At 72.4% G+C, this 222,691-nt stretch carries 209 protein-coding genes, 1 tRNA gene, 1 rRNA gene, 3 pseudogenes and 1 riboswitch (1 of these 215 cut by a window edge); of the genes and pseudogenes, 103 read left to right on the top strand and 111 right to left on the bottom strand.

Annotated features, from left to right (window positions below; genetic code table 11):
- Positions 1-1,195, top strand: the 3' portion of a protein-coding gene (locus tag ACZ6KF_RS22295; RefSeq protein WP_469239734.1) for a flavin-containing monooxygenase. It extends 17 nt beyond the left edge of the window; the window shows 1,195 of its 1,212 coding nt (coding positions 18-1,212); its start codon lies beyond the left edge, outside the window; its stop codon occupies positions 1,193-1,195.
- Positions 1,196-1,212: 17 nt separating this feature from the next.
- Here the strand turns inward: ACZ6KF_RS22295 and ACZ6KF_RS22290 are convergent, their stop codons facing one another.
- Complete coding sequence (locus ACZ6KF_RS22290; RefSeq protein ID WP_469158663.1) at positions 1,213-2,514, bottom strand: MFS transporter; 1,302 nt, start codon at positions 2,512-2,514, stop codon at positions 1,213-1,215.
- A gap of 71 nt (positions 2,515-2,585) precedes the next feature.
- On the opposite strand from ACZ6KF_RS22290, the gene ACZ6KF_RS22285 reads away from it, so the two are divergent.
- On the top strand, positions 2,586-3,623 hold the full coding sequence (locus ACZ6KF_RS22285; protein WP_469239732.1) for a GlxA family transcriptional regulator: 1,038 nt from the start codon (positions 2,586-2,588) through the stop codon (positions 3,621-3,623).
- 530 nt (positions 3,624-4,153) lie between these two features.
- On the opposite strand, the gene ACZ6KF_RS22280 is transcribed toward ACZ6KF_RS22285, so the two are convergent.
- The 3 genes from ACZ6KF_RS22280 to ACZ6KF_RS22270 form a co-directional block, all read right to left on the bottom strand.
- Entirely contained in the window at positions 4,154-4,612 is a 459-nt protein-coding gene (locus ACZ6KF_RS22280) for an ATP-binding protein (RefSeq protein WP_356629792.1), read from the bottom strand.
- Positions 4,613-5,039: 427 nt separating this feature from the next.
- Positions 5,040-5,564: an EF-hand domain-containing protein gene (locus ACZ6KF_RS22275; RefSeq protein ID WP_469176758.1), complete on the bottom strand. Its 525-nt coding sequence runs from the start codon at positions 5,562-5,564 to the stop codon at positions 5,040-5,042.
- Positions 5,565-5,731: 167 nt separating this feature from the next.
- Positions 5,732-6,112 carry an STAS domain-containing protein gene (locus tag ACZ6KF_RS22270; RefSeq protein ID WP_356629788.1) on the bottom strand — a complete coding sequence of 127 codons (381 nt, stop codon included), beginning with the start codon at positions 6,110-6,112 and terminating at the stop codon, positions 5,732-5,734.
- Positions 6,113-6,455: 343 nt separating this feature from the next.
- Between ACZ6KF_RS22270 and ACZ6KF_RS22265 the strand changes: the two genes are divergently transcribed.
- Both ACZ6KF_RS22265 and ACZ6KF_RS22260 read left to right on the top strand, forming a co-directional pair.
- Positions 6,456-7,046, top strand: coding sequence for a sigma-70 family RNA polymerase sigma factor (locus ACZ6KF_RS22265; RefSeq protein ID WP_356629786.1), 591 nt, complete (start codon positions 6,456-6,458; stop codon positions 7,044-7,046).
- Positions 7,043-8,302 (top strand): maleylpyruvate isomerase mycothiol-dependent enzyme family protein, encoded by a 1,260-nt coding sequence (locus tag ACZ6KF_RS22260; protein ID WP_469239730.1) that lies wholly within the window; start codon positions 7,043-7,045, stop codon positions 8,300-8,302. Before ACZ6KF_RS22265 ends, ACZ6KF_RS22260 begins: the two co-directional genes overlap by 4 nt.
- A 19-nt stretch (positions 8,303-8,321) precedes the next feature.
- Here ACZ6KF_RS22260 and purU read toward each other — a convergent pair whose 3' ends face one another.
- Entirely contained in the window at positions 8,322-9,203 is an 882-nt protein-coding gene (gene purU, locus ACZ6KF_RS22255) for a formyltetrahydrofolate deformylase (protein ID WP_356629782.1), read from the bottom strand.
- 46 nt (positions 9,204-9,249) lie between these two features.
- Entirely contained in the window at positions 9,250-9,768 is a 519-nt protein-coding gene (locus ACZ6KF_RS22250) for an SCO4402 family protein (protein WP_356629780.1), read from the bottom strand.
- 117 nt (positions 9,769-9,885) lie between these two features.
- Between ACZ6KF_RS22250 and ACZ6KF_RS22245 the strand changes: the two genes are divergently transcribed.
- Complete coding sequence (locus ACZ6KF_RS22245) at positions 9,886-11,193, top strand: ABC transporter substrate-binding protein (protein ID WP_356629778.1); 1,308 nt, start codon at positions 9,886-9,888, stop codon at positions 11,191-11,193.
- A 20-nt stretch (positions 11,194-11,213) separates the two neighbouring features.
- Here ACZ6KF_RS22245 and ACZ6KF_RS22240 read toward each other — a convergent pair whose 3' ends face one another.
- Together ACZ6KF_RS22240 and ACZ6KF_RS22235 are read right to left on the bottom strand one after the other, a co-directional pair.
- A complete protein-coding gene (locus ACZ6KF_RS22240) occupies positions 11,214-12,899 on the bottom strand; it encodes a hypothetical protein (RefSeq protein WP_469239728.1) in 1,686 nt (561 codons plus the stop codon).
- 201 nt (positions 12,900-13,100) lie between these two features.
- A complete protein-coding gene (locus ACZ6KF_RS22235; protein WP_356629774.1) occupies positions 13,101-14,486 on the bottom strand; it encodes a tetratricopeptide repeat protein in 1,386 nt (461 codons plus the stop codon).
- 324 nt (positions 14,487-14,810) lie between these two features.
- On the opposite strand from ACZ6KF_RS22235, the gene ACZ6KF_RS22230 reads away from it, so the two are divergent.
- The gene (locus ACZ6KF_RS22230) at positions 14,811-15,464 is read left to right on the top strand and encodes a bifunctional DNA primase/polymerase (RefSeq protein WP_469158657.1); all 654 of its coding nucleotides are present in this window, start codon (positions 14,811-14,813) and stop codon (positions 15,462-15,464) included.
- Positions 15,465-15,479: 15 nt separating this feature from the next.
- On the opposite strand, the gene ACZ6KF_RS22225 is transcribed toward ACZ6KF_RS22230, so the two are convergent.
- Positions 15,480-16,349 carry an alpha/beta fold hydrolase gene (locus ACZ6KF_RS22225; RefSeq protein WP_469158656.1) on the bottom strand — a complete coding sequence of 290 codons (870 nt, stop codon included), beginning with the start codon at positions 16,347-16,349 and terminating at the stop codon, positions 15,480-15,482.
- 663 nt (positions 16,350-17,012) lie between these two features.
- The gene (locus ACZ6KF_RS22220) at positions 17,013-17,705 is read right to left on the bottom strand and encodes a metal-dependent transcriptional regulator (RefSeq protein ID WP_356629768.1); all 693 of its coding nucleotides are present in this window, start codon (positions 17,703-17,705) and stop codon (positions 17,013-17,015) included.
- Positions 17,706-17,990: 285 nt separating this feature from the next.
- Here ACZ6KF_RS22220 and ACZ6KF_RS22215 point away from each other — a divergent pair, with 285 nt between their 5' ends.
- Positions 17,991-18,782, top strand: coding sequence for an SIS domain-containing protein (locus ACZ6KF_RS22215; RefSeq protein ID WP_356629766.1), 792 nt, complete (start codon positions 17,991-17,993; stop codon positions 18,780-18,782).
- Positions 18,783-18,885: 103 nt separating this feature from the next.
- Here the strand turns inward: ACZ6KF_RS22215 and ACZ6KF_RS22210 are convergent, their stop codons facing one another.
- From ACZ6KF_RS22210 to ACZ6KF_RS22200, 3 genes are all read right to left on the bottom strand, one after another.
- Complete coding sequence (locus ACZ6KF_RS22210; RefSeq protein WP_469176769.1) at positions 18,886-20,280, bottom strand: PAS domain-containing protein; 1,395 nt, start codon at positions 20,278-20,280, stop codon at positions 18,886-18,888.
- A gap of 150 nt (positions 20,281-20,430) precedes the next feature.
- Positions 20,431-21,279 carry a GNAT family N-acetyltransferase gene (locus ACZ6KF_RS22205; protein WP_469239726.1) on the bottom strand — a complete coding sequence of 283 codons (849 nt, stop codon included), beginning with the start codon at positions 21,277-21,279 and terminating at the stop codon, positions 20,431-20,433.
- Between the two features lie 286 nt (positions 21,280-21,565).
- Positions 21,566-22,666 carry a citrate synthase 2 gene (locus ACZ6KF_RS22200; RefSeq protein WP_356629760.1) on the bottom strand — a complete coding sequence of 367 codons (1,101 nt, stop codon included), beginning with the start codon at positions 22,664-22,666 and terminating at the stop codon, positions 21,566-21,568.
- A gap of 332 nt (positions 22,667-22,998) precedes the next feature.
- On the opposite strand from ACZ6KF_RS22200, the gene pdxH reads away from it, so the two are divergent.
- Positions 22,999-23,628 carry a pyridoxamine 5'-phosphate oxidase gene (gene pdxH / locus ACZ6KF_RS22195; protein ID WP_469158771.1) on the top strand — a complete coding sequence of 210 codons (630 nt, stop codon included), beginning with the start codon at positions 22,999-23,001 and terminating at the stop codon, positions 23,626-23,628.
- 142 nt (positions 23,629-23,770) lie between these two features.
- Here the strand turns inward: pdxH and ACZ6KF_RS22190 are convergent, their stop codons facing one another.
- From ACZ6KF_RS22190 to ACZ6KF_RS22155, 8 genes are read right to left on the bottom strand one after another with little or no spacing between them, the layout of a single operon-like run.
- Positions 23,771-24,331: a hypothetical protein gene (locus ACZ6KF_RS22190; RefSeq protein ID WP_356629756.1), complete on the bottom strand. Its 561-nt coding sequence runs from the start codon at positions 24,329-24,331 to the stop codon at positions 23,771-23,773.
- A 32-nt stretch (positions 24,332-24,363) separates the two neighbouring features.
- Positions 24,364-24,960: a TetR/AcrR family transcriptional regulator gene (locus ACZ6KF_RS22185; protein ID WP_356629754.1), complete on the bottom strand. Its 597-nt coding sequence runs from the start codon at positions 24,958-24,960 to the stop codon at positions 24,364-24,366.
- A 13-nt stretch (positions 24,961-24,973) separates the two neighbouring features.
- Positions 24,974-25,708: an enoyl-CoA hydratase family protein gene (locus ACZ6KF_RS22180; protein ID WP_469158654.1), complete on the bottom strand. Its 735-nt coding sequence runs from the start codon at positions 25,706-25,708 to the stop codon at positions 24,974-24,976.
- 25 nt (positions 25,709-25,733) lie between these two features.
- On the bottom strand, positions 25,734-26,924 hold the full coding sequence (locus ACZ6KF_RS22175; protein ID WP_469239724.1) for an acyl-CoA dehydrogenase family protein: 1,191 nt from the start codon (positions 26,922-26,924) through the stop codon (positions 25,734-25,736).
- Positions 26,921-28,825: an acetyl/propionyl/methylcrotonyl-CoA carboxylase subunit alpha gene (locus ACZ6KF_RS22170; RefSeq protein ID WP_469239722.1), complete on the bottom strand. Its 1,905-nt coding sequence runs from the start codon at positions 28,823-28,825 to the stop codon at positions 26,921-26,923. The genes ACZ6KF_RS22175 and ACZ6KF_RS22170 overlap by 4 nt, the downstream gene beginning before the upstream one ends.
- A gap of 12 nt (positions 28,826-28,837) precedes the next feature.
- A complete protein-coding gene (locus ACZ6KF_RS22165; protein ID WP_469239720.1) occupies positions 28,838-30,439 on the bottom strand; it encodes an acyl-CoA carboxylase subunit beta in 1,602 nt (533 codons plus the stop codon).
- Positions 30,436-32,109: an acyclic terpene utilization AtuA family protein gene (locus ACZ6KF_RS22160; RefSeq protein ID WP_469158650.1), complete on the bottom strand. Its 1,674-nt coding sequence runs from the start codon at positions 32,107-32,109 to the stop codon at positions 30,436-30,438. Before ACZ6KF_RS22160 ends, ACZ6KF_RS22165 begins: the two co-directional genes overlap by 4 nt.
- Positions 32,106-32,900, bottom strand: a complete 795-nt coding sequence (locus tag ACZ6KF_RS22155; RefSeq protein ID WP_356629744.1) for a TIGR03084 family metal-binding protein — start codon at positions 32,898-32,900, stop codon at positions 32,106-32,108. The genes ACZ6KF_RS22160 and ACZ6KF_RS22155 overlap by 4 nt, the downstream gene beginning before the upstream one ends.
- 109 nt (positions 32,901-33,009) lie before the next feature.
- Here ACZ6KF_RS22155 and ACZ6KF_RS22150 point away from each other — a divergent pair, with 109 nt between their 5' ends.
- From ACZ6KF_RS22150 to ACZ6KF_RS22135, 4 genes are read left to right on the top strand one after another with little or no spacing between them, the layout of a single operon-like run.
- On the top strand, positions 33,010-33,858 hold the full coding sequence (locus ACZ6KF_RS22150; RefSeq protein WP_469176776.1) for a DUF5753 domain-containing protein: 849 nt from the start codon (positions 33,010-33,012) through the stop codon (positions 33,856-33,858).
- Positions 33,818-34,096: a DUF397 domain-containing protein gene (locus ACZ6KF_RS22145; RefSeq protein WP_469176777.1), complete on the top strand. Its 279-nt coding sequence runs from the start codon at positions 33,818-33,820 to the stop codon at positions 34,094-34,096. The genes ACZ6KF_RS22150 and ACZ6KF_RS22145 overlap by 41 nt, the downstream gene beginning before the upstream one ends.
- A gap of 48 nt (positions 34,097-34,144) precedes the next feature.
- Positions 34,145-34,438: an Arc family DNA-binding protein gene (locus ACZ6KF_RS22140; RefSeq protein WP_356629738.1), complete on the top strand. Its 294-nt coding sequence runs from the start codon at positions 34,145-34,147 to the stop codon at positions 34,436-34,438.
- Entirely contained in the window at positions 34,435-34,827 is a 393-nt protein-coding gene (locus ACZ6KF_RS22135) for a PIN domain-containing protein (RefSeq protein WP_469176779.1), read from the top strand. The genes ACZ6KF_RS22140 and ACZ6KF_RS22135 overlap by 4 nt, the downstream gene beginning before the upstream one ends.
- Here ACZ6KF_RS22135 and ACZ6KF_RS22130 read toward each other — a convergent pair.
- Together ACZ6KF_RS22130 and ACZ6KF_RS22125 are read right to left on the bottom strand one after the other, a co-directional pair.
- A complete protein-coding gene (locus ACZ6KF_RS22130) occupies positions 34,817-35,752 on the bottom strand; it encodes an EamA family transporter (RefSeq protein WP_356629734.1) in 936 nt (311 codons plus the stop codon). The two genes, ACZ6KF_RS22135 and ACZ6KF_RS22130, sit on opposite strands and share 11 nt — an antisense overlap.
- Positions 35,753-35,848: 96 nt before the next feature.
- Complete coding sequence (locus ACZ6KF_RS22125) at positions 35,849-38,704, bottom strand: FAD-binding and (Fe-S)-binding domain-containing protein (protein ID WP_469239718.1); 2,856 nt, start codon at positions 38,702-38,704, stop codon at positions 35,849-35,851.
- Positions 38,705-38,829: 125 nt separating this feature from the next.
- On the opposite strand from ACZ6KF_RS22125, the gene serC reads away from it, so the two are divergent.
- Positions 38,830-39,948: a phosphoserine transaminase gene (gene serC, locus ACZ6KF_RS22120; protein ID WP_356629730.1), complete on the top strand. Its 1,119-nt coding sequence runs from the start codon at positions 38,830-38,832 to the stop codon at positions 39,946-39,948.
- Positions 39,949-40,085: 137 nt separating this feature from the next.
- Here serC and ACZ6KF_RS22115 read toward each other — a convergent pair whose 3' ends face one another.
- Positions 40,086-40,907, bottom strand: a complete 822-nt coding sequence (locus tag ACZ6KF_RS22115; RefSeq protein ID WP_356629728.1) for an ABC transporter permease — start codon at positions 40,905-40,907, stop codon at positions 40,086-40,088.
- On the bottom strand, positions 40,904-41,875 hold the full coding sequence (locus tag ACZ6KF_RS22110) for an ATP-binding cassette domain-containing protein (RefSeq protein WP_356629726.1): 972 nt from the start codon (positions 41,873-41,875) through the stop codon (positions 40,904-40,906). Before ACZ6KF_RS22110 ends, ACZ6KF_RS22115 begins: the two co-directional genes overlap by 4 nt.
- Positions 41,876-41,962: 87 nt before the next feature.
- Here ACZ6KF_RS22110 and ACZ6KF_RS22105 point away from each other — a divergent pair, with 87 nt between their 5' ends.
- Positions 41,963-42,766: a TetR/AcrR family transcriptional regulator gene (locus tag ACZ6KF_RS22105; protein ID WP_356629724.1), complete on the top strand. Its 804-nt coding sequence runs from the start codon at positions 41,963-41,965 to the stop codon at positions 42,764-42,766.
- 5 nt (positions 42,767-42,771) lie between these two features.
- Here the strand turns inward: ACZ6KF_RS22105 and ACZ6KF_RS22100 are convergent, their stop codons facing one another.
- Positions 42,772-43,761 (bottom strand): WD40 repeat domain-containing protein, encoded by a 990-nt coding sequence (locus tag ACZ6KF_RS22100; protein WP_356629722.1) that lies wholly within the window; start codon positions 43,759-43,761, stop codon positions 42,772-42,774.
- 89 nt (positions 43,762-43,850) lie between these two features.
- Between ACZ6KF_RS22100 and ACZ6KF_RS22095 the strand changes: the two genes are divergently transcribed.
- Both ACZ6KF_RS22095 and ACZ6KF_RS22090 read left to right on the top strand, forming a co-directional pair.
- Positions 43,851-44,525 carry a GDSL-type esterase/lipase family protein gene (locus tag ACZ6KF_RS22095; RefSeq protein WP_356629720.1) on the top strand — a complete coding sequence of 225 codons (675 nt, stop codon included), beginning with the start codon at positions 43,851-43,853 and terminating at the stop codon, positions 44,523-44,525.
- Between the two features lie 171 nt (positions 44,526-44,696).
- A complete protein-coding gene (locus ACZ6KF_RS22090; protein WP_356629718.1) occupies positions 44,697-45,689 on the top strand; it encodes an aldo/keto reductase in 993 nt (330 codons plus the stop codon).
- Positions 45,690-45,821: 132 nt separating this feature from the next.
- On the opposite strand, the gene thpR is transcribed toward ACZ6KF_RS22090, so the two are convergent.
- Positions 45,822-46,394, bottom strand: coding sequence for an RNA 2',3'-cyclic phosphodiesterase (gene thpR, locus ACZ6KF_RS22085; RefSeq protein WP_356629716.1), 573 nt, complete (start codon positions 46,392-46,394; stop codon positions 45,822-45,824).
- A 109-nt stretch (positions 46,395-46,503) separates the two neighbouring features.
- On the opposite strand from thpR, the gene ACZ6KF_RS22080 reads away from it, so the two are divergent.
- Positions 46,504-47,091 (top strand): Uma2 family endonuclease, encoded by a 588-nt coding sequence (locus tag ACZ6KF_RS22080; protein WP_356629714.1) that lies wholly within the window; start codon positions 46,504-46,506, stop codon positions 47,089-47,091.
- A 15-nt stretch (positions 47,092-47,106) separates the two neighbouring features.
- Here the strand turns inward: ACZ6KF_RS22080 and ACZ6KF_RS22075 are convergent, their stop codons facing one another.
- Positions 47,107-48,462: an MFS transporter gene (locus tag ACZ6KF_RS22075; protein WP_356629712.1), complete on the bottom strand. Its 1,356-nt coding sequence runs from the start codon at positions 48,460-48,462 to the stop codon at positions 47,107-47,109.
- Positions 48,463-48,487: 25 nt separating this feature from the next.
- Complete coding sequence (locus ACZ6KF_RS22070) at positions 48,488-48,925, bottom strand: MarR family winged helix-turn-helix transcriptional regulator (protein WP_356629710.1); 438 nt, start codon at positions 48,923-48,925, stop codon at positions 48,488-48,490.
- A gap of 160 nt (positions 48,926-49,085) precedes the next feature.
- Between ACZ6KF_RS22070 and ACZ6KF_RS22065 the strand changes: the two genes are divergently transcribed.
- A complete protein-coding gene (locus ACZ6KF_RS22065; RefSeq protein ID WP_469158643.1) occupies positions 49,086-49,268 on the top strand; it encodes a ribbon-helix-helix protein, CopG family in 183 nt (60 codons plus the stop codon).
- Positions 49,269-49,349: 81 nt separating this feature from the next.
- On the opposite strand, the gene ACZ6KF_RS22060 is transcribed toward ACZ6KF_RS22065, so the two are convergent.
- Entirely contained in the window at positions 49,350-50,801 is a 1,452-nt protein-coding gene (locus tag ACZ6KF_RS22060; RefSeq protein ID WP_356629706.1) for an NCS2 family permease, read from the bottom strand.
- Positions 50,802-51,006: 205 nt separating this feature from the next.
- Here ACZ6KF_RS22060 and ACZ6KF_RS22055 point away from each other — a divergent pair, with 205 nt between their 5' ends.
- Positions 51,007-51,306, top strand: coding sequence for a DUF2530 domain-containing protein (locus ACZ6KF_RS22055; protein WP_469176786.1), 300 nt, complete (start codon positions 51,007-51,009; stop codon positions 51,304-51,306).
- A 107-nt stretch (positions 51,307-51,413) separates the two neighbouring features.
- Entirely contained in the window at positions 51,414-53,807 is a 2,394-nt protein-coding gene (locus ACZ6KF_RS22050) for an HAD-IC family P-type ATPase (protein ID WP_469239716.1), read from the top strand.
- Between the two features lie 61 nt (positions 53,808-53,868).
- On the opposite strand, the gene ACZ6KF_RS22045 is transcribed toward ACZ6KF_RS22050, so the two are convergent.
- The 4 genes from ACZ6KF_RS22045 to ACZ6KF_RS22030 all read right to left on the bottom strand — a co-directional run bounded on the left by ACZ6KF_RS22045 (position 53,869) and on the right by ACZ6KF_RS22030 (position 60,666).
- Complete coding sequence (locus tag ACZ6KF_RS22045; protein WP_469158640.1) at positions 53,869-54,774, bottom strand: hypothetical protein; 906 nt, start codon at positions 54,772-54,774, stop codon at positions 53,869-53,871.
- 171 nt (positions 54,775-54,945) lie between these two features.
- Positions 54,946-55,716, bottom strand: a complete 771-nt coding sequence (locus tag ACZ6KF_RS22040; protein WP_469239714.1) for a calcium-binding protein — start codon at positions 55,714-55,716, stop codon at positions 54,946-54,948.
- 180 nt (positions 55,717-55,896) lie between these two features.
- Positions 55,897-59,052: a sacsin N-terminal ATP-binding-like domain-containing protein gene (locus tag ACZ6KF_RS22035; protein WP_469239712.1), complete on the bottom strand. Its 3,156-nt coding sequence runs from the start codon at positions 59,050-59,052 to the stop codon at positions 55,897-55,899.
- A 687-nt stretch (positions 59,053-59,739) separates the two neighbouring features.
- Positions 59,740-60,666: a DUF3027 domain-containing protein gene (locus ACZ6KF_RS22030; protein WP_469239710.1), complete on the bottom strand. Its 927-nt coding sequence runs from the start codon at positions 60,664-60,666 to the stop codon at positions 59,740-59,742.
- A gap of 495 nt (positions 60,667-61,161) precedes the next feature.
- Here ACZ6KF_RS22030 and ACZ6KF_RS22025 point away from each other — a divergent pair, with 495 nt between their 5' ends.
- The 4 genes from ACZ6KF_RS22025 to ACZ6KF_RS22010 all read left to right on the top strand — a co-directional run bounded on the left by ACZ6KF_RS22025 (position 61,162) and on the right by ACZ6KF_RS22010 (position 64,729).
- Positions 61,162-62,583, top strand: a complete 1,422-nt coding sequence (locus ACZ6KF_RS22025) for an MFS transporter (RefSeq protein ID WP_356629690.1) — start codon at positions 61,162-61,164, stop codon at positions 62,581-62,583.
- A gap of 166 nt (positions 62,584-62,749) precedes the next feature.
- On the top strand, positions 62,750-63,217 hold the full coding sequence (locus ACZ6KF_RS22020; protein ID WP_356629688.1) for a DUF2771 domain-containing protein: 468 nt from the start codon (positions 62,750-62,752) through the stop codon (positions 63,215-63,217).
- Positions 63,187-63,891 (top strand): futalosine hydrolase, encoded by a 705-nt coding sequence (locus ACZ6KF_RS22015; RefSeq protein ID WP_469239708.1) that lies wholly within the window; start codon positions 63,187-63,189, stop codon positions 63,889-63,891. Before ACZ6KF_RS22020 ends, ACZ6KF_RS22015 begins: the two co-directional genes overlap by 31 nt.
- Positions 63,875-64,729, top strand: coding sequence for a 1,4-dihydroxy-6-naphthoate synthase (locus ACZ6KF_RS22010; RefSeq protein WP_469239706.1), 855 nt, complete (start codon positions 63,875-63,877; stop codon positions 64,727-64,729). The genes ACZ6KF_RS22015 and ACZ6KF_RS22010 overlap by 17 nt, the downstream gene beginning before the upstream one ends.
- A 103-nt stretch (positions 64,730-64,832) precedes the next feature.
- On the opposite strand, the gene ACZ6KF_RS22005 is transcribed toward ACZ6KF_RS22010, so the two are convergent.
- The gene (locus ACZ6KF_RS22005; RefSeq protein ID WP_356629682.1) at positions 64,833-65,216 is read right to left on the bottom strand and encodes a cold-shock protein; all 384 of its coding nucleotides are present in this window, start codon (positions 65,214-65,216) and stop codon (positions 64,833-64,835) included.
- A gap of 164 nt (positions 65,217-65,380) precedes the next feature.
- On the opposite strand from ACZ6KF_RS22005, the gene ACZ6KF_RS22000 reads away from it, so the two are divergent.
- Positions 65,381-65,653, top strand: coding sequence for a hypothetical protein (locus ACZ6KF_RS22000; protein ID WP_356629680.1), 273 nt, complete (start codon positions 65,381-65,383; stop codon positions 65,651-65,653).
- Here ACZ6KF_RS22000 and ACZ6KF_RS21995 read toward each other — a convergent pair.
- Positions 65,608-66,318, bottom strand: coding sequence for an HAD family hydrolase (locus ACZ6KF_RS21995; RefSeq protein ID WP_469178289.1), 711 nt, complete (start codon positions 66,316-66,318; stop codon positions 65,608-65,610). The genes ACZ6KF_RS22000 and ACZ6KF_RS21995 overlap by 46 nt on opposite strands.
- A gap of 194 nt (positions 66,319-66,512) precedes the next feature.
- Entirely contained in the window at positions 66,513-67,616 is a 1,104-nt protein-coding gene (locus ACZ6KF_RS21990; protein ID WP_469239704.1) for a hypothetical protein, read from the bottom strand.
- Between the two features lie 222 nt (positions 67,617-67,838).
- On the opposite strand from ACZ6KF_RS21990, the gene ACZ6KF_RS21985 reads away from it, so the two are divergent.
- Positions 67,839-70,433, top strand: coding sequence for a helicase-associated domain-containing protein (locus ACZ6KF_RS21985; protein ID WP_469239702.1), 2,595 nt, complete (start codon positions 67,839-67,841; stop codon positions 70,431-70,433).
- A gap of 585 nt (positions 70,434-71,018) precedes the next feature.
- Positions 71,019-71,234, top strand: coding sequence for a hypothetical protein (locus ACZ6KF_RS21980; protein ID WP_356629672.1), 216 nt, complete (start codon positions 71,019-71,021; stop codon positions 71,232-71,234).
- Here the strand turns inward: ACZ6KF_RS21980 and istB are convergent.
- Positions 71,212-72,537: an IS21-like element helper ATPase IstB gene (gene istB / locus ACZ6KF_RS21975; RefSeq protein ID WP_469239700.1), complete on the bottom strand. Its 1,326-nt coding sequence runs from the start codon at positions 72,535-72,537 to the stop codon at positions 71,212-71,214. The two genes, ACZ6KF_RS21980 and istB, sit on opposite strands and share 23 nt — an antisense overlap.
- A gap of 179 nt (positions 72,538-72,716) precedes the next feature.
- On the opposite strand from istB, the gene ACZ6KF_RS21970 reads away from it, so the two are divergent.
- Positions 72,717-74,363 carry a DNA repair helicase XPB gene (locus ACZ6KF_RS21970; RefSeq protein ID WP_356629668.1) on the top strand — a complete coding sequence of 549 codons (1,647 nt, stop codon included), beginning with the start codon at positions 72,717-72,719 and terminating at the stop codon, positions 74,361-74,363.
- A gap of 45 nt (positions 74,364-74,408) precedes the next feature.
- Here ACZ6KF_RS21970 and ACZ6KF_RS21965 read toward each other — a convergent pair whose 3' ends face one another.
- Genes ACZ6KF_RS21965 through ACZ6KF_RS21955 form a run of 3 tightly spaced genes read right to left on the bottom strand, consistent with a single transcriptional unit; the run spans position 74,409 to position 76,869 of the window.
- A complete protein-coding gene (locus tag ACZ6KF_RS21965) occupies positions 74,409-75,200 on the bottom strand; it encodes an ABC transporter permease (protein WP_469178282.1) in 792 nt (263 codons plus the stop codon).
- Entirely contained in the window at positions 75,197-76,150 is a 954-nt protein-coding gene (locus ACZ6KF_RS21960; RefSeq protein WP_356629870.1) for an ABC transporter ATP-binding protein, read from the bottom strand. The genes ACZ6KF_RS21965 and ACZ6KF_RS21960 overlap by 4 nt, the downstream gene beginning before the upstream one ends.
- Before the next feature lie 44 nt (positions 76,151-76,194).
- A complete protein-coding gene (locus ACZ6KF_RS21955; RefSeq protein ID WP_356629664.1) occupies positions 76,195-76,869 on the bottom strand; it encodes a DUF4097 family beta strand repeat-containing protein in 675 nt (224 codons plus the stop codon).
- Between the two features lie 232 nt (positions 76,870-77,101).
- On the opposite strand from ACZ6KF_RS21955, the gene ACZ6KF_RS21950 reads away from it, so the two are divergent.
- Together ACZ6KF_RS21950 and ACZ6KF_RS21945 are read left to right on the top strand one after the other, a co-directional pair.
- Complete coding sequence (locus ACZ6KF_RS21950; RefSeq protein ID WP_356629662.1) at positions 77,102-77,818, top strand: helix-turn-helix domain-containing protein; 717 nt, start codon at positions 77,102-77,104, stop codon at positions 77,816-77,818.
- A 167-nt stretch (positions 77,819-77,985) separates the two neighbouring features.
- A complete protein-coding gene (locus tag ACZ6KF_RS21945) occupies positions 77,986-80,025 on the top strand; it encodes a HelD family protein (protein ID WP_469239698.1) in 2,040 nt (679 codons plus the stop codon).
- Here the strand turns inward: ACZ6KF_RS21945 and ACZ6KF_RS21940 are convergent.
- Positions 79,988-80,764, bottom strand: coding sequence for a copper homeostasis protein CutC (locus ACZ6KF_RS21940; RefSeq protein WP_469239696.1), 777 nt, complete (start codon positions 80,762-80,764; stop codon positions 79,988-79,990). The genes ACZ6KF_RS21945 and ACZ6KF_RS21940 overlap by 38 nt on opposite strands.
- 121 nt (positions 80,765-80,885) lie before the next feature.
- Entirely contained in the window at positions 80,886-81,566 is a 681-nt protein-coding gene (locus ACZ6KF_RS21935) for a maleylpyruvate isomerase family mycothiol-dependent enzyme (protein WP_356629656.1), read from the bottom strand.
- A 63-nt stretch (positions 81,567-81,629) separates the two neighbouring features.
- On the opposite strand from ACZ6KF_RS21935, the gene ACZ6KF_RS21930 reads away from it, so the two are divergent.
- Both ACZ6KF_RS21930 and ACZ6KF_RS21925 read left to right on the top strand, forming a co-directional pair.
- Positions 81,630-82,274, top strand: a complete 645-nt coding sequence (locus ACZ6KF_RS21930) for an HD domain-containing protein (protein ID WP_469239694.1) — start codon at positions 81,630-81,632, stop codon at positions 82,272-82,274.
- A gap of 28 nt (positions 82,275-82,302) precedes the next feature.
- Complete coding sequence (locus tag ACZ6KF_RS21925) at positions 82,303-83,400, top strand: GNAT family N-acetyltransferase (RefSeq protein ID WP_469239692.1); 1,098 nt, start codon at positions 82,303-82,305, stop codon at positions 83,398-83,400.
- 39 nt (positions 83,401-83,439) lie between these two features.
- Here ACZ6KF_RS21925 and ACZ6KF_RS21920 read toward each other — a convergent pair whose 3' ends face one another.
- Positions 83,440-83,706: a DUF4031 domain-containing protein gene (locus ACZ6KF_RS21920; protein WP_356629650.1), complete on the bottom strand. Its 267-nt coding sequence runs from the start codon at positions 83,704-83,706 to the stop codon at positions 83,440-83,442.
- Positions 83,703-84,083 carry a hypothetical protein gene (locus ACZ6KF_RS21915; protein ID WP_356629648.1) on the bottom strand — a complete coding sequence of 127 codons (381 nt, stop codon included), beginning with the start codon at positions 84,081-84,083 and terminating at the stop codon, positions 83,703-83,705. Before ACZ6KF_RS21915 ends, ACZ6KF_RS21920 begins: the two co-directional genes overlap by 4 nt.
- A 55-nt stretch (positions 84,084-84,138) precedes the next feature.
- On the opposite strand from ACZ6KF_RS21915, the gene ACZ6KF_RS21910 reads away from it, so the two are divergent.
- From ACZ6KF_RS21910 to ACZ6KF_RS21900, 3 genes are all read left to right on the top strand, one after another.
- A complete protein-coding gene (locus ACZ6KF_RS21910; RefSeq protein ID WP_469178272.1) occupies positions 84,139-85,065 on the top strand; it encodes a MurR/RpiR family transcriptional regulator in 927 nt (308 codons plus the stop codon).
- Positions 85,066-85,176: 111 nt separating this feature from the next.
- The gene (gene murQ, locus ACZ6KF_RS21905) at positions 85,177-86,112 is read left to right on the top strand and encodes an N-acetylmuramic acid 6-phosphate etherase (protein WP_469239690.1); all 936 of its coding nucleotides are present in this window, start codon (positions 85,177-85,179) and stop codon (positions 86,110-86,112) included.
- A 335-nt stretch (positions 86,113-86,447) separates the two neighbouring features.
- Entirely contained in the window at positions 86,448-87,017 is a 570-nt protein-coding gene (locus tag ACZ6KF_RS21900; protein WP_469239688.1) for a hypothetical protein, read from the top strand.
- A gap of 10 nt (positions 87,018-87,027) precedes the next feature.
- Here ACZ6KF_RS21900 and ACZ6KF_RS21895 read toward each other — a convergent pair whose 3' ends face one another.
- From ACZ6KF_RS21895 to thrC, 5 genes are all read right to left on the bottom strand, one after another.
- A complete protein-coding gene (locus ACZ6KF_RS21895; protein WP_469158621.1) occupies positions 87,028-88,155 on the bottom strand; it encodes an NADH:flavin oxidoreductase in 1,128 nt (375 codons plus the stop codon).
- Between the two features lie 217 nt (positions 88,156-88,372).
- Entirely contained in the window at positions 88,373-89,995 is a 1,623-nt protein-coding gene (gene groL, locus ACZ6KF_RS21890; protein WP_356629638.1) for a chaperonin GroEL, read from the bottom strand.
- Between the two features lie 460 nt (positions 89,996-90,455).
- Positions 90,456-90,659, bottom strand: a complete 204-nt coding sequence (locus ACZ6KF_RS21885) for a cold-shock protein (protein ID WP_004986573.1) — start codon at positions 90,657-90,659, stop codon at positions 90,456-90,458.
- 408 nt (positions 90,660-91,067) lie between these two features.
- Positions 91,068-91,343, bottom strand: a complete 276-nt coding sequence (locus ACZ6KF_RS21880; RefSeq protein ID WP_356629636.1) for a ubiquitin-like small modifier protein 1 — start codon at positions 91,341-91,343, stop codon at positions 91,068-91,070.
- Between the two features lie 67 nt (positions 91,344-91,410).
- Positions 91,411-92,700: a threonine synthase gene (gene thrC, locus ACZ6KF_RS21875; RefSeq protein WP_356629634.1), complete on the bottom strand. Its 1,290-nt coding sequence runs from the start codon at positions 92,698-92,700 to the stop codon at positions 91,411-91,413.
- A gap of 18 nt (positions 92,701-92,718) precedes the next feature.
- Positions 92,719-92,874, bottom strand: a riboswitch (SAM riboswitch).
- Positions 92,875-93,056: 182 nt separating this feature from the next.
- On the opposite strand from thrC, the gene ACZ6KF_RS21870 reads away from it, so the two are divergent.
- Complete coding sequence (locus ACZ6KF_RS21870) at positions 93,057-94,001, top strand: glucosyl-3-phosphoglycerate synthase (protein WP_356629632.1); 945 nt, start codon at positions 93,057-93,059, stop codon at positions 93,999-94,001.
- Positions 94,002-94,200: 199 nt separating this feature from the next.
- The gene (locus ACZ6KF_RS21865; RefSeq protein WP_356629630.1) at positions 94,201-95,601 is read left to right on the top strand and encodes an alpha,alpha-trehalose-phosphate synthase (UDP-forming); all 1,401 of its coding nucleotides are present in this window, start codon (positions 94,201-94,203) and stop codon (positions 95,599-95,601) included.
- Positions 95,602-96,091: 490 nt separating this feature from the next.
- On the opposite strand, the gene otsB is transcribed toward ACZ6KF_RS21865, so the two are convergent.
- From otsB to ACZ6KF_RS21850, 3 genes are read right to left on the bottom strand one after another with little or no spacing between them, the layout of a single operon-like run.
- Entirely contained in the window at positions 96,092-96,949 is an 858-nt protein-coding gene (gene otsB, locus ACZ6KF_RS21860) for a trehalose-phosphatase (RefSeq protein ID WP_356629628.1), read from the bottom strand.
- Positions 96,950-96,993: 44 nt separating this feature from the next.
- The gene (locus ACZ6KF_RS21855; protein ID WP_356629626.1) at positions 96,994-97,227 is read right to left on the bottom strand and encodes a DUF3263 domain-containing protein; all 234 of its coding nucleotides are present in this window, start codon (positions 97,225-97,227) and stop codon (positions 96,994-96,996) included.
- A gap of 42 nt (positions 97,228-97,269) precedes the next feature.
- Positions 97,270-98,544 (bottom strand): ABC transporter substrate-binding protein, encoded by a 1,275-nt coding sequence (locus tag ACZ6KF_RS21850; protein ID WP_469239686.1) that lies wholly within the window; start codon positions 98,542-98,544, stop codon positions 97,270-97,272.
- Positions 98,545-98,709: 165 nt separating this feature from the next.
- On the opposite strand from ACZ6KF_RS21850, the gene ACZ6KF_RS21845 reads away from it, so the two are divergent.
- The 3 genes from ACZ6KF_RS21845 (at position 98,710) to ACZ6KF_RS21835 (ending at position 101,865) form a co-directional block, all read left to right on the top strand.
- Positions 98,710-99,657 (top strand): ROK family protein, encoded by a 948-nt coding sequence (locus ACZ6KF_RS21845; RefSeq protein WP_356629624.1) that lies wholly within the window; start codon positions 98,710-98,712, stop codon positions 99,655-99,657.
- On the top strand, positions 99,657-100,802 hold the full coding sequence (gene nagA / locus ACZ6KF_RS21840; protein WP_356629622.1) for an N-acetylglucosamine-6-phosphate deacetylase: 1,146 nt from the start codon (positions 99,657-99,659) through the stop codon (positions 100,800-100,802). The genes ACZ6KF_RS21845 and nagA overlap by 1 nt, the downstream gene beginning before the upstream one ends.
- Before the next feature lie 133 nt (positions 100,803-100,935).
- Positions 100,936-101,865 (top strand): 1-phosphofructokinase family hexose kinase, encoded by a 930-nt coding sequence (locus ACZ6KF_RS21835; protein WP_356629620.1) that lies wholly within the window; start codon positions 100,936-100,938, stop codon positions 101,863-101,865.
- Positions 101,866-101,886: 21 nt separating this feature from the next.
- Here the strand turns inward: ACZ6KF_RS21835 and ACZ6KF_RS21830 are convergent, their stop codons facing one another.
- Both ACZ6KF_RS21830 and cdgB read right to left on the bottom strand, forming a co-directional pair.
- On the bottom strand, positions 101,887-102,816 hold the full coding sequence (locus tag ACZ6KF_RS21830; protein ID WP_356629618.1) for a CBM35 domain-containing protein: 930 nt from the start codon (positions 102,814-102,816) through the stop codon (positions 101,887-101,889).
- A 121-nt stretch (positions 102,817-102,937) separates the two neighbouring features.
- On the bottom strand, positions 102,938-104,590 hold the full coding sequence (cdgB, locus tag ACZ6KF_RS21825) for a diguanylate cyclase CdgB (protein ID WP_356629616.1): 1,653 nt from the start codon (positions 104,588-104,590) through the stop codon (positions 102,938-102,940).
- Positions 104,591-104,958: 368 nt separating this feature from the next.
- Between cdgB and ACZ6KF_RS21820 the strand changes: the two genes are divergently transcribed.
- Positions 104,959-105,450 carry a flavin reductase family protein gene (locus tag ACZ6KF_RS21820; protein WP_356629868.1) on the top strand — a complete coding sequence of 164 codons (492 nt, stop codon included), beginning with the start codon at positions 104,959-104,961 and terminating at the stop codon, positions 105,448-105,450.
- Between the two features lie 111 nt (positions 105,451-105,561).
- Here the strand turns inward: ACZ6KF_RS21820 and arfB are convergent, their stop codons facing one another.
- A complete protein-coding gene (gene arfB / locus ACZ6KF_RS21815) occupies positions 105,562-105,999 on the bottom strand; it encodes an alternative ribosome rescue aminoacyl-tRNA hydrolase ArfB (protein WP_356629614.1) in 438 nt (145 codons plus the stop codon).
- 184 nt (positions 106,000-106,183) lie between these two features.
- Between arfB and ACZ6KF_RS21810 the strand changes: the two genes are divergently transcribed.
- Positions 106,184-106,759 carry a TerD family protein gene (locus tag ACZ6KF_RS21810; RefSeq protein WP_356629612.1) on the top strand — a complete coding sequence of 192 codons (576 nt, stop codon included), beginning with the start codon at positions 106,184-106,186 and terminating at the stop codon, positions 106,757-106,759.
- Positions 106,760-107,169: 410 nt separating this feature from the next.
- Here the strand turns inward: ACZ6KF_RS21810 and ACZ6KF_RS21805 are convergent, their stop codons facing one another.
- The gene (locus tag ACZ6KF_RS21805; protein ID WP_469158616.1) at positions 107,170-108,642 is read right to left on the bottom strand and encodes a M1 family metallopeptidase; all 1,473 of its coding nucleotides are present in this window, start codon (positions 108,640-108,642) and stop codon (positions 107,170-107,172) included.
- A gap of 7 nt (positions 108,643-108,649) precedes the next feature.
- On the opposite strand from ACZ6KF_RS21805, the gene ACZ6KF_RS21800 reads away from it, so the two are divergent.
- Positions 108,650-109,150, top strand: a complete 501-nt coding sequence (locus ACZ6KF_RS21800; protein ID WP_469158615.1) for a hypothetical protein — start codon at positions 108,650-108,652, stop codon at positions 109,148-109,150.
- 13 nt (positions 109,151-109,163) lie between these two features.
- Here the strand turns inward: ACZ6KF_RS21800 and ACZ6KF_RS21795 are convergent, their stop codons facing one another.
- A complete protein-coding gene (locus ACZ6KF_RS21795) occupies positions 109,164-109,892 on the bottom strand; it encodes a pentapeptide repeat-containing protein (RefSeq protein ID WP_469239684.1) in 729 nt (242 codons plus the stop codon).
- A gap of 177 nt (positions 109,893-110,069) precedes the next feature.
- Between ACZ6KF_RS21795 and ACZ6KF_RS21790 the strand changes: the two genes are divergently transcribed.
- The 3 genes from ACZ6KF_RS21790 (at position 110,070) to ACZ6KF_RS21780 (ending at position 113,291) form a co-directional block, all read left to right on the top strand.
- Positions 110,070-111,239: an NAD(P)-binding protein gene (locus ACZ6KF_RS21790; protein ID WP_469239682.1), complete on the top strand. Its 1,170-nt coding sequence runs from the start codon at positions 110,070-110,072 to the stop codon at positions 111,237-111,239.
- A gap of 72 nt (positions 111,240-111,311) precedes the next feature.
- Positions 111,312-112,292: a zinc-binding dehydrogenase gene (locus ACZ6KF_RS21785; RefSeq protein ID WP_356629602.1), complete on the top strand. Its 981-nt coding sequence runs from the start codon at positions 111,312-111,314 to the stop codon at positions 112,290-112,292.
- Between the two features lie 102 nt (positions 112,293-112,394).
- Positions 112,395-113,291, top strand: coding sequence for an aminoglycoside phosphotransferase family protein (locus ACZ6KF_RS21780; protein WP_469178255.1), 897 nt, complete (start codon positions 112,395-112,397; stop codon positions 113,289-113,291).
- Here ACZ6KF_RS21780 and ACZ6KF_RS21775 read toward each other — a convergent pair whose 3' ends face one another.
- Both ACZ6KF_RS21775 and ACZ6KF_RS21770 read right to left on the bottom strand, forming a co-directional pair.
- Positions 113,292-114,983, bottom strand: coding sequence for an HEXXH motif domain-containing protein (locus ACZ6KF_RS21775; protein WP_356629598.1), 1,692 nt, complete (start codon positions 114,981-114,983; stop codon positions 113,292-113,294).
- A 9-nt stretch (positions 114,984-114,992) separates the two neighbouring features.
- Positions 114,993-115,163, bottom strand: a complete 171-nt coding sequence (locus tag ACZ6KF_RS21770; RefSeq protein WP_356629596.1) for a hypothetical protein — start codon at positions 115,161-115,163, stop codon at positions 114,993-114,995.
- 176 nt (positions 115,164-115,339) lie between these two features.
- Here ACZ6KF_RS21770 and ACZ6KF_RS21765 point away from each other — a divergent pair, with 176 nt between their 5' ends.
- The 3 genes from ACZ6KF_RS21765 to ACZ6KF_RS21755 all read left to right on the top strand — a co-directional run bounded on the left by ACZ6KF_RS21765 (position 115,340) and on the right by ACZ6KF_RS21755 (position 118,563).
- A complete protein-coding gene (locus ACZ6KF_RS21765; protein ID WP_469178253.1) occupies positions 115,340-116,455 on the top strand; it encodes an effector-associated domain 2-containing protein in 1,116 nt (371 codons plus the stop codon).
- 126 nt (positions 116,456-116,581) lie between these two features.
- Positions 116,582-116,755, top strand: coding sequence for a hypothetical protein (locus ACZ6KF_RS21760; RefSeq protein ID WP_469158611.1), 174 nt, complete (start codon positions 116,582-116,584; stop codon positions 116,753-116,755).
- Between the two features lie 14 nt (positions 116,756-116,769).
- Positions 116,770-118,563, top strand: coding sequence for an HEXXH motif domain-containing protein (locus ACZ6KF_RS21755; RefSeq protein ID WP_469158610.1), 1,794 nt, complete (start codon positions 116,770-116,772; stop codon positions 118,561-118,563).
- A gap of 320 nt (positions 118,564-118,883) precedes the next feature.
- Here the strand turns inward: ACZ6KF_RS21755 and fxsT are convergent, their stop codons facing one another.
- From fxsT to ACZ6KF_RS21740, 3 genes are all read right to left on the bottom strand, one after another.
- Positions 118,884-122,798, bottom strand: a complete 3,915-nt coding sequence (fxsT, locus tag ACZ6KF_RS21750; protein ID WP_469158609.1) for an FxSxx-COOH system tetratricopeptide repeat protein — start codon at positions 122,796-122,798, stop codon at positions 118,884-118,886.
- A gap of 338 nt (positions 122,799-123,136) precedes the next feature.
- Positions 123,137-124,609, bottom strand: a complete 1,473-nt coding sequence (locus tag ACZ6KF_RS21745; protein WP_356629586.1) for a VMAP-C domain-containing protein — start codon at positions 124,607-124,609, stop codon at positions 123,137-123,139.
- 187 nt (positions 124,610-124,796) lie between these two features.
- Positions 124,797-124,870, bottom strand: a tRNA-Thr gene (locus ACZ6KF_RS21740).
- A 235-nt stretch (positions 124,871-125,105) separates the two neighbouring features.
- On the opposite strand from ACZ6KF_RS21740, the gene ACZ6KF_RS21735 reads away from it, so the two are divergent.
- The 3 genes from ACZ6KF_RS21735 (at position 125,106) to ACZ6KF_RS21725 (ending at position 128,022) form a co-directional block, all read left to right on the top strand.
- Complete coding sequence (locus ACZ6KF_RS21735; RefSeq protein ID WP_356629584.1) at positions 125,106-126,194, top strand: ABC transporter ATP-binding protein; 1,089 nt, start codon at positions 125,106-125,108, stop codon at positions 126,192-126,194.
- A gap of 209 nt (positions 126,195-126,403) precedes the next feature.
- On the top strand, positions 126,404-126,850 hold the full coding sequence (locus tag ACZ6KF_RS21730; RefSeq protein ID WP_356629582.1) for a hypothetical protein: 447 nt from the start codon (positions 126,404-126,406) through the stop codon (positions 126,848-126,850).
- 440 nt (positions 126,851-127,290) lie between these two features.
- Complete coding sequence (locus tag ACZ6KF_RS21725) at positions 127,291-128,022, top strand: nucleotidyltransferase family protein (protein ID WP_356629580.1); 732 nt, start codon at positions 127,291-127,293, stop codon at positions 128,020-128,022.
- Positions 128,023-128,119: 97 nt separating this feature from the next.
- Here ACZ6KF_RS21725 and ACZ6KF_RS21720 read toward each other — a convergent pair whose 3' ends face one another.
- The 6 genes from ACZ6KF_RS21720 to ACZ6KF_RS21695 form a co-directional block, all read right to left on the bottom strand.
- Positions 128,120-129,874 (bottom strand): DoxX family protein, encoded by a 1,755-nt coding sequence (locus ACZ6KF_RS21720; RefSeq protein ID WP_469239679.1) that lies wholly within the window; start codon positions 129,872-129,874, stop codon positions 128,120-128,122.
- 129 nt (positions 129,875-130,003) lie between these two features.
- Entirely contained in the window at positions 130,004-130,945 is a 942-nt protein-coding gene (rlmB, locus tag ACZ6KF_RS21715; protein ID WP_469158607.1) for a 23S rRNA (guanosine(2251)-2'-O)-methyltransferase RlmB, read from the bottom strand.
- Between the two features lie 122 nt (positions 130,946-131,067).
- Entirely contained in the window at positions 131,068-132,471 is a 1,404-nt protein-coding gene (gene cysS, locus ACZ6KF_RS21710; protein WP_356629574.1) for a cysteine--tRNA ligase, read from the bottom strand.
- A 382-nt stretch (positions 132,472-132,853) separates the two neighbouring features.
- Positions 132,854-133,402, bottom strand: a complete 549-nt coding sequence (ispF, locus tag ACZ6KF_RS21705) for a 2-C-methyl-D-erythritol 2,4-cyclodiphosphate synthase (protein WP_356629572.1) — start codon at positions 133,400-133,402, stop codon at positions 132,854-132,856.
- Positions 133,392-134,144: a 2-C-methyl-D-erythritol 4-phosphate cytidylyltransferase gene (ispD, locus tag ACZ6KF_RS21700; RefSeq protein WP_356629570.1), complete on the bottom strand. Its 753-nt coding sequence runs from the start codon at positions 134,142-134,144 to the stop codon at positions 133,392-133,394. The genes ispF and ispD overlap by 11 nt, the downstream gene beginning before the upstream one ends.
- Before the next feature lie 392 nt (positions 134,145-134,536).
- The gene (locus ACZ6KF_RS21695; RefSeq protein ID WP_003953493.1) at positions 134,537-135,019 is read right to left on the bottom strand and encodes a CarD family transcriptional regulator; all 483 of its coding nucleotides are present in this window, start codon (positions 135,017-135,019) and stop codon (positions 134,537-134,539) included.
- 696 nt (positions 135,020-135,715) lie between these two features.
- On the opposite strand from ACZ6KF_RS21695, the gene ACZ6KF_RS21690 reads away from it, so the two are divergent.
- Complete coding sequence (locus ACZ6KF_RS21690; RefSeq protein WP_469158606.1) at positions 135,716-136,405, top strand: copper chaperone PCu(A)C domain-containing protein; 690 nt, start codon at positions 135,716-135,718, stop codon at positions 136,403-136,405.
- 119 nt (positions 136,406-136,524) lie between these two features.
- Here the strand turns inward: ACZ6KF_RS21690 and phoP are convergent, their stop codons facing one another.
- Together phoP and phoR are read right to left on the bottom strand one after the other, a co-directional pair.
- On the bottom strand, positions 136,525-137,205 hold the full coding sequence (phoP, locus tag ACZ6KF_RS21685) for a two-component system response regulator PhoP (protein WP_356629566.1): 681 nt from the start codon (positions 137,203-137,205) through the stop codon (positions 136,525-136,527).
- Entirely contained in the window at positions 137,202-138,467 is a 1,266-nt protein-coding gene (phoR, locus tag ACZ6KF_RS21680) for a two-component system sensor histidine kinase PhoR (RefSeq protein WP_356629564.1), read from the bottom strand. The genes phoP and phoR overlap by 4 nt, the downstream gene beginning before the upstream one ends.
- A 199-nt stretch (positions 138,468-138,666) precedes the next feature.
- On the opposite strand from phoR, the gene phoU reads away from it, so the two are divergent.
- The gene (phoU, locus tag ACZ6KF_RS21675) at positions 138,667-139,356 is read left to right on the top strand and encodes a phosphate signaling complex protein PhoU (protein WP_356629562.1); all 690 of its coding nucleotides are present in this window, start codon (positions 138,667-138,669) and stop codon (positions 139,354-139,356) included.
- 453 nt (positions 139,357-139,809) lie between these two features.
- Entirely contained in the window at positions 139,810-140,058 is a 249-nt protein-coding gene (locus tag ACZ6KF_RS21670) for an SCO4226 family nickel-binding protein (RefSeq protein WP_356629560.1), read from the top strand.
- 74 nt (positions 140,059-140,132) lie between these two features.
- Here ACZ6KF_RS21670 and ACZ6KF_RS21665 read toward each other — a convergent pair whose 3' ends face one another.
- On the bottom strand, positions 140,133-140,990 hold the full coding sequence (locus ACZ6KF_RS21665) for an oxidoreductase (RefSeq protein ID WP_469239677.1): 858 nt from the start codon (positions 140,988-140,990) through the stop codon (positions 140,133-140,135).
- An 83-nt stretch (positions 140,991-141,073) separates the two neighbouring features.
- On the opposite strand from ACZ6KF_RS21665, the gene ACZ6KF_RS21660 reads away from it, so the two are divergent.
- Positions 141,074-141,718 carry a DNA-binding response regulator gene (locus tag ACZ6KF_RS21660; RefSeq protein WP_469158770.1) on the top strand — a complete coding sequence of 215 codons (645 nt, stop codon included), beginning with the start codon at positions 141,074-141,076 and terminating at the stop codon, positions 141,716-141,718.
- 581 nt (positions 141,719-142,299) lie between these two features.
- Positions 142,300-143,463 carry a TIGR02391 family protein gene (locus tag ACZ6KF_RS21655; RefSeq protein WP_469239676.1) on the top strand — a complete coding sequence of 388 codons (1,164 nt, stop codon included), beginning with the start codon at positions 142,300-142,302 and terminating at the stop codon, positions 143,461-143,463.
- Between the two features lie 386 nt (positions 143,464-143,849).
- Here the strand turns inward: ACZ6KF_RS21655 and ACZ6KF_RS21650 are convergent, their stop codons facing one another.
- From ACZ6KF_RS21650 to ACZ6KF_RS21630, 5 genes are all read right to left on the bottom strand, one after another.
- Positions 143,850-147,326, bottom strand: a complete 3,477-nt coding sequence (locus ACZ6KF_RS21650; RefSeq protein ID WP_469239674.1) for a P-loop NTPase family protein — start codon at positions 147,324-147,326, stop codon at positions 143,850-143,852.
- Positions 147,327-148,586: 1,260 nt separating this feature from the next.
- Positions 148,587-148,967, bottom strand: coding sequence for a hypothetical protein (locus ACZ6KF_RS21645; protein ID WP_469239778.1), 381 nt, complete (start codon positions 148,965-148,967; stop codon positions 148,587-148,589).
- Positions 148,967-149,299, bottom strand: coding sequence for an ATP-binding protein (locus tag ACZ6KF_RS21640; protein ID WP_469239776.1), 333 nt, complete (start codon positions 149,297-149,299; stop codon positions 148,967-148,969). The genes ACZ6KF_RS21645 and ACZ6KF_RS21640 overlap by 1 nt, the downstream gene beginning before the upstream one ends.
- 139 nt (positions 149,300-149,438) lie before the next feature.
- Complete coding sequence (locus ACZ6KF_RS21635; RefSeq protein WP_062931480.1) at positions 149,439-149,846, bottom strand: NUDIX hydrolase; 408 nt, start codon at positions 149,844-149,846, stop codon at positions 149,439-149,441.
- Between the two features lie 20 nt (positions 149,847-149,866).
- A complete protein-coding gene (locus ACZ6KF_RS21630; RefSeq protein WP_469239780.1) occupies positions 149,867-150,109 on the bottom strand; it encodes a hypothetical protein in 243 nt (80 codons plus the stop codon).
- Here ACZ6KF_RS21630 and ACZ6KF_RS21625 point away from each other — a divergent pair.
- The 11 genes and pseudogenes from ACZ6KF_RS21625 to ACZ6KF_RS21575 all read left to right on the top strand — a co-directional run bounded on the left by ACZ6KF_RS21625 (position 150,023) and on the right by ACZ6KF_RS21575 (position 157,752).
- Entirely contained in the window at positions 150,023-150,742 is a 720-nt protein-coding gene (locus ACZ6KF_RS21625) for a GntR family transcriptional regulator (protein WP_233580483.1), read from the top strand. The genes ACZ6KF_RS21630 and ACZ6KF_RS21625 overlap by 87 nt on opposite strands.
- A gap of 165 nt (positions 150,743-150,907) precedes the next feature.
- Positions 150,908-151,264 (top strand): SCO3933 family regulatory protein, encoded by a 357-nt coding sequence (locus ACZ6KF_RS21620; RefSeq protein WP_030851889.1) that lies wholly within the window; start codon positions 150,908-150,910, stop codon positions 151,262-151,264.
- Positions 151,264-152,640, top strand: a complete 1,377-nt coding sequence (locus tag ACZ6KF_RS21615) for an FtsK/SpoIIIE domain-containing protein (protein ID WP_469239669.1) — start codon at positions 151,264-151,266, stop codon at positions 152,638-152,640. The genes ACZ6KF_RS21620 and ACZ6KF_RS21615 overlap by 1 nt, the downstream gene beginning before the upstream one ends.
- 82 nt (positions 152,641-152,722) lie before the next feature.
- Positions 152,723-153,397: a DUF2637 domain-containing protein gene (locus ACZ6KF_RS21610; RefSeq protein WP_469239667.1), complete on the top strand. Its 675-nt coding sequence runs from the start codon at positions 152,723-152,725 to the stop codon at positions 153,395-153,397.
- A 12-nt stretch (positions 153,398-153,409) separates the two neighbouring features.
- Entirely contained in the window at positions 153,410-153,601 is a 192-nt protein-coding gene (locus ACZ6KF_RS21605) for a mobile element transfer protein (RefSeq protein WP_469239665.1), read from the top strand.
- Between the two features lie 15 nt (positions 153,602-153,616).
- Positions 153,617-153,811, top strand: coding sequence for a hypothetical protein (locus ACZ6KF_RS21600; protein WP_344458779.1), 195 nt, complete (start codon positions 153,617-153,619; stop codon positions 153,809-153,811).
- 25 nt (positions 153,812-153,836) lie between these two features.
- A pseudogene (locus tag ACZ6KF_RS21595) lies at positions 153,837-154,078 on the top strand (SpdD protein).
- Positions 154,079-154,219: 141 nt separating this feature from the next.
- On the top strand, positions 154,220-155,521 hold the full coding sequence (locus ACZ6KF_RS21590) for a replication initiator (RefSeq protein WP_469239773.1): 1,302 nt from the start codon (positions 154,220-154,222) through the stop codon (positions 155,519-155,521).
- Positions 155,514-155,750: a helix-turn-helix transcriptional regulator gene (locus ACZ6KF_RS21585; RefSeq protein WP_452897886.1), complete on the top strand. Its 237-nt coding sequence runs from the start codon at positions 155,514-155,516 to the stop codon at positions 155,748-155,750. The genes ACZ6KF_RS21590 and ACZ6KF_RS21585 overlap by 8 nt, the downstream gene beginning before the upstream one ends.
- The gene (locus ACZ6KF_RS21580; RefSeq protein WP_469239662.1) at positions 155,750-156,979 is read left to right on the top strand and encodes a tyrosine-type recombinase/integrase; all 1,230 of its coding nucleotides are present in this window, start codon (positions 155,750-155,752) and stop codon (positions 156,977-156,979) included. Before ACZ6KF_RS21585 ends, ACZ6KF_RS21580 begins: the two co-directional genes overlap by 1 nt.
- A gap of 584 nt (positions 156,980-157,563) precedes the next feature.
- Complete coding sequence (locus tag ACZ6KF_RS21575; RefSeq protein WP_469239660.1) at positions 157,564-157,752, top strand: hypothetical protein; 189 nt, start codon at positions 157,564-157,566, stop codon at positions 157,750-157,752.
- 86 nt (positions 157,753-157,838) lie between these two features.
- On the opposite strand, the gene ACZ6KF_RS21570 is transcribed toward ACZ6KF_RS21575, so the two are convergent.
- Positions 157,839-158,600, bottom strand: coding sequence for a phosphoglyceromutase (locus ACZ6KF_RS21570; RefSeq protein ID WP_469239659.1), 762 nt, complete (start codon positions 158,598-158,600; stop codon positions 157,839-157,841).
- Between the two features lie 230 nt (positions 158,601-158,830).
- Here ACZ6KF_RS21570 and ACZ6KF_RS21565 point away from each other — a divergent pair, with 230 nt between their 5' ends.
- Positions 158,831-160,096, top strand: coding sequence for an MDR family MFS transporter (locus ACZ6KF_RS21565; RefSeq protein WP_356635513.1), 1,266 nt, complete (start codon positions 158,831-158,833; stop codon positions 160,094-160,096).
- A gap of 225 nt (positions 160,097-160,321) precedes the next feature.
- Here ACZ6KF_RS21565 and ACZ6KF_RS21560 read toward each other — a convergent pair whose 3' ends face one another.
- A complete protein-coding gene (locus ACZ6KF_RS21560; protein ID WP_469239657.1) occupies positions 160,322-160,825 on the bottom strand; it encodes a type III secretion system chaperone family protein in 504 nt (167 codons plus the stop codon).
- Positions 160,818-162,155, bottom strand: a complete 1,338-nt coding sequence (mshA, locus tag ACZ6KF_RS21555) for a D-inositol-3-phosphate glycosyltransferase (protein ID WP_356635509.1) — start codon at positions 162,153-162,155, stop codon at positions 160,818-160,820. The genes ACZ6KF_RS21560 and mshA overlap by 8 nt, the downstream gene beginning before the upstream one ends.
- Before the next feature lie 193 nt (positions 162,156-162,348).
- On the opposite strand from mshA, the gene ACZ6KF_RS21550 reads away from it, so the two are divergent.
- From ACZ6KF_RS21550 to ACZ6KF_RS21540, 3 genes are all read left to right on the top strand, one after another.
- Positions 162,349-163,185, top strand: coding sequence for a class I SAM-dependent methyltransferase (locus tag ACZ6KF_RS21550; RefSeq protein ID WP_469178202.1), 837 nt, complete (start codon positions 162,349-162,351; stop codon positions 163,183-163,185).
- Between the two features lie 615 nt (positions 163,186-163,800).
- Positions 163,801-164,901: a C40 family peptidase gene (locus tag ACZ6KF_RS21545; RefSeq protein ID WP_469158601.1), complete on the top strand. Its 1,101-nt coding sequence runs from the start codon at positions 163,801-163,803 to the stop codon at positions 164,899-164,901.
- A gap of 374 nt (positions 164,902-165,275) precedes the next feature.
- Entirely contained in the window at positions 165,276-166,586 is a 1,311-nt protein-coding gene (locus tag ACZ6KF_RS21540) for a PP2C family protein-serine/threonine phosphatase (RefSeq protein ID WP_356635505.1), read from the top strand.
- A gap of 48 nt (positions 166,587-166,634) precedes the next feature.
- On the opposite strand, the gene ACZ6KF_RS21535 is transcribed toward ACZ6KF_RS21540, so the two are convergent.
- The 3 genes from ACZ6KF_RS21535 to ACZ6KF_RS21525 all read right to left on the bottom strand — a co-directional run bounded on the left by ACZ6KF_RS21535 (position 166,635) and on the right by ACZ6KF_RS21525 (position 168,247).
- Positions 166,635-166,967 carry a DUF2516 family protein gene (locus ACZ6KF_RS21535; RefSeq protein ID WP_356635526.1) on the bottom strand — a complete coding sequence of 111 codons (333 nt, stop codon included), beginning with the start codon at positions 166,965-166,967 and terminating at the stop codon, positions 166,635-166,637.
- A gap of 140 nt (positions 166,968-167,107) precedes the next feature.
- Complete coding sequence (locus ACZ6KF_RS21530) at positions 167,108-167,716, bottom strand: hypothetical protein (protein ID WP_356635503.1); 609 nt, start codon at positions 167,714-167,716, stop codon at positions 167,108-167,110.
- A gap of 81 nt (positions 167,717-167,797) precedes the next feature.
- On the bottom strand, positions 167,798-168,247 hold the full coding sequence (locus ACZ6KF_RS21525) for a helix-turn-helix domain-containing protein (RefSeq protein ID WP_356635501.1): 450 nt from the start codon (positions 168,245-168,247) through the stop codon (positions 167,798-167,800).
- Between the two features lie 446 nt (positions 168,248-168,693).
- Here ACZ6KF_RS21525 and ACZ6KF_RS21520 point away from each other — a divergent pair, with 446 nt between their 5' ends.
- The 3 genes from ACZ6KF_RS21520 (at position 168,694) to ACZ6KF_RS21510 (ending at position 172,094) form a co-directional block, all read left to right on the top strand.
- Positions 168,694-169,611: an NAD-dependent epimerase/dehydratase family protein gene (locus ACZ6KF_RS21520; protein ID WP_469239655.1), complete on the top strand. Its 918-nt coding sequence runs from the start codon at positions 168,694-168,696 to the stop codon at positions 169,609-169,611.
- Complete coding sequence (locus tag ACZ6KF_RS21515) at positions 169,608-170,531, top strand: RNA polymerase sigma-70 factor (protein ID WP_356635497.1); 924 nt, start codon at positions 169,608-169,610, stop codon at positions 170,529-170,531. The genes ACZ6KF_RS21520 and ACZ6KF_RS21515 overlap by 4 nt, the downstream gene beginning before the upstream one ends.
- 456 nt (positions 170,532-170,987) lie before the next feature.
- The gene (locus ACZ6KF_RS21510) at positions 170,988-172,094 is read left to right on the top strand and encodes a saccharopine dehydrogenase NADP-binding domain-containing protein (RefSeq protein ID WP_469239653.1); all 1,107 of its coding nucleotides are present in this window, start codon (positions 170,988-170,990) and stop codon (positions 172,092-172,094) included.
- A gap of 124 nt (positions 172,095-172,218) precedes the next feature.
- Here ACZ6KF_RS21510 and ACZ6KF_RS21505 read toward each other — a convergent pair whose 3' ends face one another.
- Positions 172,219-172,572 (bottom strand): winged helix-turn-helix transcriptional regulator, encoded by a 354-nt coding sequence (locus ACZ6KF_RS21505; RefSeq protein WP_356635493.1) that lies wholly within the window; start codon positions 172,570-172,572, stop codon positions 172,219-172,221.
- A 61-nt stretch (positions 172,573-172,633) separates the two neighbouring features.
- On the opposite strand from ACZ6KF_RS21505, the gene ACZ6KF_RS21500 reads away from it, so the two are divergent.
- Positions 172,634-173,539 carry an NAD(P)-dependent oxidoreductase gene (locus ACZ6KF_RS21500; protein ID WP_469239652.1) on the top strand — a complete coding sequence of 302 codons (906 nt, stop codon included), beginning with the start codon at positions 172,634-172,636 and terminating at the stop codon, positions 173,537-173,539.
- Positions 173,540-173,847: 308 nt separating this feature from the next.
- On the opposite strand, the pseudogene ACZ6KF_RS21495 reads toward ACZ6KF_RS21500, so the two are convergent.
- Positions 173,848-174,311: pseudogene (locus ACZ6KF_RS21495) on the bottom strand (HAD family hydrolase); the annotation flags it as partial.
- 54 nt (positions 174,312-174,365) lie between these two features.
- Positions 174,366-175,220, bottom strand: coding sequence for a GntR family transcriptional regulator (locus ACZ6KF_RS21490; RefSeq protein ID WP_469178192.1), 855 nt, complete (start codon positions 175,218-175,220; stop codon positions 174,366-174,368).
- A gap of 151 nt (positions 175,221-175,371) precedes the next feature.
- Here ACZ6KF_RS21490 and ACZ6KF_RS21485 point away from each other — a divergent pair, with 151 nt between their 5' ends.
- Positions 175,372-175,563, top strand: a complete 192-nt coding sequence (locus tag ACZ6KF_RS21485; RefSeq protein ID WP_356635487.1) for a hypothetical protein — start codon at positions 175,372-175,374, stop codon at positions 175,561-175,563.
- 11 nt (positions 175,564-175,574) lie between these two features.
- Here ACZ6KF_RS21485 and ACZ6KF_RS21480 read toward each other — a convergent pair whose 3' ends face one another.
- Positions 175,575-176,450 (bottom strand): GntR family transcriptional regulator, encoded by an 876-nt coding sequence (locus ACZ6KF_RS21480; RefSeq protein WP_469239650.1) that lies wholly within the window; start codon positions 176,448-176,450, stop codon positions 175,575-175,577.
- Between the two features lie 179 nt (positions 176,451-176,629).
- Between ACZ6KF_RS21480 and ACZ6KF_RS21475 the strand changes: the two genes are divergently transcribed.
- Positions 176,630-176,815, top strand: a complete 186-nt coding sequence (locus ACZ6KF_RS21475; RefSeq protein WP_356635483.1) for a hypothetical protein — start codon at positions 176,630-176,632, stop codon at positions 176,813-176,815.
- Between the two features lie 185 nt (positions 176,816-177,000).
- Here the strand turns inward: ACZ6KF_RS21475 and ACZ6KF_RS21470 are convergent, their stop codons facing one another.
- Positions 177,001-178,242 (bottom strand): GNAT family N-acetyltransferase, encoded by a 1,242-nt coding sequence (locus ACZ6KF_RS21470; RefSeq protein ID WP_356635524.1) that lies wholly within the window; start codon positions 178,240-178,242, stop codon positions 177,001-177,003.
- A gap of 130 nt (positions 178,243-178,372) precedes the next feature.
- Complete coding sequence (locus ACZ6KF_RS21465) at positions 178,373-179,008, bottom strand: RsiG family protein (protein ID WP_356635481.1); 636 nt, start codon at positions 179,006-179,008, stop codon at positions 178,373-178,375.
- A 171-nt stretch (positions 179,009-179,179) separates the two neighbouring features.
- On the opposite strand from ACZ6KF_RS21465, the gene dtd reads away from it, so the two are divergent.
- Entirely contained in the window at positions 179,180-179,605 is a 426-nt protein-coding gene (gene dtd, locus ACZ6KF_RS21460; protein WP_469239648.1) for a D-aminoacyl-tRNA deacylase, read from the top strand.
- Positions 179,606-179,683: 78 nt separating this feature from the next.
- On the opposite strand, the gene ygfZ is transcribed toward dtd, so the two are convergent.
- From ygfZ to ACZ6KF_RS21445, 3 genes are read right to left on the bottom strand one after another with little or no spacing between them, the layout of a single operon-like run.
- Positions 179,684-180,649 carry a CAF17-like 4Fe-4S cluster assembly/insertion protein YgfZ gene (gene ygfZ, locus ACZ6KF_RS21455; RefSeq protein ID WP_356635477.1) on the bottom strand — a complete coding sequence of 322 codons (966 nt, stop codon included), beginning with the start codon at positions 180,647-180,649 and terminating at the stop codon, positions 179,684-179,686.
- A gap of 10 nt (positions 180,650-180,659) precedes the next feature.
- Positions 180,660-181,136: a Fur family transcriptional regulator gene (locus ACZ6KF_RS21450; RefSeq protein ID WP_356635475.1), complete on the bottom strand. Its 477-nt coding sequence runs from the start codon at positions 181,134-181,136 to the stop codon at positions 180,660-180,662.
- A 36-nt stretch (positions 181,137-181,172) separates the two neighbouring features.
- Positions 181,173-181,748 (bottom strand): heme-binding beta-barrel domain-containing protein, encoded by a 576-nt coding sequence (locus tag ACZ6KF_RS21445; RefSeq protein ID WP_469239645.1) that lies wholly within the window; start codon positions 181,746-181,748, stop codon positions 181,173-181,175.
- A gap of 252 nt (positions 181,749-182,000) precedes the next feature.
- Between ACZ6KF_RS21445 and ACZ6KF_RS21440 the strand changes: the two genes are divergently transcribed.
- A complete protein-coding gene (locus ACZ6KF_RS21440; RefSeq protein WP_356635471.1) occupies positions 182,001-182,363 on the top strand; it encodes a DsrE family protein in 363 nt (120 codons plus the stop codon).
- Here ACZ6KF_RS21440 and ACZ6KF_RS21435 read toward each other — a convergent pair.
- From ACZ6KF_RS21435 to ACZ6KF_RS21400, 8 genes are all read right to left on the bottom strand, one after another.
- Positions 182,357-182,620, bottom strand: a complete 264-nt coding sequence (locus tag ACZ6KF_RS21435) for a DUF3099 domain-containing protein (RefSeq protein WP_356635469.1) — start codon at positions 182,618-182,620, stop codon at positions 182,357-182,359. The two genes, ACZ6KF_RS21440 and ACZ6KF_RS21435, sit on opposite strands and share 7 nt — an antisense overlap.
- Positions 182,621-182,711: 91 nt before the next feature.
- Positions 182,712-183,002, bottom strand: coding sequence for a DUF1416 domain-containing protein (locus ACZ6KF_RS21430; protein ID WP_043502058.1), 291 nt, complete (start codon positions 183,000-183,002; stop codon positions 182,712-182,714).
- Positions 183,003-183,042: 40 nt separating this feature from the next.
- The gene (locus ACZ6KF_RS21425) at positions 183,043-183,882 is read right to left on the bottom strand and encodes a sulfurtransferase (RefSeq protein WP_356635467.1); all 840 of its coding nucleotides are present in this window, start codon (positions 183,880-183,882) and stop codon (positions 183,043-183,045) included.
- A gap of 148 nt (positions 183,883-184,030) precedes the next feature.
- Entirely contained in the window at positions 184,031-184,111 is an 81-nt protein-coding gene (locus ACZ6KF_RS21420; protein WP_350310325.1) for a putative leader peptide, read from the bottom strand.
- A gap of 290 nt (positions 184,112-184,401) precedes the next feature.
- Positions 184,402-185,136 (bottom strand): LmeA family phospholipid-binding protein, encoded by a 735-nt coding sequence (locus tag ACZ6KF_RS21415; protein WP_469239643.1) that lies wholly within the window; start codon positions 185,134-185,136, stop codon positions 184,402-184,404.
- Positions 185,137-185,245: 109 nt separating this feature from the next.
- Positions 185,246-186,388, bottom strand: coding sequence for a hypothetical protein (locus tag ACZ6KF_RS21410; RefSeq protein ID WP_356635463.1), 1,143 nt, complete (start codon positions 186,386-186,388; stop codon positions 185,246-185,248).
- Between the two features lie 8 nt (positions 186,389-186,396).
- A complete protein-coding gene (locus ACZ6KF_RS21405) occupies positions 186,397-186,651 on the bottom strand; it encodes a MoaD/ThiS family protein (RefSeq protein ID WP_469239641.1) in 255 nt (84 codons plus the stop codon).
- Between the two features lie 36 nt (positions 186,652-186,687).
- Positions 186,688-187,548: an alpha/beta hydrolase gene (locus tag ACZ6KF_RS21400; RefSeq protein WP_469239640.1), complete on the bottom strand. Its 861-nt coding sequence runs from the start codon at positions 187,546-187,548 to the stop codon at positions 186,688-186,690.
- A gap of 165 nt (positions 187,549-187,713) precedes the next feature.
- Here ACZ6KF_RS21400 and ACZ6KF_RS21395 point away from each other — a divergent pair, with 165 nt between their 5' ends.
- The 7 genes from ACZ6KF_RS21395 (at position 187,714) to ACZ6KF_RS21365 (ending at position 195,591) form a co-directional block, all read left to right on the top strand.
- On the top strand, positions 187,714-188,505 hold the full coding sequence (locus ACZ6KF_RS21395; RefSeq protein ID WP_356635457.1) for a response regulator transcription factor: 792 nt from the start codon (positions 187,714-187,716) through the stop codon (positions 188,503-188,505).
- An 82-nt stretch (positions 188,506-188,587) separates the two neighbouring features.
- Complete coding sequence (locus tag ACZ6KF_RS21390) at positions 188,588-189,610, top strand: LacI family DNA-binding transcriptional regulator (protein ID WP_356635455.1); 1,023 nt, start codon at positions 188,588-188,590, stop codon at positions 189,608-189,610.
- A gap of 182 nt (positions 189,611-189,792) precedes the next feature.
- A complete protein-coding gene (locus tag ACZ6KF_RS21385; RefSeq protein ID WP_469178184.1) occupies positions 189,793-190,836 on the top strand; it encodes a S1C family serine protease in 1,044 nt (347 codons plus the stop codon).
- A 14-nt stretch (positions 190,837-190,850) separates the two neighbouring features.
- Complete coding sequence (locus ACZ6KF_RS21380) at positions 190,851-191,153, top strand: hypothetical protein (RefSeq protein ID WP_469178182.1); 303 nt, start codon at positions 190,851-190,853, stop codon at positions 191,151-191,153.
- Between the two features lie 46 nt (positions 191,154-191,199).
- The gene (locus ACZ6KF_RS21375) at positions 191,200-191,934 is read left to right on the top strand and encodes a response regulator transcription factor (protein ID WP_356635449.1); all 735 of its coding nucleotides are present in this window, start codon (positions 191,200-191,202) and stop codon (positions 191,932-191,934) included.
- Positions 191,931-193,379, top strand: a complete 1,449-nt coding sequence (locus tag ACZ6KF_RS21370; protein WP_469160576.1) for a sensor histidine kinase — start codon at positions 191,931-191,933, stop codon at positions 193,377-193,379. Before ACZ6KF_RS21375 ends, ACZ6KF_RS21370 begins: the two co-directional genes overlap by 4 nt.
- Before the next feature lie 139 nt (positions 193,380-193,518).
- Complete coding sequence (locus tag ACZ6KF_RS21365) at positions 193,519-195,591, top strand: pectinesterase family protein (RefSeq protein WP_469239638.1); 2,073 nt, start codon at positions 193,519-193,521, stop codon at positions 195,589-195,591.
- 103 nt (positions 195,592-195,694) lie between these two features.
- Here the strand turns inward: ACZ6KF_RS21365 and ACZ6KF_RS21360 are convergent, their stop codons facing one another.
- On the bottom strand, positions 195,695-197,503 hold the full coding sequence (locus tag ACZ6KF_RS21360; protein ID WP_469239636.1) for a bifunctional metallophosphatase/5'-nucleotidase: 1,809 nt from the start codon (positions 197,501-197,503) through the stop codon (positions 195,695-195,697).
- Positions 197,504-197,660: 157 nt separating this feature from the next.
- Between ACZ6KF_RS21360 and mshD the strand changes: the two genes are divergently transcribed.
- The 6 genes and pseudogenes from mshD to ACZ6KF_RS21330 all read left to right on the top strand — a co-directional run bounded on the left by mshD (position 197,661) and on the right by ACZ6KF_RS21330 (position 203,641).
- Positions 197,661-198,587, top strand: coding sequence for a mycothiol synthase (gene mshD / locus ACZ6KF_RS21355; protein WP_356635443.1), 927 nt, complete (start codon positions 197,661-197,663; stop codon positions 198,585-198,587).
- A gap of 185 nt (positions 198,588-198,772) precedes the next feature.
- A complete protein-coding gene (locus ACZ6KF_RS21350) occupies positions 198,773-199,174 on the top strand; it encodes a GntR family transcriptional regulator (protein ID WP_469239771.1) in 402 nt (133 codons plus the stop codon).
- A gap of 92 nt (positions 199,175-199,266) precedes the next feature.
- Positions 199,267-199,470 (top strand): annotated as a pseudogene (locus tag ACZ6KF_RS21345) (hypothetical protein); the annotation flags it as partial.
- 275 nt (positions 199,471-199,745) lie between these two features.
- Positions 199,746-202,109, top strand: coding sequence for an RNA degradosome polyphosphate kinase (locus tag ACZ6KF_RS21340; protein ID WP_356635441.1), 2,364 nt, complete (start codon positions 199,746-199,748; stop codon positions 202,107-202,109).
- The gene (locus ACZ6KF_RS21335; protein ID WP_356635439.1) at positions 202,090-203,187 is read left to right on the top strand and encodes a CHAD domain-containing protein; all 1,098 of its coding nucleotides are present in this window, start codon (positions 202,090-202,092) and stop codon (positions 203,185-203,187) included. Before ACZ6KF_RS21340 ends, ACZ6KF_RS21335 begins: the two co-directional genes overlap by 20 nt.
- A gap of 28 nt (positions 203,188-203,215) precedes the next feature.
- Complete coding sequence (locus ACZ6KF_RS21330; RefSeq protein ID WP_356635437.1) at positions 203,216-203,641, top strand: NUDIX hydrolase; 426 nt, start codon at positions 203,216-203,218, stop codon at positions 203,639-203,641.
- On the opposite strand, the gene ACZ6KF_RS21325 is transcribed toward ACZ6KF_RS21330, so the two are convergent.
- Positions 203,638-203,814: a hypothetical protein gene (locus tag ACZ6KF_RS21325; RefSeq protein WP_356635435.1), complete on the bottom strand. Its 177-nt coding sequence runs from the start codon at positions 203,812-203,814 to the stop codon at positions 203,638-203,640. The two genes, ACZ6KF_RS21330 and ACZ6KF_RS21325, sit on opposite strands and share 4 nt — an antisense overlap.
- 136 nt (positions 203,815-203,950) lie before the next feature.
- Between ACZ6KF_RS21325 and ACZ6KF_RS21320 the strand changes: the two genes are divergently transcribed.
- Entirely contained in the window at positions 203,951-204,787 is an 837-nt protein-coding gene (locus ACZ6KF_RS21320) for an SCO4651 family lipoprotein (protein ID WP_356635433.1), read from the top strand.
- 82 nt (positions 204,788-204,869) lie between these two features.
- Complete coding sequence (locus ACZ6KF_RS21315; RefSeq protein ID WP_356635431.1) at positions 204,870-205,046, top strand: hypothetical protein; 177 nt, start codon at positions 204,870-204,872, stop codon at positions 205,044-205,046.
- A gap of 4 nt (positions 205,047-205,050) precedes the next feature.
- Here the strand turns inward: ACZ6KF_RS21315 and ACZ6KF_RS21310 are convergent, their stop codons facing one another.
- On the bottom strand, positions 205,051-205,374 hold the full coding sequence (locus ACZ6KF_RS21310) for a metal-sensitive transcriptional regulator (protein WP_356635429.1): 324 nt from the start codon (positions 205,372-205,374) through the stop codon (positions 205,051-205,053).
- A 201-nt stretch (positions 205,375-205,575) separates the two neighbouring features.
- Between ACZ6KF_RS21310 and ACZ6KF_RS21305 the strand changes: the two genes are divergently transcribed.
- Positions 205,576-206,196: a DUF47 domain-containing protein gene (locus tag ACZ6KF_RS21305; RefSeq protein WP_141313930.1), complete on the top strand. Its 621-nt coding sequence runs from the start codon at positions 205,576-205,578 to the stop codon at positions 206,194-206,196.
- A 7-nt stretch (positions 206,197-206,203) separates the two neighbouring features.
- Positions 206,204-207,202 carry an inorganic phosphate transporter gene (locus ACZ6KF_RS21300; RefSeq protein ID WP_469239634.1) on the top strand — a complete coding sequence of 333 codons (999 nt, stop codon included), beginning with the start codon at positions 206,204-206,206 and terminating at the stop codon, positions 207,200-207,202.
- A gap of 746 nt (positions 207,203-207,948) precedes the next feature.
- Here the strand turns inward: ACZ6KF_RS21300 and pstB are convergent.
- The 6 genes from pstB to ACZ6KF_RS21270 all read right to left on the bottom strand — a co-directional run bounded on the left by pstB (position 207,949) and on the right by ACZ6KF_RS21270 (position 214,592).
- Positions 207,949-208,725: a phosphate ABC transporter ATP-binding protein PstB gene (gene pstB / locus ACZ6KF_RS21295; RefSeq protein ID WP_356635424.1), complete on the bottom strand. Its 777-nt coding sequence runs from the start codon at positions 208,723-208,725 to the stop codon at positions 207,949-207,951.
- Between the two features lie 46 nt (positions 208,726-208,771).
- On the bottom strand, positions 208,772-209,830 hold the full coding sequence (gene pstA / locus ACZ6KF_RS21290; RefSeq protein ID WP_356635422.1) for a phosphate ABC transporter permease PstA: 1,059 nt from the start codon (positions 209,828-209,830) through the stop codon (positions 208,772-208,774).
- A complete protein-coding gene (gene pstC, locus ACZ6KF_RS21285; RefSeq protein ID WP_356635420.1) occupies positions 209,827-210,834 on the bottom strand; it encodes a phosphate ABC transporter permease subunit PstC in 1,008 nt (335 codons plus the stop codon). Before pstC ends, pstA begins: the two co-directional genes overlap by 4 nt.
- Positions 210,835-210,950: 116 nt before the next feature.
- Positions 210,951-212,078 (bottom strand): phosphate ABC transporter substrate-binding protein PstS, encoded by a 1,128-nt coding sequence (gene pstS / locus ACZ6KF_RS21280; RefSeq protein WP_356635418.1) that lies wholly within the window; start codon positions 212,076-212,078, stop codon positions 210,951-210,953.
- Between the two features lie 566 nt (positions 212,079-212,644).
- The gene (locus tag ACZ6KF_RS21275) at positions 212,645-213,349 is read right to left on the bottom strand and encodes a phosphatase PAP2 family protein (RefSeq protein ID WP_469178173.1); all 705 of its coding nucleotides are present in this window, start codon (positions 213,347-213,349) and stop codon (positions 212,645-212,647) included.
- 235 nt (positions 213,350-213,584) lie between these two features.
- On the bottom strand, positions 213,585-214,592 hold the full coding sequence (locus ACZ6KF_RS21270) for a C40 family peptidase (protein ID WP_469239632.1): 1,008 nt from the start codon (positions 214,590-214,592) through the stop codon (positions 213,585-213,587).
- 294 nt (positions 214,593-214,886) lie between these two features.
- Here ACZ6KF_RS21270 and ACZ6KF_RS21265 point away from each other — a divergent pair, with 294 nt between their 5' ends.
- The 6 genes from ACZ6KF_RS21265 to ACZ6KF_RS21240 all read left to right on the top strand — a co-directional run bounded on the left by ACZ6KF_RS21265 (position 214,887) and on the right by ACZ6KF_RS21240 (position 221,979).
- Positions 214,887-215,195 (top strand): hypothetical protein, encoded by a 309-nt coding sequence (locus ACZ6KF_RS21265; protein WP_356635412.1) that lies wholly within the window; start codon positions 214,887-214,889, stop codon positions 215,193-215,195.
- A 176-nt stretch (positions 215,196-215,371) separates the two neighbouring features.
- A complete protein-coding gene (locus ACZ6KF_RS21260; RefSeq protein ID WP_469160569.1) occupies positions 215,372-216,190 on the top strand; it encodes a DUF8175 domain-containg protein in 819 nt (272 codons plus the stop codon).
- Positions 216,180-217,508 (top strand): hypothetical protein, encoded by a 1,329-nt coding sequence (locus ACZ6KF_RS21255; RefSeq protein ID WP_469160568.1) that lies wholly within the window; start codon positions 216,180-216,182, stop codon positions 217,506-217,508. The genes ACZ6KF_RS21260 and ACZ6KF_RS21255 overlap by 11 nt, the downstream gene beginning before the upstream one ends.
- Positions 217,505-219,061: an SCO6880 family protein gene (locus tag ACZ6KF_RS21250; RefSeq protein ID WP_469239630.1), complete on the top strand. Its 1,557-nt coding sequence runs from the start codon at positions 217,505-217,507 to the stop codon at positions 219,059-219,061. Before ACZ6KF_RS21255 ends, ACZ6KF_RS21250 begins: the two co-directional genes overlap by 4 nt.
- 14 nt (positions 219,062-219,075) lie before the next feature.
- Positions 219,076-220,488, top strand: coding sequence for an ATP-binding protein (locus ACZ6KF_RS21245; protein WP_356635403.1), 1,413 nt, complete (start codon positions 219,076-219,078; stop codon positions 220,486-220,488).
- Positions 220,489-220,503: 15 nt separating this feature from the next.
- Positions 220,504-221,979 carry a type VI secretion protein gene (locus ACZ6KF_RS21240; RefSeq protein WP_469239628.1) on the top strand — a complete coding sequence of 492 codons (1,476 nt, stop codon included), beginning with the start codon at positions 220,504-220,506 and terminating at the stop codon, positions 221,977-221,979.
- A gap of 16 nt (positions 221,980-221,995) precedes the next feature.
- On the opposite strand, the gene ACZ6KF_RS21235 is transcribed toward ACZ6KF_RS21240, so the two are convergent.
- Both ACZ6KF_RS21235 and rrf read right to left on the bottom strand, forming a co-directional pair.
- Positions 221,996-222,535: a GNAT family N-acetyltransferase gene (locus tag ACZ6KF_RS21235; RefSeq protein ID WP_469160566.1), complete on the bottom strand. Its 540-nt coding sequence runs from the start codon at positions 222,533-222,535 to the stop codon at positions 221,996-221,998.
- Between the two features lie 68 nt (positions 222,536-222,603).
- Positions 222,604-222,691 (bottom strand): 5S ribosomal RNA (rrf, locus tag ACZ6KF_RS21230); the annotation flags it as partial.

Genomic DNA, 222,691 nt, shown 5'->3' with positions numbered 1-222,691 from the left:
ACCCGCCGACGCCGCAGGCCCGAGACCCGCCGACCGCCCCGTCTACGTCATAGGCGGCGGACCCGGCGGACTCGCCACGGCCGCCGCGCTGCGCGCCCGGGGCATACGCGCGGTCGTCCTGGAGAAGTCCGACCGCGTCGGCGCCTCCTGGCGGCGGCACTACGACCGGCTGCGGCTGCACACCACCCGCAGCCGCTCCGCGCTCCCCGGTCTGCCGATGCCGCGCCGCTTCGGCCGCTGGCCGGCCCGCGACGACATGGTCCGCTATCTGGAGAAGTACGCCGAGCACCACGAGCTGGAGATCGTCACCGGCGTCGAGGTCTCCCGCGTCGAGCCCGCCCCCGACGGGGGCTGGCTGCTGCACGCCACCGGCGGACGCCGGCTGACCGGCGGCGCGGTCGTGGTCGCCACCGGCCACAACCACACGCCCCGGATCCCCGACTGGCCGGGCCGCGACGGCTACACCGGCGAGTTCCTGCACTCCGCGGACTACCGCGACGCGTCCCCCTACGCCGGCCGGGACGTGCTCGTCGTCGGCGTCGGCAACACCGGCGCCGAGATAGCCGTCGACCTGGTCGAGGGCGGCGCTGCGCGGGTACGGCTCGCGGTGCGCACGCCGCCGCACATCATGCGCCGGGCCACGCTCGGCTGGCCCGCCCAGCTCACCGGCATCCTCGTCCGCCGGCTGCCGACCGGCCTGGTCGACCGGCTGGCCCGGCCGGTGGCGCGGCTGGCGGTGCCGGACCTGTCCGCCCACGGGCTGCCCCGCCCCGAGGCCGGCCTCTACACCCGGGTCAAGCAGGGCTCGGTGGCCGTCCTGGACGTCGGCCTGGTGGACGCGGTCCGCAAGGGACGGGTGGAGATCGTCGCCGCCGTGGAGTCCTTCGAGGACGGCGAGGTGGTCCTCGCCGACGGCGACCGCATCGCCCCGGACGCGGTGATCGCGGCCACCGGTTACCTCCGGGCCCTGGAGCCGCTGGTCGGCCATCTCGGGGTCCTGGACGAGCGGGGCCGGCCGGTGGTGCGCGGCGCCCGCAGCCCGCGCGACGCGCCCCGCCTCTACTTCACCGGGTTCACCAACCCCATCAGCGGCATGCTCCGCGAACTGGCCCTGGACGCCGAGAAGATCGCCAAGGCCATCGCCCGGAAGGACGCGGCGAAGGTCGCCGTGCTGCCCGGACACGCCACCCGGTAAAGCGAGCTGACGCTCCGTCAGACGGCGGCGGGCGTCTCCCGAACCGGCCGCCGGCGGATCACCAGCGCCATCAGCGCCGCCGCCGCGCACAGCGCGCCCGACGCGTACCAGACGACGTCGTACGATCCGAAGACGTCCCGCGCGACGCCGCCGAGGAACGCCACCGCGGCGGCGCCGACCTGGTGGGAGGCGAGCACCCAGCCGAAGACGATCGCGCTGTCGTCGCCGTAGTGCGCCCGGCACAGGGCCATGGTCGGAGGCACGGTGGCGACCCAGTCGAGGCCGTAGAAGACGATGAAGAAGACCATCGGCGGGTGCACACTGGGCGCCAGCAGGATCGGCAGGAACAGCAGGGAGACGCCGCGCAGGGCGTAGTAGACGGCGAGCAGCCGGCGGGCGTCGTAGCGGTCGGTGAACCAGCCGGAGGCCACCGTGCCGATGACGTCGAACACCCCGATGACCGCGAGCAGCGAGGCCGCCGCGGTGATCGGCATGCCGTGGTCGTGCGCGGCGGGCACGAAGTGGGTCTGGATCAGGCCGTTGGTGGAGGCTCCGCAGATCGCGAAGGAACCGGCGAGCAGCCAGAAGGGCCCGGTGCGCATGGCCGACCGGAGGACGGTCACGGCCCGCCGCGCGGCCCCGGGCACGGGGGCCGGCTTCGGTACGAACTCCTTGGCCCCGTACGGCTTCAGGCCCACGTCGGCCGGGTGGTCGCGCAACAGCAGCCAGACGAACGGGACGACCGCGAGAGCGGTGACGGCGACCGTGACGGCGGCGGGACGCCAGTCGTCGCCGCGCTCGACCATCCAGGACAGCAACGGAAGGAAGATCAGCTGCCCGGAGGCCGCGGCGGCGGTGAGGATGCCGGTGACCAGGCCGCGGCGCTCGGTGAACCAGCGGTTGGTGACGGTCGCCGCGAACGCCAGCGCCATCGACCCGGAGCCGAGGCCGACGAGCAGGCCCCAGCACAGGATGAGCTGCCAGGGCTCGGTCATCCACACGGTCGCGCCCGAGCCGACCGCGATCACGGTCAGCGCGGCGGCGACCACCCGGCGCAGGCCGAAGCGGTCCATCAGCGCGGCGGCGAAGGGCGCGGTCAGCCCGTAGAGGGCGAGGTTGACGGAGACGGCGGCGCCGATCGTGCCGCGCGACCAGCCGAACTCCTCGTGCAACGGGTCGATGAGCAGTCCGGGCAGGGAACGGAATGCGGCGGCGCCGATGATCGTCACGAAGGCGACGGCGGCGACGAACCAGGCGCGGTGGACGCGGGGCGGGTGCGGCCGGCGGACGGCGGGCGCGGCATCGGTCGTCTGGGTCACGCCGTAGAGCTTCGCGGGTGCGGATCATACGATCGAGTGGCCGGAGGGACAGTGTTCGCTAGGATCGGGCCATGAGTGGGGGAATCCGCAGGCCGGGGAGCGAGGGCTTGCGTCCGCACCGGGTCGTGGTGCTGGCCCTCGACGGGCTGCTCCCCTTCGAACTGGGCATCCCGCACCGCATCTTCGGCCGCCCCCGGGACGCCCGGGGGCGGCGGCTGTACGAGGTCCTGACCTGCTCCGTGCGCCCGCCGGGCCCGGTCCGCACGGACGCCGACTTCACCGTCCACGTCGAGAACGGGCCGGAGGTCCTCGCCGACGCCGACACCGTCGTCGTCCCGGCCTCGTACGAGCTGGGACCGGTGTTCGAGGAGGGGGTGCTGACGCCCGAGCTGGCCGACGCGCTCGGCCGGGTCCGCCCCGGCGCCCGGCTCGCCGCGATCTGCACCGGAGGGTACGTGCTGGCCGCCGCCGGTCACCTCGACGGACGCCGGGCCACCACGCACTGGGCGCAGGCCGAGCACTTCCAGCGGCTGTTCCCGAAGGTGCGGGTCGACGCGGACGTGCTGTTCGTCGACGACGGCGACGTGCTGACCTCGGCGGGCGTCGCGGCCGGCATCGATCTGTGCCTGCACATGGTGCGCCGCGACCACGGCACGGCCGTCGCCAACGAGGTGGCCCGGCGCACGGTGGTGCCGCCGCACCGCGACGGCGGGCAGGCGCAGTACATCCAGCGGCCGGTGCCCGATCCGGGGGCGTCGACCACGAGGACGGCGCGCGCCTGGGCGCTGGGGCGGCTGCACGAGCCGATCCAGTTGCGCGACATGGCGGAGCAGGAGGCCATGTCGGTGCGCACCTTCACCCGGCGGTTCCGCGAGGAGGTCGGCGTCAGCCCCGGTCAGTGGCTGACCCGGCAGCGGGTGGAGCGCGCCCGGCAGCTGCTGGAGTCGACGGAGCTGTCGGTCGACCAGGTGGCGCGGGAGGCGGGATTCGGGACGGCGCAGTCGATGCGGCAGCACCTCCAGGCGGCGCTGGGCGTGACGCCGACGGCGTACCGGCGGACGTTCCGGCCGGGTTTTCCACAGGGTGTGGACAACGCGGGACGCTGCTGAGGCCGACGGGAGCGTCGAGACCGGGAAAACCCCGGACCCTCGGCACCGGCGCACGGTGCTGATTCCGGACGGCGGCGCCCGCGGCGGCCCGCCCCGAGCACGGCGCCGAAGGACGCCGCCGTCCGGCTCCGGCGCGCCCCTCCCCGATCCCTCGGCTCCCCGCGGGGAACCGGCGCCGAAACACGACCCGCACTCGCCGAGGGCTCCCGTCACCGGAGCTCTCGCCGTCCCCTCGCGGCGAGCCGTTGCCCACAAGCGTGATCAAACGGACATCGGGCGTCAACACCCCGGCGGAAATTTGTTACTTACGTCCCATTTGCTGGACGGCGCACATGGAAGCACACCCGGCGCACGGCACTTCGCGCGGACTCCCGCCGTACCGGTTCGGACCACGCAGCCGCGCATCCGTCCGCACGGTCACACACGGGCCCGCACGCCCGCGCACCGGTCGGCACCCGCCCGCCGTACGCCGCACACCGGCCGGCGCCCGCACCCGCACGCCCCCTTCGAAGGCCCGCACACCGGCCCGGTCACACGGCCTCGTACGTGAACCCCTCGTATCCGCCGCGCCCCTCGAAGCCGTACGTCACCGCCGCGCGTGCCGTGCAGCAGTCGAGTTCGCACCAGATCTGCTTGCCCGCGCCCTCGGGGCTCCAGCCCCAGCGGTCGGCGAGGCCGTCGACCAGGGCGAGGCCCCGGCCGCCGGTCTGCTCGCAGTCCACCCAGCGGGGCATCGGGGCCCGGGTGCTGGCGTCGGCCACCTCCACCCGCACGGTGGCCGACTCGGCCGGCGCGGGGGGCAGCGACAGCCGCAGCACGGCCGGACGGCCGGTGTGCACCACGGCGTTGGTGACCAACTCGGACACGAGCAGGACCAGCGTCTCGGCCAGCGGGTCGTCGGTCCCTATGCCCGAGCCGGCGAGCCGGGAGCGCGCCCACCGCCGGGCACGCCCCACTTCAGCGGGGTCGGGCCGGATTTCCAGCTGCACTTGAAGCACCTGCACCGCTCACACCATCCGAACCGGTGGACACAGAGGCTCGCACCTCATGAGGGCCACGATCGTAGCCATTTTCTGCATGACCAGAACAACGGCCAGAGCAGGGATCACGGAAAGTGATTCCCTTGCGAGACAGCTTGGTTGACGTTGCGTCACCTGAACAAGCGCTTCGGGCATATTCCAGCGCGAAGGAGTACCCGTGCGGCATACTGTGCGACGCTCACCGACGGGGGTAGAAGCGCTTTTCACTCGCATCCCACCCAAGGTACCGGAGTGAACCCCCGACTCCGGGACGTGACGAGTCACGCCGGGGACACAACTTCGCTTCCACGCTCAGTAACCGCACCAATGCCACGATGCGTGACAATCGAGGGTGTGTTCAACGGCCGGGGCGGCGCCATCCGTTGTCACCCGGTGGTCATCCGTGGACGGTGAAGTAGCGGGCGAAGGCCGGCACGATCTCCGCCTCGGTCACCTTGCCGTCGCCGTCCGCGTCCAGGGCGGCGGCGGCCGCGCGGGCCACGGCCTCGGGGACGCCGAACGCCCGCAGCGCGCGCACGGCGTCGCCGACGGTGACCGTGACCGGGCCGTCGCCGTCGCCCCGCGTGCCGGCCACCTCGACGGCGGCGTGCAGGAAGGGGCGGGCGATCTCGGCGAACCGCTCCGGGTTGTCGCTCAGCCGCTTGACCGCGCCGTTCACGAACTCCTCGCGGGTGACGCGCTGATCGCCGTCGCGGTCGGCCATGCCCGCCATGCCCTGCCAGAAGGCCTCGGCGCCGCCGAACAGCGCCTGCCCACGGTCGGAGCGGGGCGCGACGCCGAACTCCGCGAGCAGCGCCTTGGCCGCTCCGTAGAAGTCCGCACGGTCGATGCAGCCGTTGCCGTCCTGGTCGAAGGTGGCGAACCTGGCCGCAATCCTGCGCTCGTACTCGTCGCTGACCATGTCTTTCGGGCCGCCTCACGTCATCTCGTATCCGGGGTGCGTCTGGCTGGGAGCGTACGACGCCGGGGCCGGGCCGGTCGCGTGCGGGCGGCGGTTGTGCCAGGACCGGGGGAATTCCGGGACAACGGTGCGGCACGGGGCGGGCGCGGGCCGGCAGGGGCGGGTGTTCAGGCCGGCAGGGGGCGGGCGTCCTCCGACACGGCCGACGCGAGGTCGGGATGGACGTCGAACAGGCGGCGCACGCCCAGCGCGCCCAGCACCCGGTTGACATGGGAGCCGTCCACGGCGCCCTCGGCGGGCAGGATCAGCCGGAGCCGGCCCTGGCAGGAACGCAGCAGCCTGCGGCTGGCGATGAGCACTCCGACGCCGCTGGAGTCGCAGAAGAAGACCTCCGAGAGGTCCAGGACGAGACTGTGGCGGCCCTCGGCGACCTCGTCGTGCACCCGCTGGCGCAGCATCGGCGACGTCACCAGGTCCAGTTCGCCCGACACCCGGAGCACGGCCCAATTGCCCTGCTCGCCGCCGGTCACATTGAACGCCACCACCATGCCCTTCGTTCGCCGGACTTCCGGCCCCCACCGGAGAAACGGAAGCTTTTCCTACGCTTCCTTGCAGCGCGGCTGCCCACCGGCCGTTCCCCGAAACACGTCCGCGGAAACGGCGATCAAAGGAAAGAGGCTTGATTACGTCGGCTTCGATCCTGTTCGGTCAAAAACGATCGTCCCCCAGGAGTCGTCGCCGTCGGCGCCCGTCGGTCAATGTCGTTCAGCCCTCTACCACTACGGGGTCGTCCAGGGGCGCACATTGCCGCAAAGGGGCGTGCGTTCTCCAACGCGCCGACTACATTCGAGGTGAGGACCGGTGCCGGCGAACGCTGAGGGAGGGGGCCGCATGGCGAAGAGGGACGCGTCGCCCCACTGGGACCGCACGATGCGCCGGCGCCTGGCCCGCGGCGAGGCCGCCGCCCTCGGAGAGCTGTACGACCGGTTCTCCTCGCTCGTGCACAGCCTCGCCCACCGCGTCCTGGGCGACGAGGAGGGGGCCGACGCCGTCACGCACGAGGTGTTCGTCCGCATATGGGAGCGCCCCGAGTCGTACGACCCGCAGCAGGGCCCGCTGCGCACCTGGGTGGCCGACCTCACCCACCGCATCGCCGTCGAGCGCCTGCGCGCCACCGGGACGACGGCGTTCGACGGGGACGACGAGGCCTCGGAGGCCGGCCGCCAGGAGCTGGAGCGGAAGGTCCGCCGCGCCTCGGTGGCCGCCCGCGCCGACTACATCGCGCACGCCATGCCGTCCCCGCTGCGCGCCGCGCTGGAGCTGGCCTACTTCCAGCGCCGTGACTACCGCCGCACCGCCGCCGACCTCGGCGTCACGGAGGACGAGGCCCGCCGCCGGCTCCGCCTCGGCCTCCAGCTGCTGGCCACCGCCTACGACACGGACACGCCGGGCGCGCCCCCGGGATACGGGGGCGCGGCGTGAACGAACCCGGCCCCGGGGAGCAGGGCGGCCACGACGCCCCGCGCGCGCCCCGCATCCCGCCGCCCCGCGCCTCCGTCGAGGACGGCGACCGCCCGCTGCCCGCCCTCGACGCCCTGCGCGCCGCCCCTGCCCCGCCCCCGCCTCCTGCGCCCCCGGTGCTGGCGCACCCGGTGCTGAAATCGCTGCTGGGGGCCTGGGCGCTGGCCGCGTGCTCGGCGGAGGAGTCGGCGGCCGTGGAGGACCACCTGGGCGAGTGCGGCGACTGCGCGGACGAGGCGCGCCGGCTGCGTGAGGCGGTCGGCCTGCTGCACCGCCCCGAGAGCCTCGACCTGGACCCCGCCCTGCGCGCCCGCGTCCTGGGCGCCTGTCTGGACCGGCGCCCGCCGCGCATCCCCGTGCCCGAGTGGGCGGAACCGTACGACGCGGAGACGGCGCGGCTGGACGCCCTGCTCCAGGACTTCGGCACGGCGGAGTGGCACGCGCCGGTGCGGCTGCGCTGGTTCGACGGCGAGGAGCCGGCGAGCCGTCGTACGACGGTGGCCGGGGTGATCGCGCACCTGCTGGCCGTCGACGGGCTGATCGCCCTCGCCCTGGGCCTGGACGACCCGCTGGGCGAGACGCCGGCCGGGCCGACGCCGGCGGCGCGCACGGAGGCGTACTGGCAGGCGTCGCACGTCCCGCCGACGGGGGCCGTGCGGGCGCCCTGGCGGGCCCAGTCGCACGAGCTGGTGCGCACGGCGTCCTTCACCGGCGGGCGGGGCGGCGGGCTCCCGGTGCCGTACGGCGACCTCGAACTGCCGCTGCACGACGCGATGATCGACCGGGCGTTCGAGTGCTGGGTGCACGCGGAGGACATCGCGGACGCGGTGACCTACCCGTACGAGCCGCCGTCCCCGCGCCATCTGCACCGCATGATCGAGCTGGCCGCGCGGTCGCTGCCGGGCAGGCTCGCGGAGCGCCGGCGCTGGGGTCCGGCCGCGCCGGCCCGCCGTCCCGCCACCGCGGGCCGTCCGGGCCGCACCCTCCTGCTGGAGATCGAGGGCGCGGCGGGCGGGAAGTGGCTGATCCCGCTGGACTCCCCCGCGGCGTCCGCCTCGGCGGACCGCACGGTGGCCCACATCGCCCTGGACGACGTCGAGTTCTGCCGACTGGCCGCGGGCCGCGTCTCCCCGCAGGAGGCGGCCACGGGCCAGGAGGGCGACCCGGTGGCGATCAGGGACGTGCTGTCGGCGGCGGCGTCCCTGAGCCGCATGTAGGGCACCCGCGCGAGGCCGGCTACGCGAAGACGACCGTCCGCCGGCCGTTGAGCAGGATGCGCCGCTCGGCGTGCCACTTCACGGCGCGGGCGAGGGCCTGGCACTCCACGTCGCGGCCGATGCCGACGAGCTGGTCGGGGGTGACGCCGTGGCCGACGCGCTCGACCTCCTGCTCGATGATCGGGCCCTCGTCCAGGTCGGCCGTGACGTAGTGCGCGGTCGCGCCGATCAGTTTCACGCCCCGGGCGTGCGCCTGGTGGTACGGCTTGGCGCCCTTGAAGCTCGGCAGGAAGGAGTGGTGGATGTTGATGATCCGCCCGCTGAGCTGCTTGCACAGGTCGTCGGAGAGGACCTGCATGTACCGGGCGAGGACGACGAGTTCGACGTTCTCCTCGCGCACGATCTCCAGCAGCCGCGCCTCGGCCTCGGGCTTGGTCTCCTTCGTCACCGGGATGTGATGGAAGGGGATGTCGTACGAGCCCACCAGCTCGGCGAAGTCCGTGTGGTTGGACACGACGCCCGCGATCTCCACCGGCAGCGCGCCGATGCTCGCCCGGAACAGCAGGTCGTTCAGGCAGTGCCCGAACCTGCTGACCATCAGCAGAATGCGCATCTTCTCGTCGGCCCGGTTGATCTGCCAGTCCATCTGGAAGGAGTCGCCGATCGCCGCGAAACTGGCCCGCAGCTTCTCCAGGGTCACCGGCGGCTCGGCGGAGAAGTGGACGCGCATGAAGAACAGACCCGTGTCGTGGTCCCCGAACTGCTGGCTGTCCTCGATGTTGCAGCCGGTCATGAACAGGTAGCTCGACACGGCGTGCACGATGCCCTGCTTGTCCGGGCACGAGAGGGTGAGGACGTACTGGTCGGCCGGGGCCGCGGCTCGGGTGGACTGCTCGTTCATGCAGCACAGGGTCGCACAACGAGCCGCGCGGGCGGCAACCGTCCCGCTACGCGGACCGGGTCAGAATGCGCAGCACCTCGAGCGTGCGCGGCGGCGCGTCCGGGTCCTCGCCGTCGCTCACCGCCATCCGCACGTGCGCGTCCCGCGCCGCCCGCACCGCCTCCGGCCAGGCGGGGTGCTCGACGTAGGAGGAGACGGGCGCGTCCGGGCCGACCTGGTGCATGATCCGCAGCACCCGCAGCACCGCGGTGTCGACCAGCGCGGCCTCCTGCGAGTCGCGGAAGATCGTGCCGACGTACTTCTCCGCCGACCAGTGGTCGAGCCAGGTGTCCTCGACGAGCCGGTACACGGCGTCGGTGACGTCCCCGTACCCGTCGGCGCCGGCGAGCCAGACGTCGCGCTGGAAGGCGGGGTCGGAGAGCATGTGCAGCGCGGAGCGCACATTGCTGCGCCAGCGCCACCACGGCATGTCGTTGAGTGGCATGCCGCCCATGGTGGAGGAGCGACGCCCGCGACGGGAAGAGTTCTCGGAACCTTGGACACCCTGAGCTGCTTGCACGGTCATCGATCGTACGTTCTTTGAAATACCGCGTTAACCGGACCCCGCAATTCACCCCGCGGTCACCGATCGTTGGCCAAAGGTCACTCACGGGTTAGCGATGTGACGGAATCGTGCGTGTTCATGACCGGCAGGCGATACCACCGCAGCACCTTCCCGATCTCCTCCACCAGGCCCGTCAGAGCCGGCGTGCGCGCGGCGGCAGCCCTGGTGGCCTGCGCGTCGCTGGCCGTCGGATGCGGGGTCGTCCCCGGCGTCACGGGGGGCGCCGGGGACGACTCGATCACCGTGATGACCTGGGCCCCGCAGGACACCAACGCCACCAACAAGCCCGGCATGCCGGCGCTGGCCCTCGCCTACGCGCGGGAGGTCAACGCCAACGGCGGCATCAACGGCCGCAAGCTCAAGGTGGTCATCTGCAACGACCACAACAACAGCGTCCACGCCGCCAAGTGCGCCCGGCGCGCCGCCAAGGAGAACGTCGTCGCCGTCGTCGGCTCGTACAGCCAGTACGCCGACTCCTTCTTCCCCGTGCTGGAAGGCGCGGGCATCCCGTACATCGGCGGCTACGGCATCACCAACGCGGAGTTCACCAGCCCGCTGTCCTACCCGGTCAACGGCGGCCAGCCCACGCTGCTGGCCGGCCTCGGCCGGGAGCTGGCCGACGAGTGCGGGCCGGTGGCGCTGGTACGGCCCGACACCATCGCGGGCGACGAACTGCCCACCCTGATCAACTCCGGCCTGAAGGCCGGCGGCCACCCCGAGGCGACCGACCTGCGGGCGGCGGAGGACGCGACCGAGTTCTCCGTCCAGACCGCTCAGGCCCTGGAGCGCGCCTCGGCCGACCCGGCGAAGAAGGGCTGTGTGGTGCCCGCGCTGGGCGACCGCACCAGCACGTTCATGGACTCCTTCCGGCGCGCCCGCGAGGAGTACCCGGGGGTCCGCACCGGCACCGTCCTGGGCAACGCCGACCAGACGGTCATCGACGCGAGCGGCGGCGCCTCGGGGCCGTTCGAGGGGGCGTACATCACCGGCTGGTACCCGGTGGAGACCGACAAGCGCTGGGACCCGATGAAGAAGGTCATCCGCGACCAGGCCTTCTCCGACACCCGCATCGACCCGGCGGACGCCGGGGTGCAGACCACCTGGATCGCCTACACCGTCCTCGAGGCCGTCCTGGAGGAGATCGGCGAGGGCGAGGTCTCCGCCGGCGCCGTGCGCCGCATCCTGGACGACGGCTTCAAGGTCACCACGGGCGGGCTCACGCCGACGCTGCGGTGGGAGTTCCAGGACGTGCTCGCCTCCGTCGGCTTCCCGCGGCTGGCCAACACCTCCGTGACCCCCCAGGTGGTCCGGGACGGCCAGCTGGTGGCCGCCGGCAAGGACGCCATCGACGTGACCGACACCCTCCAGGACGCCGACGCGAGCTGACCCGCCGCCGGCCGGCCCGCTCAGAGCTGGGTCGGCCGGCGCTCGGTCAGCCCGTACCGCTTGGCGATCGGGTTCCACAGCTTGGCCGCCTCGGACTTCTGCGTGGTGGCGGTGCCGCTCTCCCGGTTGCCGGCCTGCGTCCGGCCGGTGGCGCGGGCCTGGTTCTTGCGGCAGAGCTTGCCCTTCTGCGCGGCCACCTGGTCGGCCCAGGCCGCGTAGTGGTTGTCCGCGGCGGCGGAGGCCTGCCAGGCCTTGGTCAGGGCGGCGGTCAGCTCGGCGTTCTGCGGCAGCTCGTCGACCGGCAGCCCCGACAGCCGCGTCACCAGGTCGTTGCGCTGCGCCGCGGCGTCCCGCAGGTCCTCGGCCGCCTCGGCCAGGTTGGTGCAGGCCTTCACGTCGTTGACGGCGTTGATCACCGCGGCCCGGCTGTCGCCGCTGTCGGCCAGCAGCTTGTCCAGCTCCACCGCCTGCGTCCTCGCCGGGTCCACGGACGGCGAGGGGGAGGCGGACGCGGAGGCCGACTCGTCCGCCGGGGCGGTGGCGGACACGGGCCTGGGGTCGTCGTTGTCGTCGCCGCCCGCGCCGAGCAGGGCGCCCGCCCCGATGCCGACGAGCGCGATGGCGACACCGCACGCGGCGATCACCGGCACCCGCGAGCCGGTACGGCCACCGCCGCCGCGCCGTCCGCGGGCGGGGCCCGGAGTGTCGTAGGAGGGCTGCGCGGGCTGCGGGTCCTGGAAGCGCGGCAGCTGCTGGGTCTCCGGGGCGGGGCCGCCGGGACCGCTGCGGAAGAGGTTGTCGAACTCGGCGGGCGGCTGCCGGTCGCCGTACGGCTGCCCGGTCACGGGCGGGACGTACTGCGTGGCGTCCGCGTCGGGGCCGGGACCGGGGGCGTCCTGGCGGGCGCGGCCGAGGTACTGGGTCGTCTCGGCGGGCGTCTGCGGGCCCGGGCCGTGGGCGGGGGGCATCTCCGGGGGCAGGGCGCCGGGGGCGACGGGCGGGATGTACTGCGTGGCGCCCTCGTCCGGGGCCGCGGCGACGGGGGGCAGGTACTGCGTCGCGCCGTCGTCCGCTCCGGGGGCCTGCGGCTGCCGCGGGGCGCGGTCCGCCCGGACGGGCGGGAGGTAGTGGGTGGCGCGGTCCTCGGCGGGCGGGAGCGGCGCCGCGTGGCCCTGGCCGGGTATGGAGGCGCCGGGTATGGGGGGGTAGGGGTCCTGGCCGGCCGTGCCGTGCGGCGCGTACGGGTCGTAGCCGCCCGCGGGACGGTCGTACGACGACGGGGCCGGGGCCCCCTCGGGCGGCAGCGGGCCGGGACCGCCGCCGTGGGCCGGCGCGTGGTCCTGCCGGCCCCACTGGTCCTGCTGCGGCTGCTGGTGCTGCGGCTGCTGGTGCTGCTGCCGATGCTCGTGTTGCTGCTGCTGGTACGGCTGCTGCTGCGGGGCCTGGGCGGACCACGGCTCGGCCGGGGGCGGGCTCTGCCAGCCCTGGTCCTGCACCGGAGGCTGCTCGGGTCCCCACGGCCGGTCCCAGGCCTGACCGCCGGGCGGCGGCGCGGACGGCAGGGGCCCGCCGGGCTGCGGGGCGGCGATCCCGCCCGGACCGCCGGATCCGCCCGGCAGCACGGGCTCACCGCCGTCCGAGGGCAGCACGATGCCTTCGCGCGCGGGCTGCGCCGAGGGCTCCTCGCCCTGTCCGCTCTGCGTCACCGGGACTCCTACGACTGGGGGACCTTCGGAATCGTCGGCCCACGCTACCGGGTCCCCGGAGCCCGGTGCCACGCAGCACGGGAGCGGACCGCCCGCCCTGTGACACCGGTAACAGAACCACCCGCCGCAACGCTGATGATGCGGCCCTGACCGCCCCGCGCCCCCGTTTCCCGCCCGCTCACGCGGGCGGCGGGCGAGAGTTCACGCGGCCTCCTGGAGCTCCAGCCGCGCCCCGAACTCCCGTACCACCGCCTCCTCCCGGAACGGCTCCAGCCGCTGCTGGAAGTCCTCCAGATACTCGGCGCCGCGTTCCGAGCGCAGCGTCTCCAGCAGCTCGACCGCCTTCAGACCCGTGTGGCAGGCCTGCTCGATCTCCCGCTGCTGCACCTGCGCCGTGGCGAGCAGCACATAACCGATCGCCCGCCGCCTGGCCTTGGACTCGGGCAGCCCGGCCAGGGCCTGCCGGGCACAGCGCGCCGCCGCCTCGGCCTGCCCGAGGTCGCGGTGGCAGTGCGCCAACTCGTCGGCGAGGTACGCCTCGTCGAAGTGCCTGATCCACTCCGGGTCGTCGCCCGACTCCGGGTCGGCCTGCGCCAGCGCGTTCACCGCCCGCCCCGACGCCTCCTCGGCGGCGCGCGCGTCACCCATCAGCGCGTGCCCGCGCGCCTCCGCCGCGAGGAACATCGCCTCCGCGCGCGGGGTGACCCGGCCGCGCGCTCCCTCCTGCGCGGCCCGCGCCAACTGGGCGATCTCCCGGGGGTTTCCGAGCTGCGCGGCCAGATGGCTCATGGACGCGGCGAGCACATAACCGCCGTAACCGCGGTCGCCGGCCGCCTGGGCGAGCCGCAGCGCCTGGATGTAGTACCGCTGGGCCAGGCCCGGTTGACCGGTGTCGACGGCCATGTAGCCCGCCAGCTCGGTCAACCGCGCGACGGCGGCGAACAGTTCACGGCCCACCGTCTCCCGGTAGGAGCCCGCGAGCAGCCCGGACACCACGCTGTTGAGGTAGTGCACGACCACCGGCCGCACATGCCCGCTGCCGTACTGGTGGTCCAGGTCGACCAGCGCCTGCGTCATCGCCCGCACGGCCGCCACGTCCGACTGCCCCACCCGGGGCCCGGCGGAGCGCGCCACCTGGGCGTCGGGCGCCGAGATCAGCCAGTCGCGGCTCGGCTCGACCAGCGCGGACGCCGCCACGGAGGACCCGGACAGGAAGTCCCGCCGCCCGACGTCGCTGCGCCACAGCTCGCAGACCTGCTCGATGGCCCCGAGGACCGTCGGCGAGAACTGCAGGCCCACGCCCGACGCGAGGTTCTTGCCGTTGGCCATGCCGATCTCGTCGATCGTGACCGTACGGCCCAGTTTGCGCCCGAGCGCCTCGGCGATGATCGCCGGGGCGCGCCCGCGCGGCTGCTGTCCCCGCAGCCAACGGGCCACGGACGTCTTGTCGTAGCGCAGGTCGAGACCGTGCTCGGCCCCGCACATGTTGACCCGGCGGGCCAGCCCGGCGTTGGAGCAACCCGCTTCCTGGATGAGCGCCTGCAGCCGTTCGTTCGGCTGCCTGGCGACGAGAGGCCTTGCGGCCATGGCGTACCCCCTGCTGGCTGCGGTGCCTGCCCGCGCACCGAGTTGATGTGTCTTCCACGGCCGCGACCTCCGCCCCGGGGGCGAAAGGTTCCGGCCGTGGAGATCAATGCCCCACGGACAAACCAAAAATGCGAGACATACAAGACATATGAGGATTGCCCGGGTCGGCCGGAGCCGGCCCCTCCCGTGGTTACCCAGCTCCGGCCGGGATCCTCCCGCGCGCCCCCGCCCATGCACCCATGCGCCCCGACCGGCGAACCGGCGCTCCTCCCCGCGCGCGGGAGGCGGCCGTAACCCCAGGTGGGTGCGGGAGTTGAGTTCGTCGTGGAAGACACCGTCGTGACCATCGAGGCCGCCCAGATCCCGGTCCAGCGCGGGGAATCGCTGCTGGACACCGCCGTCCGTTATGCCGAGGAGCGTCACTGGGACGTGGTCCCCGGCGCCTGGCTGGAAGCCGTCGACGGGGTGCAGCGCTGTTCCTGCGGCGACGCACGCTGCGATGCGCCCGGCGCGCACCCCGTGCGCCCCGACTGGGCGTCCCTCGCCACGGGCAGCGCGAGCGCGGTCCGGCGGATGTGGCAGCAGCGGCCGGACGCGTCGATCCTGCTGCCGACGGGGCGGACGTTCGACGCGCTGTCCGTCCCGGAGACGGCCGGGTTCCTGGCGCTGGCCCGGACCGAGCGGCTGCGGCTGCCGCTGGGGCCGGTGACGCTGACGCCGGACGGCCGGATGAACTTCCTGGTGCTGCCCGGGGCTTCGGTGAAGCTGCCCGCGCTGGTGCGCGCGCTGGGCTGGTCCGTGTCCTCCCTGGACCTGGTCGCGCTGGGCGAGGGGGCGTACGTGGCGGCGCCGCCCACGCGGATGGGGTCGCGGGGCGCGGTGCAGTGGGCCTGCCGGCCCACGGCGGCGAACCGGTGGCTGCCGGACGTGGAGGAGCTGGTCCCGGCGCTCGCGTACGCGTGCGGGAGCGCCCGGTAGGAGGCCGACGGCCCGCTAGCCGTCGGCCTCCAGGCTGTCGAGGAAGGGCTCGATCGCCGTGCGCCAGGCCTCCGGCTGGTCGTAGTGGACGAGGTGGCCGGCGTCGGCGACCTCGGCGTAACGGCCGCGGGGCAGCACCCGGACCATCTCCTGGGCCTCGGCGCGGCCCAGCTCGCCGTCGAGGCCGCGGACGACCAGGGTGGGGCAGCGGACCTGCGCCAGCTCCTCCCAGTGGGCGTCGTAGACCCAGGTCTCGCGGGACTTCAGCATCTGGTCGAGGTCGAAGACGGGGCGCCATCCGTCCGGGTACTCCTGCATCACCTCGGCGTAGAACTCGCCGCGGGCCGGGTTGGGGCGCTCGACCCAGGGGTCGTCCTCGCCGAACCACTTGCGCACGTCGGCGAGGGTGGCGAACGGCAGCGGCCAGGCCCGGAACCAGGCGGCCCACTCCCGCTGCGAGGCCGCGCCCAGTGCGGAGGCCCGCATATCGCAGATGATCAGACCGCGCACCAGGTCGGGGCGTTTGGCGGCGAGCTGCCAGGCGGTCAGCGCGCCCATGGCGTGGCCGATCACGACGGCCGGGGCGAGGCCGAGCTGCTCCAGGGCCGCCTCGGCGTCCTCGACGTAGGCCTCGCGGGTGTGGGAGACGTCCGGCGCCTTGGCGCTCTGGCCGTGGCCGCGCTGGTCGAGGGCGACGGCGCGATGGCGTTCGGACAGCCGGCGGGCGGTCGCGGCCCAGTGCGAGGCGCGGCCCATCAGGCCGTGGAGCAGGAGCACGCCGGGCGCGGCCGGGCGCTCCGGGTCGGTGTCCTTGGGCGGGTCGCCGAACTCCCAGGCGGCGAGCCGAACCCCGCCCGCGCCCGTTACGTCGATGCGTCGCGCCATTGGTGCTGGCACCCCCAAGCTCCGCTGGTACCGCTGATCCGTGGCGTGGAACCGTGCAAGCGCAGACTATCGAACTCTTATTCGAAAACGTCCTTCCGCCGCACAACACCCCTCGTTCGAGTGACACCCGTCGAGGAATGATCCTCGCCACCCAGGGGAGATCTTCATCGGGAGGCGGACCACTCGGGGAAAAGGGTCCGCAGGGGACGACCCTGAGAGCTCGGGGCTCCGGGTCGACACAGGGGAGGACAGGCCCCGGCGCCGCACGGCGCCGGGGCCCTCTACATGACTGCCGGGGCACACGAGCGCGCGGTGCGTTCCCCCACCGTCGCCCATCGTCCGCCCCTTCGGTCATATGCCCCGTACGTCATATGCCTCGTACGACCTCATGCGACAGCCTCGCACGCGCGGCCGCAGGGCGCTGCGATTCGGAGCACCGAGTCCGGGAATCGACGCAGCGGCGAAGTCGGTTACGGATGGACGCAGTTCCGATCAGGAACGATCACGTCCAGTCAACTCCGGCTCGAATCGGCACCGTCCGATTCCGAACCGGTCGGAGTCCGTCCTATACCGGCCCGGTCCCGCCGGACTCCGGCCCGGTCCCGCCGGACCCCGGTCCGGACCGGTTCGCCCCCGCGCCTCCGGCCCGGCTCCCGGCAGCGGTCAGCGCTTGGCGACGAACACGTGCGACGCGACGTCCGACGCCAGTTCGGCCGCCTCGCCGCCGCTGCCCACCAGCACACCGCCCGCCGATTCCGTCACGCTCACCACCGAACCGGGCTGCACGCCCGCTCGGCGCAGCGTGTACATCAGCTGGGCGTCCGTCTGGATCGGCTCGCCGATCCGGCGCACGACCACCGTCTTGCCCTCCAGGCCCGGGTCGAGGTCGGCCAGCGAGACCATGCCCTCGTCCAGGAACGGGTCGGCCCCGTCCGTCTCGCCCAGCTCCTCCAGGCCCGGGATCGGATTGCCGTACGGCGACTCGGTCGGGTGCCGCAGCAGCTCCAGCACGCGCCGCTCCACGGCCTCGCTCATCACGTGCTCCCAGCGGCAGGCCTCGGCGTGCACCTGCTCCCACTCCAGGCCGATCACGTCGACGAGCAGACACTCGGCGAGGCGGTGCTTGCGCATCACGCGCGTGGCCAGCCGACGGCCCTCGTCGGTCAGCTCCAGATGGCGGTCGCTGGCCACGGACACCAGGCCGTCGCGCTCCATCCGGGCCACCGTCTGGCTCACCGTCGGCCCGCTCTGGTCGAGCCGCTCGGCGATGCGGGCGCGCATGGGGACCACACCTTCCTCCTCCAGCTCGAGGATGGTGCGGAGATACATCTCCGTGGTGTCGATCAGTCCGGACATACGTGCCCCTCGATTAGCTCTGCCGGAGGCTCGGAGGAACTCCGGCGTGTGCGCTGGCCCTGGATTCAATTCTGCCGGATGCCACCGGCAACCGTGCCGCGCCGTCGCAACGCGGGGGGTTACAGCGTGGGGCCGCCCGCCACCCGGCTCAAGGGTCCTGCGCGGGTCCCCGTATTGACATCCAAGTGGTCCAGACCGCACCGTGATCCGCGACACGTCCCCGGTGGCACCCGACCGTGCCGCGGGGCAGCGGCGATCCCCGCAACGGCGCGAAGGAGCAGACGCATGGGCCACGGCCAGGGCGACGGCAACGGCGAGGGCACCAGAGCGCGCAAACCGGCCGAGCGGTATCTGGACGCCGCCATCGGACTGCTCCACCGCGTCCGCGACGAGGAGGCCGACTCCGTCGCCGCGGCCGGGACGCTGCTCGCCGACACCGTCGCCGCGGGCGGCCGACTGTTCGCGTTCGGGGCCGGGCACTCCTCCCTCGCCGCCCAGGACGTCGTCTACCGGGCCGGCGGCCTCGCCCTGATGAACCTGCTCACCGTCCCCGGCGTCGTCGGCGTCGACGTCATGCCCGCCACCCTCGGCTCCGCCCTCGAACGCGTCGACGGCCTCGCCACCACCGTCCTCGACTGCTCCCCGCTGCGCGCCGGCGACGCCCTGGTGATCATCTCCCTGTCCGGCCGCAACGCCCTGCCCGTCGAGATGGCCCAGCACGCCCGCGCCCTCGGGGTGAAGGTCATCGGCGTGACCTCGGTCGCGTACACCACGCACACGACGTCACGGCACGCGTCGGGGACGTTCCTCAAGGACCACTGCGACGTCGTCCTCGACTCGAAGATCGCGATCGGGGACGCCGAGCTGACCCTCGACTCCGTGCCCGCCCCCTTCGCCCCCGCCTCCACCGTCGTCACGACCGCCCTGCTCCAGGCCGTGGTCGCCACCGCCGCCGCCACCCTCGCCGACCGGGGCATCGAACCGCCGCTGCTGCGCTCGGGCAACGTCGACGGAGGACACGAGTGGAACGCGGGCGTGATGGAGCGCTACCGGGAGCGGATCTTCTACCAGCAGTGACAGGGCGGGAGCCCGGCGGGGCCGGGCGGGGCGGGAATCGGGCACCGGCCCATACCCTGCCGCCCCGGCGATGCCGCCCCGCCGCTACCGCTGCCGCCCGCGGTCAGCCCTCCGACGCCGTCAGCGCCGCCAGGTCCAGCGCGGCGGCGATCCGTACGGCGACGTCCTCCGCGTACACGGTGTCCGCCCGCTCGAACGCGCTGCGCCCGCTCCCCCGCAGGAACGTCACGACCCCGAGCGTCCGCCCCCGGCTGCGCAGCACCGCGCACAGCGAGTGCACCGCGTCCGCCGGCCACTGCCGGGCCAGCGCCCACACCCGAGCCTGCTCCGGCGGCACCGCCCCGACGCTCGCCCGCACCGTGCCGATCCGCTCCACGCACTGGAGCGCCGGATGCCCCTCCGCATACCGCACCGGCAACCCCGCGTCCCCGGCCGGCATGCTCGGGCCCGGCGCTCCCGAGGGCGTCGCCGCCACCCGCACCAACCGCACCGGCCCCTGGCCGAGCCGCCCGTCGGTCACCGCACCGCCGGCCACCCGGTCGATCAGCGCGTGGTCCGCGAACCCCGCCAGCGCGAAGTCCAGGTGCACGGTCGCCGCCTCCGCCGGGTCCTCGCACTCGGCGGCGGCCCGGGCGGCCCGGTGCAGCTGATTGCTCCGGAACCGCAGCAGCGCCGCCTCCTGCTCGCCCTGCTTGGCCTCCGTCACGTCCTGGAACAGCCAGCCGACCCCCAGCGGCACCGGCTCCTCCGCGAGCGGCGACGCCAGCCGCAGGAACCCGCTGCGCCAGCAGCGCCGCTTCTCGCCGTCCGGCGTGCGCACGCTCACCCACATCTCCGCCGGAGCGGGCGGCGCGCCCTCCCCCAGTACATGCGTCAGCGCGCTCTCCAGCTCCTCCGCGCCCTGCGCCAGCAGCTCGCCGATCGGCCGCCCCAGCACGGACGTACGGCCGACGCCCAGCGCGCGGGCCGCGTGCGCGTTGACCACGGCCGGACGCAGATCGGCGTCGACCAGCACCACGCCCCAGCCGGCGTCCTCGAACAGGGCCTCGCTCAGCGCGATCGAACGCTCCAGGTCTATCTGCGCGTGCACCTCGCTGAAGGCGCAGTACAGCCCCGCCGGCTTGCCGTCCGGGCCGCGCACCGCCGCCGACTGGGTGCGCACGAGCACCCGCCCGCCGTCCTTGGTGACCAGCGCGAACTCGTGCACCTGACGGCCGGGCGCGTGCATGGCCGACATCAGCCGCGCCTGCACGTCCTCGGCGTCCGCGCTGCGCACCGCCCACCCGGAGAAACCGCGCCGGCCGACGGCCTCCGCGGCGCTCCAGCCGAGGATGCGCTCGGCCTCCCGGTTCCAGTGCGTGACGACGCCGTCGGCGTCGAACGCGCACAGCGCCGCGTCCATGCCGTCGAGGAGCGCGGCGAGCAGATCCGAGCCGTCCCGCTCGGGCTCGTCCGGCCCCAGCTCGTCCGTGGTCCCACTACGCCGTGAAGCACTCACCTGGACCCCCTGCAGGCTGCGTCCGCACGTACGGCGCGTCGGTTCTGACTTGCCCTCATTCAACTCGAACGTGATGCAGCCCACACCTGGTTCCCGCAATATTGCAGGAATCGTTGTACCCCGGAAATCCGGCCGGCAACCGGCCGCCTCCTACGGCGCCGTGCCGTCCGCCAGCCGCAGGTCGACCCAGACGTCGTCCTCCCCGTCGAGCGTGTACCGCTCGGTCTCCACGAACCCCCGCGCCCGGGCGAACCGCAGCCCGTCCTCGTCGACCGCCGGCACGCACGTCCCGATCCCCCCGGCCCCCAGCACGCGCGCGTGCCCGAGCGCCCGCTCGTACAGCGCCGTCCCGATCCCCCGCCCCCGGTAGGCGGGCAGCACCCGGGCGATGACGGTCGCCTCCCCGCCCTCCTCCCGCGGCGGACGCACGGTGGAGCACCCCACGAGCACGTCCCCGAGGTAGGCGTTCTCCAGCCGGTACCGCTCCCCGCGCTCCCGCGCCTCCTCGCGCGACATCGCCGCGGGCGGCGCTACCGCGTTGTGCACCTGCCGCCACTCCTCCAGCATCCGGTCCCCGGCGACGGCCCCGACCCTCAGCCCGGCCCCCTCGGACACGGCCCCGCGGCGCGCGTCCACCTCTATCTCGATCTTCATACGAGGGTCCGCCAGCCCGCACACCATCATCGTCGCCGCCGGCCGCACCTCCCCGAAACACCGCCGCAGCACCGGCCAGCACGGCTCGAAGTCCTTCCGCTCCGGCAGCAGGTACCGCACCCGCACCACGTCCCGGAAGGTGCACCCGGCCTCCGCGAGCGCGGCCCCGATGTTCCGCAGACACTGCTCGGCCTGCTCGACGACGTCCTCGGAGATGCTCATCTGCGCGTAGTCGAACCCGGTGGTCCCGGACACGTGCACCCGATCCCCGTCCACCACGGCCCGCGCATACCCGATCCGCTCCTCGAACACCGATCCGCTGAGAACCACCCGCCGCTGCGTCATGCGGGAACCGTACTTCTCGAAAAAATGGGTTGAGGCGCGAGCCCACCGTTCCTAGTGTGCTCAGTACACGAGAAGGGAGGTGGTTCGGCAGATGTGTGAATACCGGACGCGTGAGGTGGCTGCGGGCTAGCGGCCCGTCACCCACTCAGTGCGGTGCCGGACCAGCACGTGAAAGACACGTGCAGCCGGCCCAATCCCAGCAGTCACCCGACCCGCGAGTCGCCGGTACGTCCGGCCGGCTCCTCCACGGAGGAACCAGACTCGCGGGTCGTCTGCGTTTCCGGGGTCAGTGGACGATGTCGTCGTGGCCCTCGATCTCGCGCGGGCTGCGGGCGGCGGGGCCCACGTAGCGGGCGGAGGGGCGGACCAGGCGGCCCGTGCGCTTCTGTTCGAGGATGTGGGCGGACCAGCCGGCCGTGCGGGCGCAGGTGAACATCGAGGTGAACATGTGCGCCGGGACCTCGGCGAAGTCCAGGACGATCGCCGCCCAGAACTCGACGTTGGTGGCGAGGACGCGGTCGGGGCGGCGGTTGTGGAGCTCCTCCAGGGCCGCCTTCTCCAGGGCCTCGGCGACCTCGAAGCGCGGGGCGCCCAGTTCGCGGGCGGTGCGGCGCAGGACGCGGGCGCGGGGGTCCTCGGCGCGGTAGACGCGGTGGCCGAAGCCCATGAGGCGCTCGCCCTTGTCCAGGGCCTGCTTGACGTACGCCTCCGCGTCGCCGGTGCGCTCGATCTCCTCGATCATGCCGAGGACCCGGGAAGGGGCGCCGCCGTGCAGCGGGCCGGACATGGCGCCGACGGCTCCGGAGAGCGCGGCGGCGACGTCCGCGCCGGTGGAGGCGATGACGCGGGCCGTGAAGGTGGAGGCGTTCATGCCGTGCTCGGCCGCCGACGTCCAGTAGGCGTCGACCGCGGCGACGTGCTTCGGGTCGGGCTCGCCGCGCCAGCGGATCATGAAGCGTTCGGCGATGGAGTGCGCCTTGTCGATCTCCCGCTGCGGGACCATGGGCAGGCCCTGGCCGCGCGCGGACTGGGCGACGTAGGAAAGGGCCATGACCGCGGCCCTGGCCAGGTCGTCGCGGGCCTGCTCGGCGTCGATGTCCAGGAGGGGTTTGAGGCCCCACACGGGCGCGAGCATGGCCAGCGCGGACTGGACGTCGACCCGGATGTCGCCGGAGTGGACGGGGATCGGGAAGGGCTCGGCGGGCGGCAGGCCGGGGTTGAAGGCGCCGTCGACCAGCAGGCCCCAGACGTTGCCGAACGAGACGTGGCCGACGAGGTCCTCGATGTCGACGCCGCGGTACCGCAGGGCGCCGCCCTCCTTGTCGGGTTCGGCGATCTCCGTCTCGAACGCGACGACTCCTTCGAGTCCGGGTACGAAGTCGGACATCAGGCGGCTCCTCGTGACGTGTGCGGCGATGGACGGGTACGACGGGTGGTCGAAGCGAGCGCGTTCTGCGGATCCACGGTCGTGAAGCGAAGGTTTTCGCAGGCTCGCGGTCCCGAACGGTCACTCGGGTGATGCCCGGTGCGGTCGGTGGTCACCCGAACCGGTGGGCATTCGCACGATATCCCTCGGTGCGGCCCTTGGGGAGCCACGGTGTGGCACTCAGTGCCAGGCAGTGATCAAGGCCACCGCCGTGCGGCACCCCCGCGGCGCCCGTGCGGCAATATGACCGTGTGACCGACGACTCCGTTCCCCGCGTGCCCGACCCCGCCGCCATGCGCCGGCACTACCGGGCGGAGGGGCTCGCCGAGGCCGACCTGGCCGCCACCCCCGTGGAGCAGTTCGCGCGCTGGTTCCGGCAGGCCGCGACGGAGGGCCGGCTGTTCGAGCCGAACGCGATGGTCGTCTCCACGGCCGACGCGCAGGGCCGGCCCGGCTCGCGCACGGTGCTGCTGAAGCACTTCGACGACCGCGGCTTCGTCTTCTACACCAATTACGGCTCCCGCAAGGCCCGCGACCTCGACGCCAACCCGTACGTCTCGCTGCTGTTCCCCTGGTATCCGATGGCCCGGCAGGTCATCGTGACCGGCGTGGCGCGGCGCACCGGGCGCGACGAGACGGCGGCGTACTTCCGCACCCGTCCGCACGGCTCCCAGCTGGGCGCGTGGGCCAGCACCCAGTCAGCGGTGATCTCCGGCCGGGAGGAGCTGGAGGACGCGTACGCCGCTCTGGTGGCCCGTTATCCGGAGGGCGAGCAGGTGCCGGTGCCGCCGCACTGGGGCGGTTTCCGGGTGGCGCCGCGGTCGGTGGAGTTCTGGCAGGGGCGGGAGAACCGGCTGCACGACCGGCTCCGGTACGTCGCGCGGGACGACGGGAGCTGGCGGGTGGAGCGGCTCGGCCCCTGATCATGCCTTGATCACGGCCTCTGGTCATGCCTTGATCACGGCCCCGAATCGGCCGTTGACAACGGCCCCGAATCAGTCTGTGACGACGGACCTGACGGCCTTCGGGGGATGCCCCCGCTCGTCGGCCGGGGGCCGTGGGCCGTCAGTACTGGCCCCACAGGAGTGCCGTGCGGTGGCCCTCCAGCGGGCCCGCGGCCAGGCGGGCGCGGAAGCCGTCGGTGAACTCGGGCCAGTTCCAGAACTCCAGGCCGAGGTGGCCGAAGGCGAGCGGGGCCTCGTCCCACGCCCACTCCGGGACCGGGACGGCCGCGGCGCAGGCGGGGCAGTCGACGGCGGCGGCGCCGGTCTTCTCCCAGGTCTCCATGGCGTCGCCGAAGCGCTGCCACGCGCCCTCGTGCAGGGGGATGCCCCACGCGCAGCGCGGGCAGAGGGCGGCGCCGGGCATGTCGGCGCCGCTGGTGAAGACGGTGCGGCCGGTGCGGACGGCGAGCGCGCCGCTCGGCTCCCAGTCCGGGTCGTCGGTCACGGCCCGGTTCCAGTGCGGGCCCGGCGGGTGGCCGGGGCCGCTTCCGGGCACGTGCTCGGTGGGCTCGGCCAGCACGACGCCCTCGTCCACCAGCCACCGCACGGCCCGTTCGGCGAGTGCCGGCGCCTGCTCCGCGGTCGCGTCGAGGTCGACGATCGTCTGAAAGAAGTCGCCCATGCGCACACCGTAGCCGTTGCCGTGCGGCGCCCTCAGCGCAGCGTCCGGTCCAGCAGTCCGGCCCACTGCGCCACGACCCGTTCCCGGCGTCCCGCGTCGTCGGTGAGGAGGTTGGCCAGGCCCAGGCCGCGGGCCATGTCGAGCAGGCCCTGGACGGTTTCGCGGACGCCGGGGCGGTTCTCGTCGGCGCCGAGGAGTTCCACGGCGATGCGGTGGGTCTCGCGGCCGACGCGGGCCTCCAGTTCGGTGACCCTGGGGCGGAGCTGTTCCTCGTTGGAGGCGGCGACCCACAGGTGCAGGGCGGCGCGGAAGAGGGGGCCGGTGTAGAGGTCGACGAGGGCGGCCACGACCGCGTGCCGGTCGCCGGCGGCGCCCTCGGGGAAGAGGGCGCGCAGGGCGTTGGAGCGTTCCTCGGCGACGTACTCGACGGCGGCGGTGAACAGGTCCTCGCGGGTCGGGAAGTGGTGCTGGGCGGCGCCCCGGGAGACGCCGGCGCGTTCGGCGACGACGGCGACGGTGGAGCCCGCCCAGCCGTGTTCGGCCAGGCAGGACACGGCGGCCTCCAGGAGCCGCCGCCGGGTGGCCCGGCTGCGGTCCTGCTTGGGTGCGCGCTCGGATGCCGTGGTCACGTCCATTGCCTGCTCACACCACCCATGGAGGTTCCCGTCGTTCGAGGAAGGCCGTCATGCCCGCGCGGGCGTCGGCGGAGGCGAACATCCGGGCCGAGAGGGCGGTCAGCCGCGCCGCGTCCCGGTCGAACGTCTCCAGCACCCTAGCCGTGAGCAGCCGTTTCGTCTCGGCCAGGGCCTCGGGTGCGGACCTGCGCAGTCCGTCGAGGACGGGTGCGAGGACGGCGTCGGCGTCGTCGCCGGCCGCGGTGAGCAGGCCGGTGCGGACGGCCTCGGCGGCGTCGAAGCGTTCGCCGGTGAGGTAGAGGCGGGCGAGGGCGCGCGGGTCGGTGCGGGGCAGCAGGGTCAGGGAGATCACGGCGGGGGCGACGCCGATGCGGACCTCGGTGAAGGCGAAGGTGGCGGTGTCGGCGGCGACGGCGACGTCGCAGGCGGCGAGGAGGCCGAGGCCGCCCGCGCGGACGTGTCCGGTGACGCGGGCGACGACCGGTTTCGGCAGTTCCACGATGCCGCGGAGGAGGCCGACCAGGGCGTCGGGGTGGGGCGGGTCGCGCAGGTCGGCGCCCGCGCAGAAGGTGGTGCCGCTGTGGGTGAGGACGACCGCGCGGACGTCGTCGTCCTCGCCGGCGTCCGCGAGGGCTTCGGCGAGTTCGCCGACCAGGGCGGCGGACAGGGCGTTGCGGGTGTCCGGCGAGTCGAGGACGAGGGTCTGCACCGCGCGGTCGCGGCTGCGGGCGATCAGTGCCATCTGCGCTCCCTGAGCTGTGGGCGGGTCAGTACGACTTGGGCAGGCCCAGGGTCTGGTGGGAGACGTAGTTGAGGATCATCTCCCGGCTCACGGGGGCGATGCGGGCCACCCGCGCGGCGGTGATCAGGGAGGCGAGTCCGAACTCGCGGGTGAGGCCGTTGCCGCCGAGGGTGTGCACGGCCTGGTCGACGGCCTTCACGCAGGCCTCTCCTGCGGCGTACTTGGCCATGTTGGCGGCCTCCCCCGCGCCGGCGTCGTCCCCGGCGTCGTAGAGGTGGGCGGCCTTGCCCATCATCAGGCGGGCGAGTTCGAGGTCGATGTGCGCCTGGGCGAGGGGGTGGGCGACGGCCTGGTGGGCCCCGATGGGGGTGTTCCAGACGGTGCGGTCACGGGCGTACTCGACGGCGCGGGCGAGGGCGTAGCGGCCCATGCCGATGGCGAACGCGGCCGTCATGATGCGCTCGGGGTTGAGCCCGGCGAACAGTTGCAGCAGGCCCGCGTCCTCTCCCCCACTGCCGAAAGCGTGGGAGGGGCCCCCACCCACGAGGGCGTCTGCGGGGAGCCGTACGTCGTCCAGGGTCAGTTCGAACTGCTTCTCGGCGGCGTTGATCTCCATGTCGATGGGGCGCCGGGAGAAGCCGTCGGCGTCGCGCGGGACGATGAAGAGGCAGGGCTTGAGGCGTCCGGTGCGGGCGTCCTCGGTGCGGCCGACGATCAGGACGGCGTCGGCGCGGTCCACGCCGGAGATGAAGACCTTGCGGCCGGTGAGGAGCCAGTCGGCGCCGTCGCGGCGGGCGGTGGTGGTGATGCGGTGGGAGTTGGAGCCGGCGTCGGGCTCGGTGATGCCGAAGGCCATGGTGCGGCTGCCGTCGGCCAGGCCGGGGAGCCACTCCCGTTTCTGCGCCTCGGTGCCGAAGCGGGCGATGACCGTGCCGCAGATGGCCGGGGAGACGACCAGCATGAGCAGCGGGCAGCCGGCCGCGCCGAGTTCTTCGAGGACGAGGGACAGTTCGGTGATGCCGCCGCCTCCGCCGCCGTACTCCTCCGGGAGGTTGACGCCCAGGTAGCCGAGTCTGCCGGCCTCGGACCAGAGTTCCTCGGGGTGGCGGCCTTCCTGGACGGTCCTGGCGAGGTAGGCGCGGCCGTAGCGGGCGCCCAGGGCGGCGACTGCGGCGCGGAGGGCTTTGTGCTCCTCGGACTCGATCAGGGGGGTCACGGGTTTCCTCCGGGTGCGGGTAGTGGGTGGCCGGACGCGCGGTTCCCCGCGCCCCTGGGGACGTCGTCCTCCACGACCGCCAGGAGGGTGCCGACCTGGACTCGTTGGCCAATGGCCGCGTGCAGGGCCGTCAAGGTGCCCGTCGCCGGGGCGGAGATCCGGTGCTGCATCTTCATCGCCTCCAGCCACAGCAGCGGCTGTCCCGCCTGCACCGCGGACCCCTCCGTCAGGCCGTCCGCCACCCTCGCCACCGTTCCCGGCATGGGGGCGAGGAGGGAGCCGGGGGCGTGGTGCGGGGTGGGGTCGGGGAAGCGGGGGAGGGCCTTGAGGCGGGTGGCGCCGACGTGCACCTCGTCGCCGTAGCGGGCGACTTCGAACCGGCGTCGTACGCCGTCCGCTTCGAGGACGACGAGATCGGCCGTGACGGCGACGACGTGGACGCCCTCGGCCGTGAAGCCGTCGCGGGTGTGGTGGTAGCGGACCTCGTGCTCCTCCCCCGCCATCGCGTACCGCTTGGTCTGCGGCTGGGAGGGGAGGTTGCGCCAGCCGCCGAAGCGGGAGCGGCCGTGGGCGTCCGCGAGGGCGGCGGCGAGGGGGGCGAGCGGGTCGGGTGCGGGTTCGGTGAGTTCGGGCAGGTGGCGGTCGTAGAAGCCGGTGTCCGCGCGGGCGGTGGTGAACTCCTCGTGCCGCAGGGAGCGGACGAGGAGGTCGCGGTTGGTGACGGGGCCGTGGACGGCGGCCCGTTCCAGCGCGCCGGCGAGCCTGCGGACGGCTTCCGCGCGGGTGGGGGCGTGGGCGACGGCCTTGGCGAGCAGGGGGTCGTAGTGGACGCCGATCTCGTCACCGTCGGTGTAGCCGGTGTCGAGGCGGACGCCGTCGGGGACGGCGAGGCGGTGCAGGGTGCCGGTCTGCGGGGCCCAGCCGTTCGCCGGGTCCTCGGCGTAGAGGCGGGCCTCGACGGCGTGGCCGCGCGCGGGCGGGGGCTCGGCGTCCAGGGCGTGGCCCTCGGCGACGCGGAGCTGGAGGGCGACCAGGTCGATGCCGAAGACGGCCTCGGTGACGGGGTGTTCGACCTGGAGGCGGGTGTTCATCTCCAGGAAGTGCGCGGTGTCGCCGGCGACGAGGAACTCGACGGTGCCGGCCCCGACGTAGCCGACGGCGCGGGCGGCGCGTACGGCGGTGTCGTACAGCTCGGCCGTGAGGCGCTCGGAGAGGCCGGGGGCGGGGGCCTCCTCGATGACCTTCTGGTGGCGGCGCTGGAGCGAGCAGTCGCGGGTGCCGAGCGTCCACACGGTGCCGTGCGTGTCGGCGAGGATCTGCACCTCGACGTGGCGGCTGGCCTCGACGTACGGCTCGACGAACACCTCGCCGTCCCCGAAGGCGCTCGCGGCCTCCGCGCGGGCCCCCTCCAGCGCGCCCGCCAGGTCCTCCAGGCGCCGTACGATCCGCATCCCGCGTCCGCCGCCGCCCGCCGCCGCCTTCACCAGCACCGGCAGGTCGGCCTCGGTGACCTCGCCGAGCGGGGCGATGCCCAGCAGTCGCTTGGCACGGGTCTTGGACGCCATCGCCTCGACGGCCTCCGGCGGCGGCCCGATCCAGGTCAGTCCGGCGTCGAGGACCGCGCGGGCGAAGCCGGCGTTCTCGGAGAGGAAGCCGTAGCCGGGGTGCACGGCGTCGGCGCCGGCGGCGACGGCGGCGCGCACGATCAGGTCGTCGCGCAGGTAGGTGTCGGCGGGCGTGTCACCCGGAAGTCGTACGGCGGCGTCGGCCACGCGCGCGTGGAGCGCGTTCTCGTCCGCGTCGGAGTGCACGGCGACCGTGCGGACGCCCAGCTCACGGCAGGTGCGGAAGACCCGGCAGGCGATTTCGCCCCGGTTGGCGACGAGCAGGGAAGTGATCATGTCGGGGGTCCCTCACATCCGGAAGACGCCGAAGCCGCCGCGCACGCCCTCGTAGGGGGCGGTGTGGACGGCGGACAGGCACAGGCCGAGGACGGTGCGGGTGTCGCGCGGGTCGATGACGCCGTCGTCGTACAGCCGGCCGGACAGGAACATGGGCAGCGACTCGGACTCGGTCTGCTGCTCGACCATGGCGCGCAGCCCCGCGTCCGCCTCGTCGTCGTACGGCCGGCCCTTCGCGGCGGCGGACTGGCGGGCCACGATGGACAGCACGCCGGCGAGCTGCTGCGGGCCCATGACGGCGGACTTGGCGCTGGGCCAGGCGAAGAGGAAGCGCGGGTCGTAGGCCCGTCCGCACATGCCGTAGTGCCCGGCGCCGTAGGAGGCGCCCATGAGGACGGACAGGTGCGGGACCTTCGAGTTGCTCACCGCGTTGATCATCATCGCGCCGTGCTTGACGATGCCGCCCTGCTCGTAGCGGCTGCCGACCATGTAGCCGGTGGTGTTGTGCAGGAACAGCAGGGGGATGTCGCGCTGGTTGGCGAGCTGGATGAACTGGGCGGCCTTCTGCGACTCCTCGCTGAACAGCACGCCCTGGGCGTTGGCCAGCACGCCGATCGGGTAGCCGTGGAGCCGGGCCCACCCGGTCGTCAGGCTCGTCCCGTACAGCGGCTTGAACTCGTCGTAGTCGGAGCCGTCGACGATGCGCGCGATGACCTCGCGCGGGTCGAAGGGGGTTTTGAGGTCCTCGGGGACGATGCCGAGGAGTTCCTCGGGGTCGTACTCGGGCGGCTCTACGGGTCCGGCCGGGTCGGGGTGGGCCTTGCGGTGGTTGAGCCGGGCGACGATCCTGCGGGCCTGCCGCAGCGCGTCCCGCTCGTCGAGGGCGAAGTGGTCGGCGAGGCCGGACACGCGCGCGTGCATGTCGGCGCCGCCGAGGGACTCGTCGTCGCTCTCCTCGCCGGTCGCCATCCTGACCAGCGGCGGCCCGCCGAGGAACACCTTCGCGCGCTCCTTGACCATGACGACGTGGTCGGACATGCCGGGGACGTACGCGCCCCCGGCCGTGGAGTTGCCGAAGACGACGGCGACGGTGGGGATGCCGGCCGCCGAGAGCCGGGTGAGGTCGCGGAAGACCGCCCCGCCCGGGATGAAGATCTCCTTCTGGGAGGGCAGGTCGGCGCCGCCGGACTCGACCAGGCTCACGCAGGGCAGCCGGTTGGCGAGGGCGATGTCGTGGGCGCGCAGTGCCTTCTTCAGGCTCCAGGGGTTGCTGGCGCCGCCGCGCACGGTCGGGTCGTTGGCGGTGATCAGGCACTCCACGCCCTCGACGACCCCGATGCCGGTGACGAGGGAGGCGCCGACCGCGTACTCGCTGCCCCAGGCCGCCAGCGGCGACAGCTCCAGGAACGGCGTGTCCGGGTCGACGAGCAGCTCGACGCGCTCCCGTGCGAGCAGCTTGCCGCGCGCGCGGTGGCGTTCGACGTACTTGTCGCCGCCGCCCGCGAGGGCCTTGGCGTGCTCGGCGTCGAGGGCGGCGAGCTTGCCGAGCATGGCGTCGCGGTGGGCCGCGTAGTCGGGGCCGGTGGTGTCCAGGGCGGAGGAGAGGACCGTCACAGCAGGGTCTCCGGGATGTCCAGGTGGCGGGAGCGCAGCCATTCGCCGAGGGCCTTGGCCTGCGGGTCGAAGCGGGCCTGCGCGGCGGCGCCCTCGCCGAGGAGGCCCTCGACGGTGAAGTTGAGGGCACGCAGGTGCGGCAGGACGTGGCGGGTGACGGGCAGGGCGGCGGCCTCGGGGATCAGCTGCCGGAACCGGTCGACCGTCAGCTCGTGGGCGAGCCAGCGCCAGGCGTCGTCGCCGGGCGTCCAGACGCCGACGTTGGCGTCGCCGCCCTTGTCGCCGCTGCGGGCGCCGGCGACGAGCCCGAGGGGCGCACGGCGGGTGGGGCCGGGCGGCAGGGGCTCGGGCAGCGGCGGCTGCGGGACCTCCTCCAGCGGCCGGGTGTGCGCGGGCGGCGGCACGGGGAGGCGGCGGCCGTCGTGCAGGACGGCGACGTGCCCGACGGCCGTCTGCGGGACGGAGCGCGCCTCGAAGACGCCGTACGGCGTCCCTTTGCCGGGCGGTGCGAGCAGGTGGAAGCCGGGGTAGCTCGCCAGCGCCAGTTCGACGGCGGCCCCGCTGAGGGCGCGGCCGACCTTGTCGGGGTCGGGGTCGCGGACGACGAGCCGGAGCAGGGCGCCGGCGGTCTCCTCGGTGGCGGCGTCGGCGTGGTCGGTGCGGGCGAGGTCCCAGCGCACGTCGGCGGGCGGCGACTTGGCGAGGGCGTCGGTCATCTGTCCCTTCACGAGCGCCGCCTTGGCCTCGATGTCGAGCCCGGTGAGCACGAAGACGACCTCGTTGCGGAAGCCGCCGAGGCGGTTGACGCCGACCTTGAGGCCGGGCGGCGGGGCCTCGCCGCGCACTCCCTCGACGCGCACCCGGTCGGGGCCCTCCTGGACGAGCCGCACGGTGTCGAGGCGGGCGGTGACGTCGGGCCCGGCGTACCGGGCGCCGCCGGTCTCGTAGAGGAGCTGCGCGGTGACCGTGCCGGTGTCGACGAAGCCGCCCGCGCCGGGGTGCTTGGTGATGACCGAGGTGCCGTCCTCGTGGATCTCGGCGAGCGGGAAGCCGGGGCGGCGGACGTCCCGGCCCGGGAAGAAGGAATAGTTGCCGCCGGTGGCCTGCGGCCCGCACTCCAGGACGTGCCCGGCGACGACGGCCCCCGCGAGCCGGTCGTGGTCGTCGGGTCCCCAGCCGAAGTGGGCGGCGGCGGGTCCGGTGACCAGGGCGGCGTCGGTGACCCGCCCGGTGACGACGAGGTCGGCGCCCTCGCGCAGGCAGGCGGCGATGCCGAAGCCGCCGAGGTAGGCGTGGGCGGCGAGGGCGCCGGGGTGGGCGGCGGTGAGGTCGTCGCCCTCGACGTGGGCGACCCGGACGGGCAGGCCGAGCCGGTCGGCCAAGTCCCGGATCTCCGCGGCGAGTCCGGCGGGGTTGAGCCCTCCGGCGTTGGTGACGATCCGCACGCCCTTCTCGTGGGCGAGGCCGAGGCATTCCTCCAACTGCCGCAGGAACGTGCGCGCGTATCCGGCGTCCGGGTCCTTCATCCGGTCCCGGCCGAGGATGAGCATGGTCAGCTCGGCGAGGTAGTCGCCGGTGAGGACGTCGAGTTCACCGCCGGTGAGCATCTCGCGCAGGGCGTCGAAGCGGTCGCCGTAGAACCCGGAGGCGTTGCCGATGCGGAGGGTCATCGCCCGTCCCCCTTGGGCGGGCGTCCGCTGCCGGGCGGGCCGGCGAAGGCCTGGGCGATGTCGAGCCAGTGGTCGGCGTCGGGGCCGTGGGCGGTGAGGGCGAGGTCGGCGCGGTGGGCGCGGCGGGTGACGAGGAGGCAGAAGTCGAGGGCGGGGCCGGTGACGCGCTGGGCGGCGTCCTCGGGGCCGTAGGTCCACGACTGCCCGCTCGGTGCCACCAGTTCGACGCGGAACTCCTCGCCGGGTGGCGTGAGCCCGTGCACCCCGAAGGCGTGGTTGCGGGCACGGACGCCGATCCGGGCGACGTGCCTGAGCCGGTCCGTGGGGGCGCGGGTCACACCGAGCGCGTCGGCGACGTCCAGGCCGTGGGCCCAGGTCTCCATCAGTCGGCCGGTGGCCATGGAGGCGACGGCCATGGGCGGCCCGAACCAGGGGAACCGTGCCCCGTCGGGCGCGGCCCGCAATGCCGCGTCGAGCGCGGTACGGCCCTCCCGCCAGCGCCGGAGCAGTTCGGCGGGCGGCAGTCGGGCCCCCTCCTCGGCCCCGTCGTCCACGAACCCGCCGGGCGAGGCGAACGCCTTCTCCCCGATCTCCCGGAACCCGTCCGCGTCGGTGACGGCGAGCAGGGCGGCGTGGTCGGTCCAGGCGAGGTGGGCGATCTGGTGGGCGACGGTCCAGCCGGGGGCGGGGGTGGGGAGCGCCCAGCGCTCCGGTTCCAGCTCGGCGACGAGCTGATCGAGGTCTTGGCTTTCGGCACGCAGGTCGTCGAGAACGGGCGTCGGGTCGGCCATGGGGGCGAGCATGGCAGGGGGGTCAGAAACAATCAAGCGTGCTTGCTTACTTTGTCCGCGGCTTCTTAACGTGGCTGATTCACTACCGTGAGTGAGAGGAGGTGGTGACATGCCCATTCGTCAACTGGACCCCAGCGCGTCGCCGTTGGACTACTACGGATACGAGTTGCGGCGTCGGCGGGAGGCCGCGAGGCTCACGCTGGCGCAGTTGGGGGCGATCCTGTTCTGCACGGGGTCCCTGGTCGGCCAGATCGAGACGGCGGCGAAGGTGCCGACGCGGGAGTTCTCGGAGCGGGTGGACGCGGCACTGGGGACGGACGGGATGTTCTCCCGACTGGTGGGGCTGGTGCTGCGGAGCCAGTTGCCGAGTTGGTTCCAGCCGTATGCGGAGATGGAGGCGAAGGCGGCGTACATCTCGACGTATCAGTGCCAGCTGGTCTACGGACTCCTCCAGACGGAGGCGTACGCGAGAGCCGTACTCGGTGTCGAGCAGTCGGAGCGACGACTCGACGAGATGGTTGCAGCACGGATGGATCGACAGCGCATCCTGGAGCGGGAGCAGCCGCCGGTGCTGTGGGTGGTGCTGGACGAGGCGGTGCTCCACCGCCAGATCGGCAGCCGGGCGGTCATGCGGGAGCAACTGTCGCATCTGCTGGACCTGTTCGGACAGCAGTGGCTGGACATCCAGGTGTTGCCGTTCTCGGTGGGCGAGCACGCCGGAATGATGGGCTCGTTCAATCTCCTCCGGTTCGACAGCAACCCCGACCTGCACTACAGCGAGAGCTACGACCAAGGGCACATGACGGCCAATCCGGAAGTGATCAAAGAACGTTCCGTCGGCTACGCTCGATTGCAGGCTGCGGCCCTTTCCCCCAAGGAGTCGGCCGCTTTGATCGCCCGCGTGATGGAGGATCGGTATGGGAACGAACCTGGACCTGACGGGCGCGACGTGGCGTAGGTCGTCGTACAGCGGCGACACCGGCGGGCAGTGCGTCGAGTGCGCCCCCCTCGGCACCGCCACTTGGCGAAAGTCCTCCTACAGCGGCAGCAACGGCGGCGATTGCGTCGAGGTCGCCGACCTCGCCCCCCACATAGCCGTCCGCGACTCGAAGGCCCCCGCGGCCGGGGCCCTCACCGTGACCCCGGTCGCCTTCTCGGCGTTCGTGGCGGCAGCCGCCGAGGGCCGCTTGGGCTGAACGTCCGACCCTCGCCTCCGAGGCGTATACGAGACGTATACTCACTCCATGAGCGACGTCATGATCCGCGTTCCCGCCGAAGTCCGTGACCAGCTGGCGGCCGTGGCCGAGTCCAGGGGCACCAGCCTGCGAGCGCTCATGCAGGACATTGCGGCTCAGACGCTGACGCGGGAGCAGTTGGAGGCCCGGGCGGAGCGGACCCGTGCCCTGCTCGCCGAGCGGTTCGGGCACTACGTGACCGACGAGGAGTCCGCCGAGATGCGGCGGAAGATGCGCGCCGCCACGGCCGCCCACCGGGCCACCCCCGCGGGGGGCCTCGCGGACGGCGAGGCCTCCGGGTGAACCCGATCGAACACTATGTCCTGGACACCCCGACGCTGCTCGCCCTGGGCGGCAACAAGCAGGTGTCGGGACTCGTGCACGCGGCGGCGGGCAGCGACGACGTCCGTCTCTGGGTGCCCGTCCTGAGCATGATCGAGGCGGAACGCGTGCGTTCCGGACTGGTCGAGCACATCGGCGTACTCGTGGACGTGCTGCGCGTCGTCGACGACGACTACGCCATGGCCGTCACGGTCGCCGCCCTGCGCGACGGGGAGGTGCCCTTCGGGGTCGCGGCGGCCGTGCACGTCGCCCGGCCGAGCGTGATGTTCCCCGAGGGCGCGCTGGTGGCGACCGTGGAACCGGCGGCGTACGCCGGGCTCGGGGTGGGGGTGCTGGACCTCAACCGCTGATCGCCGCCGGCCCCTTCACCGGCCCCCGCCGCGTCTGCGTCCGCACCGCGCCCATGCTCGCCGCGATGACCAGGGCGATCGCCGCCGCCTCCGTCGTCGTGAGGGCCTGGTCGAGGATGAAGAAGCCGGCCGTCGCGGCTAGGGCGGGCTCCAGGCTCATGAGGATCGCGAACGTCGAGGCGGGCAGGCGGCGCAGGGCGAGGAGTTCGAGGGTGTAGGGCAGGACCGAGGAGAGCACGGCGACCGCCGCCCCGAGGGCCAGTGTCGTCGGGTTCAGGAGCTTCGTACCGGACTCGGCGATCCCCAGCGGGAGGGCCGCCAGCGCGGCGACCACCATCGCGAGCGCCAGCCCGTCGGCCTGCGGGAAACGGCGGCCGGTGCGGGCGCTGAAGACGATGTACGCCGCCCACATCGCCCCCGCCCCCAGCGCGAAGGCGGCCCCGACCGGGTCGAGGCTGTCGAAGCCTCCGCCGCTGAGCAGGAACACGCCGGCGAGGGCCAGCCCGGCCCACACCAGGTTGACGAGCCGGCGGGAGGCCACCACGGACAGCGCGAGCGGGCCCAGCACCTCCAGGGTGACGGCCGCGCCCAGCGGAATGCGGTCGACGGACTGGTAGAAGAGGGCGTTCATCGCGCCCGTGGTCAGGCCGAAGACGAGAACCGTCCCCCAGTCGGCCCGGGAGTACCCGCGCAGCCGCGGCCGGCACACCACCAGCAGCACGACCGCCGCGACCACCAGCCGCAGCGTCACAATGCCCAGCGCCCCGGCCCGCGGCATCAGGCTCACCGCGAGCGCCCCGCCGAACTGCACGGAGACCGCGCCGGCGAAGACCAGGCCCACCGGTCCCAGGGCGCCCCGCCCGCCCGGCGGCGTGACGTCCTGTGCCCGGCCCGTCGCGGGGGTGGCTGCGCTGGGCGTGGTCACGGGGGTCTCCAGGGGCTGGGCGGGCACTGCTCCCGACCAGAGTAATGAACCGCGTCAGGAGCGTGAAGTGGATATGGACCTGTACGACGGGCGGCCTCACCGACGATCGTCCAGCGCCTCCGCCAGCACCTCCGCCACATGTCTCCCCCGCACCCCCGCCAGCTGCTCCAGCTGGGTCCGGCACGAGAAGCCGTCCGCCAGGATCGCCGCGCCCTCCGGCGCCGCCGCCACCGCCGGGAGCAGTTGCTCCCCGGCGCAGGCCGCCGACACCTCGTAGTGGCCGCGGGTGAAGCCGAAGTCGCCCGCCAGGCCGCAGCAGCCGCCCGACAGGGCGCCGGTCAGGCCCGCCGCCGCGCGCAGCCGGGCGTCGGGGCCGTCGCCCAGCACCGCGTGCTGGTGGCAGTGGGTCTGGCCGGCCACCGGACGGTCGAGGCGGGGCGGCGTCCAGTCCGGCGCCAGCCGCTCCAGCGCCTCCGCGAAGGTCAGGACGCTCTGCGCGAGGCGCGCCGCGCGCGGGTCGTCGGGCAGCAGTTCGGGCAGGTCCGCGCGCAGGGCCGCCGCGCAGCTCGGCTCCAGCACGACCACCGGCACGCCGGCCTCCAGCACCGGCTCCATCAGGTCCAGCGTCCGCCGCAGGACCGACCGGGCCCGGTCCAGCTGGCCCGTCGAGACGTACGTCAGCCCGCAGCACACGCGCGACCGGCGCACCACCGCCCGCAGGGGCAGCCGCCGGGAGCGCCCGTCGGCCACCGGCGCGCCGGTCCGCGTCGGCGGCAGCGCGACCCACAGCCCCGCCGCCTCCAGCACCCGCACCGCCGCCCGCCCGACGGAGGGCGAGAGGTGCTCGGTGAAGGTGTCCGGCCACAGCACCACCAGCCGCCCGTCCGCCCGGACCGGCGTCCGCCGCGTCCACCACCGGGTGAACGGCACCCGCGCCACCCGCGGGATCGCGCGCTCCGGCGCGATCCCCCCCACCCGCTTCACCACCCACGCCACCGGCCGCACCGACGCCAGGCCGTTCACCACCGCCCCCGCCCGCACGCCCGCCACCAGCCCCAGCCACCTCGGCAGCCACCCCATCGCATAGTGGGCCGCCGGCCGCCGCCGGCCCGCGTAGTGGTGGTGCAGGAACTCCGCCTTGTAGGTGGCCATGTCCACCCCCACCGGGCAGTCCGACCGGCACCCCTTGCAGGACAGGCACAGATCCAGCGCGTCGCGCACCTCCGCCGACCGCCAGCCGTCCGTGACCACCTCGCCCGCGAGCATCTCGTGCAGCAGCCGGGCGCGTCCGCGCGTGGAGTGCGCCTCCTCGCCGGTCGCGCGGTACGACGGGCACATCACGGCGGGCCCGGACGCCGTCGTCGTACGGCACTTGGCGACGCCCACGCAGCGGCGCACCGCCGCCGCGAAGTCGCCGCCGTCGTCCGGGTAGCCGAAGGCGACGGGGACCGGTTCACGGGGCAGCGGGGCGAAGCGGAGGTTGTCGTCGAGGCGGTGGGGGCGGACCAGCATGCCCGGGTTGAGGAGGTCGTGCGGGTCCCAGAGGGCCTTGGCGCGCTCGAACAGCGCGACCGTCTCCGCGCCGTACATCCGCGGCAGCAGCTCCGCGCGCGCCTGCCCGTCGCCGTGCTCGCCGGACAGCGAGCCGCCGTGCGCGACCACCAGTTCGGCCAGTTCCTCGGAGAAGCGGCGGAAGCGCGCCACCCCCGCCGCCGACAGCAGGTCGAAGTCGATGCGGACGTGGATGCAGCCGTCCCCGAAGTGCCCGTACGGCGTCCCGCGCAGGCCGTGCGCGGTCAGCAGTGCCCGGAACTCCCGCAGGTACGCGCCGAGCCGGGCGGGCGGCACCGCGCAGTCCTCCCAGCCGGGCCACGCCTCCGAGCCGTCCGGCATGCGGGTGGCCGTACCCGCGGCGTCCTCACGGACGCGCCACAGGGCGCGCTGCCCGGCCGGGTCGGTGACCACGAGCGCGTCCACGACGTCGGCCGCCCGCCGGATCTCCTCCGCACGCGCGCGTGCCTGCGCCTGCGTGTCCCCGCCCGTCTCCACGAACAGCCAGGCCGCGCCGCGCGGGAGGTCGGCGGCAGCGGGGACCAGGTCCGCCGCCATGCCCTCGACCGTCAGCGGCCCGTGCGGCAGCAGGCCCGCCGCCGCTTCCGCCGCCCCGCTCTCGTCCGCGTACCCGAGCACGGCCAGCGCCCGCGCGCGGGGCGCCTCCACCAGCCGCACGACCGCCTCCGTCACCACCCCCAGCGTGCCCTCCGAGCCGCAGAAGGACCGGGCGACGTCCGCGCCCCGCTCGGGCAGCAGCGCGTCCAGCGCGTAGCCGGAGATACGGCGGGGCAGCTCCGGGAAGCCGGTGCGCAGCCGCGCCAACTCCCCCTCCACCAGCCGCCGCAGCCCTTCCGGAGCGCCCTGCCAGTCCCGCCCCGGGCGCAGCGACCGCCCGTCCGAGGTCAGCACCGACAGCTCGCGGACGTTGTCGGCCGTCGTCCCCCAGGCCACCGAGTGGGAGCCGCAGGAGTTGTTGCCGATCATTCCGCCGAGGGTGCAGCGGCTGTGGGTGGAGGGGTCGGGGCCGAAGCGCAGCCCGTGCGGGGCGGCGGCCTCCTGGAGGCGGTCCAGGACGAGGCCGGGCTGGACGACGGCCGTGCGCGCGCCGGCGTCCAGGGACAGCAGCCGGTTCATGTGCCGGGTGAAGTCCAGCACCACGCCCGTGCCGGTGGCCTGCCCGGCGATCGAGGTTCCCCCGCCGCGCGCCACCACCGGCACGCCGTGCTCCCGGCACACCTCCAGCGCCGCCGCCACGTCGTCGGCGTCGCGGGGCGCTACCACGCCCAGCGGGACGCGCCGGTAGTTGGAGGCGTCCATGGTGACCAACGCCCGCGCGGTGACGCCGAAGTCGACGTCGCCCCGCACGGCCCGGCGCAGCGCCGCTTCCGTATCGCTCATACGTTCAAGCTCCCACCCTGTGCCACCGCGCACCACGCGCGGGCGGCGGCTTGCGCCGAAGATCCCGTCGTCTCATCGAACGGACACGTTTCCGTCCGGTTTCGCCAAGAGATACCCTCCGGATCGTGGCTGAGATCCAGATTCCTTCTGACATCAAGCCCGCGGACGGTCGTTTCGGCGCGGGTCCCTCCAAGGTGCGGACGGAGGCGCTGGACGCGCTCGCCGCGACCGGTACGTCCCTCCTCGGCACCTCCCACCGGCAGGCTCCGGTGAAGAACCTGGTCGGCAAGGTGCGCGAGGGCATCAGCGAGCTGTTCCAGCTCCCCGACGGCTACGAGGTGATCCTCGGCAACGGCGGCTCCACGGCGTTCTGGGACATCGCGACGCACGGCCTGATCGAGAACAAGTCGCAGCACCTCAGCTTCGGCGAGTTCTCCTCCAAGTTCGCCAAGGCGGCCAAGCTGGCCCCCTGGCTGGCCGAGCCCACGATCGTCGCCGCCGACCCGGGCACCCATCCGCAGGCGGCTGCCGAGGCGGGCGTGGACGTGTACGCGTTCACGCACAACGAGACCTCGACCGGCGTCGCCATGCCCATCGAGCGGGTGGCCGGCGCGGACGAGGGCGCCCTCGTCCTGGTCGACGCCACCTCCGGCGCGGGCGGCCTGCCGGTGGACGTCGCCGAGACGGACGTCTACTACTTCGCGCCCCAGAAGTCCTTCGCCTCCGACGGCGGCCTGTGGATCGGCGTCTTCTCCCCGGCCGCGATCGAGCGCGCCGAGCGGATCCACGCGTCCGGCCGCCACATCCCGGAGTTCTTCTCGCTGCCGACGGCGATCGACAACTCCCGCAAGAACCAGACCTACAACACCCCGGCGCTGGCCACCCTCTTCCTGCTGAACCAGCAGCTGGAGTGGCTCAACGGCCAGGGCGGCCTGGACTGGGCGGTCCGCCGCACGGCCACCTCCGCGCGCACGCTCTACGGCTGGGCCGAGGACGTCAAGTACGCCAACCCGTTCGTCGCCGACCCGGCCAAGCGCTCCCAGGTCATCGGCACCATCGACTTCACCGACGAGGTGGACGCGGCGGCCGTCGCCAAGGTCCTGCGCGCCAACGGCATCGTGGACACCGAGCCGTACCGCAAGCTCGGCCGCAACCAGCTGCGCGTGGCGATGTTCCCGGCGATCGACCCGGCGGACGTCGAGGCGCTGACGAAGTGCGTCGACCATGTGATCGAGAAGCTGTAGCGGTCGCAGGAGCCGCGCACGGCACGCACGGCAGGGAAGGGCGCCCGACGGGAATCGGGCGCCCTTCGTCGTCTCCCACGGGGCTGGGCGGTCCCCGGCCCCGACGGGCTACCGCCCCCGCTCTGCCGGGACGGTACTCAACGGCTCAGCCGCTGGAACCGGCGCACCGCCAGCGGCAGGAAGACCGCCGTCAGGACGACCGGCCACACCCCCGCCATCAGCAGCGCGTGCTGTTCCACCCAGGAGTCCCCGCCGCCCACCGGCGTCCCGAACAGCTCCCGTGCGGCGGCGGCCGTGGAGGAGATCGGGTTCCAGGCGGCCACCCAGCCCAGCCAGTCGGGCATGAGCTGCGGGGCGACGAAGATGCTGGAGATCATCGTCAGCGGGAAGGCCACCGCGAACAGCCCACCCGCCGCCTCGGGGTTGGGCACGAGCAGCCCGAGCCACACGCCGACCCAGATCAGCGCGAACCGCAGCCACAGCAGCAGCCCGAAGGCGGCCAGGAAGCCCCAGCCCCCGTCCGGGCGCCACCCCATGGCCAGCGCGGTGAGCATCATGATGGCCAACTCGGCGCAGGCCACGATGAGATCGGTCAGTCCGCGCCCGGCGACCACCGCGGACGACGCCATCGGCATCGACCGGAACCGGTCGATGACCCCCTTGGTGGCGTCGTAGACGACGACCGTGGCGGTGTTGATGAAGCCGAACGCCATCGTCATCACGAACATGCCCGGCATCAGGAAGTCCTGGTAGTCCCCGCCGCCGGGAACCTGCATGGCGCTGCCGAAGACATAGCCGTACAGCAGGACGGAGAGGATCGGGAAGCCCAGCTGCCAGGCGATGTTGACGGGCTGGCGGCGGTAGTGGGTCAGGCCGCGGCGGACGATGTTCCAGGAATCGGCGAGCAGCCAGTAGGCACGGCCGCGGCCGTCCGAGACGTTCAGATCGACGGCGCTCACGCGGCGGCCCCCTGCTCTTCCTTGTCGGTGCGGTGTCCGGTCAGGCGCAGGAACACGTCGTCCAGGCTCGGTCTGCGCAGTCCGATGTCCTCGACCCGCACGCCCTCGTCCTGGAGGGTGCGGGCGACGTCGGTGAGCGCGGCCACCCGGTCGGTGACCGGGGCGTGCACCCTCAACTCCGTCTCGTCGGCCTCGGGTTCGCCGTCCGACACCCGGGCGACGGCCTTCACCACCCGCGGGATGTCCGCGCGCTCGGCGACGACGACCTCGACGCGGTCGCCTCCGACGCGGTCCTTCAGGCCGTCCGGGGTGTCGTCCGCGATGGCCCGGCCCTGGTCGATGACGGTGATCCGGGAGGCCAGCCGGTCCGCCTCCTCCAGGTACTGCGTGGTCAGCAGCACGGTCGTGCCGCCGGCCACCAACGCCCGCACCGTGTCCCAGACTTCACCGCGGCTGCGCGGGTCGAGGCCCGTCGTCGGCTCGTCCAGGAACAGCACGGCCGGGGCGAGGATCATCGACGCGGCGAGGTCGAGGCGGCGCCGCATGCCGCCGCTGTAGCCGCCGACGCCCTTGTCCGCGGCGTCGGCGAGGTCGAACCGGTCCAGCAGCTCGGCGGCGCGCAGTTTGGCGCGTTTGCCGCCCAGGTGGAACAGCCGGCCGAACATCTCCAGGTTCTGCCGCCCGGTGAGCACCTCGTCCACCGCCGCGTACTGCCCGGTCAGCCCGATCCGGGCGCGGACCTCGCGCGGCCGGCGGGCCACGTCCAGCCCGGCCACCGTGGCCCGTCCGCCGTCCAGCCGGACCAGCGTCGACAGGATGCGCACGGCCGTGGTCTTGCCGGCGCCGTTCGGGCCGAGCAGCCCGTGCACCGTGCCCTCGCGGACGGCCAGGTCGAAGCCGTCGAGGGCGCGTTTGTCGCCGTACCGCTTCTGCAGGCCCTCGGCGCGCACGGCGAATCCGTCGGTCATGGGTTCCCCCTTCCGATAACTGAGTACACCGTACCCGATTGCGCGTACGCCGTACTCGGTTTTTTGCGGCGGACCTAAACTGCACCCATGACGAGCGGCGGCAAGGGCGGTACCGGCGGAACGGGCGGTACGGAGAGCAGCGGCAGCGGCGACATCGGCCGCACCCTGGAACTGCTGTGGGACCTCGGCAGGCGCCCCAGCCGCGGCCCCCGGCCGGGGCTGACGCTGGAGCGGATCGTGGAGACCGCCGTCGAGATCGCCGACCGGGAGGGCCTGGCGGCGGTCTCCATGCGCCGGATCGCCACGGAGCTGGGCACGGGCGCGATGACCCTCTACCGGTACGTCCCCGGCAAGGCCGAACTGCTCGACCTGATGCTGGACCGCGTCCAGCGGCCCTCGCAGGACCCCGAGGCCCTCGGCGACGGCGGCTGGCGGGCCGCGCTGGAGGCCCTCGGCCGCGCCACGCTCGCCCTCTACCGCCGCCACCCGTGGCTGCTCCAGGTCAACCAGTCCCGGCCGGTCCTCGGCCCCAGCGCCATCGAGGGCACGGAGAAGGTGCTCTCCCGGATCCGCCCGATGGGCCTGAGCGACGCGGAGCTGGTCTCGGCGATCCTCGTCGTCGACAACTACGTCGTCGGCGCCGCGCGCACCCGGCTCTACCAGGAGGAGGCCGAGCGCAGCAGCGGCCTGACGGACGCCGAGTTCTGGCAGGCGCAGGTGCCGGTGCTGGAGAAGGTCATGGCGAGCGGCCGCTACCCGGTGATGGCCTCCCTGTCGGCGGAGGCCTGGGGTCCTGACTTCGACCACTTCGAGTTCGGCCTCCAGCGGATCCTGGACGGCCTGGAGGCCCTGGTCGCCCGCCGCGCGGCGGGGCCCGGCACCCCCGGGTGACCCCCTCAGCGCCGGCGGCGCAGGCGCAGCAGCCCGATGACGGCGGCGACCAGGCCGGCGACGCCGAGCGCGGCGGGGCCTGGCCGGAACCCGTCGTCGTCCCCGCCCGCGGCCCCGGACCCGTTCCCGGAGGACGAACCCGCCCCCCGTCCGGAGCCCGCGTCCCCGCCGCCGCCCGGCACGTCCTCCGGCTCGACCGCGCTGCCCAGCCCCTCGCTGCCGTACATCAGCTTCGTCCCGTCGGCGGAGTACGTCACCGACTCCCCCTGCCCCTGGAACGGCACGCTGAGCCGGCCGATGCGCTCGATCCGGCCGTCGTTCCAGTCGTAGGCGATGCCGCCGAAGTAGCCCCGCACGGCGAGCTGCTCGCCGTTGGGGGAGAGGGCCGCGTCGGTGGCCCACAGGTCGACGGGCGCGACGGGCTCGAAGACGTTGGCGCCCGACGGGGACAGCTCGGCCGGCCCGGCGTACAGGTGCCCGCCGTTCTCCTGCTTGTCGATGATGTAGACGCGCCCGGTCTTCGGGTGCACGACCAGGGACTCGGCGTCGCGGGCGCCGTCGGAGTACCGGACCACGTACTGCGTGGCCCGCACGCTCTGGTCCCTCAGCCGCTTCGGCTCGGGGAGCCGGTACACCCAGACGTGGTCCCAGGTGCCGCCGAGGTTGTCGCCTATGTCGCCGACGTAGAGCTGGTCGTCGGGGCCGAGGGCGATGGCCTCGACGTCCCTGGGGGCGCCGACGCCGGTCATGGTGACCGTGGCGACGGTCTCGCCGGTGCGGCTGTCCACGGCGTAGAGGTAGGCCCCCTCGTCCTGGTCGTTGTGGGTCCAGTAGACGCCGGGGTGCTGCCGCGAGGCCGCGAGGCCGCTGGACTCGGTGATGCGCGGGTCCTCGATGGTGAACGCCTCGTTCCCGTCCTCGGCGAAGGCGGGCGGAGCGGCGAGGGCGGCGCCCGTCAGCAGGGCCGCGGCGAGGAACACGAAGGATCGGCGCATGTTCCCAAGCCTGCCACCCCGCCCGGCCGTTCACGGAGGGTGGCGGGCCTCACATCCCGTCCGCCGCGGCGATCGTTCATCATGAGCGGATGCTCAGGTTCATGCCCGTAGGCGACTCCATGACCATCGGCAGCGCGGGCGAACACACCTGGCGTCACCGCCTGTGGCAGCACCTGTGCGCCACCTACGGCGGCCCGTTCCGGATCGTGGGCCCGCGCGAGACGCTGTACGACAAGGCGGCCGAGGCCCCGACGTCGTACGCCTACGCCGACCCCGACTTCCCGCGCGGCCACCTCGCCGGCTGGGGCGAGGGATGGCTGCACATGGCCCCGCTGATCGGCGACGCGGTCCGCACGACCCGCGCGGACGTGCTGCTGGTCTCCCTGGGCCTGATCGACCTGGGCTTCTACACCAACGCCGAACAGACCGCCGACAACGTCCGCGCGTTCGTCACGGCGGCCCGTGAGGCGCGGCCCGCGGTGCGGATGGCGGTCCTCCCGGTGATCCCCAACGTCCGCGCGGCCTCGGACGACCACTTCGCCGCCGAGGTGGCCCGCTTCAACGACCTCCTGGCCAAGACCCTGACCGACCTGGACGCCCCCCGCTCCCCGCTGGTCCTCACCCCGGTCCCGCACGCCTGGGACATCCACACGGACACGTACGACGGCACCCACCCCAACGAGAACGGCGAGCACAAGATCGCGGCGACGTTCGCGGAGGTGCTGTACGAGGAGTGGGGGATGGGGGCGCGGTACGGGGCCTGACGCTCTCACCCACCCCAAGGACGGCGAGTACCTCAGCGAACTGTCGGTCTCCTACGGCGCGGACCTCGGCCTCACCGGCACACCGGTCGGCCTCGTCCTCAAGACGGACGACTTCCCCCGTGGCTGAATACCCTTGCGTGGAGCGCACTCCAAGTCGTTGGCTTGTGGACCATGAAGTACACGCAGCTCGGACGCACCGGACTCAAGGTCAGCCGACTCGTCCTCGGCACGATGAACTTCGGTCCCCAGACCGACGAGGCCGACAGCCACGGCATCATGGACGCGGCGCTCGACGCCGGGATCAACTTCTTCGACACGGCCAATGTGTACGGCTGGGGTGAGAACAAGGGCCGCACCGAGGAGATCATCGGAAGCTGGTTCGCCAAGGGCGGCGAGCGGCGCGACAAGGTCGTCCTCGCCACGAAGGTGTACGGGAACATGGGTCCCGACGGGGAGGCGTGGCCCAACCACGACAAGCTCTCCGCGCTGAACATCCGCCGGGCCGTCGACGCCAGCCTCAAGCGGCTGGGGACCGACTACATCGACCTCTACCAGTTCCACCACATCGACCGGAACACGCCGTTCGACGAGATCTGGCAGGCGATCGACGTCCTCGTCCAGCAGGGGAAGATCCTCTACGTCGGCTCCTCCAACTTCCCCGGCTACAAGATCGCCCAGGCCAACGAGGTCGCCGCCCGCAGGGGCGGGACGATCGGGCTGGTCAGCGAGCAGTGCCTCTACAACCTCGTCGAGCGGCGCGCCGAGATGGAGGTCATCCCGGCCTCGCAGGACTACGGCCTCGGTGTCATCCCCTGGTCGCCGCTGCACGGCGGACTGCTCGGCGGCGTCCTCAAGAAGGAGGCCCAGGGCGGCCGCCGCGCCTCCGGCCGGGCCGCCGACTCGCTCGCCGACCCGGCGCTGCGCGCGAAGATCGAGGCGTACGAGAACCTGTTGGAGAAGCACGGTCTGGAGCCCGGCGAGGCCGCGCTGGCCTGGCTGCTCACCCGGCCCGGCGTGACCGGCCCGATCGTCGGTCCGCGCACCGCCGAGCAGCTCGAGTCGGCGCTGCGGGCCGTCGAGCTGGAGCTGTCGCAGGACGTGCTGGCGGGACTGGACGAAATCTTCCCGGGCCCGGGGCCGTCCCCGGAGGCCTTCGCCTGGTAGGAGCGCACCGCAGGCGGGCGGCGGCCCACTGGCCTACTGCCCCAGGGCCGCCGCCACCGCCACCACAACGAACATCAGTACGAGCGCACCGGCCATGATCCGGTTTCTGGTCTTCGGGTCCACGCGTCGAGCCTAACCGGCCCCGCCCAGCGGCCAGCGGGCGACCGCCTCGTAGCGGGGCTGCTCGCCCGGGACGCCGGAGCGGGGCAGGTTGCTGCGCACCAGGGCCAGGTCCGCCACGGTCCAGGTGCTGCCCGCGAAGGCGCTCAGCGCGTCGACGTACGGCCGCACGTCCACGGCGTCCCGGCAGCGGGCCACCGTGAGGTGGGCCTTGTAACGCCGGTGCTCCCCCATCGGCACGCCCGCCTTCCGCGCCGCCGCCTCCGCGCGGTCCGCCAGCAGGCGCAGGGCGTCCAGATCCCCCGCCGCGCCCGCCCACAACGCCCGCCCGTGCCCGAACTGGCCCCCGCCGCTCACCGCCAGCGAGAACGGTGCGGTCCGGTGCGCGGCCCGCTCCAGCCGGGCCGCCAGCCCGGGGACGAGACCGTCGGCCACCTCGCCGTAGAACGCCAGCGTGAAGTGCCACCCGGGCCGCCCGGTCCACCGCAACGCGTCCGCCCCCGGCAGCCGCCGCAACGCGTCGACCTCGACGGCCAGCTCACGGACGACCTGTTCGGGGGGCAGCACGGCGGCGAAGAGTCTCATGGGGACAGTGTCCCCGGGGCGCGGACGCCCGTACGTGACCTTGTGACATGCGTATCGTTGGACTGCGCGGCCGCACTCGTGACAGGAGCGGCCGGGCAGGAGCGCCACGATGACCGTCCTCGACGACAGGATCGAGATGGCCGAGAGCAGCGCCGAACTTATGCTCGACACCATGTTCGAGTGGCTCGAGAAGATGCCCATCCCCGAGGGTTACAAGACCGAGATCGTCGGGGGTCACATCTTCATGGCACCGCAGCGGGACAACCACTGGGACATCATCGCGGCGCTCTACGACCAGTTGCGGACCAGGTATCCCCGCCGACGCCTCAAGTCCGACGTCCGCATCGACTACCCCGGCCATCTCAACGGCTTCGCCTCGGACCTGGTCGCTCTGTCGGAGGACGCGCGCAAGGACGACAAGGGCCGCTGGCGCTGCGACGACGTCGAGTTCGTCGCCGACGTGATCTCCAGGCAGACCGCCGCCAACGACTACGGCCCCAAGAAGGCCGCCTACGCCACCGCCGGAGTGCCGGTGTACCTGATCGTCGACCCGTACACCGGCACCTGGCAGCTCCACACCCTCCCGAAGGACGGCGAGTACCACGCGTCGCTCAGCTTCGGCTTCGGCGAGGAGATCGACCTGAGCGGCACGGCGGTCGGTCTCGTCCTCAAGACGGACGAGTTCCCCCGCGACTGACCCCCGTACGTCCTGCTACGCCGCCGTCGCCAGTTCCTCGCGGCGCTCGCGCGGTACGAGGCTGACCCTGGGGTGTCCGTGGTGCCAGCCGACCGCCAGGCGCAGGCCGCCGACGCGGGCCAGGACCAGGCCGATGACCGCGGCGGCCAGGGCGGCGACCGCGCCTCCCGCGGCGAGGCCGACCCGGGCGCCGTAGGCGTCGGTGATCCAGCCGACGATCGGGGCGCCGACCGGCGAGCCGCCGAGGAACACCATCATGTACAGGGCCATCACGCGCCCGCGCATGGCGGGGTCGGTGGACATCTGGATGTTGGTGTTGGCGGTGACGTTGACCGTCATGCCGAACAGGCCCAGCGGGATCATCAGCAGCGCGAACATCCACAGTTCCGGCGACGCCGCGGCGACGATCTCTATCGTGCCGAACACCAGCGCCGCCCCGCTCAGCACCCGCAGCCGGGCCCGGCCGCGCCGCGCGGCGAGCAGGGCTCCGGCCACCGAGCCGACCGCCATGAGCGTGTTGAACAGGCTGTACGTGCCCGCGCCCGCGTGGAAGACGTCGTCCGCGAAGGCCGACAGGTACACGGGGAAGTTGAAGGCGAACGTGCCGACGAAACCGACCAGCACGATCGGCCAGATCAAATCCGGCCGCCCGGCGACATAGGCCAGCCCCTCGCGCAGCTGCCCCTTGCCGCGCGGGGTGCGCCGGGCGGGGTGCAGTTCGCGGCCCCGCATCAGCAGCAGCCCGGCGATGGGCGCGACGAAGGACAGGCCGTTGAAGAGGAACGCCCAGCCGGTGCCGACGCCGGTGATCAGCACGCCGGCGACGGCGGGGCCGACCATGCGGGCGGACTGGAAGTTGGCGGAGTTCAGGCTGACCGCGTTCTGGAGCTGGTCGGGGCCGACCATCTCGGAGACGAAGGACTGGCGGGCCGGGTTGTCGACGACCGTGGCGAGGCCGACGGCGAAGGCGGCGACGTACACGTGCCAGACCTCGACGTGTCCGGTGAGGGTGAGGACGGCCAGCGCCGTGCCGGTGAACGCCATGGCCGCCTGGGTGACCAGCAGCGCGGGGCGCTTGGGCAGGCGGTCCACCAGGACGCCGCCGTAGAGGCCGAAGAGGAGCATCGGCAGGAACTGCAGGGCCGTCGTCACGCCGACGGCGGTGGCGGAGCCGGTCAGGCTCAGCACCAGCCAGTCCTGGGCGATGCGCTGCATCCAGGTGCCGATGTTCGAGACGACCTGGCCGATGAAGTAGAGGCGGTAGTTGCGGACCTTCAGGGAGCTGAACATGGAGGACTTGCGGGTGTCCCCGGTGGGGGAGTCGTGGGTTGCCGGTGCGGGTGCGGAGTGTGCTCCGGGTCCCGTACTCAAAAGGGTTCGCCTCCTCGGATCGCGCTTACAGGTGTGCGAGCTTCTCCAGCACGGGGGCGGCGGCGCGCAGTTTCGCCCACTCGTCCTCGTCGAGGCCGTCGGCGAGGGCGGCCAGGAAGGCGTTCCGCTTGCGGCGGCTCTCCTCGAGCATGGCCTCGGCGCGTTCCGTCTGGGTGACGACCTTCTGGCGCCGGTCCTCGGGGTGCGGCTCCAGCCGGACCAGTCCCTTGGCCTCCAGCAGCGCGACGATGCGGGTCATCGACGGCGGCTGGACGTGTTCCTTGCGGGCGAGTTCGCCCGGCGTGGCCTGGCCGCAGCGGGCCAGGGTGCCCAGGACCGACATCTCGGTCGGGCTCAGCGATTCATCGACCCGCTGGTGCTTGAGGCGGCGGGAGAGCCGCATCACGGCGGATCTGAGGGAGTTCACGGCGGCAGCGTCGTCGCCATGGCTTAGGTCCGGCATGTTCTTTAGCGTAACTCATTACCCTGACTAAGGACCATCGGCGTGCACCCCGCCACGGCGTGACTCCGGACACGGGGATACCGGCGAACATCACTCATACGGGTGACCCCGGAGCGGAACCTGACGCAGGGGACCGAACAGTGCGACGACCCTCGACTCCATGGGGACCAGCGTGCTCAGCCTGCGGATGGATCACGAGCTGCTCGAACGGCTCCGCCATCACGCCGCGAAAAGGGGAATGAGCGTCCAGGACTATGTCGTCCGGACGCTCATTCGCGATGACTTCGACGAGCGGATGCAGGCCGCGGTGGAGGAGACGGAACGGTTCTACGGGGTGACGTGACGGCGCCCGCCGTCGCGCGGCCGGTCGCCGCAACGGAACCCGCGCCGTCCGTCCCGCAGCCGGTCACCGTCGCGCCATCGCTCAGGTCAGACCCAGTGCCGGCATCAGGTAGTAGAAGGCGAACACCGCCGACACCACGTACATCGCCGTCGGCACCTCCCGGCCCCGACCGGCCGCCAGGCGCAGCACCACGAAGGTGATGAAGCCCATGCCGATGCCGTTGGTGATCGAGTAGGTGAACGGCATCATCAGCATCGTCACGAACGCGGGGACGGCGATCGTGTGGTCCGCCCAGTCGATCTCCTTGACGGAGCCGGCCAGGATCAGGAAGCCGACCGCGATCAGCGCCGGGGTCGCCGCCTGCGACGGCACCATCGTGGCGACCGGCGTCAGGAACAGCGCGAGCCCGAACAGACCGCCGGTGACGACGTTCGCGAAGCCGGTGCGGGCGCCCTCGCCGACACCGGCCGTGGACTCCACGAAGCAGGTCGTCGCCGAGGAGGAGCCGGCGCCGCCCGCGGCGACCGCGATGCCGTCGACGAACAGGACCTTGTTGATGCCCGGCATCTGCCCCTGGGCGTCGGTCAGCTTCGCCTCGTCGCTGACGCCCATGATCGTGCCCATGGCGTCGAAGAAGCAGGACAGCAGCACGGTGAAGACGAACAGCACGCCGGTGAGCACGCCGACCTTGCCGAAGCCGCCGAACAGGCTGACCTCCCCGATCAGGCCGAAGTCGGGCGTGGCGACCGGGTTGCCGGGCCACTTCGGGGTCGTCAGGCCCCACGACGGCACCGTGGCGACGGCGTTGAGGACGACCGCGAGCGCGGTCATGGCGACGATCGAGATCAGGATCGCGCCGGGCACCCTGCGCACGATCAGCGCGAGCGTGAGCAGCACGCCGAGGACGAAGACGAGGACCGGCCAGCCGAGCAGCTGACCGCCGGTGCCCAGCTGGAGCGGGACGGTGGTGTGGGCGGCGTCGGGCATCCGCGTGACGAACCCGGCGTCCACCAGGCCGATGAGCATGATGAACAGGCCGATGCCGATGGCGATGGCCTTCCGCAGCCCGTGGGGGACGGCGTTCATCACGCGCTCGCGCAGACCGGTGGCGACGAGCAGCATGACCACGAAGCCGGCCAGCACGACCATGCCCATGGCGTCGGCCCACGACATCCGCGGGGCGAGCTGGAGGGCGACGACCGAGTTGACGCCCAGTCCGGCGGCGAGCGCGATCGGCACGTTGCCGATGACGCCCATCAGCAGCGTCGCGAACGCCGCCGTCACCGCGGTCGCCGTGACGAGCTGGCCGTTGTCCAGCTGGTGGCCGTACATGTCCTTCGCGCTGCCGAGGATGATCGGGTTCAGCACGATGATGTACGCCATCGCGAAGAAGGTGGCGAAGCCGCCACGGACCTCGCGGGCGAGGGTGCTGCCCCGCTCGGTGATCCGGAAGTAGCGGTCGAGAGCGCCGTACGCGGGACGGCCGCCCGGCTCGTCGGGGGCGGGAACCTTGGCGGGGGCCGAGGTGGACATGTGCGGGGACCTCATCGCCGACGGACATCCCCCATGCCCGTTTGGCGTTTTCTACAAATAAAAGCGGTCAGAAACAAACGGTTTCAGTATGAACATACATCGGGGACCAACGCCATCTCCGCGCGTAGAACACGGCGGCCGCGGAAGGGCTCCGCCGAGAGGCATGCGCCTCGGCCGCACCCGCCCGACCTCGTAAGCTGTGCCCATGGCGAAGTGGACCCCCAGGCACGAGGCGCCGGAGCCCCTTGAGGGGCCCGTGGTCGCCACCATCACCGGCGGCACGATCCTGTGGTTCGTCCTCTTCCTCGTCCAGATCCCGTTCTACGGCTGGTACGACGACCACGGCCACACCTGGTGGCTGTGGACCTGCCTCGCGGGCGGCGGGCTCGGGTTCATCGGCATCTGGTACGTCCGCCGGCGCGACGCCGCGATCAAGCGGACGGCGGGAGCGGAAGCGGAGAAGGGCTCCCCAGAAACGGAGCAGGGCTCCCCGGCCCGCCCCTAGGCACGTACCACCACGGAACCACCCCCGTCACCCCCCGGTCCTCCCGAGGTCGGATCTTCCGCCCCTTCGCCGGGTGAACGCCCCCTTCCGCACGTACCGTCGAAGGCATGACGCACACCGATGCGGGCGCACAACTCGACCCCGCGCGCCCCGTGCGCGCCACCACGCCGGTGACCGGGCTGACCTCCGCCGAGGTCGCCGAACGGGTCGCGCGCGGCGACGTCAACGACGTGCCGGTGCGCAGCAGCCGGTCCACCGTCGACATCGTCCGGGCCAACGTCCTCACCCGCTTCAACGCGATCATCGGCGTGCTGTGGGTGATCATGTTCTTCGTCGCGCCGATCCAGGACAGCCTGTTCGGGTTCGTCATCCTGGCCAACACCGGCATCGGGATCGTCCAGGAGTGGCGGGCCAAGAAGACCCTCGACTCCCTCGCGCTGATCGGCGAGGTCCGGCCCACCGTGCGCCGCGACGGGGTCGCCGTCGAAGTGGGCACCGGCGAGATCGTGCTGGACGACCTGATCGAGATCGGTCCCGGGGACAAGGTCGTGGTCGACGGGGTGTGCGTCGAGACGGACTCGCTGGAGATCGACGAGTCGCTGCTCACCGGCGAGGCCGATCCGGTGCTGAAGCGGCCCGGGGACCAGGTGATGTCGGGCAGCTTCGTGGTCGCGGGCGGGGGCGCGTTCCGGGCGACGAGGGTGGGGCGGGAGGCGTACGCGGCGCAGCTGGCGGAGGAGGCGTCACGGTTCACGCTGGTCCACTCCGAGCTGCGCTCCGGGATCTCCACGATCCTCAAGTACGTGACGTGGATGATGGTCCCGACCGCGATCGGCCTGGTCATCAGCCAGCTGGTGGTGAAGGACAACGACTTCAAGGACTCCGTGGCCCGCACGGTCGGCGGCATCGTCCCCATGGTGCCCGAGGGCCTGGTGCTGCTGACGTCGGTGGCCTTCGCGATCGGCGTGATCCGGCTCGGCCGCAAGCAGTGCCTCGTCCAGGAACTCCCCGCGATCGAGGGCCTCGCCCGCGTCGACACGGTCTGCCTGGACAAGACCGGCACGCTCACCGAGGGCGGCATGGACGTCACGGAGCTGCGGGCGCTGAACGGTCACGACGAGGAGTACGTCCGCAAGGTGCTCGGCGCGCTCGGCGAGTCCGACCCCCGTCCCAACGCCTCGCTCCAGGCCGTCATCGACGCCTGCCCGGACAGCGAGGAGTGGCGGTGCCTGCGGTCGCTGCCGTTCTCCTCGGCCCGCAAGTACGCGGGGGCGTCGTTCAGCGAGGGGGACGGGGAGTCGAGCACCTGGCTGCTGGGGGCGCCCGACGTGCTGCTCCCCGAGGGCGACCCGGCCCTCGCCGAGACCGACCGTCTGAACGAACAGGGCCTGCGCGTCCTGCTGCTGGCCCGGGCCTGCGTCGACCTCGACTCCCCCGACGTCGCCCGTGACGCCGAGCCGGCCGCGCTGGTGGTGCTGGAGCAGCGGCTGCGCCCGGACGCCGGTGACACGCTGCGCTACTTCGCCGAGCAGAACGTCCGGGCCAAGGTCATCTCCGGGGACAACGCGGTGTCGGTGGGCGCGGTGGCGAGCAAGCTGGGGCTGACCGGCGCGGTGGTGGACGCGCGCAGGCTGCCCGAGGAGCGGGAGCCGATGGCGGCGGCGCTGGACGAGGGGACGGTGTTCGGGCGGGTCACCCCGCAGCAGAAGCGGGACATGGTGGGCGCGTTGCAGTCGCGCGGGCACACGGTCGCCATGACGGGCGACGGCGTCAACGACGTCCTGGCGCTGAAGGACGCCGACATCGGCGTCGCGATGGGCACGGGCTCGGAGGCGACGCGGGCGGTGGCGCAGATCGTGCTGCTGAACAACAGCTTCGCCACGCTGCCGTCGGTGGTGGCGGAGGGCCGCCGGGTGATCGGGAACATCACGCGCGTGGCGACGCTGTTCCTGGTGAAGACGGTCTACTCGGTGCTGCTGGCGATCCTGGTGGTGTGCTGGCAGGTGGAGTACCCGTTCCTGCCCCGCCATCTGACCCTGCTGTCCACGCTGACCATCGGCGTCCCCGCGTTCTTCCTCGCCCTCGCGCCCAACAAGGAACGGGCCAGACCCCACTTCGTGCGGCGGGTGATGCGGTACGCGATCCCGGGCGGGGTGCTGGCCGCGGCGGCGACCTTCGCGACGTATCTGATCGCCCGGAGCCACTACACCGGGCCGGGCGCGCTGGAGGCGGAGACCAGCGCGGCGACGCTCACGCTGTTCCTGATCTCGCTCTGGGTGCTGGCGATCGTCGCCCGCCCCTACACCTGGTGGCGGGTCGCGCTGGTGGCGGCGATGGGCGGCGGTTTCCTGCTGGTGCTGGTGGTGCCGTGGCTGCAGGAGTTCTTCGCCCTGCGGCTGGTGGGGATGACGATGCCGTGGACGGCCGCCGCCGTCGCGGCGGCAGCGGCGGCCGCCCTGGAGGTGCTGTGGAGGTGGGTCGACCGCCGCGTGCCCGCGTGAGGGATGCGGGTGCGGATTACCGCGCGTGCCGCGCGTCGTCCTGCGTCGCTTCCCGCATGCCCTACTGCACGTCGACGTAGTCGCCGGCGGCGACGGAGGCGACGGTGCTGGTGATGCCGGCGTAGCTGAAGCGGTAGTAGCCGTCCACGCCCGCCTTGACGTACGTCTTCAGGGCGCCGCCACTGGTGGTGGTGATGCTCTTGACGTCGGTGTAGGTGGAGCTGCTCGCCTTGCGGAACTGCAGCTTCACCGTCTGGCCGCTGGGGATGCCGACGTACTTGGTGTTCTCCCAGTCGGCGCGGGTCAGCTTGCCGGTGACGGTGATGGTCGCGCCCTTCTTCACCGGCTCCGGGGTGGCGTTGACCGTCAGCTGGGACCGGCGCTGCACGAGCGTGGTGCCGAGGCCGCCCTGGTCCGCGTAGCCGACCTGGGTGATGTCGAAGTCGAAGCCCTCGGGGTCCTGGCCGTTGTAGTCGATGGCCAGCGCGGCGCCCTTCCAGGTGCCGGCGTCCGAGTTGAGCAGGTCGCCCTCCGCGGGGAGGACGTCGATCTTGCCCGTGCAGGTGGCGGTGGTCGCCGTGGTGCCGGTGCAGGTGGCCAGGTCGATGCCGAACAGCGTCGCGTCGCCCCGGTACAGGTACGGAACGGTGAGGAAGTCGGGGGCGGTGACGTCGACGTCCGCGTCGTGGGTGAGCGTGTAGCTGACCGTCGTGGAGTAGGTGCCGCTGATCCCGACCTTGATCGCCTTGCCGATCTTGAAGTTCGAGAAGGTGGCGTTCAGCGGGTACGGCTGGTCGACCCTCGCGGTGCGGGCGTCGCCGGCGGCCGCCGCCTGGCGGACCTTCGCCACGGCGGCGCGGTAGTCGTCGGCCGTGGCGGCGGAGGCGTCGGCCTGCGCGGCGGGCACGACGAGGGCGGACAGGGCCAGGGCGCCGCCGACGGCGGCGACGGTGGCTCGTATGCGCATGCGTTCCCCAAGTGTGTAGGGAGTCCGGTGACTCATGTGATCAGATGACTGACGGGGGCAAAGGGTTGCGCCCGACAACGCGGTGGCCGAAAAAGAACGGCCCCGGATGGCTTCCGGGGCCGGACGTCGGGTCTGCGGTTGCTTCCCCGGCGACTACGTCACGCTCGGCGTCTACTTCACGTCGACGTAGTCGCCGGCGGCGACGGAGCCGGCGGTGCTGGTGATGCCGGCGTACTTGAAGCGGTAGTAGCCGTCCACGCCCGCCTTGACGTACGTCTTCAGGGCGCCGCCGCTGGTGGTGGTGATGTTCTTGACGGTGGTGTAGGTGGAGCTGCCCGCCTTGCGGAACTGGAGCGACACGGTCTGGCCGCTGGGGATGCCGACGTAGGTGTTGGTCTCCCAGTTGGCGCGCGTCAGCTTGCCGGTGACGGTGATGGTCGCACCCTTCTTCACCGGCTCGGGGGACGCGTTGACCGTCAGCTTCGAGGCGCGCTGGAACGCGAACGAGCCCGCCTTCTCCTCCCACGCCCAGTCCCCGTCGTTGGCGTCGATCCAGGCGCCGACGTACCAGGTGCCGGCGTTGGCGTTGCTCAGGTAGTCCACCTTCGGGTCTACCAGCACCGACGCGCTGCACGTGGAGGTGGTGGAGCCGGCCTCGGTGCAGGTCGGCCTGCCGGTCATGAGGAAGCCGTAGTCCGGTCCCTCCAGCGTGAACGAGTCGGCGCCCGCGATGCCCGAGTCGTCCGTGGCGGTCACGCTGACCTTGATGGTCTTGGCGGCGGAGATGCCGACGGAGACCTTGTTGTCGCCGTCCACGACCACCTTGGTGATCGTGGTGTCGCCCCATCCGCCGTCGGCCTGCGCGGCGGGCACGGAGAGGGCACAGAGGGAGAGGGCGCCGGAAACGGCGGCCACGGCGGCGACGGTGGTACGAGTGCGCATGCGATTCCCCGGGTGGAGAGGGGCCCGGCGCGCGGGACGCGCACGGGCCCGAGTGGATCTCGAGCCTGCTGGCTCACGGGATCGGATGCACGACCTTTCCGAAAGGTTGTACGGCCGGCGAGGATTCCGGACTCCTACGGCGTTTCCGGGCGGACCTACCGGCTCCACGGCCACACCGGCTCAGTCGAACCACCGGTCCCGTGCCAGTTCCTCCGTCCGGGACGGGTCCTCCAGGAGGGCCGCCACCTCGAAGCGGCGCGGCCACTGACCCGCCGCCCAGGCCAGGCCCGCGGCGACGCCCTCGAGGGTGGAGGCGTGGAGGGTGCCGTCCTCGGTGAGGCGCCAGTCGAGTTCGACACCGTCCACGACGAGTTCCTCGTGTTCCACGTACGTCGCCGGGGTGCGCGGGCCCAGCAGGACGCGGACGGAGTCGGGGACCTCGTGTTCCGTGCCCTCGGAGTCGACGCGGCCGGTGACCGACTCGCTCAGCCGGCGCACCTGGAACAGCTCCGCCAGTTCCGCCGCCCGCGCCGGAGGCACCGGCAGCAGCGGGACGCCCTCGGTGAACGGCAGCAGGTCGGGCGAGTCCACGACCACCGCGTCGGCCGCGTCCACCACCTGGACCCGGCCGTCCACGACCGCCCTCAGCTCGTCCGGCAGGGTGACCTGGTCGGGGTCCAGTTCGGCCAGCGCGCCGTACAGCCCGTGGAGCTGGGCGCCGGTGACGTGGCGGTCGGGGTCGGCGAGGCGGTCGAGGAGTTCGGCGGCGCCGCCGGGCTCGTCCAGCAGGGCGGCGACGGAGGTGCGCACACCGAGGGCGCGCAGGACCTGTTCGTCGTCGAAGCCGGTGGCGTCTGCCTCGTCGTACAGGCCGCGCAGCAGCGGGTCGCCGCCGGCGGCGAGCAGGCCGGCCGGGCGGCGGCCGTCGAGCACCGGGTGCCCGCGCAGCCACCAGGCGGTGTAGGGCCGTACGACCTCGTGGGTGCCGTCGGGCAGCAGGATGCGGACCGGCTGGACCACCGCGTCCCGCAGCGGCGGGCGGGACAGCAGCGCCAGCGCCTGCGGCCACTTGTCGTCGTCCACGAGGTCCAGGTCCCGTACGGCCACCAGCTCGGTGGCGACCGGCGGTACGGGGCTGTCCGGGAAGCGGTCGAGGATGTCCTCACACCACACGTCGACGGCGTCCAGCAGCCCGGGGTCGTCGGGCTCGGCGAAGTCGCTCTCGCGGGGCTCCAGTTCGTCGGGGTCGAGGACGACGTCGGTGGCGCGGACGAGGGAGAAGTCGGCCAGCACCCCGCAGGCGGCCAGGGGCTGTTCGCCGAAGCGGGAGGCCAGGTCGGCGTCCACGTGGGCGAGTTCGCCCTCGCGCATGACCTGGGCGAACGGGCTGCCGGGAAGGACCAGTTCACCGGCGGGGGCGAGTTCGCCGTCCTCGTCGGGCAGGGCGAGCGCGCCGAGCCAGGGTTCGTCGCCGGGCTCCAGGCCGGCGTCGCGGACCAGGCCGAGGACGGTCTCCGCCAGTTCCTCGGCGTCCAGCGCCTCCTCCTCCCAGGACAGCGCGCCCTCGTCGTCCAGGGAGGCGGCGACGGCGGCCCGCACCTGGGGCGTGGTGAGGATCGCGCGGGGCGTGGCCGGGAGCGCGCCGAGCTTCTCCAGCAGCGGGTGCGCGGCGTCCGGGTGGGCGACCTTGAGGCCGAGCCGCGCGAGGATCTCCGGGTCGATGCCGGTGGCGTCCGAGGTGGGGAGCAGTACCTGACGGGGGCCGATCGTCGTACGCCCTCCCCCGGAGCCGAAAGCCCGGGAGGTACCCCCGGCCAGGGGCACGGGCAGGCCGGTGAGCCGGTCGGGGTCGACGCCGGCGAGGCTGTCGTACAGCCGCCGCCACCAGCCCGGTTCCTTCTCCAGACCGGCCAGGCGGTCCACCGCGTCGGTCAGCCGCACCCGCGCCACGCCCAGTGTGCGCAGCTCCACGCGCCGTTCGAGACCGGCCGGCAGCAGCGTCGGCAGGACCTCGGCGAGGACCCGCACGGTGTCCGCCCCCGCGCCCTCGACCACCTCGGCGTCGCGGGGGCGCAGGGACGCGGGCGCCTCGTCGTCGTGCTCGGCGGGCTCGATCGCGGGCGGCAGGAACGACGTGCGCGGCAGCCGCTCCAGGATCGCCTGGCGCAGCGCGCCGTCCAGTTCGCCCTTGCCCAGCGGGCCGGGCACGAGGCCGATGACGCCCTCGGTCACCGGGCGCCAGTCGGCGAGGAGTTCGGCGTAGGCGTCGGCGGCGCGCTGGACCAGGAAGTCGGTGAGCGGGCCGGGCGCGGCGTGCCGGCGCGTGGTGTCGAGGGGGAAGGAGGCGATGAGCAGGGCGGGGACGCCGAGGGGCTCGTCGCTGGGGGTGGGGGCGTGCAGGACGGGGCTGGTGCGGGGCCGGGCGGGGCCGCCGTCGGTGTCCACGGGGACCGCCCAGGTGACGGTCCAGTGGGGCCGCAGCCGCTCCTCCACCGGGCGGTCGGCGAGCAGGTCGGGGGTGAGCGGGCCGTGCGCGGCCGCGGTGCGCCAACGGGTGGCCCCGTCGCGCGAGTCCTCGACGACGGTCAGCGGGCCCTCGGTGCGGCGGGCCAGCGTACGCGGGGCGTCGTCGCCGATCTCGACGACGACCTCGGCGAGGCCGGGCAGGCTCAGCAGCAGCGAGTCGTCCACGGCCCGCAGCAGCCGTTCGGCGAGGTCGGCGGCGGCGGTGTCGCGCAGCGGCAGGATGACGACGGTGTCGTACGGGTCGGGCGCGCTGCCCTCGGCGGCGAAGGGCAGCCGCAGCAGCGGTACGTGGCCGTCCCGGCGGCGGATCTCGTCACCGAGGCCGGGGTTGGCGCGGGCGGCGTCGAGCGCGAGGTCGCGGGCCTCGGCGAGGGACCAGCGCACCCCGCCGTGCCGCCCGACGACGGCGGGCTCGTCGGTGACGGCGAGCACGGCGGCGAACCCGACGCCGAACCGGCCCACGGCGAGGTCGGGGGCGTCGCGCTTGGCCGACGCCCGCAGCGTGGCCAGCGACTCCACACCGGCCGCGTCCAGCGGGGCGCCGGTGTTCGCGGCGACGAGGACGCCGTCGCGCAGGGTGAGCCGCAGCCTGCCGGGCACCCCGGCCCGGGCGGCGGCGTCGGCGGCGTTCTGCGCCAGCTCGACCACGAGCCGGTCCCGGTACCCGCCGAGGACGAGGTCCTCCTCGGCGTTGGCGTCCTCCCGGAACCGCGCCGGACTGGCCGTCCACGCGTCCAGCACCCCGCGCCGCAACCGCCCCGTCCCGAACGGATCGGCCCCCTCGTCAGCCGGCCGCACGAACTTGCTCACGTTCACTCTCCTCATCGCCGTGAGGCCGAAGGTACCGCCCCACCGGCCATGAGCGCGCATCGCACCGGACGGCCGGGCGGCGTACCCGCGCCGGGCGAGCGGCGGGCTCCGTCCGAAGGGCGCGGGAAGCGGCTGCCGACCGGCCCGGCTGCTCGGCGCGCAGGACTCCGTTCCGGGCACTGCCCCTGGACACGGCCCGACATCCACCGCGGAACTCGCCGCCGCCGTCGCGCCCACGATCGCGCCCCAGGCCAGGACTTTTCGGCCGATGCTCCATGTCGTCGGCGCCACCCTGCGCATCGAGACGACCCGCGCGCGGTGATGCCGTGCCCGAGTCCGAAGTGCCCGCCCTGGACGCCGAGTCGCGGTGAGGCTGCTGCTCGTCGAGGCGTCGGCGGACCGCCGGGGCGTGTCCGAGGGCCGTTCTTACAAGTCCCGCATCTCGGATTCACAAGTCCCGCATCTCGGGAGAAATCCGCGACGAAGGCCGGGCACAGCGGTGTGCCGAGGACGTCCTGCTCGTCCTGGAGCAACGCGGCCCCGACGTCTGCGACGAAGTCCGCGCCCGCACCACGGACCGCACCGACCCCGGACTCCTCCGCCACTGCTGGTCCGCGCCGTCACCACGCCGGCGGCCGGGGAGATCTTCGGCGACGGCGCGCAGCCCGGGCCGACCCCGGGCCGTTCCTACGAGTGGCCCAGCTCCGCCGTGTCCTCGTCCGTCGTCTCCGGGACGGAGCCCGAGTCCGGGGACGGGCGCAGGGGGAAGGCGTCGACCTTCGTCTCGTCGATCACCGGCGGCGCCGGCTGGGGCGGCCTCGGCATGACCGCCGCCTCGGAGTGACCGCCGCAGCCGTAGGCCAGCGAGACCACCCGGCCGTCGGCCGGGGAGAACTCGTTGGCGCAGACGCCGAAGGCCTGCCCGAGGGAGCCGCCGACCGGGACCAGGAAGCCGCAGCTCACGCAGGACGCGGGGGCCGCCTGGGCCATCGGGGTCTTCGCGCCGAACGCCTCCTCCCAGCGGTCCGCGGCGACATGGAGGCCGTAGCGAGACAGCACTCTGGCCCGGCGCATGCCCAGTTCCTCGGCCACGGCGGCGATCGAGCCGCGGGCCGGGGCGGCGGGCAGCGCGGCCGGCGGGCCCGCGGTGACCTCGGCGTCCTCGGCCTCGACCAGGTCGGCCATGTCCTCGGAGACCGCGGAGTTCGGCGGCGGCTCCTCCTCACCCGTGTAGCCGGGCTCCAGCCGGAGATCCTCGGCGTCGGTGGGCAGCAGATCGCCGGGGCCCATGTCGCCGGGGCGCAGGCGCTCGCTCCACGGCACCCACTCGGGGGCCAGTATCGCGTCGGGGCCGGGGAGCAGCACCACCTCGTCCAGGGTGACGGCCTTCGCCCGGGAGGCGCGGGCGACCGTCACCGCCCAGCGCCAGCCGCGGTACCCGAGCTCCATGCACTGGAAGAAGTGCGTGACAACACGGTCGCCCTCGGAGACCACTCCGACGTGCTCTCCGACGATCCCTGGCGCGGCGGCCTCCTCGGCCGCCGCGCGGGCGAGTTCGACCGCCTCGGCGCACAGACGATCGGGGGTGCGGCTTCGCGTTGTCGCTGCGCTCACAGGTATCGCTTCTCTCCTACGCCGTCTCTCGATGCGCCTGCCTGAAGGCGACGGGCGGGACGGAGCGGACCAGAGGGCCGCGTCGACGTCCGCACCCTGTCGCGCTCGGGCGCACCTACGTCATCCATTCTGCGGGATGGCTGAGAGGCGCGCGGCCGAGAACGTTCGCCACGGCGCGCTACGCACGCTACCTTCTCCCGTCCGCTCGGCCTACACCGACGGGACTCTTCGCCGCCGAGCGGTGATGTTTCCGGGCCGGATTCCGGCACGCAGCCCGTACCGGAATCCGTGCCGATCGCCGCGCCTGCTTCCGTGCCGGCCTTCCGTGCCCCGAGCGGTTCGGCGATCCGTACCCTGCCGGTCGGCCTCCGTGTCCCGCCGGTACGGCGACCCGCGCCCCCGCCGGCACGGCGACCCGCGCCGTCCGGTTCGGCAATCCGCGTCATCCGTGCCATTACCGCGCTAGGGACGGCCGACTCGGGGCACTATGACGGGGTGGCAACCGCGAGGTCGTCCCAGGGCGCCGCCGGGGTGGGCGGGGTCGACGGGAACAGCCGGAGCAGCGGGGCGGGCCGGATGCGCGGCTCCCTCCGCTCGGTCGGCCGTGCCCTGCACCTGCCGGTGACCGGACCCGCGCGCGGCATCCGCAAGGCGACCCACGCGCACGGGGCCGGCGAGTCGGGGCTCGGCAAGCTGATCGAGCTGCACGGCGTGAACGGCGCCGGCGACGTCATGATCACCGTCGCGCTCGCCTCCACCGTCTTCTTCTCCGTGCCGACCGACGAGGCCCGTGGGCGCGTCGCCCTGTACCTGGCGATCACCATGGCCCCGTTCACGCTGCTGGCCCCCGTCATCGGGCCGCTGCTGGACCGGGTGCCCCACGGGCGGCGGGCGGCGATGGCGTGCGCGATGCTCGCGCGGGCGCTGCTCGCGCTGGTGCTGTCGGGTGCGGTGATCACCGGCAGCATCGAGATGTATCCGGCGGCGCTCGGCGTGCTGGTCGCGTCGAAGGCGTACGGCGTCGTGCGCAGCGCCGTCGTGCCCCGGCTGCTGCCGCCCGGGTTCTCGCTGGTGAAGGCCAATTCGCGGGTCACCCTGGGTGGGCTGCTGGCCACTGGTGTCGCGGCGCCGGTGGGTGCGGGGCTGCAGGCGCTGGGACCGCGGTGGCCGTTGTACGGGGCCTTCGTGATCTTCGTCGCGGGTACGTTCCTGTCGTTCACGCTGCCGCACAAGGTGGACTCGGCCAAGGGCGAGGACCGGGCGCTGCTCGCGGCGGACGAGGACCATCTGCACGGGCCGCACCGCAAGGGACTGAAGCGGCCGGGGCTGCGGACGGTCGGCGGCGCGGTGACGCACGCGCTGGCGGCCAACGCGGCGATCCGGTGCCTCGCCGGGTTCCTGATCTTCTTCCTGGCGTTCCTGCTGCGCGAGCATCCGATGACGGGGCAGAGCGCGGCGGTGTCGCTGGGCATGGTGGCGGTCGCGGCGGGCGTGGGCAACGCGTGCGGTACGGCGGTCGGGGCGTGGCTGAAGGCACGGGCGCCGGAGGTGATCATCGTGACCGTGGTCGCCGTGGAGCTGGCGGCGGCCGTCACGGCGGCGCTGTTCTTCGGCGCGGTCCTGGTGGCGTGCCTGGCGGCGGTCGCCGGGTTCGCGCAGGCGCTGGCCAAGCTGTCCCTGGACGCGCTGATCCAGCGGGACGTGCCGGAGCTGGTGCGCACGTCGGCGTTCGCCCGGTCGGAGACGCTGTTGCAGGTGTCGTGGGTGCTGGGCGGCGCGATCGGGATAGCGATGCCGCTGATCGGGCCGCTGGGGCTGGGCATCGGGGCGGCCATCGTCGCCGCGGGCTGGCTGAGCACGGCCCGCGGACTGCTGGCCTCGGCCCGTCGCGGGGGCCCGCGCACCCGGGTGGCGTAGTCACGCCCCGACGGGCGGCGGGGAACCTCGCCGCCGGGCCGCGGGGACCTCGCACGGGGAACCCGGGAACCTCGCACGGGGGAGCCCGCCGTGCGCTTGGGCTAATCGCCCCGCGCTGCGCACCCCGCGTGGGGAGCGTGCCGGGGCCGCCCGATAACCTTCGGCCATGACCACGCTGCAATCCGCTGTGCGACGCCGCCGCGCCGTCGCCGCCGCCGGCGCCGTTACCGCCGGACTGCTCGTCCTGTCGGCCTGCGACAAGCCGACGCCGGTCGCGACGATCACGGTCGGCTCCGACTCGGTGAGCTCCGAGGCGACCTGCCACGGCGACGGCAAGGCCATCAAGGACCCGAACAAGTGTCTTCAGGAGAAGGACATCGAGTCCCTCTCCATCGACCCGGACGGGAGGGTCCGCTTCGGCGTCGACTGGGACGTCGCCGAGAAGGGCTGGCTCGTCATGATGAACGGCAACCCGATGATGGCCGAGCCCACCAAGAAGTCGTACCTGTCGACCAGCGCCAGCTCGTTCTTCAACCCGCAGAACCCGGAGGACTCCGCGCTGATCACGATCGTCGAGGGCACCGCGCAGGAGCCCACCGCCATGTGGTCCTTCCGGCTGAAGAAGGACGCCTGACCACGTCTCCCGCGCCCGCACGCGTCCTCGTCGCCACCGCCGTCCCCGCCGAACGGGACGCGGTGGCACGGGCGTTTCCGGGCCGGGTCGTCGCCGCCGGCGTGGGCCCCGCCCGCGCCGCCGCCTCGACCGCGACGGCTCTCACCACCGCCGCCCTGGAGGGCGCCCCCTACGACCTGGTCGTGTCCGCCGGCATCGGCGGCGGATTCGCCCCCGGCGCGCCCGTCGGCTCGCTGGTCGTCGCCGACGAGATCACGGTCGCCGACCTGGGCGCCGAGACGCCCGAGGGCTTCCTGCCCGTGACCGAGCTGGGCTTCGGCTCCGTCACCCACCACCCGCCCCCGGCTCTGGTGCGGGCCGTCGCCGCCGCCACGGGCGCCCTGACCGGCACCGTCCTGACCGTGTCCACCGTGACCGGCACCGCCGCGCGCGCCGACGAGCTGCGCGCCCGCCACTCGCGCGCCCTCGCGGAGGCCATGGAGGGTTTCGGCGTCGCCGAGGCCGCCGCCGCGCACGGCACGCCCGTCCTGGAGCTGCGCGCGGTCTCCAATCCCGTCGGCCCGCGCGACCGCGCCGCCTGGCGCATCGGCGACGCGCTCGCCGCGCTCACGGCCGGCTTCGGGAAGCTCGCCCCCGTCCTGGAGAGTTGGAACCCACATGACCACGACCGGTGAGAAGCTGCGCATCGCCTACTCCCCCTGCCCCAACGACACCTTCGTCTTCGACGCCCTCGCGCACGGCCGCGTCCCCGGCGCGCCCTCCCTCGACGTGACGTTCGCGGACATCGACGTCACCAACGGCATGGCCGAGCGGGGCGAGTTCGAGGTGCTGAAGGTGTCGTACGCGGTGCTGCCGTACGTCCTCGACGAGTACGCGCTGCTGCCCTGCGGGGGCGCGCTGGGCCGGGGCTGCGGACCGCTGGTGCTCACCCGGGAGCCCGGCGTGGATCTGACGGGCCGTGCGGTCGCCGTGCCGAGCGAGCGGTCGACGGCGTATCTGCTGTTCCGGCTGTGGGCGGCGGACACGCTGCCCGGCGGGGTCGGCGAGGTCGTGGTGATGCCGTTCCACGAGATCATGCCGGCCGTGCGGGACGGGCGGGTCGACGCGGGGCTCGTCATCCACGAGGCCCGCTTCACCTACCGGGAGTACGGGCTGCACCGGCTCGCCGACATGGGCGAGCACTGGGAGGACACCACCGGGCTGCCCATCCCGCTCGGCGCGATCATCGCCAAGCGGTCCCTGGGCGCGCCGGCCCTGACGGGGCTCGCCGACGCGATCCGCGCGTCCGTGCGGGCGGCCTGGGACGACCCCGAAGCCTCCCGCCCGTACGTCATGGAGCACGCCCAGGAGATGGATCCGGCCGTCGCCGACCAGCACATCGGGCTGTACGTCAACGAGTTCACCGCCGACCTCGGCGCGGACGGCTACGCGGCGGTGCGGGGGCTGCTGACGCGCGCCGCGGCCGAGGGGCTGCTGCCGCCGCTCGGCCCGGACGCGCTGACGTTCCCGTAGGGAATCCGGCGACCTGCACGGTCGCACGTCCCGGGCCGTGCGGTCGGGATGCACCCGCCGCGCCGGCAGGGCCGTACGCGCCGCGCCGACAGCCGCCCGGCGGTCATACGTCGAGCTGGTCGGCGACCGCGCGGAGCAGGCCGGCGATCTTCTTGCCGGAGGCCTTCTCGGGGTAACGGCCCTTCTCCAGCATCGGGGTGATGTTCTCGAGCAGTGTGGTCAGGTCCTGGACGATGGACGCCAGTTCGTCCGGCTTCTTGCGCTGCGCGGCGGCGACCGACGGGGTCGGGTCCAGCAGGGTCACCGAGAGGGCCTGGTCGCCGCGCTGACCGGCGACCACTCCGAACTCCACACGCTGCCCCGGCTTGAGCGTGTCGACTCCGGCGGGCAGAACCGAGGAGTGCACGAAGACGTCGCCGCCGTCGTCGCGGGAGAGAAAGCCGAAGCCCTTCTCGTTGTTGAACCACTTGACCTTGCCGGTAGGCACGTCTGTCCTCGTCCTCGTACTCGTCGGAAAACTGCTTCTGAAACGGCTCTTGATAGCACTCGGGCGGGTCGTCCGCGACCCGCCGGTACCAAGGCTAGTGGTCTCCAGGCCGGTGACAAGACGTCCCCCGGTTGTTCCTACGCGCTGGGAACTACCCTGGTGGGGTGCGTGACAAAACCCAAACGAATTCCGCCGCTCCCGGCGACCGGCTGATCCGCGTCGGCGCCGTCGTCTTCATCGTCGGCGCCGTCGCCACCCTGGTCACGGTGGCCCCGCTGTTCCTCGGAACGGAGCCGTTTCCGACCTACATGTTCCTGTTGAGCATGCTCATGGGCGTCGGTTTCCTCATCGCCGCGGGCGGGGTGCTGCAGTCCGTCGCCGCCGGGCGGCGTCAGGCGCGCGCCGCGGCCGGGGCCTCGGGAGATCCGGGGGCCTGAGCCTTTTCGGCCGTACCGGCCGAAAGATGGGCCGAAAGCCACCCCGGGAACTCGGCCAGCCCGCCCAGTACGACGTCCGCGCCCGCCGCCCGCAGCTCGTCGGCGTCGCAGGGGCCGGTGGGCACGGTGACCGACAGGGCGCCGGCCGCGCGGGCGCCGCGTACGTCGCCGGTGTGGTCGCCGACGTAGACGGTGGCGCCGTGCTCGCGCAGCGCCTCCGCCTTCCGCTCGGCCCACAGGTCGCCGATCACCGCGTCCGGCTCCAGGCCGAGGTGGGCGATGTGCAGCTCGGCGTTGGCCTCGTACTTGGCGGTCACGACGATCGCCCGTCCCCCCGCGGCCCGCACCGCCTCGATCGCCTCCCGGGCGCCGGGCATGGCCGGGCTCGCGGCGACGGCGATGCCCGGATACATCGAGCGGTACAGGTCGGCGACGGCGGGCACCTCCCGCGCCGGGAACCAGTGCCGCAACTCCTCCTCCAGCGGCGGTCCCAGCCGGCTGACCGCGAGGTCGGCGTCGACGTACGTCCCCGTCCGCTCGGTCAGCGCCCGGTAGCAGGCGCGGATGCCGGGGCGGGAGTCGATCAGGGTCATGTCGAGATCGAAGCCGACGGTGAGGACGGGCGGCGTGGGCACGGTGGACCGTGTGGGCGGGGTGAGAGCCATATGGGCCATTGTGCCGAGTCGCCGGGGCGCGGCTCCGGGGGGTCTTCGGCAGGGTCCCGCGCGCGGCCCTCTGCGAGCCTCTCGGCGGGTCCGCCGACAGGCCTCCCGGCGAGTCCGCCGGCGGGCTCTGGGAGATCGCCGGCAGGCCTCCGGGCAGGTCCTCGGCGAGCCTCCGCCACCGCCCTCGCCGCGAGCTACCGCTCCCTCTGCGAGCGCCACACCAGGAACAGCGCCGACGCCAGCGCCGCGCCCCGTACCACCCACGGCCAGGTCTCCCCGATCGCGGCGGACATCCCGCCCTCGGCGATGGGGTCGCCCCAGCGGCCGTTCATCCGGCCCCACAGCCAGCCGAAACCGGCGCCCAGCGCCAGGGCGGGCAGGACGACGACCGCCAGTTTGATCTCCGTCCGGGTCAGCCGGCGCGAGACGTAGGCGATGGCCCAACCGGCGGCGAGCGCGATGAGGTTGCCCAGGACCGCGCCGGTGACCAGGAGGCCGGCGGCGAGGAGGAGCAGGGGGTTGTTCCAGGCGCCCGGCGAGGGGACGGACGGGAGGAGGAGGCGGCGACGGCGGACGGCGGGCTCCGCCTCGGGCGCCGGTCCGCCGGTCGCCTGCTCCGGAGCCTCCTTCGGGGCTCGGTCCGAGGCGTCCTTCCGGGCGTCCTCGGGGGCGTCGGCGTCCTTCGGCGGCGGCTTGAGGAGGTCGGGGACCTCCACCCCGCCGACGAAGCCGGGCACGCTGTCGCCCACGCCGAACGGGCTGTCGTCCACCCGCCACCAGTCCGGCTGCGTGGCGCTGTCCCCCAGCTCGTCCATGCCCGCGCGGTGCGGCGGGAGGGCGCCGGGGGCCACCGCAGGAGACTGCGGGACGGCATCGGGCTCGGCGGGCCGGGGACGGGGGCGGGGGACGGCCCGGCGCAGGCCCTTGGGCGGCCGTTCCGCCTCGGACGCCTGCTCCCGCCGCCCTTTCTGCCGTGCGGGCTGGGCGGGCCGGGCCGACTGTGCGGGCTGCGTCGGCTGGACGGGTACCGCCGTGGAGGGCGGCTGCGGGGCCGTGGCGGAGGCGGGGGCCGTGTCCCGCGCGGCGTCCACGACGTCGTCGGGGCTGCCGATGCGGTCGAGGATGCGGCGCACGGCGGCGGGGCTGTCCACGACGGCCTTGGCGCGCCGCCGGTCGATCTCGTCGCGCAGCTGCGAGACCAGGCGCATCCGGGTCGCCGAGGGAAGCTGCCGCTGCTGAGCCACGTCGCCGACGCGGCTCAGATACTCGTAGACGACCTTGTCGCTCTCGATCCCCACGCTGTCCCCTCCGGGGCGGATGTGCCGGCTTCCCCGCGCAGACGACGGTAGCGCAGGCCGCGGCGGGCGGACGGCACGTCAGCCGGGCTCGCCCGGGCCGGGCTTGTCGACCTCCGGGCACAGGCGGGCGTACGGGTCCCGACCACTCGCGCAACGTTCCGTTCGCACGCCGGGCCACGGCGCGGTGCCCCGCCGAGGCCCCCACCCGCTACCGTTGATCGGATGAGCAGCGACGAGAAGCCGGCCGCCCCGCGGTCCCTCGCGGAGGCGCTCCGCGCGCGGGACGACGCCTCCCTGGCCGCGCTGCTGCGCAGCCGGCCCGATCTCATCACTCCCGTGCCCACGGACCTGACCCAGCTGGCCACCCGCGCGGGCACGCGCGCGTCCGTGGTGCGCGCCCTGGAACGGCTGGACCGGTTCGCCCTCCAGACGGCGGAGGCGCTGGCCGTGGCCGCGGACCCGGCGGGGTACGACGAGCTGCTCGGACTGCTGGCCGGCGGCGCCGACCGGGCGGACGGGGTGGACGGGGGCCGTGATCCGCGGATCGCCGCCGCGCTGCCGAGGGCGCTCGGCACGCTGCGCGAGCAGGCCCTGGTGTGGGGCGGCGACGACCGGCTGCGCCTGGTGCGCACCGCGCGCGAGCTGCTCACGCCCTCCCCGCAGCACCCCTCCCCCACCGGCCTCGGCCCGACCGTCGCGGAGGCGACCGCGGGCATGTCGCCGGGCCGCATCCAGCAGCTGGTGGCCGCCGCCGGACTGCCCTCCACACACGACGCGGTGTCCGCCGCGGCGGCCCTGACCGCGCTGTTCACCCATCGCGCGCGGATGACGGCACTGCTCGCCGGGGCCCCCGACGCCTCGCGCGAGGTGCTGGAACGGCTGATGTGGGGGCCGCCGTACGGGCAGGTCACCGCGGAGCCCGCGGCCCATCTGCGCTGGCTGCTGGACCGCGGGCTGCTGCTGCCGACCGCGCCGGGGACGGTCGTGCTGCCCCGCGAGGTCGCCCTGCACCTGCGCGGCGGGCGCGCGCACCGCACGCCGGAGCCGGTGCCGCCGCCCGTGCAGACCGCGGCCACGCACTCCGCGCGCGTGGTCGACGCCACGGCGGCCGGGCAGGCGTACACCGCGCTGGCGACCGTCGAGGAGCTGCTGAAGGACTGGGACGAGGGCGGCCCGGCGGTGCTGCGGGCCGGCGGGCTCAGCCAGCGCGACCTGAAGCGGACCGCGGTCGCCCTGGACGTGTCCGAGCCGGTCGCCGCCTTCTGGGTGGAGCTGGCCTACGCCGCCGGGCTGATCGCCTCCGACGGCGAGGCCGACGAACGCTACGCCGCCACGCCCGCCTACGACGAATGGCTGGAGCAGCCGCCCGCCGAGCGCTGGACGCGGCTGGCCGCGGCCTGGCTGACGGCGACCCGCGTCTGCGGTCTGGTCGGCGCGCGGGACGCGAAGGACCGCATGCTGTCCGCGCTCGGCCCGGGCCTGGACCGCTCGGCGGCCCCGGAGGTACGGCACCGGGTGCTCGCCCTGCTGGCCGAGCTGCCGGAGGGCTCCGCCGTCTCCGCGGACTCGGTGCTGGCGCGACTGCGCTGGGAGCGTCCGTTGCGCGGCCGGGAGCGGGAGGACGATCTGCGCGGGCGGCTCGCCGAATGGACGCTGGCCGAGGCCGAGACGCTCGGTGTGACGGGCCGGGGCGCGCTGTCCGGGCACGGGCGGGCGCTGCTGGGCGCGCGTCCGCCGGCGCAGGCGCCGGCTCGCGCTCCCGCGCACGGCGCCGACGACGCGGTCCCCGAAGGGCCCGGCGACAAGCTGCCGGTGCACCACCACGCGCCGCGCCCCGCGGTTCCCGGCCCGCTCTCCCCCGCCGAGCAGGCCGCCGCCTCGGCCGCCGCCGCCCGGCTGCTCGCCCCGCTGCTGCCCGAGCCCCTCGACCACGTGCTCCTCCAGGCCGACCTCACGGCCGTCGCGCCGGGCCCGCTGCGGCGGCCGCTCGCCGACACGCTCGACGTCGTCGCCGACGTCGAGTCCAAGGGCGGCGCGACCGTCTACCGCTTCACGCCCGCCTCCGTACGCCGCGCCCTCGACGCCGGCCGCAGCGCCTCCGATCTGCACGCCTTCCTGGCCGAGCACTCCCGAACGCCGGTTCCGCAGCCGCTGGCCTACCTGATCGACGACGTGGCCCGCAGGCACGGCCGGCTGCGGGTCGGTGCGGCCTCGGCCTACGTGCGCTGCGACGACGACGCGATGCTCGACGAGATCCTCGCCGACAAGCGGTCGGCCGGGCTGCGGCTGCGCAGGCTCGCGCCGACCGTGCTGGCCGCGCAGGCCGATCCGGCGGCGCTGCTGGAGGGGCTGCGGGCCATGGGCTTCGCGCCGGCCGCCGAATCCGCCGAGGGCGATGTGCTGATCACCCGGGCACACGCCCGGCGCACCCCGCCGCGCACCGCGCCCGAGCCGGTCCCGGAGGGCCCGCCCGTTCCCGACGACACCCTTCTCGCGGCGGCGATCCGCGCGATCCGGGCGGGCGACCTGGCGGCCACCGCCCCGCACCGGGCCACCGGCACGGCCCCGGTGACCGGCGGCGAGCTGCCGCGCACCAGTTCCGCCGAGACCCTCGCCACCGTGCAGGCCGCCGTGCTGACCGGCCAGGCGCTGTGGATCGGCTACGTCAACGCCGAGGGGGCCGCCAGCCAGCGCGTGATCGCGCCGGTGCGGGTCGAGGGCGGCTTCGTGACGGCGTACGACCATACGGCGGACGAGGTCCGCACCTATCCGCTGCACCGGATCACCGGGGTGGCTGAGCTGGCCGACGAGCAGTAGTCCCTCCTCCTGCCCGAGCGGAGGCCTCCTCCGGCCAACGCAGAGCCTCCTTCGCCGGAACCCGGACGGGGGTTCGCCCGCACGGGTGTACGCCCGGTTTCATGCGCGCCACGCCCGAGCTTCCCTCCGTCGGGGGACCTTCGGCCGTGTCCCGCATCGCGGGGTGGATCGGCGGGCAACCACCGGGTGTCCTGATCCGCGCAAACCCGCGCAGATCGCTCACCAGAAGGGAACACTCATGCGTGCTGTCCGTCGTGCCGCAGCCGTTCTGACCGCCACCGCCGCGATGCTCGGCGCCCTCGCCGGCCAGGCCGCGGCGATCGGCATCGACCTCGGCGGGGGTGTGACGCTGTAGGCGGTCGCCGCCACGGCATCACCCCTCCCCGTGCCACCTCGTCGCCCGTCCCCGTGCCGGCGCGTCGTCGTGGTGTCGTCGCGGCGTCGCTTCCGGCGTCTGCCGCGCGTCGTCGTCCACGGGCCGGTCCCGGCTTCCGCCGGGGCCGGCCCGGCCGCCCCCTCGGTTCAGCCGACCGTCAGCCTTGGAAAGGCCGGAAACCCCCCATGCGTCCCCCCGTGCGTCCCCCCTTGCGTCCTCCCCTTCGCATCCTCGTGCGCGTCCTGACGCCCGCCGTCGCCGCGCTCGCGTCCCTCGCTCTGGCCGGCCTGCTCGCGCCCGGAGCCTCGGCGACCCCGGACGCGAACCCGCTGCCGTTGCCGCTGCCCAGTGGCGGCGGCGGCCCGCTGGTCGGGGAGGTGGCGAACGTCGAAGGGCCGCTGATCAACCACATCTCTCTGAAGTAGCCCCGGACGCGGCCCCGCGCAGCCGGTAGCTCGGCCCTTCCAGCCGTACGGTCACGGCGTGGTGCGCCAGCCGGTCCACCATCGCCGCGGTGCCGGGGCCGGCGAAGATCTCGCCCCACCGCTCCGGCGGCCGGTCGCCGGTCACGATCAGCGAACCCCGCTCGTAGCGGTGGGCGACCAAACGGAAGAAGAGATGGGAGGTTTCCGCGTCGAAGGTCAGATAGCCGACCTCGTCGACGATCAGCAGCGGCACGGAGTCCAGCTCGGCCAGTTCCTCGTCCAGCCGGCCCTCCGCCCATGCCGCGGCCAGCCGCGCCGCCCACTGACCCGCGGTCGCGAACAGCACCCGGTGACCGGCCTGGCACGCCCGTACGCCGAGGGCGATCGCCAGATGGGTCTTGCCGGTGCCGGGGGGACCGACGAACAGGACGTTCTCCCTGTCGACGACGAAGTCCAGTTTCCCGAGCCGGGCCACGGTCTCCCGGTCGAACGCGCGCAGATGCTCCGCGTCGAACTCCTCCAGCGTCTTCCGGACGGACAACCCCGCCGCCCGGATGCGCTCCTCGGCGCCGGCCGCCTCACCCTGGGGCGGCCCGCCCTGGGCGGGGACGACGGGGAGCGTCTGCGCACGACCGCCGGGACCGGTCGGCCCGCCGAGGTCACCGTGCGCGCCGAGCACCCCGTACGCTCCGTGGCCCCCGGGCTCGCCGTGTGCCGGTTGCAGGTGCACGGGCAGGTGCGGGCGGTCGGCGTGTGCGGCCATCGGGCCGGACATGTACGCGAGGATCGCCGCGGAGACGATGAACGCCATGTGGATGACCGTGCCCCACAGCAGCGAGTGCTGGTCGGTGTGGTGCACGTCCACGAACATCTGGAGCAGATGGACGGAGGAGATGCCCACGATCGCGGTGGCGAGCTTGACCTTGAGCACGTTGGAGTTGACGTGCGAGAGCCACTCGGGCTGGTCGCGGTGGCCCTGGAGGCCGATGCGGGAGACGAACGTCTCGTAGCCGCCGACGATCACCATGATCAGCAGGTTGGCGATCATCACGACGTCCACGAGCTTGAGGACCGCGAGCATCACGTACGTCTCGGTCGCCTGGCCGGTGACGCACCGGAGGATTAAGGCCCACAGTTCGTTGAAGAACTTGTACACATAGACGCCCTGCGCGGCGACCAGGCCGAAGTACAGGGGGGCCTGGAGCCAGCGGGTCGCGAACAGGGCGTACCCGAGCGTGGTCGTCGCGGGCGGGGAAGGGGTGGGCGCCGGAGTCGGCGGTGGGGTACCTGTGAGGGGCTGCATGATCAGCATTCTTCGCAGTCGCCACCCAGCAAATGAAGTCACGCCACTCGCACGAGTGATTAGACATCTTGTCGGACACACCACGTCCGCGCTCCGGCGCACACCCGCTCCGTCTCGCCCCCGATCAGGCACACTGGACGTTTGGCCGTACTGTCCGGCCGTACGGAAAGGGTGCCCGAGTGAACGGTCCGCTGATCGTCCAGTCAGACAAAACACTGCTTCTGGAAGTCGACCACGAGCGCGCCGACGACTGCCGGCGCGCCATCGCGCCGTTCGCGGAGCTGGAGCGGGCGCCCGAGCACATCCACACCTACCGCGTCACCCCGCTCGGCCTGTGGAACGCCCGCGCGGCCGGCCACGACGCCGAGCAGGTGGTGGACGCGCTGGTGGAGTACAGCCGCTACCCGGTGCCGCACGCGCTGCTCGTCGACATCGCCGAGACCATGGACCGCTACGGCCGGCTGACGCTGAGCAAGCATCCGGCCCACGGGCTGGTCCTCACCACCACCGACCGGCCGGTGCTGGAGGAGGTGCTGCGCTCCAAGCGCATCGCCCCGCTGGTCGGCGCCCGCATCGACCCGGACACGGTCGCCGTGCACCCCTCGGAGCGCGGGCAGATCAAGCAGACGCTGCTGAAGCTGGGCTGGCCGGCCGAGGACCTCGCCGGGTACGTCGACGGCGAGGCGCACCCGATCGAGCTGGCCGAGGACGGCTGGGCGCTGCGCCCCTACCAGAAGCAGGCGGTGGAGAACTTCTGGCACGGCGGGTCCGGTGTCGTCGTGCTGCCCTGCGGCGCGGGGAAGACCCTGGTCGGCGCCGGGTCGATGGCGCAGGCGAAGTCGACGACGCTGATTCTGGTCACGAACACCGTCTCCGCCCGGCAGTGGAAGCACGAGCTGGTGAAGCGGACCTCGCTGACCGAGGACGAGATCGGCGAGTACAGCGGGACCAGGAAGGAGATCCGGCCCGTCACCATCGCCACCTACCAGGTGCTGACGACGCGGCGGAAGGGCGTCTACCCGCACCTGGAGCTGTTCGACTCCCGCGACTGGGGCCTGATCGTCTACGACGAGGTGCATCTGCTGCCGGCGCCGGTGTTCAAGTTCACCGCCGACCTCCAGGCGCGCAGGCGGCTCGGCCTGACGGCGACGCTGGTGCGGGAGGACGGCCGGGAGTCGGACGTCTTCTCGCTCATCGGGCCCAAGCGGTTCGACGCCCCGTGGAAGGAGATCGAGGCGCAGGGTTACATCGCGCCCGCCGACTGCGTGGAGGTCCGGGTGAACCTCACCGACTCCGAGCGGCTCGCCTACGCCACGGCCGAGCCGGAGGAGAAGTACCGGTTCTGCTCGACCACGGTGACCAAGCGGAAGGTGACGGAGGCGATCGTGCGCCGGTTCGCCGGGCAGCAGATCCTCGTCATCGGGCAGTACATCGACCAGCTCGACGAACTGGGCGAGCATCTGAACGCCCCCGTGATCAAGGGCGAGACGAGCAACGCCCAGCGGGAGAAGCTCTTCGAGGCGTTCCGGCAGGGCGAGCTGAGCGTGCTGGTGGTCTCCAAGGTCGCCAACTTCTCCATCGACCTGCCGGAGGCCACGGTCGCCATCCAGGTGTCGGGCACGTTCGGGTCGCGACAGGAGGAGGCGCAGCGGCTGGGCCGGGTGCTGCGGCCGAAGGCGGACGGGCATCAGGCGCACTTCTACTCGGTGGTCGCCCGTGACACGATCGACCAGGACTTCGCGGCCCACCGCCAGCGGTTCCTGGCGGAGCAGGGGTACGCGTACCGGATCATGGACGCGGACGAACTGCTGGCGGAGGGCGGCTGAGGTCTTCGAGGCCTTCGTCCCGGGGTGTCCCGCTTCTTCGGGCCGCTACTTCGCGTCGCGGTTGAAGAGGGACGTGGACCAGAGGTGGCCGAGGGCCGTGAGGGCGAGGCACCAGGCGGCGGCGAGCCATCCCTGGTGGCCGATCTCCGTGCCCAGGAGGAGTCCTCGCAGGGTTTCGATGGCAGGGGTGAAGGGCTGGTACTCGGCGATCGGCCGGAACCAGCCCGGCATCCCGTCGACGGGGACGAAGGCGCTGGACAGCAGCGGGAGCAGGATCAGCGGCATGGCGTTGTTGCTCGCGGCCTCCGCGGTCGGGCTGGACAGGCCCATGCCGACGGCGATCCAGGTCAGGGCGAGGGCGAAGAGGGCGATCAGCCCCAACGCGGCCAGCCATTCCAGGGGGGTGGCGCCGGTGGAGCGGAAGCCGATCGCGACGGCGACCGCGCCGACCAGGACGGTGGCGGCGACGGACTGCAGGACGCTGCCGGCGACGTGCCCGATCAGGACCGAGGGCCGGTGGATGGCCATGGTCCGGAAGCGGGCGATGATCCCCTCGCTCATGTCGTTGGAGACGGAGACCGCGGTGCCGATGGTGGTGCTGCCGATGGTCATCAGCAGCAGGCCGGGCACCAGGTAGGCGATGTAGTCGGAGCGGTCGGCTCCCTCTCCCAGGCCCGCGCTCATGGCGTCGCCGAATATGTAGACGAACAGCAGGAGCAGCATGATCGGGGTGAGCAGGAGGTTGAGGGTGAGGGAGGGGTAACGGCGGGCGTGCAGCAGGTTGCGGCGCAGCATGGTGGCCGAGTCGCGCACCGCGAGGGACGGGGAGCCGCTCATCGGGTGGTCTCCTTTACGGGCTCGTTCCCGCCGGTCAGGGCGAAGAAGACGTCGTCGAGGTCGGGGGTGTGGACGGTGAGCTCGTCGGCGTGGACGCCGGCGGTGTCGAGGCGGGTCAGCAGGGTGTGCAGGTCGCGCTGGCTGCCGTCGCTGGGGATGTGCAGGGTCAGGGTCCGGTCGTGGCGGGTGGCCGCGGGCAGGGCGGCGGTGGCGGCGCCGTAGGCGGCGGGGTCGGTGAAGCGGAGCGCGACGTGTCCGCCGGGGACGATCCGCTTGAGTTCCTCCGCGGTGCCGTGGGCGGCGATCCCGCCGTCGTGGAGGACGGCGATGCGGTCGGCGAGCTGGTCGGCCTCCTCCAGGTACTGGGTGGTGAGGAAGACGGTGACGCCGCCGGTGACGAGGTCGCGGACGATCTGCCACATGGTGTGCCGGGAGCGGGGGTCCAGGCCGGTGGTGGGCTCGTCCAGGAAGATCACGCGCGGGCTGCCGACCAGGGTCATGGCGATGTCCAGACGGCGCTTCATGCCGCCGGAGTAGGTGGAGGCCGGCTTCTTCGCCGCCTCCGCCAGGCCGAAGCGCTCCAGCAGGTCCGCGCACACCCGTCGGCCCTCGCCGCGGGGCAGGTGGTGCAGGTCCGCCATCAGCAGCATGTTCTCCTCGCCGGTGATCAGCCCGTCCACCGCGGAGAACTGCCCCGTGACACCGATCGCCGCGCGCACGGCCTGCGGGTCGGCCGCGAGGTCGTGGCCCGCGACCCGGATCTCGCCGGAGGCCGGGTCGGGGGACACGAGGGTGGAAAGGATCTTGACGGCGGTGGTCTTGCCGGCCCCGTTCGGCCCGAGCAGCGCGAAGACCGTGCCTTCGGGGACGGCGAGGTCGATGCCGTCGAGCACGACCTTGTCGCCGTAGGACTTGCGCAGACCGCTCGCCGTGATGGCGGGGTTGGTCATGCCGGTGCTGGTCAGGTGGGTGGTGCCGGTCATGGAGGGCTCCTTCAGAGGCCGCGGGCGGTGATGTCGCCGTGGGCGGTGGTCGCGTGGATGGCCAGGCCGGCGTCGGCGCCGTCGGCGTTCTTCAGCGAGTTGTGGATCCGGCCGTAGCCGGTGCCGGCGTCCAGGGAGGCGGAGACTCCGCGGGCGGCGCCGATCGACACCTCGCCGAGCTGGGTGCGCAGGACGACCGTGCCGTGCAGGGCCTCGGCGACGCGGATGTCGCCCTTCTGGGTGCTGATCTCGGCGGAGCCGCCCAGCCGGCCGACCGAGATGCCTCCGTCGAGGAGGCCGATGCGGGCGTTCGCGGTCTCGTCGAGCTTGACCGTGCCCTGCGCGCCGTCGAAGGCGACGTCGCCGAGCCGTCCGACGCCCCGGAAGTCGGCGGCGGCGGCCTTGGCCTCGACACGGGAGCCCGCCGGGAGCCGGACGGTGACCTCGACGGCACCGGAGGCCCGGCCGAGGACAGGGTTCCTCACCGGCGCGGCCTCGATCCGCAGCACGCCGTCGGCGTAGGCGACCGTCGTGCGCTCCGCCGCCTGCACGTCCCGGTTCTTCGAGGCGTCGGCGGGGCGGATGTCGACCGCGGTGTCGGCCCGGTCGGCGGCGATGAACTGGATGCGGCCCGCGGGGATGTCGAGGACGGCGGAGACGGGGGCGGGGGTGGCGAAGGTCTGCATGGCGTACTCCTGGTGGCTGGCACGGCGAGTTGTTTCCGATATGAGAAACGCTACGTTGCATTCAAGAAGCAGGCAACTAGCCTGTTGCACTTGATGCGTGAATACACAGCTCAGAGGCACCATTTCATTGCAATGAGTCAGGAGGTAACGCAACAACGCCATCGCAGTTCATTGCAATGAATGCCGTCGAACGCTACGCTGGGGACCCCGAGGACCACGAAGGAGACCGCGCATGCCCGGAGGCAGGCTCACCCAGCAGGAACGTCAGCAGATCGCGCTGGGGCTGGCCGACGGGCTCGCCTACGCCGAGATCGCCCGCCGGCTCGACCGGCCGACCTCGACCGTCACGCGCGAGGTGATGCGCAACGGCGGCCCCACCGGCTACCGCGCCGACCTGGCCCACCGCGCCGCCGAACGCCGCGCCCACCGGCGCAGGCCCGCCCCGCCGGGACCGGAGCGGCCCGGGCGGGGCGACGGACGGGACGCCGAGGCGGTGCGCGAGTTCGAGGAGACGTTCACCACCGTCCTCATGGCCTCCGGCATGCCGCTGATGACGGCACGCGTGCTGGCCTGCCTGATACTGACCGACACCGGCAGCCTCACCGCGGCCGAACTCGTCCAGCGCCTCCGGGTCAGCCCGGCGTCCGTGTCCAAGGCCGTCGCGTTCCTGGAGAGCCAAAGCCTCCTCCGCCGGGAACAGGGCGAACGCCGCCGCGAGCGCTACATCGTGGACGACGACGTCTTCTACCAGTCGATGATGGCCAGCGCCCGCTCCACCGCCCACATCGGCGAGATCACCCGGCAGGGCGTCGGCGTCCTCGGCCCGGACACCCCGGCCGCCGTCCGGCTGGAGAACATCGCCCGCTACCTCGCCTTCATCAGCGAGAGCATCGCCCGCGCGGCGGAGCAGGCCCGCGACATCCTCCACTCGAAGCCCGAGGACGCCTGAATATTCGTTGGCCCGGGTCCGCACCCCTCCCCTAGAATCTCCGCCCTTGCCCGCCTCCCACTCGCGGAGTGCCGCCGTCCGGACGGAAACCGGACGGCCGTCGCCCGGACCGAACCGGACGGCATCCCGACGCACACCCACCCAGCAGGTCCTCCGGAGGCACCGCCTTGTCCACGCCCGCCGACGATCCCCTCTCCCGCGAGCGCTCCCACCTCGCCGCCTCCCGTGCCGCGCTGCGGGCCATGCGCGAGGACGTCGAGTCGCTCGACATCAGCGACGTGACCGCGAACTGGGTCAACGCCCGGATCCTCGAACGCCAGATCGATGAGCGGATCAAGGCCCTCGCCGACCTCAGCGACACGCCGCTGTTCTTCGGCCGGCTCGACTACCTGCACGCACCCGGGGCGGAACGGGCGGAGGGCGCCGAGGGGGAACGCTTCTACATCGGGCGGCGGCACGTGCACGACGCCGACGGCGACCCCATGGTCATCGACTGGCGCGCGCCGGTCTCGCAGCCGTTCTACCGGGCGTCGAAGAAGGACCCGATGGACGTCGCCCTGCGCCGCCGCTTCGGCTACACCGGCGGGCAGCTCACCGCGTACGAGGACGAGCACCTGTCGGACCCGGCGGAGGCGGCGCGGACCAGCAGGCTGCTCCAGCAGGAGATCGAGCGCCCGCGCGTCGGCCCGATGCGGGACATCGTGGCGACGATCCAGCCCGAGCAGGACGAGATCGTGCGGTCCGGGCTGGGCGGCACGGTGTGCGTGCAGGGCGGACCCGGCACCGGGAAGACGGCGGTCGGCCTGCACCGGGTCGCGTATCTGCTCTACGCCCACCGGGAGCGGCTCGCCCGCACCGGGACGCTGGTCATCGGGCCGAACCGGTCCTTCCTCCACTACATCGAGCAGGTGCTGCCCGCGCTCGGCGAGTTGACGGTGCGTCAGGCGACGGTGGACGACCTCGTGGCGCACGTCGAGGTGAGCGGCGCGGACGACGCTGCGGCGGCGGTCGTCAAGGGCGACGCCCGGATGGCCGAGGTGCTGCGGCGGGCGCTGTACGCGCACGTCACGCCGCCCACCGAGCCGGTGGTCGTGGTGCGCGGGTCACGGCGCTGGCGGGTGCCGGCGTACGAACTGGAGGAGATCGTCCGGGAGCTGCTGGACCGCGGGATCCGCTACGGCGCGGCCCGGGAGGCGCTGCCGCAGCGGATCGCGCACGCCGTGCTCGTGCAGATGGAGCGGGCCGGGGAGGCCCCCGACGACCGGGTGCAGGACGCGGTGGCCCGCAACAACGCCGTGAAGGCGGCGGTGAAGGCCGTGTGGCCGCCGGTCGACCCGGCGAAGCTGGTGCTGCGGCTGCTCACCGACGCGGACTTCCTCGCCGAGCACGCCGACGCGGTCCTCACCCCCGAGGAGCAGAAGACGATCCTGTGGGCGAAGCCCGTCCGCTCGGTGAAGTCGGCCAAGTGGTCGGCGGCGGACGCGGTGCTCATCGACGAGGCCGCCGACCTGGTCGAGCGCACGCCCTCGCTGGGCCATGTCGTCCTGGACGAGGCGCAGGACCTGTCCCCGATGCAGTACCGCGCGGTGGGCCGGCGCTGCACCACCGGTTCCGCCACCGTCCTCGGCGACCTGGCGCAGGGCACCACGCCCTGGGCGACCCGCAGTTGGGAGGAGGCGCTGGCGCACCTGGGCAAGGACGACGCCGTGATCGAGGAGCTGACGGCCGGTTTCCGCGTCCCGTCCGACGTCATCGCCTACGCCTCCCGGCTGCTGCCGCACATCGCGCCGGGTCTGACGCCGGTGGCGTCGGTGCGGGAGAACCCGGGCGCGTTCGAGGTGCGGCGGGTCGGCGGGGACACGGAGGTGGTGGCCGCGTGCGCCGAGTCGCTGCGCCACGAGGGGTCGATCGGCCTGATCGCCGCCGACGCCCGGGTGCCCGCGCTCGCCGGGGCGCTCACGGCCGCGGGCCTGGCCTTCCTCGGGCCGGGCGAGGAGACGACCCGCGAGACCCGGCTGACGCTGGTCCCGGCATCGCTGGCGAAGGGCCTGGAGTACGACTACGTGGTGCTGGACGAGCCGCGGGCGATCGTGGACGGCGAGCCGGACGAGCGGACGGGCCTGCGCCGCCTGTACGTGGCGCTGACCCGGGCCGTGTCCGGCCTGACGGTCACGTACTCGGCGCCGCTGCCGGAGCAGTTGGGGTGACCCCGGCTCCGACCGCCCACCCCTGATCCTCCCCGGCCGAGGCCGGCACGACCGAGTCCAGCGCGTACCGCCACTCGGCGACCGCCACCTCGGACACCGGCCCCGTCCAGCCCTCGGGCCGGGCGGCGCCGCCGATGTGGAAGGCGTCGATCCCGGCGGCGAGCAGGGCCGGCACATGGTCGAGCCGCAGCCCGCCGCCGACCAGGATCCGCGGCTCGTAGCCGCGCTCGCCGCCCCGCGCGGCCTCCGCGCACAGGACCGGCAGCCCGTCGTCCACGCCGGTGGCCGAGCCGGCGGTGAGGTAGGCGTCGAGGCCGGGCAGCCCGTCGAGCGCCCTGCGCAGCGCGTCCCGGTCGGCGGCACGGTCGATGGCCCGGTGGAAGGTCCACCGGCAGCCGTCGAGCACGTCCACCACCCGCTCCACGGCGTCCAGGTCCACCTGCCCGGCGGCGTCGAGGAAGCCGAGGACGAACTCCTCGGCCCCGGCGTCCCGCATCCGCCCGGCGGTGCCGACCAGCCGGTCGACGTCCCCGGCGGCGAAGCCGTCCGCGAGCCGCAGCATCACGCGCACCGGGATGTCGACGGCGGCGCGGATCTCGCCGACGGTCCCGGCCGACGGGGTGAGCCCGTCCGCCGCCATGTCGGTGACCAGCTCCAGCCGGTCCGCGCCTCCGGCCTGGGCGGCGACGGCGTCCTCGGCGTCGAGGGCGATCACCTCCAGGACTGCACGCTTGCTCATGGGACCCCATTCGTCGACGGCTACAGGTCTAGTCCACTTGAACCAATTGAAGACTACGCCCGTGCCCGACGCCACTCCTTCGAAGGCCCCCGCGCCGCTCGTGCGGGGAGCCCGGGACGACTCAGTCGAAAATGTCCAGCTCGTCCTCCGTCACCCCGGCCAGTTCGTACGACGCCCCCGCCGCCGGCGCACGTCCCGCGTACAGCCGCATCAGGGTCGGGGCGTCGCCGATGTAGCGGGCCGGCGGGCGGTCGCCGGCGAAGTCGCCGAGCCGCAGGGGCTCGTCCAGGTCGTCCAGGTCGGCGTGGAGCGGCGGCCGCTTCTCCTGCCGGGTCACGTACGCGAGCAGCGCCAGCGCCTCCGGCAGCGGCCGGCCGCCGTACGCCCCCGGCGCCCCGAGCGCCTCGCGCACGTCGCCGCCGTGCACCCACTCGCCCAGCGCCAGCTTGTCCAGCAGCCCGTCGGAGGCGGCGATCACCGGCCCGGCCCCGGTCATCCCGCGCTCCAGCTCGTCGACGACCCGGGCGTTGCTCCAGTCGCCTCGCTCGGCGATGTCCCGCTCGTTGGCGGCGGGCGAGAACACATCGGCCTCGTAACGGCTCTCCACCACCCGCGTCAGCGCGGCGGAGCAGTGCGCCAGCACATCGCGCACCGACCACCCCGGACAGGCGGCGACCGGCAGCGCGAACTCCCCCTCCGCCCGCTCCCGCAGCAGGGGCACCAACTCGTCCCGTTCGAGGATCAGCAGCCGCCCGGGCAGCTCCGGGTCCCGTACGTCGTACACATCGGCAGGTGTCGTCATGACGTTCACGCTAGAGGGAAGGCGCGGCCCGCCGGGAGGACGCGGGGCCGGGACAATGGGCGCATGGCCGATCCCGACGCCCTGCGCACCCGCTTCGCCGCCGCCCTGGAGGCCGCCCGCTCCCCGGCGGACGGCCCCGACCCGGCCCCGTACGCCGACAACCTGCTCGCCCGCTGGCAGGAGCCCCAGCGCCGGTACCACACGCTCACGCACCTGGCCGCGGTGCTCGACCGCGTCGACACGCTGGCCGAGTACGCCGACGATCCGGACCTGGTGCGGCTGGCCGCCTGGTTCCACGACGCGGTGTATCTGCCCGACCGCTCGGAGAACGAGGAGCGGTCCGCGCGGCTCGCCGAACGCGCCCTCGCGGAGGCCGGGCTGGCCGAGGCGAAGACCGCCGAGGTGGCCCGGCTGGTGCGGCTCACCGCCGGGCACGCCCCGGCCGACGGGGACCGCAACGGCGTGGTGCTGTGCGACGCCGACCTGGCGATCCTCGCCGCGCCGCCGTCGGCCTACGCCGCCTACACCGCGGCCGTGCGCGAGGAGTACGGCTTCGTCCCGTCCGACGCCTTCCGCGCGGGCCGGGCCGAGGTCCTGCGCCAACTCCTCGCCCTCCCGAGGCTGTTCCGCACCCCCTACGGCGCCGCCCACTGGGAGGCGACGGCCCGCTACAACGTCGGAGCCGAGCTGGAAATGCTGTCGTCGTGACGGTGCGGCGTCGCCTAGCCTGCGCTGCATGAGCGATGCGGGCGGGGATCTGGTGGAGCAGGCCGTCGCGGGCGCCGTCGCGGCGCTGGGCGCGGCGGTGGAGCGGGACGACTGGGAGCGGGTGCGGGCGGGCTCGCTGGAGTGGGACTGCCGCAGGACGGCCACCCATGTGGCGAGCTGTCTGCTCGCCTACGCGGGCCAGTTGGCCGGGCGCGCGCAGGACTCCTACGTACCCTTCAAGATCACCCTCGACGGCTCCGCCGGCTTCGACCCCGCCGACAACCGGGGCGTCCTCCACGTCATCGAGACCACCGGGACCCTGCTCGCCGCCACCGTGCGCACCACGCCCCGCGCTGTGCGCGCCTTCCACCCGTACCCGTTCCGCAGCGCCAACCGCACCGGCTTCGCCGCGATGGGCGTCGCCGAGGTGCTGCTGCACACCCACGACCTCACCGAGGGCCTCGGCCTGTCCTACGCGCCGCGCGCGGAACTCGCCGCCTTCGTGCTCGGCACGATCTTCCCCGAGGTCCGGCCCGGCCCCGACCCCTGGCGGACCCTGCTGTGGGCCACCGGCCGGGGCGAGCTGCCCGGGCGGCCCCGGGTCACCGAGTGGCGCTGGCAGAACAACATGGTCCTGCCCGCCTCGCAGCGCCTCACGCTGGAGGGCGTCACCCCGGCCGCCGCGGCCGACCTCGCCGCGGGCGGCGACGGCGGCTTCGACTGGCTCGGCGGCGGCCCCTTCGACGGCACGCGCGAGGCCGCCGGGATGACGGTGGCGGCGTACGAGGCGGGCGTGCACCGCGCCGAGTTCGGCCTCTTCGCCGTCGTGCGCCGCGAGGACGACCGCGCGATCGGCGGCATCGGCTTCCACGGCTCCCCCGACGAGGACGGCCGTACCGAGATCGGCTACGACCTCACCGAACCGGCCCGCGGACAGGGCTACGCCACGGAGGCGCTGCGCACGCTGGCGGACTGGGCGCTGGCGCGCGACGACGTGCGGTCGCTGTTCGCCACCGTGGAGCGGGACAACCCGGCCTCGCGGCACGTCCTGGCACGCGCCGGGTTCACGCGGGTGAGCGAGGCGTACGGCGACGAGAAGCTGGTGGCGTACGAACTGCGCGGCTGACGCGCCCCACGGCCCGACCGCGCCCCACGGGGACCCGGCTCAGCCCGCGTCGTGCTTACGGCGCCGCAGTCCCGCCCCGAGCAGCAGCCGCACCACCTCGCGGCTGCCGACCTCCACCGCGCCCGCCCGCACCGCGTCACGGTAGCGGTGCGAGGGGATGTCGTAGTGGTCCCGCTCGAAGGCGCGGCGCGGGACGCCGAGGCGCGCGGCGAAGGCGTGGAGTTCGTCGTACGAGACGTCGCTGATCAGGTGGGACCACATGCGGCCGTGGCCGGGCCAGGTCGGCGGGTCGATGTACACCGTCACGAGGAGGGCGCCCCGCCGCAGGCGCCGAGCCCTCCGATCGCCGCGACCTTCACGCCCGCCTTGTGGCACACCCAGTGCGGGTCGGGGCCCAGCTCCGGCTCGACGTCGAGCGCGTGCGGCTCGCCGGAGCCGCACACCGGGCACAGGGGCCAGCGGCCGTGGCGGTCCAGCAGGGCGTCCTGCACGTCCTGGGCGACCAGCCCGGCCACGAAGGCGGCGCCCTCCGGCCACTGCTCCACCCACCAACGCCGCTGCGCGACGGACTCCTCGACCAGGGAGACGACGTCCGCCTGCGCGACCCGGCCCGCCACGAGGTCGGCGAGCACCAGGGCGCGCGCGGCGTGCAGCGCCTGCTCCAGGGGGCTGATGGGGTCCATGCACCCATTGTGCGCACTCTTGACCACGACACCGAACCGAAAATACCTTTCAGAGGTGACCCGGAACGTGAAGGAAACTTTCCGCCGGGCGCCGGTGTCCCCCGTCGGCGCCCCGCCCGCGCCGGCCGCCCTCGCCGCCAAGGTCCGCACCCTCGCCCCGTCGATGACCCGCTCCATGCAGCGCGTCGCCGAGGCCCTCGCGGGCGACCCGGCGGGCTGCGCCGCCCTCACCGTCACCGGCCTCGCCGAGCGCACGGGCACCAGCGAGGCCACCGTCGTACGCACCGCCCGCCTCCTCGGCTACCCCGGCTACCGCGATCTGCGCCTCGCCCTCGCCGGCCTCGCAGCCCAGCAGCAGTCCGGCCGCGCGCCCGCCATCACGACCGACATCGCGGTGGACGACCCCATCGCCGACGTCGTCGCCAAGCTCGCCCTCGACGAGCAGCAGACCCTCGCCGACACCGCCGCCGGCCTCGACACCGCCCAGCTCGGCGCCGCCGTCGCCGCGGTGGCCACCGCCCGCCGCACCGACGTGTACGGCATCGGGGCGTCGGGACTGGTCGCCCAGGACCTGACGCAGAAGCTGCTGCGCATAGGGCTGATGGCGCACGCGCCCGGCGATCCGCACCTCGCGGTGACGAACGCGGTGCAGCTGCGCGCCGGGGACGTCGCCGTCGCGATCACCCACTCCGGGTCGACCGGGGACGTCATCGAGCCGCTGCGGGTCGCCTTCGAGCGCGGGGCGACGACCGTCGCGGTCACCGGCCGGCCCGACTCCGCGGTGACGCAGTACGCCGACCTGGTGCTGACGACGTCCACGGCCCGCGAGAGCGAGCTGCGGCCCGCGGCGATGTCCTCGCGGACCAGCCAACTGCTGGTGGTGGACTGCCTGTTCGTGGGGGTGGCGCAGCGGACCTACGAGACGGCGGGGCCGGCGCTGTCCGCGTCGTACGAGGCACTGGCCCACCGGCATCGCAGGTAGGCGGGACGTCCTGCGTCGCAGGCGGACAGGACATCCGGCTCGCAGGCAGGACATCCGCCGTCGCAGGCGGTTCATGCCGTACCCACCCGCACCGAACAGGAACCGACGTCCATGACCCCCACACCCGAATCGCCCGGCCTGCGGGCCCAGTTGGCGAGCCTGCCGACCGAGGCCTTCCGGCCCGAACTGGCGGAGATCGACCGGCTGTCCACCCTGGAGATCGCCACGCTGATGAACGGCGAGGACGCCGGCGTCCCCGCCGCCGTCGCCCGGGAGCTGCCCCGGATCGCCGCCGCCGTCGACGCCGTCGCCGAGCGCATGGCCCGCGGCGGACGGCTCGTCTACGCCGGCGCCGGCACCGCCGGGCGGCTCGGGGTGCTGGACGCCTCCGAGTGCCCGCCCACCTTCAACACCGACCCGGCGCAGGTCGTGGGCCTCGTCGCGGGCGGCAGGGACGCGCTGGTCACGTCCGTCGAGGGCGCCGAGGACTCGGCCGAGCTGGCCCGGCGCGACCTGGACGCCCTCGGGCTGACCTCCGGGGACGCGGTGGTCGGCGTGTCCGCGTCCGGCCGTACGCCCTACGCCGTCTGCGCGGTGGAGCACGCCCGCGCGCACGGCGCCCTGACCGTGGGGCTGGCCTGCAATCCGGGCAGCGCCCTCGCCGCGGCCGCCGAGCACGGGATCGAGGTCGTCGTCGGGCCCGAGCTGATCACCGGGTCCACCCGGCTGAAGGCGGGCACGGCGCAGAAGCTGGTGCTCAACATGATCTCGACGATCACGATGATCCGGCTGGGCAAGACGTACGGGAACCTGATGGTCGACGTGCGCGCCTCCAACGACAAGCTGCGCGCCCGCTCCCGCCGGATCGTCGCCCTGGCCACCGGCGCGGGCGACGACGAGATCGAGGCGGCCCTCGCGGCGACGGGCGGCGAGGTCAAGGACGCCATCCTGACGATCCTCGGCCAGGTGGACGCCCCGACGGCGGCACGGCTGCTGGCGGAGTCGGGGGGCCGACTGCGCGAGGCGCTGGTGGCGGCAGCCCACTGACACACCGGCCGAACACCACACGGCCACCGGGCGAACTCCGGCGACCGACTGCGCGAGCCGCTGGAGACGGCAGCCCACTGACACACCGGCCGAACACCACACGGCCACCGGGCGAACTCCGGCGACCGACTGCGCGAGGCGCTGGAGACGGCAGCCCGCTGACACACCGGCCGAACACCACACGGCCACCGACCGACTGCCCTGGAGGGTTCGGGCGGCGGCCCCCTGCCACACGGCCGAACGCCCCGACGGCCGCGCGACGCGGCTGCCGACGCAATCCCACCGCCACCGCGCGCGGCACGGCCCCCGCGCCCCCCGCTGAGACACTGGACGGCATGAACCACGCCCACGTCACCGCTCTCGGCCGTGCCCTCCGGCTGCTCGGGGAACACGGCGAGGCCCTCGGCGCCGACACGCCGGACGCCAAGCTGCACGAGATCAAGGCGGACCTCAAGCGCGCGCTGGAGCTGCTGGAGGAGAGCGCCGGCGCGCAGGCCCCGGCCACCCGCTGCCCCGAGCATCCGTACGGGCCCGTGGACGAGAGCGCGCCCGACCTGTGCCTGCTGTGCGAGACGCGGCGGCGGGCGGCCCGCCGGGCCGAGTTCAACGGCCCCGCCGCGCCCGCCGGCCCCGCCGCCACCGCGCCGTCGCGGTACGGGGTGCGCGGCGACCGTCCGCAGCCCCAGCAGCGCTGGCTGCCGGAGCTGTGGAACGGGCAGGAGTGGCAGCTGTGCGGGACCCCGCGCCGGGACCGGCGCGAGGCCGAGCTGTATCTGGCCGCCCAGCGGCGCGGCTCGCGGCCCGCCATGGCGTACCGGCTGGTGCACGAGTTCACCGACTACGAGGTGCTCCGCGTGTGGGGCACCCCGGTGCGGGTGGACATCGAGCCGATGGGCAACCTGTAGGCCGCCGCGGTCAGCTCAGGGTGCGCAGGGACGCGGCGTCGTACGGGGCCAGCTCATCGAAGCGGCCGGCGAGCACCTTCTCGGCCCACTGCGGGTCCTGGAGCAGGGCGCGGCCGACGGCGACCAGGTCGAACTCGTCGCGCTCAAAGCGGTCGAGGAGGTTGTCGAGGCTGCCCAGCGCGGCGCCCTCGCCCTGGAACGCCTTGATGAAGTCGCCGTCGAGGCCCACCGAGCCGACGGTGATGGCGGGCTTGCCGGTGAGCTTCTTGGTCCAGCCGGCGAGGTTGAGGTCGGAGCCGTCGAACTCGGGGAGCCAGTAGCGGCGGGTGGAGGCGTGGAAGGCGTCGACGCCGGCGGCGGCGAGCGGGGTGAGGACGGCCTCCAGCTGCTCGGGGGTGTCGGCGAGCCTGGCGTCGTAGGCCCCCGACTTCCACTGCGAGTAGCGGAAGATCACCGGGAAGCCGGGCGAAACGGAGGCGCGGACGGCGGCCACGATCTCGGCGGCGAACCGGGTGCGGGCGACGGGGTCGCCGCCGTAGGCGTCGGTGCGGCGGTTGGTGAACTCCCACAGGAACTGGTCGATGAGGTAGCCGTGGGCGCCGTGCAGTTCGACGCCGTCGAAGCCGATCCGCTCGGCCGCCGCGGCGGCCTCGGCGAAGGCGGCGATCACGTCGTCCAGGTCCTGGCGCGTCATCTCCCGGCCGTCGCCCGCGGTGCCGTCCAGGCGCAGCCCGGAGGGGCCGACGGGGGACGCCTCGGGGAACGGCGGGCGGCCCGGCTTGCGGACCATGCCGATGTGCCACAGCTGCGGCACGATCGTCCCGCCGGCCGCGTGCACGGCGTCGGCGACCTTCGTCCAGCCCGCCAGCTGCTCGGCCCCGTGGAACCGCGGCACCCGGCTGCTCTCCCCGGCCGAGTCGTGGCCGACGTACGTGCCCTCGGTGACGATGAGCCCGACGCCGGCGGCGGCACGGCGGGCGTAGTACGACACCACGTCCTCGCCGGGGACGCCGCCCGGGGAGAACTGACGGGTCATCGGCGCCATGACGATGCGGTTCGGCACCGTGAGGCCGTTGATCGACACGGGGCGGGAGAGGATCTCGGCCGCGCGGGAGGCGGCGGGCGGGGAGACGGTCACTCGGGGGCTCCTAGGGATCGGATACCGATCAGTATGTGCATGTGCAACAAGCGGTGTCCAGATCGCATTCCCGGGAGCCGCGGATCCCGTTCCCGGGAGCCGGAGAACGCGGACGGACCCGCACCCGGCCGCCGCGGAAACGCCCGTGGGCGGCACCCCCCGTCGTACGGGGAGTGCCGCCCACGGCACGGAAGGACGGTACCGATCCTCGGAAGGATCAGAAGTCCATGTCACCGCCCGGCATGCCGCCGCCGGCCGGCGCGGCGGCCTTCTCCGGCTTGTCGGCGATGACGGCCTCGGTGGTGAGGAACAGCGCGGCGATGGAGGCGGCGTTCTGCAGCGCGGAACGGGTCACCTTCGCCGGGTCGATGATGCCTTCGGCGACCAGGTCGACGTACTCACCGGTCGCGGCGTTCAGGCCGTGGCCCGGGGTGAGGTTGCGGACCTTCTCCACCACGACGCCGCCCTCGAGGCCGGCGTTGACGGCGATCTGCTTCAGCGGGGCCTCGAGCGCCAGCTTGACGGCGGCGGCACCGGTGGCCTCGTCGCCCTCGAGCTCCAGCTTCTCGAACACCTGGGAGGCCTGGAGCAGGGCCACGCCACCACCGGCGACGATGCCCTCCTCGACGGCCGCCTTGGCGTTGCGCACGGCGTCCTCGATGCGGTGCTTGCGCTCCTTGAGCTCCACCTCGGTGGCGGCGCCGGCCTTGATGACCGCGACACCGCCGGCGAGCTTCGCCAGGCGCTCCTGCAGCTTCTCGCGGTCGTAGTCCGAGTCGCTGTTCTCGATCTCGGCGCGGATCTGGTTCACGCGGCCCTGGACCTGCTCCGCGGAGCCGGCGCCGTCCACGATGGTGGTCTCGTCCTTGGTGATGACGACCTTGCGGGCGCGGCCCAGGAGGTCCAGGGTCGCGTTCTCCAGCTTGAGGCCGACCTCCTCGGAGATGACCTCGCCGCCCGTGAGGATGGCGATGTCGCCGAGCATGGCCTTGCGGCGGTCGCCGAAGCCCGGGGCCTTGACGGCGACGGACTTGAAGGTGCCGCGGATCTTGTTGACGACCAGGGTCGACAGGGCCTCGCCCTCGACGTCCTCGGCGATGATCAGCAGCGGCTTGCCCGACTGCATGACCTTCTCCAGGAGCGGAAGCAGGTCCTTGACGTTGGAGATCTTGGAGTTGGCGATGAGGATGTAGGGGTCCTCGAGCGAGGCCTCCATCCGCTCCATGTCGGTGGCGAAGTACGCCGAGATGTAGCCCTTGTCGAAGCGCATGCCCTCGGTGAGCTCGAGCTCCAGACCGAAGGTCTGCGACTCCTCGACCGTGATGACGCCTTCCTTGCCGACCTTGTCCATCGCCTCGGCGATCAGCTCGCCGATCTGGGTGTCGGCGGCGGAGATGGAGGCCGTGGAGGCGATCTGCTCCTTGGTCTCGACCTCCTTGGCCTGGTCGAGCAGGGCGGCGGAGACGGCCTCGACGGCCTTCTCGATGCCGCGCTTCAGGGCCATCGGGTTGGCGCCGGCCGCGACGTTGCGCAGACCCTCGCGCACCAGGGCCTGGGCCAGCACGGTCGCCGTGGTCGTACCGTCGCCGGCGACGTCGTCCGTCTTCTTGGCGACTTCCTTGACCAGCTCGGCGCCGATCTTCTCGTACGGGTCCTCGAGCTCGATCTCCTTGGCGATGGAGACACCATCGTTGGTGATCGTGGGGGCGCCCCACTTCTTCTCGAGGACGACGTTGCGGCCCTTGGGGCCGAGCGTCACCTTCACGGCGTCCGCGAGCTGGTTCATGCCGCGCTCGAGGCCGCGCCGCGCCTCCTCGTCGAACGCGATGATCTTGGCCATGTGAAGTGGTCCCTCCAGGACTGGGGGTGATTCCTTCGGACCGCGCCCGCGCCCGCGACGGACGGCTCGCCGGCCCGTGGTTCCTTGCCCCACCTGGCCCGCGGGCCTCACCGACCCGGTCCTTCTTTGTCACTCTCACCTTCAGAGTGCTAACGCCAATGATTAGCACTCGGGTGTGGTGAGTGCAAGCGCCTCCCGGCATCCGGCCACCCGGAGGCGTGGGTCCGGACAGCCGGAAGCGCGGGTCCCGACCGCCGGAAGCGGCGGATCCGCGGACGGCCGAAGGCGACGGACCCGAAGGCCGAAGGCGACGGACCCGGAGGCCGGAGGCGGACCCGGAGGCCGGAGGCGCGGGCCCGGACAGCCGGGGACGCGGGCCCGGACAGCCGAAGGGCCCGCACCCCTGGGGATGCGGGCCCTTCGGAGAAAGACCTTCGCCTGCGGTGGTCGGTCGCGCGTTTCAGGCAGTGACGCGGACCATGTCGGCCTGCGGGCCCTTCTGACCCTGCGAGATCTCGAACTCGACTCGCTGGCCCTCTTCGAGGGTCCGGTACCCGTCCATCTGGATCGCGCTGTAGTGGACGAAGACGTCCGCACCACCGTCGACCGCGATGAAGCCGTACCCCTTCTCCGCGTTGAACCACTTGACGGTGCCCTGAGCCATGCCTAACTCCCCTATTACTGGCCCTTGCACAGATCCACACTTCGCGGACCCGGGTCAGACCTCACCCCCCAATGGCTGGGGGCGTGCGCCGGAACGCGTCGACCGCGGCCGAATGTATCTGTCCAACTGCCGTCTGCAACAGGTCAGTCGGACGAGAAATCTGGGCGCGAGCGGTCGGGAATTTACGGAAAATCCGCCAGACTTCAGGGCAAGCCGGACCGCGGAAAAGGCCAGGATGGCCGAAAAGGATCGCACACTTTGGCTACTTCTCGACGGAAGCGCAGCGTTCCACATATGCGCCCGGCAAGGTGAAAGGGGGCGCGTTCCCCAACTCTACCGTGCTCAATCACATTGAATGGCCCCCTCCGCTTCTCTTGGGGAGGGGGCCATTCAACGGACGTCCGGTGTTCAGCCGCCGGCGACGGCGGGGATGATCGACACTCCCGCGCCGTCCGGGGTGGCGGTGTCCAGACCCTGTTCAAAACGGACGTCGTCGTCGTTGACGTACACGTTGACGAAGCGGCGCAGCTTGCCCTGGTCGTCCAGGACGCGGGCGGCGATGCCCGTGTGGTTCTTCTCCAGGTCGGCGATGACCTCGCCGAGGGTGGCCCCCTCGGCGGCGACCTCGGCCTTCCCGCCCGTGTAGGTGCGCAGGATGGTGGGGATGCGGACGGTGACGCTCATGGCTCGGTGACCTCCGGTCGGGGTGGCTGGCGTACGCGGATGCGGAAGGGGGCGGCGGACCGGCGGATCAGGCGAGGCCGGCCGCGCGGAACGACTCCAGGCTCGGCCGGATGGTCGCGGTGAGCCCCGTCCCCGCCACGGCGTCCAGCGTCTTGAGACCGTCGCCCGTGTTGAGGACGACCGTGGTCTTCGCCGGGTCCAGCACGCCGTTCTCGATCAGCTTGCGGGTCACGCCCACCGTCACGCCGCCGGCCGTCTCCGCGAAGATGCCCTCGGTGCGGGCCAGCAGCCTGATGGCGTCCACGATCTGCTCGTCCGTGACGTCCTCCACGGCGCCGCCCGTGCGGCGGGCGATGTCGAGGACGTAGGGCCCGTCGGCCGGGTTGCCGATGGCGAGGGACTTGGCGATGGTGTCGGGCTTCTGCGGCCGGACGACGTCGTGCCCGGCCTTGTACGCGGTGGACACCGGCGAGCAGCCCTCGGCCTGGGCGCCGAAGATCTTGTACGGCCGGTCCTCGACCAGACCGAGCTTGATCAGTTCCTGCAGCCCCTTGTCGATCTTGGTGAGCTGGGAGCCGGAGGCGATCGGCACCACGATCTGGTCCGGCAGCCGCCAGCCGAGCTGCTCGCAGATCTCGTACGCGAGGGTCTTGGACCCCTCCGCGTAGTACGGCCGCAGGTTGACGTTGACGAAGCCCCAGCCCTCGCCGGCCGGGTCGCCGATCAGCTCGGAGCAGAAGCGGTTGACGTCGTCGTAGTTGCCCTCGATGCCGACCAGCTCGCCGCCGTAGACGGCGGCCATGACGACCTTGCCCTGCTCCAGGTCGTGCGGGATGAACACGCAGGAGCGCAGGCCGGCCCGGGCGGCGGCGGCGCCGACCGCGCCGGCCAGGTTGCCGGTGGAGGAGCAGGACAGGGTGGTGAAGCCGAAGGCCCGGGCGGCCTCCAGGGCCTGGGCGACGACCCGGTCCTTGAAGGAGTGGGTCGGGTTGCCGGAGTCGTCCTTGACGTACAGACCGCCGGTCACGCCGAGTTCGCGGGCGAGGTTGTCGGCCTGGACGAGCTTGGTCCAGCCGGGGTTCAGGTTGGGCTTGTCCGCCACGTCGGCCGGGACGGGCAGCAGGGGCGCGTAGCGCCAGATGTTCGCGGGTCCCGCCTCGATGCGCCGCCGCAGTTCCTCGGTGTCGTAGGCCGAGAAGTCGTACGCGATCTCCAGCGGGCCGAAACACTCCTCGCAGGCGAAGACCGGTCCGAGGGGTACGCGGTGACCGCACTCGCGGCAGGAGAGCGCCGCGGCGGGACCCAGGTCCACGGAGGCGGCGGAATCGGTGGTGCTTGCAACGGTCTGCACAGCCATGTGAGGCGAGGCCCTTTCTCCTCATCTTCCTCACGACGCATCTCGCCGTGAGACGGATTTGGCACCTTCCCTAGCCGGGAGCCTCGCGGAAACGATCAACACTGATCTACGAGACCGGCTGGAGGGTTGCCGGGGCTTCATCGGGCCGTATCCCTCTGCCCCTCTGGATGAGCTGTATGTGGTTGTCGGCATGGCGACCCCCGACATGCGATGGTCACCAGCGTTGTTCAAGACTGTAACCGAAGGCCAGGACAGTTGAGATAGTCGTCCGAAGCGCGAGATGGATCACATGCCGGTCGGAACGTCCGGACATGTGCTCCCCCGCTCGCCGAGAGAACGCGAAGGAGCCGCAGGCTGTGCTGGAAGAAGTCGAGCGCTGGCTGAACACCCGCTCCTGGTCCGCGACCGATCGCCCGCTGCACAAGATCCTGGCCGCCAAGCGTGCCACGGGCCAGTCGGTCAGCGTCGTGCTGCCCGCCCTCAACGAGGAGGAGACGGTCGGCGACATCGTCGCCGTGATCCGGCACGACCTGATGCACCAGGTCCCGCTCGTCGACGAGATCGTCGTCGTCGACTCGGGCTCCACCGACCGCACCTCCGAGGTGGCCGCCGCCGCGGGCGCCCGGGTGGTGCACCGCGACGAGATCCTCCCGCGCCTCCCCGCCGTGCCCGGCAAGGGCGAGGTGCTGTGGCGCTCCCTGCTGGTGACCGACGGGGACATCGTCTGCTTCATCGACGCGGACCTGCGGGAGTTCTCGTCGGACTTCGTCTCCGGGATCGTCGGCCCGCTGCTGACCGACCCGGACGTCGACCTCGTCAAGGGGATGTACGACCGCCCGCTGGGCGGCGCGGCGGGGCAGGGCGGCCGGGTGACCGAGCTGATGGCACGCCCGCTGCTCAACATGCACTGGCCGCAGCTGGCGGGCTTCGTGCAGCCGCTGGGCGGCGAGTACGCGGCCCGCCGCTCGCTGCTGGAACAGCTGCCCTTCCCCGTCGGGTACGGCGTGGAGCTGGGCATGCTGGTCGACGCCCTGCACCTGGTGGGGCTCGACGCGCTGGCCCAGGTGGACATCGGGGTGCGCAAGCACCGGCACCAGGACGGGCAGGCGCTCGGCCGGATGGCCGCGGCGATCTACCGCACCGCGCAGCTGAGGCTGGCGCGCGGGCATCTGATCCGGCCCGCCATCACCCAGTTCGAGCGGGGGTCGGAGGGGTTCGAGCCGCGCACGTACTCGGTGGACACGGAGGAGCGTCCGCCGATGGTGGAGATCGCGGAGTACGCGCGGCGCAGGGTGGCGTGAGGCGGCCGGGCGCGGGCCGGACGGGAGCGGAAGGGTCCGGACGAGAGGTCGGACGAGGAGCCGGACGGCGGGCCGCGCGGAGGGTCGCGCGGCCGGTCGTCCGCCGTCGCACGGCCGGTCGTATACGGCACGCGATCCGGCCGCCGAACTGCTGGAACCGTACGTTTGAGCGGTTGGGGGGCGGGCTAGGTTGAGGCTTATGGCTTCGACGTACGGTGCTGCACAGGTCCTGCTCGCCTCCAACCGGGGGCCGGTCTCCTACACGGTCGGCGAGGACGGTTCGCTGAACGCCCGCAGGGGCGGTGGCGGCCTGGTCTCCGGGCTGTCGGCGATCGGTCCGGACGCGGGCGCGCTGTGGGTGTGCTCGGCCCTGAGCGACGGGGACCGCGAGGCGGTGCGGCGCGGGGTGGGCGAGTCCGGGGTGCGGATGCTGGACATCCCGGGGGACGTGCACGCGGACGCGTACAACGGCGTCGCGAACTCGGTGCTGTGGTTCGTGCACCACATGCTCTACCAGACGCCGGTGGAGCCGGTGTTCGACGCGGAGTTCCGGCGCCAGTGGGCGTCGTACGTCACGTACAACGAGGCGTTCGCGCGGGCGCTGGCCGAGGAAGCGGCCGAGGGCGCGGCGGTGCTGGTGCAGGACTACCACCTCACGCTCGTGCCGGGGCTGCTGCGCGAGCTGCGCCCGGACCTGCGGATCGGCCACTTCTCGCACACGCCGTGGGCGCCGCCGGAGTACTTCCGGATGCTGCCGGACGACGTGGCCGGGCAGGTGCTGCGCGGGATGCTGGGCGCGGACCGGCTGGGTTTCCTCACCCGCCGCTGGGCGGAGGCGTTCACGGCGTGCTGCGAGGCGTTCGCCGGGGGCCTCGGCGGGACGCGCGTGGGCGTGCACGGCCTGGGAGCGGACGCGGACTTCCTGCGCCGGCGCTCGCGCGAGGCGGACGTCGAGGAGCGCATGGAGTCGCTGCGCGCGGAGATCGGCGAGGGCCGCCGGGCGATCGTCCGCGTGGACCGCACGGAACTCTCCAAGAACATCGTCCGCGGCCTGCTGGCCTACCGCCGGCTCCTGGAGGACCGCCCCGAGTGGCACGAGCGGGTGGTGCACGTCGCGTTCGCCTACCCGTCGCGGCAGGACCTCGCGGTGTACCGCGACTACACGGCGGAGGTGCAGCGCCTGGCCGCGGAGATCAACGACCAGTACGGCACGCCGGGCTGGACGCCGGTGGTCCTCCACGTCAAGGACGACTTCGCCCGCTCCCTGGCCGCGTACCGCCTGGCCGACGTGGCCCTGGTGAACCCGATCCGGGACGGCATGAACCTGGTCGCCAAGGAGGTCCCGGTCGTCTCGGACGACGGCTGCGCCCTGGTCCTGTCCCGCGAGGCGGGCGCCTACGAGGAACTGGGCGAGGACGCGCTGGTCGTCAACCCCTACGACGTCACCGCCACGGCCGAGGCCCTCCACGCGGCCCTGACGATGCCCGCCGCCGAGCGGGCCGACCGCACCAAGCGCCTCGCCGCGGCGGCGACGGCCCTCCCCCCGGCCCAGTGGTTCCTGGACCAGCTGAACGCCCTGCGGGGGGACGGGGCGGCCTGAGCACCCGGTGGGGCCTCGGCTTCCGGGACGGTGGATCGGATCGGTGAGGGCGGCGGCCTGAGCGGAACGGCCGCCCGCAGAGCCTCGGCCACCGGGCCCAACGGCTCCGCCGCGCCCGTTCGCCGACCGGCGCGACCCCGCCGCCGGACCGGCGATCGCGCCACACGGCGGGGCCGTGCAGCCGGCGGTGCACGGCCCGCCCGGGCCGCGGACCGCCCGGGCCCCTGCTCGTCCCGGCCGACCACCCGGCGCGACGGACGAGGTCGCACCAGCCACACGGGCCGCACCGCGGCCCGTTCGCAGCCGGGCGGCCGACGGCGCTCGCCGACCGGCACACGCCGGCCGCGGACGGACGGTGGTCACAGGGAAGGCCGCTGCGGCGGCCGGCCCCGCGGACCGAGCCGTCGGCGGCCGGCGGCCCACCGCGGTGCCGGGACCCCGCGCGACCGGTCCGGTACCGCCACGCGTCCGCGCCCCCGAGGGGGAGGGCTCAGCCCAGCCGTGCCGCCAACGCCCCCAGCAGGCCCACCACGCCCTCCGGGCCGTCGACCACCAGGTCCGCGCGTTCGCGCAGTTCCGTGACCTCGTCGCTGCCGCTGCAGACCAGGACGCCGGGGACGCCCTCGCCGCGGAGTTTGTCGACCGCGGCGAAGGCCGGGAGGTCGCCGAGGTCGTCGCCGGCGTAGAGGACCGACTCGGCGCCCGTGTCGCGGAGGTACTCCGAGAGGGCGACGCCCTTGTCGACGCCCGGGGGGCGCAGTTCGAGGACCATGCGGCCGGGTTCGACGATCAGGCCGTGGCGGGTGGCGAGGTCGGCGAGCGGCTCGCGCAGGGCCTCGAAGGCGGCCTGCGGGTCGGCGGCGCGGCGGGTGTGGACGGCGAGCGCGCGGCCCTTCTCCTCCACCCAGGTGCCCTGCCAGGCGCCGACCCCGTCGAGGACGCCGGGCAGTTCGGCCCGGACGGCGGCGACGCCGGGGTGCGGGGCGGGCGCGCTGACCTCGCCGCTGACGGCGTCCCAGCGTTCGGCGCCGTAGTGGCCGAGGACGACGAGGTGCTCCAGGCCGGGAACGCCCGCGAAGCCGCCGTAGCGCACGGCGACGCCGGCCGGGCGGCCGGTGATCACCGCGACGGCGGCGACCTCGGGGGCGAGGGCGGCGAGCGCGGACACCGCGCCGGGGTGCGCGCGGGCCTGTTCGGGGTCCGGCACGATCGGGGCGAGCGTCCCGTCGAAGTCGAGGGCGATCACCGCCTTGCCGGGCCGTGCGAGCAGGGCGTCGAGCCCGTCGCGGCCGGCCGGGGTCGAGGGGGTCGGCAGAGGGGGGTGGGGTTCGGTCTCGTGGCTGCCCATACGGGGACCATATCCACGCCGCCCGGCCTCAAGCAGCCCGGCCGCTACCGCTCGGCCCGCCGCCGGTCCCGTATCCGCCGCAGCCGGTTGACCGTGACCGGGTCGTGCGCCAGCGCGCGCGGGTCGTCCAGCAGCGCGTTGAGCAGCTGGTAGTACCGCACCGGCGCGAGGCCCAGCTCCTCGCGTATCGCGCGCTCCTTCGCGCCGGGCCCCGCGAACCCCCGCCGCTCCAGCCCGAGGATGTCCTGTTCCCGACGTCCGAGGCTCTCCTGGTCCATACAGGGCACGGTAACGCCGGCCACCGACAACGGCGGTCCGGGCTACCGGCCCGCCGCCGCGCTCTCCGCCGTCGTCGCCGTCGTCTGGAGTTCGCCGAGGACCGTGGCCGGGTTGACGCCCGGCTGCACCGCCGCGCCGATGCGCTTCTTCACCTGCGCGCTCACCGCCGCCCACGACGTCTTGTCCACCGGGTAGAACTCGGCCAGCGGCAGCTCGTCCAGGAAGGGCTTCAGGGCCCGGTCCTCGGGGGCCGCGCTCATCGTCTCGGAGGCGGACTGGGTGACCGGCAGCAGGTCGTACGCGCGGGAGAAGGCGACGACGTTCTTCTCGCCGTAGACGAAGTCCAGGAAGCCGCCCACCTCCTCCCGGTGCCCGTTCTGCCGGAAGGCCAGCATCCAGTCGGCCACCCCCATCGTGGCCCGGCTCTCGCCGCCGACGCCGGGCATCGGCACCATCCCGACCTTCACGCCCTCCCGCTCCGCCGCCTCCTTCAGCGAGGGATGGCCGTTGAGCATCCCCACCTCGCCGTCCGCGAACGCCTCGAACGCGTCGGCCCGGTCCAGCCTTCCCGGCGCGACCGGTCCGACCAGGTCCTCGCCGACCAGCTCGTCGCGCAGCCAGGTGAAGGTCTCGACGTTCTGCGGGGAGTCGATGGCGTAGGTGCCGACGGCGTCGGTGTAGCCGCCGTCCCCGCTGAGCAGCCACTGCATGGTCTCGGCCTGCGCCTCCTCGGGCCCGAGCGGCAGCGCGTACGGGTACTTCACGCCCCGCGCCTTGAGCGCGGCGGCGGCGTCGGCCAGCTCCTTCCAGGTGCGCGGGGGCGTGAGACCGGCCTCGGCGAAGAGGCTCTCGTTGTAGAACAGCAGCCGCGTGGAGGCCGCGAACGGCATCCCGTACTGGGCTCCGTTCACCTGCCCGGCCGACGCGAGGCGGGAGGCGAAGTCGGCCTGCGTGGTGATGGAGAGCAGTTCGTCGGCCGTGTAGAGCAGATCGTCGGCGGCGTAGTCGGCGTACGCGCCGATCTGCGCCATGTCCGGGGCCTTCCCGGCGTCGACCATCTCCCTGACCCGGCGGTCGACCTCGTTCCAGGAGTGGACCTCGACCTCGACGTCCACGCCGGGGTGTGCCGCCTCGTACTCGTCGACCAGCCCGGCCCAGTACTTCTTCGAACTGTTGGCGGCGCGGTCGCCGTAGTCGGCCGCGACCAGCCGCAGCGTGACGTTCCCGGAGTCCTCGCCGAGTCCGCAGCCGCCCAGGGCCGCCGTCAGGCCCAGTGCCGCCACCACCGCGATCGTTCCCGTCCTGCGCCGCTGCACGTCTTTACCCGCCCACCCTGTGTCGACTGCCGTTCGGTGATCGGTCACCGATCACCGCTCACTGATCACCGGTCACCGGAGATCCGAATTCCGATATTCGGATTAAGGTCTACACCACCGCATTGGACTAGACCTCTTCCGGGTCCACGGGCCACACTGTCCCCCGTGAGACACGTCATCGCCCTCGATGTGGGCGGCACCGGAATGAAGGCCGCCCTGGTCGGGGCGGACGGCGCGCTGCTGCACCAAGCGCGCCGGTCCACCGGCCGCGAGCGCGGACCGGAGGCGGTCGTCGCCGGCATCCTCGACTTCGCCGCCGAGCTGTACGCGGACGGCGAGCGCCGGCTCGGCGCCCCCGCGTCCGCCGCCGGCGTCGCCGTCCCCGGCCTCGTCGACGAACGCCGCGGCATCGCCGTCTACGCCGCCAACCTCGGCTGGCGCGACATACCGCTGCGCGACCTGCTCGCCGACCGGCTCGGCGGCATCCCGGTCGCCGTCGGCCACGACGTGCGCACCGGCGGCCTCGCCGAGGGCCGGATCGGCGCGGGGCGCGGCGCGGACCGCTTCCTGTTCGTGCCGCTCGGCACCGGCATCGCGGGCGCCATCGGCATCGACGGCCGGGTGGAGGCGGGGGCGCACGGCAGCGCGGGCGAGATCGGCCATGTCGTCGTGCGCCCCGGCGGCATCCCCTGCCCGTGCGGCCAGCGCGGCTGTCTGGAGCGGTACGCGTCGGCGTCGGCGGTCGGCCGCGCGTGGGCCGAGGCGACCGGCGACCAGGGTGCGGACGCGGCGGCCTGCGCCGCAGCGGTGCGCTCCGGCGACCCGCGGGCACTCACCGTCTGGCAGGACGCCGTCGACGCGCTCGCGGACGGCCTGCTCACCGCGCTCACCCTGCTGGATCCGCGCACGATCGTCATCGGTGGCGGGCTCGCGGAGGCGGGGGAAACCCTGTTCGCACCGCTGCGGGAGGCCCTCCGGCGGCGCGTGACCTTCCAGCAGCCGCCGTCCGTGGTCCCCGCGGCCCTGGGGGACACCGCCGGCTGCCTGGGCGCCGGGCTCCTCGCCCGGGACCTGCTCGACTCCCCTACGACTCCCCCGGAGGTAACCACCTGATGGCCCCTAGCAAGGTTCTCGCCGGCGCCCGGGTGGTACTGCCCTCCGGGGTGGTGCCCGACGGCCGCGTGATCGTGGACGGCACGCGGATCGCGGACACCGCCCCCGCGGACGCGCAGACGCTCGACGTCACCGGCCACTGGCTGGTCCCCGGCTTCGTCGACCTGCACAACCACGGCGGCGGCGGCGCCTCCTTCACCTCCGGCACGGTCGAGGACGTCCTCGCCGGCATCCGCACCCACCGGCGGCACGGCACCACGACCCTCGTCGCCTCCACGGTCACCGGCGACATGCACTTCCTCGCCGAACGGGCCGGCCTGCTCTCGGAGCTGGCCGAACAGGGCGAGATCGCCGGCATCCACTTCGAGGGCCCGTTCATCTCCCCCTGCCGCAAGGGCGCCCACTCCGAGGAACTGCTGCGCGACCCGGACCCGGCGGAGGTGCGCAAGCTGATCGACGCCGCGCGCGGGCAGGCCCGGATGGTCACCCTCGCCACCGAACTGCCGGGCGGCGTCGACTCGGTGCGGCTGCTGGCCGAGCACGGGGTGATCGCGGCGGTCGGCCACACGGACGCGACGTACGAGCAGACCGTCGAGGCGATCGAGGCCGGCGCGACCGTCGCCACGCACCTGTTCAACGCGATGCCTGTGCTCGGACACCGCGCCCCCGGGCCCATCGCCGCCCTCCTGGAGGACGAGCGGGTCACCGTCGAGCTGATCAACGACGGCACCCATCTGCACCCGGCCGCCCTGGAACTGGCGTTCCGTCACGCGGGGCCCGGGCGGGTGGCGTTCATCACCGACGCGATGGACGCCGCCGGCTTCGGCGACGGCCGCTACATGCTCGGCCCGCTGGAGGTCGAGGTCGCGGACGGAGTGGCCCGGCTCGTGGAGGGCGGCTCGATCGCGGGCTCCACACTGACCCTGGACCTCGCCCTCAAGCGGGCGGTGACCGTCGACCGGATCCCGGTGGAGCACGCCGTCGCCGCGCTGTCCGCCAACCCGGCCCGACTGCTCGGCCTCGACGACCGCATCGGCTCCCTGGAGCCCGGCAAGGACGCCGACCTGGTCCTGCTGGACGAGGAGTTCGAGGTCAGAGGCGTGATGCGGCGGGGCGAGTGGGTGGTCGCACCTCAACTGCCCTGAGAAATCCGCCCCCAAAAGACGGTGGCCGGTACCGGGTCTGGGCCGGCCGCCGTCTCTTTGGCATGATCGACGCACCGGCGCCGTACCGGCACGTCGTCACACCAGCACAGTCACTCGGGGGAGGTCGGCCCAGGTGATCCTCACGGTCACGCTGAACACCGCTCTCGACGTCACCCACCACGTCCGGGAACTGCGCCCCGGCGTCCCCCACCGGGTCTTCGACGTGCGCGAACGCCCCGGCGGCAAGGGCGTCAACGTCGCCCGCGTACTCGCCGCCCTCGGCCACGAGACCACGGTCACCGGGTTCGCCGGCGGCGGCACCGGCCGGATGCTCCAGGAGCGGCTGAGGGACACCCCCGGCGTCCACGACGCCCTGGTCCCCATCGCCGGCGACACCCGACGCACCCTCGCCGTCGTCGACCGGCGCACCGGCCACACCACCCAGTTCAGCGAGCCCGGACCGGTCATCGCCCCGGCGGAGTGGTCCGCCTTCCAGGAGGCGTACCAGGACCTGCTCGCGTCCGCCTCGGCGGTGGCCCTGTGCGGCAGCCTGCCGCCGGGCGTGCCCGTGGGGGCGTACGCCGGGCTGATCCGGGCGGCGCGCGCGGCCGGGGCGCTCGTGGTCCTGGACACCAGCGGCGAGGCGCTGCGCCGCGGCATCGCCGCCCGGCCCGACGTCGTCAAGCCGAACTCCGACGAACTCGCCGAACTCACCGGCTCGCTGGAGCCGTCGCGGGCCACGCAGGACGCCCGGCGGCGGGGCGCCCGCGCGGTCGTCGCCTCGCTCGGCGTGGAGGGGCTGCTGGCGGTGACCCCGGAGGGCCGCTGGCGCGCCGCCGCGCCGGTGCGGGCGCGGGGCAACCCGGTGGGCGCGGGCGACTCGGTGGTCGCGGGCCTGCTCTCCGGCTACGTGGAGGGCCTGACCTGGCCGGACCGCCTCACCCGCGCGGCGGCCCTGTCCGCGGCGACGGTCCTGGCCCCGACGGCGGGCGACTTCGACCGCCGCGCGTACGAGGAGATGCTGGCGCGGGTGGCGGTGGACGACGGCGCGAGCGCCGCCTGACCCCTCCCCCTGCCCGGCCTCCTACTTGACCCAGCCCTTTTCCAGCCACACCCGGTCGAGGTTGGCGTCGCACTGGTTGCCCTGCTCGCAGGAGATCCTGATGGTGTTGGTGCCCTTGCTGAGCTGGACGTAGTTGTAGGTCTGCGTCCAGCCCTTCTCGTAGTCGCCCTCGGGGGCGCCCGCGTAGTTCTTGAGGCTGACCGGCGTGGTCAGCGGGGTGCCGTTGACGGTGAGGGTGGCGTTGCCGTCCTTGCCGGGGACGCCGTAGGCGATGAAGACGGTGTACTTGCCCGCCTTCGGGATGCCGTTCACCGTCCAGGTCGCCGCGGAGCCGACCTGATTGAAGCCGGTGACGTAGACCCCGCCGTCCGCCTTCGCGCCCGGGACGTCGGAGGCGGTGGTGGCGGTGCCCTCCAGGCGCAGCGTCTTGGCGTCGGCCTCCGGCAGCTCCCCCTCCTCGGACACGCTGCTCTCGCTGGACGGGGTGGACTCGGCGCTCTCGCCGGCGGCCGGTGCGGTGGGCGTGGGGCTCGGGTCCGCGGCGCCGTCCTCCGCGTCGCCGCCGAGCATGGCGACGCCGATGCCGATCACCACGGCCGCGACCACCGCGACGGCGCCGATCAGCAGGCCCTTGGTGTTCGGCCCGCGCCCGCGCCCGCCCCCGCCGACGCCGCCCGAGTGCAGCGGCTGCTGCGTGGTCTGCGCGCCGCCCGGGAAGGTCTCGGGCGCGGCGTAGTGGGCGCTGGGCCGGCCGTAGGCGGCGGCCGGCTGCTGCGGCGCGGCCTGCTGCCCGTACGGCCGCTCCCCCACCGTGCGCACCCTGCTGACCGAGTTCGGGTAGCCGTAGCCACCGGACGGCGGCTGGGCGCCGTTGGCCTGACCGTCGGCGTAGAGGTAGCCGAAGGGGTCGTCGTCCTCGGGCGTGCTCGCGCCGTTGTTGCCGGGCGTCATCCCTTGGTACTCCTCAACAGGTGCGGAACGGATGCGGTACGGGTGGTGAGAAGGGCGAGCCTACCCGCTCCGGATGACCCGAACGGGTGACTCAGCTCGCATCAAACCGCTGACCTGCGGCTCATCCCGCACGCCGGTGCTGTTTGGGACGAGACCGTTTCTCGACGTACATCCGTTCGTCAGCGGATTTCAGGACCTCGTCCGCCGTCATGCCGCAGTGCGCCCACCCGATGCCGAAGCTGGCGCCCACGCGGACGGCCCGTCCCTCGGCCCGGATCGGCTGGATGATCTCGTTGCGCAGCCGTACGGCGAGGTCCTGCGCGTCGGCCCGGCCGAGCCCGTCGGCGAGGATCACGAACTCGTCGCCGCCGAGCCGCGCGACCGTGTCGCCGTCCCGGACGCCGTTGCTGAGCCGGCGGGCCACCTCGATCAGGACGGCGTCGCCCGCGTTGTGCCCGAACCGGTCGTTGATCGACTTGAAGCCGTCGAGGTCGCAGAAGAGGACCGCGAGCCCTTTGGTCCCGTCGTCGTGGTCCCCCTCGGGGGCGACGGTGTGCACATGGTGGTCGTAGACGTCGTACGGCTCCCCGCCGCCCTGCGGGAAGGCGAAGCTGTCGTAGCCGGTGTGGCCGTAGGCGGCGTCCTGGGAGTCGTAGGCGCCCGGGTGCCCGGCCTGCGGGCGGCGGCACAGCCGGGAGGAGAGCCGGGAGCGCAGCTCTGCGGAGTTGGGCAGGCCGGTGAGGGAGTCGTGGGAGGCGCGGTGGGCGAGCTGGAGCTCGCGGCGCTTGCGCTCCTCTATGTCCTCGACGTGGGTGAGCAGGAAGCGGGGGCCGTCGGCGGCGTCGGCCACGACGGAGTTGCGCATGCTCACCCAGACGTACGTGCCGTCGCGGCGGCCGAGGCGCAGCTCGGCCCGGCCGCCCTCGGCCGAGGTCCGCAGCAGCGTGCCGATGTCCTCGGGGTGGACCAGGTCGGAGAAGCAGTAGCGGCGCATCGCGGAGGCGGGACGGCCCAGCAGCCGGCACAGCGCGTCGTTGGTGCGCAGGATGCGGCCGTGCTGGTCGCCGCCCATCTCGGCGATGGCCATGCCGGAGGGGGCGTACTCGAACGCCTGCCGGAAGCTTTCCTCGCTGGCCCGCAGCGCCTGCTGTTCCCGCTCCAGGCGGACCAGGGCGCGCTGCATGTTGGCGCGCAGGCGGGCGTTGCTGATGGCGATGGCGGCCTGGAAGGCGTACATCTGGAGCGCTTCACGCCCCCACGCGCCCGGGCGCCGCCCGTTGCGCGGCCGGTCCACGGAGAGCACGCCGATCAGCTCGCCGGACGTCCCGCCGCCCTGCGCGCCCGGAGCGTACATCGGCGCGAAGAGCCGGTCGGCGGGGTGCCACTCGTCCTCGAAGCGGGGCGCGGGGCCCTCGGTGTACCACTGGGGGACGTCGTCGTCGTCGAGGATCCAGCCCTCGGTGTGGGGTATGAAGACCAGCCCGCCCCAGGTCTCGCCCATGCTCAGCCGGCGGTCCCAGGACTCGCGCGAGCCGACCCGGCCGGTGATCAGCGCCTCGGCGGCGGGGTTTCCGGCGAACGCGGCGACGACGAGGTCGCCGTCCGGCCGGACGAGGTTGACGCACGCCAGTTCGTATCCGAGGGCGGTGACGACCCCGTTGGCGACGGTCTGCAACGTGTCCGCCAGGCTGCGCGCCGTGTTCATGTCGGCCATGACCTGGTGCAGCCGCCGCAGGGAATCAAGACGGACGTACGGCTCCGACTCGGTCTCCATGCTCACCCTCCCCCCGAGACCTCGCGGCGAATCAAGGGTTCTCCTCGCCACTGAATCACAGCGCGCTCCCCACTCGGTACACAGGGTCAACAATTCATGTCCCTTGTGACTCAAGTCACAACATAACGTGAGCAATTGAGCGGGGTTTCTGCGTTTTTTCCTTGCGTTCACCGAGAGCTTTATCGGCGACGTGTCCGACTGGGGTCCTAGGACCGTCCTCGGGCAGAGGTCCGATGCGGTGGGCGTCCACCGGAGACTAGCGTCTTGGTGTGTTCCCTACATCCACCGGCACCGCGACCGCACCGCTCTCACCCGTCCCGGCCGACGGGCATGCTGAGGGGGTGAGCAACGACGAGTTCCGTGCCGCGATGTCCCGGCTGGCGGCGGGCGTGGTCCTGGTGACCGCGCAGGAGCCGCCGCTCGACCCCGACGACCCCTCGGCACCGGGCGGCGAGGACGTCGGGATGACGGCGACGTCCTTCATGTCGGTGTCCCTCGACCCGCCCCTGGTCCTGGTGAGCCTGCGCGAGGGCTCCCGGATGGACGACCTGCTCGACGAGCAGCCGCTGTGGGGGGTGTCCGTCCTGGCCGAGAGCCAGCGGCACGTCGCGGGCCGCTTCGCGATGCGCGGCCGCATCAGCGACCGGCTGCTCTTCGAGGACATCGCGTACACGCGCGGCGAGCTGACCGACGCCCCGCTGGTGGGCGGCGCGCTGGCGGTCCTGGAGTGCCGCACGGAGCAGCGGGTGACGGCGGGCGACCACACGCTGGTGATCGGGCGCGTGCTGACGGCACGCGTGCCGAGCGCGGAGGGCGGGCCGCTGCTGTACTTCAAGGGCAGGTACCGGCAGCTGGGCTGAGCGACGGCTGCGGCCGCCAGCCATCGGTCACCGGACGCCGGTCGTCCGTCGTCAGCCGCCGGTCGTCCGTCGCGTCAGCCGCCGGTCGTCCGTCGCCGGTCGGGCGGGTACCTACTGCCAGTTGCGGCCGGACCGCCCCCGCTTGGTCTCCGCCCGCTGCTTCTTCTCCCGCAGCCGGCGCTCGTTGATCCCGCGCGGGATCCGGGTCGGCCTGCGGGGCTTGGGCGGGGGCGCGGTCGCCTCGGCGAGCAGCGCGGCGAGCCGTACGGCGGCCGCCTCGCGGTTGCGCCACTGGGAGCGGTGCTCGGAGGCCCGTACGGTCACGACGCCGTCGAGGAGCCGTCCGGCCAGCCGCTCCAGGGCGCGCTGCTTCCACACCTCGGGCAGGGCCTCGGTGGCCGCCAGGTCGAACCGCAGCTCGACCTGCGAGTCGCTGGTGTTGACGTGCTGGCCGCCCGGCCCGGAGGAGCGGGAGAAACGCCACATCAGCTCGGCCTCGGGGAGCGAGACGGAGCCGCGGATGACGTGAGGACCGGACATGGTTGACATGTTCCCGGTTGGACGGGGCCCGAGTCACGCGAATATCCACCATCCCCGGCCGGCGCGGGTAAAGAAAGTAAAGAAGAGGGAACCCGTGGCACCCCCCTCCGCGTTCATAGGGGTAGATGTAGCTTCGTCCCGTACGAAGCCTCAACCGCACCGCGCATCGCAACGAGGGAAGGAACTGCCGACCATGGCTGTAAGCCTGTCCAAGGGTGGCAACGTCTCGCTCACCAAGGAGGCTCCGGGCCTGACGGCCGTCACCGTCGGCCTCGGCTGGGACGTCCGCACCACGACCGGTACCGACTTCGACCTCGACGCCTCCGCGATCGCGGTCAACCCGCAGGGCAAGGTCTACTCCGACGCCCACTTCGTCTTCTTCAACAACAAGCAGACGCCGGACCAGACGATCGTCCACACGGGCGACAACCGCACGGGTGAAGGCGCCGGCGACGACGAGGCCATCAACGTCAACCTGGCCGGTCTGCCGGCCGACGTCGACAAGATCGTCTTCCCGGTCTCGATCTACGACGCGGAGAACCGCTCGCAGAACTTCGGCCAGGTCCGCAACGCCTACATCCGCATCGTCAACCAGGACGGCGGCACCGAGATCGCCCGCTACGACCTCTCCGAGGACGCCGCCACCGAGACGGCCATGGTCTTCGGCGAGCTCTACCGCAACGGCGCCGAGTGGAAGTTCCGCGCCGTCGGCCAGGGCTACGCCTCGGGCCTGGCGGGCATCGCCCAGGACTTCGGCGTCAACGTCTGAGCATCCGCTCGACGCCTCGCGGCACGGCGACGGGCCCTTCGACCCCCCGGGGTCGAAGGGCCCGACCCGTTCCGGCACGAGGGCAAAGCGGGCAGGCCTCGGGCGGCGCGGGCAGGGCCGAGCCTGCCGCCGTCGCCGCGTGCGGGCGCCGTGCCGCCCGGACTGCCGCACCACCGTGCCGTCCGGACCACCGCACCGCCCGGCCCGCGCATCGCCGCCGTCCGGACCGCCGGGCCGCTCGCACCGCCGCACCACCCGGCCCGCCCACACCGCCGCCGTCCGGACCACCGCACCGCCCGGCCCGCACATCGCCGCCGTCCGGACTGCCGTGCCGCTCGCACCGCCCTACCACCGTGCCGCCGCACCACCGTGCCGGCCCGGCCCGCGCATCGCCGCGCGCTCCCGCGGGCTCAGGGGCGCGGCGGGCGGCCCTCGCCGTACAGCCAGTCGTCCCAGACCTCGGTGAAGTCCCGGTCCGGGGCACGGCGTTCCACGAACGCCGTGAAGTCCTTCGTGTCCGCGTTGCCGTGGCGGTGGGCGCTCGCCCAGGCGCGCAGGAGGGAGCGGAAGGCGGCGTCGTCGCCGAGGGTGCGGCGGACGCGGTGGAGGACCATCGCACCGCGCACGTAGACCGGCCGCTCGGAGACGTGTTCCGCGTCCGGAGGTTCGGCGGGCGGGAACGCCCAGATGTCGGGCGACGCCTGGCCGCCGTCGTACAGCGACGCGAAGGTCTCCTCGGCGGTGGGGCCGCCGTGGTCCTCCTGCCAGAGCCACTCCGCGTACGTCGCGAACCCCTCGTTGAGCCACATGTCCCGCCACGTCTTCGGCGTCACCGAGTCGCCGTACCACTGGTGGGCCACCTCATGGACGAGGAGGACGACGTCGGGGGCGCCGGGGAAGACGGGGCGGTTCTGGGTCTCCAGGGCGTACCCGGCGTCGGCCGCGCGCTCCACGATCGCGCCGGTGGAGTCGAAGGGGTACGGCCCGAAGTTCCGCTGCGCCCACTCCATCACCTCGGGCAGCCGGCCGAGCACCGCGCGGCTCGCCTCCGCCTCCTCCGGGTCCACGGCGACGTAGGAGGGATGCCCGCCCGCCATGCCCCGCTCGACGTCGAACCGGCCGATCGCGACCGTCGTGAGGTAGCTCGCCATCGGCTGCCCGGCGTGCCAGGCGTACGTCGTCCGGCCCCGGCGCGTCGTCTCGCCGCGCAACTCCCCGTTGCCGACCGCCCGCAGCCCCTCGGGCACCGTCACGGTGATGTCGTACGTCGCCTTGTCGGAGGGGTGATGGTTGCCGGGGTACCAGGCCATCGACCCCGTCGGCTGACCGAGGGCGAGCGCGCCGTCGGCGGTGGGCAGCCAGCCCTCCTGCGAGCCGTCGGGGTCGGTGACCGTCACGGGCCTGCCGGAGTAGCGGACGGTCACCCGGAAGACGGCGCCCTCGCGCAGGTGGCGCGGTGGGCGGACGGTCAGCTCCTGGCCGGCGCGGTGCCAGCGGGCGGGGCGGCCGTCGACGGCGGCCTCGTGGACGTCCAGGCCCTCGAGGTCGAGGTTCAGCGCGGAGAGGTGCTGTGTGGCGCGGGCGGTGACGGTGGCCGTGCCGGTGAGGCGGCGGGTGGCGGGGGTGTAGGAGAGGTCCAGGGCGTAGTGGACGGCGTCGTAGCCGCCGTTGCCCGCCTTCGGGAAGTACGGGTCGCGCACGCCGGGGGCGCCGGGAGTGCCCCGCACGCCCGCGCGACGGCCGCCGTCGCCGTCCCCTTCGCGACTGTCACCACCGCCGCCGCACGCGGCGAGGGTGACGGCGGCCAGCGGGACAAGCAGGGCGAACGGGACCAGAGGCGCGGAACGGGGCACGTCAGAGATCCTAGGCAGGCGTGACACCATCGCCTACGTGCTCGACATCGGCTACGCCCTCTCCACCCGTTTCCCCGATCCCCCGCAGACCGATTACCGCCGCGCGGACGTCCACGCGCTGCGTCACGACCTGTTCTGCGGCGACGTGTACCTCGCCGACACCAAGACGGACCGGGAACTGTCCACAGCCTGGGGATGGGTGCCGGTGCTCGACTTCGCGTGGGCGCTGTGCGACATCGTGGAGCGGATCGACCGCGACCCGGCCGGCTCCCGCGCCGCCCGCCCGCAGCGCGCCGAGCTGGACTTCACCGAGTCGACCGACCGCATGCTGTTCGAGCGCCGCTTCGGCTGGGTGGACATCGAGGCCGACTGGATGCCTGCCGAGGAGCCGCCGCTCACCTTCTCCCACGCCGAACTGCGCCGCGAGTCCCGCGACTTCCTGCACGACCTCATCGCCGACCTGTGCGATCTGCACGACGACCTCGCGGAGAACCCGGCGGTGTGGACCCTCCAGGCCCGCTTCCCGCGCGTGAGCTGAGAACGGTCGCCCGCTACCCGCCCATCCCCTCCACCCGCACGCCGAGCTGGGCCGCCAGCAGCGGCGCCAGGTCCAGCAGCTGCCCGGCACTGATCACCGCTCCCGACAGCCGGTCGATCCCCCGCGCGATCTCCAGCGGAGCGGCCCCGCGCAGATCGACGTCCACGCACGTCACCCCGCTGAAGTCGGCTCCCTTCACCGAGCAGCCCGCGAACTCCACCCGCGTCAGCTCCGCGCCCGCGAAGTCCGGCTCGACCAGCACACAGCCCTCGAAGACGACGTCCTTCAGCCGCGCCCCGCGCAGGTTGGCGTAGTCGATCTTGCCGCCCCGCACCAGCACCCGCTCCAGCACCGCGCCGTGCAGCTGCACCCCGCCGAGCCGCGGCTCGACCACCTCCACGTCCCGCAGCGTCGCCTCGCCGAGGTCCGTGCCGACCCCGCGCATGGCGGTGAGGACCGAGTCCAGCACCCGCGCCCGGCGCAGCCGCGTGCCGTCCAGCGCGCATCCCGTCAGCGCACAGTCCAGGAAACGCGCGCCCGCGCCGTCCTGCCCGCCCAGCTCTGCGTCCCGGAACTCCAGCCCGTCGTAGTCCCCGTCCGGCTCCAGCCCGCCCCCGCCCCACGTCTCCCCTCCCGCACGCCGCACCTCCGGCCGCCGCGCCGCCCGCACCCCGCCACCGGGGGCGCCACCACCGTCGCCACGAACACGGCCACCGCTCGCACCCGACCCTCGCCTCACCATCCCCCCATGCTGCACCCCGCCACTGACAATCCCGTCCCGCCCACTGCCCCGCCCCTCCCTCCCGCCGATGTCACATTCCGCGCCCCTGCCCGGTCCCAGCAGTGAAGCCAAGAACGAAAACGCGAAACGCAGCACGCGGGACGCGAGAAAGCGGCGAACCACAGAGGGAGTACGCCCATGCACCGCATCACCGTCGTAGGCGGCGGCTTCGCCGGTCTCACCGCGGCCATCGCCGCCGCCGAGGCCGGCGCCAGGGTCACCGTCCACGAAGCGCACCACACCCTCGGCGGGCGCGCCCGCACCGCCGACGCCCCCTACCGCACCAACGAGGGCCCGCACGCCCTCTACAACGGCGGCCCCCACTGGTCCTGGCTCCGGCAGCGCGACCTGATCGGCCCCCTCGCCCCGCTCCCGCCCCTCGAAGCCGCCCGGCTGCGGCTGCGCCACCACGGCGTCCTGCGCCGCACGCCGCCCCTCGCGATGCTGAAGCTGCTGCGCCCCGGGGCCCGGCGGGCCCCCGTCGACGCCGACTTCCTCACCTGGGCCACCGGGCAGGCAGGCGAGGAGGGCGCCCGCGCCGCCGCGCACTACTCGGCCGTCGCCCTGTTCCACCACGATCCGGGCTCCCTGTCGGCCGCGTTCGTGCAGGAGCGGCTGCGCCGGGCGACCAAGCTGCCGCCGGAGGCGCACTATCCGCGCGGCGGCTGGGGCAGCGTGATCGACCGGATGGCCGCCCGCGCCTGGAACCTCGGCGTCCGCATCGAGACCCTCTCCCGCGTCGACGCCCTGCCCACGGACACGCCGGTCGTCGTCGCGACCTCCCTGGACGCCGCCCGCCGGCTGCTCGGCGACGCCTCGCTAACGTGGCCGAGCGGCCGTACGGCGCTGATCGACCTGGCCCTGCGCACCCGGCGCGGCGACGCCTTCGCGGTGTCCGACCTGGACGCGCCGGGCTGGATCGAGCGGTTCACCGCGCAGGACCGCACCCTCGCCCCGGAGGGCGAGCAGCTCCTCCAGGGCCAGTTCCCGATCGCCCCGCACGAGTCGCGCGCGGACGGTGTCGCCCGCGCCGAGCACCTGCTCGACCTGGCCTTCGACGGCTGGCGCGACCGCGTCACCTGGCGCAGCGAGGCGACCGCCCAGGGCCGTACCGGCGCCGTGGACCTGCCGGGCACGACCTGGCGGGACCGTCCGGCCGTGGACCGCGGCGACGGGGTCTACCTGGCCGGGGACCAGGTCGCCGCGCCCGGCGTCCTGTCGGAGGTGTCGTTCAGCAGCGCCCTCACGGCGGTGTCGCTGGCGCTCGGACGGCGTGGATCACAGCCCCTTGACCTCAAGCAGGCTTGAGGTCGAAGAGTGGGTCCCGGAACCGCGCCACACGACACGGGGCAGCAGCCTCGCCGACTCAGGGGACTCCTCATGCACGCCGTCCGTCTGCACGCCTTCGGCCCCGCCGAGAACCTCGTCCTCGAAGAGGTCGACGATCCCGTACCCGGCCCCGGCCAGGTCCGCGTCGCCGTCGCCGCGGCGGGGGTGCATCTGCTCGACACGGCCCTGCGCGAGGGCCACCAGGGTCCGGCCCCGCAGCCGGTGCGCCTTCCGACCGTGCCGGGCCGCGAGGTGGCCGGCGTGGTGGAGTCGCTGGGCGAGGGCGTCCCGGAGGAGTGGCTCGGCAAGCGGGCCGTGGCCCACCTCGGGTTCGCACCCGGCGGTTACGCCGAACTGGCCGTCACGGACGCCGCCCGGCTGCACGAAATCCCCGACGGTCTGGACTTCGCCGCGGCCGTCGCGATGATCGGCACGGGCCGTACGGCGATGGGGATCGTGCAGTTCGCGGAGCCCGGACCGGGCGACGTGGTGCTGATCCCGGCGGCGGCCGGAGGCCTCGGCACGCTGCTGGTGCAGTACGCGAAGAACGCGGGCGCGACCGTGATCGGCCTGGCCGGCGGCCCCGCGAAGACGGCGCGGGTCGCGGCGAACGGCGCGGACGTCGCCGTCGACTACAAGGACCCCGACTGGGTGAGGAACGAGCGGGTCGCCGCGTACGACGGCAAGGTCACGACCGTCTACGACGGCGTCGGCGGCGACGTCGCCCGCGCGGCCGTCGGGCTGCTCGCGCCCGGCGGCAGACACCTGGTGTTCGGCTGGTCGGCCGAAGGCATCCGGGGCGGCGGCCCTCTGGTCGTGGAGGGCGTCACCGAGCAGGTGCTCGGCCCGGTGATGCTGGAGAAGGCGGGCGGCCCCGACCCGCTGCGCACCCTGGAACTGCGCGCCCTCGCCGAGGCCGCCGCCGGCCGCCTGGTCCCCGCCGTCCAGCGCTTCCCCCTCGCCGAGGCCGCCGCCGCCCACCGCGCCCTGGAGACCCGCGGCACGACCGGCAAGGTGGTCCTGGAGCCCTGAACCGACCGGACACGACCAACAAGCCGGCCCCGAAACCCCGAACCCACAGGCGCACGACCAACAAGCCGGCCCCGAAACCCCGAACCCGCCTATTGTGACCGGGTGATCGAGGTTCCCGCCGCGCTGGCCGCCACGCAGATCGAGGACAACGGCGAGGCGGGCCGCGCCTTCGTCGCCGCGCTTCCCGGCCTGGCCGCCGCCTTCCTGGACCGCTGGGGGCTGCGCCGGGACGGCCCGGTGATGCACGGCAGATGCGCCCTCGTCCTCCCCGTCGTCCGCACCGCCGACGCCGTCCCGGCCGTGCTGAAGCTGCAACCGCCGGACCGGGAGACCGTGGGCGAGCCGCTCGCCCTGCGCACCTGGGACGGCGACGGCGCGGTACGGCTCCTGGCGCACGACCGGGACACCGGCGCGATGCTCCTCGAACGCCTCGACCCGGCCCGCTCCCTCTCCCGCGTCGCCGGCTCCCGCGAGGCGGTCGAGGTGATCGCCCGCCTGCTGGCCCGCCTCACCGCCGTCGAGGCCCCGGCGGAACTGCGGCGGCTCGGCGACATCGCGCGGGCGCTGCCGGAGCGGACGACGCGGGCGCTGGAGCGGATCGCGGACCCCGAGCACCGCCGGCTGCTCGCCGACTGCGCGGCGGCGGTGCGGGAGGTGGCGGACGAGCCCGGCGACCGGCTGCTGCACTGGGACCTGCACTACGACAACGTCCTCGCCGCCGAGCGCGCCCCCTGGCTCGCCATCGACCCCAAGCCCTTGGCGGGCGACCCCGGTTTCGAGCTGTATCCCGCGCTCGTCAACCGCTTCGACCCGGACGAGATCCGCCGCCGCTTCGACGCCCTGACGGCCCACCTGGCCCTGGACCGGGAGCGGGCGCGGGCCTGGACGCTGGCCCGCGCCCTGCAGAACTGCCTCTGGGACGCAGAGGACGGCCGCTCCCCGGGCCCGGCGTCGCTGGAGATCGCCCGCCGCGTCCGCGCGCTCCCCGCGGGGGGCTGATCAGACGAGGCCGCGTGCGAGGTCCAACGGGTCGGTGTCGCCGCCCAGTTCGCGGTGCACGGCCATGACCAGCTCGGGCCGGGCGAGCAGCCGTTCCCCCGCCGGGTCGCCCTCCGCCCGCGCGGCCAGCCCCAGCCCGACCCAGCTCTCCGGGTCGCCGTCCCCGCCGAGGATGCGCGCGCGGAACGCCTTGAGCGCCTCGCCCGTGCGCCCGGAGACCAGGTCGACGTCCTCGGGCCGCGCGCCGCTGACGACGGCGCCGGGATCGTCGCGCAACCGCTCGAAGCCCGCCGGGTCGGCCAGCAGCCACCGCAGCAGCACGGCCCGGGTGTCGAACCCGCGCGCCGCCCGCCCCGGCACGATCGCCGGCTCGGCCTCCCGGCCGGCGGCGCGCCCCTGGACCGCCGCGCGGACGCCGTCCCGGTCGGGCCGCAGGTGGTGAGCCCGCCAGGTCGCGCGGTGGTCGGCGACGGCGAGGCCGGCCGCCGCGCGCACGGACGCGTCGACCGGTTCCGCGAGCCACGGCTCGATCCGTTCCGTCAGCTCGTCCACCAGCCGCCGCCCCAGCTCGGTGAGCCCCTCGGCCCGGCCGATCGCCCGCAGCGCGTGCGCCGTCTGCTCCCGCCACAGCGCGAACTCGAACCGCCCGAGCGGGTGTTCGCGACCCCGCCAGAACCGGGTCACGCCGAAGAACGCGTACACGCCCTGGAGCAACCCGCCGAGAGGGCGCGGGTCGTCCCGCCAGGGGGCGTAGTGCAGGCCGCCGGTCCGGTCGTCGTAGAGGGTGAACAGGTGCATGAAGGCGCTGAGTTTGTTGTGCTGGAACTCGTGCACCAGCGTCGACGCGAGCTGCTCGGCGTCGTCCGGGAGCGAGGCGAGCGCGGTGCCGAAGGCGTCCCCGGAGGAGGCGCTGTGCGGCCGGAACCGCTCGCCGCGCGGCCGGGGCACCACGGACACCAGCCCTCCGGCCAGCGCCCGGGCCTCCTCGCCGTCGGCGGTGCGCAGGATGTCCCAGGCGGGCCCGAAGAGTTCCTGCCAGTCGGCGGCGGAGCCGAGCGGCTCGGGCGGGCCGGGGGTGCGCAGGGAGCGGTAGGGGTCCATGTCGTCCAGGAGCAGCACCCAGTCACCGGCGCGCAGTTCGGCGAGGGCGTGCCAGTCGTCGCCGCCGATCGGCCGCCCGGCGACGCACACCCGCCCGTCGCGCGCGCGGACCTCGGCCACCTCGGGGTCGCCGGGCACGCGCAGGGCGCCGAGGGCCGGCAGGACGGCCCAACCGTGCCGTACGGGGATGCCGGTGCGGAAGTCCAGTCCGGCCCGGACGGCGGCGCTCGCGGCGAGGGCGTGGAGGTGTCCGGTGTGCACCCACAGGGGCGCGTCGTCGTCGGCGGTGCCGCGCAGCCGGCGCAGGGTGTGCGCCGCCCAGACGCCGACCGCGGGGTAGGCCAGCAGCCGCTCCGTCCCCGGCGCGTCGGCGGCCCGGGCCCGGGACAGCAGCCGCCAGCCCTCGCCGAGCGGGGGCAGGGGACCGGTCGGCGCCGTCGCGGCCGCGTCCAGCAGCGCCCGGACGACGAGCAGCCGCCAACTGCGCTCGGAGGCGCGCAGGGCGTCCACCGTGCCGGGGCCTCCGCCGCCGCCCATCAGCTCGTCGAACGACGCGGGGGTCAGGACGTGGGGCGGGGCCGTCTGGCGCATGGGAAGGACCTATTCGTCGCGCTGGGGGTTGTAGCCGCCGAGGCTCCCGGCCGGGTCGTCGATACGGCTGAGCAGCCTCCGCATGGAGCCCTCGGCGGACGGAACGTCCAGGGCCGGCCAGGCGTCCAGCGGGACTGCGCTGAGGTCGATCAGCTCGGACTCGACTCCGGACTTCTCCATGACGCCGTCCCCTTGATGGAAGTGTGCGACTACGGTCGTCAACGCCCCGTTCTGCGGCACTTTCGACCTGTTCGTTCGTTGCACGACTTTAGTTCACCCACGCTGCCGGACACGCCCGGGAACGCCGGATTCGACCTGATCGAGTGAAGGCCGGGCGCACCGGGTAACAGGCGGCCATGGGGGAACCGGTGGGACCGACCGAGGAGTTGCGCCCGGGGCTGGACCCGGCCCGGGTGGCGGAGGTGCTGGTGCGCCCGTCGGGGCCGTGTCCGGGGCGGCGGGGTTCCGGCTACCGGGTCGGTCCGGCGCACGTCCTCACCGCCGCGCACGTCGTCGCCGCCGGGCCGGCGCCTTTCCAGGTCGACGTCCGCTTCGAGGCCGACCGCCCACGGGAATGGACCGCCCCCGCGCGGGTGCTGTTCGCGGCCGAACGGGCCGACGTCGCCCTGCTGGAGATCACCGGCCCCGTACCGCCCGGCGCCGTCGGGCCGCCCGTCTACGGCGCGGTGCCCGACGCCGACGCGACCCTGCCGTGCAGTGCCATGGGCTTCCCCCGGTTCAAGCTGCGCGCGGACCCCATGCGCCGGCTGGACGACGGCTCGCCCTCCCAGTACCGGGACTCCTGCCACGCCACCGGCGTGATCTCGGCGCTGTCCAACCGCCGCGAGGGCACCCTGGAACTCGCGGTCACCCCGCCCGGCGCCGACCCCGAGCCGGACCGCTCCCCCTGGGAGGGCATGTCCGGCGCGGCGGTCTGGCACGACGGGACGCTGATCGGCCTGGTCCGCGCCCACCACCGCGCCGACGGCCTGGGCCGCCTCGCCGCCGTCCGCGCGGACCGGTGGCACGAACTGCTCACGGCGGACCAACTGGCGCTGCTGCGGCGGCTCGCGGGGCTGCCCGAGCACCTGCCGGCCGACGGCCGCGCGGACGCGCCCGGCCCGCGCCCAGGAAGCCTCGCCCACCTGCCGCACGATCTGCGCCTGATCGAACTGAACGGCCTGGTCGACGCGTTGACCGCGTTGCCGACGGTCCGCGACCCCACGAGCCTGGCCCTGGTGCTGGCCGGGATCGATCCGGTGGTGGCGACCATGAGCCCCCGCTCACCGGCCCTGCGCCCGGACGTGTTCGGCATCGTGCGCACCTGCCTGCGCTATCCGGGCACGCTGGACCAACTCCTGGAGGCGATACGGTTGATGGAGGGCGACTCCGCCGGAGTGGCCCGCTTGGACGAACGGGCGGTGGAATTGTCCCGGCGCCACCGCGGAGCCGACCGACAGCCGCTGACCTGATATCGCGGCACCGGGCGGATGAGGTGTTTCATCCTTCGCGCGGCGGGCCATTATCAGGGGGATATGAGCAGCGCGCTTACGCAATTGCCGCCGGGGGGAAGGGGTTTGGCCGTCATGGAGCCGTCTGTGGCCGCCGTCGAGTCCAGTCTTGTCGATCTCGCGGGGGTGTCCCTTGAAACGCTGCGCTCCATTGACAGCCGTGTTCTCGCCGCGTCGCTCGAGGAACTCCAGCGCGGCATCGATCACCCGTTGGCCAGCGTCAGCGACTTCAGCGGGGGCGGCGGGCACGCGCCCGGCTGACGACGGAGCCGCCGATGGTCGCTGAGCGCCTGCCGCATCACCGTCTGCCGCCCGCCGACCTCGCGCAGTTGCTCAGGGGCGAGGGCGGACCGGCGACCGTCGACCTGCTGACGGCCGCCGAGCGCAGCCGACGGCTGCTGCTGCTGCGGATGCTCGACGACGCGGCCGGTCTGGGCCCGGCCTGGGAACTGCTCAGCGCGGCCCAGCGCCGCGCGCCCGACATCGTCGACGAGCTGCTCGTCTACCCGCAGACGGGCATGTGGCTGGCCACGGCGCTGCGCCGGGTGCGCGGACCGGCGGCGCGGGAGGACGAGCCGCCGCTGTGGGTGGTGCTCGGGCACGCCGACGCGCTGGCCGCCGCCGCGGCGCTGCGCGCGGGACTCGACTTCACCGCCGAGGTGCCGGTGCGGCACGGGCGGGTCTCCCTGCCCACCCTGGGCTGCGCCGAACTGGGCCTCGCCGAGCCGTGGGCGAGGGCCACCGTGCGGGCCGCGTCCGGTCGTGCCGTGGTCGAGACGCGGGGGCGGGGCGTGGCCGTGCCGATGCCCCTCGGAGCGTCCGGGCCCGGATGGCACCCCGTGCACCGGCTGCGGGTCGGCCCGGCCGGCCGCGCCCTGGACGTGGCCCTGGACGACGTCGACCCCTACCGGACCTACCCGGAGCCCACGGAGCCGCGTCCGCTGTCGGTCGAGGCCGCGGCCCAGTGGCGGCAGATGCTGGAGCAGGCCTGGGAGCTGCTGCTGCGAGACGGCCCGGAGGCCGCCGCGGCGATGCGCCGGGGCGTCTTCTCCCTGAGCCCGACACCGGCAAGGGAAAGGTTTCGGCCACGCAGCGTGTCGTCCGGGGACGCGTTCGGCGGCATCGAGGCCTCGGAGCCGGACGACGCCGTCCAGCTCGCCGTGACGCTCGTCCACGAGTTCCAGCACAGCAAACTGGGCGCGCTCCTACATCTGACGCCCCTCGTGCACGAGGGCCCCGACCCGGACGCCGGGCTGTGGTACGCGCCCTGGCGGGACGATCCCCGCCCGCTGGCCGGTCTCCTCCAGGGCATCTACGCCTTCGCGGGCATCACCCGCTTCTGGTCCGCCCACCGCCGCGCCGCCGGCGCCCGCACGGCCGCGGCGGACTTCGAGTTCGCCCTGTGGCGGGCCCACCTGGCCGGGGCGGTCGACCGGGTACGCCGCCATCCCCGGCTGACCCCCGTGGGCCGCGCCCTGCTCGACACGCTCCGTGACCGCTGCGCCGAGTGGCTCGCCGAGTCCGTCCCGGGGGACGCGCTCGCGCTGGCGCGCCTGTGCGCCGCCGACCACGCGGCGCGCTGGCGGGCCCACCATCTGCGGCCCGCCGCCCCGGCGGTGCGGGAGACCGCACGGGCCTGGCTGACCGGTGTGGACCGCCCGCCCGCCTCCCTCGCCGTCCCACCGGACCTGGTCCCGGACCCCGCCGCACGGTGGCTGGACTGCCTGACACTGCTGGTGCGCCACCGCCTCCACGGCACCGACGAGGAGCCGGCCAAGGCCGCCGCGCGGGTCGTGGGCGCCCTCCCCGCCGACGCCCTGCTCGCCGCCGGCGACGCCGAGGCCGCCCGCGACGCCTACGCGGCCCACCTGACCGCCGAACCGGCGCGGGCCGGAGTCTGGGCAGGCCTGGGCCAGGCCCTCGCCCGCTCCGGCGCCCACCCGGAGGCGGCCGCCCTCCTGTCGCGGCACCCCGAACGCGCCCACGCCGTGCACGAGGCGCTCCGGCGCGCCTCGGGCAGAGCGCCGAACCCGATCGCCCTGGCCGACTGGCTGGCCACGACGCACTGACGCACGGGCGGACGCACGGGCCCGCCCGCGCGCCACAGGACCTCGGCACGCCGGCCAAACCCGCCCGGCAGGCCCAGGGACCGCACGGCACGCGCGGCAAGCGGCACCCGGCAGGCACAGCGACACCGCACGCACCCCCGACCGCTCACAGGGACCCCGACCCCGTCCGACAGGCAGGCAGGCAGGCAGGCAGGCAGGCAGGCAGGCAGGCAGGTCACGCAAACACCCGCACGCGCCGCACGCCACGCGCGGCACCGCTCCCGACCGCCCCACCCGCCACGGCCACTCCGCCCCTCACTCCCGGCCGGAGCGGCGCCGCATCACAGCGGCATGGGGTCGATGTCGCAGTTGGCGCGCTCGCGGGAGCGGATCTGGAGGGTCGCCGGGTGGGGCGCGGGGTCGTCCGAGCGCAACCGGGGCTCGTCCAGGACGGCCTCCAGGCGGGACAGGACGTCCGTGTGCAGGGCCTCGCCCTCCGTGACCCGGCCGGACGCGATGAGGTCCAGCGCCAGGTTGGCGCCGCCCACCAGGGTGGTCGGATGGTCCTCCCCGAGCCGGGTGCGGCACAGCGCCACCGTCTTCTCGCCCAGGGCGCGCGCCTCGTCCACCTGCCCCAGGGCGCTCAGGTCGCTGGCCAGGTTGATGGCGCAGGCCAGGGCGATGGGGTGGCTCTCCCCCAGGTGCTCGGTCAGCGACGCGAGCGCCGCCTCGTCCCGGTCGCGCGCCTCCTGCGCCCGCCCCAGCAGCCGCAGCGTGACCGCCAGGTCGATGTCGGCCGCGAGCACATGCGGATGGTTGCTGCGGAACAGCCTGCGGTACCGCTCGCACGCCTTCTCGCCACGCTCCAGCGCGACCTGCAGGTCGCCGTTGTGCCGCAGGGCCACCGCGAGGGCGAGGGACGCGGTCAGCGACTCGGGGTGGGTGTCGCCGTACCGGCGGGTGAACTGGTTGAACGCCTCGCGCGCCAGCTCCAGCGCGGTGACGTGGTCACCCTCCTTGCGGCAGGCCTCGCTGAGCTGCCGCAGCGCCTGCAGGGTCGTGGGGTTGCCCGGCCCGAACAGGGCGCGGTAACCGTCGACGACCGCCTGCTGGAGCGCGCGCGCACCGATGTAGTCGCCCGTCTCACGGACGTCGATGGCGATGCTCGCCTCGGTCATCAGCGACTGCTGGTGCTCGCGGCCGAACAGCCGGGTCTTCATCCCGTGGGTGCGGCGGTCCAGTTCCAGGGCTCGCCGGAAGTCGCCGACAAGTCTCAGGCTGACGCCCAGGTTGTGCGCGGTGGCGAGCGTCGTGGGGTCGTCGTCGCCGAAGGCGTTGCGGGCCCGGGTGTAGGCCAGTTCGTCCAGTTCGGCGCCGGAGACGAAGTCGCCCTGCACGCGGCGCACGGCCGCCTCCAGGTTCATCGCCTCCAGCGCGTCCTCACGGGTGTCCTCGCGGTCGGCGGGCGCGGTGCGCTCGTAGATGCCCTTGAGCTGGGCGGCGATCCGGGAGGCGTCGTCGTAGCGCCCCACCTTCAGGTAAAGGAAGCCCAGCCACCAGCCCATCAGCCGGGTCTGCTGGTCCTCCTCGCCGAACAGCCGCTGCCAGGTCTCCCACGCCTGTTCCGTGAACTCGCGCGCGACCTTGTGGTCTCCCCAGTACCAGAGGTAGCGGGCGATGTTGCGCACCAGCTGACGCACCCAGGGCTGGTCCGACTCGATCGCGCCGGAGGCGACGACGTGGCCGTACAGCTCCGCGTAACGCGGCCAGTTCGAGGACTGGCTGGGGGCCTTCGGGTCGGCGGCGGCCAAGAGGGTGTGGGCGCCGTCGCGCATGCGCTTCTGTTCCTCGGTGGTCATCCGGTTGATCAGCACCGCCTGTACCAGGCGGTGCATCTCGATCGAGTTGGTCCGGTGGTCGATACGGGCGAGGGAGTAGCGGTTGATCTCGCGGATGGCCCGCGCCAGCCGCATGGGGTCGTTGAGCGCCCGGTCCAGCTCGGGGTCGATGCTGCTGCCGCCGAGGCCGGAGAAGATCGAGCGGGAAATGGGGTCCGGCGCGAAGTAGGAGCAGAGCTGGAGCAGGCGCAGCGCGGTGACGCTGCGGGTCTCCAGGTGGTCGAGGGAGACGTTCCACGCGGCGGCGACCGGGAGCTGGTAGTCGGGCGGCGGGGACACCTCGAGCAGTTCGTTGCGCTTGTGCTCGAACAGGCGCAGGTACTCGGAGACGGGCATCCCGGTCTCCGCCCGCCAGGCCGCGGCCTGCTCCAGCGCGAGCGGCAGGTCGCCGAGCGCCTCGGCGAGCCGGTCGGCCTCGGACTCGTCGAGGTCGTCCGGCGGCCCGGAGCGCCGCAGCAGTTCCTTGCTCTCCTCCCGGGTGAACACGTCCACCTCCAGCGACGGGCCCACCACGCTCCAGCGCCGGTTGCGGGAGGTGACGAGGATGGTGCCGCTGCCGCCGGTCGGGAAGTAGTCGCGGACCCGCTCGGGGCTGTCCGCGTTGTCGAAGATCAGCAGCCAGCGGGAGTACGGCCGCCCCTCGCGCAGCGCCTCGCGCACGGCGGGACCCGCGACGTTGGCCTCCGAGGTGGTGACCAGGCCGAGCCGCTGGGCGAGTTCGACCAGGGACTGGCCGATCTGGCCGGGGCGTTCGGAGGGGATCCACCAGACGATGTCGTACTCGGACTGGTGGCGGTAGGCGTACTCGATGGCCAGCTGGGTCTTGCCGACGCCGCCCATGCCGTGGATGGCCTCCGGCAGCACGGTGGTCGTCCCCTCACGCAGGCGCTCGGTCAGCCGTTCCAGCAGATCGACGCGGCCGGTGAAGTTCGGGTTGCGCGGGGGGATGTTGCCCCAGACGCGCGGCTGCGTCGAGCGCCCGCTCTCGACCGCGGGCGGCTGCGTTTGCGTGGTGGACATGTCCGTGGCTCCTTCGGAAGGTGTCTCGGAACCCGTCGAGGTCGACCCGTCGCCCTGTTCCCGGGCGGCGGGGGCGGGCACGCCCTTGGTCAGGCTGACGGTGTTCTTGCGGTCGTAGGCGCGCAGGGCGCGGGCGAGGCGTTCGGCGCGGGGCAGGAAGCGTCCGGACAGGGCGCGCAGCGCTGCGAGTTCGACCCGTAGGAACGCCACGTTGGCGCGGGTCACCCGCGGCACCGGGACGGCCTCCAGCGGGTCGTCGGCCGGCGCGGCGGGGTCGGTGAGTGCCCGCACGTCGTGCAGCACCCGAGCGGTGTCCCGGCGGCGGGACAGCGCCAATAACTCCTGGCGGTTGCCCGGCCCGAACGCGAAGGCGACCCCCGCCGTGCGCTCGGCGTCGCCGCCGGCCGGCCGGACGAGCCCGCTCATCAGCAGCTCGGTGAGGTGGGCGGGCCCGGCCCCGGGCACGGAGGCGGTCACCGCGGCCATCACGGGCAGGGTGAGCGGGGCGGCGGCGAGCCGGGTGGCGAGCGCGAAGGCGGTGGGCGAGGCGGCGGCGCGGAACTCCGACACGCGCTCCCAGGCGGGCAGCGCGCTGTCGGGGTCGGGCACGTCCTGCACCCAGGGCACGGCGCGCGCGGCGTCCGGCCGCTGCTTCCAGTCCCGGGCGCGGATGCCGGACATCTCCGTCCAGCCCTGGGCGCGCCCGGTGATCAGGTCGGTCCAGCAGGACAGGGACCGCTCGGTCATCTCCAGCACGGGCACCGGCACCACGCCGTCCCGCGCCAGGACGTCGTCGACCTGCTCGAGCGGGGAGGTGCGCAGCTCCCACCGCAGGGCCGGGTTGGGCGCCCAAGGGGCCTCGGCGCTCAGCGCCATCCGGTGCACGTCCAGGCCGGTGCGGAACCACAGCCGCTGCGGCAGCAGATGGAGGACGGCGAGCGGTTCGGCCCGGCCCAGCTCCCGCAGCAGCGGCAGCACCGCGTCCGACCGCCAGCCGGCCGCGAGCCCGTCGGTCACCACCAGCACGGCCCGGCGGCCGGAGTCGGCGGGCGGAAGCCGGTCCAGCCGGATGCGGTTCGGCTCGGTGTCGTCCGAACTGAGCAGCCGTACGACGGTGACGCCGCCGAGCCCCTCGTCGCGGGCGAGGCCCTCGGCGAGACGGGCGACGGTCTCGTCCCAGACGCGCAGCGTCATGTGGTCGTCGACGACCAGGACGACGGCCGGCCGGTCGGCCCGGTCCGGGGCCCGCAGGGCGCTGAGCGCGTCCAGCGCCGCGTCGACCGACGTGTCGTCATCGGTCGTGCCGGGCGGGGTTCGTGTGCCGTCGTCACACTGCATAAGCGCTCTCAGAGCGTCCGTTGCTGCCCGGGTACGGAGGGAGGCCCAAGGAGGAGTCCCGCAGTCCGCGGGCATGCGTGACATCCACGCCGCCAAGCGTGGCAGCGCAGCGCTGCCGGTGCAAGACGGAGAGTCCACCAGGGGGATGACGGAGGGGATCACATGTCGGCGGTCGGGATTCCGCCCCCGGTGGCGGTGAACGCACAAGACGGCCGGTGAGGCTGTCGCTGCGGCAAGCGTGACACCACGTCAAGGGCTCGCGCAAGCCCGACGCAAAGTACGCCTCATCGAGTAATCGCGACGTCACCGAACCGTTTTGCGCCCCCGTCCCCATCGCGCTACACCGGCCCCGGAGGCCCCGGCTTGCGCTCCGGGTCGTCGAGGAGGATGGCGAGGTGCCGGCCGACGTGCTGGTCCCACGCCTCGGGGCCGAGGGCGAGGGCCTCTTTGCGCCACTTGCCGACCCGCTCCACGAGGCTGCCGAGCCCCCGGTCCTGCAGTATCTCGCCGATGGCGTCCTGGAAGGAGGGATCGGCGCAGTCGGTGCGGTGCCAGACCATCGCCGGGACGCCCGCCTTGAGCCCGGCGCGCACCTCGCGGTTGCCGGTGCCGGACGGGTCGCCCGGCGGGGTGCTCAGCACCAGGCACACGGCGTAATCGTCCTCCTTCAGCTCCCGCTCCAGATGGAAGAAGTACGCCCCGTCCTCGGTCGGCCGGCTCCAGTGCGGGTGGCTGTCGGCGGGACGCTCGCGCAGCTGGCGCCACTTGTTGTGCCAGGGCCGGTGCCAGGCGGCGCGCTGCAGGCGCTCGAGGCTGCGCACGACGACCGGGTAGTCGAGGGCGAGCGGCGTCGGCAGGTTGGTGTCGGCCTCCTTGAGCCACCACTCGACCGGCTCGTTCAGCAGCTCCCACGGGAGGATGAACTCCACCATCACGGGCTGGCGCAGGTCGGCCCACTTCTCCTCGACCTCCTCGATCAGCGCGTCCACGGCCCGCGGCAGTTCGTCGCGGTGCAGATGCACGGTCTCGCCGCGCACGGGATGCCAGCCCTCGGGGTCGGACTGGCGCCAGTGGGAGAGGTAGTAGCGGTCCGGCTCGACCCGGTCCGGCTCGAACTGGATCATCAGATAAGCGGGCACCAGCGAGGGCGCGGGCTGCGGGAACTCCGAGTGCTGCCACTCGGCCAGTACGCCGTCCAGGCCCAGCTTGTGCGCCTGGCCGCGGGTGAAGCGGCGCAGCACCTCGGCGGCGTCGGGGCGGCTGTCGGCGACCAGTCGGTCGGCGCACAGGGCGAGGAAGGCCATGCCGGGCGGGAGTTCGCCGTCCGGGGAGTTCTCGCCGGCGAGCCGCAGGAAGACCTGCCATCCGGTCTGGCACCAGGCGGGCAGCTCCTGCACCCGGGAGCGGCTCGCGCGGCGTGCCATGGCGGACAGGTCCGGCGACCTCAGCGACAGCAGCACCGGCCGCAGCGGACCGAGGTCGGCGCTGCCGAAGAAGTCGACGGCCTCCCACTCGTCCACGAGCGGCCATAACGCGGCGACGGTCGCCGACTGCTGTTCCACGTACTCCAGGGAGCGCACCAGGCAGGCCAGCCCGTCGCCGACCCCCGTGCACTCCCGGACGATCTGCAGCAGCCAGGGCCGCAGTCTGTCCCCGCCGAACGGCTCCACCGGCGCGGCCAGCTCGCCCGCCAGCATCTCGCGCCATATCTCGCGGCTGCCCGGCTGCTGCACCGTGGCCGAGCCCTGCAGCGCGTCCACGATGGAGACGATCAGCTCGTTGCGGACCCGTTCGGGACTGCGCCCCTTCACCCCGTGTACCTCCAGACAGCCGGCGCTCAGACGGCCGGCGCTGTTCTCCAGATGGTGCCGACCAGAGTACGGCCGTGGGGTGGGGTGCGGCAGAGGCGTGCGCGGGCCCCGTGCACGCTGCGTGGCGGACGGTGACCGGATTCCGCCGCCCGGAATCCGGACGGCGGACCGGCGCTCATGTGTTCGGAGCCCCCTGTCGGATTCGAACCGACGACCTTCGCTTTACAAGAGCGGCGCTCTGACCAGCTGAGCTAAGGAGGCCTGCACACCCGCGTGCGCTGCGTGCGCGGTCCGTGCCCGTGCAGTGTACCCAGCCACCGGCGGGGTCCCGTCGAAAATTTCCGCGAAGTTCACAGGGGTGGATCTACTGACAGAAGTGGTGAACGCCAGGTACCGTCCTGACCCAGTTCACTCGCGTGGACCACTTCTTCGCTTCTCCACCTTCCTACAACGGATCGTCCGGCACGTTCCTGCCGGTAGAAGGGGGCCCATCACCATGGCCACTGTTACGTTCGACAAGGCGACCCGGATCTACCCGGGTTCCGACAAGCCCGCCGTCGACGCGCTCGACATCGAGATCGCGGACGGCGAGTTCCTCGTCCTGGTCGGCCCGTCCGGTTGCGGCAAGTCCACCTCGCTGCGCATGCTCGCCGGTCTCGAGGACGTCAACGGCGGCGCCATCCGCATCGGCGACCGCGACGTCACGCACCTGCCGCCGAAGGACCGGGACATCGCCATGGTGTTCCAGAACTACGCCCTCTACCCGCACATGACCGTCGCCGACAACATGGGCTTCGCGCTCAAGATCGCCGGCGTGAACAAGGCGGAGATCCGGCAGAAGGTCGAGGAGGCCGCGAAGATCCTCGACCTCACCCCGTACCTGGACCGCAAGCCGAAGGCGCTCTCCGGCGGTCAGCGCCAGCGTGTCGCCATGGGCCGCGCGATCGTGCGTGAGCCGCAGGTGTTCCTCATGGACGAGCCGCTGTCCAACCTGGACGCCAAGCTGCGTGTCTCCACCCGTACGCAGATCGCCTCGCTCCAGCGCCGTCTGGGCATCACCACCGTCTACGTCACCCACGACCAGGTCGAGGCGCTGACGATGGGCGACCGCGTCGCGGTCCTCAAGGACGGTCTGCTCCAGCAGGTCGACACCCCGCGCAACATGTACGACCGCCCGGCGAACCTCTTCGTCGCCGGCTTCATCGGCTCGCCGGCCATGAACCTGGTCGAGGTGCCGATCGCCGACGGCGGTGTGAAGTTCGGCAACAGCGTGGTGCCGGTGCAGCGCGACGCGCTCTCCGCCGCGACCGACAAGACGGTCACCGTGGGCGTGCGTCCCGAGCACTTCGACGTGGCCGGCGCGGACTCGGACCAGGGTCTCGCGGTCGTCGTCAACGTGGTCGAGGAGCTGGGCTCGGACGCGTTCGTCTACGGCACGGCCACGGTCGGCGGCGAGTCCAAGGACCTGGTGGTCCGCGTGGGCGGCCGCAACGTCCCGGAGAAGGGCAGCACGCTGCACGTCGTGCCGCGCCCGGGCGAGACCCACGTCTTCTCCACGTCGACGGGCGCGCGCCTCTCCGACTGATCCGGGTGTGACCGGGTGATTCACCCACACTGACGAAACTGGGCCCCGCGACTGGTCGCGGGGCCCTTTTCGATGCCGGAAGATACCTCGCACATCCGCCCTTTTCGATCACTGTTCGTCAACCCGCGCCGCGGAAAACCCCCGCACCCCGTCCCTCGAACCGGTGACCCAATGTCGCCGAATCATTACCGGGCGCTACCCTCACTCGCGTGAAGCACTCCACCACCCTCCCCACGCGACGCGGCCAGGGCCCCGCCCGCCGGATCGGCCGCACCCTCGCCCTCGTTCTGCCCGTCGTCCTGGTGCTCTCCGGGACCCTCGCGGTCACGCGGGTCCACTGGTCGGGAACCCCCGAGAACTCGGTGCTCACCGCCTCCGACGTCTCGCCCGCCGGCCGCGCCGCGCCCCGCGCCCCCCAGGACGTCCTGCGCGACCGCCTCCTGACCGAGCTCCAGGAGGAGAACCCGGGCGTCGCCCTCACCCACCTCCAGCGGGCGGTGGACGAGCGCCCGTCGCTGGCCCGCCACTGCATGTCGATCGCCCGCGCCCTGGGCCGCGCCGCGGTCGCCCGGTACGGCCCGACGGAGGCCCAGTCCTACGCCCGCCCGGTCTGCGACACGTCCTACGCCTCGGGCGTCCTGACCCCGCAGGGCTGATCTGCCTCTCCTCCCTCTCGACCGACCGTCCCGGGCCACGCACGGGCGCCCCGCCCCCCTTCCGCCGGACCGCCCGGATCCCGCCCCGACCGCCACCGGGGGCCCAGCGCCTCCGTCCGCCCCGCGAGTCCCCGCGCACCGCGCCGCCGCCCCGAGCGACGCCCGCCGCGCCACCGGACCCGCGGGGTTCGGCATACGGCGCCCCGCGCGCCTGCCGGCGTCCGCGCGGGCCTCACCCTGCGCACTCGACCGGGGATCAGCCCGCGATCGCCCGGGACGCACGCCGGGGTCACGCATCGCCGGCGTACGACCGGTCGACGTCCACGCGCCCCCACCATCCGCCGGACCCCGCATCACCCCGCCGGACCCCGCCCCACCCCGCAGAAGCCCTCCACCCCGCTCCCCGCACCCCACGCCCCACCGCGCGTACAGTGCAGGCCATGAGCGATCCGAACGCCGCCGTGCGCCCGGTGCAGGCGGTCATCCTGGCCGGCGGGCAGGGGTCCCGGCTGCGGCCCTACACCGACGACCGGCCCAAGCCGATGGTGGAGATCCCCGGCACCGGCACGCCGATCATCGGGCACCAGCTCGACTGGCTGGCCGAGGAGGGCGTCACCGACGTCGTCATAAGCTGCGGCCATCTCGCCGAGGTCCTTCAGGACTGGCTGGCCTGCGCCGACCTGCCGGTGCGCGTGACCACCGTCGTCGAGACCGAGCCGCTCGGCCGCGGCGGCGGGCTGAAGTACGCCGCCACCCGGCTGCCCCACCCCGACCGGCCCTGGTACGCCGCCAACGGCGACATCTGGACCCGGTTCTCGCTGCGCGACATGGCCGACTTCCACGCCGAGCGCGACGCGCTGGCCACCCTCGCGCTGGCCCGCCCGCGCATCCCGTGGGGCGCCGTGCAGACGGACGGCTTCGGCCACATCACCGACTTCATCGAGGCCCCGCCGACGACGTACGAGGTGAACGCGGGCGTCTACGTCTTCTCCCCAGAGTTCACCGCCCTCCTCCCGGACCGCGGCGACCACGAGCGCACGACCTTCCCGCACCTGGCCCGCGAACGCCGCCTGGCCGGCTTCCCGCTCCCCCAGGGCGCCTACTGGCGTGCCATCGACACCGCGAAGGACCTCCGGGAGGCGGCCCGGGAGCTGGCCGCCCTGGGCCGCTGAGGCGCCCGGCGACGGGAGCGCACGCGAAAAGGGTCCCCCACTCCGCGGTTCAGCCGCGCAGAGTGCGGGACCCTTCCTCGTGCTCCTGCCCGGGACCTCAGCCGAGCAGGCCGCCCACCAGCCCCGGCTGGTCCGGCGACGTCGTGCCGCCGCCGGCCGAGTCGCCCGCGCCGGTGCCGCCCGGCGTTCCCGTACTGCCGCCGCCCGTCGTGCCACCGCCGCTGGACGTCGGACCCGTACTGGTCGTCGGGGCCTGCTGGACCGGCGAGGACTGCTGCGGCGGGGCCTGGCCCACGCTGCCCTGCGTCCGGCTGGGCGCACCGCCCGTGAGCGCGCCGGTGTCGCTGGTGGCCCCCGGAGTGGCCTCCGTGCCCGCGGTGGGCGCCGCCGACGTGGCATCCTCGGCCGGCGAGGAGACGGACGCGGACGGCGTACCGCTCTCCTCCTTGCGCTCGGCGGGCTTGCGGGGCAGCGGCGAGCCCGGCAGCTGGTTGCGCGGCGCCTCCCCGGGCTTGGGGACCACCACCCGGTCGGCATCGCGGACGGCCCCGCCGAGTAGCGAGCCGACCAGCAGGGTCAGCCCCGCGACCACCGCGGTGATCAGGGCCCCGCGGCGCAGCACGAAGCGGCGCAGCTCCCAGATGTCCGAGCGCGGCCCGAGCCGCCGCCACGCCAGCCCCGCGAGCCGGCCGTCGACGGAGTACACGGGCGCGCCGGCGATGATCAGCGGTGACCACGCGGCGAGGTAGATGATGTCCGGCGCGTCGTAGGCCGGGACGCTCTTCCAGCTGACGGTGACCAGCAGCGCCGCCGACAGCAGCGCCCCGCCCACCGCGGCCACCCGCTGCCAGCAGCCCAGCACCGTCAGCACGCCCACGATCACCTGGGCGAAGGCGATCACCAGCCCGGCGCCGACCGGGTGCTGGAGCGCGAACTGGCGCAGCGGCTCGGCGATCTCCCACGGGTGCAGGGTGTTGAGCCACTTGACCATGGAGCCGCGTGCGCCGCCGTCGAAGTAGACGGGGTCGCAGAGCTTGCCCATGCCGGCGTAGATGGAGATGCAGCCGAGGAAGACGCGCAGCGGGAGGAGGACGACGCCGAGGTTCATCCGGCGGCCGGGGAAATAGGCGTGCCGGGCCGGGTCGTCGGCGTGCCGGCGACCGCGGGGACGGGCCTCGCCGCGGCGGGGGTCGCCGTCGTGGCGGTCGTCGTACTCGTCGTCGTACCCGTCGTCGTAGGCCTGCTCGCCGTGGGCCGGGCCGCGGTGGGTCTCGTCATAGGCCTGCTCGTCGTAGGCGCTCTCGACCCTGCGCATGGGGGGCAGCAGCCGGGAGCCGTCGCCGGGCGGGCGCGGCGAGCCGACGACGGGCGTCTCGACGGTCTGTTCGAGGTCGGGGTCGCGGCCCAGGTCGTGCGGGCGGACGTGGGACCCGCCGTGGCCGCCGTACCCGCCGCCCGCTCCCACGCCGACGCGCGGGATGACCCGGGTGGCGCCGGAGCCGGCGGACAGCTCCTCCGGGTGGCGCACGCCCGCACCGCGCACGGCCTGGAGCAGCCGGTGCGCGCCCGTGTCGTCGGGGGCGGACCGGCCGCTCCAGACGACGGGCCTGCGGCGGGCGCCGACGGGGGCCGGGATGCGGCCGGGGTCCGGCCCGGCGCTCAGGTGCCGTGCGACCCGCGGCGACTGGGCGCGCCGCGAGGACGCGCCCAACTGCACGCGAAAACTCGCATGGTTGACGATGACCTGCGCCGGATCGCTCGGCACCTTCACCATGCTCAGCGCGGGAGCGTCGTCGAAGCCGGACGAGCGGTCCCCCGTGGGTGTGCGGGGTGTTCTGGTGTCCACACTCATCTAACAGAGTGACGTGGAGTTAGGACACTGTCTTGACGCGCCGGAACTGTCCGGACCGCGTCAAGCTTGGCCGGACCACCCGGAATGGCCCGAGTGGGTGACAGTGCCGAACGCGCGTTCAGACAGGCGTCACGCCCGTCGGCGCGCCGCCTCGTACAGCACGATGCCCGCCGCCACACCGGCGTTGAGCGACTCGGCGCCGCCCGGCATCGGGATGCGCACCAGGAAGTCGCAGGTCTCCCCGACCAGGCGGGACAGCCCCTTGCCCTCGCTGCCGACGACGATCGCGACCGGCCCGGCCAGCGCCTCCAGGTCGTGCAGTTCGACGTCGCCGTCCGCGGCCAGTCCGACGACCACGATCCCGGCCTTCTTGTACGCCTCCAGCGCCCGCGTCAGATTGGTGGCGCGGGCGACGGGCGTACGGGCGGCCGTACCGGCGGAGGTCTTCCAGGCGCCGGCGGTCATACCGGCGGCGCGCCGCTCGGGGACGACGACGCCGTGCCCGCCGAAGGCGGAGACGGACCGCACGACCGCGCCGAGGTTGCGCGGGTCGGTCACCCCGTCGAGGGCGACGACCAGCGGGTCCTCGCCGTCGTCGTGGGCGGCGGCGACCAGGTCCTCGGGGTGCGCGTATTCGTACGGCGGGACCTGGAGGACCAGGCCCTGGTGGTTCAGGCCGTTGGTCATCCGGTCCAGCTCGGGGCGCGGCGCCTCCATGAGGTTGATGCCGCCGCGCTCGGCCGCGAGCTGGAGCGCCTCGCGCACCCGCTCGTCGCTGTCGATGAACTGCTGGACGTACAGCGTGGAGGCGGGGACCCCGCCGCGCAGCGCCTCGACGACCGGGTTGCGCCCGACGACCAGCTCCGACGCGGAGCGCCCGCCCCCACGGCGCGCCTGCGAACGCCCCTGCGCCCGCCGGGCCTTCGCTGCGGCGGCGCGCTGCTTGGCGTGCCCCTTGCGCATCTCGGCGGGGGGCGTCGGACCCTTGCCCTCCAGCCCCCGGCGCCGCTGGCCGCCACTGCCGACCTGCGCGCCCTTCTTGCCGGACATGCGACGGTTGTTCGCGGCCATGATCTACCTGCTGTCTCTGTATCTCTTGCGATCCGTGCGATCCTTGCGATCCGTTGGATCCGCGCGATCTCTTGTGTGTGCGTGTGCTTGTGCGTGTACGGCGTACGTCCGCGGCGGCCGGGTCAGCGCCCGCCGAGGCTCCAGCGCGGGCCCTGCGGGCTGTCCTCGATGGCGAGGCCGGACTGGTTCAGCCGGTCGCGGATGGCGTCGGCGGTGGCCCAGTCCTTGCGGGCCCGGGCGGCCTCGCGCTGGTCCAGGACCAGCCGGACGAGGCTGTCCACGACGCCGTGCAGTTCCTCGCCGCGGCCGGTGCCGTCACCGGCCCAGTGCGCGTCCAGCGGGTCCAGCCCGAGGACGCCCAGCATGGCGCGGACCTCGGCGAGCCGCGCGACGGCGGCCTCCTTGTCGTCGGCGGCCAGGGCGCTGTTGCCCTGCCGGACGGTGTTGTGGACGACGGCGAGCGCCTGCGGCACGCCCAGGTCGTCGTCCATCGCCTCGGCGAAGGCGGGCGGCACCTCGACGGCGGCCTCGACGGGACCGCCGGCCAGCTCCACCACGCGCTGCACGAATCCCTCGATCCGCGCGAACGCGGACTCGGCCTCGCGCAGGGCCTCCTCGCTGTACTCGATGGTCGAGCGGTAGTGCGGGGTGCCGAGGTAGTAGCGCAGCACGATCGGGCGCCAGGCCCTGACCATCTCGGAGACGAGCACCGAGTTGCCGAGCGACTTCGACATCTTCTCGCCGCTCATGGTGACCCAGGCGTTGTGCACCCAGTACCGCGCGAACTCGTCGCCGTAGGCGCGGGCCTGGGCGATCTCGTTCTCGTGGTGCGGGAAGATCAGGTCGATGCCGCCGCCGTGGATGTCGAAGACGGAGCCGAGGTACTTGTGCGCCATGGCGGAGCACTCCAGGTGCCAGCCCGGACGGCCCCGTCCCCACGGCGTCTCCCAGTCCGGCTCGCCGGGCTTGGCCGCCTTCCACATCGCGAAGTCGCGCGGGTCCCGCTTGCCGGTCTCGCCCTCCCCGGACGGCTGGCGCAGCTCGTCGAGGTCCTGCCGGGACAGCGAGAGGTAGTCCGGCAGGGAGCGCACGTCGAAGTAGACGTTGCCGTCGGCCTCGTAGGCGTGGCCGCGCTCGATGAGCGTCCGCATCATCTCGACCATCTCGGTGACGTGCCCGGTGGCGCGCGGCTCGTACGTCGGCGGGAGGCAGCCCAGCGCGTGGTAACCGTCGTTGAACGCGCGCTCGTTCTCGTAGCCGATGGACCACCAGGGGCGGTCCTGTTCGGCCGACTTGCGGATGATCTTGTCGTCGATGTCGGTGACGTTCCGGATGAACGTGACCTCGTAGCCGCGGTACGCGAACCAGCGGCGCATGATGTCGAAGTTCAGGCCCGAGCGGATGTGCCCGATGTGCGGGGCCGCCTGCACGGTGGCACCACACAGGTAGATCGAGACGCGGCCCGGCGTGAGCGGGGCGAAGTCACGGATCTGCCGGGCGCTGGTGTCGTACAGGCGAATAGTCACGCCTCCAGGGTAGTGGTCCGCGACGAGTGCCAGTGGCCGCACGCGGCGTCCGGCCACTCATTCGTGACGTTGCCGGAGGGCGGCACGCGCAGACCCGGCACGCGCAGGCCCGGCACGCGCAGGCCCGGCACGCGCAGGCCCGGCACGCGCAGGCTGCCGGGCCGGGGGCCTCGGCAGCCGTCGGTCGTCGGTCGTCGGTCGGCGGCGGCGGGCAACGGCCATCCGTGGTCGGTCGCAGGCCGCGGCCGGTCGCGGTGATGCCGTCGGTGCCGCCGGCAGCGGTGGCGCGTCAGCAGTCGGCCGCAGGCCGCCGTCGACCGCGGTACCACGTCCACCGCGGTACCGCCGTCGGCGGTCGGCCCGCGTCAGCGGTGAACGGGCGTCATCGAGCGGTCGCGTTGCCGGTCGCGGACGGCACGCGCACCACCAGGGCCGTCGCCACCGCCATCAGGCCCTCGTCCCTGCCGGGGAAGCCGAGGCCGTCCGTGGTCGCGCCGGACACCGACACCGGCGCGCCGGCCGCCTCGGAGAGGATCTTCTGGGCCTCGTCCCGGCGCTTGCCGATCTTCGGCCGTGGTCCGATCACCTGCACGGCGACGTTCCCGATCCGGAAGCCCGCCGCGCGGACGATCCGGGCCGCCTCCGTCAGCAGCGTCACGCCCGACGCGCCGGACCACTCGGGCCGCCCGGTGCCGAAGTGCTGCCCCAGGTCGCCGAGCCCGGCGGCGGAGAACAGCGCGTTGCACGCGGCGTGCGCGACGACGTCCGCGTCGGAGTGACCGGCCAGTCCCGGCCCCTCGCCCTCCCACTTCAGGCCGGCGCACCACAGCTCCCGGCCCTCCTCGAAGGCGTGGATGTCGGTGCCGACGCCGACCTGGGGCAGCACGAGAACCTGCCCGGACTCGTGCCCGAACTCCTGCTCAGAAGCCATCGTTGAGCCTCCGGCGGGCCAGGACCGCCTCCGCCAGCACCAGGTCCAGCGGGCGGGTGACCTTGAAGGCCTCCTCGTGGCCGGGGACGACCACGACCCGCAGGCCGAGCCGCTCCACCATGCTCGCGTCGTCGGTGACGTCACCGGTGACCGTCTCGTGGGCGCGCATCAGCGTCGCGCGGTCGAAGCCCTGCGGGGTCTGCACCGCGCGCAGCCGCGCCCGCTCCGGGGTGGCGACCACGGGCTCCGGCTCGCCGGGCGCCGCGGCCGGATCGACCTCCTTGACGGTGTCCGCGAGCGGCAGCGCCGGCACCACGGCCGGTGCGCCGTCGCGTACGGCGTCGATCACGGCGTCCACCGTGTCCACCGGCACCAAGGGGCGCGCGGCGTCGTGCACCAGCACGATGTCGTACCCGGGCGGCAGCGCGTCCAGGCCCAGTCTCACGCTCTCCTGCCGGGACTCCCCGCCGGGCACGACCAGGAAGTCGGTGCGCTCCGGCAGGGCGTGGGCGTCGAGCAGTGACTTGACCTCGCCGGCGCCGTCGGGCGGGGCGACGACGACCACGAGGGAGACGGCACGGGACGCGGCCAGGGCGCGGACCGCGTGGATGAGCATGGGCGTGCCGCCCAGCGCGCGCAGCGCTTTGGGAGCGCCCGGACCAAGCCGTACGCCCCGGCCGGCGGCCGGAATCACGGCGGCTACGCGCGGGGGCGCGGGTGCAGGGCGCGAATCGTCAGACATCGGTTCCCGTCAGGTTTGTGTGCTCGGCCTACGTGGGTATGGCCTGGGCGTACCCCGCGCGACCTCTTGACCGGACCCTTCCGTGACCCCTGGTCGAGCCGGTCGCCCGGGCCCGCAGGCACAGTACCGGGGGGACTCCTCTTCGGCGTACGGCTTCGAAGAGCCGACGGCCTCTCCGAGGCTCCGCAGCTCTACGAGGCTCCACGCGCGCGCAGGTCTCGGCATGCGCGCGATGCGTCATGGGCGCGGACATGCCGCAGCGCCCGGCGACGGCAGATGCGGGAGCTCTGCGTCATCGGGCACCGCGGCATTTCAGTGCGTCGGCTTCAGTGAGTGGCGTCGGCCGATGAACACCGGCCGACGAAGCCGATGTACGGGGCACGCTGCCCGCGTCAGGAGGCGAGCACCTCGTCGAGCAGGGCCTCGGCCTTGTCCTCGTTCGTGTTCTCCGCGAGCGCGAGCTCGCTCACCAGGATCTGGCGGGCCTTGGCGAGCATGCGCTTCTCACCGGCGGAGAGTCCGCGCTCGCGCTCACGACGCCACAGGTCACGCACGACTTCCGCGACCTTGATGACATCGCCGGAGGCGAGCTTCTCCAGGTTTGCCTTGTAGCGACGGGACCAGTTCGTGGGCTCCTCGGCGTACGGCGCGCGCAGCACCTCGAAGACCCGGTCCAGCCCGTCCTGACCGACCACGTCACGCACGCCCACGAACTCCGCATTGTCCGCCGGCACACGCACCGTGAGGTCACCCTGGGCGACCTTCAACACCAAGTAGGTCTTGTCCACGCCTTTGATCTGGCGAGTTTCGATGGCCTCGATCAGCGCGGCCCCGTGATGGGGATAGACCACGGTGTCGCCAACCTTGAACGTCATGTGACAGGTACCCCTTCCGTGGCTATCCAGAGTAACACGGATACGGCGTCTTCTGAATGGCGTTTTCGCAGGTCAGAGCATATCTCGGGGCTTGACAACAGCGACAGGGACGTGCTTCGCCGGACCCCCGGAACAAGGTATTCGCAGGTCGGAGCGGCTGCGCGGGGCGGGCGAAACGTCCACGTCGCCCACCTCCGACACCGCCGCCAACCGGCCGAACGTCCGCAAATGTCCGGTTCCATGAGTGCGACTTTCGCTACTCCGTTCGGCCGCCCGGCGACGGATCCGAGACGATTCAGGAATTGATCACACGCTGTCGCCGGCGCTCCTCTCGCGCCCGATCACCGGCTGATCACGGACGCCGGTTCACCCGGTGATCAATTCAACGACGGCCGTGCATTCCTTCACGGAAAATTCGCGCGCCGCCGGGGGGATTGTCTGCAACTGCTTATCCGAATGCGGTCGTGGGGACCGGGACGCGGCGGGGGCCGGCGAGAAGCCGGGCCGGAGGCAGGCCGGGAGCAGCGGCGGGGCACACCCGGTGACGGGCCGGGGCGCGCCCGAGTGGCGGGGCGCGCCGGGGGAGGGCCGGGTGCGGCGCCGGGCGGACGGCTCGGTAACCTGAAGCCCGCTGACAGCCACTGAGGGCGGCTTTACAAGAAAGCCGCCCACTGCGTTCAAGGAGTTGCCGCCGCCGTGAGCAGCAGCCTTCGACGCGGCGCCCTCGCCGCCTCCGCCATCGCGTTCTCGATCGCCTCGCTCGCCGCCTGCGGCGCCGGCAACGACGCCCAGTCGCTGGTGATCCAGCCGGATCACGCGGCGGGCGGGGCCGGCGACATCAAGATCCAGAACGCCATCCTCATCACGCAGCCCGACCCGGAGGCGGCCGGCCCGGCCACCGTCTCCGCCACCGTCTTCAACTCCGGCGACAAGGCCGAGACGCTGGAGTCCATCACCGTGGACGGCTCGGGCTCCGTCGAGCTGTCCCCGGCCAAGGGCGGCGGCCAGGTCACGGTCCCGGCGGGCGGCTCGATCGTCATCGGCGGCAAGGACAACGCCTCGGCCGTGATCGCCGACGGCGAGTCGCTGACCGACGGCGACGCCCACAAGGTCACCTTCTCCTTCAGCCAGACCGGCGACGTCACCCTGGAGGCCTTCATCGTCCCGGGCGAGGGCTACTACGCCTCGTGGGGCCCGTCCGATGTCCCGGCGACGCCGTCGGCCTCCGCGTCCCCCTCCGACGGGGCGACGGGCGAAGAGGGCACGGGCGAGGAGCACGCCGGCGAGGAGAGCGCCTCGCCGTCCGCGACCGGGAGCGGCACGCCCACCGACGCCGCGTCCGCGTCGGCGACGGAGTCGGCCGCGGAGGAGTCCGCGGGCCACTGAGCGGCCGTCGTACACCGGTCGGCCGTACACAGCAGCGCACGCGAAGGGCGGGCCTCCCCAGGGAGGCCCGCCCTTCGCGTTGGTGCTCTGTCACTGAGCGGCGAACCGCTCCGGCCGGTTTACGGCTCGAACTTGTAGCCGAGACCGCGCACGGTCACCAGGTAGCGCGGGGCGCCCGGGTCCGGCTCGATCTTGGCGCGCAGGCGCTTGACGTGGACGTCCAGCGTCTTGGTGTCACCGACGTAGTCGGCGCCCCAGACGCGGTCGATGAGCTGCATACGCGTCAGCACACGGCCCGCGTTGCGCAGCAGCATCTCCAGCAGGTCGAACTCCTTGAGCGGCAGGTCGACCTTGGAGCCGCCGACGGTGACCACGTGACGGTCGACGTCCATGCGGACCGGGCCGGCCTCCAGCGCCGCCGGGGTCACCTCCTCCGGCTCGCCGCGGCGGCGCAGGACGGCCCGGATGCGGGCGACCAGTTCTCGGGAGGAGAAGGGCTTGGTGACGTAGTCGTCGGCTCCTATTTCGAGACCGACGACCTTGTCGATCTCGCTGTCCTTGGCGGTGACCATGATCACCGGCACGTTGGAGCGGCCGCGCAGCTGGCGGCAGACCTCCGTGCCCGGGAGCCCGGGCAGCATCAGGTCGAGAAGGACGAGGTCGGCTCCATTGCGCTCGAACTCGTCGAGGCCGTCGGGCCCGGTGGTCGCGACCGCGACCTCGAAGCCCTCCTTGCGGAGCATGTACGACAGGGCGTCGGAGAAGGACTCCTCGTCCTCGACGACGAGCACTCGGGTCACGGAAGGACCTCCGGGGCGGGAAGTGAGCTGTACGGGGGTGTGTCGGGGGACGCGTCCGCGGACTGTCCGTCCTCGTTGCCGAGGCCGGATCGCCGACGCTGCCGGTCACGGGCGGCGCCCGCCTCCGGCAGCCGCAGAGTGAAGGTGGAGCCCTGTCCCTCTGAACTCCACACCGTGACCTCCCCGCCGTGCGAGGCGGCCACGTGCTTGACGATCGCCAGGCCCAGCCCCGTACCGCCGGTGGCGCGGGAGCGGGCCGGGTCGACTCGGTAGAAGCGCTCGAAGATGCGCTCCTTGTCCTTGTCGGAGATGCCGATGCCCTGGTCGGTCACGGCGACCTCGATGACGTCGCCGCCGGCGCCGGAGACCCGGCGGGCGGCGATGCCGACGCGGGTGCGGGCCGGCGAGTAGTTGACGGCGTTCTCCACGAGGTTGCCCAGCGCCGCGGCCAGCTGGCTGCGGTTGCCGAACACGTGCAGGTCGGCGGTGCCGCCCGCGGCCATCGTGATCTGCTTGGTGGAGGCCGCGTGCCGGCACCGGTCGATGGCCTCGGCGACCAGTTCGTCCACCCGGACCGGCTCGGCGTCCTCCAGCGGGTCGTCGTTCTGGACCCGGGAGAGGTCGATCAGCTCCTGCACCAGGTTGGTCAGCCGGGTCGCCTCGATCTGCATCCGCCCGGCGAAGCGCTGGACGGCCTCGGGGTCGTCGGAGGCGTCCATCACGGCCTCGGACAGCAGGGAGAGCGCGCCGACCGGGGTCTTCAGCTCATGGCTGACGTTGGCGACGAAATCGCGCCGCACCGCTTCTATCCGGCGGGCCTCGGTGAGGTCCTCGACCAGGAGGAGCACCAGGCGCGAGCCGAGCGGGGCGACGCGGGCGGAGACGGCGAGGGCCTCGCCGCGGCCGCTGCCGCGCCGGGGCAGGTCCAGCTCGACCTGGCGTATCTCGCCGTCGCGCCGGGTGTCGCGGGCCATCTGGAGCATCGGGTCGACGGCCAGCCGGCCGCCGCGCACCAGACCGAGGGCGTACGCCGCCGAGCTGGCCTTGACGACGGCGTCGGCCTCGTCGAGGACGACCGCCGAGGAGCGCAGCACCGACAGCACGGTGTCCACGCCCGGCGGCAGCACCGGATCGGTGTGCAGGGAGGTACGGGTGGGTCGTTTCAGGTCGCGCTCGCTCCAGCGGAACGCCAGCATGGCGATCACACCGGTGAGCACACCGGCGATCGCTGCCGCTGCGGCGACCGCCGCGTTCACGTCCATGCCTCCAGGTTAGGCATGGGGTACCCGTTGCCCACAGCCGTACGAGGAGCAGCTCGAACACTCGTCGCCCAGAGTTCACCTTGGAGCCAGTGATGGTTCATTTGGGGTGGCGGATTCCGACGCGTTCAAGCCCGAACGTGGGAGCGTGGGGTTCGCAGCGCCAGTCTGAACCCCGAAAGCACGCACGAGAGGGAACCTGATGCGGGACGCGTACCACGAGGAACTGGACTCGATCGGCGACGACCTCGTCGAGATGGCCCGCCTGGTCGGGTCGGCGATCGGACGCGCCACGACGGCCATGCTCGACGCCGATCTGAAGCTGGCCGAAAGCGTCATCGAGGCCGACAAGAAGGTGGACGACCTCCAGCACAACCTGGAGGCCCGCGCCATAGCCCTGCTGGCCCGGCAGCAGCCGGTCGCCACCGACCTGCGGATCGTGGTCACCTCCCTGCGCATGAGCGCCGACCTGGAGCGATCCGGCGACCTCGCGCAGCACGTGGCGAAGCTCGCCCGGCTGCGCTTCCCGGAGCGCGCGGTCCCCCACGACCTGCACGCCACCATCCTGGAGATGGGCCAGCTCGCGCAGCGTCTGATGGCCAAGACCGCCGAGGTCATCGTCACCAAGGACATCGACCTGGCGCTCCAGCTGGAGACCGACGACGACGCGATGGACCTGCTCCACCGCACGCTGTTCCAGCACCTCATCGACGAGCGCTGGAAGCACGGCATCGAGACCGCGGTGGACGTCACCCTGCTCGGCCGCTACTACGAGCGCTTCGCCGACCACGCGGTGGCCGTCGCCAAGCGCGTGGTCTTCCTGGTCACGGGCGAGCACGCGGACGACTTCCAGCCGGACATCGAGCCGTCGACCGGGGTGGAGGGGGCCTGATCGCGCGGGCTCCCGGCTCACGGGGCCCGGCCAGGGCGCGGTTTCGCCCCAATGCGCCGTTGATGCGCCCGGCGGGTCGGGCTTCCAATGGGCAGGGCACACCAGCCTCCAGGAGGGTCCCATGGCCGAATCCCCGAGCACCCCGCCGAACCCCGCCCAGCCCCGCGACACCGACCAGCCGGCCGACATCAGGAACCTCCCTCTGATCGCGGCGTGCGGCTGCGGCTCGGGCTGCACGTGCGGGTGCCAGTCGGGCAGCCCGTGCCAGTGCGGCTGACTGCCTCATCCCGGTTCCGGTTCTTCCGGTTCTTTCCGGCCGTACGGCGATGAAGGACCCGGTGCGCAGGACGCACCGGGTCCTTCGCCGTCGTCGTAGCCCAGGCCTCCCGGTCGCCCCCGCCTCCGAACAGGCGGAGCATGGGAAACAACCGAGTCGAGCGGAGGTGCGTGGTCATGCCCGAGTTCATGGACGTCCACCACAACATGCGGGGCATCACGGCGGCCCAGCTTCACGAAGCCCACCAGGCCGACCTGGCGATCGGGGGCGACGAAGGAGTCCACTTCAAGCAGGCCTGGGCGGACCCGGAGTCCGGCGTCGTCTACTGCCTCTCGGAGGCGCCGTCGGCCGACGCGATCCAGCGGGTGCACGAACGGGCGGGACACAGGGCGGACGAGATCCATCCGGTGCCGCTGAGGGTGTGACGCGGGAGATCCTGCCGTTTCAGGGCGAACGGAAGCCCACCGCCGGCCCGGCCATCGCCGCCGTTTCCTCCCGCTCAGGTGAGGTCCGAGAGATCCTCCTCGGTGAGAGTGATCGACCCGGCGGCGGTGTTCTCCTCCAGGTGGGCGAGAGAACCGGTTCCGGGGATGGCCAGGGTGACGGGTGAGGCCGCGAGCAGCCAGGCCAGGGCGATCTGGGGAACCGTGGCGCCGTGCCGGGCCGCGACCTTGGCGATGCGGTCGCCGGCGAGGTCGTTCAGGCCGCCCCCGAGCGGGAAGAACGGCACGTAGGCGATGCCTGCCTCCTCGCAGGCGGCCAGCAGCTCGGTGTCGTCGCGCTTGGCCGCGTGGAAGTGGTTCTGGACGGCCGAGACGGGTGCGATCGTTCGGGCTTCGGCCAGGTGGCCGGTGTCGACGTTGCTCAGGCCGAGGTGCCGGATCAAGCCCTCTTCGCGCATCGCCGCCAGTGCCTCGAAGCGTGCGGCGACGGATTGGCCGTGCGGTGGCGGCTCGATGCCCCCGATGCGCAGGTAGACCAGTTCGAGGCGGTCCAATCCGAGGGTTTCGAGGTTCTCCTCGACCAGTGTTCGCAGATCTGCCGGGTCGGTGATCTCCGTCATGCCACCGTCGGGCGTGCGTGCCGGGCCGACCTTGGTGGCGATGACCAGACCGGTCGGGTAGGGGTGAAGGGCCTCACGGATCAGGGCGTTGGCTCGCACCGTGCCGTCGCCACTGGTGTAGAAGGCCGCGGTGTCGATGTGGTTGACGCCGAGTTCCACGGCGCGGCGCAGGACGGCACGACCGGTTGCGGGATCGCGGGCCGGGCCGTGGAAACTGTCCGTGGGCAGGCGCATGGCCCCGAAGCCGATCCGGTTGACCAGCAGGTCACCACCGAGTGGGAAGTCATTGCTCATGAACTCAGCTTCCGCGGCGGGGTGTTCGGGCTGCGAGCCCGTGGCAGCTTCTTGCCGTCGGGCACAATGGCACGGTGGCAGAGATGGTGACGATCCGTGGTGACCTGGAGCTCCTCGCTCGCACCGAGCACCTTTTCTCCTCCGTCCAGGAGGAGTTCATCTGTGCCGCCCGCGATCTCAGCACCTGGTCCCGTCCCGGAGCCCGGCAGACCGCCCGCGACCTGCTGGGAAGCGGCGGCACTCGGGGCGTCCGCAAGCTCTTCAGCCCAGCCGTGCTGGCCGACGAGCGCAGCCGCGAACACCTGCGCGAGGTCATGGGCGGTGGCGTCCGGGTACGGATCGCCGCCACCGCTCTCCCCCACGAGACGATCGTCATCGACCGCCGGTTCGCCATCCTCGCCGGCTTGCATGCCCCTGAAGGCCGCGAGTACACCCTGACCACCGCATCGGGCCTGGTCGGCGGGGTTTACGCACTGTTCGAAGCCGCCTGGGAGACGGCCACCGACCTCACGGCCTTCCTCCACGGCGACCAGCCCCGTCTCGATGCCGAGAGCCGCAAGGTCCTTCGGGCGCTGGGATCGGGCGCCACCGACGAGAGAGCCGCACGGGAGCTGGGCATGTCCCTGCGAACATACCGGCGCCGGGTCGCCGAACTGCTCAACGCCCTCGACGCGGGTTCACGATTCCAGGCCGGAATGCGCGCGGGCGAACTGGGCCTGAACGGCTGAGACATCGACCGGCGGAGACCGCCCGCCTGTGCGGCCCGCTTCCCCGGACACGTCGCACCGACGCAGCCTGATCCGACCACGGCCCGACCGGGCACCCGACTGCCCCGAGCTGGGTAAGCCCCCCACCAGCGGAGAATCCCGCAGGCAGGGGGCTGATCGGTGACGCGTTACTTCTTCTTGCCCTGGGTCTTGCCGGGGATCTTGGTGACCTGCGTTTTCCCTGTTCAGGGACGATGGGCTTGTGTGCCTGGTGGTCGTCATTGGTCATCTTCGGCCGCTGTTGAGCGGCCTCGGACGGCCCAGAGACGGCCCAGCGTTGCCGCGCTTGCCTGAGGGGCGGCACCCTCGATGCGCCCCCGGTCTGGCTCTGTGCCAGGCGGTGGGAGACCGCAAGCCGTGCACAGAGCAGGGGGGTCTGCTGTACACGAGGGAATGGACGGGTGCGCCGACGCCGCCACCCCGTAGCAGCACGGCCCGCAGTGCACGATGCTCGTGATCAGCTGCGCCAAACCCCAACCGACGAGGCAAGGCACGGTAGTAGCCTGCGGGAATCGCTCAAAATAGGACGCCGGGGGCAGCACATGATCGTTCGGACCATCGCGCCAGAGGGTATGCCGCGCCCGACGGGAGATGAGGGCCACGTCCTCCTCGACGCGATCTGGGCGTACTTCAGCGAGCACCGTCGCTGGCCGGTTTTCGACGACATCGACCGCACGTTGTACGCGCAAGGCCTGCAGTTCGAGGAGGTCGTACAGCAGCTGTGTCCTGCACTGCTGCTCGGAGTTGCCTCCGACCTCTCGCAGTTGCCGCAGGGCTCACAGGATCTGGCCCTGACCATCGCTGGCGCTGCGAACTGCACCGGCACCGGACTGGCCATCGACCAATTCATCAAGATGGTGCAGACAGCGGCCGACATGGAGCCTGCCTGGCTGCCCGCGGACCGCGGTGATCTGCCATGGATGCAGCCCGGAGACATTGGGTGCCGCCTCCCGACGAGCCTGACGGCCGAGATACTCCTCGCGGAGGCCGCGTTTACCGCCGCCGCGATCGGGATGCGTGAAACCTGCTTCCGTGGTGGAAGCATCAACCGGGAGCAGTTGGATTGGTCGCTCAACTTCGACCGGGGCATCCGGCCGTTCGCTGACGTGCAGCGGCTGGAGGACTACTGGCGCATTCGCGAGCAGGTGTTGGGGCCCGAGCGGACCGAGGCCGACAATCGGCCCTTCTCGATTCAGCCCGCGTCGCACAACCTGGCGGCTTGGTCGCCAGGAACGCCAGCCATCCCGGCCCCTGCCGAGGAGTCACCGAAGCCGCTGACGGTTGAGTGCGTCCTGCACCCCCTGATTGCGGAGGTCGCTGCCGAGCGGTACGCCCGAGGCTCCTACAACGACGCGGTGATGAGTGCATACAGGGCAGTGGAGTACCGCATACAGACGCTGCTCGGCAGCCATGTGGTCGGCATGCCGCTGATGAGCGATGCGCTGGCGGGCAATCCACCGAGGATCAAGGTGACCCGGTCTACAAGCCCAGGCTCGCTGGACAGCGAGCGGAAAGGCATGCACTTCTTGTTCATGGGCGCTGTGGGCGCACTGCGCAACCCTCGGGCTCATGGTCCGGACGAGGCGGACGACCGCGACGAGGCCGACGAGATGTTGGCGTTCGCCAGCTTCCTCATGCGGCGCCTCGACGTCGAGGAGGCGGAACGCCAGAAGGCCGCCGAGGTGGAGGCCGAGTCGGCGCAGTGATCACGCACCAACTCGTTAGAAGCCCGACCACCGATTTAGGAGAGAGGCTGGGTGATCTGGCAGCTGAGCTGCTATTTCGCGGACCAGGGAAGCAGGCGTCCATTCCACTGGGGGGCACCAGTGTTGACCGTGGCTGCCCCGTGCATCTGGCACGACAGTGGCACGAACATCAGCCGACGACAGTCAGCCACGACGGCGGTTGCGCCGGCCGACCACGCGCGCGTATGCCTCCCGGCACTCCCACCAGGCTCAACCACGCTATTCGGCTTGGTGTCCTTGATCAGGACCGAACGGGACGGACGGCCGACGACGAGAGTGGCGGATGAGCCGGGCCTCTGGAAATCTCACTCAGCCGGGGCGAGCAAGTCCGTTCGTCACTCCGTGATTTAACCTGTTGTCCGAAGAAATTCTTCGGACATGACCGAAATTACGTCTGGTTCGGTCTGTACCAAAACAGGCAGGCAAATTTGCCAATGCCCAACTGCCAGCGCTTGAGCGAGCAGGTCGCGAGAATACGCAGGGGCGACGTTAGATGCCATAACCGTAAGGGCCCGAGCCTGCTCAGGGAGGTGGGCAATCGAAAAGGCTACTTCCTTGGCGCGTTCGATCTGCCCGGCAGTAGCGAACGCACGCGCAACCACACCCAATGCCTGGGATTGCGGAATAGGATAGGCAATTGAACGCGCAATCTCTTCGGCCGCTTCCAGACTCCCCTCGCGGACTCCCGTCTCCGTGATTAGATACAGAGCCCGATCCCTTTTTCGTGATTCAGTGATTGAGTTAGCGAGCTTCTTGGCCTGCTCCCAGCGTCCAGCTCTGGCGGCCGACACGGCAATAGCTGCTAAGGCCTTCTGCTGTTCGGGAGAGGCGGCCATAGAGCGAGTGACCGTTTCAGCCCTATCCAGGTCTCCGTAATCGGCGAGTCGCTGCACGATTTGAGCTGTCACCTGCTGTCGGTAAGTTAGGCTAGGGATCGTTCCAGCCAGGACAACTGCTCGGTCAAGGAGTCCTTTCGCCATATCCTCTTCTTCGCCGCTCTGGATAAGGGTCTCTCCAAGGGAGACGTAGGCCTTGGCGCGCAGTGGAATATTTTCAATCAAGGAGATGCATTCCTGCGCCCCATTGATGTCACCGCTCGCTGCTACCGCGCATGAAATTGCCAACATCGCCTTGAACTGGCCGTAGGGCTCGTCAATTGCGAGTGCCTTTTCCTTGGCGGTGGAAAAATCTCCAGTACTTACTGGTTCCCATACCTCTTCTGGACAATCGAGTTGCTTCGGTGTGCCTGGTGCAGGGCTGCCGTCGCTCTGACGTTGCGTTTCCCGAACCCTGGTGAGCTTCGAGAAGACAGTCAGCTCCTTCGTCTGTCTAGCTGGGTCTTGAATCAAGCTGACGACTCTTCTCGCACCTGCGAGATCGCCAGCAGTGGCTGCTACCGATGCAATGATCGAAAGCGTCTTATCTCGTTGAGATTCGTCAGTCATCGAGGTGGCCAGCGTGATTGCTCGCTCCAGATCACCACTTCGTGCTATAGCCTCTGCGACAACGGTCAACGTCCTCTCCCGTTGGGGTAGCGCAGATATTTCTGCAGCGATTCTTTCCGCGCGATCGACGTCTCCTGCCGCAGCAACAGCCTGAGAGAGTGCAGCCAGGCCTTTCACCGATTGAGACGGACTGCTGATCTTCCGGGCAGATTGCTCAGTCTCGCTGGCAATATCGATGGCTTCGCGCACGCAGCCAGCCGACGTCAGGCCAGATGCAAGGCCAGCAAGCGCCTTAACCCGCCGACTTGGGCTGTTGACCTCTCGGACGAGTCGTCTTGCGCGTGCTGCATCTCCGACTGTTGCTGTCACACGGGCAATAACTGTTAGTGCATCATCTTGGTCGGAGGGTTTGGTGATCTTGTTAACTAGGCGCTCGGCGGATCGGAGTATCTCGGTGGCCGTGTCAGTTCGCCTGATATCACTAGCTCCCAGAGCTACAGAAACGAGTGTCCACACCTGGCGACTCGGGTTGCGAATTGCACGAGCCGTCGACTCAGCAATGGCGATGGTCTTGATCGCCTTACGATGTGCACCATTTGCATGTTCTGCTCGAGCCACAGCGGAAAGGGCTTGGGCCCGCTCAGAACGGCTTCTGATGGAGTGGGCAATTCGGCGGCTGACTGTGGTGTCACCTGCCCTGGCTGACTCTGTCGCCACGGCCATCAATGCTAGGGCGCGCTCAGACCAAGCGGGAATATCATGTGCAATTCTGCTAGCGCGGCTTACATTTCCTACGCAGGCTACGGCGCGCGCAATTGATGCTAGCACCTGACCTTGACGAGGTATATCAGTCAACGCGCTAGCCATGGTTTCAGCGTCATTGATCAGAATGCGAGCTCGACGCGACTCCCCGGCTTTGGCGGCTGCACGTGCTACCACCGCGACTGCCTGTGCCCGATCGTAGTCATCGGCTACGTCATCTACGGCTTGTTCAGCCTGAATGGTGATCTTTGTGGCCTTTGATAGATCCCCTGAGTCAGCCACTTCTCGCGCTACTGCAGCTAGCGCTTGTACCCGGCGAAACGGCACGGTGATCGATCGGGCCAATGCCTCGGCGCGGTCTGAGTATCCGATTTTTGCCCAAACGCCTGGTAGATTCGCCGGCATGTTGTCGTTCCGTGAAGACAGTCGCACTCGATGAATCGAAAGCCTGCTCATGGCGGACAGATCCGGCTCATCCTGACTCGCGATTACCTCCTGAGCTGTTGTGATCTCTGCAAGTGCACTAGTGTCTCCGCCGATTAGATCAAGCATTCGATCGTGGCGATGGGGATCTGTCGCGCAAGCTAGCATGCGTTGTTGGTCGCCTACAGCGCGCAGAAGTTTGAAATACCCTCGAAGCAGATATTCTGGGGTCTCTGGAGGCCATTGCCGACGGCTGTAATCATCCGCCCAAGAATATAGAGTCTGTCGATATGCTTCCAAGCGCCGCGCTCCGAGGAAGGAAGCTGCTTGTTGCTGAAGCTCCTCATGACCAAGCATGTAGACCGCGTCAGGTCGCAAGCGGCCGGCCCGTGACATGAAAGTACGGCCGGATACGGCGCTCAGGTAATCTTCGATTTCCCAGGTGGACAGCCCAGTCAGCTCGGCCAGGTCTGTCGCAGTGAGTCCACCCCCAGCAGCTGTCAGGAGCCCTAGTAAATCCAACTCTGTTTGATTACCTCGCAAAAGCCTTTTGAGCTCGCGTTCTGCATCCTGGCGGACTACTTCAGCATGCGCAGAAACCGTGAGGGAACGGATTGCCACACGTTGCCGTAGTGGATGATCGTCGGGTACGTCCGCAGGGATCGGCGGATGAGGCCGGCTAGCCACGATGACGCGCATATCGGCGGGCAGGTGTGAGGGTAGGAGCGCAGCAATGCTATGCGCGTCGGGGCCGACCGTGACTCCCTGGTCTTCGTCAAGTCCATCAACGACCAGGACCAACCGCTCGCCTCTTTGTCGGCAAATCTCTGCTGCCCGCTCCAGCGACCCAAGCAGGTGTGCCTCTCGAGTGGCATCACTGAGCAATGGAGGCATCGGTTCACCGACTATTTCAAGAGACTGTTCTAGCACCACGTCGGAAAACGCGATGCGGTCAGCTTGCCCAGCCAGTCGGGCAGTAATAAAGAAAGATACTATACGAACATTGGCTGGTGGATTTAGGACGAAAGACGACAGCAAAGCTGACTTCCCGGCCCACGCTTTTGCTCTCCACCACAAGTAAGGTTCGGATTCAAGGGAAGTGCAGAACTCTGCTAGATGATTGAGCTCCTTTTCTCGACCCACCAATTCGTCGGGGGCAATTCGGCGCACCTGCGAAATGTAGTTGGAGCGCACCGGTGGTTCGGATAGCTCCGCCACCTGGACTGAGTTGTCGATTCCGTCCGATGATCTCTTCGGAGGTGCGGAGAATCGGGATGTGCTGCTTGTGGTGGGTGGCGTTAGAGGGAACCCTGCAAGGTCGCGCCGGAGTGTTGACTCATCTTTGGTTGCTGCGGCAGGAGCATAACGCCCTACTAGCTCGCAGAGCCGACTAAAAAGTCGATCGGCAGTCGCGTTTGTTCTGTCTGCTGTTACCTGCCTCAGTCGAGCGATTGCTTGGGTGCGATCAGTCTCGTCATTACCTTCTAGTCGTAACTCTCGAAGATATAGAGATTTCAGTAGCTGCCAGGTAAGGGCCCCTGCAGGCCCGACATTATCATCCAGATCGGCGACCTTTATGGCGGCAGTGATGACCTTGTCAAAATGCCGCAACCGTTCTCGGACGTCCCGGTTCGTGCGTCCTGGGCGTGAAACCTCGGCGCGGAATTGCCTCTCGGTGAGTACATCCCTCGCGATTGAAGCGAGCTCTCTTATTTGTCGCACATGGGCATTGGGGCTTGCAGTACTAAGGGCGAGTCTCCATGCTCCTGATTCGACGTCTGTAGCGTTCTGGCACAACAGGCGGAGATAAGAGCCCATAAGGTGTACCGTTGAAGTGTCGCTCGTTGTAAACGATGGGTCTCGTCGCACGCCTATTGACACCCTGCGCTCTTTCCCATCGCTTGAGCTCCCCGTCACGACAATGTCGTCGACTGGACTAAAAGAGCTCGCTTGAAAAGCGATTTGCAGTGGTGTGATGTCGTCGCCTAGCTCAGTTAAGGGATCACCCGTGAGGAGCTGGCTCAGGAGGACCGCGCCATAACGATGCTCAAGGACTGTGCCGCCTCCGCCCGTGGAATATGGGCTTGCCGGTTTCGGTTGTTTGCTGGCCTGTGAACCGTTCCGCACAGATCCATGTTACGGCTCAAGGCGTGACAGCTGCATGGTCGTGCACGATCCAGTTCGCGCTGAACGGGCCATACCAGAGTGATAGGGCGCCGAAGCCGGTTTGGCCGGTGGCCTGCTCTGTGGCGTCGAGCTTCATCAGGGGCAGTCATGCGCCAACTCAGTCGTGAGATACGCACCCTCTGGCTTAGGCGGCTGACCGCTGTGAGCGCGGCACGGGCGCCGGCCGGGCTGGAGCGGGGCGGAGACAGGAGCGCAGGCCCGGCCGGGGGCCGGGCCGCGCGCGGTGAGCGGAGCGAGCCGCCTTGAACCAGTAGAGAAAGTTGTAACTCAGTCTGTGGTGTGGGGATTGAAGTCGTACGCGCAGGCTGGGAGTTCGACACCTTGGCGGTGGAGCAACGGTACGAAGACCACTGGTCGGATCGTCCATGTGATGCGGGTGCTGGCATGGGTCAGAGAGACCGTGCAGGCCTCCATGCGTAAGAGGGCTCGTCGTGTATCGATGCGGCCGTCGTAGAGCCATTCCCAGGCCTCGTCGGAGGCGTCCAGATCGAGAGCTGGTGAGATGGTGCGTAGGGCGACCGCTACCCATCTGTCTGCCTGGGGTGCCGAGTAGGCGTCGAAGGATGCCCGGAGTGCCGGCCACCCTGTCTCGTCGTTGAGGTCTTGTGTCCAGCACTCGCACCAGAAGCCCCGCTGGGGCTTGTCCATCAGCACGGGTGTCCTCCCGGCTGGGTCTCCGCGAAGAGTTCGGCTGTGACGGTGTAACCGCTGCGGCTGCCGTGGACGACGACCCGGTGCGCGATGACGCTGACCATGCCCAAGCCGCGGCCGTGCTCGGCCTCCTGGTCCTGGTGCTCGACCTTCGGGGCGGTGCCCGTCCCTCCCTCGTCGGTGACCGACAGGGCCACCACCTTCGGGGAGACCGCGAGGGCCAGGTGGAAGCTGCCTACCCCGCCGCTCGCCGTGTGGAGGATCGCGTTCGAGCTCAGCTCGCTCACGATCAGCTCGGCGTCGTCGGCCAGGGGAGATCCCCGCAGGATGTCCCGCGTTCAGCGGCGAGCCCGGCTGACCTCTTCCGGAAAACCTGGGCAAGTGAGTCCCCAGACCCGGGCGGTGCTCGTATACTCGTGCATACAAATTCCTTCGTGCTGGTAGGCCGCCATGTGCAGCGGGTTCGGGCTAGACGAGTTTCACGCCGTCGTGGGCGCGGATGGCCGGCGGGGATACCGCGTCGAGTGCGTCCAGGACGCGGATCGCATATGCCTCGTCGGCGAGTTCGATGACTTCTTCGCGGGTGGCCCAGCGCAGTGCTCGGGTCTCGTCCCCTGTGGTGGGCGTGCCGTCGGCGGCCTCACAGCGGAAGACCATGGAGACGATCAGGCCCTTCATGTTCTTGTAGATCCCGGTCAGGGTCGCGGGAAGGGCGATCTTGATGCCGGTCTCTTCGAGAACTTCGCGCTGGAGGGCCTCGGGGATGGTTTCCTCGCGTTCGAGGATTCCGCCCGGGGGTTCCCAGTGGCCGTTGTCGCGGCGTTTGATCAAGAGGGCGCGGTCCTGGTCGTCGACGATGACTCCGGCGACGCTCACGGAGTGCGGACGGTCGGTGCTCACGTTCCTCTGCCCTCTCGGATGGCTAGGCTCTCCACCGTAGCAACAAAGCTCGCCCACTCGTCTAGATACCTAAAGGAGTACACGTGCCCTCTCTTTCCTCCGGCCTCCTCGGCGATCTCGACCCCACGAGCGATCGTGCGGTCTTTCGGCAGATCGCCGACCAGCTGCGCGAGGCCATCGACCGTGGGCGATTCAAGGAAGGCGAAAAGCTGCCCTCCGAGGCCGAACTCGTCGAGCATTACGGGGTTTCCCGTATGACGGTTCGAAACTCCTTCTCCGTCCTCCAGGGCGAGGGCCTGGTGCACGCCGAGCACGGCAAGGGCGTCTTCGTGCGACCACGACCGCCCGTCAGGCGGCTCGCCTCCGACCGGTTCGCCCGGCGCCACCGCGAGCAGGGGAAGTCCGCGTTCATCGTCGAAGCCGACGCCGCCGGCAGTCACCCGCAGGTGGACAGCCTGGAGGTCAAGGAAGAGAAGGCCAGCCAGGACGTCTCCACCCGGCTCGGGTCCGTGCGCCGGGTGCTCGCCCGGCGTCGCCGGTATCTGCTGGACGGGCGGCCGGTGGAGTTCGCCACCTCGTATCTGCCTCTCGACATCGCACGGGGCACGCCGATCGCCGAGCCGAACCCGGGGCCGGGTGGCATCTACGCCCGGCTTGAGGAGCTGGGGCACCGCCTCGACCACTTCGAGGAAGAGATCCGTGCCCGGATGCCCTCGCCTGATGAGGTGCGGACGCTGCGGCTGGCCTCCGGTGTGCCGGTCATTCACCTGATCCGGACCGCGTTCGACCAGGAAGGGCGGGCCGTGGAGGTCTGCGACACGGTCATGGCGGCCGACGCGTACGTCCTGTCGTACCAGCTCCCGGCGACGTGAGCGCCTGACCGGTGGTGGTGCGCGGGAGGCTTCTCCGAACTCGTACACCCCAACAGGCTTACTCGTATAGACGAGTGGGCAAGTTGTGTGGCAAGGTGGTTGTCGTTCCCGGGAGATCGGGTTCGAACGCCGCATCTTGTATAGACGAGTAGATGGGAAGAAGCTTTGCGCACCATCCGTGTAGAGACCTCGGCTGCAACGATCCTGCTGACCGAGGCGCCCGAGCCCAAGGTCCGCGACCGGCAGACGGGCGAGATCGCTAAGGACGCCACCAGTGGTGAGGCCCTGATGACGATCGGCGTCGTCTACCTGGAGGACGGCGAGTCGTCGCTGATCAAGGTCACCGTTCCGGAGAGCGGGGTGTCCGAGGGGCTGACGCTCGGGGCTCCGGTCTCGCTTCCGGGTCTGGTTGCCCGGCCGTGGGAGAGCGTCTTCAACGGGCAGCAGCGCCACGGCATCGCTTACCGCGCCGCCGCTGTGACTCCGGCCGCGTTCCCGGCCGCCACCGGGGCCGCTGCCTGATGACCGATCTGACGACGCTCCTGGAGGTGGGTGGTCCTGTCGCCGCGCTCGGCGGTGGGGCCGCCTACGCCCGGGCCAAGCATCCCGGGGTGTACTGGTCCACGGTCGGTCTGCCGATATCCACGGCCCGGCTCCTCAGCTCCTACGGCTCGGTCATGGAGGCCTGCGGCCTGACCGTGGCTCCGTCCCGGCTGCGGATGCTGGCGGTCAAGGCCGCCACTCGCCGTGAAGTTCGTCCCGTACCGCCGCGTCGGGGCATCATTCGGCCCACCTCGACCGGGCTGAGGCTCCGTCTGCGGCTCGCTCCCGGTCAGGAACCGGCCGATGTCGCCGCCTCGGCGGAACGGCTGCGGCACGCTTGGGGCGTTCACGCCGTGTACGTGACCACGGTCAAGCCTGGCGTGGTTGAGCTGCGGCTGGTCGGCTTCGACGTGCTGCGGCAGGTGCGGATGCCGCGCAAGGTGGACACCAAGTTCCTTCAGGTGCCGGTGGCCCTGCGGGAGGACGCTATGCCGTTCGTACGCGACTACCGGACCGTGCCCCACCAACTCACCCTCGGCGCCACGCTGTCGGGCAAGTCCATGTACCTGCGGCACCTGATCGCCGGACTCGCCCCTCAGCCGGTCGCCCTGGTCGGGATCGACTGCAAGCGCGGTGTGGAGCTGGCGCCGTTTGCCTCCCGCCTCTCCGCGCTGGCGACCGAACCTGAACAGGCAGCCGAGCTGCTGCCCGTGCTCGTGAAGGAAATGGAGGACCGATACGACCTGATCAAGGCCCGGCAAGGCATCGCCCCGGACACCCCGGCTGAGGAGATCACCTCCGACATCTGGGGACTGCCCGAGTCCGAACGCCCCGTCCCTCTTGTGCTGTTCGTGGACGAGGTGGCCGAACTCTTCCTCGTCGCCACCAGGAAGGACGAGGAACGGCGGGACGAGATGGTCACCCAGCTCATCCGGCTCGCCCAACTCGGCCGCGCGGCCGGCATCTATCTGGAGGTCTGTGGGCAGCGCTTCGGCGCCGAGCTGGGCAAGGGCGCCACCATGCTGCGAGCCCAGTTGACCGGCCGCGTCTGTCACCGGGTGAACGACGAAGCCTCCGCGAAAATGGCACTCGGCGACATCGCACCAGAAGCAGTCATGGCCGCCTGTGCCATCGCCCCCGAACGGCCCGGCCTCGCCGTGGCAGGTGACACCTCCGGCGGCTGGTCACGCATCCGGACGCCGTACCTGTCCCTCGGTGACGCCGCCGAGACCTGCCGCGAATACGCGCACCAGGTGCCGGACCTGCCCGTACTCAAGCCCTTCCTGCCAGAGGTGGCCGTACGGCCGGTCGCATCTCCGGCCCCGGTCGTCGAACCGCGCCCGGCAACCGGCTGACCTCCTCCACCAACCCGGTCGGCGTGACCTCTCACGCCAGGTCCCTACCCCTCGCATGCCTGAATCCGGAAGGAGCCGCATCATGCGCGCCCAACTGGCCCGCGTGGACGCGGTGCTCATCCAAGCCGTCATCGCTGCCGCACTGTCCTTCGCCCACCTGCACGACATCGCCTCGGCGGCCGGGCAGGACGGATGGAAAGCCTGGGCCTACCCGATCAGCGTCGACCTGCTGCTCGTCGCCGCCTGGCGTCGACTGCGGTCCGGGGAAGCGAAGGCGGCCGGGTGGTGCTGGTTCCTCATCGCGCTCACGGCCTCACTCGGCGCCAACGTCGCCACCGCCGGCCTTCTCGACATGAACCACGTCCCGGCCTGGCTGCGCATCCTCGTGGCGGGCTGGCCTGCGGTCGCCTTCCTCGGCGGCACCCTGCTCGCACACTCCGCACCGAAGACGATCGACCACGCCGCCGAACCCGACACGGACGACGACGAGGTTTACGACCAGGCGGAGGAACCAGAACTCCTCCCCGAGCCACCCGTCCACCCGGCACCCGAGCAAACTCCGCCCCAGCGTCCGGTCAACGAACCGGAACCGCCTGAGCGTCCCGCCCTGCCCGTTCCGGCCGCTCTCGTCGCACACGCCCGCAAGGTCGCCGCCGAACACCACACCCGCACCGGCACACCCATCGACACCCCCACCCTCCGCGCCCGCCTCGGCGTCCCCGCACCCATGGCCGAAGCCATCGCAACCCACCTCTGAAAGGAGACCTGCGTGACCGCCAACCGCCGCTTCCGCAACGTCGTGCTCATCGGCCCCGTCCGGGTCGGCACGTACTACGACGGCCGGGGCCAGGAGAAGCACACCGCCGCCTGCACCGCTCCGCGCTGCGGCTTCTCCACCGACTACGACGGCCGCGCCGCCGCCGAGCTGGCTGCCCGCACTCACCGCTGCCCTGCCCGCTGAAAGGACCCCCGACCCGTGACCGTCAGTCTTCCGCTTGTCGTCGTCCTCGGCTTCTTCGCCTGGGGAGCAGTCAGGTTCCTCGGCGTCCGCGTCTGGATCGTCGTCCTGATCGCCCTCTTCGGCTTCTGGCTCTCCCGAACCTTCCTCGCACCCGCCATTGAGTCCGGCACGCGCTCCGGCGTGACCGTCATAAACGGCTCGCACGTATAGACGAGTAGATAAGTAGACCTGGCCCGTGTTCCTCCCGAAGTACCCCGACAGCCCGACTCCGCCGCCCGCGCACACCCACACCCCGACCGAGACGGCACCCGTACGGCGCTCGCTCCCGTCGGTCGCGATCAGAAGACCGTCGTGGCCCTGGTCGTCGGTGGAGTCGTCCTCACCGCGCTCTTGGCGGCCGTCGCTGTCACGGCCATCTCCGTTGCCGTGGCCGCCGTCGTCCTGCGCTCCATGCTCCGCGATCACCAGCGCCGCTGAACCGCGCTGGCCTCCGGGGCGGCGGCACACGACCAAGCATTTCGCCGCCCCGGGGCCTGTTCCTCCCGACCGAGCCCAGCCAGAAGGGGAAAAGCCATCTTCACCCGCACCACACCGCCCCCACTTCCGGAAGTCGCGAACCTGGCCGCGCAGGGCACGCTGCCGGGTATCCTCCGCCAACTCTCCGGACTCGGCGGTTGCACCAACCCGATCCACCTCGACGGCCACCGCACCGAGTACGACGTCGACACCCGCACCGGCGAGATCGGCAATGTCCTCCACCGCCTCGACTCGTCCAGCCTCCCGGCCGGACAGCTCCTCGTCCGCTGTAACAACCGCCGCACGACCCGCTGCCAGGCCTGCGCCGAGGTCTACCGCCGCGACACCTTCCACCTGATCACCTCCGGACTGCGCGGCGGCAAGGGCACCCCCGAACACGTCGCCACGCACCCGCGCGTGTTCGCCACCTTCACCGCGCCGACCTTCGGCCCGGTCCACAACCGCCCCTCCAGCGGACGCCCCTGCCGCTGCGGCACCCACCACGACCAGGACGACGACGCACTCGGCACCGCGCTCGACCCGGACACCTACGACTACGAAGCCGCCGTCCTCTGGAACGCCCACGCCGGTCCCCTCTGGCGGCGCTTCTCCACCTACCTGCGCCGAGAGGTCGCCAAGCGCGCCGGCCTGTCCCAGCGGCGCTTTCGCGAGCACGCCCGCGTGAGCTTTGCCAAGGTCGCCGAGTACCAGAAGCGCGGCGCGGTCCACTTCCACGCCGTCATCCGCATCGACGGGCCCAGCGGCGGCGACACTCCACCCCCTACCTGGGCCACGGCCGAACTGCTCACGGACGCCATCCGCGCTGCCGCCGCCAAGGTCCGCGTGGACGGCCCGACCATCGACGGCCGCACACACACCTTCACCTTCGGCCGCCAACTCGACGTCCGCACCATCCGGTCCGCCGACTTCAACGACGGCCAGGAACTCACCGAACGAGCCGTCGCCGCCTACATCGCCAAGTACGCCACCAAGGGCGCCGAAACGGCGACAGGGGCTCTCGACCGGCCGCTCAAGTTCGCCGCCGAACTCGCCCAGCTCGACATCAGCGACCACGCCCGCCGCATGATCCGAACCGCCTGGTTCCTCGGCGCACGCGAGGACCTCGAACACCTGCGGCTCCGCGCGTGGGCTCACATGCTCGGGTTCCGCGGCCACTTCTCCACCAAGTCCCGCCGCTACTCCACCACCCTCGGCGCCCTCCGCGACGCCCGCGCCGCATGGCGCCGCGCCCAAGCCGCAGCAGCCAACGGCTCCGAGTCCGAGACGACGTACGTCCTCGCGCACTGGGTCTTCGCCGGAACCGGCCTGTCCGACGCCGAAGCCTGGCTCGCCGCATCCCTCGAACCCGCCCCCGGAACGGAAGGAGAACCAACCCGTGGCTAACCGACGCCTCAGCCTGGCGGACGTGGCTGCCGAACCGCGCGCTCTGCCCTCCCGGTATCTGACGCCTGAAGACCTGGTCGAGATGTTCGACCTGCCCAGCGTCGAGACGGTCTACCAGTGGCGCAGGAAGCGCACCGGTCCCAGAGGCTTCCGTGTCGGTCGGCACCTGCGCTTCGATCCGATCGACGTGCGGGCCTGGGTGGATGCCCAGCTTGGGGAAGCTGCCTGATGGCCGGGCACATCCAGGACCGTTGGTACAAGACCGAGGTTGGCCCGGACGGCAAGACCAGCAAGGTCAAGACCGAGCGGTACGGCTCGGGCATGCGGTACCGCGCTCGGTACGTCGGCCCGGACGGCACGGAGAAGTCGAAGAGCTTTCCTGACCGGCAGAAGCGGCTCGCCGAGCAGTGGTTGACCCAGACTGAGGCCGACATGGCGCGCGGGCAGTACATCGACCCGCGCGCGGCACGGATCACGTTTCAGCAGTACGCCGAGAACTGGGTGACTCACGCACCGGATCCGAACACTCAGGCGTCGATGGAGTCGCAGCTTCGGCTGCACGCGTTCCCGTACCTGGGGTCGCGTCCGCTCGGCTCCTTCCAGCCTGCTCACATCCGTGACTGGGTGAGGCAGCTCCAAGAGAACGGCGTCCGTGGCTCGTACGCTCGGACGATCTACTCCAACGTGCGGGCGGCTCTGAGCGCTGCCGTGGACGATGGGCATCTTCCCCGGAACCCGTGTGCTGCTCGCTCGGTCCGGCCGCCGACCGTGGACAGCAAGCGAGTCGTCCCATGGACGGCAGAGCGGGTCTTCGCCGTCCGGGCCGGCATGCCCGAGCGGTACCAAGCCATGGTCGACCTGGGTGGCGGGTGCGGTCTCCGCCAGGGGGAGATTCTGGGCATCGCCGTCGACGCGATCGACTTTGCGGCGGGCATGCTCCACGTGGTCCAGCAGCTCAAGCTGAGCCGCAGCAAGCCCGTGTTCGCCCCGCCCAAGGGTGGCAAGCTGCGGGACGTGCCGCTGCCCGGTCCGGTCGCTGATGCCCTCCGGGACCACATGAAGCGGTTCCCGCCGGTGGAGATCACCTTGCCGTGGAAGGTGGCGGACGGGCCTCCGGTGACCAAGCGGCTGATCTTCACCGGCCCGCGTGGCGGTCATGTCTGGCGGACGTCCCTCAACGAGGAAGTGTGGAAGCGGGCGCTCGCCTCGGCCGGGGTGATCCCCGAGCGGAAGCCAGGCGAGTCCTACGCGGAGTCACGCGAGAACGGCATGCACGCCCTCCGGCACTTCTACGCCTCGGTGCTCCTGGACGCCGGGGAGAACATCAAGGCGGTGGCCGAGTACCTAGGGCACTCGGACCCAGGGCTCACCCTGCGCGTCTACGCGCATCTGATGCCGTCAAGCCAGGAACGCACATGTAAGGCAGTAAGTGCGATCTTCATGGCACGAACGCTCTAGCCTTCCAATGGCCAGGCTCAGGGTTCCGATTCGGTTTGGGTCAATGCGCCTGCGTGCATCTCGATGTTGCAAAGTGAAGTTGCAAAGTGAGTGTGCATACTGAGTAGGCAAACCGAGCAGGCTAATCCAGTTATCCATGGCCATTTGGTCAAGTCGATTTGGCCAAACCGACTTGGCCAAACCGACTTGGCCAAACCGACTTGGTCAAACCGGCTACCGGGGTGGCTGCGGACCCGTTGCGTTATACCTCGACACTGCTACTCGGCGCAGGCAGGCAGGTCAAGCCGTCAAGGAGCTAACGATGGGACGGGTCAGCTAGCCCACAACAACCGTGACTCAAGGTCGAGACGGCCACTCGGATCGGCCCTTCAGATTCTCTCACCAGAAGTGCCCCACGGAGGCACTGCACAACCAGAAATGGGAGATCGCAGGCAGCCTCTGGAGCCCTCAGCTGCACGTTTTGTCGATCTACGCAATAGGACGCTAAAGTCCAGCGCATCGCCAGCGAGAGAAAGAGGGGCCGTCCACTGGCATGGGCGGCCCCTCACTCGTCGGCGTCACAGTCACGGCTCTAAAGAGGACTCATGAAACCAACGGAGAACGCCATGGTGCCACGACCTGGTCTGCGTATCGACCTCGTCCCGCGTGAAGCGCACCTTGGCATCATCAGTCTCGCAGGCGCAGCCCTGGCCCTCTGGGTCGGCGCCGAGTTGCTTGCCGTCATCCCGCCTACCTTTCTGGCCTCAGTCCACGTGAGGATTCGTCGCATCTGAGCCCGACGGCCCAGACACGGCCCATGGCATGCAAGAGGCCCCCCGCCCGCGACATAGCCGCAGGTGGGGGGCTTTTAGGGCTCTGCTTACTTCTTTTTGCCCTGGTTCTTGACCGCCTCGATCGCTGCCGCGGCCGCGTCCGGGTCGAGGTACGTGCCGCCCGGGTTCAGGGGCTTGAACTCGGCGTCGAGTTCGTAGGACAGGGGGATGCCCGTCGGGATGTTCAGGCCCGCGATGTCGGCGTCGGAGATGCCGTCGAGGTGCTTGACCAGGGCGCGCAGGCTGTTGCCGTGGGCGGCGACGAGGACCGTGCGGCCGGTCAGGAGGTCGGGGACGATGGCGTCGAACCAGTACGGGAGCATGCGGACGACGACGTCCTTCAGGCACTCCGTCCGCGGGCGCAGCTCCGGCGGGAGGGTGGCGTAGCGCGGGTCGGAGAACTGGGAGTACTCGGCGTCGCGGTCCAGGGGCGGCGGCGGGGTGTCGTAGGAACGGCGCCACAGCATGAACTGCTCCTCGCCGAACTCCGCGAGGGTCTGGGCCTTGTCCTTGCCCTGGAGGGCGCCGTAGTGGCGCTCGTTCAGGCGCCAGGAGCGCTTGACCGGGATCCAGAGGCGGTCGGCGGACTCGAGGGCGAGCTGCGCGGTGCGGATCGCTCGCTTCTGGAGGGACGTGTGGACCACGTCGGGCAGCAGGCCGGCGTCCTTCAGCAGCTCGCCGCCGCGCGTCGCCTCCTTCTCGCCCTTCGCGGTGAGGTTGACGTCCACCCAGCCGGTGAACAGGTTCTTCTCGTTCCACTCGCTCTCGCCGTGGCGGAGGAGGATCAGCTTGTACGGTGCGTCGGCCATGGCTCCGAGCGTAATGGACGGCTTTGATCGCTCGCGCGCCTGCCCGAAGGGCGGACGGGTGGCCGGGGAGGGGCCGGGAGCCCGGGGGCAGGCGGCGGACGGCGGGTGCCCGACGCCGTTGATCGAGTGGCCCTCCCCCGCCCTCCCGCCGTAAGGTCTGCTCGCGGCTCAAGCTGCTTACAGGACAGCTCCCGCCGCTTCACCTCATCGCACACCCCGGGGGAGCCTTCGTGTCACTCAGTCGTCTGAGACGTGCCGGCCGGGAGACCGTTTCCGGGTTGCCGCGGGCGTTCTGGTGGCTGTGGCTCAGCACGCTCGTCAATCGGCTCGGGGCCTTCGTGGCCACGTTCATGGCGCTGTATCTGACCCTCGACCGCGGCTACTCCGCCTCGTACGCCGGCCTGGTCGCGGCGTTGCACGGGCTCGGCGGGGTGCTGTCCTCGCTCGCGGGCGGGGTGATGGCCGACCGGCTCGGGCGGCGGCCCACGCTGCTCGTCGCGCAGGTGTCCACCGCGCTGTCCGTCGCGCTGCTCGGGTTCGTGCAGCATCCGGTCGCCATCGCCGGCGTCGCCTTCCTCGTCGGGGCGGCGTCCAACGCCTCGCGGCCGGCCGTGCAGGCGATGATGGCCGACATCGTCCGGCCCGAGGACCGGGTGCGGGCCTTCTCGCTCAACTACTGGGCCATCAACCTCGGGTTCGCCGTCTCCTCCATGGGCGCCGGGTTCATCGCCGAGGTCAGCTATCTCGCCGGGTTCCTGATCGAGGCGGTGATGACCCTGGCCTGCGCGATCGTCGTCTTCGTCAAGCTGCCCGAGTCGCGGCCGGAGCGCAGCCCCGCCGAGAAGGCGGCCGAACCGGAGGTCGGGCTCGGCACCGTGGTGCGGGACGGGCGGTTCATGAGCGTCGTCGGGCTCTCCTTCCTGGTCGCGCTCATCTTCCAGCAGGCGTCGGTCGGGTTGCCGATCGCCATGGGCGACGCCGGGTTCTCGGCCGCCGACTACGGCATGGCCATCGCCGTCAACGGTGTGCTGATCGTCGTGCTGCAGATCCCGGTGACCCGGTTCATCCAGCACCGCGACCAACGGCAACTGCTCGTCGTCTCCTCGCTCCTGGCCGGTTACGGCTTCGGGCTCACCGCCTTCGCCGGGTCTGTCGGGGTCTTCGCGCTCACCGTCTGCGTGTGGACCCTCGCCGAGATCGTCAACGCACCGACCCAGACGGGGCTGGTCGTGCGGCTGTCGCCCGCTCACGGGCGCGGGCGCTACCAGGGGATGTACACGATGTCCTGGTCGGTCGCCGCGCTGGTGGCGCCGCTGATGTCCGGCTTCGTCATCGACCGGTTCGGGGCGCAGTGGCTGTGGGGGCTGTGCGCGGTCGTCGGCACCGTGGCCGGCGCCGGGTACGCGGTGCTCATGCGCCGGCTGCCGGAGGACGAGGGCGCCGGGTCCGGAGCGGCGACGGGCGGGCCCGTGAAGCCCGAGGTCAGCGCCGTGTAGACGCCGCCGGCCGCCCAGGTGACGCCGGGGCGGCACCGGCGGCCGGGCGGCCGGGCATGGCTGGCGGACGGCACGGTTGGCGGACCGGCCACTACTGGCGGACCGGCGCGACAAGTAGTCGGGCGCGACAAGCGGTGGGGCACGACAAACGGTCGGGCACGACAAACGGTCAGGCGCGACAGACGGTCAGGCGCGACAGACGGTCGAGCGCGACAGACGGACCGGCTAGGAATCCGCCGGACGTTCCACCAGGTGGGTGAAGGCGTCGAGGTTTCGGGTCGACTCGCCCCGTGACACCCGCCACGCGTACTCCTTGCGGATGGCGGAGGCGAATCCCAGCTCCAGGAGGGTGTTGAAGTCGCCGTCGGCGGTCTCCAGTACCTGGCCGAGCAGGCGGTCGATCTCGCCCGGGGTGACGGCGGCGAGGGGGAGCTTGCCGGTGACGTAGATGTCGCCGAGGGGGTCGAGGGCGTAGCCGACGCCGTACAGCTTGAGGTTGCGCTCCAGGAGCCAGCGGTGGACGGCGGGCTCGTTCTCGTCGGGGTGGCGGATGACGAAGGCGTTCAGGGACAGCGAGTGTCTGCCGACGATCATCGAGACCGTGGTCGACAGCTTGCGGGTGCCGGGGAGCTGCACGACGTAGTGGCCCGCCGCGGGGTTCTCCCACTCCAGTCCGGCGTCCTTGAGGGCGTCCTCGAGGGCGCCCGCCGCCTTCTGTACGTCAGCCATGATGCGAGCGTACGCGACGGCGGTGCGCGTGCAGGGCAGCCGTGTAGACCTCGGCGGTGGCGGCGGCGGAGGCGTCCCAGCCGAAGTCGCGGGCGTGCCGGGCGGCGGCGGCGCCCATGCGGTCGGTCAGCCGCGGATCGTCGGCGAAATCGCGCAGCACGCGCGCGTAGGCGGCGGGATCGTGCCCCTTGAGGAGGACGCCGGTGCGCCCGTCCCGTACGGCCACAGGAAGGCCGCCGACGGCCGCCGCGAGCACCGGCGTGCCGGTCGCCTGGGCCTCTATGGCGACCAGGCCGAACGATTCGCTGTACGACGGCATGACGAGCACCGACGCGGCCCGGAACCAGTCGGCGAGCCGGTCCTGCCCGACGGGCGGGCGGAACTGCACGACGTCCGCGATGCCGAGGCGCGCGGCCAGCTTCTGCAGCCCTTCCGGCTTGGCGAGGCCGCTGCCGCTGGGGCCGCCGACCACGGGGACGACGATGCGGGAGCGCAGGTCGGGGCGCTCGTCCAGCAGGACGGCGACCGCGCGCAGCAGCACGTCGGGGGCCTTGAGGGGCTGGATGCGGCCGGCGAAGAGGGGGATCAGGGCGTCCTGCGGGAGGCCGAGGCGGGCGCGGGCGGCGGCACGGCCGTCGGCGGGGCGGAACCGGTCGAGGTTCACGCCTGGGTGGACGACGGCGACCTTGGCGGGGTCGGCGGAGTAGTGCCGTACCAGCTCGCCGGCCTCCTCGGCGGTGTTGGCGATCAGGCGGTCGGCGGCGTCGACGATCTGGGTCTCGCCGATGACGCGGGCGGCGGGCTCGGGGGTGTCGCCGTCGGCGAGGTTGGCGTTCTTCACCTTGGCCATGGTGTGCATGGCGTGCACCAGGGGGACGCCCCAGCGCTGGGCGGCGAGCCAGCCGACGTGGCCTGAGAGCCAGTAGTGCGAGTGGACCAGGTCGTAGTGGCCGGGGCGGTGGCCGGCCCACGCCTGCATGACGCCGTGGGTGAAGGCGCACAGCTGGGCCGGGAGGTCCTCCTTGGCGAGGCCCTCGTAGGGGCCGGCGTCGACGTGGCGGACGAGGACGCCGGGGGCCAGTTCGACGGTGGGCGGGAGGGCGGCGGCGGTCGCCCGGGTGAAGATCTCGACCTCGATGTTGATCGCGGCGAGCCGCTGGGCCAGTTCCACGATGTAGACGTTCATTCCGCCGGCGTCGCCCGTGCCGGGCTGGTGGAGCGGGGAGGTGTGCACGGAGAGCATCGCGATCCGGCGGGGCCTGCGATGCAGCCGCAGCCGCGGGGGTGTCCCCGCGGAACGACGCCCGAGCCTGCTCACATACTGGCTCACTGCGGTCCTCCTTGCTGCGGGCACGGCTCGGGGAGGACGTGCGGGGTCCTCTGGGAGGGGAACGCCCGCACGGGGCGGTCGCATTTCCGGCGGACCTCGGCGCGGGGCGGTTTTACCGAATCATTACCCCCTCTCGCTCAACCGTTCGACCTCGGTCCGAGTCCCCCGCTCCTGGCCGCTTACCCTCGATGGCATGCCCTCCCCCGCCGCGCTTCGCCCGAGCGGGCGCACCCCCGTCGTGGGAACGGTCACGCGCGGTACGACGCATCCCAACCGGCTGCGCCGCATGGACCGCTGGATCGCCGCCACCCACGGCGCCGAGCTGCGCCGCGCCGCCGACCCCGTCGCCGTCGACCTCGGTTACGGCGCCGCCCCCTGGACCGCCGTCGAGCTGCTCGGCCGGCTGCGCACGGTCGCGCCCCACGCGCGCGTGGTCGGCGTCGAGATCGAACCGGCACGGGTCGCCGCGGCACGGCCGTACGAGCGCGAAGGGCTCGCCTTCCGGCACGGCGGCTTCGAGATCCCGCTGCCCCGGCGCCCGCACCTCATCCGGGCCGCCAATGTGCTGCGCCAGTACGACGAGGGGGACGTCGCCGGCGTCTGGGAGCGGCTGTGCGCGCGCCTCGCGCCGGCCGACCCGGCGACGGGGACGCGGGGCGGGCTGCTGGTCGAGGGGACGTGCGACGAGATCGGGCGGCGGCACGTCTGGGTCGCGCTCGGCCCCGAAGGGGCGCGCACGGTCACCTTCGCCACCCGGCTGGGCTCGCTGGAGCGCCCCTCGGACCTGGCGGAACGGCTGCCGAAGGCGCTGATCCACCGCAACGTCCCCGGCGAGCCCGTGCACGCCTTCCTCCGCGACTTCGACCGCGCCTGGGCCGCCGCCGCCCCCTACGCCTCCTACGGCGCCCGCCAGCGCTGGCTGCGCACCGTCCGCTCCCTGACGACGGACTGGCCGGTGACGGACGGGCCCGCCCGGTGGCGTCAAGGGGAAGTGACGGTGCGGTGGGGGGCGTTGGCGCCGCGGGGGTGAGGCGGTTGGAGGCTGCGGCGGGGGGCGCGGTCTCGCGGGGGGGTGAAGCGGTTGAGGACCGCCGGGGAACGCGGCCCCGCGCGGTGAGGCGGTTGAGGACTGCCGGGGAACGCGGCCCCGCGCGGTGAGGCGGTTGAGGACTGCCGGGGAACGCGGCCCTGCGGGGTGAGGCGGTTGAGGACTGCAGGGGGGCGCGGGCACGTGGGGGTGAGGCGGTTGAGGCTGCGGGGAACACGGTCCAGCTGCGCCGGGGACGCGGCTCGGCGCCGCCGAGCGACACGGCTCCGTACCGCCGGGCGTGACGGCCCCGCCCCCGCAGGGCGACACGGCCCCGCCCCGCCCGCCGGTTCTCCCGCCCTTCCCCCGCCGACAGCAACTCTCCTCCGCACTCGCCGACTTCGCGCCCCGGACGCGCCCCCTTCGCCCCTCGTTCCCCCGGCGCCGCGGCCTGGGCGGAACGATCCGGGGTGAGTCGTTCGTCTCGGAGTCGGGGAGATCGTCGTAGCGGGCGCCGACGCGGAGAGTGTCGGGGCCTCTGTCGCTTTGCGGCGAGGCGTGGCACGATCCACCCGACGACCACGCGTTACTGACGGTAAATCAGTTTTGGGGGATGGTATGGCAACGGCCAAGCGCAGCGTGATCGCTGCCGCCGTGACCGTCGTCTGCGCGGTCACCGTGCTGGCGCTGCCGGGGACGGCGTTCGCGGCGCCGGACCCCGCGTCCACATCGTCCGGCGCGCCGCCCGCCGCCGCCTCCACGACCCGGGCCCCCGTCACCAACGAGGAGCTCGAGGCCGTCCGGCAGAAGCTGGAGCGCCTCTACCGCGCCGCCTCCGCCGCCACCGACGCCTACAACGCGGCCGAGGAGCGGGCCGAACGGCAGTCCGCCGAACTCGTCGAGCTGGCCGGGAAGATCGTCGAGGGCAAGAAGAAGCTCGCCGAGCTGAAGAACCGCACCGGCGCCGCGGCAGCCGCGCAGTACCGCACGGGCGGCCTTCCGCCCGAGGCGCATCTGATGCTCAGCGACGACCCGCAGGAGTTCCTCGACGGCACCGGCCGGGTCCGCCAGGGCGAGCGCGCGACTCGTCACCTGCTGGAGCAGACCACCCGCACCCAGCAGGACCTGGAGCTGTACGCCGCCGACGCCTCCGCCCAGTTGAAGCAGATGGAGGCCGGCCGGAAGGCGAAGGCCACCGCCCGCGAGAAGATCGAGCGGCGGATCGCGGAGGCCGAGAAGCTGGAGTCCCGGCTGGAGAAGAAGGAGCGCGAGCGCCTCGCCGAGCTGGAGCGGGCCGCCGCCCAGCGCGCGCAGAACGCCTGGCTGGACACCGGCGCCCTCGACGGCGCCGCCGGGAAGGCCTCCGAGCAGGGCGAGAAGGCCGTGAAGTTCGCGACGGCCCAGATCGGCAAGCCGTACGAATGGGGCGCCGAGGGCCCGGCGACCTTCGACTGCTCCGGCCTGACCTCCCAGGCGTGGGCCAGCGCCGGCAGCACCATCCCGCGCACCTCGCAGGAACAGTGGCGGCAGCTGCCGCGCGTGGCGGTCGAGGACATGCGCCCCGGCGACCTCATCATCTACTTCGACGACGCCACCCACGTCGGCATGTACATCGGCGACGGCACGATGGTGCACGCCCCGCGCCCCGGGCGGACGGTGACCACGGCGGGCGCGGGCTCCCTGCCGATCCTGGGGGTCGTGCGGCCGGACGGAGCCTGACGGGAGGCTCCGCCGCCCGGGCGCCCGGGTGGCGGTGCGCGCGGCTGACGTCCGACCGGCGGGCCTGCCGGCAGCCGGAAACACCACGGTGACCCGCGCCGAACATGCCACGGTGACCTCCACCACGTGACCCGGCGCACCCCCACCCCGCCGATCTCCCGCCGAACTCCCGCCGGACGTGACCTTCGTCATCCCGTCCTGACGGCCGCCGTGTCCAACTGCGGCAGGAAACGCGGCATATGACGGCCCTTACCGGCCCGGCGGGGTGTCGCACACCATTCCGCTGCGGTGCCGACACCCGCTATGGTCCCCGTCGGTGGGTCGAGGTCCCTCGCCCCGCCGTGCCCTCGGGGGGAGGGAAGGAACTCACGACAATGCCCGCACCCGTACCGCGGCAGAGAGCGATCCCGGCCGCGGAGAGTGGTCAGGCGCCGGCCGCGCCCACCGTCGGCGGCCTCGCGAAGGACGAGGCTTCGCGCAGGGAACAGACGGCCGAGAACAGCTCCCAAGCCAATCTGACGCTGCTGCTGATCGAGGACGACCCCGGCGGCTCGCCGATCGTGCCCGAGCTGCTCGACCAGGCCGGCAAGCCCATCCGGATCCGCACCGCCCGCAACCTCACCGAGGCCGAGCGGCTGCTCACCGACGACGTCCACTGCATACTCCTGGACCTCGCGCTGACCGCCCCCGGACGCCCCGGCGACGCGGACGACGACGAGCTGGCCGTACTGCGCCACGTACTCGAGCTCGCGCCCCGGCACGCCGTCCTCGCCCTCACCGCGTCCGGCGACGCCGAACGCGGCGCCGAGGCGGTACGCGTGGGCGCACAGGACTATCTCTTCCGCGACGAGCTGGACGGCCGGCTGCTGAGCCGGGCGATCCGGTACGCCGTCGAGCGGAAACGATCCGACACGGCCGAGCGGCGCCTCGCCGAGGGCCGAATGCGCGCCCAGGAGAACCGCCGGCTGGAGCGCGGGCTGCTGCCCACGCCGCTCCTCGACGGGTCTCCGCTGCGCTTCGCCGCCCGCTACCGCCCCGGCCGCTCCCGCGCCCTGCTCGGCGGCGACTTCTACGACGTCGTGCGCACCCCGGACGGCACCGTGCACGCCATGATCGGCGACGTCTGCGGCCACGGCCCGGACGAGGCCGCCCTCGGCGTGGAGCTGCGCATCGCCTGGCGCGCCCTGACACTGGCCGGGCTGTGCGGCGACGAGCTGCTCGGCACGCTCCAGCAGGTGCTGGAGCACGAGCGCGCGGACGACGAGATCTTCGCGACGCTGTGCACGGTGGACATCGCGCCGGACGGCCGCCGCGCCGGCCTGTGCCTGGCGGGCCACCCGGCACCGCTGATCGCCGTACCGGGCCGCGCGCCCCGGCTGCTGCCGTACGACAACAACGGCCCCGCCCTCGGGCTGCTGCAGGGCGCCCGCTGGCCGCGGATGCAGGTGCAGCTCGGTGCGGAGTGGAGCCTGATGCTCTACACCGACGGCCTCATCGAGGGCCGCGTCGGCGAGGGCCGGGAGCGGCTCGGTCAGGACGGCATGGTGGAGATGGTGCACCGCCTGCTGGAACAGGGCATGCGGGGCGAGCGGCTGCTGCGCGAGGCGGTCAACGAGGTCCGCAAGCTCAACGGCGGCGAGCTGACGGACGACGTGGCGGTGCTGCTGCTGGACCGGGAGCCGTAGTCCCCGTAGGCCCCCGGCCGGGCCGGGCGGGCCTGCGTCCCCCGCGGGTCAGCGACCGCCGTTGTACGGCCCGTACGGCCCGTCGCTGCTGGAGCCTCTGCGGCTGCGGCCGCCGCCCGACAGGCCGCGCAGGGCCGGGCGGACGTCGACGACGTACACGATGGTGGCGATCAGGCCGATGATCGGCAGGAACGACAGGATGTTGAAGATCAGGTTCACCACGAAGGCGAGCCCGAGGATGATCAGCCAGAACGGCTTGGTCTGCTTGTCGGCCGCGCGGTAGGCGTCCTCGCGGCGCGTGGCGGCGTCGATCAGCGCGAAACCGCTGAAAAGGATCAGGGCCATGCTCAACAGCCACATGAACCCGGCGAATCCCTGCATCAGCACAACGTCCACCACCCGAATCCGTACGTCTCTTCGCGGTCACCGTACCCGCCTCCGAGGGCCCGGTACCCGGAGAACGGGCCGGGCACCCCAGGAGTGCCCGACCCGTGATGTTCACCCCTTCGGGTGAGCCGACCTCACTTGGCCGGCGGCGTCGTCTTCTTCGCGGCGGGCTTGCGGGCGGCCGGAGCCTTCTTGGCGGCGGGCTTCTTCTCCGCGGCCGAGGCGGACGCGGTCGTCGCACCGGCCGGCTCGTCGGCGTCGGCGGCCCGGTCCGCCTGGGCCGGCTTGGCATCCGGCTCCACGGCGATCGCCAGCTCCTCGATCTCCTCGGCCGCCTCGCCGCGCCAGGTCCGCAGGGTCTGCTCGCCGTGCTCGGCGACCTTCTCGTAGGTCTCACGGGCCCGCACCGCGTACTCCGCGGCGACGCCGACGCTGCGCAGGGCGAGGTCCTGGGCCGTCTCGCCGAGCTTCTTGAAGTCCGCGTCGAGGGAGCCGATGAACTCGTTGACCTTGGTCTGCAGGGTCTCCTGTGTCTCCTTGACCCGCGCGGTGGCCTTCTCCTGCACGGCCTTCGGGTCGGCGTTGCGGACGGCCTCGATCCGGGCCGGGGCCTCGGCGCGCAGCTGTTCGACCAGACCGGGCACCTTCCGGGCCTGCTGGAGTGCGAGGTCGGCGGTGCCGGCGGCGAAGTAGAGGGGCTTCGGGTCGCGGAACGTCTTACGCAAATCGTCGGTGACGGCCATGGTGGTGGTCCTCCCAGTGGCTTTCGGTATGAGGGTTTTGAGTACGGCGGCGGTACGGCCGCCCGGCCGCACCGGCAGCGCTCAGCCGGCGCTGCGCCGCCGCGGGCCGGAGTCGTCGGTGGCGGCGCCATCGGCGCCGTCACCGGGTATGAGGGGCCCGGCGTCGGCGTCGGCGTCAACGTCGAAGCCGTTCTCCTTGCGGAACGACTCGTACACCTGGAGCAGCACCTGCTTCTGCCGCTCGGTCAGCGTCGGGTCGGCCAGGATCACGGCCCGGGTCTCGATCGCGTCCCGGTCACGCTCGGCGTCGAGGATCCCGGCCCGCACGTAGAGCGTCTCGGCGGAGATCCGCAGCGCCTTGGCGACCTGCTGGAGCACTTCCGCGCTGGGCTTGCGCAGCCCGCGCTCGATCTGGCTCAGATACGGATTGGACACCCCGGCGGCATCGGCGAGCTGCCGCAGCGACAACTGCGCGTTGCGCCGCTGTTCGCGCAGATACTCGCCGAGATTGCCGACGTTGAGCGATGCCATGCCTCCACCATGCCCCGTCGCGCTAACTATTGCAAGCAGGCGCTTGCAATAGTGCGTCCCCCGCTGCCGACGCGCCACCCGGCCGGACTCGGCCGAGGAGTTCGAGGTCGAGTAGCGGATGCGGCGGGCGTCCGTCGCCGAGGGCGCCGAGGGAGTGAGGACGCCACAGGACCCGAACCGGCACGATCGCCCCTCGGGACGCCTTTCACGGCCCTGCCCGAAGACCTCGCTGCACCGCGTTGACGACAGCGGCGCGGCGAGCGGCCGGGAGGGGGCGCGGAGCTGGCCGTCGAGGCTGCGATCGGGCCGGCCGTCCGGGCCAGTACCCGCATTCCCCCGTACGCGCGCCCCCTTCCCACCCCCACGCGCCCGCCCCGTGTCACACCCGGCCGCGCTATGACGTCTGAAGGGCGAGAGGGATCGTGCGCATGGGGAGGAGGAAGATCATGCGGGTGTTCGTCGCAGGCGGCAGCGGGGTGGTCGGGCGCAGGCTGGTGCCCCGGCTGGTGGCCAGGGGGCATGTCGTGACGGCCACGACGACCCGCGCGTCCAGGCTGAGCCTGCTGGAGTGCCTCGGCGCGGAGGCGGTCGTGATGGACGGGCTGGACGCGGTGTCGGTCGGTGAGACGGTGGCCAGGGCCCGGCCGGACGTGATCGTGCACCAGATGACCTCGCTGGCCGGGGTGCCCCACCTGCGGCACTTCGACCGCTGGGCCGCCACCAACCGGCTGCGCACGCAGGGGCTGGACCATCTGCTGGCCGCCGCCGCGGCGACCGGTGTGTCGTACGTGGTCGCGCAGAGCTTCGGCGCCTGGAACGGTGTGCGCGAGGGCGGCTGGGTGAAGTCGGAGGAGGATCCGCTGGAGCCGGGGACGGGCACGAAGCTGGCGGAGGTGACGCAGGCGCTCCGCCACCTCGAGGACTCCGTCGTCGAGGAGGGCGGCGCGGCCCTGCGCTACGGCCTCCTGTACGGCCCGGGCGCCCTGGACGACCTGGCCTGGCTCGTGCGCCGACGGGAGTTCCCGCTGGTCGGAGGCGGTCCCGGCCACACCTCGTGGGTGCACGTCGATGACGCGGCGGACGCCACCGTCGTGGCCGTCGAGCAGCGCCCCCGGGGCGTGTTCGGCATCGTCGACGACGAACCGGCGCCGGCCTCGCAGTGGCTGCCGCACCTGGCCGCGTGCGCGGGGGCGAGACCGCCGCTGCGGATGTCCCGGTGGCCGGCCCGGCTGCCGGCCGGCGAGGTGGCGGTGGCCATGACGACCCAGGGGCGCGGCTTCTCCAACGCCAAGGCCAAACGCGAACTGGGCTGGGAACCGCGCCACCCCTCGTGGCGCCAGGGCTTCAAGGAAATGGCGGCATGAGCCGTACCGAAACGTTCGAGGAACTGCGCCCGCTGTTGTTCTCGATCGCCTACCGCATCCTCGGCAGCGTGGCCGAGGCCGAGGACTCCGTCCAGGAGACCTGGCTGCGCTACGAGGCCACCCCCACGCGGCCCGCCTCGGCCAAGGCGTTCCTGTCGGCCGTGGTCACCCGCGTCGCCATCGACGTCCTGCGCTCGGCGCGGAGCCGCCGGGAGGAGTACGTCGGCCACTGGCTTCCCGAGCCGCTGCTCAGCGACCCGTACGACGACCCGGAGCGGTCGGCGGAGCTGGCCGACTCGGTGTCGGTGGCGGCCCTGCTGCTGCTGGAGCGGCTCAGTCCGCTGGAGCGGGCGGTGTTCGTGCTGCGGGAGGTGTTCGGGTTCCGCTTCGCCGACGTCGCCTCGGCGGTGGGCCGGTCGGAGTCGGCGTGCCGGCAGCTGGCGGTGCGCGCCCGGCGGCACATGGAGGCGGGGCGGCCCCGGTACGAGGCGGACCGCAAGGAGCGCGAGGAGCTGGCGGCGCGGTTCTTCGACGCGATGCGCGAGGGCGACGTCCACGGACTGCGGGCTGCGCTGGCCGCGGACGTCCATGTGGTCGGCGACGGCGGCGGCAACGCCCCGCAGTTCGCGCGCACCGTCGCCGGCGTCGAGAAAGTCATCCAACTGCTCCTCGCGTACGGCCCCGTGCTCGCCCGCGCGGGGCTCGGCTGGCAGCCGCACGAGGTGAACGGCCAGCCGGGGGCGGTCTTCCGGGACCGGGAGGGCCTGGTGTTCAACGTCTGGACGCTCGACGTGCTGGGCGGGCGGATCCAGTCGATCCGCGCGGTGCTCAACCCCGACAAGCTCGCGCACATGGGGCCGTTGGCGGACATCTGGGCGATCGACGCCGAGGTCAGGCGGGTCCGCCGGGCGGGGAAGTGACCGGGGCGTCGGCAGCGGGCCGGGCGTCGCCGTACGGCTCCGCCTCACGGCCGGGCGGGAACAACCCCGGCGTGCCCGTGACCGGGGGCTCGGCGGCAGGCCGCGCGACACCGCGCGGGCAAGCGCCACGGTCCGAGCGAACGCCACGGTCCGAGTGAACGCCACGCTCCGGGCAAGCGCCACGCTCCGGCTCCCCGTCACCGCCGAGCGCACGCCGGCCGAGCCGCAGAGGGCGACGTCGTACCAGGGGTCGGTGAGGTCGGAGCGGTGGACGCCGAAGACATCGCAGCCCGCGGCGAGTTCGAAGTGCCGTGCGCCGGCCGTGACGGCCGGGGCGACGGCCCCCGTGTCGGAAAGTGTACGGCCGGTGGCCTTTCCGCCCCTCGTGGCCGTGGCCGGTCGCCAGCACGATGAGGCCCATGCAGTCGAGGAGTGCTGGGAGCAGAGGGGACCACCATGGATGCGGGTCGCACGGTGACGGTGTTCGGGGCGTACGGGCACACCGGCCGCTTCGTCGTGGCGGAGCTGCTGGAGCGAGGGCTGACGCCGATCCTGGTCGGGCGCGATCCCGGCAGGCTCGGGGCGTTGCTGGTGACGCTCCCCATGGGCCTGGAGGCGCGGCCGGCGTTCGTGGAGGACGCGGACTCGCTCGACGCGGCGCTGTACGGCGCCACGGCCGTGATCAACTGCGCCGGCCCCTTCGCCGACACGGCCGCCCCGGTGATAGAGGCGGCGCTGCGGGCGAGGATCCCGTACGTCGACATCGCGGCGGAGATCGAGGCGGTGGCCGACACCCTCGCGCACTTCGACGCGCGGGCCCGCGAGGCCGGGACGGCCGTGGTGCCGGGGATGGCGTTCCACGGCGGACTCGGCGACCTGCTGGCCACGGCCGCGCTCGCCGAACTGCCGTCGGCCGACGAGGTGTTCCTCGCCTACGCACTCAGCAGCTGGCACCCCACCCCCGGCACCCGCGCGTCCGGCAGGGTCTCCCGGCAGCGCCGCGGCGACCGGCGCCCGGTCTACACGGACGGCCGGCTGGAACTGCGCACCGGCCAGGCGCCCGCCGGCCGCTGGCGCTTCCCGGAGCCGGTCGGCGAGCGGGACGTGCTGGAGGAGTTCACCACCGCGGACAGCGTGACCATCCCGCACCACCTCACGGCCCCGGTGATCCACACCTGCATGACGGTGGAGGCGGTCAGGGACCTGGCGGCGCCGGACACCCCGCCGCCGACGCCGGCCGACGCGAGCGGGCGCTCGGCGCAGACGTTCCTGGTCGACGTCGTCGTGCGCTCCGGCACCGAGCGGCGGCGCGCGGTGGCCCGCGGGCGGGACATCTACGCGACCAGCGCGCTGCTGGCCGTGGAGGCGGTCGTACGGCTGCTCGACGGGCGAGTCCGCGACGGACGGGCCCGCGACGAGCCGAACCGGGACGGACGCGTCCTCGACGGGCGGATCCGGGACGGACGGGCCCACGCGGCCGGGGCGGCGTCGGCCGGGGAGATGTTCGACGCGGTCGGGTTCCTGCGGTCGCTGTCGGGGTGGCTGTCGTTCTCACTCGTGTAGACGGAGGGCGCAGGGCCGACGGGACCGACGGGGCAGCCGGCAACGCGGCAGCAGGGCCGGCGTACCCACTTTTTTGTGGGTACTTGGCACCGCACCTGACCGGCGGAAAGCTGGTCGCAGGTGGTCAGGAGGCCGGGACGGCCTCGGCGGCGAGCCGGTCCAGGCGGCGGTGTCCCCACGCGGAGAGGGGGGCCAGCGCCTCGGACAGGTCGCGGCCGAAGTCGGTCAGGGAGTAGACGGTCTTCAGCGGCAGCACGTCGTGCACCTCGCGGTGCACGAGGCCGTCCTCCTCCATCTCGCGCAGCGCCTGGGTCAGCACCTTCTCGCTGAGCCCGGGCAGCTTCCGGCGCAGTTCGCCGGGGCGGTGCGGGCCGGACTCCAGCAGCCACAGCAGGGACGTCTTCCACTTGCCGTCGATCACCGCGATCGCGGCGGTCACTCCGCAGACGTTCGTGTCGTGCGCACGACTGCGCGCCATGACCACCCCTTTCGTCACCACTCGCCACTTCTGTTCCCAGGCTATGCAAGGGAGTTGCCGCATGTCCACGCACTTCGCGCCGTCCTCCGACGGCGCCCCCGCCACCGTCACCGTGCTCGGTCTGGGCCCCATGGGACGGGCCCTGGCCGGCGCCTTCCTGAACGCCGGACTGCGGACCACCGTGTGGAACCGCACCCCCGGCCGGGACGCCGAGCTGGTCGCCCGCGGCGCGACCGGCGCGCACTCGGCCGAGGAGGCCGTCGCCGCGAGCGCGCTGACCGTGCTCTGCGTCGTCAACTACGACGCCGGCGACGCGATCCTGCGCCGGGACGAGGTCGCCGCCGCCCTCAAAGGGCGCACGCTCGTGAACCTCAGCGCCGACACCCCCGACCGCGCGCGCGACACCGCCGACTGGGCCGCCCGGCACGGCGTGCGCTACCTGGACGGCGCGATCATGACGCCGACACCGAGCATCGGCACGCCGGACGCGGTGTTCCTCTACAGCGGACCGGCGGACGTGTACGAGGAGCACCGGCCGGTCCTGGACGTCCTCGGCGGCTCCCACACCCACCTCGGCGAGGACGTGGGGCGGGCGGCGGCGTACGACGTGGCGCTGCTCGACGTCTTCTGGACGTCGATGGCGGGCTACGCGCACGCCCTGGCCGTCGCCCGGGCGGAGGGCGTCACCGCCCGCGAACTGACGCCGTACGCCCAGGGGATCGCCGCGATCCTGCCGCCTCTGATGGAGGAGTTCGCGGGCGACGTCGACAGCGGGACCTACTCGGGCGAGCTGAACCCGATCACCTCGGCGGCCTCCACCATGTCCCACATCGTCCACGCCTCGGAGTCCCACGGCATCGACGCGAGCGTGATGCGCGCGATCGAGGGCCAGGCCCGCCGGGTCATCGCCCTGGGACACGGCACGGACGGGTATCTGAGGGTCACGGAACTCCTCGGCCGCCGCTGACGCCTCCGCCGCGGCCGTCCGCCCGGGGCCCGACGGCCGCGCGGGCCCGCCGCCCCCCGAGCGGGCGATCCGGCCCTCCCCGAACGGCCGGTCCGGCCCCCGAGTGGCCGTCGCGGGGGGCGGACCGGCAGCTCGGGGGCCCGACGGCTTGCCACGCGGGTCCGGCATCCCCTCACCGGGCCCGCGGTGACCTTCCCCAGGGCCCGGCAGACCTCCCCGCAGTCCGGCCCCACAGAACTCTCTCCCCCAGCCGGCCGCACTGCGGCCCGCAACCCCGGCCCTCACTGCGCCAAGTGCTCCCCACCGGGGTCCTGGGTGCGGCCGTAGACGTGCGGGGCGAAGCACTGCTCGAGCCCGCGCCGGGCCAGACACGCCCGCACCGCGCGCGGCGAGTTGTTGGTCGTGACCGCCAGCCGGACGCCCCGCCGCGCCCACCCCCGCACCACGGAGTCGGCGAAGGCGGTCGGCCGCGCGCTCACCGCCGCCCGCAGTTCCTCCTGGGTGAGCCGCTCCTCCAGGTCCACCACCAGTTCCCGTCGGGACTGCCGCCCGTGCACGGCCCGCAGCACGACCCGGGGTCCGACGACCACCGCTCCTCCTCGGTGAGCAGGCCGAGCGCGCCCCGCTCGGCCAGCAGCGCGACCAGCGCGCGCGTCACCCGCGTCGCGGAGTGCCCGGCGAACAGCCGGCAGACCGGCCCGTCGAAGTCGAAGAGCACACAGCGGGCACGCGTGATCAGTTCGTGGAGGTTCTCCGTGGTGTGCGTCGTCACCGGATCAGTTCGCGGCACACCGGGGCGTGGCCGGGGCCGCCGGACGCAGCGACGCTAGCCCAGCGTCAACTCCGTGGTGACGGTGTTCCACAGCGCCTCGAACCACCGCTCGGACTGTTCGACGAAGGCCGCGTCACGTCGGCCGACGCCCCGCTCGAAGGAGAACAACAGCGCCTGCGAGCCCAGGACGTCGTACATCTCCAGCCCCTCGCCCTCCTCCCCCTCCTCCTCCCGGCGGGTGACCAGGTAGTACGCCATGAGGACCTCGGTCCCGTTCAGCAGGTACAGCTTCACCGGCGGGGTGAAGGGCAGCGCGCGGAACGACACGTTCACCCGGATGCCGTGGGAGTGGCGCAGGCTGTGCAGGTTGTGCCGGATGACCAGGCACTGCGCGTTGCGCCGGGCCAGCCACCGGTCGTGGAGCGTCTCGTCGTCGTCCTCGCCGTCGACCGGGACCGGGAAGGCGAGGCTGATGTTGCGCGAGGGCACCAGGACGCGCAGGTCGATCGACTCGGGGCGGATGCGGCCCTCGTGGATCAGCCGCACCGGCTCGGTCAGGGCCAGCATCAGGGTCTGGGCGGTGAGCGAGACGGCGTCCATGCGGACGTGCGGGGCCGCGAAGGCCTCCGCGAGGCGCGGGGCCAGGGCGACCGTGGCCGGCTGCGGCTCGTGGTCCGTGCGGGGCGGCTCGGCGACGCGCGGAGGGCTGCCCCGGCCGGTGCCGGCGAGCATGCCGTCCGCGTGCAGGATGCGCAGCGCCTGACGGACGGCACCGCGCTCCACTCCGAAGCCGGCCGCCAGCTCAGCCTGCGTGGGCAGCCGCTCCCCCGCCTTCAAGTCCCCGGCCCGGATCCGCTGGCGCAGGGCCTCCGCTATCTCCCGGGGCGAACTACCGCTGCTGCCGGCCACCGCCGCCACCTCCTCCGCTCACGGGAAAACGGTATGCGTCCATCCCACTTGAGAGAGATGCCCCGGAGTTGTTTATTTACCGCCGCCAAGTTGGAACAACCTAGGGGAAGTTGGCACCAACTACTGCCAAGTCCCTGGAGGGGGGCACGCCATGCTGGAGACATCCCTCTCGCCGCTCGCGCTCCTGGTCGTCACCGTCGAGGAACTCGCCCGGTGGAGGTACGGCGCCACCGGCCTGATCGCCCTCGCGCTGCTGGCCCTGGGCATCAGGTTCCGCAACCACACGTGCAGCGCGATCGGCGCCGTCACGCTGAGCGCGCTGGTCACCCGGCCCGCGCTGTGAACCGCGAACGATCAGTCGCGCAGCGACAGTTCGGTGCTGATGGTCTCCCACAGCGCGTCGAACCACCGCCGGGACTGCTCCACGAAGGCCCCGTCGCGCACCCCGCCGCCCGGCTGCCCGAAGCCGAACAGCAGGGTGGTGGCCCCCTCCGCCTCGTACGTCTCCAGGCTGCGGTGGTCGATCTCCTGCTCGCCGCGGCTGATCGTGTAGTAGGCGAACAGCGCCTCGGCCTCGTTGAGCACGTACAGCTTCACCGGCGGGGTGAACGGCAGGGCACGGAAGTCGACCCGTACGTCGATGCCGTGCGTGCGCCGCAGGGCCGTCAGGTTGTGCTCCAGGATCATGGCCTGGGCGTTGCGCAGCCCCAGCCAGTGCCGGTGCACGCGGTCGGCGTCGTCCGGCTCGACGGGCGTGGGGAAGGCGAGCGCGATGTCCCGGGACGGCAGCAGCGCCCGGACGCGCACACTGGCCGGTTTCGACTCCCCGGAGTGGATCCGGCGCAGCGGCTCGCCGATGGCCAGGGTGAGCGACATCAGGGTGTGGCACACGGCGTCGACCCGCACGTGCTCGGCCTCGAAGGCGGCCATGACCCGCGGCGGCAGCGCCACCATGGTGGGCTCGGGCCGGGCCGCGGGGCCGCTTCCGAGAGCGTCCCGGCGCTGGGCGACGGTCGCCGGCGCCCCTCGGGACACGTTGGTGAGCAGCCGCTCCGCCTTCAGGATGGCCAGCGCCTCCCGGATGGTGCCGCGCTCCACGCCGAACTCCTCCGCGAGGCCGGCCTGGGTGGGCATCCGCTGGCCCGGCCGCAGCTCACCGGACCGGATGCGCTCCCGCAGCGCGTCGGCCACCTCGCGGTGCGTCCTCTGGCCACGCGCCCGCCCGTCCACGGCAGTTCCTTCCGGCGTCACACACGAACCGTACAACTTTGAGCCATCTTAGGGCAGTTACTTAACAGGTGGTTCCCGGACACTTCAAAGAAGGCCCAACTGAGCATAAGTTGGCAACCAACTCAATCGACATGGTCACCCTTCACCAAGGTTGGTCGTCGTCGCGGAGGGAGCACCCCATGCCGGTCATCGCCCTCGTCGCCGCCGCGCTGCTGATCGGCGTGGAACAACTCGTCCAGTCCCGCTACGGAGCCATGGGGATCATCGCCTTCGTCGCCCTCACGGTCGGCGTCAAGGCCAGGAACACCATGGTCGGCGGCATCGGAGCGGTCATCCTCGTGATGCTGCTCGCCCAGTCCGGCTGACCGGGCTCCCTTCCGGAGGGGAGCCGGGAGCCCGGTCGGTCAGCACCAACAGCACCGCCACAACCGCATAGGCACCGCCACAACCGCATACGCACAGCCACAACCGAACAGCACGCTACGGATACGTCACCCGCCCCCGCCGGGAACCCCAGCCGGGACACCGGCGGGCCCCGACGAAAGGAGCCTCAGAACAGGTCCGGGCACCAAGGCCGCCTGGACGTGCGCAGCAGGGCGTCGGCCGACCGGGCGGCGCCCGCTCGTTCTTCCCGCACCCTGCCCAGCGCCGCCAGCCGCACCGCCGACTCGTCCCCGAGCCACAGCGCTGCCAGATCGGCCACGTCCAGCGCCAGGTCGGCGCTCCGCGCGGTCGGCGCGCAGGACCCACGCCCGCCCGCTCCCGGCGCCTCCAGCAGATACCGCCCGCCGGCGAACCCGCCCGCGTCGGCGACCTCCAGCACCAGTTCCCCGGCCCCCTCGTACGTCCGCGCCTCCAGGGCCCGTACGACGTCCAGGAGCCGCACCCACAGCCAGTCGGCCTGCGTGGTGACGCGGGCGGCGCGCGGGTCGGGCAGGAAGTGCGGGAGCAGGTCGTCCGGGGCCCGCCAGCCGGTCTTCACGTACGTGACCCAGTCGATGGAGCACAGATACCGCCACAGGGCCCGCTCGGCGGCCGGGGTCGCGCCGATCAGCCAGTTCACCTCGGCGGTGTTCAGCGGCTGCTTGCCGTCGCCCCACTTGTCGTCCGCCTCGTACGACACCATGCCCTCGACCTCGCCGGACGCCGACCGGTACACCGCGAAGAAGGGCTCGGTCCAGGAGGGACCGATGCGCAGGGCGCCGGTGTTGAGCTGCCACCACAGCTCACCGCGGTCGATGGCGCCGGGCTGTCCGCGGCGCACCCGCTCGTGCAGCCCCGGACCCAGCTCGCGGACGTCCTCGGCGTCGACCAGGTCGATCCGGCCGCCGCACTCGGGCGCGGCGCCGCGCGGGTCGAGGCCGGCCCGCGGCACGTCGATCGTCCACTCGGTGGTCCAGGTCGCCGGGCCGAAGCCGTAGCGCCCGTAGATCGGGTACTCGGCGGAGACGAGGGTGGCGACGACGTCGCCGCGTTCCTTCGCGGCGGCCAGGTCGTGGGCCATCATCCGGCTGAGCAGCCCCCGGCGCCGGTGGGTGGGCGACACGCTGACGTTGGTGACGGCGTCGGCGGCGACGGCGGCGCCGCCGACCGCGGTCAGCTGCTGGGCGAAGGAGCGGAACGTCGCCACGCAGCGTCCGCCGTCGAAGGCGCCGAGCAGCCGGCCGGGCTCGAACTGGCGGCGTCGGCCGTCGAGCTGCTCCTCGGAGGCGGTGGGCGGACGCAGGAAGCCGGTGTTGAGGGCGCGGATCCAGTCGCCGAGTTCGGCTTCGTCGATCGGCCGCACGGGCAGGGCGGCGTCGCGGTGGGTGCGAGCGGGAGGGGCGGGGCGGGGGGTCGTGGAAGTCACGGGGGTCACGGTAGGCAGGACACCGCGCGGGTGTCGCGCGGATTTCCCGTGACCCCTCCAAGGAGCCGGACGCTCACATCAGCAGGTCGTCGACCTGGGCCTCCCCCTCGCGGTAGCGGCGGGCGATCTCTGCGCTGCAGCCGTCGGCCGTGTGCTGCAGCCGCTGCCGGCGACGGGACACCTGCTGCTCGTAGCGCACGAGCCGGCCGAGGGCGGCGCTCAGCTCCTGGTTTGTGCGGGCGCCGAGGTCGGACAGTTCGACCTCGGCGAGCATGTCGGCGGCCAGCCTGGAGTACTCCTCGCTGTACGGGGTGCCGAGCGTGACGTGGCGGGCGGAGGAGCGGTGCCGGGCCGGGGCGTCGGTCAGGATCTCCGACAGCCGCTCGACCACGGAACCCTGCCGCGCCTCGACGATCGCCGGTCCGGGGCCGCTGCCGCCTCCGCGTCGCGCGAGTTCCGCGCCGAGGATGTCGATGCGCCCCTGGAGCAGCCGCCGTACGTAACTGAGGTCGGCCTCGTCGCGCTGGGCGTCCCGGCGCAGGGCGCGCAGTTCGGGCAGGCTCAGCGCGGCGAGGTCGTGTTCGGGTGGGTCCCCGGGCAGCGGTGGGCTGTCGGTGCGCTGCGCGGGCGGGCGGAGCTGCTGCTCCGGGCCTCCCGCGTCGGTCAGCGACACAGCCCCGGGCAGCCGCCCGGCACTCGGTGTTCTCATGTGTCTCTCTACCGTCCCCTCGACCGGCGTGTGGCAGCATCGTCCCACCCCGAGTGGCCACTATGTGACCGAGTGCCCCCGATCGGCCCCAGATGGGGGGTTGGGGATCAAAAAGCGCCTTGGTACGGACCAACTGCGAAGCGGGTGGTCACCGCCCGGCATGATGGTCGTATGCGTGCAGTGGTGCAGAGGGTGGACGGCGCGAGCGTCGTCGTGGACGGCGAAACGGTGGGGGCGATCGAGGGCGAGGGGCTGTGCGTCCTCGTCGGCGTCACCCACGAGGACACCAAGGAGAAGGCGGCGCAGCTCGCCCGCAAGCTCTGGTCGATCCGGATGCTGGCCGACGAGCGGTCGTGCAGCGACATCGACGCGCCCCTGCTGGTGGTCAGCCAGTTCACCCTGTACGGCGACGCCCGCAAGGGCCGCCGTCCCACCTGGAACGCCGCCGCCCCCGGCGACGTCGCCGAGCCGCTGGTGGACGAGGTGGTCGCGCAGCTGCGCGCGCTGGGCGCGACGGTGGCGACGGGCCGGTTCGGCGCGCGGATGCGGGTGTCGCTGACGAACGACGGCCCGTTCACCGTCCTGATCGAGATCTGAGACGGGCCCGATCGAGAACCGAGCCGGGTGGCCCGATCGAGAGCCCAGCCGGGTGGCCCGATCGGGGAGCCGAGCCGGCTACGGCTCGACAATGACCTCCTGCGCGGCGGCCGTGTCCCCGGCGACCAGCCGGGCGTCCACGGGCACGTTCCGCTTGACCAGGCCGAGGGCGACCGGACCCAGCTCGTGGTGGCGCACGGACGTCGTCACGAAGCCGATCTTCCGGCCGTCCGGGCCGTCGTCCGCGAGCCGCAGCTCGGTGCCGGCCGGCGGCAGATGGACCTCGCTGCCGTCCAGGTGCAGGAAGACCAGCCGGCGCGGCGGCTTGCCGAGGTTCTGCACCCGGGCGACGGTCTCCTGGCCCCGGTAGCAGCCCTTCTGCAGATGCACGGCCGAGCCGATCCAGCCCAGCTCGTGCGGGATGGTGCGGTGGTCGGTCTCGAAGCCGAGGCGGGGCCGGTGCTGCTCGACGCGCAGCGCCTCGTACGCCAGGATTCCGGCCGGCGGCCCGGCCTGCTCGGCGAACGGCTCCAGCCGCTCGCGGGGCAGGAACAGGTCCCGCCCGTACGCCGTCTCGCGTACGACGCCGCCCTCGGGGGCCTCGGCGATGGAACCGGCCGGGAGGTGGACGACGGCGACGTCGGCGGTGCGGTCGGCGACGTCGACCTTGTAGAAGAACTTCATCGACTCCAGGTACGCGATCAGCGCCTCCTGGGTGCCCGGCTCGACGTGGGCCCAGACGGTCTCTCCGTCGTCCACCAGGTACAGCGCGTGCTCGACGTGCCCGTGCGCGGAGAGGATCAGCGCCTCGGTGGCCCGGCCGGGGGGCAGGTCGCTGACGTGCTGGGTGAGCAGCAGGTGCAGCCAGCCGAGCCGGTCCTCGCCGGTGACGGTGACGACACCGCGGTGCGAGAGGTCGACGAAGCCGGCGCCCTCGGCGAGGGCACGCTGCTCGCGGAACAGGTCGCCGTAGTGGGCGGCGACGCCTTCGTCCGCCCCTTCGGCGGGGACGGCGCCGGGCAGGGACAGCAGGGGGCTCTTCATGGCCCCAAGCCTACGACTCGCCGCTTGTCGTATTTGCATCCGCGCTCGCGCCCGCGTCCCCACGGGCGTGCCGACGGGAGCAGTCCTCGCACCGTCCGAAGATCGCGAAGTGCTTCAGGTCGGTGTCGAAGCCGAACGTGGAGCGCAGCTTGGCGGTGAAGTCGGCGGCCACTTCCAGGTCGGCCTCGATGACGTTGGTGCAGTCGCGGCAGACGAGGTGGATGTGGTGGTGCCGGTCGGCCAGGTGGTAGGTCGGCGCGCCGTGCCCGAGGTGGGCGTGCGAGACCAGGCCCAGCTCCTCCAGCAGCTCGAGGGTGCGGTAGACCGTGGAAATGTTGACCCCCGACGCCGTCTTCCTCACTTCCACGAGGATGTCGTCGGGGGTCGCGTGCTCCAGGGTGTCCACGGCTTCGAGCACGAGTTGCCGCTGCGGCGTCAGCCGGTAGCCGCGCTGCCTCAGATCGCTCTTCCAGTCGGTGCTCACCACACCTGAAGTGTAGGGGTCGCCGGCTGTGCGGTGGGGTCAGCGGAAGAAGGCGATCCCGTCGTCGGGCATGTCGTCCGGGAGGGCCTTCGCCCAGCGCTCGACGTCCTCCGGGGTGACGACCTTCTTCAGGTGGGCGGACATGTAGGGGCGCAGCTCGACGTCCGGGGTCTGCTTCTCGCCGACCCACATCAGGTCGCCCTTGACGTAGCCGTACAGCCGCTTGCCGCCCGTGTAGGGGCGGGAGGCGGCGGTGCGGGCCACGGCGTCCGTGACGAGGTCGATCTGGGGCTTCTGGTGGGCCATCTCGCCGTACCAGATCTCGATGACGCCGTCGTCGCGGGTCATCGTGACCTCGACCTTGCGGTTGCCGTCGATGCGCCAGAAGCCGTGCTCGGACTGGAGCGGACGGACCTTGTTGCCGTCGTTGTCGAGCACCCAGGTGTGCGAGTGGTACTCCAGGAAGTCCCGGCCGTCGTGGGTGAAGGTGACCTCCTGCCCGAAGTTGCACTTCTCGGCGCCGGGGAAGTCGTGCACGCCCGCGCCCGCCCAGTTCCCGAGCAGGAAGGCGAGGGGGACGAGGTCCTTGTGGAGGTCGGACGGGATCTCGATCATGATCGGCAGTTCCTAGAGGGGGGTCAGCGCTGGCCCTGGTACAGCTTCTTCACGACCAGCCCGGCGAACGCGAGAGTGGCCACGCAGACCAGCACCAACAGAATTTCGAAGAAGAGTGTCACGGGGAGGCTCCTCGGTGAGCGGGTCAGCTGTACAAGGCCGGACCCCAGCTTACGCGGCCGGGGTCCGCGCCTCGGTGTGAGGTCCGGCGCAGGCGGCGGTGAGCCGTGGGGAAGTGATTACGATGCGGGCATGGCGAAGAAGCTCGTGATCAAGGTGACGGCGGGGGCCGACGCCCCCGAACGCTGCTCGCAGGCGTTCACGGTGGCGGCGGTGGCCGTGGCGAGCGGCGTGGACGTCTCCGTGTGGCTGACCGGCGAGTCCGCGTGGTTCGCGCTGCCGGGCCGGGCCGCCGAGTTCGAGCTGCCGCACGCCGCCCCGCTGCCCGAGCTGCTCGACTCCGTGCTGGCCGCCGGCCGGCTCACGCTGTGCACCCAGTGCGCCGCCCGCCGGGACATCACGGAGGACGACGTCATCGCGGGCGTGCGGATCGCCGGCGCGCAGGTGTTCGTGCAGGAGGCGCTGGCGGACGACACGCAGGCGCTCGTCTACTGACGCGGCGGTCTCTTGCCGTCCAGCTCGTCCCACCACGCGTCGGACTGCGGGTCGCCGGAGGGGTCGTCCCACCAGCGGTCGTCGGGGCCCCGGCGGTTGGCGATCACGGCGGCGACGGGCGGGATGAGCATCGCGACCACGCACATGCCGACGGCCGCCCCGGTCGACCACAGGCGTACGACGGCCCATGCCAGGACGAACAGCACCAGACAGGCGCCCATCAGGGTGAAGTACACATGACGTCGCCGCGCGTACATGTGTCCAGCGTAGGCATGGCCGCGGACACGGTGAAGGGCCGCACCGCGGGCGTACTGCCCAGGAGTGCGGCCCTTGCGCCGTACGGGTCTGTCAGACCGCGATGGCGACCTCGGCCAGCGCGCCCTTCTCGGCCACGACGACCGTGCGGTCGGCGGTGCCGCCGGGAACGAGGGCGCGGACGGTCCAGGTGCCCTCGGCCGCGTAGAAGCGGAACTGGCCCGTCGCGGAGGTCGGGACCTCCGCGGTGAACTCGCCGGTCGAGTCCAGGAGCCGGACGTAGCCGGTCACCGGCTCGCCGTCACGGGTCACCTGGCCCTGGATGGTGGTCTCACCGGGCTTGATCGTCGAGGCGTCGGGGCCGCCGGCCTTCGCTCCACACATGTCGTACTCCTGAAGGGTGTTGAAAGGTCGGTCGGGATGGCTACTTGGCGGCGCCGAGTTCGATCGGCACGCCGACCAGGGAGCCGTACTCGGTCCAGGAGCCGTCGTAGTTCTTGACGTTCTCGACACCGAGCAGCTCGTGCAGCACGAACCAGGTCAGGGCCGAGCGCTCGCCGATGCGGCAGTAGGCGATCGTGTCCTTCGACAGGTCGACGTTCTCGTCGGTGTAGAGCTGCTTGAGCTCCTCGTCCGACTTGAAGGTGCCGTCGTCGTTGGCGTTCTTCGACCACGGGATGTTGCGGGCGCTCGGGACGTGGCCCGGACGCTGCGACTGCTCCTGCGGCAGGTGGGCCGGGGCGAGCAGCTTGCCGGAGAACTCGTCGGGCGAGCGCACGTCGACCAGGTTCTGCGTGCCGATCGCGGCGACGACGTCGTCGCGGAAGGCGCGGATCGCGGTGTTCTGCGGCTTGGCCTTGTACTCGGTCGCGGGGCGCTCGGGCACCTCCTCGACCAGCTCGCGGGCGTCCAGCTCCCACTTCTTGCGACCGCCGTCGAGCAGCTTGACGCTGTCGTGGCCGTACAGCTTGAAGTACCAGTAGGCGTACGACGCGAACCAGTTGTTGTTGCCGCCGTAGAGGATCACCAGCGTGTCGTTGGCGATGCCCTTCTTCGACAGGAGCTTCTCGAAGCCCTCCTGGTCGATGAAGTCGCGCCGGACCGGGTCCTGGAGGTCCTGGGTCCAGTCGATCTTGATGGCGTTGCGGATGTGGTTCTTGTCGTACGCGGACGTGTCCTCGTCGACCTCGACGATCGCGATGTTCGGGTCGTCCAGGTGCTCCTGAAGCCAGTCGGCGTCTACCAGGACGTCGCTGCGGCTCATGCTCTTTCTCCTCCGGGGCAGTTACGGCGGGGCGTACGAGTGCGAGGTGTGCGGTGTGCGGGCGCGGGTCGTGCCGGTCCGGTCACGGCGCGGCGCACGGACGCCCTCGGCGGGGCGCGGTGGGTGAACGCGGGAGACGGGCTCCCGCTCAGAAGGTGCGACAGAGCATGGCGGCGACGCGGCACAGGTCTACTGCCCGCCGCTTCGTGAGATCCGCCTGTCGCTTCATGGGCTCGATCGTAGGGACGGACGGGCGGGCATGTCACCGGTGTGTCGTATATTGAGACGCGATCGTCCATGATGCGGGAATACGCGTCCCGTGGGCGCCGTTCGCCCACGGTTTCCGGGCGCTTTCGTTCCGCATCGCATCTGCGGTGCGGACCATCCGTCTCGCCCATCGGACAGCAGCCGGGCCCCGGGTGTTCCGCCGGGCCGGCCGGACGTGGCTCACATGGCCGACCGGAGGTCTCCCCACCGGGCCGGCGGACGTGGCCCCCACCGGGGCCGGCCGGACGTTTCCTACCCGGCCAGCCGGACGTCGGAACCCTTCACCGAGATCTCGACGCCGTCCTTCGCCGCCTCGACCTTGTCCAGCTCGATGCCGCCGGGCAGCTCGTTGATCAGCTGCTCGAAGTCGGTGATCGACCGGATCCGGTCCTCGGCCACCTCGACGCCGCCCAGCGAGGGCAGCGAGTCCGCGCTCACCCGCACCTTGTCGTCCTCGACGGTCACCGTGCTCAGCACGTACACCGGACGCGGCAGCTTGGCGCCGAGGACCGACGCCTCCACCGCGACCCTGATCTTCCCGTCGCCGCCGTCGGACAGGCCCACGACCTCGGCGGTGATCCCGGGCGCGACCTCCGTGGGCTCCGACCGCGCGGCCTTGAGCAGCTCCTCGTAGGAGACGCTCGCGGTACCGGTGGCGGAGCGGGCCGTGGCGGAGCTGTAGTCGGCGGCGAAGTCGACGCCCTTCATGTTCGCCTGGAGGTCGTCGATGCGGATCGTCCCGCCCTTGCCCGACGTCGCCTCGTACGTGTCGATGCCGACCTCGACGTCGTCCAGCTCACCGCCGGCGACCTGGGTGAGGAACGGGAAGCCGTTGATGGAGACGTCCGGGGTGGCGGCCAGGTTCTCGTTGGCCCGCAGCCGGTCCGCGGCCTCGCCCTCGGCGAAGTGCACGGCGATGCGGTCCGCGGCGACGAAAAGGCCGCCGAGGACCACCACGACGATCAGAAGTATTCGCAGCGCGCGCATGTTCCCCCACCTCGGCGGTCTTCCAGTCCGAGGGTCACGGTAACCCCGCCGGGCCGACAGCTCGCCGGATTGTCGATCACCTGTGACAGGGGCGGCCCGCCGGACCCGCTCAGACCAGTACCCTTCCCAGCACCCACAGCACCGGCGCCGCCGCGCTCAGCGGGAGGGCCACGCCCGCCGTGAAGTGGACGAACCGGGAGGGGTAGTCGTAGCTCGCCACCCGGTGCCCGATCAGCGCGCACGCCCCGGCCGCGGCTCCCAGCAGCGCGCCCCCGGCGCCCGCCCCGGTCACCGAGCCGAGCGCCAGGCCCGCCCCCGCCGCCGCGAGCAGCGCGACGACCACGGAGACCGGCGTCGGCAGCGGCAGCGCCCGCGCGAGCACCGCGACGGCCACCGCGCCCGCGCCGACCGTGACCGCGTCCGCCTCGGCGGCCAGATGACCGGTGGCGACGATGGCCAGCGCGGCGGAGACGACGGTCGCCGTCAGGCCGTACATCCGCTCGTCCGGATCGGCGTGCGAGCGCAGCTGCAGGACCAGGGTCAGCAGGATCCACACCCCGAGGGCGCCGAGGATCGCGGCGGGCCCCTGGTCGCGCCCGACGACCAGCAGCGCCGCGTCGGCGGTCAGCGCGCCCGCGAACGCCAGCGCGATGCCCTGCCGGGCCGGCCACATGCCGTTAAGCCGGAACCAGCCGGCGGCGGTGACCGCCTGGAGGACGACGAGCGGCACGAGCAGCGCGTACGAGCCGAGCGCCGCCGCGCCGGCGAGCAGCAGGCCGAGCACCGCCGTCAGCGCGGCGGGCTGGAGACCGGGCTCGATGATCGGGGAGCGCCCTTCCAGGCGGGCGCGCTGGGCGGCGGTGAGGGGGGCGGCAGGCGCGGCCGGTTCCGGGGCCTGGGCCGCCTGCGGCGCGTAGCTCGTGTGCGGGGCGTGAGCCGCGGGGGCCGCCTCGGGCGCGTGCGCGTGGCCGTACGGCCCCTCGGCCGCCGTCGCCCACTGCTGCCCGGTCGCGTAGGCAGGCTCCTGCCACTGCTGCGGCTGCTGCGGGTACTCGGGGTGCTGGGCGGCGTACGGCTGCCCGTACTGGTCGTACTGCGCGTGCTGCCCGTACTGGTCGAACTGCTGCTGGTACTGCGCGTACTGCTGCTGGTACCCGGCGTCCTGCTGCTGGTACGGGTCGTAGGACCCGTCCCCCTCGGGCCCCTGGTACCCGTCGTGCCCCCGGTACCCCTCGTACGGCTGGTCGCTCATCGGCCCGGTCACCCTCCTGCGAACGGCGGGAGCACCTCGACCGTGCCGCCCTCGGTCAGCCGTACCGTCTCATGCCCGCGTGTGCCCACGGGGTCGCCGTCGATCAGGAACGAGCAGCGGCGCAGCACGCGCGTCAGCTCCCCGGGGTGCCGCTCGCGCACGGCGTCGAGCGCCTCGGCGAGCGTGGCCGCGTCGTACACCTCCTCGGCCACCCCGGCCGCGGCCTTCGCGGCGGCCCAGTAGCGCACCGTGACCTTTGCCATCTCGTCCCTCAAGTCCATCGACGGTGAGCACCCAGGCTAGCCGTCCGCACCGACGGCCCGGACGGCCCAGTCCCCGATCCTGGCGAGCAGGTCGTCGGTGGCCGCGTGCTCCGCGTGGCCCATGCCCGGTTCCAGCCAGAGTTCGCCGTGGTCGCCGGCCGCGGCGGCGAGCATCCGGGGGTGGTCGACGGGGAAGTAGCCGTCCCGGTCGCCGTGGACGACGAGCAGCGGGACCGGGGCGATGCGGGGCACGGCCTCGACCGGGGAGAGCGGGACCGGGTCCCAGTGACGGCGGTGGATGCGGGTGCGGAAGCCGTAGCGGCCGACCAGCCGGCCCGCGGGGCGGGTGACCAGCCAGTGCAGCCGGCGCATGGGGGCGGTGCCGCGGTAGTACCAGCGGGCGGGCGCGCTGACCGACACCACGGCGTCCACGTCCCCGCGGTGCAGCGCCGCGTGCCGCAGCACCACCGAGCCGCCCATGGAGAAACCGACGGTCACCACCCGCGCGTGCCCGAGCCCACGCGTCCGCTCGACGACCGCCGCGAGGTCCAGCACCTCCCGGTCGCCGACGGTCGAGTAGCCGCCGGAGGCCCCGTGCCCGCGGAAGGAGAAGGTGACGACGGCCCCGTGCCGGGCGAGCGCCCGCGCCACCCGTCGGACATGCGGCCGGTCCGCGTCGCCGGTGAAACCGTGGGCGACGACGAACACCGGGTCACCGGAAAGTGGCGCGGAGGCGTCCGCGGAAGATTCGTATACGACCCCACCCGGTTCGTATACGAAATCGATCGGAATGCCGTCGGACGTGCGCAGAAACGTCCGCAAAGGGGTGCGGCTGCCCGTCTCAGCCTTCGGACGAACGGTGGAATGTGCCGCATGACCTGCCGGACCGTTGTTCATGTGGGCTATTCTGCTCGGCAGAGGACCTGGGCAGCGTGGCCCCCGGGTCCTTTTGTGCTTTCGGAAGCGTTGTATACGGAGCGGGAAACCGCCGGTGTACGGGGCCCCGGGAACGCAGAGCAATGCCGTAGAAGTCCTCGCAGGGACCGAGGAGGAACCAGACGTATGAGTTCTCTGCTGCTCCTGACCAACGCTCTCCAGCCGTCCACCGAAGTGCTCCCCGCGCTCGGCCTGCTGCTGCACAACGTGCGCGTGGCGCCGGCGGAGGGCCCCGCCCTCGTGGACACCCCGGGCGCCGACGTCATCCTGATCGACGGACGCCGTGACCTGCCGCAGGTGCGCAGCCTGTGCCAGCTGCTGCGTTCCACCGGCCCCGGCTGTCCGCTCATCCTCGTCGTGACCGAGGGCGGCCTCGCCGCCGTCACCGCCGACTGGGGCATCGACGACGTCCTCCTCGACACCGCGGGACCGGCCGAGGTCGAGGCCCGGCTGCGGCTCGCGATGGGCCGCCAGCAGATCGTCAACGACGACTCCCCGATGGAGATCCGCAACGGCGACCTGTCGGTGGACGAGGCCACCTACTCGGCCAAGCTCAAGGGCCGGGTCCTGGACCTCACCTTCAAGGAGTTCGAGCTCCTCAAATACCTGGCCCAGCATCCGGGCCGGGTCTTCACCCGCGCCCAGCTCCTCCAGGAGGTCTGGGGCTACGACTACTTCGGCGGCACCCGCACGGTCGACGTGCACGTACGGCGGCTGCGCGCCAAGCTCGGTCCCGAGCACGAGTCGCTGATCGGCACCGTCCGCAACGTCGGCTACCGCTTCGTCACCCCGGAGAAGGGCGAGCGCGCCTCCGACGAGGGCAAGTCCAAGGCGGACCGGGCGAAGTCCGCGGGGCGCGCGGAGAGCGCCGACGAGCCCGCCGCCGTGGGCGCCGCCGAGGTCGCGGCCGAGGCATGACGGCGGCGCGGACGCCCGGACGGGCGCGAAGAAGGCTCTGTACTCCCTGCCCAGGGGCGGTCCATCCGCGTAGACTCCGCGCGTGGCCAAGGTAACCAGGGATGACGTGGCGCGGCTGGCGGGTACGTCCACCGCCGTCGTCAGCTATGTCATCAACAACGGACCCCGGCCGGTCGCCCCGGCCACGCGCGAGCGCGTCCTCGCCGCCATCAAGGAGCTGGGGTACCGGCCCGACCGCGTCGCCCAGGCGATGGCGTCCCGGCGCACGGACCTCATAGGCCTGATCGTGCCGGACGCCCGCCAGCCCTTCTTCGCGGAGATGGCGCACGCCGTGGAGTGGGCGGCGTCCGAGCGCGGCAAGATGGTGCTGGTCGGCAACTCCGACTACGTCGGCGAGCGCGAGGTGCACTACCTGCGGGCGTTCCTCGGGATGCGCGTCTCCGGTCTGATCCTCGTCAGCCACGCGCTCAACGACCTGGCCGCCGCCGAGATCGACGCCTGGGACGCCCGGGTGGTGCTGCTGCACGAGCGGCCCGAGGCGATGGACGACGTCGCCGTCGTGATGGACGACCTCGGGGGCGCGCAGGACATCGTCGCCCATCTGCTGGGCCACGGGTACGAGTACGTCGCCTGCATGGGCGGCACCGCGGACACCCCGGCGGTCGGCGACCCGGTCTCCGACCACGTCGAGGGGTGGCGGCGCGCGATGGAGGAGGCCGGGATATCCACCGAGGGCCGCCTCTTCGAGGCCCCCTACAACCGGTACGACGCCTACCAGGTCGGCCTGGAGATCCTCGCCGGCCCGCGGCGCCCCCCGGCGATCTTCTGCTCCACCGACGACCAGGCGATCGGCCTGCTGCGCGCGGCGCGCGAGCTGCGCATCGACGTGCCCGGCGAGCTGGCGGTGGCCGGCTTCGACGACATCAAGGAAGCGGCCCTGGCGGACCCGCCGCTGACGACGGTCGCCTCCGACCGCTCGGCGATGGCCCGTGCGGCCGTCGACCTGGTCCTGGACGACGCCGTGCGCGTCTCGGGCTCGCGCAAGGAGCGGCTGAAGGTGTTCCCGTCGCGGCTGGTGGTGCGGCGGTCGTGCGGGTGCGAGTGACGCGGGGCTGAGAGCTGCCGGGCTGAGGGCTGCCGGGCTGAGGGCTGCACGGCTGGGGGCTGATGGCCCCGGGGCGTTCTCGGATCGCCCGGGGCGTCTTTTACATCGGGCATACGAGGTTCTGCCGGGCTTCTCAGGGGGCGCTCAGGGTGCTCTCATGGTCCGTCGACAGGCTCGGGGACATGACCGAGAGCCCGCGTTCCATGCACCCCGAGTGGCCGCCCCCGCCCGCCCACGAGCCGGCGTCCGCCCCTCCCCCCGCCCCGTCGCCCGCCGATCCCACCCCGCTGCTCGCCGAGCCCGTCGCGCACGACGCCCGCGCGGCGCACGCGACCCGCGCCTCCCGCCGCAGGCCCGCCCGGGGGGCGGGCGCGCTGCTCGCCGCCGTGGCCGTCGTCGCCGCGGCCGTCGGGGGCGGCACGGCGTACGGCATCCAGGAACTCAGCGGCAGCGACACGGTCGCCGCCGCCGGCAGCACCGGCGGCAGCACGAGCGTCGTGCCGTCGAGTCAGAAGGGGACGGTCGCCGGGGTCGCCGCCGCGGTCGGTCCGAGCATCGTGGAGATCAGCGCCACCTCCAATGCCGGCGAGTCCACCGGATCCGGTGTGATCATCACCAGCGACGGCGAGATCATCACCAACAACCACGTCGTCTCCGGCGCCTCCGAGATCACCGTGACGACCGGCGACGGCAAGGAGTACGACGCCGAGATCGTCGGCACCGACAGCGGCAAGGACCTCGCGCTCCTCGAACTGGCGGACGCCTCCGGGCTGGCGGCGGCCTCGCTCGGCGACTCCGACGGCGTCCAGGTCGGTGACACGGTCGTGGCGATCGGCTCGCCCGAAGGGCTGACCGGCACCGTCACCAGCGGCATCGTCTCGGCGCTGGACCGCGACGTCACCGTCTCGACGGACGGGAGCCCGCAGCAGCGGCAACAGCAAGGCGGCGGCTGGCCGTTCGAGTTCGGCGGCCAGGAGTTCAACGGCGACACCGGCTCGTCCACGACGACGTACAAGGCGATCCAGACCGACGCCTCCCTCAACCCGGGCAACTCCGGTGGCGCGCTGATCGACATGAACGGGAACGTCATCGGCATCAACTCGGCCATGTACTCGGCGAGCGGCTCGTCGTCGGCCGACGCGGGCAGCGTGGGGCTGGGCTTCGCCATTCCGATCAACACCGTCAAGTCCGACCTGGACAAGCTGCGGGCCGGTGCCACCGAGTGAGGAGCGGCGACCACATGATCAAGCGCACCGTCCACATCGTCCATACCGTCCACACCGTGCCCGCCGCCGACGCGGGCGCCGCGTCCGTCACGTCGGCGCTCAGGGTGGCGTACGCACTCCACGCACCCGGCGCTTCGACTCCCGCGCCTCCTCGCGCTCCCGCCCCCGCCTCGCGCGCCCAGGAGATCGCGACCGCCCTCTCCCGGCCCCCCGCCCCGGCCAAGGCGGCCCCGACCCCCGCCCCCGCCCGGCGCTCCGCGCGCAAGGCCGACCGCCGCCGGACCGTGCCCCCGCCCGCCGGGAACGTGCGACGCTGACAAGGTCAGACCGCTCCCGCCCACCGACACCCGAGGATTCCCGCCCATGAGCCCCGCCGAGGCCGACCGTGACCCCCAGCGCATCCTGATCGTCGACGACGAGCCGGCGGTGCGCGAAGCGCTCCAGCGCAGCCTCGCCTTCGAGGGGTACGACACCCGGGTCGCGGTCGACGGAGCGGACGCCCTGGAGCAGGCCGCCGCCTACCGGCCCGACCTGGTCGTCCTCGACATCCAGATGCCCCGCATGGACGGCCTGACCGCCGCCCGCCGCATCCGGGCCGCCGGCGACACCACCCCCATCCTCATGCTCACCGCCCGCGACACGGTCGGCGACCGGGTCACCGGCCTCGACGCGGGCGCCGACGACTACCTGGTCAAGCCGTTCGAGCTGGACGAGCTGTTCGCCCGCATCCGCGCGCTGCTGCGCCGCAGCTCGTACGCGGCGGCGGTGGCGGGCGGGGCGCCCCAGGACGACGCCCTCACCTTCGCGGACCTGCGGATGAACCTGGCGACCCGGGAGGTGACACGGGGCGGGCGGCCGGTGGAACTGACCCGCACGGAGTTCACGCTGCTGGAGATGTTCATGGCGCACCCGCGTCAGGTCCTCACCCGTGAGCAGATCCTGAAGGCGGTGTGGGGCTTCGACTTCGAGCCGTCGTCCAACTCCCTCGACGTGTACGTGATGTACCTGCGCCGCAAGACGGAGGCGGGCGGCGAGCCGCGCCTCGTCCACACCGTGCGGGGCGTCGGGTACGTCCTGCGGCAGGGCGGCGCCGAGTGAACGGCGTCGCCCGCCGCGTCCGCGCCCTCCCCATCCGCTCCCGGCTGGCGCTTCTGGTGGCGGCGGCGGTGGCGTTCGCGGTGGCGGCCGTGTCGGTGACGTGCTGGTTCGTGGTGCGCGGGAAGCTCTACGACGAGATCGACACCGACCTGAAGTCGTCGGTCGGCGCCGTGCAGCGCATCAACGTCGCCGCCGCGCTCGCCGCCTGCGGCCAGTCACCCGACTCCGGGCCGCTCGGCCCCGGCTCCGACAGCTACATCCAGATCGTCACGTCGGACGGGGAGGCCTGTCCCTTCCCCGGCTCCGGGGGGACGGTCACCGTCACGGACGCGGACCGGGACATGGCCCAGGACCCGCGGGGGGAGTCCCGGGGACCGCGCGACGGCAAGGACAGCGACGGCACACCGGTGCGCGTGCTGACGACGGCCCTCTGGGTGGAGGACCGGGGCAACCGCTACCTCGCCGACGACTCCGCGCTCGTCCTCGCCGTCTCCCTGAAGGGCACCCGGTCCACCCTCAACGAACTCGCCCTGCTGCTCCTGCTCGTCTCCGGCATCGGGGTCGTCGGCGCCGGCGCCGCCGGTCTCGCCGTCGCCCGCGCCGGGATGCGGCCCGTCGACAAACTCACCGAGGCCGTCGAACACGTGGCCCGCACCGAGGATCTCGCCATCCGCATCCCCGTGGAGGACGACAGCGAGGACGAGATCGCCCGCCTCTCCCGCTCCTTCAACTCGATGACGTCCTCCCTGGCCAGCTCCCGCGACCTGCAGCAACAGCTGATCGCCGACGCCGGCCACGAACTGCGCACCCCCCTGACCTCGCTGCGCACCAACATCGAACTCCTCTCCCGCAGCGAGGAGACCGGCCGCCCCCTCCCCGAGGCCGACCGCAAGGCGCTCCTCGCCTCGGTGAAGGCCCAGATGACGGAACTGGCCGCGCTGATCGGCGACCTCCAGGAACTGTCGCGCTCGGAGGGCCAGCGCGGGGAGCGCGTCCAGGTGGTCTCCCTGGAGGACACGGTCGAGTCGGCCCTGCGCCGCGCCCGGCTGCGCGGCCCCGAGCTGACGATCACGGCCCACCTGGAACCGTGGTACGTCCGGGCGGAACCCGCGGCGCTGGAGCGGGCGGTGGTCAACATCCTGGACAACGCGGTGAAGTTCAGCCCGGAGGGCGGCACGATCGAGGTGCGCCTCACCGACGGCGTCCTCACGGTCCGCGACCACGGCCCCGGCATTCCGGCCGAGGAACTCCCCCACGTCTTCGACCGCTTCTGGCGCTCTCCGTCGGCCCGCGCCCTCCCCGGCTCCGGCCTCGGCCTGTCCATCGTGGCCCGCACGATCCACCAGTCGGGCGGCGAGGTCACCCTGACCCACGCCGAGGGCGGCGGCACGGTGGCGACGATCCGCCTGCCGGGGGCGGGGGTGCCGCCGCCGGAGACGCCGTGAAGTGAGCCACCGTTCACCTCACTGCCGGAAGAGTCCCGCCACCACGATCTGCGGAGCTTCGGCTCGCCCGACGGCAACCTTTCCCCCGCCCGCGCCGACCCCTTGGTGTCCCCGCACTCCAAGGAAACGGAACCCGCACATGCGTGAGAACCGCAGCAAGCCCCGCCACCGCCGCGGGCGCACCGCGTTGTCGGTCGGTCTCCCCCTGGCGCTGACCGCCGCCGGGACGTTCGCCTACGGCGGCGACCTCGGGGTCTTCGGCGAGGACGTCCAGCGGACCGCCTCCGCCGCTGCCGCCACCTGGGCCGACGACGTCGCCGACGGCTTCGCGTCCGTCAACTCCCTCGGCCAGAACGGCACCTACGGCGGGCGCGGCGGCAGGACCGTCACCGTGCGCACCCTGGCCGACCTGGAGAAGTACGCCACCGCAGCCGAGCCCTACGTCATCGTCGTCGCCGGGACGATCACCATGAACCCGGTCGGCAAGGAGATCAAGGTCGCCTCCGACAAGACCATCGTCGGCTCGGGCACCGCCGGTCAGATCGTCGGCGGAGGCTTCTTCCTCGGCACGGGCGTGCACAACGTCATCATCCGCAACCTCACCATCCGGGACTCGTACCAGGGCGTCTGGAACGACAAGGACCACGACTTCGACGCGATCCAGATGGACGGCGCCCACCACGTGTGGATCGACCACAACGACCTGCGGCACATGGCCGACGGGCTCATCGACGTCCGCAAGGACAGCACCAACGTCACGGTGTCCTGGAACCGGATGAGCACCAACAACAAGACGTTCGGCATCGGCTGGACCGAGAACCTGGTCACCGACATCACGGTCCACCACAACTGGATCCGCGAGACCGAGCAGCGCAACCCCTCCACGGACAACGCCGCGCACGCCCACCTCTACAACAACTTCCTGGAGGACACCCCGGGGACGGACATCACCTCGTCCTACGGCAACTACGCGCGCGGGCGCACCAACATGGTCCTGGAGAACTCCTACTTCCAGGGCTTCCGCAACCCCGTCATCCGCGACGCCACCGCCACCCTCGTCCAGCGCGGCAACGTCTTCTCGGGGACGAGCGGACGCAACGAGAGCGGCGGGACGGCCGCCTCCTTCGATCCGAAGGCGTACTACGCGTACACCCTCGACAAGGCAGCCGACGTCCCGGCGGTCGTCAAGTCCGGGGCGGGTCCACGGAGTTCCCTGGGCACGGCCACCGCCACCTCCACGTCGGCCGCCGCGGCCACCACCCTCACCGTCGCCAAGGACGGCACCGGCCGGTACTCCACCGTCCAGGCCGCCGTGAACGCCGTGCCCGTGAACAACCCCGCCCGCGTCGTCATCGCCGTCAAGCCGGGCACGTACCGCGAGCCGGTGAAGGTGCCGGCCAACAAGCCGCACGTCACCATCCAGGGCACCGGCGCGAGCCGCAAGGACACGGTGATCGTCTACAACAACGCCTCGGGCACGCCGAAGCCGGACGGCTCGGGGACGTACGGCACCGGGGGCAGCGCCACCGTCGCCGTCGAGGCCGACGACTTCCAGGCCCGCAACCTGACCATCTCCAACGACTTCGACGAGGCGAACAACCAGCACATCGGCGGCCACCAGGCCGTCGCCCTGCGCACCGCCGCCGACAAGGTGTTCCTCGACGGCGTGATCGTCACCGGCGACCAGGACACGCTGCTGCTGGACACGGCCGCCAAGGACCGGCTGGGCCGGGTCTACATGACCGACTCCTACGTCGTCGGCAACGTCGACTTCATCTTCGGCCGGGCCACCGCCGTCATCGACCGCTCGGTGATCACGCTGAAGAAGCGCTGGAACGGCACGTCGGCCGGTTACGTCACCGCCCCGAGCACGGCCGCGAACCGCAAGGGCTTCCTGATCGCCAACTCCACGGTGAACGGCGACGTCTCCGACCGCACCTTCTACCTCGGCCGCCCCTGGCACGCCGGCGGCGACGCCACCCTCGACCCGCAGACCACGGTCCGCAACAGCACGCTCAGCGCCGCGATCCGCACCGCGCCGTGGACCGACATGAGCGGCTTCTCCTGGAAGGACGACCGGTTCGCGGAGTACAGGAACACCGGCGCGGGCGCGGGCGCCGCGAGCGCCGACCGCCCGCAGCTCACCGACGCACAGGCCGCCGACCAGGAAGTCGCGGACTGGCTGGCGGGATGGACGCCGACGGCGTCCTGACCGCCGTAAGAAGAGAGGAAAAAGAGGAAAGCGCCGCGTTTCCCGGGACCCCGGGAAACGCGGCGCTTTTCCTGCTTGTACCGCTACTGCCGACTGCCTACTGCTACTTGACGATCGTGATGCGGTTCGTGACCGGCGGTGCGATCGGCGCGGTGGCCGAGGAGTTCGCCGTCAGGTAGCGCTCCAGAGCGGTCAGGTCGTCCAGGCCCACCAGGTCGTTGTCGCCCGTGCCCAGCGTCGGGAAGCCGTCGCCGCCGCCCGCGAGGAAGCTGTTCGTCGCGACGCGGTAGGTGGCGGCCGGGTCGATGGCCGCGCCGTTCAGGCGGATCGAGTCGGTGACGACGCGGTCGGCGCCGGTCCTGGTCAGGTCCAGCGTGTACGTCAGGTTGGCGGACGGCTGGAGGATCTTCGGGGAGGCCGTGTTGGCGCCGCTCACCTGCTCCTTGAGGACCTGGATCAGCTCGGCGCCGGAGAAGTCCTGGAGGTTGACCGTGTTGGCGAACGGCTGGACCGTGAAGCCCTCCGCGTACGTCACCACGCCGTCGCCCTCGGTGCCCTTGGCCGCGTAGGTCAGGCCGGCCCGGACGCCGCCCGGGTTCATCAGCGCGACGTCGGTCTCCGGGTCGAGCTCCTTTCCGTACGCGAGCTGCGCGTCGGCGATCAGGTCGCCCATCGGGGACTCGGTGCCGGTGTTGGGGATGTCGGCGGAGATGTAGCCGATGGGACGGTTGCCGATGGGCGCCGCGAGGGCGTTCCACCTGCCGATCAGGTCGGTCATGTCGGGCGCCTTGGGGACGTCCCGGGTGACCACGTGGTTCGCGGAGGTGACGGCCGTACGGGCGATGTCACCCGTGAAGCGGTCGTAGGTCAGCGTGGTGTCCGTGTAGAGGCGGCCGAAGGACGAGGCCGAGGTGACCGTGCGCGGGTTGCCCGCCGGGTCGTCGATCGTGCACACGTACGCGTTGTGGGTGTGGCCGGTGACCAGCGCGTCCACCTGCGGCGTGACGTTCTTCGCGATGTCCACGATCGGACCGGAAACGCCGTCGCCGGCGCCCGGGGAGTCGCAGTCGTAGTTGTACGCCGACGAGGCCGGGAAGCCGCCCTCGTGGACCAGCGCGACGATCGACTTCACGCCCTGCTTCTGGAGCACCTTGGCGTACTTGTTGATCGTCTCGACCTCGTCCTTGAAGGTGAGGCCCTTGACGCCCTCGGCGGAGACGATGTTCGGGGTGCCCTCCAGGGTCACTCCGATGAAGCCGATCTTGACGTCCTTCTTCTTCCACACCCAGTACGGCTTGAGGATCGGCTTGCCGGTGTCCTCGCCCAGCACGTTCGCGGCGAGGTACGGGAAGTCGGCGCCCGCGAACTCCTCGTCCGTGTAGCAGCCCTCGACCGGGTGGCAGCCGCCGTTCTGGAGCCGGGCCAGTTCGCGCGCGCCCTCGTCGAACTCGTGGTTGCCGACCGCGCTGACGTCGAGGTCGAGGCCGTTGAGCGCCTCGATGGTGGGCTCGTCGTGGAAGAGGCCCGACAGCAGCGGGGAGGCGCCGACCATGTCGCCGCCGGCCGCGGTGATCGAGTACTTGTTGCCCTCGCGCGCCTGGCGCAGGTGGGTGGCGAGGTACTCGACGCCGCCCGCGTCGACGGTGCGGGTGGTGCCGTCCTCGTGCAGCTCGGTGACGCGGCCGGAGGAGCCGGACGGGGGCTCGAGGTTGCCGTGCAGGTCGTTGAAGGACAGCAGCTGCACGTCCTGGTAGCGGCTCCAGCCGCCGCCCTTGGTGTCGTCGGCGGCCGTCCCGGCGGTTGCGGGCAGCGCGGTGGCCAGGGCGCCGACGGTCGCGATCCCCGCGGCCACCGCGAGGACGCGGGTCGTGCGGCGTCGGCGGTGGACGCGCGGCTGAGGTGTGGCAGGCATGTGCCCCCCTGTGGGTGTGCTGAGGTTCTGTGACGTGGCTTGGCTCCGTCCGGGCGCAGCCTAAAGTCAACGCGCGTAGCGCGACAGGGGTATCCGGGTTACATCATGGTTTCCCTTTGCCCCCGCGCCGCACCCCCTGCCCTTTACCCTCGATCACATGACCAGCGACGACATCGCACGGCCGGGCCATGCCCGCTCACTCCAGACCCTCACCGCCCTTTCCCCGGAGCAGATCGAGGCGGTTCTCGGACTGCTCGCCGAGGCAGCGCGCGCCGACGGCCGGCAGGCGGTGTCCGAACAGGGCCGGCTCCAGCTGAGCGGCGGCGAGCGCGAGGGCGTCTCCCACCTGCTGCTCTCCGAGGACGGCGAACTCGTCGGGTACGCCCAGCTGGAGGACACCGACCCGGTCGAGGCGCCCGCCGCCGAGCTGGTCGTCCACCCCGCGCACCGCGGGCACGGGCACGGACGCGCCCTGGGCGCCGCCCTGCTGGCGGCCACCGGCAAGCGGCTGCGGGTGTGGGCGCACGGCGGCCACTCCGCCGCCCGGCACCTCGCCCAGGTCCTCGGCCTCACCCTCTTCCGCGAACTGCGCCAGATGCGCCGCCCGCTGACCGGCCTCGACCTGCCGGAGCCGGTGCTGCCCGAGGGCGTGACCGTCCGCACCTTCGTGGCCGGGCAGGACGACGCCGAGTGGCTCGCCGTCAACGCCGCGGCCTTCGCGCACCACCCGGAGCAGGGCTCGCTGACCCAGCGGGACCTGGACGACCGCAAGGCCCAGCCGTGGTTCGACCCGGCCGGCTTCTTCCTCGCCTTCCGCGACGGCGAACTCATCGGCTTCCACTGGACGAAGGTGCACGCCGAGGAGCAGCTCGGCGAGGTGTACGTCGTCGGGGTCGCGCCCGCCGCGCAGGGGCTCGGCCTCGGCAAGGCCCTCACCACGATCGGGCTGCGCCATCTCGCCGCCCAGACGCTGCCGACGGCGATGCTGTACGTCGACGCGGACAACAAGGCGGCGGTGGCGGTGTACGAGCGGCTCGGGTTCCGGACGTACGAGACGGACCTGATGTACCGCAGCGAGACGTGAGGCACCGCGGCGGGACGTGAGGCACCGCGGCGGGACGTGAGGCACCGCGGCGGGACGTGAGACAAGTCCCCGTACACCCGTCGGAAGCGGGTGGCCGGCGACGGACGAGGGGGCGGCGATCTTGACGCCGCCCCTTCCTTGCACCACCCTTTCACTACTTGATTAGTGAAAGCGTGGTGGTCCGGGTGGTCGCGTACCGCATCGACCGGCGCAGCGGCGTCGCCACCTACGTGCAGATCGTCCAGCAGACCAAACAGGCCCTGCGCCTCGGTCTGCTGCAACCCGGCGACAAGCTGCCCACGGCCCGCGAGGTCGTGGAGGCCACCGCCGTCAACCCGAACACCGTGCTGAAGGCCTACCGCGAACTGGAACGCGAGGGCCTGGTCGAGGCCCGCCGCGGCCTCGGCACCTTCGTCCGCAGAACGCTGGGCGCCGCCGCCGCCGCGGACTCCCCGCTGCGCGAGGCGCTGCACACCGACCTGCGGGCCTGGGCCGACCGCGCCCGGCAGGCCGGCCTGGACCGGGACGACGTGACCGCACTCTTCACCTCCGTACTGGACGAGCGCTTCCAGGGGGACCCGGCATGACCGACACCGCCCTCGATGCGGCTGACCTGGGCAGGAGATTGGGCCGGCGCGGCCGGCGCCCCGCCCTGGGCGGCTGAGCCTTCGCCCTCCCCGCCGCCCGCGTCCGCGCCCTGGTCGGCCCGAACGGCGCCGGGAAGTCCACCCCGCTCGCCCCCCACCGACGGCGCACCGAGGGCGCCGTCACCGTGCTCGGCACGACCCCGGCGGCGGCCCGCGAGCGCCTCGTGTACGCCGCCCAGGGCAAGCCCCAGCACCCGCAGCTCAGCGTTGCCGGCGGGGAATCGTCCTGGCCCTGACGGCGGCGCTCCTTTTGCTGCACCGCGCCACGGGCGGCCGTGCCTGACGACGGCGGCGGCGGGGAGGCGGCCCCCTCCGGTCCGGCCATTTCCGCCCCCATGACACGCCCCTCCCCGCCGCCCCGCGCCCTGCCCCCGCCCGCCGCCTTCCGCCTGCTCCGCCGCCGTACCGGCTGATTTGCCGCTCACCGGCAACCCCGGCGGGCCGTGCCCCGCTATCCCGCACGTCATGTCGCCGTAACCATTGATTCAGACTGGCTTGCGACGCTCGGCCAATGACTCCCGCCGTGCCCGAGCCTTCGCGGCCCCCCACCGAGGGCGCCGAGTGGAACGGAGCCGCCGTGCTCCCGCCCGCCCGCTCCGACGCGCCTGTATCGCTCCCGGCGCGGAACAATGGAGCCATGAGCCAGAACGCCGAGGCAGACGCCACGAAGGTCCAGCACCACCAGCCCTCCGTGGGCTCCATAGCCGCCCACCGCCCGCACACGGTCTCGGCCACCGTCTCCGACCTCGAACCGGACATCGACGCCGACCTCGACGCGTACGAGGAGGCCGACCACCCCGGCGAGCCGCTGCCGCAGGGCCGGTTCCTGGACCGGGAGCGCAGCTGGCTCGCGTTCAACGAGCGTGTCCTGGAGCTCGCCGAGGACCCCAACACGCCCCTGCTGGAGCGCGCCAACTTCCTGGCGATCTTCGCCAGCAACCTGGACGAGTTCTTCATGGTCCGGGTGGCCGGACTCAAGCGCCGCATCGCCACCGGCGTCGCCACCCGCTCCGCCTCCGGCCTCCAGCCCACCCAGGTGCTGGAGATGATCTGGGCCCGCTCCCGCGAGCTGATGGCCCGGCACGCCGCCTGCTTCCACGAGGACGTCGCCCCCGCCCTCGCCGACGAGGGCATCAACCTGGTCCGCTGGAGCGAGCTGACGGACAAGGAGCAGGCCCGCCTGTTCACCCTGTTCCGGCACCAGATCTTCCCCGTCCTCACCCCCCTCGCCGTCGACCCGGCGCACCCCTTCCCGTACATCTCCGGCCTCTCCCTCAACCTGGCCGTGGTGGTGCGCAACCCCGTCAGCGGCCACCGGCACTTCGCCCGCGTCAAGGTCCCCCCGCTGCTCTCCCGCTTCCTGGAGAGCTCCCCGGGCCGGTACGTCCCCATCGAGGACGTCATCGCCGCGCACCTGGAGGAGCTGTTCCCGGGCATGGAGGTGCTGGAGCACCACGCCTTCCGCATCACCCGCAACGAGGACCTGGAGGTGGAGGAGGACGACGCCGAGAACCTCCTCCAGGCCCTGGAGAAGGAGCTGATGCGCCGCCGCTTCGGGCCGCCGGTGCGGCTGGAGGTCGAGGAGTCCATCGACCGCGAGGTGCTCGACCTGCTGGTGCGGGAGCTGAAGATCACCGAGGCCGAGGTGTACCCGCTGCCCGGCCCCCTGGACCTCACCGGCCTCTTCCGCATCCACGGCCTGGACCGGCCTGAGCTGAAGTACCAGAAGTTCGTCGCCGGCACCCACCGCGACCTCGCCGAGGTCGAGTCGGCCTCCGCGCCCGACATCTTCGCCGCCCTGCGCACCCGGGACGTGCTGCTGCACCACCCCTACGACTCCTTCTCCACCTCCGTGCAGGCGTTCCTGGAGCAGGCCGCGGCCGACCCGGACGTCCTCGCCATCAAGCAGACCCTGTACCGGACCTCGGGCGACTCCCCCATCGTGGACGCGCTGATCGACGCCGCCGAGTCCGGCAAGCAGGTCCTCGTCCTGGTGGAGATCAAGGCCCGCTTCGACGAGCACGCCAACATCAAGTGGGCGCGCAAGCTGGAGGAGGCCGGCTGCCACGTCGTCTACGGCCTGGTCGGCCTGAAGACGCACTGCAAGCTGTCGCTGGTGGTCCGTCAGGAGGGCGACACGCTACGGCGCTACAGCCACGTCGGCACCGGCAACTACCACCCCAAGACGGCCCGCCTGTACGAGGACCTCGGCCTGCTCACCGCCGACCCGCAGGTGGGCGCCGACCTGTCCGACCTGTTCAACCGGCTCTCCGGCTACTCCCGCCGGGAGACCTACCGCCGGCTGCTGGTCGCCCCCAAGTCCCTGCGCGACGGCCTGATCTCACGCATCGACAGGGAGATCCAGCACCACCGCTCCGGCCGCCCCGCCTACGTCCGCATCAAGGTCAACTCGATGGTGGACGAGGCGATCATCGACGCCCTGTACCGGGCGTCCCAGGCGGGCGTGGCCATTGACGTCTGGGTGCGCGGCATCTGCGCGGTGCGTCCCGGCGTGACCGGCCTGTCGGAGAACATACGGGTCCGCTCGATACTCGGCCGCTTCCTCGAACACTCCCGCGTGTTCGCCTTCTGCAACGGCGGCGAACCGGAAGTGTGGATCGGCAGCGCCGACATGATGCACCGCAACCTCGACCGCCGCATCGAGGCCCTCGTCCGCGTCGTGGACCCGGCGCACCGCGCCACGCTCAACCGGCTTCTGGAGACCGGCATGTCGGACTCCACTGCCTCCTGGCACCTGGGCCCGGACGGCGAATGGACCCGGCACGCGGTGGACGGGGACGGCGGGCCCCTGCGGAACATCCAGGAGATGCTCATAGACGCCCGGAGGCGCCGGCGTGGCACAGCAACACCTTGACCCCACCGACCCCCTGGCGGGCCCGGTGACCGGTGAGGCCCTGGCGGGCTATCTGCGGGCGCAGGCGACGGAGTTCCTCCGCGCCCTGCGCCAGCACCGGGAGACCGGGGGCGGCGGGGCCGCCCACCACAACGGCACGGACGAGACGGTCGACGCGGCGCGCGCACTGCGCCGCTCGGCCCGCCGGATCAGCGCCAGCCTGCACACCTTCCGGCCGCTGCTGGACGCCGACTGGGCCGAGGGCATGCGCCCCGAACTGGCCTGGCTGTCCGGCACGCTGGCCCTGGAGCACGCGTGCGCGGCCCGGCTGGAACGCCTGCTGCAGGCGCTGCACCGGCTGTCGGGCTCGGCGCCCTTCCCGGCGCAGGCCACGCTGCCCGCGTCCGGCCGGACCCGGGTGGCCGTGGCCGAGGAGACCGCTCCCGCGGCTCGGACGGCGACCGCACCGGAGCGCGGCAACCTCACCGTGGGCGCCGCGAAGGCGGGCGCGCTGCTGGAGCGCCAGCTGACCCTGGCCCGGACACGCGCCCACTCCAGCGCCCTCCAGGCGCTCGGCTCCAGCCGCTTCCACGCCGTCGCCGACAAGGTCGCCTTACTGGCCAGCGAGGTGCCGCTCACCCCGGCCGCGGTCACCGCCGACCTGGGCCCGCACGCCGCGGCGGCCGAGGAGCGGCTCACCGACGCGGTCGCCGCGCTGCCGCTGGTCACCGCGGGCAACCCGTACAACGCCGAGGCCCTGATCCACGGGCTGTCCCCGGAGGCGGCCCCGCATCCGCAGGACGCGCCCTGGCACCAGGTCCGGCTGCTGCTGCGCCTGCACCGCTACGCCCGCGAGGTGATCGAGGGGCAGGACGCGCCCGTCGACGTGCGCCTGCTGGCGGCGGGGCAGGCCCTCAACCGGCACCGCGACGCCTCCGAGGCGGCAGCGGCGGCGGCAGCGGCGGCCCGCACCCCGCGCATCGCCCCCGCGACGGCATACGCCCTCGGCGTCCTGCACGCCGACCAGCGGCACGAGGTGGAGGCGGCGCGGTTCGCGTTCCAGCAGTCGTGGCAGAAGCAGACGGTGGGCACGCCCTGACCGCGGCGAAAGGACGGTGACCGAACCCATGACCGACGAGGAGCAGCCCGTACTGGCGGCGGGCTGCGTGCTGTGGCGCCGCTCCCCCGCCGACGGCGGGCTGGAGCTGTGCGTGGTCCACCGTCCGAAGTACGACGACTGGTCCCACCCCAAGGGCAAGCTGAACCCCGGCGAGGACGCGCTGGCCGGGGCGCTGCGGGAGGTCGAGGAGGAGACCGGCTACACCGCGGCGCCCGGCCCCGAGCTGCCCACGGTCCACTACCTCACGGGCGGCCGGCCCAAACAGGTGCGCTACTGGGCGGCCGAGGCGGTCTCCGGCGGCTTCACCCCGAACTCGGAGGTGGACCGCATCCTGTGGCTGCCGCCCGCGGCGGCCCGCGACCGCCTCACCCAGCCGCGCGACCGCGAACTGGTGGACGAACTCCTGACGGCGCGGCGCCACCCGAGCCGCTAGTCGGGACTCCCCGCGTGCCCGGCCGCGTCGGTGCGCGCCTGACTGCGCGCCCGGCGGGCGGGCCCCCGCCATCCACAGCTGCACCGCGCGATGCAGAACGACCCCTGCTCGACCATGGTGGTCCGGTGCTCCACCTGTTCCCCACCCGGGACGAAACGCTCCTGCTGCGTCACGCCGACAACGTTACCCACCCCAGGTGAACAACAGGATCCCCGTGCCCCCCGCCCCGCGCGTGACGGTGCAACCTACCGGTCGTTAACCGACACGAAGGGGGCCCGAGACGGACGGACGGCTGGGGGTAGGCAGGCGATGGCGGAGCGGCAGCACGGCAGGGCGGGCGGAACGGTCCTCACGGCGGGACTGATCGCCTGCCTGTGCCTCGGCGGCTCCGGCTGCCAGAACACCGGCGCGGCGGCGGACGACGCCCGCCCCGCCGACCCGGTGCGCACCCTGCACCGGGCCGCCGACGCCCTCGAGGAGGCCGGCAGCTCCCGGGCCCGCACATCGATGGAGATGGCCACCGGCGGCACCCGTGTGACCATCCACGGCGAGGGCGTCTACGACTTCGCCCAGCGGCGCGGCCGGCTCACGCTGCTGCTCCCGCAGGACCCGGCGGGCACCGCGCACCGCCCGATCACCGAGCTGCTCACCCCCGGCGCCCTGTTCATGAAGAACCGCGGCGCGGGCGTCCCGGCGGACAAATGGGTCCGCGTCGACACGGCCACCCTGTCCGACGGCAATCTGGTCACCGGCGGGGCCACCGACCCGTTCACCGCGGCGGAGGTGCTGCGCGGCACCCACACCGCGACCTACGTCGGCACCACCAGGCTCGACGGCACGGAAGTGCGCCACTACCGGGGCACGGCGAACCTCTCCCGCGCGGCGAAGCACGCCTCCACGGACGGCCGTGCCCCGCTGACGGCGGCGGCGAAAGGGTTCGCCACGGCCGAGGTCCCCTTCGACGTCTTCCTCGACACCGAGGGCCGCATCCGCAAGCTGGAACACCGCTTCAGTTTCGTCAACGGCAGCAGCAGAAACAGCGTGGCGGTCTCCTCCACCACGTTCCTCTACGACTTCGGCGCTCCGGCCGACGTGACGCTGCCGCCCTCCGAGCACATCTACGCGGGCCGCATCGCCGAGAAGTGACCGGCTGGAACTAGCCCGTCCGTGCCATGCGCGGTGCGCGGGCCGCTCCCTACTCTAGGAGGCCGGTGACGGCAGGGATGAGGTGACGCACGTGGCTCCGGTCGGCGGTACGGCAGTTCAGGACCACGTGGCCCTCGCCGAGATAGAACTGTGCGGCGAGCTGATCATCGCCGCCTCCGCCGCGAAGGACCGCCTCAGCCTGGAGAGCATCGACGAGGTCCTCCGCGTGGCCGAGGAACGCGACCGCCCCCGGCCCTGACCGCTCAGGTCCGCAGCAGCCGCCCGATGGCCTTGGTGGCCTCTTCCACCTTCGCGTCGACCTCGTCCCCGCCCTTGACCGCGGCGTCCGCGACGCAGTGCCGCAGATGCTCCTCCAGAAGCTGCAGCGCGAAGGACTGCAGAGCCTTGGTCGAAGCGGACACCTGGGTGAGTATGTCAATACAGTAGACATCCTCTTCGACCATCCGCTGCAGCCCTCGGATCTGCCCCTCGATCCGCCGCAGCCGCTTCAGATGCTCGTCCTTCTGCTTGTGATACCCGTGCACCGCCTGGTCCGCGGCCTCCGCTCCGGCCTCGATGGCAGTCATCGCACCCTCCAGACATATACCCCCAGAGGGTATATGGTAGCGAACTTTCCTGGGTATAGCCCTCTTGGCCACTGTCCGGAACCCGACCCCGTGCCGAACGCGGAATTTCATGGGCGACACTGGACGACGGCCCCTTAGCCGTGGCCGGATGATGCGCCTAGCATCAGCCTGACCGAAACCGAAGCACCCCGAGGACCCCACGTGCGCTTTCGTCTGACCCCCAGGGAGACGAGCTTCTATGACATGTTCGCCGCATCCGCGGACAACATCGTCACGGGCTCGAAACTCCTGATGGAACTGCTCGGGGCGGACGCTTCCGCCCGGGCCGAGATCGCAGAGCGTATGCGGGCAGCCGAACACGCCGGTGACGACGCCACGCACGCGATCTTCCACCAGTTGAACTCCTCGTTCATCACGCCCTTCGACCGCGAGGACATCTACACCCTCGCGTCCTCCCTCGACGACATCATGGACTTCATGGAAGAGGCCGTCGACCTCGTCGTCCTCTACAACATCGAGGAACTGCCCAAGGGCGTCGAACAGCAGATCGAGGTCCTGGCCCGCGCGGCCGAGCTGACGGCCGAGGCCATGCCGCACCTGCGCACCCTGGACAACCTCACCGAGTACTGGATCGAGGTCAACCGCCTGGAGAACCAGGCCGACCAGATCCACCGCAAGCTCCTCGCCCACCTCTTCAACGGCAAGTACGACGCGATCGAGGTCCTCAAGCTCAAGCAGATCGTGGACGTCCTGGAAGAGGCGGCCGACGCCTTCGAGCACGTGGCGAACACGGTGGAGACCATCGCCGTCAAGGAGTCCTGACCCGTACATGGACACCTTCGCCCTGGTCGTGACCATCATGGTCGCCCTGTTCTTCACCTACACCAACGGCTTCCACGACTCGGCCAACGCGATCGCCACCTCCGTGTCGACCCGCGCCCTGACCCCCCGCGCCGCCCTCGCCATGGCCGCCGTCATGAACCTGATCGGCGCCTTCCTCGGCAGCGGCGTGGCCAAAACGGTCAGCGAGGGCCTGATCGAGACCCCCGAGGGCTCGACGGGCATGGGCATCCTCTTCGCCGCGCTCCTCGGCGCGATCACCTGGAACCTCATCACCTGGTACTTCGGCCTGCCCTCCTCGTCCTCCCACGCCCTGTTCGGCGGCATGGTCGGCGCGGCGCTGGCGGGCGGCACCCAGGTCTACTGGCACGGCGTCTTCCAGAAGGTCATCATCCCCATGTTCGTCTCCCCGATCGTCGGCCTCCTCGCCGGCTACCTGGTGATGACGGCCATCATGTGGATCTTCCGCCGCTCCAACCCGCACAAGGCCAAGCGCGGCTTCCGCATCGCCCAGACGGTCTCCGCCGCCGGCATGGCCCTCGGCCACGGCCTCCAGGACGCCCAGAAGACGATGGGCATCGTCGTCATGGCCCTGGTCATCGCCGACGTGGAGGACTACGGCGACCCCATCCCCATCTGGGTGAAGATCGCCTGCGCCGTCATGCTCTCCCTGGGCACCTACGCGGGCGGCTGGCGCATCATGCGCACCCTGGGCCGCAAGATCATCGAACTCGACCCCCCGCAGGGCTTCGCCGCCGAGACGACGGGCGCGTCGATCATGTTCACCACGGCGTTCCTCTTCAAGGCCCCCATCTCCACGACCCACGTCATCACCTCGGCGATCATGGGCGTGGGCGCGACGAAGCGCCTGAACGCCGTCCGCTGGGGCGTGGCCAAGGCCATCGTCCTGGGCTGGTTCATCACGATGCCGGCCGCGGGCCTGGTGGCGGCGGCCGCATTCGGCGTCGTACACCTGGCGTTCCTGTAGCGAGGGCGCCGTCCCGGCAGCCGGAACGCACCCGCGTACGGCGGAAAGCCGCACACGGCGCCGCCACACACCCGGCCTTCCCGCAGCCACGATGGCGGGTAGGCCGCGTACGACGCACCCCCACCTAGCCTTCCCGCAGCCACGATGGCGGGTGGGCCGCGTACGACGCACCCCCCACCCAGCCTTCCCGCAGCCACGATGGCGGGTAGGCCGCGTACGACGCACCCCCCACCCAGCCTTCCCGCAGCCACGATGGCGGGTAGGCCGCGTACGACGCACCCCCCACCCAGCCTTCCCGCAGCCACGATGGCGGGTGGGCCGCGTACGGCGGGAAGGGGACGGGCCGGGGGTGTCCGCCCGCAGCGGTTGGCGCGTCAACACGGGTACCTCTTGCGACAGACCGATTCCGCGCCGTTCCGAGGACGGACACCCCCGGCCCGGCCCCGACGAGGCACCAGGCGACAGCGCCACCGCAACCGAGAGCCCACCCCGACAGGCCGCCGCAGGCAGTAAGCCGCACCCGCACCCCGACACGGCGGACCCCCCACCAGCGAACCCGGCGACGACGCAGCCACGCCACCACACCACCCCCACCCCACCCCACACCACACCATCCCGCCCCGCCCCGCCCCGCCCGCACCGAAGCCCCCCGGACATGACGGGGGCCCGCCCCCGGGAGCCAGGGGCGGGCCCTTTTCGACCTCGCGGTGGCACCGCCATGCAGCACCGCGAGGAGTCCGTATCGATCAGCCGAACCGGCCCGAGATGTAGTCCTCGGTCGCCTGGACGGACGGGTTGGAGAAGATCCGCTCCGTGTCGTCGATCTCGATGAGCTTGCCCGGCTGCCCCACGGCGGCCAGGTTGAAGAAGGCGGTCCGGTCGGAGACACGCGCCGCCTGCTGCATGTTGTGCGTCACGATGACGATCGTGAACCGCTCCTTCAGCTCGCCGATGAGGTCCTCGATGGCGAGCGTCGAGATCGGGTCGAGCGCGGAGCACGGCTCGTCCATGAGCAGGACGTTCGGCTCCACGGCGATCGCCCGGGCGATGCACAGCCGCTGCTGCTGACCGCCGGAGAGCCCGGAGCCGGGCTTGTTCAGCCGGTCCTTGACCTCGTTCCAGAGGTTCGCGCCCTTGAGCGACTTCTCGACGATGTCGTCCAGCTCGGACTTCTTCTTCGACCCGAGGAGCTTCAGACCCGCGGCGACGTTGTCGTACACGGACATCGTCGGGAACGGGTTCGGCCGCTGGAAGACCATGCCGACCTCACGCCGCACGGACACCGGGTCGATCCCGGCGCCGTACAGGTTCTCGTCGTCGAGCATGACCTTGCCCTCGACCCGGCCACCGGGGGTGACCTCGTGCATGCGGTTGAGGGTCCGCAGGAAGGTGGACTTGCCGCAGCCGGACGGGCCGATGAAGGCCGTCACGGAGCGGGGCTCGATCGTCATCGAGATGTCCTCGATGGCGCGGAACGAACCGTAGTAGGCGCTGAGGCCGCTGACATCAATGCGCTTGGCCATGGAAATCACTGCTTCTTTCGGAAATTCGGTCGCTGAGATGGCCGCGTCAGCGACCGGTCTTCGGAGCCTTCCAGCGCGCGATGCCGCGGGCCAGCAGGTTCAGGATCATCACGAAGGCGATCAGCGTCAGGGACGCCGCCCAGGCACGGTCGAACGCCGGCTCCGCGCCCGCGCTCTGCTGGTACTGCTGGTAGATGTACAGCGGCAGCGAGGCCTGAGCGCCTTCGAACGGGTTGTTGTTGATGAACGGGTTGCCGAAGACCAACAGCAGCACGGGAGCGGTCTCACCGGCGATACGGGCGACCGACAGCATGATGCCGGTGGTGATGCCGCCGATCGCGGTGGGCAGGACGATCTTCAGGATCGTGCGCCACTTGGGCACGCCCAGCGCCAGGGACGCCTCGCGCAGCTCGTTCGGGACGAGCTTGAGCATCTCCTCCGTGGAGCGCACCACGACCGGCATCATCAGGATCGCCAGCGCCAGCGACCCGGCGAAGCCGAAGGGCTGCATCTCGAACATCAGCATGATCGAGAGGATGAACAGACCCGCGACGATCGACGGGATGCCCGTCATGACGTCGACGAAGAAGGTGACCGCACGGGCGAGGTGACCGCGCCCGTACTCGACCAGGTAGATCGCGGTGAGCACACCGATCGGCGCGGCGATCAGGGTGGCGAGGCCGACCTGCTCGAGGCTGCCGATGATGGCGTGGTAGATGCCGCCGCCGACCTCGCGGTCACCGACGACGCCCATCGAGTGGGTGAGGAAGTAGACGTCGAGGACCTTCGTGCCGCGCTCGACGGTCGCCCACACGAGGGAGGCGAGCGGGACGACGGCGATCAGGAAGGAGACCCAGACCAGCGAGGTGGCGACGCGGTCCTTGGCCTGCCGCTTGCCCTCGACGGAGGTGGCGATGGCGAACGTGCCGAGCACGTACAGGATCGCGGCGATCAGACCCCACTGCACCCGGCTGTGCAGCCCGGCGGCGAGTCCGATGCCGATCCCGACGGCGACCGAGCCGGCGGCGATCGCGTACGGCGCCCACTTCGGCAGGGTGGCGCCGCGCAGCGAGCTGGGGCGCTTGTCGGTGAGGACGTGGCTCATGCGTTGGCCCCCGAGTACTCCTTGCGGCGGGCGATGATCGCGCGGGCCGCACCGTTGACCAGCAGGGTGATGACGAACAGGACGAGACCGGAGGCGATCAGCGCGTCGCGGCCGAACTCGTCCGCCTCACCGAACTTGGCGGCGATGTTCTGGGCGAAGGTGCCGCCGCCCGCGTCGAGCAGGCTGACCTGGATGTCGAAGCTGGGCGAGAGCACGGTGGCGACGGCCATCGTCTCGCCGAGCGCGCGGCCGAGACCGAGCATCGAGGCGGAGATCACGCCGGAGCGGCCGAAGGGCAGCACCGCCATGCGGATGACCTCCCAGCGCGTGGCGCCGAGGGCCAGGGCCGCCTCCTCGTGCATCTGCGGGACCTGGCGGAAGACCTCGCGGCTCACGTTGGTGATGATCGGCAGGATCATGATCGCGAGCAGGATGCCGACGGTGAGCATCGAGCGCGCCGGGCCCTCTTCCCACGAGAAGATGCCGGTCCAGCCGAAGTACTCGTCGAGCCAGGAGAACAGCCCGTCCATCTGCGGCACGAGGATCAGCGCGCCCCACAGGCCGTACACGATGGACGGCACGGCGGCGAGCAGGTCGATCACGTAGGCGATCGGACCGCCCAGCTTGCGCGGGGCGTAGTGGGTCAGGAACAGGGCGATGGCCACCGAGACGGGGACGGCGATGGCCATGGCGATGATCGAGGAGACCACGGTGCCGAAGGCCAGCACGGCGATGCCGAAGACCGGCGGCTGGCTGCGCGTCTCCCACTCGAAGGTGGTGAGGAAGTTGCCCTCGTTCTCGCTGATGGCGAGGGTCGCCCGGTACGTCAGGAAGACGGCGATCGCGGCCATGACGGCCAGCAGCAGGATGCCCGACCCGCGGGACAGGGCGAGGAAGATCTTGTCACCGGGCCGGGTGGCGCCGCGCGCGGCGGCCTTCTGCTCGGCCACGCTCGGCGTTGGCAGGGGAGGAGGTGTGTCGGTGTGCTGTGTGGTTATGTCCATCGGGTTCTCCGGTCTGCGGAGCCGGACGTGGCGTACGGCTCCTGGCGGCGGTGCACCGGACGGTGTGCGGCCCCGGTCCCCTGCGGTGGGAGCGGGACCGGGGCCGCACACTCAGGTCAGCTCAGGCCCTGGATGGTGGTGCGGACCTTGGCGATGATCTCGTCGGGGATCGGGGCGTAGCCGGCGTCGGCGAGCAGGCCCTGGCCCTCCTCGCTGGCGATGTAGTTGAGGAACGCCTTCGTGGTGGGCAGCGTGTCCGCCTTGTTGCCCTTGTCGCAGACGATCTCGTAGGTGACCAGGGTGATCGGGTACGCGCCCTCGGCCTTGGTCTTGTAGTTGATCTCGAGCGCGAGGTCCTGGCCCTGGCCGACGACCTTGGCGTCCGCGATGGCGGCGGTGGCGGAGTCGGTGGAGGCCTTCACCGGCTCGGCGGCACCCGTGTCGATGGCGACGACGCCCATGCCCTCGGCGTAGGACAGCTCCATGTAGCTGATGGCGCCGGAGACCTGGGAGACCTGCTGGGCGACACCGGAGGAGCCGGACGCCGACTGGCCGCCCTTCGCCTGCCAGGCCTTACCGCCCTCGTACTTCCAGTTCTCGGGGGTGGTGGCGATCAGGTACTTGGTGAAGTTGTCCGTGGTGCCGGACTCGTCCGAGCGGTGGAACGCCTGGATCTTGAGGTCGGGCAGCTCGACGTCGGGGTTGAGCTTCTTGATCGCGGCGTCGTTCCACTTGGTGATCTTGCTGTCGAAGATCTTCGCGATGGTGGGGGCGTCCAGCACCAGGTTGTCGACACCCGGGATGTTGTACGCCAGCGCGATCGGGCCGCCGACCATGGGGAGGTCGATGCCCTGACCGCCCTTGCAGACCTCCTTGGAGGCGGCGATCTCTTCCTCGTCCAGCGCGGAGTCGGAGCCGGCGAAGGCGACCTGGCCCTGCGTGAAGGCGGTGATGCCGGCGCCGGAGCCGCTGCCCTTGTAGTTGATCTGCACGCCCTTGCAGGCAGCGGTGAACTGCTTGACCCAGGCGTCGATCGCGTTCTTCTGCGCGGACGAGCCGTCGGCCAGCAGCTGGCCGGTGGCGCCGTCACACTTGATGGAGCCGGGGGCGGCGGCGCTCGCCGACGACGACTCCCCGTCCTTGGCGCCGGTGTCGTCCGAGCCGCACGCCGTGAGGGCCAGGGCGCCGGAGACGGCGAGAGCACCGAGGGTGAGGGCCCGCCGGTTCATGCGCTGAAGCTTCACTTTCGGGAGTTCCTTCCAGGAGCCGCCGTCCTGAATCCGGCGGCGTGCGAGGTCTGGTCGACGCGGACGCAACGGGAATTGCGCTCGTCATCAGGTAAGGCCGAAATTAGGCAGATCAGGTGAAGCCACCTATGGCCGTAAGTGAACGGAGGGTGAACCCCTGTGGTCGGTGTGGTTAGGTCACGGAATGCTTACGGGGAGAGCACGCAGAGGTTCCGGTCCAAGGCCCGCCCGGCCGGATCACCTACCGCCTGGCCCAACCGGAACCGGGTGACGGATTTCCGCCCCTACAGCCTGCGACCGAACCTCCGCCCCCAAGCGGACCAGCCGCCCTGGGGCCCCGCAACCAAAACCGCCGTAAACCGCCGCACGGGTACCCGGACAGCCGCCGTCGCACCACCGGCCCGACCCGGTCACCGCGCCGGCCTGCGACCGGACCGCCACCCGGTCCGGGAAGCCGCCCCGCCCGACCAGCGGACCGCCACTCGAAGCAGAGGCCACCCCGCCCGACCACCGGACCGGAAGCCCTCCGCAACGGGCGAGGCAGGCACGCTCCTGGGCGACCGTCAGGCGGCCAAGTCCCTCTCCTCCGGCCCCGCGGCCTCCGTGCGCGCCCCCGGGATCCGGGCCTCCCGGCTCGCCACGGACGAACGCCGGCGGATCAGCCGCCCCGCCCGCGGTGACCGCTCGACCGCCTTGGCGACCGGCGTGAGCAGCGCCATGGCGAGCGGCGAGAGCAGCAGCGCGACCGCCGTGCCGAGGGCGAAGCCGCCGATCACGTCCGTCGGGTAGTGCACGCCCATGTAGACCCGGCAGAACCCTTCGAGCAGGGCCAGGCCTATGCCGACGAGCCCGAACGTCCGGTGGGCGACGAAGAGTCCGACCCCGAGGGCCATGGCGATGGTCGCGTGGTCGCTGACGAAGGAGAAGTCGGTCTTCCCGCCGATCAGCACGTCGAGCCCGTGATGACTCCGGAAGGGCCGGGGCCGCTCGACGAACCCGCGTATCGGCACGTTCACCAGCACCGCGACGCCCGCGGCCAGCGGCGCCCAGACCAGCGCGGCCACGGACCCGGCCGCCTCCTCACCGCCCCGCCGCCGCACGGTCCACCAGCAGCCCAGCACCAGCAGCACCAGCGCGACCAGCAGCCCGTACTCGCCGACATGGGCCACGACCCGGTCGAACCAGCCCGGCGCGTCCTTGGCCAGGCCGTTGATGTCGTACAGCAACTCGACGTCGGGGTTCGACCCGGATTGCGCGAGTCCAGCCATGGTGCAGCGGCCCCTTCGTCGTCGTCTCGCCGGCACACGTCTGCGTGTGCCGTCCGCCACCCCCGTGGTCCTCGTGGAGCCGCGCTCGTCGGCCCGTTCACTCGGCTACGTCACCAGGAACGCACGACCACGGTCCCCGCGTTCCGCATTCCACGGAATGATCACGCAGACGTTATCGAAGAGAGATACATCGTCGCAGCTCAGGGCTGTGGTTCACGATCGGTGAAGGGCGATTTCACACCCTCGCGGGGAGCGCTTTTGCGCCATCTTCGGTGACCCGCGTGGCCCCGAAGTAGTCCGGGGTGTCGATGGGCGTGAACCGGATCACCGCACCCGTCCGCGGCGCGTCGATCATGTACCCGCCGCCGACGTAGATCCCCACGTGCCGGATGGCCCGGGAGTTGGTCAGATCGTCAGAGAAGAACACCAGGTCCCCCGGCAGCAGCTCCTCGCGCGAGGGATGCGGCCCGGCGTTGTACTGATCGTTGGCGACACGCGGCAGCGTGATCCCCACACTCTCGTACGCCGCCTTGGTCAGCCCGGAGCAGTCGAACCGCCCGCCGTGCTCGGGCGTGCCGTTGCCGCCCCACAGATACGGGGTCCCCAGCTTCTTCTGCGCGAAGTGGATCGCCCCGGCGGCCTGCTCGGACGGGTCCACCCGCCCGACGGGAGCGGCGAAGCTCTCCTGGAGCGTCGTGATCGTCTTGACGTAGTTCTGCGTCTCCCGGTACGGCGGCACGCCCCCGTACCTGATCACCGCGTACGCGCCCGCGTTGTACGCCGCGAGCATGTTGTGCGTGGGATCGCCGGGGACGTCCTTGACGTACTTCGCCAGCTCGCAGTCGTAGGACGCCGCCGACGGAATGGCGTCCTTCGGGTCCCACACGTCGCGGTCGCCGTCGCCGTCGCCGTCGACGCCGTGCGTGGCCCAGGTCCCGGGAATGAACTGAGCGATCCCCTGAGCCTGCGCCGGGCTCTGGGCCCGCGGGTTGAAGCCGCTCTCCTGGTACAGCTGCGCGGCGAGCAGCGCGGGGTTGATGGCCGGGCACAGATTCCCCCACCGCTGCACGAGCGTCTGGTACGCCGCCGGCACCGACCCCTTGGCCAGCGTCCGGCTCGCTCCGCCCGCACCGCCCGCCACGTTCCCCGCGACGACGTAGACCCCGACGACCAGCACCATCACGAACGCGACCCCGCCCCCGAGGGCGGCGCCCGCCACGATCCAGGCCTTACGCACCGTCAACCGCCCCTCACTGCCCGGGAGTCCGCCCACGTCAGTGTAGAGGGTGGGGCTAGCCTTTACCCGGCAGCGAGAAAAGGCTCAACGACGGAACCACACAGCAGGTTCCGCTTCCACCTCGTTGCCCGGCGCAACCTGCCGTGATACACAGAGTGACGATGTGAGGTATTCGTACGAAACCCGCCACGCAATGACGTCAAGTCGACATACGACGGCGGCATTGTCGGCGAGAATGAGGCCTGACCTCTGCGCACGGCAGGGGGACTGCGGAACTACCCAACAGGGGCGGTGACTTACATGCTCTTTGCGGCCGACGAGGGAGACATCAACACCATCATCGGCGGGATCGCTCCGGACTGGGGCCCCTTCGGCAGCCTGGGCACCGAGGCCAAGGTGATGATCGAGGTGGTGATGGCCGTCGCCATCCTCATCTGCCTGGGGATCGCCATCTGGGGCGCCGCCAAACAGCGGATCGGCGCGACGGCCCTGCGGGACACGTTCAGCGCCGAGCAGGGCAAGGGCCTCATCATCGCCGGGCTGACGGGCGTGTTCATCATCGGCTCGCTCGGCACCCTCTTCACCATCGTGTACGGCATGGCCGTGTAACCGCCTCCAGCCCGCTCCGGGCGCGCCCGGTCCCACCCGTCCACCCGCCCGTCGTGCCCCACCGGCTGAGGTTGCGTTTCCCTGATGTCCAGTCACCACACCGCGCCCGCACGGCAGCCGGCCCGGCTACCGTCGTACTTCCACGCGTCGTACAACGTCGAGGGGGCGTACGCGGCATGAGTCTCGGGGACGAGCCAGGACCTTCCGGCGGTTACGGAGGATCGGGCCACACGCGCACCCACCTGCCGGACACGGGCGGCGACCCACGCCGACCCGCCCGTTCGTCGTCCCGCAGCCTGGTCACGGTGGTCGGCGTGGTCGTCCTCCTCGTCGCCGCGATCGCCTTCGCGAACCGCGGCGACGACGACACGACCACGAACACCCCGGCCACGGACAAGCCGGCCCCGGCTGCCACGGCAGCGACGGGCGAACGTCCGGTGGGCACGGGAGGCGAGGGCATCCCGACGGGGTTCGCGCATGACGAGCAGGGGGCGCAGAGTGCGGCGGCGAACTATGCGGTGGCGCTCGGCTCGACGAGTATGTTCAACACGGGCAGTCGGCACTCGCTGCTCGACGCCCTGTACACCCCGGAAGCTGCTGCGGAGTTGAAGGGCCCGATGGACAAGGCCTACTCCTCCGGTTTTCTCGCCAACCTGGGGCTCGACGCCGAGGGCAACCCGCCCGAGGGAAACACGTTCGTCTCGCGCGTGACGCCCGTAGGCACCACGGTCGAGGAGTACACCCACGCCGGCGCCAAGGTTTCGGTCTGGTACATGGGGCTCATCGGCATGTCCGGGGAGAAGTCGACCGATCCGGTGACCTCCACCTGGAAGACCTGGACCTTCGACCTGCGGTGGTCCGGCAACGACTGGAAGATCGCCGCCGATTCCCAGAAGGACGGCCCCGCTCCTGTCCCCGGCGACGAGAAGGCCGCCACGTCCGACGAGATCAGCAAGGCCATCCAGGAGTACGGAGGGTTCACGTATGCCCGATAACCCGCCCCGCGTGCTCAAGCTCGCTGGATTCCTGGCCGCCGTCCAGGCGTCGGTCGTCCTGCTGGCCACGAAGGCCGTAGCGGCGCCCACCCCCAGCCCATCCCCATCTCCCGGGGCGAGCAACGACCCCTGCGACCTGATCGTCGGAGAGGCCAAGAAGTACTGCGAACGAGGCTCCCGCACCAAAGACGGCGACAACCGCACCCTCACCGACCCCACCTCCACCCTCGACCCCCTCTCCTCCCTCGCCCAGGGCTGCGCCGACGCCGCCGCCTGGACCGTCGACCAGCTCGCCAAGGCCGTCGACGACTTCGCGGACGTCGACTTCACCAATCCCACGTTCCTCCAGCAGTACGCCGTCGTCTTCGCCGCCTCCACCGTGCTCACGCTCCTGCTGTGGCTGCTGGCCGTGGCCAAGCGGGCCGTCCGCGGCGTGCCGCTGAGCACCGCCATCGGCGAGGCCATCGGCTTCCTCTGGCTCACCGTCCTCGCCTCCGCCTTCACCCCCCTGATCCTCTACACCGTCGTCTCGGCGACCGACGGCATCAGCGAGGTCCTCGCCAAGAGCACCGGCGACCAGACCGACACCTTCTTCGGCAACTTCTCCGCCGCCCTGGAGAAGGGCGACGACATCGGCGGCGGCCCGATCATGCTGATCGTCGTGTCGCTGGTGTCGATCCTCGCCGCCGGCGTCCTCTGGCTGGAACTGGTCATCCGCGCCGCCCTGCTCTACGTCGGCGCCCTCCTCGGGACCGTCGTCTACGCGGGCCTGGTCGACAAGAACCTCTGGGGTCACGTCCGCCGCTGGGCCGGCATCATGATCGCCGTCATCCTGGTCAAGCCGGTCATCGTGATCGTCCTCGGCCTCGCCGGCGCGCTCTCCGCAGACGACGGCCCCGACGCCTTCTCCGCCGTCGTCTCCGGCCTCGCGATCATCCTGCTCGCCATCTTCGCGTCCGCGATGATCTACCGCTTCGTCCCCGGCTTCGGCGACGAGATCGCGAACTCCCGCAACAACCGCATCATGCAGGGCGCCGAGGGCAAGGCCGCCGCCGTCATCAGCTCCCCCGCCACCCTCGTCGCCCAGGGCATCAAGACCCACAGCACCCGGGCCGACAACAACGGCGGCGGCGCGCCCCGCCCCGCCAACCAGGCCTCCGGCGGCGTCGCCGCGCACAGCTCGCGCGCCTCGAACGCGGGCGGCGGCACGGTCCCCTCCGCCGCCCCCGCACCGCGCTCCCCGAGCCCGGTGAACTCCCCGCACGCCGGCAACACCCGCAACAGCAGTACCAACCGCACGGGAGGTGAAGGGCGTTGACGACCGAGTCCCATCTGTCCCATCCGGTCACGCCCCGCCGTACGTATCTCATCGGCCGCGCCCGGCCGAACGCGATCATCGGCCGCAACCGCGAGACCGGTGAGATCGCGCTGATCATCGTGGGCGCGTTCCTGGGGATGATGTGCGGGCTCCTCGTCCCGGTTCTCACCCTGCGCATCGCCCTGCTGATGGGCTTCCCGATGATCGCGCTGGCCGCGGTCTACGTGCCGTACAAGCACCGCACGTTCTACCGCTGGTTCGAGATCAACCGCAGCTACAAGCGCACCGTCCGCAGCGGCGCCACCTACCGCTCCACCGCCATGGAGGCCGGCACCCGGCTCGACGGCCAGGAGATCGAGGTCGGCCCCCCGCCGGGCATCGGCCGGATCACCTGGCTCGCCGCGCCGTTCGGCCCCGACGAGATCGCCGTCCTGCTGCACGCCGACCGCAAGACCGTCACCGCCGCCATCGAGATCGAGGGCCCCGGCGTCGGCCTGCGCGACTCCGAGGACCAGGAAGCCCTGGTCGACCGCTTCGGCACCCTGCTCAAGCACGTGGCCAACGGCGACGGTTTCGTCACCCGCATCCAGATGCTCGCCCGCACCCTGCCCGCCGACCCCGACGCCCACGCCAAGGACGTCGCCGTCCGCGGCAACGACCGCGCCCCGGTCTGGCTCCAGGAGTCGTACGACCAGCTGCAGTCCATGGTGTCCACCAGCAGCGAGCAGCACCGCGCCTACCTCGTCGCCTGCATGCACTACACCCGCGAGCTGGCCGCCGAGGCCGTCGCCATGGCCCGCGCCGCCCGCCCCCGCGGCGGCAAGGTCGACCGCGACGCCGGCCTCGCCGTCGTCATGGCCCGCGAGCTGACCGACATCTGCTCCCGGCTCCAGGAGGCCGACATCCGCGTGCGCCAGCCGCTCGGCCAGGGCCGGCTCGCCTCGCTGATCCACTCCATGTACGACCCGGACCACCCCATCGACCACATCCAGGCGATGACCAAGCGCAACGCCTGGCCGGCCGAGCTGGACGCCATGGAGCCGACGTACCTCCAGGCCAAGACCCGCGAGTCCTCCACCCGCGCCCCCTGGTGCCACGCCACCGCCTGGGTGAAGGAGTGGCCGATGACCCCCGTCGGCGTCAACTTCCTGGCCCCGCTCCTCGTCCACACGCCCGACGTGATCCGCACGGTCGCCGTCACGATGGACCTCGAACCCACCGAGGTCGCCATCGAGCGCATGCTCACCGAGAAGACCAACGACGAGGCCGAGGCGTCCCGCGCCGCCAAGATGAACCGCACCGTCGACCCGCGCGACATCGCCGCCCACTCCCGACTCGACCAGCGCGGCGAGGACCTCGCCAGCGGCGCGGCCGGCGTGAACCTGGTCGGCTACATCACCGTCTCCTCCCGCTCCCCGGAGGCGCTGGCCCGCGACAAGCGCACCATCCGGGCCTCGGCCGGAAAGTCGTATCTGAAGCTGGAGTGGTGCGACCGCGAGCACCACCGGGCCTTCGTGAACACGCTCCCGTTCGCCACCGGAATCCGAAGGTAGGGGTTGATGCCCTGATGCGGGACCCGCTGTCCGTCGTCACCGAGGCCTTCACGTCCTTCCTGTTCGGGAAGGTCGAGACCACCCGGCTCCCGGTGCGCACCTCCACGGGCCAGGCACAGGCGGTCTACCTCCCGACCGCCGCGCCCGGCCTGGGCGACTCCGGCGTGATCATCGGCCGCGAGGTGTACTCCGGCAAGGGCTACATCTACGACCCCTTCCAGCTGTACGGCCAGCAGCTGCCCGCCCCCCACTGGCTGGTCCTCGGCGAGTCCGGCAACGGCAAGTCGGCGCTGGAGAAGACGTACGTGCTGCGTCAGCTCCGCTTCAAGGACCGCCAGGTCGTCGTCCTGGACGCGCAGGGCGAGGACGGCGTCGGCGAGTGGAACCTCATCGCCCAGGAGCTGGGCATAACGCCGATCCGGCTGGACCCGATGGCCGCCCTGGACCACGGCATCCGGCTCAACCCCCTCGACCCGTCGATCACCACGACCGGCCAGCTCGCCCTGCTGCGCACGATCATCGAGGTCGCGATGGGCCACGGCCTGGACGAACGCTCCGGCTTCGCCCTGAAGGTCGCCCACGCGTACGTCAACGAGACGATCGTCGAGCGCCAGCCCGTCCTGTCCGACATCGTCGAGCAGCTACGGCACCCCGAGCCGGAGTCGGCCGAGGCGATGAACGTCGACATAGACGACGTACGGGCGTGGGGCCTGGACGTGGCGCTTGTGCTGGACCGGCTGGTCGACGGCGACCTGCGCGGCATGTTCGACGGCCCGACCACGGTCGGCATCGACCTGGACGCCCCGCTGATCGTCTTCGACCTCTCCCACATCGACCGCAACTCCATCGCCATGCCGATCCTGATGGCGATCGTCGGCGTGTGGCTGGAGCACACCTGGATCCGTCCCGACCGGAAGAAGCGCATCTTCCTGGTCGAGGAAGCCTGGCACATCATCAACAGCCCGTTCGTCGCACAGCTGTTCCAGCGACTGCTGAAGTTCGGACGCCGGCTGGGCCTGTCCTTCGTGGCGGTCGTCCACCACCTGTCCGACGTGGTCGACGGGGCGGCTGCCAAGGAGGCGGCGGCGATCCTGAAGATGGCGTCGACACGGACGATCTACGCCCAGAAGGCCGACGAGGCCAGAGCCACCGGCCGGGTCCTCGGTCTGCCCCGCTGGGCCGTGGAGATCATCCCGACGCTCACTCCCGGCATCGCGGTATGGGACGTCAACGGCAATGTCCAGGTCGTCAAACACCTGGTCACCGAGACCGAGCGCCCCCTCGTCTTCACCGACCGCGCGATGACCGAGTCCTCGGCCGACTACAAGGAGGACGACGCCCTGCGCGCCGCCGAACGGGAGGCGGAGGAGCGGGCCGCGGCCTTCATGGAACAGCACCTCGGCGACTCCGAGTCGACCGTGGCGTAGAGGAGGGCGTACGACGTGAGACCGGACGACCGGCAGCGGGAGGGCCAGGGCGGCATCCCGGACGGGCTGCTGATCGGCATCCTCGCGTTCCTGCTCGGCGCGACGACCCTGGCCTGGACGGCGACGGGCCTGGCCGGCGTGTTCGCGCACGGCGGCTGGCCCGAGGGCGTGACCTTCACCCGCACCCCGCTCGCCATGCGCCATCTCGTCGCCGAGCCCCACGACATCGCCAGCGCCTGGCCGGACACCCCGGAGACGGCCCTCTCCGGGTACGGCCTGTTCTGGGGGCTGTTCATAGGGCAGCTGATGGTGCTCCTCGTCCTGACCGTGTTCGTCATGGGCACCCTGGCCCGCTGGAGGGCCGTACGACGCCACGGACGCGCCACCCGGACGCCGCCGGCAGCCGCCCCGCCAATGCCGCCGCCCCTGGACGAGGTCCCGGCGCCCCGCACGGCCCCGGAGCCGCACAAGCGCCTCCACCACCCCGCCCCCACCGAGCCCGCAGCTCCCGCGCCGGAGGCCGTCACCGTCGGGTTCGCCGGAGAACGCGACCCGCTGGCCGGCGGCCGGGACGCCCTCGTCGTCTCTCCGCGCGAGAGCCGCCGCACCACGGCCGCCCAGGCCATCCGCGACGCCGAGGGCCCCGCCCTCGTCCTCACCTCCAACCCGGCCGTCTGGCTGGACACGAAGGACGCCCGCGCCAAGCTCGGCCCGGTCCACCTCTACGACCCCACCCACCTGTGCGACACCCCGTCCCGCCTGCACTGGTCCCCCACCACGGGCTGCGAGGACAAGCGGACGGCCACCGCCCGCGCCGGCGCCCTCCTCGCCCCGGTCCGCCCGACCGCCCGGCTGGACGAGGCCCTCGCCGACACCGCCGAGACCCTGCTGCGCAGTTACCTCCACGCCGCCGCCATCGACGGCCGCACCGTCCGCCACGTCCACCGCTGGGCCCAGGGCACCCAGGTCCAGGAGGCGGTGCGCACCCTCCGCACCCACCCCAAGGCGGCCCCGGGAGCCGCGGGGGAGCTGGAGGCGGCCCTCACCGCTCACCCCGAACGCCGCGACATGGCCCACGAACTGACGGGCCGTGCACTGTCCGCACTGTTCACCGTCAACGTCCGCGAGGCCTGCACGCCCAACCGAACCGATGCGCTCGCCCTGGATTCCTTCGTCGCCGAAGGGGGCACGCTTTATATGGTCGGTGAGTCCATCGAGGACCCCCGGGCGAATCCGGGCGCGATGCCCCTGCTCACCGCGCTCGCGTCCAGCGTGGTCGAGCGCGGCCGGCGCATGGCCGAACGGTCATCCTCCGGTCGCCTCGACCCACCACTCACCCTCGTCCTGGACGACATCGCGGCCGTGGCCCCGCTCCCCCTGCTTCCGGCCCTCCTGGCTTCGGGCACCGACCTGGGGATGCCCACCCTGGCCCTCCTGCGCTCCCGCGAACAGGCCCGCAGCCGCTGGCCGCACGACGAACTCCCGGTGTGACCCGGACGCGTGGGCGTCAGCGCTCGAGCACGTACTCCAACTCCAGCTCGTCCCCGTCGCCGAGCGGCACCAGCACCCCGCTCGGCACGAACCCGGCCCGGCGGTAGAAGGCCTGCGCCCGCCCGTTGTCCTCGTGCACGATGAGCCGCACCCGCTCGACCCCGCGCCCCCACGCCCATTCGATCCCGGCGTCGAACAGCACCTCGGTGAGCCCGATCCCCCGGCACTCGGGCCGCACATACACACCGACGACATGCGCCTGCCGTCGCTCGACCCGACAGCCGGCCCAGTCCTCCGTCCCGGCCTCCTCGATCAGCACGGTCAGCGACCCGACCCATTCTCCGTCCGGCGCTACGGCGACGATCTGCTGCACGTCCGACGCCCCCTCGGCCGCCCGCGCCGTCCGCTCCCGCCAATAGGAGTCGGGCCGGGCAACGGCCTCCTCGTACGTCTCCAGGAAGGCGAGGTGAGCAATCGGATCCTGCAGCGCGAGCAGCCGCAGCGCCTTCACCGCCGGCCACTCCTCCGGACGCACGGACCGGATCACGTAGTTCATACGGGCTACGGTACCCGGCCACGAAAAAACCCCCGCATCGGCCCGATGCGGGGGTTTTCTCAAAGATTGTTCGGCGGCGTCCTACTCTCCCACAGGGTCCCCCCTGCAGTACCATCGGCGCTGTAAGGCTTAGCTTCCGGGTTCGGAATGTAACCG

The organism is Streptomyces sp. NPDC046379, from assembly GCF_055587785.1.
This window is presented reverse-complemented; position numbering and strand designations above follow the sequence as displayed.

Excerpts from the sequence above, each read along its gene's own strand:
- ACZ6KF_RS21415 (WP_469239643.1), bottom strand. The coding sequence starts at position 185,136 with ATGCGCGCGCTGCGAATACTTCTGATCGTCGTGGTGGTCCTCGGCGGC.
- ACZ6KF_RS21485 (WP_356635487.1), top strand. The coding sequence starts at position 175,372 with ATGCTGGAGACATCCCTCTCGCCGCTCGCGCTCCTGGTCGTCACCGTC.
- ispD (WP_356629570.1), bottom strand. The coding sequence starts at position 134,144 with ATGTCTGACGATTCGCGCCCTGCACCCGCGCCCCCGCGCGTAGCCGCC.
- ACZ6KF_RS21775 (WP_356629598.1), bottom strand. The coding sequence starts at position 114,983 with ATGCGCCAGACGGCCCCGCCCCACGTCCTGACCCCCGCGTCGTTCGAC.
- ACZ6KF_RS21520 (WP_469239655.1), top strand. The coding sequence starts at position 168,694 with ATGCGGGTGTTCGTCGCAGGCGGCAGCGGGGTGGTCGGGCGCAGGCTG.
- ACZ6KF_RS22050 (WP_469239716.1), top strand. The coding sequence starts at position 51,414 with ATGACGCACACCGATGCGGGCGCACAACTCGACCCCGCGCGCCCCGTG.
- pstC (WP_356635420.1), bottom strand. The coding sequence starts at position 210,834 with ATGGACATAACCACACAGCACACCGACACACCTCCTCCCCTGCCAACG.
- cdgB (WP_356629616.1), bottom strand. The coding sequence starts at position 104,590 with ATGGAGACCGAGTCGGAGCCGTACGTCCGTCTTGATTCCCTGCGGCGG.
- ACZ6KF_RS21525 (WP_356635501.1), bottom strand. The coding sequence starts at position 168,247 with ATGGCATCGCTCAACGTCGGCAATCTCGGCGAGTATCTGCGCGAACAG.
- ACZ6KF_RS21940 (WP_469239696.1), bottom strand. The coding sequence starts at position 80,764 with ATGAGCAAGCGTGCAGTCCTGGAGGTGATCGCCCTCGACGCCGAGGAC.
- ACZ6KF_RS22060 (WP_356629706.1), bottom strand. The coding sequence starts at position 50,801 with ATGTCCACCTCGGCCCCCGCCAAGGTTCCCGCCCCCGACGAGCCGGGC.
- ACZ6KF_RS21380 (WP_469178182.1), top strand. The coding sequence starts at position 190,851 with ATGATCAAGCGCACCGTCCACATCGTCCATACCGTCCACACCGTGCCC.
- ACZ6KF_RS21995 (WP_469178289.1), bottom strand. The coding sequence starts at position 66,318 with ATGGCTCTCACCCCGCCCACACGGTCCACCGTGCCCACGCCGCCCGTC.
- ACZ6KF_RS22170 (WP_469239722.1), bottom strand. The coding sequence starts at position 28,825 with ATGATCACTTCCCTGCTCGTCGCCAACCGGGGCGAAATCGCCTGCCGG.
- ACZ6KF_RS21365 (WP_469239638.1), top strand. The coding sequence starts at position 193,519 with ATGCGTGAGAACCGCAGCAAGCCCCGCCACCGCCGCGGGCGCACCGCG.
- arfB (WP_356629614.1), bottom strand. The coding sequence starts at position 105,999 with ATGTCAACCATGTCCGGTCCTCACGTCATCCGCGGCTCCGTCTCGCTC.
- ACZ6KF_RS21880 (WP_356629636.1), bottom strand. The coding sequence starts at position 91,343 with ATGAGCGTCACCGTCCGCATCCCCACCATCCTGCGCACCTACACGGGC.
- ACZ6KF_RS21405 (WP_469239641.1), bottom strand. The coding sequence starts at position 186,651 with ATGGCAAAGGTCACGGTGCGCTACTGGGCCGCCGCGAAGGCCGCGGCC.
- ACZ6KF_RS21630 (WP_469239780.1), bottom strand. The coding sequence starts at position 150,109 with ATGCTCGACGAGTTCGGCCTCGGAGGGCAGCTTTTCGCCTTCCTTGAA.
- ACZ6KF_RS21755 (WP_469158610.1), top strand. The coding sequence starts at position 116,770 with ATGGTCGCTGAGCGCCTGCCGCATCACCGTCTGCCGCCCGCCGACCTC.
- phoR (WP_356629564.1), bottom strand. The coding sequence starts at position 138,467 with ATGGACGTGAACGCGGCGGTCGCCGCAGCGGCAGCGATCGCCGGTGTG.
- ACZ6KF_RS21260 (WP_469160569.1), top strand. The coding sequence starts at position 215,372 with ATGAGTCTCGGGGACGAGCCAGGACCTTCCGGCGGTTACGGAGGATCG.
- ACZ6KF_RS22200 (WP_356629760.1), bottom strand. The coding sequence starts at position 22,666 with ATGTCCGACTTCGTACCCGGACTCGAAGGAGTCGTCGCGTTCGAGACG.
- ACZ6KF_RS21440 (WP_356635471.1), top strand. The coding sequence starts at position 182,001 with ATGGCGAAGAAGCTCGTGATCAAGGTGACGGCGGGGGCCGACGCCCCC.
- ACZ6KF_RS22045 (WP_469158640.1), bottom strand. The coding sequence starts at position 54,774 with ATGCGCATACGAGCCACCGTCGCCGCCGTCGGCGGCGCCCTGGCCCTG.
- ACZ6KF_RS21655 (WP_469239676.1), top strand. The coding sequence starts at position 142,300 with ATGATCGTTCGGACCATCGCGCCAGAGGGTATGCCGCGCCCGACGGGA.
- ACZ6KF_RS21955 (WP_356629664.1), bottom strand. The coding sequence starts at position 76,869 with ATGCAGACCTTCGCCACCCCCGCCCCCGTCTCCGCCGTCCTCGACATC.
- ACZ6KF_RS21310 (WP_356635429.1), bottom strand. The coding sequence starts at position 205,374 with ATGACTGCCATCGAGGCCGGAGCGGAGGCCGCGGACCAGGCGGTGCAC.
- ACZ6KF_RS21255 (WP_469160568.1), top strand. The coding sequence starts at position 216,180 with ATGCCCGATAACCCGCCCCGCGTGCTCAAGCTCGCTGGATTCCTGGCC.
- thpR (WP_356629716.1), bottom strand. The coding sequence starts at position 46,394 with ATGAGACTCTTCGCCGCCGTGCTGCCCCCCGAACAGGTCGTCCGTGAG.
- ACZ6KF_RS22220 (WP_356629768.1), bottom strand. The coding sequence starts at position 17,705 with ATGTCCGGACTGATCGACACCACGGAGATGTATCTCCGCACCATCCTC.
- ACZ6KF_RS21445 (WP_469239645.1), bottom strand. The coding sequence starts at position 181,748 with ATGATCGAGATCCCGTCCGACCTCCACAAGGACCTCGTCCCCCTCGCC.
- ACZ6KF_RS22270 (WP_356629788.1), bottom strand. The coding sequence starts at position 6,112 with ATGGTGGTGGCGTTCAATGTGACCGGCGGCGAGCAGGGCAATTGGGCC.
- ACZ6KF_RS22100 (WP_356629722.1), bottom strand. The coding sequence starts at position 43,761 with ATGCGCCGATCCTTCGTGTTCCTCGCCGCGGCCCTGCTGACGGGCGCC.
- ACZ6KF_RS21925 (WP_469239692.1), top strand. The coding sequence starts at position 82,303 with ATGAGCGATGCGGGCGGGGATCTGGTGGAGCAGGCCGTCGCGGGCGCC.
- ACZ6KF_RS22055 (WP_469176786.1), top strand. The coding sequence starts at position 51,007 with ATGGCGAAGTGGACCCCCAGGCACGAGGCGCCGGAGCCCCTTGAGGGG.
- ACZ6KF_RS21770 (WP_356629596.1), bottom strand. The coding sequence starts at position 115,163 with ATGGAGAAGTCCGGAGTCGAGTCCGAGCTGATCGACCTCAGCGCAGTC.
- ACZ6KF_RS21465 (WP_356635481.1), bottom strand. The coding sequence starts at position 179,008 with ATGAGAACACCGAGTGCCGGGCGGCTGCCCGGGGCTGTGTCGCTGACC.
- ACZ6KF_RS21275 (WP_469178173.1), bottom strand. The coding sequence starts at position 213,349 with ATGGCTGGACTCGCGCAATCCGGGTCGAACCCCGACGTCGAGTTGCTG.
- ACZ6KF_RS21820 (WP_356629868.1), top strand. The coding sequence starts at position 104,959 with ATGTCCCGGCTGGCGGCGGGCGTGGTCCTGGTGACCGCGCAGGAGCCG.
- ACZ6KF_RS21375 (WP_356635449.1), top strand. The coding sequence starts at position 191,200 with ATGAGCCCCGCCGAGGCCGACCGTGACCCCCAGCGCATCCTGATCGTC.
- ACZ6KF_RS21960 (WP_356629870.1), bottom strand. The coding sequence starts at position 76,150 with ATGACCAACCCCGCCATCACGGCGAGCGGTCTGCGCAAGTCCTACGGC.
- ACZ6KF_RS21265 (WP_356635412.1), top strand. The coding sequence starts at position 214,887 with ATGCTCTTTGCGGCCGACGAGGGAGACATCAACACCATCATCGGCGGG.
- ACZ6KF_RS21665 (WP_469239677.1), bottom strand. The coding sequence starts at position 140,990 with ATGAGCAATGACTTCCCACTCGGTGGTGACCTGCTGGTCAACCGGATC.
- ACZ6KF_RS21695 (WP_003953493.1), bottom strand. The coding sequence starts at position 135,019 with ATGACGTTCAAGGTTGGCGACACCGTGGTCTATCCCCATCACGGGGCC.
- ACZ6KF_RS21320 (WP_356635433.1), top strand. The coding sequence starts at position 203,951 with ATGGCGGAGCGGCAGCACGGCAGGGCGGGCGGAACGGTCCTCACGGCG.
- ACZ6KF_RS21340 (WP_356635441.1), top strand. The coding sequence starts at position 199,746 with ATGACTCCCGCCGTGCCCGAGCCTTCGCGGCCCCCCACCGAGGGCGCC.
- ACZ6KF_RS21425 (WP_356635467.1), bottom strand. The coding sequence starts at position 183,882 with ATGAGCCGCAGCGACGTCCTGGTAGACGCCGACTGGCTTCAGGAGCAC.
- ACZ6KF_RS21360 (WP_469239636.1), bottom strand. The coding sequence starts at position 197,503 with ATGCCTGCCACACCTCAGCCGCGCGTCCACCGCCGACGCCGCACGACC.
- ACZ6KF_RS21790 (WP_469239682.1), top strand. The coding sequence starts at position 110,070 with ATGCACCGCATCACCGTCGTAGGCGGCGGCTTCGCCGGTCTCACCGCG.
- ACZ6KF_RS21510 (WP_469239653.1), top strand. The coding sequence starts at position 170,988 with ATGGATGCGGGTCGCACGGTGACGGTGTTCGGGGCGTACGGGCACACC.
- ACZ6KF_RS22065 (WP_469158643.1), top strand. The coding sequence starts at position 49,086 with ATGGGGACCAGCGTGCTCAGCCTGCGGATGGATCACGAGCTGCTCGAA.
- ACZ6KF_RS22245 (WP_356629778.1), top strand. The coding sequence starts at position 9,886 with ATGACCGGCAGGCGATACCACCGCAGCACCTTCCCGATCTCCTCCACC.
- ACZ6KF_RS21245 (WP_356635403.1), top strand. The coding sequence starts at position 219,076 with ATGCGGGACCCGCTGTCCGTCGTCACCGAGGCCTTCACGTCCTTCCTG.
- ACZ6KF_RS22190 (WP_356629756.1), bottom strand. The coding sequence starts at position 24,331 with ATGGGCGACTTCTTTCAGACGATCGTCGACCTCGACGCGACCGCGGAG.
- groL (WP_356629638.1), bottom strand. The coding sequence starts at position 89,995 with ATGGCCAAGATCATCGCGTTCGACGAGGAGGCGCGGCGCGGCCTCGAG.
- pstA (WP_356635422.1), bottom strand. The coding sequence starts at position 209,830 with ATGAGCCACGTCCTCACCGACAAGCGCCCCAGCTCGCTGCGCGGCGCC.
- ACZ6KF_RS21985 (WP_469239702.1), top strand. The coding sequence starts at position 67,839 with ATGAGCAGCGACGAGAAGCCGGCCGCCCCGCGGTCCCTCGCGGAGGCG.
- ACZ6KF_RS21930 (WP_469239694.1), top strand. The coding sequence starts at position 81,630 with ATGGCCGATCCCGACGCCCTGCGCACCCGCTTCGCCGCCGCCCTGGAG.
- ACZ6KF_RS22225 (WP_469158656.1), bottom strand. The coding sequence starts at position 16,349 with ATGGCGCGACGCATCGACGTAACGGGCGCGGGCGGGGTTCGGCTCGCC.
- ACZ6KF_RS22090 (WP_356629718.1), top strand. The coding sequence starts at position 44,697 with ATGAAGTACACGCAGCTCGGACGCACCGGACTCAAGGTCAGCCGACTC.
- ACZ6KF_RS21420 (WP_350310325.1), bottom strand. The coding sequence starts at position 184,111 with ATGAAGCGACAGGCGGATCTCACGAAGCGGCGGGCAGTAGACCTGTGC.
- ACZ6KF_RS21235 (WP_469160566.1), bottom strand. The coding sequence starts at position 222,535 with ATGAACTACGTGATCCGGTCCGTGCGTCCGGAGGAGTGGCCGGCGGTG.
- ACZ6KF_RS21385 (WP_469178184.1), top strand. The coding sequence starts at position 189,793 with ATGACCGAGAGCCCGCGTTCCATGCACCCCGAGTGGCCGCCCCCGCCC.
- ACZ6KF_RS21560 (WP_469239657.1), bottom strand. The coding sequence starts at position 160,825 with ATGGCTGACGTACAGAAGGCGGCGGGCGCCCTCGAGGACGCCCTCAAG.
- murQ (WP_469239690.1), top strand. The coding sequence starts at position 85,177 with ATGACCCCCACACCCGAATCGCCCGGCCTGCGGGCCCAGTTGGCGAGC.
- ACZ6KF_RS21830 (WP_356629618.1), bottom strand. The coding sequence starts at position 102,816 with ATGACGCCCGGCAACAACGGCGCGAGCACGCCCGAGGACGACGACCCC.
- ACZ6KF_RS21660 (WP_469158770.1), top strand. The coding sequence starts at position 141,074 with ATGGTGACGATCCGTGGTGACCTGGAGCTCCTCGCTCGCACCGAGCAC.
- ACZ6KF_RS21570 (WP_469239659.1), bottom strand. The coding sequence starts at position 158,600 with ATGGCCGACGCACCGTACAAGCTGATCCTCCTCCGCCACGGCGAGAGC.
- ACZ6KF_RS21865 (WP_356629630.1), top strand. The coding sequence starts at position 94,201 with ATGGCTTCGACGTACGGTGCTGCACAGGTCCTGCTCGCCTCCAACCGG.
- ACZ6KF_RS22160 (WP_469158650.1), bottom strand. The coding sequence starts at position 32,109 with ATGACCCTCCGCATCGGCAACGCCTCCGGGTTCTACGGCGACCGCTTC.
- ACZ6KF_RS21735 (WP_356629584.1), top strand. The coding sequence starts at position 125,106 with ATGGCCACTGTTACGTTCGACAAGGCGACCCGGATCTACCCGGGTTCC.
- ACZ6KF_RS21855 (WP_356629626.1), bottom strand. The coding sequence starts at position 97,227 with ATGGACCAGGAGAGCCTCGGACGTCGGGAACAGGACATCCTCGGGCTG.
- ACZ6KF_RS22080 (WP_356629714.1), top strand. The coding sequence starts at position 46,504 with ATGACCGTCCTCGACGACAGGATCGAGATGGCCGAGAGCAGCGCCGAA.
- ACZ6KF_RS21610 (WP_469239667.1), top strand. The coding sequence starts at position 152,723 with ATGCGCGCCCAACTGGCCCGCGTGGACGCGGTGCTCATCCAAGCCGTC.
- ACZ6KF_RS21500 (WP_469239652.1), top strand. The coding sequence starts at position 172,634 with ATGTCCACGCACTTCGCGCCGTCCTCCGACGGCGCCCCCGCCACCGTC.
- ACZ6KF_RS21410 (WP_356635463.1), bottom strand. The coding sequence starts at position 186,388 with ATGAGCGACCAGCCGTACGAGGGGTACCGGGGGCACGACGGGTACCAG.
- ACZ6KF_RS22110 (WP_356629726.1), bottom strand. The coding sequence starts at position 41,875 with ATGACCGACGGATTCGCCGTGCGCGCCGAGGGCCTGCAGAAGCGGTAC.
- ACZ6KF_RS21550 (WP_469178202.1), top strand. The coding sequence starts at position 162,349 with ATGCCCTCCCCCGCCGCGCTTCGCCCGAGCGGGCGCACCCCCGTCGTG.
- ACZ6KF_RS21330 (WP_356635437.1), top strand. The coding sequence starts at position 203,216 with ATGACCGACGAGGAGCAGCCCGTACTGGCGGCGGGCTGCGTGCTGTGG.
- ACZ6KF_RS22275 (WP_469176758.1), bottom strand. The coding sequence starts at position 5,564 with ATGGTCAGCGACGAGTACGAGCGCAGGATTGCGGCCAGGTTCGCCACC.
- ACZ6KF_RS21300 (WP_469239634.1), top strand. The coding sequence starts at position 206,204 with ATGGACACCTTCGCCCTGGTCGTGACCATCATGGTCGCCCTGTTCTTC.
- ACZ6KF_RS22140 (WP_356629738.1), top strand. The coding sequence starts at position 34,145 with ATGAGCGACGTCATGATCCGCGTTCCCGCCGAAGTCCGTGACCAGCTG.
- ACZ6KF_RS21765 (WP_469178253.1), top strand. The coding sequence starts at position 115,340 with ATGGGGGAACCGGTGGGACCGACCGAGGAGTTGCGCCCGGGGCTGGAC.
- ACZ6KF_RS21965 (WP_469178282.1), bottom strand. The coding sequence starts at position 75,200 with ATGAGCGGCTCCCCGTCCCTCGCGGTGCGCGACTCGGCCACCATGCTG.
- ACZ6KF_RS21615 (WP_469239669.1), top strand. The coding sequence starts at position 151,264 with ATGACCGATCTGACGACGCTCCTGGAGGTGGGTGGTCCTGTCGCCGCG.
- ACZ6KF_RS22040 (WP_469239714.1), bottom strand. The coding sequence starts at position 55,716 with ATGCGCACTCGTACCACCGTCGCCGCCGTGGCCGCCGTTTCCGGCGCC.
- ACZ6KF_RS21535 (WP_356635526.1), bottom strand. The coding sequence starts at position 166,967 with ATGCAGGGATTCGCCGGGTTCATGTGGCTGTTGAGCATGGCCCTGATC.
- ACZ6KF_RS21885 (WP_004986573.1), bottom strand. The coding sequence starts at position 90,659 with ATGGCTCAGGGCACCGTCAAGTGGTTCAACGCGGAGAAGGGGTACGGC.
- ACZ6KF_RS21580 (WP_469239662.1), top strand. The coding sequence starts at position 155,750 with ATGGCCGGGCACATCCAGGACCGTTGGTACAAGACCGAGGTTGGCCCG.
- otsB (WP_356629628.1), bottom strand. The coding sequence starts at position 96,949 with ATGGGCAGCCACGAGACCGAACCCCACCCCCCTCTGCCGACCCCCTCG.
- ACZ6KF_RS21505 (WP_356635493.1), bottom strand. The coding sequence starts at position 172,572 with ATGGCGCGCAGTCGTGCGCACGACACGAACGTCTGCGGAGTGACCGCC.
- ACZ6KF_RS21515 (WP_356635497.1), top strand. The coding sequence starts at position 169,608 with ATGAGCCGTACCGAAACGTTCGAGGAACTGCGCCCGCTGTTGTTCTCG.
- pstB (WP_356635424.1), bottom strand. The coding sequence starts at position 208,725 with ATGGCCAAGCGCATTGATGTCAGCGGCCTCAGCGCCTACTACGGTTCG.
- ACZ6KF_RS21810 (WP_356629612.1), top strand. The coding sequence starts at position 106,184 with ATGGCTGTAAGCCTGTCCAAGGGTGGCAACGTCTCGCTCACCAAGGAG.
- rlmB (WP_469158607.1), bottom strand. The coding sequence starts at position 130,945 with ATGGCCGCGAACAACCGTCGCATGTCCGGCAAGAAGGGCGCGCAGGTC.
- ACZ6KF_RS22265 (WP_356629786.1), top strand. The coding sequence starts at position 6,456 with ATGGCGAAGAGGGACGCGTCGCCCCACTGGGACCGCACGATGCGCCGG.
- mshD (WP_356635443.1), top strand. The coding sequence starts at position 197,661 with ATGACCAGCGACGACATCGCACGGCCGGGCCATGCCCGCTCACTCCAG.
- ACZ6KF_RS22105 (WP_356629724.1), top strand. The coding sequence starts at position 41,963 with ATGACGAGCGGCGGCAAGGGCGGTACCGGCGGAACGGGCGGTACGGAG.
- ACZ6KF_RS21545 (WP_469158601.1), top strand. The coding sequence starts at position 163,801 with ATGGCAACGGCCAAGCGCAGCGTGATCGCTGCCGCCGTGACCGTCGTC.
- fxsT (WP_469158609.1), bottom strand. The coding sequence starts at position 122,798 with ATGCAGTGTGACGACGGCACACGAACCCCGCCCGGCACGACCGATGAC.
- ACZ6KF_RS21915 (WP_356629648.1), bottom strand. The coding sequence starts at position 84,083 with ATGGACCCCATCAGCCCCCTGGAGCAGGCGCTGCACGCCGCGCGCGCC.
- ACZ6KF_RS22010 (WP_469239706.1), top strand. The coding sequence starts at position 63,875 with ATGACCACGACCGGTGAGAAGCTGCGCATCGCCTACTCCCCCTGCCCC.
- ACZ6KF_RS21400 (WP_469239640.1), bottom strand. The coding sequence starts at position 187,548 with ATGAACAACGGTCCGGCAGGTCATGCGGCACATTCCACCGTTCGTCCG.
- ACZ6KF_RS21540 (WP_356635505.1), top strand. The coding sequence starts at position 165,276 with ATGCCCGCACCCGTACCGCGGCAGAGAGCGATCCCGGCCGCGGAGAGT.
- dtd (WP_469239648.1), top strand. The coding sequence starts at position 179,180 with ATGCGTGCAGTGGTGCAGAGGGTGGACGGCGCGAGCGTCGTCGTGGAC.
- ACZ6KF_RS21900 (WP_469239688.1), top strand. The coding sequence starts at position 86,448 with ATGAACCACGCCCACGTCACCGCTCTCGGCCGTGCCCTCCGGCTGCTC.
- ACZ6KF_RS21430 (WP_043502058.1), bottom strand. The coding sequence starts at position 183,002 with ATGTGTGGAGCGAAGGCCGGCGGCCCCGACGCCTCGACGATCAAGCCC.
- ACZ6KF_RS22155 (WP_356629744.1), bottom strand. The coding sequence starts at position 32,900 with ATGGCCGACCCGACGCCCGTTCTCGACGACCTGCGTGCCGAAAGCCAA.
- ACZ6KF_RS22020 (WP_356629688.1), top strand. The coding sequence starts at position 62,750 with ATGACCACGCTGCAATCCGCTGTGCGACGCCGCCGCGCCGTCGCCGCC.
- ACZ6KF_RS21670 (WP_356629560.1), top strand. The coding sequence starts at position 139,810 with ATGCCCGAGTTCATGGACGTCCACCACAACATGCGGGGCATCACGGCG.
- ACZ6KF_RS21645 (WP_469239778.1), bottom strand. The coding sequence starts at position 148,967 with ATGGACAAGCCCCAGCGGGGCTTCTGGTGCGAGTGCTGGACACAAGAC.
- pdxH (WP_469158771.1), top strand. The coding sequence starts at position 22,999 with ATGCGCCGGCACTACCGGGCGGAGGGGCTCGCCGAGGCCGACCTGGCC.
- ACZ6KF_RS22125 (WP_469239718.1), bottom strand. The coding sequence starts at position 38,704 with ATGAGCGATACGGAAGCGGCGCTGCGCCGGGCCGTGCGGGGCGACGTC.
- thrC (WP_356629634.1), bottom strand. The coding sequence starts at position 92,700 with ATGGCTGTGCAGACCGTTGCAAGCACCACCGATTCCGCCGCCTCCGTG.
- ispF (WP_356629572.1), bottom strand. The coding sequence starts at position 133,402 with ATGGCTTCTGAGCAGGAGTTCGGGCACGAGTCCGGGCAGGTTCTCGTG.
- ACZ6KF_RS21950 (WP_356629662.1), top strand. The coding sequence starts at position 77,102 with ATGCCCGGAGGCAGGCTCACCCAGCAGGAACGTCAGCAGATCGCGCTG.
- ACZ6KF_RS22285 (WP_469239732.1), top strand. The coding sequence starts at position 2,586 with ATGAGTGGGGGAATCCGCAGGCCGGGGAGCGAGGGCTTGCGTCCGCAC.
- ACZ6KF_RS22215 (WP_356629766.1), top strand. The coding sequence starts at position 17,991 with ATGGGCCACGGCCAGGGCGACGGCAACGGCGAGGGCACCAGAGCGCGC.
- ACZ6KF_RS21720 (WP_469239679.1), bottom strand. The coding sequence starts at position 129,874 with ATGAGTGTGGACACCAGAACACCCCGCACACCCACGGGGGACCGCTCG.
- ACZ6KF_RS22180 (WP_469158654.1), bottom strand. The coding sequence starts at position 25,708 with ATGGCACTGATCGCCCGCAGCCGCGACCGCGCGGTGCAGACCCTCGTC.
- ACZ6KF_RS21575 (WP_469239660.1), top strand. The coding sequence starts at position 157,564 with ATGAAACCAACGGAGAACGCCATGGTGCCACGACCTGGTCTGCGTATC.
- purU (WP_356629782.1), bottom strand. The coding sequence starts at position 9,203 with ATGAACGAGCAGTCCACCCGAGCCGCGGCCCCGGCCGACCAGTACGTC.
- nagA (WP_356629622.1), top strand. The coding sequence starts at position 99,657 with ATGGCCCCTAGCAAGGTTCTCGCCGGCGCCCGGGTGGTACTGCCCTCC.
- ACZ6KF_RS21805 (WP_469158616.1), bottom strand. The coding sequence starts at position 108,642 with ATGGTGTCACGCCTGCCTAGGATCTCTGACGTGCCCCGTTCCGCGCCT.
- istB (WP_469239700.1), bottom strand. The coding sequence starts at position 72,537 with ATGCAGCCCCTCACAGGTACCCCACCGCCGACTCCGGCGCCCACCCCT.
- ACZ6KF_RS22250 (WP_356629780.1), bottom strand. The coding sequence starts at position 9,768 with ATGACCGTGCAAGCAGCTCAGGGTGTCCAAGGTTCCGAGAACTCTTCC.
- ACZ6KF_RS22095 (WP_356629720.1), top strand. The coding sequence starts at position 43,851 with ATGCTCAGGTTCATGCCCGTAGGCGACTCCATGACCATCGGCAGCGCG.
- ACZ6KF_RS22150 (WP_469176776.1), top strand. The coding sequence starts at position 33,010 with ATGCCCATTCGTCAACTGGACCCCAGCGCGTCGCCGTTGGACTACTAC.
- phoU (WP_356629562.1), top strand. The coding sequence starts at position 138,667 with ATGCGGGACGCGTACCACGAGGAACTGGACTCGATCGGCGACGACCTC.
- ACZ6KF_RS22235 (WP_356629774.1), bottom strand. The coding sequence starts at position 14,486 with ATGGCCGCAAGGCCTCTCGTCGCCAGGCAGCCGAACGAACGGCTGCAG.
- ACZ6KF_RS21795 (WP_469239684.1), bottom strand. The coding sequence starts at position 109,892 with ATGGTGAGGCGAGGGTCGGGTGCGAGCGGTGGCCGTGTTCGTGGCGAC.
- ACZ6KF_RS21935 (WP_356629656.1), bottom strand. The coding sequence starts at position 81,566 with ATGACGACACCTGCCGATGTGTACGACGTACGGGACCCGGAGCTGCCC.
- ACZ6KF_RS22145 (WP_469176777.1), top strand. The coding sequence starts at position 33,818 with ATGGGAACGAACCTGGACCTGACGGGCGCGACGTGGCGTAGGTCGTCG.
- ygfZ (WP_356635477.1), bottom strand. The coding sequence starts at position 180,649 with ATGAAGAGCCCCCTGCTGTCCCTGCCCGGCGCCGTCCCCGCCGAAGGG.
- ACZ6KF_RS22070 (WP_356629710.1), bottom strand. The coding sequence starts at position 48,925 with ATGCCGGACCTAAGCCATGGCGACGACGCTGCCGCCGTGAACTCCCTC.
- ACZ6KF_RS21435 (WP_356635469.1), bottom strand. The coding sequence starts at position 182,620 with ATGTACGCGCGGCGACGTCATGTGTACTTCACCCTGATGGGCGCCTGT.
- ACZ6KF_RS21395 (WP_356635457.1), top strand. The coding sequence starts at position 187,714 with ATGAGTTCTCTGCTGCTCCTGACCAACGCTCTCCAGCCGTCCACCGAA.
- ACZ6KF_RS21725 (WP_356629580.1), top strand. The coding sequence starts at position 127,291 with ATGAGCGATCCGAACGCCGCCGTGCGCCCGGTGCAGGCGGTCATCCTG.
- ACZ6KF_RS21785 (WP_356629602.1), top strand. The coding sequence starts at position 111,312 with ATGCACGCCGTCCGTCTGCACGCCTTCGGCCCCGCCGAGAACCTCGTC.
- ACZ6KF_RS21475 (WP_356635483.1), top strand. The coding sequence starts at position 176,630 with ATGCCGGTCATCGCCCTCGTCGCCGCCGCGCTGCTGATCGGCGTGGAA.
- ACZ6KF_RS21530 (WP_356635503.1), bottom strand. The coding sequence starts at position 167,716 with ATGGCCGTCACCGACGATTTGCGTAAGACGTTCCGCGACCCGAAGCCC.
- ACZ6KF_RS22205 (WP_469239726.1), bottom strand. The coding sequence starts at position 21,279 with ATGACGCAGCGGCGGGTGGTTCTCAGCGGATCGGTGTTCGAGGAGCGG.